175 protein-coding genes, 5 tRNA genes, 1 other RNA gene and 5 pseudogenes (1 of these 186 only partly in view) are annotated in these 192,037 nt (G+C 70.9%); 68 read left to right on the top strand and 118 right to left on the bottom strand.

All coding sequences use genetic code 11. From position 1 onward, the window contains the following. From ACFHWU_RS07040 to ACFHWU_RS07055, 4 genes are all read right to left on the bottom strand, one after another. Nucleotides 1-452 carry the 5' portion of a hypothetical protein gene (locus ACFHWU_RS07040; RefSeq protein ID WP_416551994.1) on the bottom strand. Its footprint begins 259 nt before the window's first position, so 452 of the gene's 711 nt are visible here — the first part of the coding sequence; its start codon is at nt 450-452; its stop codon lies off the left edge, out of view. Between the two features lie 257 nt (nt 453-709). Beyond that, nucleotides 710-1,945, bottom strand: a complete 1,236-nt coding sequence (locus tag ACFHWU_RS07045; protein ID WP_416590126.1) for an ABC transporter permease — start codon at nt 1,943-1,945, stop codon at nt 710-712. Between the two features lie 5 nt (nt 1,946-1,950). Then, nucleotides 1,951-2,610 carry an ABC transporter ATP-binding protein gene (locus ACFHWU_RS07050; RefSeq protein ID WP_416552092.1) on the bottom strand — a complete coding sequence of 220 codons (660 nt, stop codon included), beginning with the start codon at nt 2,608-2,610 and terminating at the stop codon, nt 1,951-1,953. Nucleotides 2,611-2,642: 32 nt separating this feature from the next. Further along, the gene (locus tag ACFHWU_RS07055) at nt 2,643-3,917 is read right to left on the bottom strand and encodes a hypothetical protein (protein WP_416590127.1); all 1,275 of its coding nucleotides are present in this window, start codon (nt 3,915-3,917) and stop codon (nt 2,643-2,645) included. 78 nt (nt 3,918-3,995) lie between these two features. On the opposite strand from ACFHWU_RS07055, the gene ACFHWU_RS07060 reads away from it, so the two are divergent. Continuing rightward, nucleotides 3,996-4,691 carry a response regulator transcription factor gene (locus ACFHWU_RS07060; RefSeq protein ID WP_416551997.1) on the top strand — a complete coding sequence of 232 codons (696 nt, stop codon included), beginning with the start codon at nt 3,996-3,998 and terminating at the stop codon, nt 4,689-4,691. After that, the gene (locus ACFHWU_RS07065) at nt 4,684-6,510 is read left to right on the top strand and encodes a sensor histidine kinase (protein WP_416590128.1); all 1,827 of its coding nucleotides are present in this window, start codon (nt 4,684-4,686) and stop codon (nt 6,508-6,510) included. Before ACFHWU_RS07060 ends, ACFHWU_RS07065 begins: the two co-directional genes overlap by 8 nt. Here the strand turns inward: ACFHWU_RS07065 and ACFHWU_RS07070 are convergent. Further along, nucleotides 6,497-7,072: a hypothetical protein gene (locus tag ACFHWU_RS07070; protein ID WP_416590129.1), complete on the bottom strand. Its 576-nt coding sequence runs from the start codon at nt 7,070-7,072 to the stop codon at nt 6,497-6,499. The two genes, ACFHWU_RS07065 and ACFHWU_RS07070, sit on opposite strands and share 14 nt — an antisense overlap. Nucleotides 7,073-7,116: 44 nt before the next feature. Further along, on the bottom strand, nt 7,117-8,073 hold the full coding sequence (locus ACFHWU_RS07075) for an aldo/keto reductase (protein WP_416590130.1): 957 nt from the start codon (nt 8,071-8,073) through the stop codon (nt 7,117-7,119). Between the two features lie 54 nt (nt 8,074-8,127). Here ACFHWU_RS07075 and ACFHWU_RS07080 point away from each other — a divergent pair, with 54 nt between their 5' ends. The 6 genes from ACFHWU_RS07080 to ACFHWU_RS07105 all read left to right on the top strand — a co-directional run bounded on the left by ACFHWU_RS07080 (nt 8,128) and on the right by ACFHWU_RS07105 (nt 12,025). Next, entirely contained in the window at nt 8,128-8,508 is a 381-nt protein-coding gene (locus tag ACFHWU_RS07080) for a MerR family transcriptional regulator (RefSeq protein WP_416552001.1), read from the top strand. Nucleotides 8,509-8,580: 72 nt separating this feature from the next. Further along, complete coding sequence (locus ACFHWU_RS07085) at nt 8,581-9,114, top strand: DUF6244 family protein (RefSeq protein WP_416552002.1); 534 nt, start codon at nt 8,581-8,583, stop codon at nt 9,112-9,114. Nucleotides 9,115-9,273: 159 nt separating this feature from the next. Next, entirely contained in the window at nt 9,274-10,494 is a 1,221-nt protein-coding gene (locus ACFHWU_RS07090; RefSeq protein ID WP_416552003.1) for a hypothetical protein, read from the top strand. Continuing rightward, entirely contained in the window at nt 10,491-11,186 is a 696-nt protein-coding gene (locus tag ACFHWU_RS07095; RefSeq protein ID WP_416590131.1) for a hypothetical protein, read from the top strand. The genes ACFHWU_RS07090 and ACFHWU_RS07095 overlap by 4 nt, the downstream gene beginning before the upstream one ends. Before the next feature lie 63 nt (nt 11,187-11,249). Further along, entirely contained in the window at nt 11,250-11,522 is a 273-nt protein-coding gene (locus ACFHWU_RS07100; protein WP_416590132.1) for a type II toxin-antitoxin system Phd/YefM family antitoxin, read from the top strand. A 107-nt stretch (nt 11,523-11,629) separates the two neighbouring features. Continuing rightward, on the top strand, nt 11,630-12,025 hold the full coding sequence (locus ACFHWU_RS07105; protein WP_416590133.1) for a DUF805 domain-containing protein: 396 nt from the start codon (nt 11,630-11,632) through the stop codon (nt 12,023-12,025). A 100-nt stretch (nt 12,026-12,125) separates the two neighbouring features. Here the strand turns inward: ACFHWU_RS07105 and ACFHWU_RS07110 are convergent, their stop codons facing one another. The 3 genes from ACFHWU_RS07110 to ACFHWU_RS07120 form a co-directional block, all read right to left on the bottom strand. Beyond that, entirely contained in the window at nt 12,126-12,386 is a 261-nt protein-coding gene (locus ACFHWU_RS07110) for a DUF397 domain-containing protein (RefSeq protein WP_416590135.1), read from the bottom strand. Next, complete coding sequence (locus ACFHWU_RS07115) at nt 12,383-13,255, bottom strand: helix-turn-helix domain-containing protein (protein WP_416590136.1); 873 nt, start codon at nt 13,253-13,255, stop codon at nt 12,383-12,385. The genes ACFHWU_RS07110 and ACFHWU_RS07115 overlap by 4 nt, the downstream gene beginning before the upstream one ends. A 256-nt stretch (nt 13,256-13,511) precedes the next feature. After that, nucleotides 13,512-13,670: a hypothetical protein gene (locus ACFHWU_RS07120; RefSeq protein ID WP_416590137.1), complete on the bottom strand. Its 159-nt coding sequence runs from the start codon at nt 13,668-13,670 to the stop codon at nt 13,512-13,514. Between the two features lie 217 nt (nt 13,671-13,887). On the opposite strand from ACFHWU_RS07120, the gene ACFHWU_RS07125 reads away from it, so the two are divergent. After that, complete coding sequence (locus ACFHWU_RS07125; RefSeq protein ID WP_416590138.1) at nt 13,888-14,358, top strand: hypothetical protein; 471 nt, start codon at nt 13,888-13,890, stop codon at nt 14,356-14,358. Nucleotides 14,359-14,408: 50 nt separating this feature from the next. Here the strand turns inward: ACFHWU_RS07125 and ACFHWU_RS07130 are convergent, their stop codons facing one another. From ACFHWU_RS07130 to ACFHWU_RS07170, 9 genes are all read right to left on the bottom strand, one after another. Further along, on the bottom strand, nt 14,409-14,882 hold the full coding sequence (locus ACFHWU_RS07130) for a S24/S26 family peptidase (RefSeq protein ID WP_123603794.1): 474 nt from the start codon (nt 14,880-14,882) through the stop codon (nt 14,409-14,411). Between the two features lie 14 nt (nt 14,883-14,896). After that, nucleotides 14,897-15,640, bottom strand: coding sequence for an ABC transporter ATP-binding protein (locus tag ACFHWU_RS07135; protein ID WP_416590190.1), 744 nt, complete (start codon nt 15,638-15,640; stop codon nt 14,897-14,899). Between the two features lie 29 nt (nt 15,641-15,669). Beyond that, a complete protein-coding gene (locus ACFHWU_RS07140) occupies nt 15,670-17,586 on the bottom strand; it encodes an ABC transporter ATP-binding protein (protein WP_416590140.1) in 1,917 nt (638 codons plus the stop codon). 2 nt (nt 17,587-17,588) lie between these two features. Further along, nucleotides 17,589-18,116 carry a TlpA family protein disulfide reductase gene (locus ACFHWU_RS07145; protein WP_416590141.1) on the bottom strand — a complete coding sequence of 176 codons (528 nt, stop codon included), beginning with the start codon at nt 18,114-18,116 and terminating at the stop codon, nt 17,589-17,591. Nucleotides 18,117-18,140: 24 nt separating this feature from the next. Continuing rightward, entirely contained in the window at nt 18,141-18,704 is a 564-nt protein-coding gene (locus tag ACFHWU_RS07150) for a MauE/DoxX family redox-associated membrane protein (protein WP_416590142.1), read from the bottom strand. 3 nt (nt 18,705-18,707) lie between these two features. After that, nucleotides 18,708-21,446 (bottom strand): FtsX-like permease family protein, encoded by a 2,739-nt coding sequence (locus ACFHWU_RS07155; RefSeq protein WP_416590143.1) that lies wholly within the window; start codon nt 21,444-21,446, stop codon nt 18,708-18,710. A gap of 118 nt (nt 21,447-21,564) precedes the next feature. Continuing rightward, nucleotides 21,565-21,750, bottom strand: a complete 186-nt coding sequence (locus tag ACFHWU_RS07160; protein ID WP_416590144.1) for a hypothetical protein — start codon at nt 21,748-21,750, stop codon at nt 21,565-21,567. A 322-nt stretch (nt 21,751-22,072) separates the two neighbouring features. Further along, the gene (gene fahA / locus ACFHWU_RS07165; RefSeq protein ID WP_416590145.1) at nt 22,073-23,299 is read right to left on the bottom strand and encodes a fumarylacetoacetase; all 1,227 of its coding nucleotides are present in this window, start codon (nt 23,297-23,299) and stop codon (nt 22,073-22,075) included. Further along, nucleotides 23,296-24,153, bottom strand: a complete 858-nt coding sequence (locus tag ACFHWU_RS07170; RefSeq protein ID WP_416552010.1) for a hypothetical protein — start codon at nt 24,151-24,153, stop codon at nt 23,296-23,298. Before ACFHWU_RS07170 ends, fahA begins: the two co-directional genes overlap by 4 nt. 94 nt (nt 24,154-24,247) lie before the next feature. On the opposite strand from ACFHWU_RS07170, the gene ACFHWU_RS07175 reads away from it, so the two are divergent. Next, nucleotides 24,248-25,417, top strand: coding sequence for a homogentisate 1,2-dioxygenase (locus tag ACFHWU_RS07175; protein ID WP_416590191.1), 1,170 nt, complete (start codon nt 24,248-24,250; stop codon nt 25,415-25,417). Between the two features lie 6 nt (nt 25,418-25,423). On the opposite strand, the gene ACFHWU_RS07180 is transcribed toward ACFHWU_RS07175, so the two are convergent. From ACFHWU_RS07180 to ACFHWU_RS07195, 4 genes are read right to left on the bottom strand one after another with little or no spacing between them, the layout of a single operon-like run. Further along, complete coding sequence (locus tag ACFHWU_RS07180; RefSeq protein WP_416590146.1) at nt 25,424-26,665, bottom strand: tetratricopeptide repeat protein; 1,242 nt, start codon at nt 26,663-26,665, stop codon at nt 25,424-25,426. 9 nt (nt 26,666-26,674) lie between these two features. Next, a complete protein-coding gene (gene ispF / locus ACFHWU_RS07185) occupies nt 26,675-27,160 on the bottom strand; it encodes a 2-C-methyl-D-erythritol 2,4-cyclodiphosphate synthase (RefSeq protein WP_123603802.1) in 486 nt (161 codons plus the stop codon). Nucleotides 27,161-27,185: 25 nt separating this feature from the next. Then, nucleotides 27,186-27,911 carry a 2-C-methyl-D-erythritol 4-phosphate cytidylyltransferase gene (gene ispD / locus ACFHWU_RS07190; protein WP_416590147.1) on the bottom strand — a complete coding sequence of 242 codons (726 nt, stop codon included), beginning with the start codon at nt 27,909-27,911 and terminating at the stop codon, nt 27,186-27,188. 52 nt (nt 27,912-27,963) lie between these two features. Then, a complete protein-coding gene (locus ACFHWU_RS07195; RefSeq protein ID WP_123603804.1) occupies nt 27,964-28,449 on the bottom strand; it encodes a CarD family transcriptional regulator in 486 nt (161 codons plus the stop codon). Nucleotides 28,450-28,777: 328 nt separating this feature from the next. On the opposite strand from ACFHWU_RS07195, the gene ACFHWU_RS07200 reads away from it, so the two are divergent. Beyond that, complete coding sequence (locus ACFHWU_RS07200; RefSeq protein ID WP_416590148.1) at nt 28,778-29,563, top strand: hypothetical protein; 786 nt, start codon at nt 28,778-28,780, stop codon at nt 29,561-29,563. Nucleotides 29,564-29,589: 26 nt separating this feature from the next. Here the strand turns inward: ACFHWU_RS07200 and ACFHWU_RS07205 are convergent, their stop codons facing one another. From ACFHWU_RS07205 to ACFHWU_RS07215, 3 genes are read right to left on the bottom strand one after another with little or no spacing between them, the layout of a single operon-like run. After that, on the bottom strand, nt 29,590-30,687 hold the full coding sequence (locus ACFHWU_RS07205) for a type III polyketide synthase (protein ID WP_416567937.1): 1,098 nt from the start codon (nt 30,685-30,687) through the stop codon (nt 29,590-29,592). Then, a complete protein-coding gene (locus ACFHWU_RS07210; RefSeq protein ID WP_416590149.1) occupies nt 30,684-31,853 on the bottom strand; it encodes an acyl-CoA dehydrogenase family protein in 1,170 nt (389 codons plus the stop codon). Before ACFHWU_RS07210 ends, ACFHWU_RS07205 begins: the two co-directional genes overlap by 4 nt. Nucleotides 31,854-31,895: 42 nt before the next feature. Continuing rightward, nucleotides 31,896-32,633 (bottom strand): methyltransferase domain-containing protein, encoded by a 738-nt coding sequence (locus ACFHWU_RS07215; RefSeq protein WP_416552016.1) that lies wholly within the window; start codon nt 32,631-32,633, stop codon nt 31,896-31,898. 47 nt (nt 32,634-32,680) lie between these two features. On the opposite strand from ACFHWU_RS07215, the gene ACFHWU_RS07220 reads away from it, so the two are divergent. From ACFHWU_RS07220 to disA, 4 genes are all read left to right on the top strand, one after another. Next, nucleotides 32,681-33,520 carry a UbiA family prenyltransferase gene (locus ACFHWU_RS07220; RefSeq protein WP_416552017.1) on the top strand — a complete coding sequence of 280 codons (840 nt, stop codon included), beginning with the start codon at nt 32,681-32,683 and terminating at the stop codon, nt 33,518-33,520. A 139-nt stretch (nt 33,521-33,659) separates the two neighbouring features. Continuing rightward, the gene (locus tag ACFHWU_RS07225; protein ID WP_416552018.1) at nt 33,660-34,316 is read left to right on the top strand and encodes a hypothetical protein; all 657 of its coding nucleotides are present in this window, start codon (nt 33,660-33,662) and stop codon (nt 34,314-34,316) included. An 11-nt stretch (nt 34,317-34,327) separates the two neighbouring features. Then, entirely contained in the window at nt 34,328-35,785 is a 1,458-nt protein-coding gene (gene radA, locus ACFHWU_RS07230; protein WP_416552095.1) for a DNA repair protein RadA, read from the top strand. Nucleotides 35,786-35,844: 59 nt separating this feature from the next. Next, on the top strand, nt 35,845-37,071 hold the full coding sequence (disA, locus tag ACFHWU_RS07235) for a DNA integrity scanning diadenylate cyclase DisA (RefSeq protein WP_416552019.1): 1,227 nt from the start codon (nt 35,845-35,847) through the stop codon (nt 37,069-37,071). A gap of 73 nt (nt 37,072-37,144) precedes the next feature. Here the strand turns inward: disA and ACFHWU_RS07240 are convergent, their stop codons facing one another. The 3 genes from ACFHWU_RS07240 to ACFHWU_RS07250 form a co-directional block, all read right to left on the bottom strand. Next, nucleotides 37,145-37,912, bottom strand: coding sequence for a hypothetical protein (locus ACFHWU_RS07240; RefSeq protein WP_416552020.1), 768 nt, complete (start codon nt 37,910-37,912; stop codon nt 37,145-37,147). 66 nt (nt 37,913-37,978) lie between these two features. Beyond that, nucleotides 37,979-38,539, bottom strand: a complete 561-nt coding sequence (locus ACFHWU_RS07245; protein WP_416552021.1) for a peptide deformylase — start codon at nt 38,537-38,539, stop codon at nt 37,979-37,981. Further along, nucleotides 38,536-39,048, bottom strand: a complete 513-nt coding sequence (locus ACFHWU_RS07250) for a glycine cleavage system protein R (RefSeq protein ID WP_416552022.1) — start codon at nt 39,046-39,048, stop codon at nt 38,536-38,538. The genes ACFHWU_RS07245 and ACFHWU_RS07250 overlap by 4 nt, the downstream gene beginning before the upstream one ends. A 149-nt stretch (nt 39,049-39,197) precedes the next feature. Here ACFHWU_RS07250 and ACFHWU_RS07255 point away from each other — a divergent pair, with 149 nt between their 5' ends. Next, entirely contained in the window at nt 39,198-40,094 is an 897-nt protein-coding gene (locus ACFHWU_RS07255) for an A/G-specific adenine glycosylase (protein WP_416552023.1), read from the top strand. Between the two features lie 130 nt (nt 40,095-40,224). On the opposite strand, the gene ACFHWU_RS07260 is transcribed toward ACFHWU_RS07255, so the two are convergent. The 10 genes from ACFHWU_RS07260 to ACFHWU_RS07305 form a co-directional block, all read right to left on the bottom strand. Then, a complete protein-coding gene (locus ACFHWU_RS07260; protein WP_416590150.1) occupies nt 40,225-42,756 on the bottom strand; it encodes an ATP-dependent Clp protease ATP-binding subunit in 2,532 nt (843 codons plus the stop codon). Between the two features lie 489 nt (nt 42,757-43,245). Further along, entirely contained in the window at nt 43,246-43,596 is a 351-nt protein-coding gene (locus ACFHWU_RS07265; RefSeq protein WP_123603817.1) for a histone-like nucleoid-structuring protein Lsr2, read from the bottom strand. A 108-nt stretch (nt 43,597-43,704) separates the two neighbouring features. Further along, the gene (lysS, locus tag ACFHWU_RS07270) at nt 43,705-45,222 is read right to left on the bottom strand and encodes a lysine--tRNA ligase (protein ID WP_416552025.1); all 1,518 of its coding nucleotides are present in this window, start codon (nt 45,220-45,222) and stop codon (nt 43,705-43,707) included. 107 nt (nt 45,223-45,329) lie between these two features. Continuing rightward, entirely contained in the window at nt 45,330-46,088 is a 759-nt protein-coding gene (locus ACFHWU_RS07275; protein WP_278172014.1) for a type III pantothenate kinase, read from the bottom strand. A 16-nt stretch (nt 46,089-46,104) separates the two neighbouring features. Then, nucleotides 46,105-47,034 carry a carboxylating nicotinate-nucleotide diphosphorylase gene (gene nadC, locus ACFHWU_RS07280; protein WP_416552026.1) on the bottom strand — a complete coding sequence of 310 codons (930 nt, stop codon included), beginning with the start codon at nt 47,032-47,034 and terminating at the stop codon, nt 46,105-46,107. Further along, the gene (locus ACFHWU_RS07285; protein ID WP_416552027.1) at nt 47,019-48,713 is read right to left on the bottom strand and encodes an L-aspartate oxidase; all 1,695 of its coding nucleotides are present in this window, start codon (nt 48,711-48,713) and stop codon (nt 47,019-47,021) included. The genes nadC and ACFHWU_RS07285 overlap by 16 nt, the downstream gene beginning before the upstream one ends. A gap of 106 nt (nt 48,714-48,819) precedes the next feature. Beyond that, complete coding sequence (locus tag ACFHWU_RS07290; protein ID WP_416552028.1) at nt 48,820-49,725, bottom strand: septum formation family protein; 906 nt, start codon at nt 49,723-49,725, stop codon at nt 48,820-48,822. 179 nt (nt 49,726-49,904) lie between these two features. Further along, nucleotides 49,905-50,351, bottom strand: coding sequence for an aspartate 1-decarboxylase (gene panD, locus ACFHWU_RS07295; protein WP_416552029.1), 447 nt, complete (start codon nt 50,349-50,351; stop codon nt 49,905-49,907). Beyond that, the gene (gene panC, locus ACFHWU_RS07300) at nt 50,351-51,256 is read right to left on the bottom strand and encodes a pantoate--beta-alanine ligase (RefSeq protein WP_416552030.1); all 906 of its coding nucleotides are present in this window, start codon (nt 51,254-51,256) and stop codon (nt 50,351-50,353) included. Before panC ends, panD begins: the two co-directional genes overlap by 1 nt. 5 nt (nt 51,257-51,261) lie before the next feature. After that, nucleotides 51,262-52,218: a Rossmann-like and DUF2520 domain-containing protein gene (locus ACFHWU_RS07305; protein WP_416552031.1), complete on the bottom strand. Its 957-nt coding sequence runs from the start codon at nt 52,216-52,218 to the stop codon at nt 51,262-51,264. Between the two features lie 116 nt (nt 52,219-52,334). Between ACFHWU_RS07305 and ACFHWU_RS07310 the strand changes: the two genes are divergently transcribed. Further along, nucleotides 52,335-53,366 carry an SAM-dependent methyltransferase gene (locus ACFHWU_RS07310; protein WP_416552096.1) on the top strand — a complete coding sequence of 344 codons (1,032 nt, stop codon included), beginning with the start codon at nt 52,335-52,337 and terminating at the stop codon, nt 53,364-53,366. A gap of 123 nt (nt 53,367-53,489) precedes the next feature. Beyond that, nucleotides 53,490-54,680 carry an NADH-quinone oxidoreductase subunit D gene (locus tag ACFHWU_RS07315; protein ID WP_416552032.1) on the top strand — a complete coding sequence of 397 codons (1,191 nt, stop codon included), beginning with the start codon at nt 53,490-53,492 and terminating at the stop codon, nt 54,678-54,680. A 7-nt stretch (nt 54,681-54,687) separates the two neighbouring features. Here the strand turns inward: ACFHWU_RS07315 and ACFHWU_RS07320 are convergent, their stop codons facing one another. The 4 genes from ACFHWU_RS07320 to ACFHWU_RS07335 all read right to left on the bottom strand — a co-directional run bounded on the left by ACFHWU_RS07320 (nt 54,688) and on the right by ACFHWU_RS07335 (nt 59,114). After that, nucleotides 54,688-56,328 carry a hypothetical protein gene (locus ACFHWU_RS07320; protein ID WP_416567933.1) on the bottom strand — a complete coding sequence of 547 codons (1,641 nt, stop codon included), beginning with the start codon at nt 56,326-56,328 and terminating at the stop codon, nt 54,688-54,690. Between the two features lie 113 nt (nt 56,329-56,441). Further along, a complete protein-coding gene (locus ACFHWU_RS07325; RefSeq protein ID WP_416552034.1) occupies nt 56,442-57,446 on the bottom strand; it encodes a glycine betaine ABC transporter substrate-binding protein in 1,005 nt (334 codons plus the stop codon). A gap of 238 nt (nt 57,447-57,684) precedes the next feature. Continuing rightward, nucleotides 57,685-58,425 (bottom strand): ABC transporter permease, encoded by a 741-nt coding sequence (locus ACFHWU_RS07330; RefSeq protein WP_416590151.1) that lies wholly within the window; start codon nt 58,423-58,425, stop codon nt 57,685-57,687. Next, on the bottom strand, nt 58,422-59,114 hold the full coding sequence (locus tag ACFHWU_RS07335; RefSeq protein WP_416552036.1) for an ABC transporter permease: 693 nt from the start codon (nt 59,112-59,114) through the stop codon (nt 58,422-58,424). Before ACFHWU_RS07335 ends, ACFHWU_RS07330 begins: the two co-directional genes overlap by 4 nt. Nucleotides 59,115-59,116: 2 nt before the next feature. On the opposite strand from ACFHWU_RS07335, the gene ACFHWU_RS07340 reads away from it, so the two are divergent. Then, the gene (locus ACFHWU_RS07340; RefSeq protein WP_416552037.1) at nt 59,117-60,106 is read left to right on the top strand and encodes an ABC transporter ATP-binding protein; all 990 of its coding nucleotides are present in this window, start codon (nt 59,117-59,119) and stop codon (nt 60,104-60,106) included. Between the two features lie 21 nt (nt 60,107-60,127). On the opposite strand, the gene ACFHWU_RS07345 is transcribed toward ACFHWU_RS07340, so the two are convergent. From ACFHWU_RS07345 to folP, 6 genes are all read right to left on the bottom strand, one after another. Then, nucleotides 60,128-60,448, bottom strand: coding sequence for a hypothetical protein (locus ACFHWU_RS07345; protein WP_416552038.1), 321 nt, complete (start codon nt 60,446-60,448; stop codon nt 60,128-60,130). A gap of 100 nt (nt 60,449-60,548) precedes the next feature. After that, nucleotides 60,549-62,123, bottom strand: a complete 1,575-nt coding sequence (locus ACFHWU_RS07350; RefSeq protein WP_416590152.1) for an ABC transporter permease — start codon at nt 62,121-62,123, stop codon at nt 60,549-60,551. Between the two features lie 210 nt (nt 62,124-62,333). Next, nucleotides 62,334-62,801, bottom strand: a complete 468-nt coding sequence (locus ACFHWU_RS07355; protein WP_416590153.1) for a DUF3180 domain-containing protein — start codon at nt 62,799-62,801, stop codon at nt 62,334-62,336. Nucleotides 62,802-62,892: 91 nt separating this feature from the next. Then, entirely contained in the window at nt 62,893-63,420 is a 528-nt protein-coding gene (gene folK / locus ACFHWU_RS07360) for a 2-amino-4-hydroxy-6-hydroxymethyldihydropteridine diphosphokinase (RefSeq protein ID WP_416590154.1), read from the bottom strand. After that, entirely contained in the window at nt 63,417-63,839 is a 423-nt protein-coding gene (gene folB, locus ACFHWU_RS07365) for a dihydroneopterin aldolase (protein ID WP_416590155.1), read from the bottom strand. Before folB ends, folK begins: the two co-directional genes overlap by 4 nt. Beyond that, on the bottom strand, nt 63,836-64,708 hold the full coding sequence (gene folP, locus ACFHWU_RS07370; RefSeq protein ID WP_416552044.1) for a dihydropteroate synthase: 873 nt from the start codon (nt 64,706-64,708) through the stop codon (nt 63,836-63,838). Before folP ends, folB begins: the two co-directional genes overlap by 4 nt. Before the next feature lie 370 nt (nt 64,709-65,078). On the opposite strand from folP, the gene ACFHWU_RS07375 reads away from it, so the two are divergent. From ACFHWU_RS07375 to ACFHWU_RS07405, 7 genes are all read left to right on the top strand, one after another. After that, a complete protein-coding gene (locus ACFHWU_RS07375; RefSeq protein WP_233606437.1) occupies nt 65,079-65,366 on the top strand; it encodes a hypothetical protein in 288 nt (95 codons plus the stop codon). A 15-nt stretch (nt 65,367-65,381) separates the two neighbouring features. Beyond that, nucleotides 65,382-65,744, top strand: coding sequence for a hypothetical protein (locus tag ACFHWU_RS07380; RefSeq protein ID WP_416552045.1), 363 nt, complete (start codon nt 65,382-65,384; stop codon nt 65,742-65,744). A 64-nt stretch (nt 65,745-65,808) separates the two neighbouring features. Continuing rightward, nucleotides 65,809-69,390 (top strand): ATP-binding protein, encoded by a 3,582-nt coding sequence (locus tag ACFHWU_RS07385; protein WP_416590156.1) that lies wholly within the window; start codon nt 65,809-65,811, stop codon nt 69,388-69,390. 1 nt (nt 69,391) lies between these two features. Beyond that, the gene (locus tag ACFHWU_RS07390) at nt 69,392-71,320 is read left to right on the top strand and encodes an MFS transporter (protein ID WP_416590157.1); all 1,929 of its coding nucleotides are present in this window, start codon (nt 69,392-69,394) and stop codon (nt 71,318-71,320) included. A gap of 6 nt (nt 71,321-71,326) precedes the next feature. Continuing rightward, the gene (locus ACFHWU_RS07395; RefSeq protein ID WP_416590158.1) at nt 71,327-71,875 is read left to right on the top strand and encodes a hypothetical protein; all 549 of its coding nucleotides are present in this window, start codon (nt 71,327-71,329) and stop codon (nt 71,873-71,875) included. Beyond that, on the top strand, nt 71,872-72,999 hold the full coding sequence (locus ACFHWU_RS07400) for a M23 family metallopeptidase (RefSeq protein WP_416552049.1): 1,128 nt from the start codon (nt 71,872-71,874) through the stop codon (nt 72,997-72,999). Before ACFHWU_RS07395 ends, ACFHWU_RS07400 begins: the two co-directional genes overlap by 4 nt. A 33-nt stretch (nt 73,000-73,032) precedes the next feature. Next, nucleotides 73,033-73,620: a hypothetical protein gene (locus ACFHWU_RS07405; protein WP_416567960.1), complete on the top strand. Its 588-nt coding sequence runs from the start codon at nt 73,033-73,035 to the stop codon at nt 73,618-73,620. Between the two features lie 10 nt (nt 73,621-73,630). On the opposite strand, the gene ACFHWU_RS07410 is transcribed toward ACFHWU_RS07405, so the two are convergent. Next, nucleotides 73,631-74,182, bottom strand: coding sequence for a hypothetical protein (locus tag ACFHWU_RS07410; RefSeq protein ID WP_416567926.1), 552 nt, complete (start codon nt 74,180-74,182; stop codon nt 73,631-73,633). A gap of 216 nt (nt 74,183-74,398) precedes the next feature. Between ACFHWU_RS07410 and ACFHWU_RS07415 the strand changes: the two genes are divergently transcribed. Both ACFHWU_RS07415 and ACFHWU_RS07420 read left to right on the top strand, forming a co-directional pair. Further along, a complete protein-coding gene (locus tag ACFHWU_RS07415) occupies nt 74,399-77,179 on the top strand; it encodes an FtsK/SpoIIIE domain-containing protein (protein ID WP_416552051.1) in 2,781 nt (926 codons plus the stop codon). Further along, complete coding sequence (locus ACFHWU_RS07420; protein WP_416552052.1) at nt 77,176-77,868, top strand: hypothetical protein; 693 nt, start codon at nt 77,176-77,178, stop codon at nt 77,866-77,868. Before ACFHWU_RS07415 ends, ACFHWU_RS07420 begins: the two co-directional genes overlap by 4 nt. 67 nt (nt 77,869-77,935) lie before the next feature. Here the strand turns inward: ACFHWU_RS07420 and folE are convergent, their stop codons facing one another. From folE to ACFHWU_RS07440, 4 genes are all read right to left on the bottom strand, one after another. Next, nucleotides 77,936-78,562 carry a GTP cyclohydrolase I FolE gene (gene folE, locus ACFHWU_RS07425; RefSeq protein ID WP_416552098.1) on the bottom strand — a complete coding sequence of 209 codons (627 nt, stop codon included), beginning with the start codon at nt 78,560-78,562 and terminating at the stop codon, nt 77,936-77,938. Between the two features lie 53 nt (nt 78,563-78,615). Beyond that, nucleotides 78,616-80,655: an ATP-dependent zinc metalloprotease FtsH gene (gene ftsH / locus ACFHWU_RS07430; RefSeq protein ID WP_416552053.1), complete on the bottom strand. Its 2,040-nt coding sequence runs from the start codon at nt 80,653-80,655 to the stop codon at nt 78,616-78,618. A 274-nt stretch (nt 80,656-80,929) separates the two neighbouring features. Continuing rightward, complete coding sequence (gene hpt / locus ACFHWU_RS07435; protein WP_416552054.1) at nt 80,930-81,505, bottom strand: hypoxanthine phosphoribosyltransferase; 576 nt, start codon at nt 81,503-81,505, stop codon at nt 80,930-80,932. Between the two features lie 93 nt (nt 81,506-81,598). Beyond that, nucleotides 81,599-81,727: a hypothetical protein gene (locus ACFHWU_RS07440; RefSeq protein WP_416552055.1), complete on the bottom strand. Its 129-nt coding sequence runs from the start codon at nt 81,725-81,727 to the stop codon at nt 81,599-81,601. 199 nt (nt 81,728-81,926) lie between these two features. Here ACFHWU_RS07440 and ACFHWU_RS07445 point away from each other — a divergent pair, with 199 nt between their 5' ends. Next, the gene (locus ACFHWU_RS07445; protein WP_416552056.1) at nt 81,927-82,889 is read left to right on the top strand and encodes a GlxA family transcriptional regulator; all 963 of its coding nucleotides are present in this window, start codon (nt 81,927-81,929) and stop codon (nt 82,887-82,889) included. A gap of 3 nt (nt 82,890-82,892) precedes the next feature. Here the strand turns inward: ACFHWU_RS07445 and tilS are convergent. From tilS to dacB, 3 genes and pseudogenes are all read right to left on the bottom strand, one after another. Next, nucleotides 82,893-83,864 (bottom strand): annotated as a pseudogene (gene tilS, locus ACFHWU_RS07450) (tRNA lysidine(34) synthetase TilS); the annotation flags it as partial. A gap of 7 nt (nt 83,865-83,871) precedes the next feature. After that, nucleotides 83,872-84,945: a zinc-dependent metalloprotease gene (locus ACFHWU_RS07455; protein WP_416590159.1), complete on the bottom strand. Its 1,074-nt coding sequence runs from the start codon at nt 84,943-84,945 to the stop codon at nt 83,872-83,874. A gap of 51 nt (nt 84,946-84,996) precedes the next feature. Then, the gene (gene dacB / locus ACFHWU_RS07460) at nt 84,997-86,610 is read right to left on the bottom strand and encodes a D-alanyl-D-alanine carboxypeptidase/D-alanyl-D-alanine-endopeptidase (protein WP_416590160.1); all 1,614 of its coding nucleotides are present in this window, start codon (nt 86,608-86,610) and stop codon (nt 84,997-84,999) included. A 583-nt stretch (nt 86,611-87,193) separates the two neighbouring features. Between dacB and ACFHWU_RS07465 the strand changes: the two genes are divergently transcribed. Further along, the gene (locus tag ACFHWU_RS07465; protein WP_123603846.1) at nt 87,194-87,700 is read left to right on the top strand and encodes an inorganic diphosphatase; all 507 of its coding nucleotides are present in this window, start codon (nt 87,194-87,196) and stop codon (nt 87,698-87,700) included. A 21-nt stretch (nt 87,701-87,721) separates the two neighbouring features. Here ACFHWU_RS07465 and eccD read toward each other — a convergent pair whose 3' ends face one another. Then, entirely contained in the window at nt 87,722-89,071 is a 1,350-nt protein-coding gene (eccD, locus tag ACFHWU_RS07470; protein WP_416590161.1) for a type VII secretion integral membrane protein EccD, read from the bottom strand. A 103-nt stretch (nt 89,072-89,174) separates the two neighbouring features. Between eccD and eccCb the strand changes: the two genes are divergently transcribed. Both eccCb and mycP read left to right on the top strand, forming a co-directional pair. Then, complete coding sequence (gene eccCb, locus ACFHWU_RS07475) at nt 89,175-93,236, top strand: type VII secretion protein EccCb (protein ID WP_416590162.1); 4,062 nt, start codon at nt 89,175-89,177, stop codon at nt 93,234-93,236. 39 nt (nt 93,237-93,275) lie between these two features. Beyond that, nucleotides 93,276-94,679 carry a type VII secretion-associated serine protease mycosin gene (gene mycP, locus ACFHWU_RS07480; protein ID WP_416590193.1) on the top strand — a complete coding sequence of 468 codons (1,404 nt, stop codon included), beginning with the start codon at nt 93,276-93,278 and terminating at the stop codon, nt 94,677-94,679. Here mycP and ACFHWU_RS07485 read toward each other — a convergent pair. The 6 genes from ACFHWU_RS07485 to ACFHWU_RS07510 all read right to left on the bottom strand — a co-directional run bounded on the left by ACFHWU_RS07485 (nt 94,600) and on the right by ACFHWU_RS07510 (nt 100,107). After that, the gene (locus ACFHWU_RS07485; RefSeq protein ID WP_416552060.1) at nt 94,600-95,778 is read right to left on the bottom strand and encodes a MarP family serine protease; all 1,179 of its coding nucleotides are present in this window, start codon (nt 95,776-95,778) and stop codon (nt 94,600-94,602) included. The genes mycP and ACFHWU_RS07485 overlap by 80 nt on opposite strands. A 62-nt stretch (nt 95,779-95,840) precedes the next feature. Beyond that, nucleotides 95,841-96,584 carry an NUDIX hydrolase gene (locus ACFHWU_RS07490; RefSeq protein WP_416552101.1) on the bottom strand — a complete coding sequence of 248 codons (744 nt, stop codon included), beginning with the start codon at nt 96,582-96,584 and terminating at the stop codon, nt 95,841-95,843. A gap of 8 nt (nt 96,585-96,592) precedes the next feature. Next, a complete protein-coding gene (locus ACFHWU_RS07495) occupies nt 96,593-97,315 on the bottom strand; it encodes a TlpA family protein disulfide reductase (RefSeq protein WP_416552061.1) in 723 nt (240 codons plus the stop codon). Next, nucleotides 97,312-98,103, bottom strand: a complete 792-nt coding sequence (gene nth, locus ACFHWU_RS07500; RefSeq protein WP_416590194.1) for an endonuclease III — start codon at nt 98,101-98,103, stop codon at nt 97,312-97,314. The genes ACFHWU_RS07495 and nth overlap by 4 nt, the downstream gene beginning before the upstream one ends. A gap of 86 nt (nt 98,104-98,189) precedes the next feature. Beyond that, nucleotides 98,190-99,299 (bottom strand): CapA family protein, encoded by a 1,110-nt coding sequence (locus ACFHWU_RS07505; protein WP_416552103.1) that lies wholly within the window; start codon nt 99,297-99,299, stop codon nt 98,190-98,192. A 76-nt stretch (nt 99,300-99,375) separates the two neighbouring features. Next, complete coding sequence (locus tag ACFHWU_RS07510; RefSeq protein ID WP_416552062.1) at nt 99,376-100,107, bottom strand: adenosylcobinamide amidohydrolase; 732 nt, start codon at nt 100,105-100,107, stop codon at nt 99,376-99,378. A 218-nt stretch (nt 100,108-100,325) separates the two neighbouring features. Here ACFHWU_RS07510 and ACFHWU_RS07515 point away from each other — a divergent pair, with 218 nt between their 5' ends. Further along, nucleotides 100,326-101,003 (top strand): Crp/Fnr family transcriptional regulator, encoded by a 678-nt coding sequence (locus ACFHWU_RS07515; RefSeq protein ID WP_123603854.1) that lies wholly within the window; start codon nt 100,326-100,328, stop codon nt 101,001-101,003. Between the two features lie 62 nt (nt 101,004-101,065). On the opposite strand, the gene ACFHWU_RS07520 is transcribed toward ACFHWU_RS07515, so the two are convergent. The 9 genes and pseudogenes from ACFHWU_RS07520 to ACFHWU_RS07560 all read right to left on the bottom strand — a co-directional run bounded on the left by ACFHWU_RS07520 (nt 101,066) and on the right by ACFHWU_RS07560 (nt 111,624). After that, nucleotides 101,066-102,112 carry a hypothetical protein gene (locus ACFHWU_RS07520; protein WP_416552063.1) on the bottom strand — a complete coding sequence of 349 codons (1,047 nt, stop codon included), beginning with the start codon at nt 102,110-102,112 and terminating at the stop codon, nt 101,066-101,068. Next, complete coding sequence (locus ACFHWU_RS07525; protein WP_416590163.1) at nt 102,109-103,059, bottom strand: transporter substrate-binding domain-containing protein; 951 nt, start codon at nt 103,057-103,059, stop codon at nt 102,109-102,111. Before ACFHWU_RS07525 ends, ACFHWU_RS07520 begins: the two co-directional genes overlap by 4 nt. A 148-nt stretch (nt 103,060-103,207) precedes the next feature. Then, complete coding sequence (locus ACFHWU_RS07530) at nt 103,208-104,068, bottom strand: hypothetical protein (RefSeq protein WP_416590164.1); 861 nt, start codon at nt 104,066-104,068, stop codon at nt 103,208-103,210. 39 nt (nt 104,069-104,107) lie between these two features. Continuing rightward, nucleotides 104,108-105,790, bottom strand: coding sequence for a serine/threonine-protein kinase (locus ACFHWU_RS07535; protein ID WP_416552067.1), 1,683 nt, complete (start codon nt 105,788-105,790; stop codon nt 104,108-104,110). Nucleotides 105,791-105,842: 52 nt separating this feature from the next. Beyond that, on the bottom strand, nt 105,843-106,295 hold the full coding sequence (locus ACFHWU_RS07540) for a hypothetical protein (RefSeq protein ID WP_416590165.1): 453 nt from the start codon (nt 106,293-106,295) through the stop codon (nt 105,843-105,845). 142 nt (nt 106,296-106,437) lie between these two features. Further along, nucleotides 106,438-110,028, bottom strand: a pseudogene (locus ACFHWU_RS07545) (adenylate/guanylate cyclase domain-containing protein); the annotation flags it as partial. Then, nucleotides 110,025-110,921, bottom strand: a complete 897-nt coding sequence (locus tag ACFHWU_RS07550) for an MBL fold metallo-hydrolase (RefSeq protein WP_416590166.1) — start codon at nt 110,919-110,921, stop codon at nt 110,025-110,027. The pseudogene ACFHWU_RS07545 and the gene ACFHWU_RS07550, both read right to left, overlap by 4 nt. 89 nt (nt 110,922-111,010) lie before the next feature. Beyond that, a complete protein-coding gene (locus ACFHWU_RS07555; protein ID WP_416552070.1) occupies nt 111,011-111,472 on the bottom strand; it encodes a RidA family protein in 462 nt (153 codons plus the stop codon). Further along, nucleotides 111,469-111,624: a DUF4177 domain-containing protein gene (locus ACFHWU_RS07560; protein ID WP_123603862.1), complete on the bottom strand. Its 156-nt coding sequence runs from the start codon at nt 111,622-111,624 to the stop codon at nt 111,469-111,471. The genes ACFHWU_RS07555 and ACFHWU_RS07560 overlap by 4 nt, the downstream gene beginning before the upstream one ends. A gap of 148 nt (nt 111,625-111,772) precedes the next feature. Here ACFHWU_RS07560 and ACFHWU_RS07565 point away from each other — a divergent pair, with 148 nt between their 5' ends. The 3 genes from ACFHWU_RS07565 to ACFHWU_RS07575 are packed head-to-tail and all read left to right on the top strand — an operon-like array spanning nt 111,773 to nt 114,666. Beyond that, complete coding sequence (locus ACFHWU_RS07565) at nt 111,773-112,444, top strand: hypothetical protein (protein ID WP_416552071.1); 672 nt, start codon at nt 111,773-111,775, stop codon at nt 112,442-112,444. A 28-nt stretch (nt 112,445-112,472) separates the two neighbouring features. Beyond that, nucleotides 112,473-113,483, top strand: coding sequence for an ArsA family ATPase (locus ACFHWU_RS07570; RefSeq protein WP_416552072.1), 1,011 nt, complete (start codon nt 112,473-112,475; stop codon nt 113,481-113,483). 37 nt (nt 113,484-113,520) lie between these two features. After that, on the top strand, nt 113,521-114,666 hold the full coding sequence (locus ACFHWU_RS07575) for an ArsA family ATPase (protein WP_416590167.1): 1,146 nt from the start codon (nt 113,521-113,523) through the stop codon (nt 114,664-114,666). Between the two features lie 54 nt (nt 114,667-114,720). Here ACFHWU_RS07575 and ACFHWU_RS07580 read toward each other — a convergent pair whose 3' ends face one another. Continuing rightward, nucleotides 114,721-115,017 carry a WhiB family transcriptional regulator gene (locus tag ACFHWU_RS07580; protein ID WP_123603865.1) on the bottom strand — a complete coding sequence of 99 codons (297 nt, stop codon included), beginning with the start codon at nt 115,015-115,017 and terminating at the stop codon, nt 114,721-114,723. 393 nt (nt 115,018-115,410) lie between these two features. On the opposite strand from ACFHWU_RS07580, the gene ACFHWU_RS07585 reads away from it, so the two are divergent. Further along, on the top strand, nt 115,411-117,855 hold the full coding sequence (locus ACFHWU_RS07585) for a penicillin-binding protein (RefSeq protein WP_416590196.1): 2,445 nt from the start codon (nt 115,411-115,413) through the stop codon (nt 117,853-117,855). A 151-nt stretch (nt 117,856-118,006) separates the two neighbouring features. Here the strand turns inward: ACFHWU_RS07585 and ACFHWU_RS07590 are convergent, their stop codons facing one another. Next, nucleotides 118,007-118,462 (bottom strand): GatB/YqeY domain-containing protein, encoded by a 456-nt coding sequence (locus tag ACFHWU_RS07590; RefSeq protein WP_416590168.1) that lies wholly within the window; start codon nt 118,460-118,462, stop codon nt 118,007-118,009. Between the two features lie 25 nt (nt 118,463-118,487). Here ACFHWU_RS07590 and ACFHWU_RS07595 point away from each other — a divergent pair, with 25 nt between their 5' ends. Together ACFHWU_RS07595 and ACFHWU_RS07600 are read left to right on the top strand one after the other, a co-directional pair. Beyond that, on the top strand, nt 118,488-119,381 hold the full coding sequence (locus ACFHWU_RS07595) for a metallophosphoesterase (RefSeq protein ID WP_416567921.1): 894 nt from the start codon (nt 118,488-118,490) through the stop codon (nt 119,379-119,381). 109 nt (nt 119,382-119,490) lie between these two features. After that, nucleotides 119,491-119,567 (top strand) — tRNA-Pro (locus ACFHWU_RS07600). An 87-nt stretch (nt 119,568-119,654) separates the two neighbouring features. On the opposite strand, the gene ACFHWU_RS07605 is transcribed toward ACFHWU_RS07600, so the two are convergent. Genes ACFHWU_RS07605 through ACFHWU_RS07625 form a run of 5 tightly spaced genes read right to left on the bottom strand, consistent with a single transcriptional unit; the run spans nt 119,655 to nt 120,817 of the window. Further along, nucleotides 119,655-119,846, bottom strand: coding sequence for a hypothetical protein (locus ACFHWU_RS07605; RefSeq protein ID WP_416590169.1), 192 nt, complete (start codon nt 119,844-119,846; stop codon nt 119,655-119,657). Further along, nucleotides 119,847-120,062, bottom strand: coding sequence for a flavin reductase (locus ACFHWU_RS07610; RefSeq protein WP_416567920.1), 216 nt, complete (start codon nt 120,060-120,062; stop codon nt 119,847-119,849). Further along, nucleotides 120,059-120,262, bottom strand: coding sequence for a hypothetical protein (locus ACFHWU_RS07615; RefSeq protein WP_416567919.1), 204 nt, complete (start codon nt 120,260-120,262; stop codon nt 120,059-120,061). Before ACFHWU_RS07615 ends, ACFHWU_RS07610 begins: the two co-directional genes overlap by 4 nt. After that, the gene (locus ACFHWU_RS07620) at nt 120,255-120,497 is read right to left on the bottom strand and encodes a hypothetical protein (protein WP_416590170.1); all 243 of its coding nucleotides are present in this window, start codon (nt 120,495-120,497) and stop codon (nt 120,255-120,257) included. The genes ACFHWU_RS07615 and ACFHWU_RS07620 overlap by 8 nt, the downstream gene beginning before the upstream one ends. Further along, nucleotides 120,494-120,817: a DivIVA domain-containing protein gene (locus ACFHWU_RS07625; protein ID WP_416590171.1), complete on the bottom strand. Its 324-nt coding sequence runs from the start codon at nt 120,815-120,817 to the stop codon at nt 120,494-120,496. The genes ACFHWU_RS07620 and ACFHWU_RS07625 overlap by 4 nt, the downstream gene beginning before the upstream one ends. A 266-nt stretch (nt 120,818-121,083) precedes the next feature. On the opposite strand from ACFHWU_RS07625, the gene ACFHWU_RS07630 reads away from it, so the two are divergent. Next, nucleotides 121,084-122,490: a Tat pathway signal protein gene (locus ACFHWU_RS07630; RefSeq protein ID WP_416590172.1), complete on the top strand. Its 1,407-nt coding sequence runs from the start codon at nt 121,084-121,086 to the stop codon at nt 122,488-122,490. 425 nt (nt 122,491-122,915) lie between these two features. Here the strand turns inward: ACFHWU_RS07630 and ACFHWU_RS07635 are convergent, their stop codons facing one another. Further along, a complete protein-coding gene (locus ACFHWU_RS07635) occupies nt 122,916-123,995 on the bottom strand; it encodes an aspartate-semialdehyde dehydrogenase (protein ID WP_416590173.1) in 1,080 nt (359 codons plus the stop codon). A 6-nt stretch (nt 123,996-124,001) separates the two neighbouring features. After that, a complete protein-coding gene (locus ACFHWU_RS07640) occupies nt 124,002-125,267 on the bottom strand; it encodes an aspartate kinase (protein WP_416556612.1) in 1,266 nt (421 codons plus the stop codon). A gap of 276 nt (nt 125,268-125,543) precedes the next feature. Here ACFHWU_RS07640 and ACFHWU_RS07645 point away from each other — a divergent pair, with 276 nt between their 5' ends. The 4 genes and pseudogenes from ACFHWU_RS07645 to ACFHWU_RS07660 all read left to right on the top strand — a co-directional run. Beyond that, nucleotides 125,544-126,386 carry a hypothetical protein gene (locus tag ACFHWU_RS07645; RefSeq protein WP_416590174.1) on the top strand — a complete coding sequence of 281 codons (843 nt, stop codon included), beginning with the start codon at nt 125,544-125,546 and terminating at the stop codon, nt 126,384-126,386. A gap of 511 nt (nt 126,387-126,897) precedes the next feature. Then, a complete protein-coding gene (leuA, locus tag ACFHWU_RS07650) occupies nt 126,898-128,595 on the top strand; it encodes a 2-isopropylmalate synthase (RefSeq protein WP_416590197.1) in 1,698 nt (565 codons plus the stop codon). 96 nt (nt 128,596-128,691) lie between these two features. Then, the gene (locus ACFHWU_RS07655) at nt 128,692-129,402 is read left to right on the top strand and encodes an HNH endonuclease family protein (RefSeq protein ID WP_416556610.1); all 711 of its coding nucleotides are present in this window, start codon (nt 128,692-128,694) and stop codon (nt 129,400-129,402) included. A gap of 94 nt (nt 129,403-129,496) precedes the next feature. After that, a pseudogene (locus ACFHWU_RS07660) lies at nt 129,497-129,739 on the top strand (hypothetical protein); the annotation flags it as partial. Between the two features lie 40 nt (nt 129,740-129,779). Here the strand turns inward: ACFHWU_RS07660 and ACFHWU_RS07665 are convergent. The 9 genes from ACFHWU_RS07665 to ffs all read right to left on the bottom strand — a co-directional run bounded on the left by ACFHWU_RS07665 (nt 129,780) and on the right by ffs (nt 139,597). Continuing rightward, nucleotides 129,780-130,871 carry an ABC transporter ATP-binding protein gene (locus tag ACFHWU_RS07665; protein WP_281552757.1) on the bottom strand — a complete coding sequence of 364 codons (1,092 nt, stop codon included), beginning with the start codon at nt 130,869-130,871 and terminating at the stop codon, nt 129,780-129,782. Then, on the bottom strand, nt 130,868-131,866 hold the full coding sequence (locus ACFHWU_RS07670) for an ABC transporter ATP-binding protein (protein WP_416556609.1): 999 nt from the start codon (nt 131,864-131,866) through the stop codon (nt 130,868-130,870). Before ACFHWU_RS07670 ends, ACFHWU_RS07665 begins: the two co-directional genes overlap by 4 nt. 3 nt (nt 131,867-131,869) lie before the next feature. Beyond that, a complete protein-coding gene (locus ACFHWU_RS07675) occupies nt 131,870-132,841 on the bottom strand; it encodes an ABC transporter permease (protein ID WP_416556608.1) in 972 nt (323 codons plus the stop codon). A gap of 79 nt (nt 132,842-132,920) precedes the next feature. Beyond that, nucleotides 132,921-133,925, bottom strand: a complete 1,005-nt coding sequence (locus ACFHWU_RS07680) for an ABC transporter permease (RefSeq protein ID WP_282232636.1) — start codon at nt 133,923-133,925, stop codon at nt 132,921-132,923. A 140-nt stretch (nt 133,926-134,065) separates the two neighbouring features. Next, nucleotides 134,066-135,727, bottom strand: a complete 1,662-nt coding sequence (locus ACFHWU_RS07685) for an ABC transporter substrate-binding protein (RefSeq protein WP_416556607.1) — start codon at nt 135,725-135,727, stop codon at nt 134,066-134,068. Between the two features lie 238 nt (nt 135,728-135,965). Continuing rightward, the gene (gene recR / locus ACFHWU_RS07690) at nt 135,966-136,559 is read right to left on the bottom strand and encodes a recombination mediator RecR (RefSeq protein WP_416590175.1); all 594 of its coding nucleotides are present in this window, start codon (nt 136,557-136,559) and stop codon (nt 135,966-135,968) included. 10 nt (nt 136,560-136,569) lie between these two features. After that, on the bottom strand, nt 136,570-136,878 hold the full coding sequence (locus ACFHWU_RS07695) for a YbaB/EbfC family nucleoid-associated protein (protein ID WP_416556621.1): 309 nt from the start codon (nt 136,876-136,878) through the stop codon (nt 136,570-136,572). A 137-nt stretch (nt 136,879-137,015) separates the two neighbouring features. Next, nucleotides 137,016-139,397 carry a DNA polymerase III subunit gamma and tau gene (locus ACFHWU_RS07700; protein WP_416590198.1) on the bottom strand — a complete coding sequence of 794 codons (2,382 nt, stop codon included), beginning with the start codon at nt 139,395-139,397 and terminating at the stop codon, nt 137,016-137,018. Between the two features lie 109 nt (nt 139,398-139,506). Continuing rightward, nucleotides 139,507-139,597: signal recognition particle sRNA small type (ffs, locus tag ACFHWU_RS07705), an RNA gene on the bottom strand. A gap of 87 nt (nt 139,598-139,684) precedes the next feature. Here ffs and ACFHWU_RS07710 point away from each other — a divergent pair. Next, nucleotides 139,685-139,769: transfer RNA gene (locus ACFHWU_RS07710), tRNA-Ser, on the top strand. A gap of 193 nt (nt 139,770-139,962) precedes the next feature. On the opposite strand, the gene ACFHWU_RS07715 is transcribed toward ACFHWU_RS07710, so the two are convergent. Next, nucleotides 139,963-140,505, bottom strand: coding sequence for a hypothetical protein (locus ACFHWU_RS07715; protein WP_416569251.1), 543 nt, complete (start codon nt 140,503-140,505; stop codon nt 139,963-139,965). Nucleotides 140,506-140,834: 329 nt separating this feature from the next. On the opposite strand from ACFHWU_RS07715, the gene ACFHWU_RS07720 reads away from it, so the two are divergent. Together ACFHWU_RS07720 and ACFHWU_RS07725 are read left to right on the top strand one after the other, a co-directional pair. After that, the gene (locus tag ACFHWU_RS07720; RefSeq protein WP_416590176.1) at nt 140,835-141,053 is read left to right on the top strand and encodes a hypothetical protein; all 219 of its coding nucleotides are present in this window, start codon (nt 140,835-140,837) and stop codon (nt 141,051-141,053) included. A gap of 115 nt (nt 141,054-141,168) precedes the next feature. Then, complete coding sequence (locus ACFHWU_RS07725; RefSeq protein WP_416590177.1) at nt 141,169-141,450, top strand: hypothetical protein; 282 nt, start codon at nt 141,169-141,171, stop codon at nt 141,448-141,450. Nucleotides 141,451-141,528: 78 nt separating this feature from the next. Here the strand turns inward: ACFHWU_RS07725 and ACFHWU_RS07730 are convergent. Continuing rightward, nucleotides 141,529-141,618, bottom strand: a tRNA-Ser gene (locus ACFHWU_RS07730). A 90-nt stretch (nt 141,619-141,708) separates the two neighbouring features. On the opposite strand from ACFHWU_RS07730, the gene deoD reads away from it, so the two are divergent. Beyond that, nucleotides 141,709-142,416: a purine-nucleoside phosphorylase gene (gene deoD, locus ACFHWU_RS07735; RefSeq protein ID WP_416590178.1), complete on the top strand. Its 708-nt coding sequence runs from the start codon at nt 141,709-141,711 to the stop codon at nt 142,414-142,416. Nucleotides 142,417-142,457: 41 nt separating this feature from the next. On the opposite strand, the gene ACFHWU_RS07740 is transcribed toward deoD, so the two are convergent. The 4 genes from ACFHWU_RS07740 to ACFHWU_RS07755 form a co-directional block, all read right to left on the bottom strand. Continuing rightward, complete coding sequence (locus ACFHWU_RS07740) at nt 142,458-142,931, bottom strand: nucleoside deaminase (protein WP_416590199.1); 474 nt, start codon at nt 142,929-142,931, stop codon at nt 142,458-142,460. 85 nt (nt 142,932-143,016) lie between these two features. Then, the gene (locus tag ACFHWU_RS07745) at nt 143,017-143,646 is read right to left on the bottom strand and encodes a tRNA adenosine deaminase-associated protein (RefSeq protein WP_416569253.1); all 630 of its coding nucleotides are present in this window, start codon (nt 143,644-143,646) and stop codon (nt 143,017-143,019) included. Between the two features lie 193 nt (nt 143,647-143,839). Then, the gene (locus ACFHWU_RS07750; protein ID WP_416556600.1) at nt 143,840-144,040 is read right to left on the bottom strand and encodes a hypothetical protein; all 201 of its coding nucleotides are present in this window, start codon (nt 144,038-144,040) and stop codon (nt 143,840-143,842) included. Nucleotides 144,041-144,063: 23 nt separating this feature from the next. Further along, the gene (locus tag ACFHWU_RS07755; RefSeq protein ID WP_416556618.1) at nt 144,064-144,396 is read right to left on the bottom strand and encodes a hypothetical protein; all 333 of its coding nucleotides are present in this window, start codon (nt 144,394-144,396) and stop codon (nt 144,064-144,066) included. Nucleotides 144,397-144,631: 235 nt separating this feature from the next. Here ACFHWU_RS07755 and ACFHWU_RS07760 point away from each other — a divergent pair, with 235 nt between their 5' ends. Beyond that, on the top strand, nt 144,632-145,648 hold the full coding sequence (locus tag ACFHWU_RS07760; protein ID WP_416590179.1) for a prephenate dehydrogenase: 1,017 nt from the start codon (nt 144,632-144,634) through the stop codon (nt 145,646-145,648). Between the two features lie 47 nt (nt 145,649-145,695). Here the strand turns inward: ACFHWU_RS07760 and mtnA are convergent, their stop codons facing one another. Then, a complete protein-coding gene (gene mtnA / locus ACFHWU_RS07765; protein WP_416590180.1) occupies nt 145,696-146,685 on the bottom strand; it encodes an S-methyl-5-thioribose-1-phosphate isomerase in 990 nt (329 codons plus the stop codon). Between the two features lie 63 nt (nt 146,686-146,748). Between mtnA and ACFHWU_RS07770 the strand changes: the two genes are divergently transcribed. Further along, a complete protein-coding gene (locus tag ACFHWU_RS07770) occupies nt 146,749-147,822 on the top strand; it encodes a PHP domain-containing protein (RefSeq protein ID WP_416590181.1) in 1,074 nt (357 codons plus the stop codon). Nucleotides 147,823-147,954: 132 nt separating this feature from the next. Here ACFHWU_RS07770 and ACFHWU_RS07775 read toward each other — a convergent pair. Continuing rightward, a pseudogene (locus ACFHWU_RS07775) lies at nt 147,955-148,872 on the bottom strand (DMT family transporter); the annotation flags it as partial. Between ACFHWU_RS07775 and ACFHWU_RS07780 the strand changes: the two are divergent. Next, complete coding sequence (locus ACFHWU_RS07780) at nt 148,853-150,520, top strand: DUF885 domain-containing protein (RefSeq protein ID WP_416556596.1); 1,668 nt, start codon at nt 148,853-148,855, stop codon at nt 150,518-150,520. The pseudogene ACFHWU_RS07775 and the gene ACFHWU_RS07780 overlap by 20 nt on opposite strands. A gap of 40 nt (nt 150,521-150,560) precedes the next feature. Here the strand turns inward: ACFHWU_RS07780 and ACFHWU_RS07785 are convergent, their stop codons facing one another. From ACFHWU_RS07785 to ACFHWU_RS07795, 3 genes are all read right to left on the bottom strand, one after another. Then, on the bottom strand, nt 150,561-150,968 hold the full coding sequence (locus ACFHWU_RS07785; protein WP_416556595.1) for a four-helix bundle copper-binding protein: 408 nt from the start codon (nt 150,966-150,968) through the stop codon (nt 150,561-150,563). 93 nt (nt 150,969-151,061) lie between these two features. Then, on the bottom strand, nt 151,062-151,808 hold the full coding sequence (locus ACFHWU_RS07790) for an ATP-binding protein (protein WP_416556594.1): 747 nt from the start codon (nt 151,806-151,808) through the stop codon (nt 151,062-151,064). Continuing rightward, on the bottom strand, nt 151,805-152,170 hold the full coding sequence (locus ACFHWU_RS07795) for an STAS domain-containing protein (RefSeq protein ID WP_416556593.1): 366 nt from the start codon (nt 152,168-152,170) through the stop codon (nt 151,805-151,807). Before ACFHWU_RS07795 ends, ACFHWU_RS07790 begins: the two co-directional genes overlap by 4 nt. A gap of 261 nt (nt 152,171-152,431) precedes the next feature. On the opposite strand from ACFHWU_RS07795, the gene ACFHWU_RS07800 reads away from it, so the two are divergent. Next, nucleotides 152,432-152,872, top strand: a complete 441-nt coding sequence (locus ACFHWU_RS07800; RefSeq protein ID WP_416590182.1) for a DoxX family protein — start codon at nt 152,432-152,434, stop codon at nt 152,870-152,872. Between the two features lie 127 nt (nt 152,873-152,999). On the opposite strand, the gene ACFHWU_RS07805 is transcribed toward ACFHWU_RS07800, so the two are convergent. After that, complete coding sequence (locus ACFHWU_RS07805; protein WP_416590183.1) at nt 153,000-157,391, bottom strand: ExeM/NucH family extracellular endonuclease; 4,392 nt, start codon at nt 157,389-157,391, stop codon at nt 153,000-153,002. A 336-nt stretch (nt 157,392-157,727) separates the two neighbouring features. On the opposite strand from ACFHWU_RS07805, the gene ACFHWU_RS07810 reads away from it, so the two are divergent. Further along, nucleotides 157,728-159,683, top strand: a complete 1,956-nt coding sequence (locus ACFHWU_RS07810; protein ID WP_416590184.1) for a PhoX family protein — start codon at nt 157,728-157,730, stop codon at nt 159,681-159,683. A 182-nt stretch (nt 159,684-159,865) separates the two neighbouring features. Here the strand turns inward: ACFHWU_RS07810 and ACFHWU_RS07815 are convergent, their stop codons facing one another. Together ACFHWU_RS07815 and ACFHWU_RS07820 are read right to left on the bottom strand one after the other, a co-directional pair. Next, nucleotides 159,866-160,693: a helix-turn-helix domain-containing protein gene (locus tag ACFHWU_RS07815; RefSeq protein WP_416556617.1), complete on the bottom strand. Its 828-nt coding sequence runs from the start codon at nt 160,691-160,693 to the stop codon at nt 159,866-159,868. Between the two features lie 249 nt (nt 160,694-160,942). Continuing rightward, a complete protein-coding gene (locus ACFHWU_RS07820) occupies nt 160,943-161,182 on the bottom strand; it encodes a DUF397 domain-containing protein (protein WP_416556589.1) in 240 nt (79 codons plus the stop codon). A 332-nt stretch (nt 161,183-161,514) separates the two neighbouring features. On the opposite strand from ACFHWU_RS07820, the gene ACFHWU_RS07825 reads away from it, so the two are divergent. The 3 genes from ACFHWU_RS07825 to ACFHWU_RS07835 all read left to right on the top strand — a co-directional run bounded on the left by ACFHWU_RS07825 (nt 161,515) and on the right by ACFHWU_RS07835 (nt 164,328). Continuing rightward, the gene (locus ACFHWU_RS07825; RefSeq protein ID WP_416556588.1) at nt 161,515-161,775 is read left to right on the top strand and encodes a hypothetical protein; all 261 of its coding nucleotides are present in this window, start codon (nt 161,515-161,517) and stop codon (nt 161,773-161,775) included. A 235-nt stretch (nt 161,776-162,010) separates the two neighbouring features. Next, complete coding sequence (locus ACFHWU_RS07830) at nt 162,011-163,156, top strand: hypothetical protein (RefSeq protein ID WP_416569257.1); 1,146 nt, start codon at nt 162,011-162,013, stop codon at nt 163,154-163,156. Then, nucleotides 163,156-164,328 carry a 4-hydroxybenzoate 3-monooxygenase gene (locus ACFHWU_RS07835; RefSeq protein WP_416556586.1) on the top strand — a complete coding sequence of 391 codons (1,173 nt, stop codon included), beginning with the start codon at nt 163,156-163,158 and terminating at the stop codon, nt 164,326-164,328. Before ACFHWU_RS07830 ends, ACFHWU_RS07835 begins: the two co-directional genes overlap by 1 nt. Here ACFHWU_RS07835 and ACFHWU_RS07840 read toward each other — a convergent pair. Continuing rightward, the gene (locus tag ACFHWU_RS07840; RefSeq protein WP_416590185.1) at nt 164,310-165,266 is read right to left on the bottom strand and encodes a 50S ribosomal protein L11 methyltransferase; all 957 of its coding nucleotides are present in this window, start codon (nt 165,264-165,266) and stop codon (nt 164,310-164,312) included. The genes ACFHWU_RS07835 and ACFHWU_RS07840 overlap by 19 nt on opposite strands. A gap of 82 nt (nt 165,267-165,348) precedes the next feature. On the opposite strand from ACFHWU_RS07840, the gene ACFHWU_RS07845 reads away from it, so the two are divergent. From ACFHWU_RS07845 to ACFHWU_RS07855, 3 genes are read left to right on the top strand one after another with little or no spacing between them, the layout of a single operon-like run. Then, nucleotides 165,349-166,572: a nucleotide disphospho-sugar-binding domain-containing protein gene (locus ACFHWU_RS07845; RefSeq protein WP_416590186.1), complete on the top strand. Its 1,224-nt coding sequence runs from the start codon at nt 165,349-165,351 to the stop codon at nt 166,570-166,572. Further along, nucleotides 166,565-167,047, top strand: a complete 483-nt coding sequence (locus tag ACFHWU_RS07850; protein ID WP_416556583.1) for an NUDIX domain-containing protein — start codon at nt 166,565-166,567, stop codon at nt 167,045-167,047. The genes ACFHWU_RS07845 and ACFHWU_RS07850 overlap by 8 nt, the downstream gene beginning before the upstream one ends. Next, nucleotides 166,995-167,861, top strand: a complete 867-nt coding sequence (locus ACFHWU_RS07855) for a DNA adenine methylase (protein ID WP_416556582.1) — start codon at nt 166,995-166,997, stop codon at nt 167,859-167,861. The genes ACFHWU_RS07850 and ACFHWU_RS07855 overlap by 53 nt, the downstream gene beginning before the upstream one ends. Here the strand turns inward: ACFHWU_RS07855 and ACFHWU_RS07860 are convergent. Next, nucleotides 167,850-168,746 carry an SDR family oxidoreductase gene (locus tag ACFHWU_RS07860; protein WP_416556581.1) on the bottom strand — a complete coding sequence of 299 codons (897 nt, stop codon included), beginning with the start codon at nt 168,744-168,746 and terminating at the stop codon, nt 167,850-167,852. The genes ACFHWU_RS07855 and ACFHWU_RS07860 overlap by 12 nt on opposite strands. A gap of 135 nt (nt 168,747-168,881) precedes the next feature. On the opposite strand from ACFHWU_RS07860, the gene ACFHWU_RS07865 reads away from it, so the two are divergent. Beyond that, nucleotides 168,882-169,307: a winged helix-turn-helix transcriptional regulator gene (locus ACFHWU_RS07865; protein ID WP_416556580.1), complete on the top strand. Its 426-nt coding sequence runs from the start codon at nt 168,882-168,884 to the stop codon at nt 169,305-169,307. Nucleotides 169,308-169,369: 62 nt separating this feature from the next. On the opposite strand, the gene ACFHWU_RS07870 is transcribed toward ACFHWU_RS07865, so the two are convergent. Beyond that, nucleotides 169,370-170,134: a DUF5995 family protein gene (locus ACFHWU_RS07870; protein ID WP_416556579.1), complete on the bottom strand. Its 765-nt coding sequence runs from the start codon at nt 170,132-170,134 to the stop codon at nt 169,370-169,372. A 238-nt stretch (nt 170,135-170,372) separates the two neighbouring features. Beyond that, on the bottom strand, nt 170,373-173,468 hold the full coding sequence (locus ACFHWU_RS07875; protein WP_416590187.1) for a helix-turn-helix transcriptional regulator: 3,096 nt from the start codon (nt 173,466-173,468) through the stop codon (nt 170,373-170,375). A gap of 355 nt (nt 173,469-173,823) precedes the next feature. Between ACFHWU_RS07875 and ACFHWU_RS07880 the strand changes: the two are divergent. Beyond that, nucleotides 173,824-174,261, top strand: a pseudogene (locus ACFHWU_RS07880) (adenylate/guanylate cyclase domain-containing protein); the annotation flags it as partial. A gap of 198 nt (nt 174,262-174,459) precedes the next feature. On the opposite strand, the gene ACFHWU_RS07885 reads toward ACFHWU_RS07880, so the two are convergent. Then, nucleotides 174,460-175,131, bottom strand: a complete 672-nt coding sequence (locus ACFHWU_RS07885; protein ID WP_416556577.1) for a S1 family peptidase — start codon at nt 175,129-175,131, stop codon at nt 174,460-174,462. A 599-nt stretch (nt 175,132-175,730) separates the two neighbouring features. Here ACFHWU_RS07885 and ACFHWU_RS07890 point away from each other — a divergent pair. The 3 genes from ACFHWU_RS07890 (at nt 175,731) to ACFHWU_RS07900 (ending at nt 177,316) form a co-directional block, all read left to right on the top strand. Next, a complete protein-coding gene (locus tag ACFHWU_RS07890; protein WP_416590188.1) occupies nt 175,731-177,029 on the top strand; it encodes a multidrug effflux MFS transporter in 1,299 nt (432 codons plus the stop codon). 85 nt (nt 177,030-177,114) lie between these two features. Then, a tRNA-Ser gene (locus ACFHWU_RS07895) sits at nt 177,115-177,205 on the top strand. Nucleotides 177,206-177,240: 35 nt separating this feature from the next. After that, nucleotides 177,241-177,316 (top strand) — tRNA-Arg (locus tag ACFHWU_RS07900). A 585-nt stretch (nt 177,317-177,901) separates the two neighbouring features. On the opposite strand, the gene ACFHWU_RS07905 is transcribed toward ACFHWU_RS07900, so the two are convergent. The 5 genes from ACFHWU_RS07905 to ACFHWU_RS07925 form a co-directional block, all read right to left on the bottom strand. Further along, on the bottom strand, nt 177,902-178,069 hold the full coding sequence (locus ACFHWU_RS07905; protein ID WP_416556576.1) for a hypothetical protein: 168 nt from the start codon (nt 178,067-178,069) through the stop codon (nt 177,902-177,904). A 155-nt stretch (nt 178,070-178,224) separates the two neighbouring features. Beyond that, nucleotides 178,225-178,803: a hypothetical protein gene (locus ACFHWU_RS07910; protein WP_416556575.1), complete on the bottom strand. Its 579-nt coding sequence runs from the start codon at nt 178,801-178,803 to the stop codon at nt 178,225-178,227. Between the two features lie 266 nt (nt 178,804-179,069). Then, complete coding sequence (locus ACFHWU_RS07915; RefSeq protein WP_416556574.1) at nt 179,070-180,857, bottom strand: ABC transporter ATP-binding protein; 1,788 nt, start codon at nt 180,855-180,857, stop codon at nt 179,070-179,072. Beyond that, complete coding sequence (locus ACFHWU_RS07920; RefSeq protein ID WP_416556573.1) at nt 180,854-182,755, bottom strand: ABC transporter ATP-binding protein; 1,902 nt, start codon at nt 182,753-182,755, stop codon at nt 180,854-180,856. The genes ACFHWU_RS07915 and ACFHWU_RS07920 overlap by 4 nt, the downstream gene beginning before the upstream one ends. A gap of 58 nt (nt 182,756-182,813) precedes the next feature. Beyond that, complete coding sequence (locus ACFHWU_RS07925; protein ID WP_416556616.1) at nt 182,814-183,752, bottom strand: glycosyltransferase family 2 protein; 939 nt, start codon at nt 183,750-183,752, stop codon at nt 182,814-182,816. 1,024 nt (nt 183,753-184,776) lie between these two features. On the opposite strand from ACFHWU_RS07925, the gene ACFHWU_RS07930 reads away from it, so the two are divergent. Then, the gene (locus ACFHWU_RS07930) at nt 184,777-186,090 is read left to right on the top strand and encodes a glycosyltransferase family 2 protein (protein WP_416556572.1); all 1,314 of its coding nucleotides are present in this window, start codon (nt 184,777-184,779) and stop codon (nt 186,088-186,090) included. Nucleotides 186,091-186,156: 66 nt separating this feature from the next. Here ACFHWU_RS07930 and ACFHWU_RS07935 read toward each other — a convergent pair whose 3' ends face one another. Both ACFHWU_RS07935 and ACFHWU_RS07940 read right to left on the bottom strand, forming a co-directional pair. Further along, complete coding sequence (locus ACFHWU_RS07935) at nt 186,157-186,627, bottom strand: IS66 family transposase (RefSeq protein ID WP_416556571.1); 471 nt, start codon at nt 186,625-186,627, stop codon at nt 186,157-186,159. Then, the gene (locus tag ACFHWU_RS07940) at nt 186,575-187,606 is read right to left on the bottom strand and encodes an IS66 family transposase (protein WP_416556570.1); all 1,032 of its coding nucleotides are present in this window, start codon (nt 187,604-187,606) and stop codon (nt 186,575-186,577) included. The genes ACFHWU_RS07935 and ACFHWU_RS07940 overlap by 53 nt, the downstream gene beginning before the upstream one ends. Before the next feature lie 169 nt (nt 187,607-187,775). Here ACFHWU_RS07940 and ACFHWU_RS07945 point away from each other — a divergent pair, with 169 nt between their 5' ends. The 3 genes from ACFHWU_RS07945 to ACFHWU_RS07955 all read left to right on the top strand — a co-directional run bounded on the left by ACFHWU_RS07945 (nt 187,776) and on the right by ACFHWU_RS07955 (nt 191,207). Continuing rightward, nucleotides 187,776-188,195, top strand: coding sequence for a transposase (locus ACFHWU_RS07945; RefSeq protein ID WP_416556569.1), 420 nt, complete (start codon nt 187,776-187,778; stop codon nt 188,193-188,195). 656 nt (nt 188,196-188,851) lie between these two features. After that, nucleotides 188,852-190,243: a group II intron reverse transcriptase/maturase gene (gene ltrA / locus ACFHWU_RS07950; protein WP_416556568.1), complete on the top strand. Its 1,392-nt coding sequence runs from the start codon at nt 188,852-188,854 to the stop codon at nt 190,241-190,243. A 76-nt stretch (nt 190,244-190,319) separates the two neighbouring features. Beyond that, entirely contained in the window at nt 190,320-191,207 is an 888-nt protein-coding gene (locus tag ACFHWU_RS07955; protein WP_416556567.1) for an IS256 family transposase, read from the top strand. 101 nt (nt 191,208-191,308) lie between these two features. On the opposite strand, the gene ACFHWU_RS07960 is transcribed toward ACFHWU_RS07955, so the two are convergent. Together ACFHWU_RS07960 and ACFHWU_RS07965 are read right to left on the bottom strand one after the other, a co-directional pair. Then, entirely contained in the window at nt 191,309-191,788 is a 480-nt protein-coding gene (locus ACFHWU_RS07960) for a transposase (RefSeq protein WP_416556615.1), read from the bottom strand. A gap of 55 nt (nt 191,789-191,843) precedes the next feature. Further along, the coding region (locus ACFHWU_RS07965) for a hypothetical protein (protein ID WP_416590189.1) at nt 191,844-192,037 on the bottom strand (194 nt) is incomplete at its 5' end.

Below are 192,037 nucleotides of genomic sequence, written 5' to 3' on the forward strand. Positions count from 1 at the left end.
AGCCCGGCGAAGGCCGCTCCGGCGAGGAAGGTTCCCGGGTGCCGTCGGGCGTACTGCCGCACCTCGTCGACCAGCTCACCCGGCTGCCGGTTCTCCAGCCAGCCGGCGGCCTGCTGGGCGGCGTCGGAGGCGCGGCGCGCCAAATCGCCCGCCAGGCCGTCCGGCTGGCCCTTGTCCGCCATCTCCTGCAGTTCGTTGCCGATCGTCCGCAGCCCGTCGGCGGCTCGGCGCTGCTGGGTGCTGGCCTGCTCCCGAAGCTGCGAGGTCGCCTCGCCGACGAGGTTGCGAGCCTGCCGGCCGGTTTCGTTCACCACCTTCTTGCCCTGCTCGGTCGCCTGGCTGGCCAACTGGCGGCCCTCCTGCGCCGCTTCGTGGCCCGCCTGACCTGCTTGTTCCCGCATCTGGTGCGGGCCGCCCCCGCCGGGTGGCGACGTCGTGTGTTGCGCCTGCATACGGACACCCCCTTCGACTCCATCCGGGTCGGATGGATTTACAGCACTTACCCGTGGTTGAAGGGTGAACACCTCGCGGAGGAGGACTACCAGCGCCGGACCAGTAGCGTCGCGTCGACCGAGCCACCGGCGGCCATGTCGTACGCCGTACCTGCGCTGGTTCCGGGGCCAGTTGGGTGAAGATCTGCTGGACGTCGCACAGACTGACCGTGGGCTCGGCGACCGCCCGCTCGGCAAGGGTCAGACGCTACGGGCGGTCAGGCGGTGGCCAGGGCCCGGGTCGGTGGCAGCCGGGCGGCCTGCAACGCCGGATAGCCGCCGGCGACGACGCCGACCAGCAGCGCCCCACCCAGCCCGGCGAGGGTCGCCCCGGGCGGCACCACCACCGGCCAGCCGTTGGCGATCGCGTAGCCGGCGGTGGCGGCCAGGCCGAGCACCGTACCGGCGAGGCCGCCGAGCAGCGACAACGCCACCGACTCAGTGAGGAACTGCGCCCGGATCTGGCCCCGGCTCGCACCCAGCGCCCGACGCAGCCCGATCTCCGACCGGCGTTCCAGCACCGAGATCACCATCGTGTTCGCCACCCCGATCCCGCCAACCAGCAGCGCGACCCCGGCCAGCGCCAGGAACAACGACGCGAAACTGCTCTCGGTGGCGCGCTTGGCCGCCAACGCGTCCGACGGCCTGGTCACCTGCACCTTGCTCGGCCGCTGCGGGTCGATCGTCGCCGGCAGCACCGCCCGCACCGCCTCGATCGCCGGCTCGTGCGCCCGCAGGTAAATCACCGTCGGATGCCCGCCGAAGCCCAGCCTCTCCTCGGCAGCCGGCCAGCCGACCAGCGCCGACCGGTCGATTTCCGGGGCCAACGGCAGCGGCTCCAGAATGCCGATCACGGTGAACCACTCGTCGCCGACGCGGACCTGTGTCGGGGAGTCCGCCGGGCCCAGGTCGACGATGCCCAGCCGGGTCGCGGCGACCGCGCCGAGCACCACCGTCGGCAGCCGTTCGGTGGCGGCGTCAAGGTAGCGGCCGGTCCGCAGCCGCGCGTCGAGCGTCACCGGCAAACTCTTCTCGCTGGCCAGCACCGTCAACCCGGAGCCGTCGCGTGGGTCGATCCAGTCGGAACGGCGGATCACCGTGTTGGTGTTGGCGACCGCGCTGGTCGCGGTCACCGGACCGATCCGGGCCACCATCGCCGGGGCCTCCACCGGCAGCCGGGTGACCCCGTCCTCGTCAGGCTGGGCCGTCGCCTGTAGCAGGTTCACCCCGAGGGCGGACAGCTCGGCCAGCAACGCCCGCTCACTGGCCGCCGGGATGCCGGTGACCACGATCATCGTGGCGATACCGATCGAGATACCCAGCGCCGACAGCGCCGCCCGCAATCGGCGGGTCCGGATCCCGACCAGCCCGAGTCGGAGCAGGTCCAGCGGGGTGATCCGCACCGGGCGCGGCAGCTGCACCGGCGCAGCTCCGACCAGTTGGGGGGATTCCATCCGGCTCACGGCACGGCCACCGGCTGCTGACGGACGTCGCCGACCAGCCGGCCGTCGCGAATTTCCACCCGGCGCGGCAACCGCGCCGCGACGTCCCGGTCATGGGTGATTACCGCGATGGTGGTGCCGTCGGCGTTGAGCGTGATGAGCAGATCGAGCACGGCACGACCGGTGGCGGTGTCCAACGCACCGGTCGGCTCGTCGGCCAGCACCAACGCCGGCCCGTTGACGAGTGCACGGGCGATCGCGACCCGCTGCCGTTCCCCGCCGGACAGCTGCCGGGGCAGGTGACCCACCCGGTGCGCGAGACCGACCCGGGCCAGCGCCTCGGCGGCCAACGGCCGACGGCGACGGCGCGGTACGCCCGCGTACAGCAGCCCGGTGGCGACGTTCTCCGCCGCGGTCAACCCGTCGGTGAGGTGGAACTGCTGGAAGACGAAGCCGAGCCAGCGCCCACGCAGCGCCGACAGCTGCCGGTCGGACAAGGTGGTCACGTCGTGCCCGCCGAGCCGGACCGTACCGCTGGTCGGACGGTCCAGGGTGCCCATGATGTTGAGCAGAGTGGACTTGCCGGAGCCGGACGGGCCGACGATGGCGACCAGCTCACCGGCGTGGATGTCGAGGTCAACGTCGGTCAACGCGGCGACACCGCCGGGGTAGCGCATCCCGGCCCGGACGACCGACAGCACCGGAACGCTCACGACGTGGTCACCACCGTCAGTCCCTCGTCGAGACCGGCGCCGGTGACCTCGACCATGCCCTTGGTGAACAGCCCGGTCTCGACGGCGATCAGTGCGCCGTCGGTCAGCTGCACCGCGTACCCGCCCTCGGCGAGCGCGAGCAGCGCGCCGACCGGCACCGCGAGAACCTGCTCCCGCAGCTCAGTGCGGAACTGCACCCGGACCGGCGCGGACTCCAGCCCGCCGAGCACCGCCGGATCGTCGGGCACGACGGTGACGTCCACCGTCGGACCCTGCCCCGGCGGACCTTCTGACTCCTCGGCGACGGTGCCGACCGCGGTCACCGTGCCGGGGGCGGCCGCGCCGTCGGGCAGGGTGATCGTCACCGACGCGTCGGGCGCCATCCCGGTCGCCTCGCCAGCTTCCACCCGTACCGTGATCACCTTGTCGGTAGGGGTGACCGACATGATGTCCGTCGCGGCGCTGTCGCCGGGCAGCGCGGCGACCGAGCCGACCCGGACCTCGCCCCGCAGTACGGCGACGTCCCCGGCCTGAACGACCCCGGTGGCCGGCGCGTCACGGTCCCGCTGCCAGCTCTCGATGGCCGAGATCAGCTCCGGGGTGAGAACGGCGTCTCCGGACCGGACGATGGCCGTGCCGCCGCTCGGGGTCGGCGCCACATCCCCCTCGTCCGGCGACGCCGCCGCATCGCTCTCGCCGGTCGGCTCCGCCGCACCGTCCTGGTCCGACGGCGGCGCCGCCGGCACCGCGACGGCGCTGCCGACCGGCGGCTGCCAGCCGATCTGGTAGCCCAACGCTTTCAGGTTGTCAGCGACCACCCGCACGTCGCGACCGACCAGATTCGGCTGATCGAGGGAACGGAACAACGGCGTACCGCCGTAGAACAGCAGCACCGGCTGATCGTCCACCCGGTACAGCTGCTCACCGCGTTCGATCACGGATCCCTGCTCAGGCAGCCAGGTCAGCACCCCGTCGCTGGAGCCCCGCACCGGTCGGGCGGCACCGTAGCCGAGGGTGCCGACCAGCTCCCGGGCGTCGGAGATGTCCATCCGAACCACCTCGGTCGTCGCCACCCAGACCGGCTCCGCCGTCGCGGCGTCCGCCTCGGCCGTCGCGCCCCGACCCGGCCAGCCCCAGCGGGCCATCGTCCCGGTCACCACCAATCCGGCCACCACGACCACGACCGGCAGGCCGTACACCAGCGGCCGACGCCACCGGCGACCGGCGACCCTTCGCAGGAAGAACACCATGCCGGCCAGCGTCGCCGGCAATTGTGAGGAACCTGTCAGGCCGGTCTGGTGCGATTTCCCACCGCCGCGCCGACGCTGACACGCAGTATGGTTCGCCCCGTGGTTGCCCATGTGCTGATCGCCGAGGACGACCGGCGGCAGGCCGAGGTGCTGCGCCGCTACGTCGAGTCCGACGGACACCGGACCACAGTGGTCCACGACGGGCGCGACGCGCTCGACCAGGCCCGCCGGCACCGGCCGCAACTGCTGGTGCTCGACGTGATGATGCCCGGCCTGGACGGGCTGAACGTGTGCCGGATCCTGCGGCGCGAATCGGACCTGCTGGTGCTGATGCTCACCGCCCGTGCAGACGAGGACGACCTGCTGCGCGGGCTCGACCTGGGTGCGGACGACTACCTGACGAAGCCGTACTCGCCGCGGGAGCTGATGGCCCGGGTCCGGACGCTGCTGCGCCGGGTCGACCGGGTGCCGCGCACCATCGACGGGGTACGACGGGTCGGTGCACTCGCCGTCGACCCGGTCCGCCGGGAGGTCACCGTCGACGGACGACCGGTCAATTGCACGCCGGGCGAGTTCGCGATCCTGGCCGCCCTGGTCGAACAGCCGGAACGGGCCTTCACCCGGGCCCAGCTGCTGGAGCACACCCGGGGCGTGGACCGGGACTCGACCGAGCGGGCCATCGACACCCACATGGTCAACCTACGCCGCAAGATCGAACCGGACGTACGCCGACCGGCGTACCTGGTGACGGTGTACGGCGTCGGCTACAAGCTGCGCGACCCCGCCGGTGGGTGAGCCGACCCCGGCCGCGCGGGTGCCGCTGCGGCACAGCCTGATGCTGCGGCTACTCGGCACGTCGGTGCTATTGACGGTCTGCGCGGTCGTCGCCACCGCCTGGCTGACGGTGGCGACGACCACCCGGGCGATCGAGAAGGAGCAGGGCCAGTCCCTCGCCGACGACGTCAGCGTCTACGACGAGATGATCACGTACGCGATCGACCACCGCGACTGGTCGGCGGTCACGCCGGTCGTCGACGACCTCGCGTCGCGTACCGGCCGGCGGATCGTGCTGCTCGACCCGGTGACCCGCGACCCGGTCGCCGAGTCGGCACCCGGGCCGGCACTGCGCGACGCCCGCCCGTCGGCCATCGTCGACCCGCTCGACCTCGACCCGGCGCTCGCCGCCAGCCGTCAGGGGTCCAGCATCGACAGCCGGGTCGTCGGGCCGTACCAGCTGGGCGACGACCAACGCGCCGGCATCCGCAAGACAGCCGAGGACCATCGGGGCTGTCTGGTCAACAGGGCGGGACTCACTGCCGAGATCGTCGAGCTGCCGGGCGGCCGGTCGACGGTTGCGATCCTCGACGCCGACGCCGACCGTGGCCGGTCGCTGGTCTGCCCGGAGCCGGCGCTGCTGCGCGAACCGTTCCCCAGCGAGGTCGCCCCGCTGGCCGAGCTTCTCGATCGGACCGAGACCTGCCTCGGCCCGGCCGCGGCGAGCATCGATCTGGCGATCACTCCGAGCCTGGAGGTCGAGGTGCTGCGTACCCTGCCGGGTGCGCCGACCGAAGCCGCCGCCCGCGCCTGCGTCGGGACGAGTCTGCACGACCAGCTCCGGGCGTACGTGGCACCGCCGGTGCTGTTGTTCGTCACCGATGCGACGGCCACCGACCCCGGGTTACCGACGGCCGACCTGTCCACCGGGAACCTGCTGCGAATCGCCGGTATCGCCGGGCTGGTCCTGCTGCTCACCGTGGCGGTCACCGTCGGAGTCGGAATGCGGCTGGTCCGGCCGTTGCGGGCACTGGCCGCAGCGGCCCGTGCGCCGGTGGACAGGCAACGCCCGGTCCCGGTCACCACCCGGGACGAGATCGGCAGTCTCGCCACCGCCTTCAACGACCTGGCACGCCGGCGGGACCAGCTGGAGCGGCAACGCCGGGCGATGGTCAGCGACGTCGCCCACGAGCTGCGGTCGCCGCTGACCAACATCCGGGCCTGGCTGGAGGCCGCCCAGGACGGGCTGGCACCGGCCGACACCCACACCCTCGAACTGCTCACCGAGGAGGCGACCCTGTTGCAGCATGTCATCGACGACCTGCGGGACCTGGCCGCGGCTGACGACGGCACCTTCGCGGTGCATCCGGAGCCGACCTTCGTCGGCGACGTACTCAGCCAGGTCGTCGAGGCCAACCGCGGGGCCGCTGCCACCGTCGGGGTCACCCTGACCGGGACGGTGCACGGCGATCCGCAGGTCGTCCTCGACGCGGTACGGCTGCGGCAACTCGTCGGCAACCTGGTGGGCAACGCCGTGCGGCACACCCCGGCCGGGGGTTCGGTCACCGTCGAGTGCGCGGTACGCGACGACTGGCTGACCATCGAGGTGGTCGACACCGGGATCGGGATCGCCGCCACCGACCTGCCGAAGTTGTTCGACCGGTTCTGGCGGGCCGACGCCTCGCGCAGCCGGCGTACCGGCGGCAGCGGGCTGGGTCTGCCGATCGCCCGGCAGCTGGCCCGCGCACACGGCGGTGACATCACCGTGGCCAGCGAGCCGGGCCGGGGCACGCACGTCACCGTACGCCTCCCGGCCCGGTCGCCGGTCAGCTCCCGCTGAACGCCTCCGCTTCGCAGTCCTCGACCTCGGTGCCGGACGGCAGTCCGTCGGCGAGTGACAGGAAGTCGCCGTCGACGAACGCGTCGACCCCGCGGTCCTGCAGACATTCCGCCCAGGCCAGCAGCTTGTCCGGATACTCGGGGTCCAGGCGCAGGGAACGCTGCCACAGCCGTTCGGGTTCCAGCGGTGCGCAGTCCTCGGCGACCTGCCGCACCTGCGGGGTGTCCGCTCTCGTCTTCCGCTCCGTGTCCGATACCCCGTTGTCCTCGAAGCACTGCAGCCAGAGGTTCGTGAGCCGCTCCTGTTCCTCGGCGGACGTGTCGGGGCGGATCAACGGACGCTCGGCCTGCGGCGACGGTGACGCGTCCGGCCCAGCGCTGCCCGCGATTGAGGCGACGCCACTGTCGCCGGTGTCACCGGCCGCCCCTTGGGCACCGGTGGCACCCGCGCTCCCGTCACCGCCGCCGCACGCGGCCGACAGCCCGATCGCCGTCACGGCGAGCGCGGCCAGCAACGGTTCGGCCAGCCGGCTCATCGGACGCATCTGTCGATATCTGCTCATGCGAGCCAGAATCCCGGCCAACCGTCAGGAACCTGTCAGCATCGTCAGCCGGCGACGGCCAGGCGGGCGAGGTGCTCGTCGGTGAGGGCGAGGGTGACGCCGTCGAGCGCCGCCTCCAACTGGTACGGCTTGCTGCCGCCGAGGATCGGGCGGATGCCCTGCGCCACCAGCCAGGCCAGCACCACCTGGCCGCGGGTCGCGCCGGTGTCCCGGGCGACGTCGTCGAGCGCCGCGAGCCGCCGCGTACTGCCGGGATGGTCGTACACCGGCGGGATCGGCTTGGCCGGGTCGTCGTAGGCACCGGTCAGCAGCGGCGTGTACGCCCACACCTCCATCCGGTACGCCTGCGCGATGTCCCGCTGCTCGTCGCTGAGCAGGCCGAACGGATGGACCACCCCCTCGGGCAGCGTGCCGGGGCGGGCCCGTAGGTAGGTGGCGTTGAGTTGCAGGGCGTCGATCGGCCGGGTGCCGGTGGCGGCGGCGTGGGAGCGGGCCCGCTCGATGCGCCAGGCTGGGTGGTTGGACGCGCCGACCCGGCGTACGGCACCGGACGCGACCAGCCCGGCGACCGTGTCGACGGTCTCCTCGATCGGGGTGGCCCGGTCCTCCTGGTGCAGCCAGAGCAGGTCGACGCTGTCCACGCCAAGCCGGTCCAGGCTGCCGGCGTCGGCGACGGCGCGGCGGCTCAGCCCGGCCCGCACCCGCGGCCACGATCCGGCCCACAGCGGCTCGGCCCCGACCTTCGTCGCGATGCGCACCCGCTGCCGTACGCCGGGGCGGGCGGCGAGCCACCGCCCGATGACCCGTTCGCTGTCGCCGCCCCGGCCGTCCTTGCTTGCCCAGAACGCGTAACAGTCGGCGGTGTCGATCCACTCGCCGCCCCGCTCGACGAACCGGTCGAGCAGGGCGAAGGAGGTCTCCTCGTCGATCCGGGTGCCGAACATCATCGCGCCCAGGACCAGCGGCGAGGCCGGTGCCGGCGTGCTGTTTTCGTACGTCATGGGTCCACCCTGCGACCTGGAGCGCGCTCCAGGTCAAGCGGTACCGTCGGCGGTATGACGGCCTACTCACCCGCCGAGGCGGCGGCCCGGTCCGGCTTCTCGATTGACACCCTGCGCTACTACGAACGGGAGGGCATCCTGTCGCCGGTCGCCCGCAACTCCAGCGGGCGCCGCGTCTACAGCGACGACGACCTGGGCATGCTCGACTTCCTGCGCTGCCTGCGGGACACCGGGATGCCGATTGAACGGCTACGCCGCTACGGCGAGCTGTGCCGTGACCCGCGGACCATCCCGGAGCGGATCGCGCTGCTGCGCGAGCACGCGGACGCGGTCGAGCAGCAGATCGAACAGCTGCACCGCTGGCGGGCCCGCCTCGGCGAGAAGCTCGCCTGGTACCAGGGCCAGGCGGCGGACACGACCGCAGCCGAGGGCTAGTCTGCCGGCTTTTCCGCCTGCCACCCCGCACCATGGGAAACAGCAGCTCAGACGGGGGTGAGGAGAGCGATCGTGGCAGCACCGGTGGACAGCGTCGGCAAGGATCTGCAGTCGATGCGGGCGGGCGTCGAGCGGGCCCGGTCGGCCGCCGCGGCGGCGCAGGAGGAGGCCGAGCGGGTCGCTGGCCAGGCGGCGGCCGGCGGCTTCAGCGGCATCGTGGCTGGCATGATCCAGGTACGCAACACGCTGAAGGAGCTGCAGGCCGGGCTGGCCGGGGCCGCCGGCACGCTCGACGAGGCGGCGGCCACCGTGGTGCCGGTGCCGAGGGAAGCCTCACCGGCGGAGGTGCTGACCACGCTGGGTCTGGCCGGCGACAAGCTGCGCACCGTCCACGGCGGGATCGGCGCGGCCGCCGCGAAGGCCGACGAGGCGGCGGCGCTGGTGGCGCGGGTGCTGGCCGGCGGCGACCCGGCCCAGCTGCTCGGTGCGCTCGGCACCGTCAAGGAGACGCTGGCGGCGGTACGGCAACGGGCCGGCACGGTCGACGAGTCGCTGTCCGCTGCCGCCGCCACCGCCCGCCGGGTCGGCGCGAACCCGGGCAGCTGACCGTCCGCCGCCGTTGAGGTTCGGCCGCCGCCATCCGGCCGTTCCGCTGCAGACAGCTCGCAGGAAATGGTGTGATTTGTGTGGGTCGGCAGCCTTCGTTCCATCGCCGGCGCAGTAGGCAGCCGGCGATGTGTCGGACGGCCCCGAGAAGGAGAGGCGATGCGTTTCAACCCGCTCGAAGAAACCGGTATCCCGCTGGAGAAACAGCTGCGGAGCTGGTCGGAACTCAACGTCGAGCCGTACGAGCCGCACGGGGTCGATCCGTACACCCGGTGCCGGGTGATCGTGATGAACGGGATCGAGGTGGAGGCGATCATGTTCAGCCACCAGATGAACCGGCACGTCGACGACCTCGAGTTACGGCAGAAGCTCGCCTACCTGCGCTACATCGAACAACAGCAGCAGAAGGCGGTCAACTGGCTGATCCCCGGCCAGGAGTCGGTGCTGGAGGTCGTGCTCGGGTACGAGCAGGTGGCGACCGACATCACCGCCTGGGTCGCCCGCAACGAGCCCGACCCGTACCTGCGGCAGAACTACAAGTTCGGCCTGCTGGAGGACTTCGACCACCTCTACCGCTACTCCAACCTCTACGAGCTGACTCAGGGCAAGAAGGCGGAGGCGATCGTCGACTACCTGACCGAGGTCATGCCGGGGCGGCCGACGTCGCACCACCACCGCCACCCCGAGGACAACATCCGCAAGCACTACGACAAGCACACCGTCGACCCGCTGTCGCGGATGCACGCCATCACCATCACCGCCGCCGAGCAGCAGACGATGAACTACTACATGAACGTGGGGCCGGAGTTCGTCGAGCCGATCGCCCGCGGCCTCTACCTGGAGATCGCGATGGTGGAGGAGGAGCACGTCACGCAGTACGAATCGATGCTCGACCCGGCGGAAAGCTGGCTGGAGCAGCTCGTCCACCACGAGTACAACGAGTGCTACATGTACTGGTCGTTCGCCCAGGACGAGGACGACCGCCGGATCAAACAGGTCTGGGAGCTGAACCTGGCGATGGAGATCGAGCAGCTCAAGGTGGCGGCCGACCTGCTGCGCCGCTACGACGGCCGGGAGCCGGAGCAGATCCTCCCCGCCGAGATGCCCCAGCCGACGAAGTTCCAGCCGAACAAGGACTTCATCCGCGAGGTGATCGCCGAACAGGTGGACATCACCACGTTCGGCACCGGTTTCGTCGCCGAGTGGCCGGAGCGCTACATCAAGCACATGGCGACGGTCAACGCCGGTGGCGCACCCAGTGAGCAGGTCATCGACGAGAACGCGCAGCGCAACGGCCGCGAGTACCGCAATATCACCGACGGCCCGTACCCGGCCGAGCAGTACGCCCGCGAGAAGGTTCGAGAGGAAGTCGTGCGATGACGCGCAGTGCCTTACGTACCGAGACCGGTGCGATGATCAAGCCGGGCCCGATGGCGACGGTCACGCCGGAGCGGGCGGTGGACGACGAGCAGTTGGCCGCCTTCGCCGCCGGCAGCGGCCTGAACGGCCCGTTCCTGGCCGATCAGCTCTCCGCGTGGATGACCCACGACCTGATGGGGGTCTGCCTGTTCGGCATGCTGGCCCGGCGCACCCCCAACCCGATCCTGGCGGGGCTGTACAACCGGCTCAGGACCTCGGCGACCGAGCGGATGCAGACCTGGGAGGCGCTGATCGGCGAGTTGGGCGGCATGCCCAAGTACGTCAGCCCGACCGCCCGGATGACCGGCGGCATGGACGAGAAGATCATCGCGTCGTTCCTGCTGAACGGCTCCGGTGACGAGCTGACCTTCGAGACGGCCGGGCTCAACGCCGCGTTCGCCACCCTGTCACTCGACGTACTCAACGCGCAGTCGCTGACAAACTGCGCCGAGAAGGCCGGCGACGGCCAGGCCAAGCAGGCCATGCAGGCGGCGGCCACCCGGCTCAGCGGGTCGGCGCAGGAGGGCCTGTCCGAGGTCGAGAAGGCGTTGAGCGCCAGCATGCTCCTGCAGCTCAGCAGCGGTACGGCACAGAAGGTGATGCAGGGCATGGACAAAGCCGCCGGCAAGATCAAAAATGCGCTGCGCTCGTAGTACGGACCCGTGGCGGGTTGTAGCTGATAGTCAAAACTCTGACCGGCCACCAGAATGGCTGCCGTGGAGACCATCTCGATCACTGAGGCCAAGGCTCGTATCGCTGAACTCGCCGATCGGGTCGCCCGGCAGCACGACCGCTACACGATCACCCACAACGGCCACGCGGACGTCATGTTGATCGCGGTAGCCGAGTACGAGTCGATGCGGGAAACACTCGACCTGCTCTCCGACGCCGAAGCCCTCGCGGATCTCCGCCAGTCCAGGCAGGACTTCGCCTCGGGCGACACGTTCTCGATGGACGAGGTGCTCGGCGAGTTGAAGCGCCGTTCGTAGAGGCGCAGGTCTCACGGGCATCGTACGCTCAGGCAGGCAAGATCCACTTGTGACAGCCTCCTACCGTGAGTGTCACGGATCGCTCCGCTTGAGACGCTGGAGGCGTCATGTCGTTTACCGCTGCAGTTCGCTCGGTTCTCACCCAGTATGTCGGGTTCAGTGGACGTGCCCGCCGCTCCGAGTACTGGTGGTTCGCCCTCTTCTCTCTCCTCGTCAGCATCGTGACCTCGATCCTCGACACCGCGCTGGGCACCAACTTCGAGGACTCCACGAACGGCGTCATCGGCCTGCTCGTCAGCCTGGCGCTGTTGCTGCCGTCGTTGGCGGTCGCCGTACGCCGGCTGCACGACACCGACCGGTCCGGCTGGTGGATCCTGATCGGGCTGATCCCGATCATCGGCTGGATCGTCCTGCTGGTGTTCTACGTGCAGAACGGCACGCCCGGCTCGAACCGGTTCGGCCCCGACCCCAAGGACGTCGCCGGATTCGGCTCAGCCGTCTGACGCCTGCGACAGCGTCAACGATGTGAGGCTGAGATACCTATCGACGAGCTGGTTAGGTATCTCAGCCTCACGTCGTGACGTCAGCGCAGGTGCCGCACGGTCAGGCGGTGAAGGTGCCGCCCCTGGCGGCGGCGATGAAGGCGGACCAGCTCGCCGGGGAGATCACCAGCACCGGCCCGGCCGGGTCCTTGGAGTCCCGCACGCCGACCACCCCGCCCAACTCGTCGGCCACCTCGACACAGTCGCCCTGATCGTTGGAGCGGCTGCTCTTACGCCAGGTAGCGTCGGCCACCTCGACGCAGTTGCCCTGATCGTTGGAGCGGCTGCTCTTGCGCCAGGTAGCGGTAGACAGGTCGATCATGACTCGTACTCCTTTGCGGTCCGGGCGAGGAGGTCACGTGTCGCGGCCTGACCGAGCGCGGCGACCGTCAGGTCATCGAAGGCCATCGTATAGCGCGCGGCTTCATCGGGACGGTCCAGATAGAGAGCGCCGGTGAGGCCCTCGACGTAGACGGTGGTTGGCTCCAGCTCAGCGGGAAAGTCCATCAGCCGGAAGTCGCCGGTAAGCAGCCCACCGTGGACACCTTCGCTGAACGGGATCAGCCGGATCGAGACGTTCGGCAGCTCACTCGCCTCGGCCAGGCGACGCAGCTGGGCTGCCATTACCGCCCCGGAGCCGACCGGCCAACGGATCACCGCCTCAGTGAGCACGATGTCGAACCGGGGCAGCATCGGCTCCATCCGGGTGAGCAACTGCGCCCGCTGCAACCGGACCGCTACCCGCTGCTCGATGACCTCCGGCGACAGGCGCAGCGGGCTGCGGGCAAAGACCGCGGTCGCGTACTCCCGGGTCTGCAGCACGCCAGGAACGAGGCCGGTGTGGTACTCGCGGAGGTGGGAGGCGGCCTCCTCCAGGCCGATGAACAGCTCGAACCAGGACGGGATGCTGGCGTAGTCGTGCCACCAGCCCTTCTCCTTGGTCTTCGGGGCCAGCGCGGCCAGCGCCTCGACGGTCTTCAGGTCCGCGCCGTACAGCTCACAGAGCAGCACCACGTCCTCGGCGCGGATCGGCACCTCGCCGCGCTCCATCCGCAGCAGCTTGGTCGCCGACCAGTCCAGCTCCCGGGCCGCCGTGGTCTGCGGGACCCCGGCCAGCCGCTCACGCAGCCGACGCAGCTCCCGACCGAGCTGGCGTCGCGGTACCGACGAGTTCAACAGGGCCGAGGACATTGGTGCCACCTCCTGGAATTTGATCATCTGCGGATTGATCATGCACGTCTGGCAGGTCAACTCTCGGTCGACCGAGGTCTATTCGACTGACTGGCCATATCTCTACCACATGGCTCCGACACTGTTGCGTTGGCGCAGATTGACCGACAGACTCTTCTTCGTTCGGGAACGGGATCGAAGCGTCGCAAATCGGCGCTGACCTTTCGTCGACGAATACGGCATGACCGATCGGTGGGCCGGCAAACCATCCGAACGGTCAGCGCCGTTCTCCCCAATCAGGCGTGGCGGCCGGCACGGCACCCCCGAGCCGTCCGGCCGCCACGCCGCCGGAGAAACCCCAGCTCACCACGCTTATGCGAGAGGGTGAAGCGATGTCGTCGATCGGCTTCGGGATCGCCATGATCAGCTCCGCCATGATCGGATTTCTCGCCGGTCTGCTGAGCTTCAAGGTGAAGAGTCGCTGGTGTCCGGACTGCGGAGCGATGACCTACCCGCAGCCGCCACCCCCGCCGACGTAAACCCCAACGCCGCAGCACCGCCGACCTGCGTGCAATTTCCACGGCGGCCGGCGACCGCAGCACAGCAATCCCCGGACGGCTTTCTCAGACGGTAATACTGACGCGAGGAGAATCATGGCGTACCGCAATGACAAGCCCGACCGGTTCACCCGCCGGCCGCAGCCGTCGGAACAGATCAACCGACGGCCCACAGCGGGCCACCCGCCGCTGCCGAGCCGGGTGCCCGGCGAAACCGACATCGACACCGACCCGCGCTTCAACCTGGTCGGGGCGCGCGGCGTCGCCCCGGCACCCCGCGACGGCAGTCACGACCGGGTCGACAGCGGGCCCGACCAGGTCAACGACGGGCACGGTCACGCCGACGACGGCGGGCCGCCGCCGGACGGCGACCTGGCGCTCGTCGCCAAGATCGCTAAACGGATGGCCGAGCGGCACATGCCGGACCGGACCGGCGGCTGCCGACACTGCGGAGGCACGTACTGCGAACTGTTCCTGGAAGCGCTCGCGGTGCTGGACCGACGCGACCAGGCCGCCGCCCGACGGATCCGGGCCGTGCTGCAGTACGCCGGCCTCACCCCGCCCTGACCCGCGCCGCAGAGCTGGCGCCTGCCGCTGGACCGACACCGGCCTATCGGTCAGGGACGGTGGGCATCGTGGCGCGGCGAGCCGCGTCGGGTGTACCGATAGACCACTTTGCCGAGGATCTGGTCGGTGGGGCACGGGCCGAACTGCCGGGAGTCGGCGCTGCGCGCGTAGTCGCCGAGGAGATAGACGTGGCGTTCGGGCACGACAACCGGCACCGCTGCGGTCGTGACGGTTTCACCTGGCAGGGCGGCCACTCGCTTGATGAACCAGCGTCGGGAACCAACAGTGCCGGTGAGCCGCGCGCGGTCCTTCCAGCCCCGGTCCGGATCAGGACGGCTGACCACCACGATGCTGCCTTTGCCAATCCGCTGCGCCCCCCGGCGGACCACCACCCGGTCACCGGGCACCAACGCCGGGGACATGCTCGGGCCGTCGACCGTGATCACCAGGTAGGTCCGGCGGAGCCAGACCGCCAACCCGCCGATCGACAGGGCTATCGCGCTCGGCAGCAGCCACCACGTCATCGAGGGTCTGCCGCTCAGCCGGTAGCCGGGCGAGTGGTGTCTTTGATGACGCGTCCGTCTCGGATCTGGATAACACGGTCGCAACGCGCGGCGAGGCCCGGGTCGTGGGTTGCGATGATCAGTGAGGCCCCGACCCGCTCGCGGAGACCGAACAGGAGCTCCATGATGTCTTCCCCGGTCTGGCTGTCGAGGTTTCCAGTGGGTTCGTCGGCCAGCACGAGCATCGGGTCGTTGATCAAGGCTCGCGCGATGGCGACACGCTGTTGCTGCCCGCCGGAAAGCTTCGACGGCAGCGAACCCTCTCGGCCGGCAAGTCCGACGGCGTCGAGAATCTGCTTCGCCTTGGCCCGTCTGTCAAACGAGGTCTTGTAGGGCAGCAGAGGCGCGATCACATTGTCCGCTGCGGTCAGTGTGGGCAAGAGGTGGAATCTCTGGAACACGAATCCGACCCGCCGCCGATATTCGGCCAGTCGACGCCCCTTGATCCCGGTGACCGGCTCGCCCGCTACCTCGATGACACCCGAATCAGGTGTGTCGAGTGCCCCGATCAGGTGCAGCAACGTGGATTTACCAGACCCGGATGGCCCGGTAAGGGCGACGATCTCGCGCTCGCGCATCTCGAAATCTATATTCCGGCACGCGTAAATCGGCTCACTGGCGTCCGTATGGTAGGTCTTGGACAGGTCGACCACCCGTACGATCGGCTGGTCACCCTCGCTATCCGACCCGCCTGAGGTGGGCTGAGACTCATCACCCAGCACGTTATCGCCCTGGGCATTTTTGCTTATCACGCGGTTATCCGTTCCGACTCGTCAACTATCTCGGCACTGGTCCCTTCTGGCCGGGCGGACGACTCGCCTTCGCCGGCCGCATAGCCGGCTGCCTGCAGGTTGAACAGACGGGCGTATTCACCACCCTTGCCCAGCAGGGACGCGTGTGAACCTTCCTCGATGACCACCCCACCCTGCAGCACCACGATGTGGTCGGCTTGCCGCACTGCAGCGAGGCGATGGGAGATCAGAATGCTGGTCGAGCCCAGCCGATGGCGTGTGAGCTTTTCGTTTATCTCCTGCTCGGCGGCAGGATCGAGCCCAGACGTCGGCTCGTCCAGAATCAAGACATCCCGTCGGGTCCTCATGAACGCGCGGGCCAGAGCGAGTCGCTGCCACTGCCCGCCGGACAACACGACTCCGGAGCTGGGATCGTCCCGGTCTGCGGGCACGAAAATGCGAGACAGCATGGTGTCATATCCACCAGCCAGCTTCTCGATGAAATCGTCGGCACCTGCCCTGCCTGCCGCAGCAGCGATCTGCGATTGGTCTGCGTGATTCGCGACATCGCCGATGCCGATGTTCTCGGACACCGAAAGATCATACATCATGTAGTCTTGGAAGACAGCGCTGATCCTCGCCCTGAGGGCACGGGCCGAAACATGGCGGATGTCGGTCCCGTCCCATTTTATCCGGCCCCGGGTCGGCTCGTACAGGCGACACAGAAGCTTGACCAGGGTGCTCTTGCCAGCACCGTTCAACCCCACCAGACCGAGGGTCGCACCATGGGAGAGCGTGAAGCTTACACCCTGCAGGATCCAGGGGCCGTCGTTGGTGTACCGGAACCAGACGTCCTGGAACTCTATCCGGCTTGACAGGGGCGACAGCGATGCCGTCGACTCACTTTCCGAATTGCGCCGAGACATGTCGATAATTGCGACATAATGAGAGAATCCAAGTAGCGCCTGGTGGCCTGCGGCGATTGAGGCGACGAGTCCACCGAGCGCTATCTGCACGCCGGTCACCGAGGCGATGAACGCGGTGATGTCGCCGATGTCGAACGCTCCGCGTGTCGCCTCGGCGACCATCCAGACCAGGCCACAGCCCGCGATCGTGGCGCTCAGCCCGGCCAGCGGCCCGTGGCTCAGCACGACCCTTCGGTCGAATTTGTCCTCCGTGGAGTTTATCTGGCGGGTCTCGCTGCGCATTCTGCCGAGGAGAAACCCTCCGAGGTTGAACAGGCGGAGTTCCTTGGCGGCAGCCAGGTCGAGCATGAGCGCCTGGTAGAAGAGCTGACGCCGGTTACGCGGGCTCAGTTTCCAGGCCATCTGGGCCTGCTGCCGGCTGATCGAGAGTTGTACGACCAGGACGGGCACCGCCGCCACGACCGTCACGGCCGTGACAATCGGACTGATCGCCATCAGAACGACGATGAAGCCGGACACCGAGATGGCGTTCTGCATCGCCCCGAACAGAGCTCCGGAAACCCGGTCCGGGGCACTCATCGCGTTCTCGTGCGCGAGACGTAGCCTGTCTCTGAACTTCGGGTCTTCGAGTACCGCGATGTCGTCGAATCCGTTGACTGTCGAGAACAGCCGGTCCTGCACGATGATCGCGGCCTGCCGCCGTAGGCGCGCTTTGACATAGTTCGAAAGGTGTGGCAGGAGGGCCGCGAAGGCGCCGAGCACCGCGATGGCGGCAACCGCCAGGAGCGGCTCGAGACCCGCAGCATCAGGGAACTGAAGAGAATTTACCAGTTCCTTCGTCAGCCACGCGACGCAAGCCGGGATGAGGCCGAGCGCGACTGTGATCGCCGCCGAGCACACGAAGGCTATCGGACCGGCCCGGAACGTGAGCGCGAGCGCCTTTGCCGAACAGGCGACAAGTCCACGCCAGCCGACCAGCACCTCCGGATCAGAACGCAAGGTCGCCACGGTCAGTGTTCGCGAGGCAGTGATGCAGCGCCAGCCCCGCTGGCGGTGACCCGGCCGGCGGAGTCACTGGCGATGAAGGTCGGGAAGGCGAAAACAGCGAAGCTCCTCGCGAAGTCACCTTCCTTGGAATCGAGCACGGTCGTGGCGATCCCGTCCAGCTGCTCGATGAAATGAGTGGCGTTCTCGCGCTCGCCAGCTATGACGGCGATGGCCTGAGACTGCCGCAATGACTGACTCCGCACGTACTCGATGAAGTGCGGGATCGACGGGCCACACGCTGAGCAGCCGGTGGAGATGAACGCGAACACCGCCTGCTCCTGACCGACTTTCGCAACCGACACCTCGGCCCCGTCAAGGGCGGTAGTCGTGAGATCCGGCAGCGACGAACCAACCGCGAGCCCGGACACGGGAGCCGAATTGACAGGCGCTGACGGGTCCTGTCGGAGCCGACGGATCACCGCTGCGGTCAACGACAGATTGATGAGGGATATCGCCCCGATCAGAACGACGGACGCAACTACGTAGGTCATCGCTTTCCCAACCACTTTTTGGGGTCACAGTGGAGGTGCGCCGACACCCGACCCCGGCGAGGTGTCAAAGAGATCGACTATCTCATCGTAGTAGGTAACCAGTAGCGCAATGACGAATGCGCCCAGGACGCTCATGGCGACACCGCCCACGTGCAGATCGGACAAGTTCCCGTCTGCCTGGAAGACGTGGATGACCAGGCCGGCCCCGGCGATGGTGATCAGGATCAGATTTCGATAGATGTGCCGCTTCCCGAGGTCGCTCGTTGGCCGCCCGAAGCACGCGCACGGGACGCTGATCTTCTGTTTGACCGCAGTCGCGACGCCAAGAGTGAGCACGACGAGCAGGCCGATCGCCGCCACCTGCCCGGCGGCGGCAACCCACGGCACGAGCATCGCCACCGCGATCGTCAGCTCGGCCGCGATCAGTAGCGCCGTGACCACGGTGACGACCGCTCGTCGCGACTGCGGCAACCGCAGCAGGAGCGCGATCGCGGCCTCGGCTTCGGCTCGGGCACGCAGCTTCCCGACCGCCGATACGGCGAACACTCCCACCATGGCCAGATGGAAGGCCAGCCCCAGATAGGTCACCTGCTACTCCTCGACCAGGAGGCGGGTGACCGGGCGACGCCGGAGGGACTGGATCGGTGGGATGGCGGCGAGGGCTGCAGCGACGACGCCGGCGCCGGCCACGGCGAGCGCCATCGGCAGCAACCTGGTCACGCTGGCATCAGCGCCACCGGCCAGCAGTACTGCGAGACCGAGGCCCAGGGCCGCGCCCGGAACCGCCCCGAGTAGACCCAGCAGCACACCCTCGGTGAGAACCAGCCGGGCTATCGATGTGTGCGTCCAACCGGTCGCCTGCAGCGCGGCGAACTCGGAGGCTCTCTCTCGGACGTTCAGAAACACCACGTCGGCAATCGCGACCGTGGCAAGGACCAGCATCGCGACCACGGCGGCCAGATCCGGCCCACGCACCTGAACGGCGATCGCGTCACCGAGCAGGCTGCCGACCAGGACACCCTGGAACGCCCAGGTGATGGCGACCAGCAGCGTCAGCGCCGTCACCGCGACAGCCAACGCCGCGCCGCCCAGCGCGGTACGCCCCGGTGTCCGGCGGATATTGACCATCGCGAGACCGGTGAGTCCGAGGAACAGCCGGGCGCGGCGGCCGGTGGCGACCGCCGGCCGGACAGCCTCCATGGGATCGGCCCGCGACGCCTGCACCGCCGGGATCAGGCCGGCGGCGAGCGATACCAGGATCGCGGCCGGAATGGCGAGCACCGCTCGCGCCCAGGGCACCTCGACACCGACCGGCCCGCCGATCAGCCACGCCCCCGCCGACGCCAGCACGCCTGCGGCAAGCCCGATGACCAGCAGCTCGCCCAACACCACGGCGAACAACGACCGCCGCGGCCAGCCCAGGCAGGCGAGCACGCCAAGCTCGCTGCGTCGGGCGCGCACCGCGGCGGCGGACGAGTTGCCGATGAACAGCGCACAGACCACAAGGACCAGGACGAACAGGATCAGCGACTTGCGCTCCACCGCTTCGCTGATCACCACCCCGACGCCCTTCTTCGACCACCATTCGGTGAGTGACAGGTCGGGTCGGCCGAACTCGCCGGCCGGTAGCGCCACGGTCCGCTTGGTCGGCGACGAGCCGACGGTGATGTCGACGTGCAGGCCGGTCTCCTGCGCGATCCGCTCCGCTACGACCCGCACCCGTTCCCGGGACACCTCGTCGATGCCGGTCACGCCGGCGACCCGCACCCGGACCGCCGCCACCGGCCCCGGCCCGGAAGACCGGTCGAAGCTGCCGTAGAAGGACTCGGCCGAATCCAGGGTGGTCAGCAGCAGCGGCGGCTGCTGCAGATAGCCGGCCGGGTTACTGGACGGCAGCAGCGGCGCTCCGCCCAGCAGCCGCTGCGAGGTCTCATCCGCGCCTTCCAGACCGGGCGACTGGTAGGCGCCCAGTGGCACCTCGGACAGGGCCGAAAAGGTGTCGATCAGCTCCGGATCGAACCGCCCGGTCAACGTGAGCTTGGGGTCGATCACCTGTCGGCCTAGGGCGCGTGCGTGCCGTTGCAGCTCACGAAAACTCCGGTCGTCGGCCGCGACCGGCTCGGTACCGCTCCGACCGCCGAATGGCCCCTGCCACACCTCGCTGGCGACCTCCTGGTCCCGAGGGATCAGCGTGCCGTCGGGCCCGGTGTCCCACTCGACCGGTCCAGCCGTCCAGTAGGTTCCCACCGTGTTGCCGAACGTATGTCCGAGGTCGCGAAGCAGGAACGCGTCAGCAGCACCACCGTCGACCTCAAATGATTTGACCGGGACCCCGGAGGCGCTGGCGGCGAAACTGTCCGCAGCGGTGATGCTCTCCCTCGTCCCGACGAACTGTTCCGCGACGTCGCGCGGCAGTTGCTCGACTTCCACGACCGCCTGCTGATCGACGTAGCTGTCGCTGGCCGCGATCACCGGGATCGTCCGGGTCCAATCGTCGTCCTCGCCGGCCACCGCGGCCCGGCTGTCGGGCAGATAACTCCCGGAGACCATCGCGTCGTCCAGACCGATCAGCTCCGCCTCGGCCGCTGGGTCGATGGCAGCCAGGACGTATGGAATGCGCCAGTCGAGCAGGAACGCCTGGTCGGCGTACCCACGGCTGTCCTCGTTCAAGGAGTAACACTGCACGCTTTCGCTCACCGTCGATTCATACGACGATTCGGCCTGGATGTCGAGCGCCTTGCCGCAGATGTTGACCCGCGCGCCGGACGGAAGGATCTCGTCCAGAAAGCTGCCGAACGGGTTCTCGTCGGAGACCGAGACGATGTCCCGGTGCGCGACCGGATTCGGAGTGAAGTAGACGTAGGCTTCGTCCGGCCCGATCGTGCTCAAGCCACGGTCCATGCGCCAGTTGACGGTGAGCCGGAAGGCCGATCGTTCTCCGTCCGGCACGACATCGGACAGGTCCACTGGGACACGAAGCTCCGGGACGGCCATACCGATGAGGGCGATCGGTGCCGCCACCTCCACGCCGGACAGGCTGCGGATCGTGTCGACCTGTTCCAGGCTGATGCCGCCGGGTGCCTCGGTGAGGAAGTTGGGGCGAACCACCCCGGTCGCCGTCTCCTGGCCGGAAATCGACTCCGCCGGACGGACGAGGATGTCGTACGCGGTGCGGGCGTTCGCCTCCACCGTGCCAATGACGTCGAGTCGTGACGTCTCGGCCGTGCCGGTGAGCACCGTGAAACTGGTGACCGCGACGAACAGCCCAAGGAGCAGGGCAACCGACCGGGTCCACCGGCGGATAACCTGCGACCACACAACCCGCAACATCGCTACCAACCTGTTGTTCGTACAGCCCGAGGACCGTCTTCTCAGGTGGGGCGCCCGGCCGGATATCCAGACCGGCAGGGCACCCCACCTTCTTCAAGTGCATCCAGTCAGATGTGGGTCAGCACTCCGGATCTAGGTAGCAGTCGTACGAGGTGCAGGCATCGTTCATCACCCTGCATCGGTAGCCCGGCGCAATGCAGAACTGGCAGTAGATGTAACCACACGGGCATGGTGCGGCCTGCGCTTCCGCGCGCGGCACCAGCCGCTCCAGCAGGGCTTCGCCGATCTTGTTGAAGATTCGCAATCCCTCGACCCTTCACTCATGGATGGCTTCGTCAGGTCGATGCCATCTGTGGTCCAAGCTCGCGGCAGCTGCGCACCACAGTTTGTCTGGCCGTCAGCCTCGTACGCAACCCTGAATCCGCAACCGGCGGCATCGTGCCCTGGCTCTGCCCGATACCAGACCTACCGGCCGGCAAGACGTGAGCTGCGAAAACATCTCCTGTCCCGGTGGTATCGCAGCTGATGCGGTCAGCGAGACGATATTTGGCTGCCCCATGGTTGCACCGAGAATCAGTCAGACCATGATGGAAGATCTATGAATGTGGTCCACAGTAAACTAAAAGTCAGGCAGCGGGCGCGACGGTGCCGGTGACTTCGCCGAAGCCGATCGTCGTGCCGGCCGGGCCGGGGGCGGTGGCGGTGATGACGACGGTGTCGCCGTCTTCGAGGAAGGTGCGCTCGGACCCGTCGTCCAGTTTGATCGGCTCGGTGCCGCCCCAGGTCAACTCCAGGAACGAGCCGACCTGGTCACGCCGTTCACCGGAGACGGTGCCGGAGGCGTAGAGGTCGCCGGTGCGCAGCGACGCGCCGTTGACGGTCAGGTGCGCCAACTGCTGCGCCGGGGTCCAGTACATGCCGGCGAACGGCGGCTCGCTGACCCGGGTGCCGTTCCACTCGACGACGATCGACAGGTCCAGGCCGCGCCGTGACGACTCGCGCAGATAGTCCAGCACCGGCGGGTCCTGCGACGGGGCCGGCACCCAGGCGTGGTCGAGGGCTTCCAGCGGCACCACCCACGGGCCGACCGAGGTGGCGAACGACTTGCCCAGGAACGGGCCGAGCGGCTGGTACTCCCAGGCCTGGATGTCGCGGGCCGACCAGTCGTTGACCAGGGTCACCCCGAACACGTGGTCGGCGAACCGGTCGGTCGGCACCGGGTCGCCGAGCGCGGTCGGCACCCCGACGACGAAGCCGACCTCGGCTTCGATGTCGAGCCGGCGGGACGGGCCGAAGACCGGGCCGTCGGAGCTGCGCCGCTGGCCGCTGGGGCGCACGATCGGCGTACCAGAGACGACGACGGTGCCGGCCCGGCCGTGGTAGCCGATCGGCAGGTGCCGCCAGTTGGGGGTGAGCAGCGGCTGCCCGGGGCGGAAGATCTGCCCGACGTTGCTGGCGTGCTGCTCGGAGGAGTAGAAGTCGACGTAGTCGCCGACCGCGAACGGCAGCACCAGGTCCACCTCGGACAGCGGGATCAGCAGCGGCTCGACGGTGGACCGGTGTTCGGTCTCGGTGAGCAGCTCGACGATCCGCCGCCGCACCGTCGTCCACTGTGCCCGGCCGAGAGCCAGGAAGGCGTTGAGGGTCGGCTCGCACAGGGCGCCGCCGGCGAGGATCAGGTCGGCATCTTCCGCGCCGCGCAGGTCGAGCACGAAATCGGCGATCCGTACGCCGAGCCGCCGCTCCCCGCCACCGGGCGCGCCGGCCTCACCCCTGCGGCGGAAGGCACCGTACGGCAAGGTCTGCACCCCGTACGGTGAGCCGTCGGCACCGGGCACCCAGCAGGTCGTCACGCGAATCCTCCGTTGATCAGCCCCAGCCGGACCAGGTCGGTCAGCGGGTCGGTGATGCTGCACGACCCGAAACCTACCCAGAGCGGCCGGTCGGCACCGCCGCGCGTGCGGGCCGGCTCGATCAGCCGGGCGGCGTCGGCGGTGGCGAGCAGCTCGGCGACCTCGGCGACCTCGGCGCCCTCGGCGGCGGTGATCGTGGCGGCGAGCACGTTGAGGAAGCCGTGGTGGGTGAAGCCGGTCTCCGGGTCGGTGTCGCGGATGGCGTGGTGCAGGCCGGCGGTCAGTTTGAACGGCAGCGCCCGGTCGCGGCAGGCACAGATGACGGCGGCCAGCTCGACCGGGGTGGGGAACAGCTCGGCGGCCAGCCCGCCGGTGCGGAACTTGGCGGCGACGTCGACGCCGCCGGCCCGCGCCTCGGCGAGGCTGTCCAGGGCGGCGAGCAGCCCCCAGGTGAGCGGCACCTCCGCGTACCCGCTGATCTTGGGCCAGCCGGCCAGGGCGGTGAGCAGCGCGCGCAGGCCGGGCTGCGGGTCCTCGCCGCGTTTGGCGACGGCGACCTCGACCTGCCGGGGCCGGATCCGGTCGGTCGGCAGCGCTTCGACGGCGGCCGGCAGCGCGGCCACGCCGGTGTCGCCGATCAGGCCGATCTCCAGTTCGTCACCCGGCCCGACCAGTCGCCGCGCCGCGTCGATCTCGGACGCGGGCAGCAGGAACGGGCCGACCAGGTCGGTGTACCAGGCGGTGCGGTGGCCGCGGTGCGCGGTGATCGCGTCGGGCAGGTCGGCGTTGCCCGGCGGGAAGACCGCGGCGTCGTCGACGAGGCCGGTGAAGATCCTGGGTACCTGCATTGACACGCCTTCGAACCTAGTGGATTCTACGATTAACGGACAACAGCGTCCGATTATCGGACGCTTTCGCCCGGTCAACGGGGAGATACGGAGGGTAATGATGCCCTACTACCGCAGCGTTGGCGAGATCCCCCGCAAGCGCCACACCCAGTTCCGCCAACCCGACGGCAGCCTGTACGCCGAGGAGCTGATGGGCCAGGAGGGCTTCTCCGCCGACTCGTCCCTGCTCTACCACCGGCACCTGCCGACCGCCATCGTCGCCGCCGAGTCGTACGACCCGCCACCGACGCGCCGGCTGCCGAACCGCCCGCTCACCCCACGCCATCTGCGCACCCACAAGCTGGACACCGGGCACACCGACGCCGTACTCGGCCGGCAACCGCTGCTCGCCAACGACGACGTGCGCATCTCGTACGTCGTCGCCGACCGGCCGTCCCCGCTGTACCGAAACGCCACCGGCGACGAGTGCCTGTACGTCGAGTCCGGTGCCGCCCGCGTCGAGTCCAGCTTCGGGGTGCTCGGCGTCACCTCCGGCGACTACGTGATCATCCCGACGTCGGTGGTGCACCGGATCGTGCCCGTCGACGACGTACCGCTGCGGCTGCTCACCGTCGAAGCGACCGGCCACATCGGACCACCCAAGCGCTACCTGTCGGTGCGCGGCCAGTTCCTGGAGCACTCACCGTACTGCGAACGGGACATCCGCGGGCCGGGCAAACCACTGCTGGTCGACGGCACCGACGTCGAGGTCTACGTCCGGCACCGGCAGGGCTGGACCCGCCACGTGTACGCCCACCACCCGTTCGACGTGGTCGGCTGGGACGGGCACCTCTACCCGTGGGCGTTCAGCATCTACGACTTCGAGCCGATCACCGGCCGGCTGCACCAGCCGCCGCCGGTGCACCAGACCTTCGCCGGCCCCAACTTCGTGATCTGCTCGTTCGTGCCGCGCAAGGTCGACTACCACCCGCAGGCGGTCCCGGTGCCGTACAACCACCACAACGTCGACTCCGACGAGATCCTGTTCTACACCGGTGGCAACTACGAGGCACGGCGCGGCTCCGGCATCGAGCAGGGCTCGATCTCGCTGCACCCGGCCGGGTTCACCCACGGCCCGCAGCCCGGCGCGGTCGAACGGGCGCTCGGCGCCGAGCACTTCGACGAACTCGCCGTGATGGTCGACACCTTCCGTCCGCTGGACCTCTGCGACCCGGCACTGTCCGTCGAGGACACCGGGTACGCCTGGACCTGGGCCGGCAACGCCCGCTGACCGGCCCTACCGCCGACCGCTGGCCTGGCGCAGCACCATGAACTGGGCGACGGCGGCCGCAACGATCGCCGACACCAGCAGCCACGGGGTGGCGATCGCCGCGTAGCAGAAGATCAGCACCGGGGCGGCGGCCGCCGCGTACACCGCCGTCGCCAGCCGGCGGTCCACCAACTGCGACACCACCTCGAGGATCCGGCCACCCGGCACCCGCCGGGCCAGCACCCAGACCAGCACGAACCCGCCGAGTGCGGCGACCACCGCCCAGCCGCGCGACGCCGGGCTGCCGGCCAGGCAGGCCACCGTCACTGCCGCGATCATGCTGTAGCCGGCACCGATCAGCACCAGCCGGCGCAACTCCTCCTCGGCGGTCGGCGGCCCGTCCAGCCGGGGATCCATCGGCGCCGACCCGGGCGGTGCCGGTGCCCACCGGGATGGCCGGGACGGCGAGGGCTGCGGCGGCGGGGGCGGTGCCATCGCGGTGGCCCGTTCGGCGAGCACCGCCAGCTCGGCGGCGTACCGCCGCTGTTCCAGGTGGATCACCCCGACGTCGTGCTGCGCCTCACCGATCAGCGGGTCCAGCCGCAGCGCCTCCCCGTAGGCCCGGTGTGCCAGGTCGAACAGCTCCAGCCGGGCCCCGACCAGCCCCAGCACCAGATGCGCCTGGGCGTCCTGCGGGGCCAGCTCCACCCCCCGCCAGGCCGCGTTGAGCGCCGGCTGGCCGTTGCGCGAGCCGGCCAGGATCGCCGCACCGCTGCGCTGGGCGTACGCGTCGTCCGGATACGTCGCCAGCAGGTCGGTGGCGAGCCGGGCGGCGTCGGCGTACCGCCGCAGGTCGATCAGCGCCAGCCCGCGTACCACCAGCAGGGCGACCCGGTCCGACGGGCCGGGCCGAGCGCCGGCACCTGCACCGGCGGCGTCGGTGTCGGCCGGTGTGGTCGTCGCCCCGTCGGCTGGTGAGGTCGGTGCCGCCTCGGACGGTGTGGCCGTCGCGGCGGCCTCGGCCGACCACGGGTTCGGCACGTCGTCCGCCCACGCGTCGATCGCGGCGAGGGCCTGCTCCGGGCGGTCGGCGGCGAGATGCACCCGGGCCAGCATGATCCGTGCGGCCACGCTGTCCGGGTCGAGGGCCACCGCGAACCCGATCTCACCGGCGGCTTCGTCGTAGCGGCCCAGGTCGGCCAGCAGCCCGGCGCGCTGCAGGTAGCCGTCAACGTCGGTGGGCGGCTCGGGGGAAGACTCGCTCGACACCTGTCGAGCCTATCCGGGCGGTCCGGACGGATAGACGAGCGCGACCGCCAGGCCGGCGAGGCCTTCGCCCCGGCCGGTCAGGCCGAGCCCGTCGGTGGTGGTGCCGGAGACGGTCACCGGTGCGCCGGCGGCGGCGCTGAGCAGCTGCTGCGCCTCGGCCCGCCGGGGACCGATCTTCGGCCGTACGCCGATCACCTGGATCGAGACGTTGCCGATCACGAAGCCGGCGGCGACCACTCGGCGGGCCGCCTCGGCCAGCAGATCGACGCCGGCGGCCCCGGCCCACTGCGGTTCGGCGACGCCGAAGTTGGCGCCGAGGTCACCGAGGCCGGCGGCGGAGAACAGCGCGTCGCAGGCGGCGTGCGCGGCGACGTCGCCGTCGGAGTGCCCGGCCAGCCCGGTCTCGCCCGGCCAGTGCAGGCCGGCGACCCAGCAGGGCCGGTCGGCGGCGAAGGCGTGCACGTCGGTGCCGACACCCACCCGGGGAACGATCATCGCGCTGGCTCGGTCTGCAGGGCGATCATGAAGGCAGGGTACGGGTCGCCGGCTCGGTGGCGAGCAGGTGCTCGGCGATCACCAGATCGAACGGGCGGGTGATCTTGAGTGCCCGCTCCGAACCGGGCACGCAGAGCACCGGTACGCCGATCTTCTCCACCAGACCGGCGTCGTCGGTGTGCGGATCGACGGCGTCGGCGTGTGCGGCGGCCAGCACGTCACGCCGGAACCCCTGCGGGGTCTGCACGGCCCGCAGCGTCGACCGGTCGACGGTGGCCAGGACGGTCTCGTCGGCGTCCACCGACTTGATGGTGTCGACGACCGGGAGCACCGGGATGACGGCGCCGGCGCCGGCCCGGACCGCGGCGGCGACCGAGTCGACCAGGTCGGGTGGAGTCAGGGCGCGGGCCGCGTCGTGCACCAGGACGATCTGTGGGCCGGCGGGAACGGCGGCGAGCGCGGCGGCCACCGAGGCCTGCCGGTGTGCACCGCCCGGCACCACGACCAGCGGCAGCCCGGCCGTGGCGGGGGCGAGCAGGTCGCGGACGGCGTCGACGTCGGCGGGTGGGGCGGCGACCACGATCACCGCGACCGAGGAGGCGGCGGCGAGTCGACGCACCGCGTGCACCAGCAGCGGTACGCCGCCGAGTGGCCGGAGTGCTTTGGGTGCGCCGGGTCCGAGCCGTACCCCGGCACCCGCCGCAGGAACGAGGACCGCGACGTCACCGCGTTGCTGGAAGTGCGCGGTCACGTCGCGGTCCTCGGTGCAGGTGGCAACAGACTATCTATGGGTGGAGAGTTGCCTACGCGTCGGTGAGCACCTTGTCGAGCAAGGTCTCTGCCTCGTCCTTGGTGCTCTTCTCCGCAAGCGCGACCTCACCGACCAGGATGTCCCTGGCCTTGGCGAGCATGCGCTTCTCGCCTGCGGACAGCCCCCGCTCCCGCTCCCGACGCCACAGGTCACGAACGACCTCGGCGACCTTGAGTGGGTTTCCGGATGCCAGCTTCTCGAGGTTGGCCTTGTATCGCCGCGACCAGTTGGTCGGCTCCTCGGTGTGCGGGGCGCGGAGAACATCGAAGACCTTGCCGAGGCCTTCTTCGCCAACCACTTCACGCACGCCGACGATCTCGGCGTTCTCGGCGGGAACTCGCACCGTCAGGTCACCCTGCGCAACCCTGAGGACGAGGTACTGCTTCTCCTCGCCCTTGATGACACGAGTCTCGATTGCCTCGATGAGTGCGGCCCCGTGGTGGGGGTAAACAACGGTCTCGCCGACACTGAAAACCATAGGTTCGAAGCCCCTTTCGCTGTGTCTAGGGTAACACGCTCAGGCACCGATGTCCCGTCACAGTCTGAGCCGTAAGCGCAGGTCAGAGGGGCTGTGAGAGGTCTTTCTCGAGCTTGACACGCAACCGCCAGTAGGTTTTGAGCACGCTAAGTAACAACCAGATCAGCAGTCAGCTAACTGGTTGGACGTGCCAGATGGGACGCGTTTCGGCACTTCCAGCATATCGTCCGGCCGCTTCCCACGCCCCGGCACTGGCGAAACCAGGTTTGTTGCGAGACCCTGATACCTAGACCCCGATCGACCCGGTGGGCGAGCGGCTGGGGGTGCTGTGGGCAGGACAGGCAACAACGGTGATGGGTGGTCGGACGGCGCCGGGGCGCCCGACGACCTGCCCGAGATCCCGCCCGAGTGGGGCCCGATCGTCATCCCGGACGATCCCGGGGCGCTCGCCGAAGAAGCGGCGCAGGTCCGCCGGGAGCTGCACCGCACCCGCCGGCGGGACCACTGGCACCGGCGGTTCGGCATCCACCCCGGCGACACCGGCCGGGCCGGCGGCCGCGGGCACCGGCCACACGAGATCGCCGCCCTCCGGCTGCCGTTGATCATCATGCTGGTGGCCGTTCTCGCCGCAATGATCAGCATGTTCTCCGTCGCCTGGTCCGACCGGCCCCAGCCCACCGCCAGCCCGACACCATCGGCTCCCGCTCCCCTGCCCGACCGCCCGCTGCCCGCGCTCGACCTGATCGACGACTCCGGCGCATCGGTCCCGGTCCGCTCGCTACTGCCGGCGGCGATCCTGCTCGTTGAGGGCTGTGAGTGCGCCGACCAGATCACCGCCGCGGCCGCCGCCGTCCCGGCCGGGGTCTCGGTAATCGCCGTCACCAGCGGCGCCACCTCCCCCGGCACCCTGCCGCCGGCGCTCGCCGACAGCCTCGGCACCCATCTGCTGGCCGACCCGGCCGCCGGGATCCGAAACTTCGTCGACATCCCGGCAACCGTCGGCACCGCCACCGTGCTGCTGGTCACCGAGACCGGCGAGGTCATCCGGCTGGTGCCGCAGGCCGACTCGGTCGAGACGTACCGCGCCGATCTGGCCCTGCTGGTCGGCCCCTGACCCAGCCCGCTGCCGCGCGCGGCGGGTCAGCGGTTGAGCAGCGCGGCGTAGAGCGTCAGGCCCGGACCGAACGCCAGCATCACCACGTGACGCGGCGGCGGTCCCGCCCGCCGCAACCGGTCCAGGATCAGCAGTACGGTCGGCGACGAGCAGTTGCCGTACGCCGCCAACGTCTCCCGGGACGCCGACATCGCCGCGTCGGACAACCCCAGCTCCCGCTGCACCACGTTGAGGATCCGCGGCCCACCCGGGTGCACCGCCCAACCGTCCACCTGCGACACGGCCAGTCCGTGCCGGGCCAGCAGATCACCGACCAGCGCCCGTACGTGCACCGACAATACCTGCGGCACCCGGGGCGACAGACCCATCCGGAAACCGAGGTCGGTCACCTCCCAGGTCATGTGGTCGGCGGTGGAGGCGTCGGTGGCCGACACGACCTCCCGTACGGCGTAACCGCCGGGCGGCGGCGGGCCGCCCGGCCCGTCGGTCGGCGTCAGCACCACCGCCGCCGCCGCGTCGGAGAACAACGCGTGCGCCACGATCTGCTGAGTGTCCACCCGGCGGGCCGGCGGCTGGATGTGCAGGCTGGTCAGCTCGGCGCAGAGCAGCAACGCCGGCCGGCCCCGGGCGGTGACGAAATCGGCGGCCGCGCCCAACCCGGGCAGCGCCGCGTAGCAGCCCATGTGCCCGACGAACAACCGCTGGGTGTCGGCGGCCATGCCGACGTCCCGGGCCAGAATGATGTCCAGGCCGGGCGTGGCGTACCCGGTGCACGAGCAGACCACGAACAGACCGATCTCCCCGGCGGTCAGCCCGGCCTGGGTCAGCGCCCGGTCCACCGCCTCCTTGCCCAGCGGCAACGCCTCGATCTGGTAGCGGCGCATCCGCCGCTCGGTCGGCCAGTCCGCGACGTCCTCCAGCAACGGGCTCACCGCCGCCTGCCGGGTACGTACCCCGGAGTTGGCGAAGATCCGCTCCGCGAGCGCCCGGGTGCCGCCGTCGTACCGAGCCGCGAAGAAGTCCCGCCACAGCTCGTCCTGGCTGGCCGACGGCGGCAACGCCAGCCCGAGCCCGACCACCGCGGCCGACGACCGGCCCGCCACCGGGTCCGGCGACCGGCTCACCACCGGGGTGCCGATCCGTCGCGGTCCGGGTCTCCGCCGATCGTCGCCACACCGAGCCAGTCGGCGCAGACGTCCGACGTCGGCGGATGCAGCGCACCGCAGCGGGCGTCCCGGTAGAGCCGTTCCAGCGGATGCCCCCGGCGGGTCGCCGAGGTCCCGGCCGCCTCCAGCATCGACGACGCCACTGCGGCCGCCGTGCCGCCGGCGACCAGTTTGGCCCGCCACACCCACTGGTTGGTCGCCGGGTCGCCCGGTTCGGCGTCCACTCGACGGGCCGCCTCCCGTACCGTCAGCAGGGCTGCGGCGGCGGCCGCGTCCGCCCGGCCGATCCGGGCCCGGACCGCCGGCAGGTGGGTCAACCCCCGCTCGGTGAGATGCTCCACCGCCGCGTCCACCGCCGCCCGGGCCACCCCGGCGTAGACCGCCGCGTAGCTGGCCACCATCCAGTGCGGCATCAGCTGGGCCACCACCAGGGCCAGCCCTTCCACCCCGCCGAGCAGGGCCTGCGGGCCGACGGTCACGTCCAGGTGCAGGTCGTGCGAGCAGGTGGCCCGCATCCCGAGCGAATCCCAGCTCTGCTCCACCCGCAGGCCGGGCGTATCCGCCGGGACCAGGAACTGCGACACCACCGACTGGTCGTCGGCGTGCCGGGCAGCGACCAGGTACCCGCAGGCGTGACCGGCCCCGGAGCAGAACGCCTTGGCCCCCTTGATCTGGTATCCACCGTCCACCCGGTGGTAGACGGTGGACAACTGGGAGAGCCGGGAGCCGGCGCCCCGCTCGCTCATCGCCACCGCGTACCAGGCGCCGGCGGCCGCGTCGGCGAGCAACTGGTCCCGGGCCGCCAACGCCTCGTCCGGCAGCCCCATCGCCTCGGCGAGGTTGTCGTCGACCGCACCCAGCGCGCCGGTCACCGAGGCGTGCATGTTGAACACCAGCGCGGTGGCGCCGTTGCCCCGGGCCAGCTCGTACGCCACCTCGGCGTAGTCGGCGAAGCCGGCGCCCCGCCCGCCCAGCCGCTGCGGGACCATCAACCCGAACAGCTGCTCCTGCCGCAGGTCGGCGAAGTCCGCCACCGGGAAGGTGCCGGCCCGGTCGTGTTCACCCGCCCGCGCCGCCAACCGTGGCACCACCCGCCGCGCCGCCGCCAGTGCATCCGCAACCATTGCCGCCCCTTCCGCCGTCGACCTGCTCACCTGCTCGTCCGCTCAGCCCGCCTTGACCCCCCTGCCTTGGTAGAGCACCGAGGTGGACCAGGTCGGCACCATCCGCCGCCGGGGTTTCCAGAGTGCCCGGTCGGGAGCCGATCGGTGCAACGGCGCGCGCATCAGCCAATCGATCAGGCTGGAAACGCTCGGTCTCAGGCCGCGCACCGCCAGCCGTACGCCGTGCCGGGCGCACTCGGCGACCAGCCGCTGCGGACGGACGAACAGCGCGGGGTCGTGGATACCGCGGGGCGCGACCGGCAGGCGTTCGCCCAACTCGACCGCGATCAGCCGGCTGGCCAATGTGGCGTTCAGGGTGTCCAGCACCAGCAGCCCGCCGGGCCGCAGCACCCGGCACGCCTCGGCGACCGCCGCCGACAGATCCGGTACGTGCTCCAGCAGCTCCCCGGCGGAGACCACGTCGGCCACCCGGTCGGCCAGCGGCAGCCGGGTCGCGTCACCGCGTACCGGGTCGACACCGTGCCGGGCCGCCAGCCGCAGCGCCGAACCGACCAGGTCGACCCCGACGTGCCGGTAGCCCTTGCCGCGCAGATGGGGGGCGAGCAGACCGGCCCCGCAACCGACGTCGACCAGCACCGCCCCGGGCCGGGCCGCCGGTGGGATCAGCCGGGCCCGCGCCTCGGCGATCCAGTGCAGCATCTCGAACGCGCCCGCCGGCCGCCACCACTCGTCGGCCAGCACGTCGTACTGGCGGGGATCGTTCGGCGGCAGATCCGGCATTGACTGAGCGTGGCATGACCAGCCGGTAACGGCCACACTTGGCGGATATGTCGCGCCGCGTGTCCGCATTGATCAAGGCCAGCCACCCCGAACCGGCGGTCGCGGTCACCACCGTGACCGCCCTGCTGGCCTGGGGCGTCGGTCACCGTCCGGCCGGGATCGTGCTGGTCGCCGCCACCGTCGCGGCCACCCAGCTCGCCGTCGGCTGGACCAACGACTGGCTGGACGCCGGTCGCGACCGGCAGGCCGGACGGGCCGACAAGCCAATCGCGACCGGCGTGGTCAGCCGGCGCACGGTGGGCGTCGCCGGTCTGGCCGCCGCGCTGGCCACCCCGTTGCTGGCCGCGCCGACCGGGCCGGCGGCGACGTTGTGCATCACCGCCGCGCTGCTCAGCGCGCTGGCCTACAACTGGCCGTTGAAGTCCACCGCCGTGTCGGTGCTGCCGTACGCGTTCTCCTTCGGGGCGCTGCCTGCCTTCATCGTGCTGGCCCTGCCGGGCGCGCCCGCGCCACCGGCCTGGCTGGTCACCGCCGCCGGGCTGCTCGGCGGCGGCGCGCACTTCGCCAACGTACTGCCGGATCTGGCCGACGACGCCCGCACCGGCGTGCGGGGCCTGCCGCACCGGCTCGGGGCCACCGGTTCGGGGGTCGCGGCGGCCGGGTTGCTCTTCGCCGCCACCGTGACGCTGGTCGTCGGCCCGCCCGGGCCGCCGTCGTGGGCCGGCCTCGCTGCGGTCGCCGGCACCGCGGTCATTCTGCCGACCGGCTGGTACGCGGCCCGGCGGGCCGCCCGGCGGGCCGGCCGGTCGGACGGCGTCTTCCGGGCGGTGCTGGTGGTCGCCGTGATCGACGTGGTGCTGCTGGTGGCCAGCGGCCCGGTCGGGTGAGCGCCGCCGGGCCGGCCCGGTCAGGTGAGCGCCGCCGGTCACGGATTATCGGGTCCGTGGCGGGGCGCGGATCACCGCCAACTACCCTGGAGCCGGCCTGCGCGGGGCTCGTCGCCGCGCCGTGACAAGGAGGACCGACGTGACGCCCTCGACCAGGGGACACCGCCGAGTCGCGGTGCTGTTCGCCGGCGCTGCCGTGGCCAGCGGCCTGCTGCTCAGCGGCTGCGGTGCCGGCCAGCTCGCGGAGACCGCGACCAAGGCGACGGCGATCAACGGAGTCAACCTCGAGTCGCCGGACGGCGCGGTGTCGGTACGCGACCTCTCGGTGCCCTACCCCGGAGTGGAGGGCTACCCGGCCGGCGGCAGCGCGCCGGTCGAGGTCGGGCTGTTCAACAACACCAACGACCCGGTCACGGTACGGATCAGCGCCGCCCCGGTCACCGACGATGACTGGGCGACGGTGGTCGGGGCCGAGACGGTGGTGATCGGCGGCTCCGAACAGACCAGCGGGCCGACCCCGTCGCCGGAGCCCGGCACCGTCGAAGTGCCGCAGCCGGACCCGGGCCGGGACGCGATCGTCCAACTGCCGGCCAACGGGTGGGCGCTGTTCAGCACCGACGACACCCAACCGCTGCGGGTGACCGGGCTGGCCGGCCCACTCGCCGCCGGGTACTCGGTGAATCTGGCCTTCGAGTTCAGCACCGGCGGCGCGCCGCTGGTGGTCGCCGCGCCGGTGGACATGCCGCTCACCCCGGCCCCCCGCGCGCCCGCCGAGCACGACGAGGAAGAGCACTGAGCTCGCGGTCGATCCCCCGGGGCGCCGGCGGCACCGGAGCGGGGCGCGGTGGCGCCGCGCCGCGCAGCCGGGCCGCGTCGCGTGAGCCCCGGCCCGCGTACGAATGCGACGCGTGCGGGCACCAGCCGCCCAAATGGGTGGGCCGGTGCCCGGAATGCGGTGAATGGGGATCGGTGATCGAATCGGTGGTGAGCGGCCCGGTGGTCTCCGGCCGGGTGGTCAGCACCCGGATGCCGACCGAACCGGCCCGGCCGATCGCCACCATCAGCGCCGCACCCGCCAAGGCCCGGCCGACCGGCGTCGGCGAGCTCGACCGGGTGCTCGGCGGCGGCCTGGTGCCCGGCGCGGTAGTACTGCTGGCCGGTGAGCCCGGGGTCGGCAAGTCGACCCTGCTGCTCGACGTCGCCCAACAGTGGGCCGCCGGTGCCGGAAGTCCGTCACTGGTGGTCAGCGGCGAGGAGTCGACCAGCCAGGTACGGCTGCGCGCCGAGCGGATCGGCGCACTGCACGAACGGCTCTACCTGGCGGCGGAGAGCGACCTCGGGGTGGTCCTCGGTCACCTCGACGCGGTCCGGCCGGGTCTGCTGGTGCTCGACTCGGTGCAGACCATCTCGATGCCCGGCTCGGACGGTATCCCCGGCGGCGTCACCCAGGTCCGGGCGGTCACCGCCGCGCTGGTCGCGGCGGCCAAGGAACGCAACATCGCCACCGTGCTGGTCGGCCACGTCACCAAGGACGGCCAGGTCGCCGGCCCCCGGGTGCTGGAGCACCTGGTCGACGTGGTGCTGCACTTCGAAGGCGACAAGCACTCGTCGCTGCGGATGGTACGCGGCATGAAGAACCGGTTCGGTGCGGCCGACGAGGTCGGCTGCTTCGAGATGCACGAAGGCGGCATCAGCAGCCTGCCCGACCCGTCCGGGCTGTTCCTCACCCGCTACACCGAACCGGTCCCCGGCACCTGCGCCACGGTGGCGATGGAGGGCCGGCGGGCCCTGGTCACCGAGGTCCAGGCGCTGATCGGGGCGACCGTCGCCGGCTCGCCCCGGCGTACCGTGTCCGGGCTCGACGGTGCCCGACTGGCGATGGTGCTGGCGGTGCTGCAACGGCGTACCGAACGGCTCACCCTGCACGACCGGGAGGTGTTCGCAGCGACGGTCGGCGGCATCCGGGTGGTGGAGCCGGCCGCCGACCTCGCGGTGGCGCTGGCGGTCGCCTCCGGCGGGCTCAACCTGGCCGTCTCCCCGCAGCTGGTGGCGATCGGCGAGGTCGGGCTCACCGGTGAGGTGCGCCGGGTCGGCGCGGTCGCCCGGCGGCTGGCCGAGGCTGCCCGGCTCGGCTTCCGGTACGCGCTGGTACCGCCCGGTACGGCCGGTTCCGGCAGCGACCCGCTGCCGCCGAACATGCAGGTCAGCGAGGTCAACGACGTACGGGCGGCATTGCAGGCCGCAGCGCGCGCCTCAGCCGGCTGATCCGGTACGACAGTAACCGCGGGAGCACCCACCGCACGGCGGTCCGTAGACTGTTGCCCGTGGCGATCGACCGCGATGCGAACAAGACTGCCAACGCCGGCCCCGGTGCCGGCGCGGCCGGCCGGGTCGGTGCCGTCGGTACGCCGGCGCGCACCGGTGCCGTCGGCACCCCGGCACGCACCATCAGCGCCGGCACCTCGGCGCTGACCAGCCCGGCGGCCACCGGAGATCCGCTGCGGGCCAACCTGGCGCTGATGGCGCCCGGTACCGCCCTGCGTGACGGGCTGGAACGGATCCTGCGCGGCCGGACCGGCGCGCTGATCGTGCTCGGCCACGACAAGCAGGTCGATTCGCTGTGCACCGGGGGCTTCCCGCTCGACGTCGAGTTCTCCTCCACCCGCGTCCGCGAGCTGTGCAAGATGGACGGCGCGGTGGTGCTGTCCAGCGACGGCACCCGGATCGTCCGGGCCGCCGTGCATCTGATGCCGGACCCGTCCATTCCAACCGACGAGTCGGGCACCCGGCACCGCACCGCAGAACGGGTCGCCCGACAGACCGGCTACCCGGTGATCTCGGTCAGCCAGTCGATGCGGATCATCAGCCTCTACGTCAACGGTCAGCGGCATGTGCTGGACGACTCGGCCGCCATCCTGTCCCGGGCCAACCAGGCGTTGGCCACCCTGGAGCGGTACAAGCTGCGGCTGGACGAGGTGTCCGGCACACTCTCCGCCCTGGAGATCGAGGATCTGGTCACCGTCCGCGACGCGGTCGCGGTGGTGCAGCGGCTGGAGATGGTCCGACGGATCGCCGACGAAATCGCCGGGTACGTCGTCGAGCTGGGCACCGACGGCCGGCTGTTGGCGCTGCAGCTCGACGAGCTGATGGCCGGCGTGGACGCCGACCGGACCCTGGTGATCCGCGACTACCTGCCCACCGTACGCAAGGCGCGAACCCTGGACGAGGCCCTGGTCGAGCTGGATCTGCTGACCGCCACCGAGCTGATCGACCTGGTCGCCGTGGCCAAGGCGATCGGGTACGCCGCCTCCACCGAGGCGCTCGACGCGGCGGTCAGCCCGCGCGGTTTCCGGCTGCTGGCGAAGGTGCCCCGGCTGCCGGTGTCGGTGGTGGACCGGCTGGTCAACCACTTCGGCAGTCTGCAACGGCTGCTCGGGGCGACAGTGGAGGACCTGCAGGCCGTCGACGGCGTCGGCGACGCCCGGGCACGCAGCGTACGGGAAGGTCTGTCCCGGCTGGCCGAAGCGTCGATCCTGGAGCGCTACGTCTGACGCGCCACGTCTGAAGCGCCACGTCCAGGCCGTGCCGGAATCGGCGTAACTGCGCGAGGGACGTACCCGGGCGTCAGCCGGTGATGGTGATCACAAACGGCTCGCTGACCTTCGAGCCGAGTCGGGCGAATAGCTGATACTCGCCGGCAGCCGGATGCTCACCGGCCGCGACGTTGTTGGCGCACTCGCTCGCCGCCCTACCGTTCCAGGCCACCTGGTAGTCGCGGGCGGCGCCGGGCCCGAAGGCGCGCACGTCGGTGCCCCGGGCAGCTCCGCAGGTGTCCGACGACCAGATCAGCTCCGCGCCCCGCTTGAGGTACAGCTCCTGCGGGTCGGCGCCCACATCCCGGTCGCAGGTACGGCTGGACACGTTCTGCACCCGCAACCGCAAGGCCAGGGTGACGCCCTTCTGGGCGGTGGCCTGCGAGGCTGCCGCAGTCAGCAGGATCTCGTCGTCGGTGCAGGTGCCGGCGGCCGGACCGGCCGGGCCGCCAGGGAGGTTCTGGTCGCCGACGCCGGGCTGCCCGCCGCCGGTCGTGCCGTCGTCGCCCGAACCACCGCCGGTGCTGCCACCACCTGCGTCGCCAGCGTCGCCGTTGCCGACGGTGTCGGGGTCGTCGCCGTCGTTGGTGTCACCATCCGCCGGCTGCGGGGACGAGGTGGTCGGGGTGAGCAGCTCACCGGACGGGGTCGGGGTGGGATCGGCCTGCGACCGGCCAGTCTGGTCGGAGCCGATGCACGAGTAGGCCACGATGAACAGCAGGAGCAGCAGCGCTCCGAGCACGACGGCACGTCGCCGCCAGTAGATGGCGGGTGGCAGCGGGCCAACCGTCAGTCGCATGATGGCACACCGTATCGGCAAGACCGGACCGATCGGCCGCGACGCGCCGAGGCCCGGGGCACCCGGTCAGAGATATGTCTTACGGGGGAAGACGGCGTGCGCCCCGGCCACCCGGTCCAGGAACAGCAGACCGGCACAGTGGTCGATCTCGTGCTGGGCGGCCCGCGCCTCGAACCCGTCGGTGACCAGGCGTACCGGCTCACCGGTGCCGGGCAGTTGCGCCTCCACCACGACCCGGGTGGCCCGTTTGACATCACCGGTGAGATCCGGCACCGACATGCAGCCCTCCCGGCCCGGCCGCCATCTGGTGGCCTCGAGTAGCCGGGCATTGCACAGGACGAATGTGCCGTGCCCGGTGACCGTCTTCGGGTGCCCGGTCACGTCGACGGCGAAAACCTGCGCGCTGATCCCGATCTGCGGTGCGGCCAGGCCGACACAGCCGGGCGAGACCCGCATCGTGGCGACCAGGTCGGCGGCGACCTGGACCGTCCAGGCAGCGCACGGGTCCACCGCCTCACCGGCCCGGCTGAGCACCTGGTCGGGCGCGGCGACCACCGGAACCACCCGCCCCGGTACGCCGAGCACCGTCTCGGTCCAGTCGGCCAGGGTACGGCTGACCGTGCTCACAGCACGTCCGAATCGACCGGCCGGAGGGTCACCTCGACGTCGAGCGCCCGAGCCGTCTCGGACAGTCGCCGGCCGACCTCGGCCGCCGTACCGGTGGGCAGCTCGACCTCGGCGACCAGCACGTAGAGCGGGCCGGTGAGCCGGGTGGTCAGGTCGGTGACGTTGCCGCCTGCCTCGGCGACCACCCGGGTCACCGCCGCGACGATGCCCAGCCGATCGGCGCCGTGCACGCTGAGCAGATGCGGTTCGCCACCCGCCGGCTGCTGACCGTCCGCCGGAACCGGCCGTACGGTGGCCAGCAGTTGGCCGTCGGCGGTGAGCGGCCGCAGTGCCTGTTGCACCGCGGCCTCGGCCGGACCGGCGCAGACCAGGGTCATCGCGAAGTGGCCGCGCAGCCGGGTCATCGTCGAGTCGGTCAGGTTGGCGCTCACGCCGGCCAGCACCTCCGCGACGTCCGCGACGATGCCGGGCCGGTCGCGCCCGATCACGGTGATCGCGAGTTCGTTCATGCCAGCAGTCTGCCCGACCGGGTGCCGGCCCGACCGGGCGGCCCGGTACCCGGGCCCCGTCCGGGGACGGGAACAGGAACGGCCTGGGACGGGGACAGGAACGGCCTGGGGCGGGGACGGCAACGTGGCATGGCAGGATCGGCGGCGCCATGCGTGACGTGAGTTTCGCCGACACGGCGATCGAGTGGTTCGACGACAACGCCCGTGACCTGCCCTGGCGGGAGCCGGGGGTTGGTGCCTGGGCGATCCTGGTGAGCGAGGTGATGCTGCAGCAGACTCCGGTGGTCCGGGTGCTGCCGGCGTGGCGCACCTGGCTGGACCGATGGCCGGACCCGCCAGCGCTGGCCGCCGACTCGCCGGCTGAGGCGATCCGGATGTGGAACCGGCTCGGCTACCCGCGTCGCGCGTTGCGGCTGCATGAGTGCGCCACGGTGCTGACCGAGCGGTACGACGGCAAGGTGCCGACCGGTCTGGACGAGTTGCTGGCGCTGCCAGGAGTCGGCACCTACACCGCCCGAGCGGTCGCCGCGTTCGCCTACGGTCAGCGGCACCCGGTGGTGGACACCAATGTCCGGCGGTTCGTGGCGCGGGCGGTCGACGGGGCGGCCGACGCCGGGCCGGCGACCCGACCGGCCGATCTCGTTGCCACCGCCGCGTTGCTGCCGGCCGAGCCGGCTCGGGCGGCCCGGGCCAGCGCCGCGTTCATGGAGCTGGGTGCGGTGGTCTGCGTGGCTCGGACACCGCGCTGCGAGGTGTGCCCGATGGCCGGCCGCTGCGCGTGGCGGGCGGCCGGCCGGCCGGTACCGAGCGGGCCGACCCGCCGACCACAGCGGTACGCCGGCACCGATCGGCAGGTCCGTGGCCTGCTGCTGGCGGTGCTGCGAGAGGCGATTGGGCCGGTGCCGCAGCAGCGGCTGGACGTGGTGTGGGGCGACGATCTGCAGCGCCGTCGGGCCCTGGCCAGCCTGATCGAGGACGGTCTGGTGGAGCCGGTGGCCCGCGACGGCGCGCCGCCGACCGGGTACACGCTGGCCGGTCAGGGCTGACGGCCTCCGGGCTGACGGCGGCCCGACCGGGCTGGACGACTTTCCGGGGCTGACGACTGGCGCAGCCAACGCAGTGCGGCACCGGCGGCGCGCGCCGCCGGTGCCGCACTGCTCAATCGGCTACCGGTCTCTACTCGTCCGCGCCGGCCGCCGCGGCACCGCCGAGGTCGGCGGGAACCGCGTCCGGTACGGCGACCGGCCGGTCGGCGCCCTGGAAGACGAGCTTGGACTTGTCGATGTCGTCCGGGTCACCCTCGCAGTCGATGACCACGATCTGACCCGGCTTGAGCTCGTTGAACAGAATCCGCTCCGACAGGTTGTCCTCGATGTCGCGCTGGATGGTCCGGCGCAGCGGCCGGGCCCCCAGCACCGGGTCGAAGCCCTTGTTCGCCAGGTACTTCTTGGCGTTGTCGGTGAGCTCCATGCTCATGTCCTTGTTCCGCAGCTGAGTCTCGATCCGGGAGATCATGATGTCCACGATCGACAGGATCTCGGTCGGGTTCAGCTGGTGGAACACGATGGTGTCGTCGATCCGGTTGAGGAACTCCGGCCGGAAGTGCTGCTTCAGCTCGTCGTTGACCTTCTGCTTCATCCGGTCGTAGTTGGACTCGTTGTCCTCCGACGCCTGGAAGCCCAGCGACACCGCCTTGGCCACGTCCCGGGTGCCCAGGTTCGTGGTCAGGATGATCACGGTGTTCTTGAAGTCGACGATCCGACCTTGGCCGTCGGTGAGCCGCCCGTCCTCCAGGATCTGCAGCAACGTGTTGAACACGTCCGGGTGGGCCTTCTCGATCTCGTCGAACAGCACCACCGAAAACGGCCGACGCCGGACCTTCTCGGTCAGCTGGCCGCCCTCGTCGTAGCCGACGTACCCGGGCGGGGCACCGACCAGCCGGGACACCGTGTACCGGTCGTGGAACTCGGACATGTCCAGCTGGATCAGCGCGTCCTCGCTGCCGAACAGGAACTCGGCGAGCGCCTTGGACAGCTCGGTCTTACCGACACCGGACGGGCCGGCGAAGATGAACGAACCGGACGGCCGCTTCGGGTCCTTCAGGCCGGCCCGGGTCCGCCGGATCGCCTTCGACACCGCCCGGACCGCGTCGGACTGGCCGACGACCCGCTTGTGCAGCTCGTCCTCCATGCGCAGCAGCCGGGAGGTCTCCTCCTCGGTCAACTTGTAGACCGGGATACCGGTCCAGTTGCCGAGCACCTCGGCAATCTGCTCGTCGTCGACCTCGCTGACCACGTCGAGGTCGCCGGCCTTCCACTCCTTCTCCCGCTGCGCCTTCTGGCCGAGCAGCTGCTTCTCCTTGTCCCGCAGCTGCGCGGCCCGCTCGAAGTCCTGCGCGTCGATCGCGGACTCCTTGTCGCGACGCACCTGGGCGATCCGCTCGTCGAAGTCACGCAGGTCCGGCGGCGCGGTCATCCGGCGAATCCGCATCCGGGCACCGGCCTCGTCGATCAGGTCGATCGCCTTGTCCGGCAGGAACCGGTCGGAGATGTACCGGTCGGCCAGCGTCGCGGCGGCGACCAGGGCGGCGTCGGTGATGCTCACCCGGTGGTGCGCCTCGTACCGGTCCCGCAGGCCCTTGAGGATCTCGATGGTGTGGGCCAGCGACGGCTCACCCACCTGAATCGGCTGGAACCGGCGCTCCAGCGCGGCGTCCTTCTCCAGGTGCTTGCGGTACTCGTCGAGGGTGGTCGCCCCGATGGTCTGCAGCTCACCGCGGGCCAGCATCGGCTTGAGGATACTCGCCGCGTCGATCGCGCCCTCGGCCGCGCCAGCGCCGACCAGGGTGTGAATCTCGTCGATGAACAGGATGATGTCGCCCCGGGTGCGGATCTCCTTGAGCACCTTCTTCAGACGCTCCTCGAAGTCACCGCGGTAGCGGGAGCCGGCGACCAGCGCACCGAGGTCGAGGGTGTAGAGCTGCTTGTCCTTCAGCGTCTCGGGCACCTCGCCCTTGATGATCTTCTGAGACAGGCCCTCCACCACGGCCGTCTTGCCGACACCGGGCTCACCGATCAGCACCGGGTTGTTCTTGGTACGGCGGGAGAGCACCTGCATCACCCGCTCGATCTCCTTCTCCCGGCCGATCACCGGGTCGAGCTTGCCCTCCCGGGCCGCCTGGGTCAGGTTACGACCGAACTGGTCCAGCACCAGGCTGGTCGACGGGGCGGCCTCGCCCGCCGCCGCGCCCGCCGCCGCCGGCTCCTTGCCCTGGTAGCCCGACAGCAGCTGGATGACCTGCTGGCGGACCCGGTTGAGGTCGGCGCCGAGCTTGACCAGCACCTGGGCGGCGACGCCCTCGCCCTCGCGGATCAGGCCGAGCAGGATGTGCTCCGTGCCGATGTAGTTGTGGCCGAGCTGCAGCGCCTCCCGCAGCGACAGCTCCAACACCTTCTTGGCCCGCGGCGTGAACGGGATGTGCCCGCTCGGCGCCTGCTGACCCTGGCCGATGATCTCCTCGACCTGTTGACGCACACCTTCCAGCGAGATGCCCAGGCTCTCCAGGGCCTTCGCCGCCACGCCCTCACCCTCGTGGATGAGGCCGAGCAGGATGTGCTCCGTGCCGATGTAGTTGTGGTTGAGCATCCGGGCTTCTTCCTGAGCCAGGACGACAACCCGTCGCGCTCGGTCGGTGAACCGCTCGAACATGCCCTCGTGCTCCTCACGTGCCGTGCGCCAGTGGTCTTGGCGGGCCAGCGCACGAGCCTCCAGGCGGAAGCTCGTGCCATCACTCTATCGCCGTGGGCCGACTCCGCTCCTGCCGTGTCGGGCCGGAGCAGGGGCGATCCGCAACGTTTACCCCAACTGTGCCGGGTCGCTGGCTGTTCCCCGAGGCTTCGGCGCTACGCGGTGAGCGAAATCCGCTCGGTCCGGTGAGCGGGCGCGGCGTCGGCTCACCGGGACGCGCCGTCCGTACCGCCACCGCCCGACCGGTTGTCCACAGGCTTGTGGACAACCGGCGCACAGACTGTGGACAACCTGCCACGCTCTGGCTAGGGCAGTATCGCCGCAGGATTGTGCCGCAACCGCCAAACTCGCTCAAAAAGGTACACGAGGTACGGATGGGACATCCGTACCTCGTGTCACTGGCTCCGACCGGCCGACGAGGGCTGGTCGGCAGCGGCACACCTGGGACGATCAGCGCCCGGCTTTGGCGTGGTACTCGTCCACGATCTCCTGCGGGATGCGCCCGCGGTCGGAGATCTCCTTGCCTTCCTTCTTCGCCCAGGCCCGGATCGCCCGGTTCTGCTCACGGTCGGCGGCGGCACCGCCCCGACCCCGCGCGGCCCGACCACCTACGACCACGCCACCGCGGCCGATCTTGGTACCAGCAGCCACGTACGGAGCGAAAACCTGCCGCAATTTGTCCGCGTTCTTCTCCGAGAGGTCGATCTCGTACTGGACGCCGTCGAGGGCGAACTTGACGGTCTCGTCGGCGTCTCCGCCGTCCAGATCGTCGACCAGCTTGTGAATGATCTGCTTGGCCACAGGCCGTTGTCCTTCCGAGCACGTTCTCCCGCAATCAAGAGCACAATAGCCCGAAAGATGCGCCAGCCGTCAATAGGACGCGCAAACTCCCCGAAAAAATCTGGCCGACTACTCTGGACGGACCAGAGGGAAGAGGATGGTTTCGCGAATACCCAGGCCGGTCAGGGCCATGAGCAACCGGTCGATTCCCATTCCCATGCCCCCGACCGGCGGCATTCCGTACTCCATGGCCCGGAGGAAGTCCTCGTCGAGGCGCATCGCCTCCGGGTCACCGCCGGCGGCCAGCCGCGCCTGAGCCACCAGCCGCTCCCGCTGCACCACCGGGTCGACCAACTCGCTGTACGCGGTCGCCAGCTCGACCCCGCGCACGTAGAGGTCCCACTTCTCGGCCAGCTCCGGCTCGGCGCGGTGCGCCCGGGTCAGCGGGCTGGTCTCCACCGGGTAGTCCCGCACGAAGGTCGGCTGGAGCAGAGTCGGCACGACCAATTCCTCGAAGAGTTCCTCCGCCAGCTTGCCCAGACCCCACTTCGGGTCCACAGCTACATCGAACTTCTCGGCGTAACGCAGCAACTGCGCTCGGTCGGTCCGTACAGTGACTTCCTCACCGAGAGCTTCCGACAACACTCCGTACAGAGTCACCGTACGCCACTGGCCGCCAAGGTCAAACTCCGACCCGTCGGCATGGGTGACCACATGTGACCCACTGATCGCACTCGCGCACTCCTGGACCAGATCCTGGGTCAGCCGCGCCATGGTGTCGTAGTCCCCGTACGCCTCGTAGGTCTCCAACATGGCGAACTCGGGCGAGTGCGAGGAGTCAACCCCCTCATTGCGGAAGTTGCGGTTGATTTCGAACACCCGGTCGATGCCGCCGACCACACAGCGCTTGAGGAATAGCTCAGGAGCGATTCGCAGATACAGATCAACATCAAGAGCGTTGCTGTGCGTAACGAACGGCCGGGCCGCCGCGCCGCCATGGAGCACCTGCAGCATCGGCGTCTCCACCTCGGTGAAGCCCCGCTGGTGGAACGAGTCGCGCAGGGTACGCAGCACTGTCGCCCGGGTCCGCACGGTCCGGCGCGCCTCCGGGCGGACGATCAGGTCGACGTACCGCTGCCGGACCCGGGCCTCCTCGCTCAACGGCCGGTGCGCCACCGGCAGCGGACGCAGCGCCTTGGCGGTGATCTGCCACGAATCGGCGAGCACCGAGAGCTCACCCCGGCGGCTGGTGATCACCTCGCCGGCCACCCCCACGTGGTCGCCGATGTCGACCAGCCGCTTCCAGTCCTCCAGCCGCTCGGCACCGACCCGGTCCCGGGACAGCATTACCTGCAACTCGGTCCCGTCACCCTCACGCAGAGTGGCAAAACAGAGCTTGCCGGTGTTCCGGACGAAGATCACCCGGCCGGTGACCGCCGCCTGCTCGCCGGTGGCGGTGTCGGTCGGCAGGTCGCCGAAGCGCTCCCGCAGCTGCGCCAGCGAGGTGGTCCGGGGGAACCCGACCGGATAGGGCTCCGTGCCCTGGGCCAGCAGCCGGTCCCGCTTCTCCCGGCGCACCCGCATCTGCTCGGGCAGATCCGCTGCGGAATCGTCGGGTACGGTCACGTGCTCGGTCACGGTGGGCATCCTCAACACAGGGGGTACGGACAACGGTGCGACCTCGTGGTCACGGTCCGGCCACGAGCGTACTCAACCAAGGTTCTGTGACGCAGCTGACAAGGCCGCGACGGGGATCAGGTGTTCCGCTCGTACACCATCCGCAGGCCGATAAGGGTGATCATCGGTTCGTGGTGGGTGATGGTGCGACACTCACCGATCACCACCGGGGCCAGTCCACCCGTCGCGATAACCGCGCTGAGCTGCCCCAACTCTGCCGCCATCCGCTCCACGATGCGGTCCACCTGGCCGGCGAAACCGAAGTACATGCCGGACTGCAGGCACTCTACGGTGTTCTTACCAATCACCGACCGGGGCCGGGTCGGCTCGACCTTGCGCAGCTGGGCGGCGCGGGCCGACAACGCGTCGAAGGATATCTCGATGCCGGGAGCGAACGCCCCGCCGAGGAACTCACCCCGGGCGCTGATCACGTCGAAGTTGGTGGTAGTGCCGAAGTCGACGACAATCGACGGGCCACCATACAAGGTGTGCGCGGCGAGCGTATTGACCACCCGGTCCGAGCCGACCTCCTTGGGGTTGTCGATCGCCAACTGCACCCCGGTCCGCACCCCCGGCTCCACGATCACGCTGGGAATGTCGCCGTAGTAGCGGCCGAGCATCGTCCGCAACGAACGCAACGCCGCCGGTACGGTCGAGCAGGCAGCCACCCCGGTGAGCTCCACCGAGTCCCCGGCGAGCAGCCCGCGGAACATCAGGCCAAGCTCATCGGCGGTCGACCGGGCGTCGGTCTTGATCCGCCACGAGTGCACCAGCTTGTCCCCGTTGAACGTGGCCAGCACCGTATTGGTGTTACCGATGTCGATGCACAGCAGCATGTCGTCCCCTCGACGGTCAACCGGCGCGTCGGCCGGCACCGGCCGACGCGCCAGCACCGGCCGGTCGCAGATCCAACGCGATGTCCATGATCGGCGAAGAGTGGGTCAACGCCCCGACCGACAGGTAGTCCACCCCGGTTCGCGCGTACCGGACCGCATTGGCCAGGGTCAACCCGCCGGTGGCCTCCACCTCGACCCGGTCACCCACCTCGGCGACGACCGCGCTCAGCAGCTCCGGCGACATGTTGTCGCAGAGCAGGAACGACGCCCCGGCCTCGACCGCCTCGACCGCCTCGGCCAATGTGGTCACCTCGACCTCCACCGGTACGCCGGGAAAGGCCTCGCGCACCCGGCGGTACGCGGCGCCCACCCCGCCAGCGGCCAGCTTGTGGTTGTCCTTGACCATCGCCACGTCGTACAGACCCATCCGCTTGTTGCCACCACCGCCGACCCGGACCGCGTACTTCTCCAGCAGCCGCAGCCCGGGGGTGGTCTTGCGGGTGTCCAGCACGGTCGCCTTCGACCCGGCGAGGGCGTCCGCCCAGGCCCGGGTGTGGGTGGCCACCCCGGAGAGCCGGCTGATCAGGTTGAGCGCGGTCCGCTCGCCGGTGAGCAGGGTACGGACCGGGCCGGTCAACGTGGCCAGCACCGTACCGGCCGGTACCCGGTCACCGTCGCAGCGGTGCAGCCGCACCTCGACCGGCGTGCCTGCCGACGGCACCGCGTCGAACACGGCGGCGACCAGCGGCAGACCGGCCACCACCCCGGCGGAGCGGGCCACCAGTTCGGCCGTGCCGAACTGCCCCGGGTCGATGATGGCCGCCGACGTCACGTCCAGCCGGTCCGGGCCGAGATCCTCGGCCAACGCGGTGGCCACCACCCGGTGGACAACGTCCGGGTCCAGACCGCAGGCCCGCGACGCGGCGACGGTCACCTCGCTACGCATGACGGCTCCCAGGTGAGAGTGGGCTGCCCGACCGGGCCGAGCGCGCTGATGAGATGCCCCAGCCAACTCTCGGCCGCCGACGGGAAATCGTCACGCCAGTGACAACCCCGGGTCTCCTGCCGGGCGTACGCCGCCGCCACCAACGCGGTGGCGACGGTGACCAGGTTAGTCGCCTCCCATCCGGCGGTGCCCGGCGTGCCCCGGCCACCGGCGAGCCGGCGCAGCTCGGCGGCGGTGCCGTCGAGCGTCGCGGCGGAACGTAGCACCCCGGCGCCCCGGCTCATCGCCCGTTGCAGCGGCTGCCGGGCCTGCTCCGGCAGCAACCAGCCGTCGGCCTGGTCAGCCACCCGGCCGGCGCCGGCCGGCTCCAGCTGCGGCGGCGGGTCGCGGGTGATGTCCCGGGCGATCCGCCGGGCGAAGACCAGGCCCTCCAGCAGCGAGTTGCTGGCCAGCCGGTTGGCGCCGTGCACCCCGGTGCAGGCCACCTCGCCGCAGGCGTACAGGCCGGGAATGGTGGTGCGGCCGTGCAGATCGGTGCGGACGCCGCCGGACGCGTAGTGGGCGGCCGGTGCCACCGGGATCAGCTCCTCGGCGGGGTCGATCCCGATGGCCCGGCAGGAGGCCACGATCGTCGGGAAGCGCCGGGCCAGGAACTCGCCGCCCAGATGTCGGGCATCGAGCTGCACGTGGTCGACGTCGACCGCCGACATCACCCGGTGGATGCCCTTGGCGACCACGTCGCGCGGTGCCAGCTCGGCGAGCTCGTGCCGGCCGAGCATGAACCGCTTGCCGTCTGGGTCGAGCAGCAGCGCGCCCTCGCCGCGCAGCGCCTCGGACACCAGCGGCTGCTGGCCGCTGCCGCCGGCGGCGCCCGGCACCACCAGGGCCGTCGGATGGAACTGGACGAACTCCAGGTCGGCCACTGCCGCGCCGGCCCGCAGCGCCAGCGCCACCCCGTCGCCGGTGGAGACCGCCGGATTGGTGGTGGTGGCGAAGATCTGCCCCATCCCGCCGGTGGCCAGCACCACGGCGCGGGCCACGATCGCGCCCACCCCGTCCGGGGAGCCCTCGCCGAGCACGTGCAGCGTGACCCCGCAGGCCCGGGCCGGCTCCCCGTCGGCGGCCGGCGCGGCGCGCAGCAGGTCGACCACCAGGGCGTGCTCGACCAGCCGGATCCACGGGTCCCGACGGACCGCAGCGTGCAACGCCCGCTGCACCTCGGCGCCGGTGGCGTCACCGCCGGCATGCACGATCCGGTTGGCCCGGTGACCGCCCTCCCGGGTGAGCAGCAGCACACCGTCGGCGTCCCGGTCGAACTCGGCGCCGACCCGGATCAGCTCCCGGATCCTGGCCGGTCCCTCCTCGACCAGCACCCGGACCGCGTCCGGGTCGCAGAGCCCCACGCCGGCCGTCTCGGTGTCCTGTGCGTGCGCGGCCGGGGTGTCCAGCGGGTCCAGCACAGCGGCGATCCCGCCCTGCGCCCACCGGGTCGACCCGTCGTCGATGTTGACCTTCGTCACGACGGTGACGTGCAGCCCGGCTTCCCGCAGATAGAGCGCGGCAGTCAGACCGGCGATACCGGAGCCGACGACCACCACGTCAGTGGTCTCCACCCAGCCGGGGTCCGGCGCGGCGAGCCGGCCGGGCAGCTCGGGCAGGTCCGGGATACGCAGTCGCATGGGCAGAGTCAACCGCGTCGGCCCCGGTGGCGGGCAGCCGGGGCGGACGGATGTGTGCCGGTGCACCCGGGTGGGCGCCAGGCGGCGGCCGACATGAGGTCGGTCACTACTCGTACTGGATGGGCAGGCCCTCGGTGCCGGTGTCCTTGAGTGACCGCTCGACGTTGCGTTCGTCGAGCCACAGGTAGCAGCGGACGCCCCGGTTGCCGGCCGCCCACTCGGCGGCACCGCCCGGCAGCGAGATCACCCCGGTCCGGAACTGCAGGTTGCCGTCGAGCGGTACGTCCGCGTACCGGCCGATCACCTTGCGGCACTCGGTGTGGAACTGGGCCCAGTCCCGGTCCTGGGTCGGATACTCGATGTCCGGTGCCTGCCAGACCCCGGCGAACTCTGCGTTGTGCGGCTCGTCGCACTCCGCGGCCGGCATGGTGTCGATCGCGCCGTTGTCGTCGTTGCGGACCGCGTAGCAGGTCAGGTGCAGCGGCGACGGCTCGGCCAGCGCGTCCCGCAGGCTCGCGGTGCGCGACGCCGTACCGCCGTTGTCCTCGACGTCGGTCACCTCGGTGACGTCGCAGCGGAACCAGCGGGCGCCGCCTTCCCAGGCTGCCGGGGACGGCACCGCCACCCCCACCCAGAGCCGGCCGAGCCGCCAGTCGGCACCGACGAACTCGCTGGTCGCGGAGTCGCACTCGGCGTACGCGACGCGGATTTCGGGCGAACCCTGCGCCGGCGGCGCGGTCGCCTCCGCCGCCTCGGCGCCGAACGTGCCGACGTGGACCGTCTCCACCCGGTGCGGGGCCGCGCAGTCGACCGGGCTGTACGACGACAGGTAGGCGGTCTCGGCGAAGTCCCCCGGGTGGCAGACCTCGGCCGGCGGCACGAACGGGCTCGGTTCGGGAATCGGCTGCCAGCTGTTGGTCAGCTCACCGTCCACCCCGGCGGGCAGGCCACACCCGGTCAGGCCGAGCGCAAGCGCTCCACCGACCGCGACAGCGGCGGTCCATCGGCGCATCGAGTCCCTCCCACGGGCTGGCTGGCAGGCGGTCCGGACCGCCGAGCATACGACGCCTTCGGGTGACCGTACGGTCACCGCCCGACTTCCGGTCGACGGCTGCCCACCCGACCGGGGCGTCGGTCCGCCCCGCCGTGGCGGCACTACCACGCTAAGGCCTACCGGCAACCATCACCACGCTAAGGCCTGCCGGCGACCACCGGCCAGTCGACGGCGGTGTCGCCGCGGACCGGGTCGCCGACCACCCCGGCGGGTGCCCCGGCCGGGTCGGCGTCGAGCTGGATCACCCGGTTGGCGGCGTCGACGTGCACCACCCGGGGCTGGTATACGCGGGCCTCGGCGTCGGTGAACTGCCCGTACGCGATCAGGATCACCAGATCGCCGGGATGCACCAGGTGGGCTGCCGCCCCGTTGATGCCGATCACCCCGCTACCCCGGGCCCCCTCGATGACGTACGTCTCCAGCCGGGCACCGTTTGTCACGTCGACGATCGCCACCTGCTCTCCGGGCAGCAGGTCGGCGGCGTCCAGCAGATCGGCGTCGACGGTGACCGAACCGACGTAGTGCAGATCGGCCTGGGTCACCGTGGCCCGGTGGATCTTGGACTTGAGCATGGTGCGCAGCATCAGGATCCTTCCGATCGGGAGCCGGTCAGCTCCACCGGGGCGTTGTCGATCAACCGGGTGTCACCGACCCGGGCGGCGATCAGCAGCCGGGCCGGACCGGGCACCGCCGGCCCCAGCTCGGGGTCGGTCAGCGCCAGGTAGTCGAGCTCGGCGACACCGCCGGTGTGCCGGTCGAAGGCGGCCCGGCCGGCGGCCAGCACCTCGTCGGCCAAAGCGCCCGCGGCGGCCGCCGCCGCGCCGGCCCGCAGTGCGCCGGCCAGCCCCAGCGCCACCTGCCGCTGCCGGGGCGACAGGTAACGGTTGCGGCTGGACCGGGCCAGCCCGTCCGGCTCACGGACGGTCGGCACGCCGACGATGGTCACCGGCAGATCCAGGTCGCGCACCATCCGCCGGACCAGGGTGAGCTGCTGGTAGTCCTTCTCACCGAAGAAGGCCAGGTCGGGTCGGGTGATCTGGAGCAGCTTCAGCACCACGGTGAGCACGCCGTGGAAGAAGCCCGGGCGGCTCGCCCCCTCCAGAATCTCCCCCACCGGCCCGGGGTTGACCCGAACCTGCGGCGCACCGTCCGGGTAGACCTCGGCCCGGCCCGGCGCGAAGACCGCCCGGACCCCGGCCCGCCGGCACACCTCCAGGTCGTCGTCGATGGTGCGGGGGTACCGGTCGAAGTCCTCGGTCGGCCCGAACTGCAGCGGGTTGACGAAGATCGTGGCGATCACCTGGTCGGCGCGGGCCGCCGCCGCACGCAGCAGGGCGGCGTGCCCGTCGTGCAGGGCGCCCATCGTCATCACCACCGCCACCGAGCCGGACCAGCCGGCGCGCAGCGCGGCGAGTTCGGCGCGGGTCCAGACGACCTGCAGCCCGGCCGGCGCGGTCGGGGTGGTCGGCGCGGCCGAGGCCTGGCTCATCGCACTCATCGGACCCGCTCCCGACGTCGGCCCGACGTGGCGGCCGGCTCCCGACCGGCCAGCACGTCGAGCAGCGGCACCGCGGCGGCGGCCGGCAGCCGGCCGGCGGCGATCGCCCGGTCGGCGGTACGCCGGGCCAACGCCAGATAGCTGGGCAGGCTCTCCGCAGCGGTCTCGGCCAGCCGGTCCAGGTGCCGGGCCACGGTGCCGGCGTCGCCGCGCGACACCGGCCCGGTCAGCGCGGCGTCGCCGTGCGCCAGGGCGTTGTCCAGGGCGGCGCGCAGCAGCGGCGCGAGCACCCGGGCAGGGTCGGTGACCCCGGCGTCGCGCAGCCGGTCGCCGGCCTCGTTGACCAGGGTGACCAGATGGTTCGCGCCGTGTGCCAGGGCGGCGTGGTAGAGCACCCGGTCCGTCTCGGCGACCCACTCGACGGTGCCGCCCAGCGCCGCCACCAGGCGGGTGGCCAACGGCCGCAGCGGCCGGACGGCGGTCACCCCGTAGCTGATCCCCGGCAGCCGGTCCAGGTCACCGCGCTCGCCGGTGAAGGTCATCGCCGGGTGCATCGCCAGCGGGGCGGCGCCGGTCGCCGCGGCCGGGGCCAGCACGGCGAGACCGTGCGACCCCGAGGTGTGTGCCACGACCTGGCCGGACCGCAGCGCGCCGGCCGTCACCAGGTCGGTCACCACGGTCGGCAGCACGTCGTCGGGCACCGCGAGGATCAGCAGCTCGGCGGCGTCGGCGACGTCGGCCGCCGGCCGGGGCTCGACGCCGGGCAGCAGCCGACGGATCCGGTCCCGGCTGGCCGTGCTGGCGCCGGAGACCGCGGTGATTCGATGGCCGGCGGCGGTCAGGGCGGCGGCGAGCACCGCGCCGACCCGACCGGCGCCCACGACCCCGACAGCAGGGCCGGTCACCCGGGCGGCGGGAACCTCCACCGTCGTCGGGCGCGCCGATGCGCTCATGATGTGATCCAGTCCTCGAAACGGGGGTACCGGTCGACGCCAGTATGCGCCGGGGCAACGGGCCGGAAACAACGGTGTGTGAAAACCTTCACCCGCTGGTCTAGGGTGGCCCGGTGCTGACCTGGCGGGACGCCATCTCCACCGCGCTGTACGGGCCGGAGGGCTTCTATGTGACCGGCAGCACCCCGGTGCCCGCAGCGCACTTCTCGACCAGCGCGCAGACCGGTACGCCGTTCGCCCGGGCGGTGCTGCGGCTGCTGGGTCAGGTCGACCGCCTGCTCGGCCACCCGGACCCGGTCGACCTGGTCGACGTCGGAGCCGGCGGCGGTGAGCTGCTCGGCGCCGTGCACCGGCTACTCACCGACCTGCCGGGCGCCTTCGCAGACACGCCCGGAACGCTCGCCGACCGGATCCGGTTGACCGGCGTCGACCCGGCACCCCGGCCGGCCGGCCTGCCCGAACCGGTCCAATGGCGGGCCGCACCGCCGACGCGAACCACCGGGCTGCTCGTCGCCACCGAGTGGCTGGACAACGTACCGCTCGATCTGGCCGTTCGCGACGGTGACCGGCTCCGCTGTCTGCTGGTCGACCCGGCAACCGGCCGGCAGCACCCCGGCGGGGAACTCGGAGCCGCCGACTCCGCCTGGCTGGCCCGCTGGTGGCCGCCGCTGCCGGACGGGGCGCAGGCTGAGATCGGTCGACCCCGCGACGAGGCCTGGGCCGCGGCGGTACGGACCCTGCGCCGGGGCGTCGCCGTGGCGGTCGACTACGGCCACCGGTACGCCGACCGCCCGGTCACCGGCACCCTGGCCGGTTTCCGGGCCGGCCGTACGGTGGCCCCGGTCCCCGACGGCTCCTGCGACCTCACCGCCCACGTGGCGATCGACGCGGTCGCCGCCGCCGGATCGGCGGCCGCTGGCGGGGCCGGCCACCTGCTGTGCCAGCAACGGGACGCGCTGCACCGACTCGGGGTGCACGGCCGCCGACCGCCGCTGGCCCTGGCCGGCACCGACCCGCGTGGCTACGTGGCCGCGCTGGCCGCCGCCGGCACCGCCGCTGAACTCACCGACCCGGATGGGCTGGGCGGGCACTGGTGGCTGGTCCAACCCGTCGGGCTGGCCGTCGATGTCGAATCCCTGCTGGCCTGACAACCGAGTCCCGTCTGAGGTGGCAGGCCCGGCGGGAGGGCAGGCCCGGCAGGAGGGCAGGCCCGGCAGGAGGGCAGGCCCGGCGCCGCCGCTGACCGCGCGGCGGGGAGCCGGCGTGCGACGATGGCCGGCATGGACACCGACACCGGTTCGCTGCCCCCGGCCGGGTCGGCCGACGGACTCCGCCAGCTGACCGTCGGCACCGGCGCCGGGCTGGACACCGCCGACATGGTGCTCAACATCGGCCCGCAGCACCCGTCCACGCACGGCGTACTCCGGCTCAAGCTGGTCCTCGACGGCGAGCGGGTGGTCTCCTGCGAGCCGGTGATCGGCTACATGCACCGTGGCGCCGAGAAACTGTTCGAGGTCCGCGACTACCGGCAGATCATCATGCTGGCCAACCGGCACGACTGGCTGTCCGCGTTCGCCAACGAGCTGGGTGTGGCGCTCGCCGTTGAACGGATGATGGGCATCGAGGTGCCGGAGCGGGCCACCTGGCTGCGGACCGCGCTGGCCGAACTGAACCGGGTGCTCAACCACTTGATGTTCCTCGGCTCGTATCCACTGGAGATCGGCGCGCTCACCCCGGTGTTCTACTCGTTCCGGGAGCGGGAGACGCTGCAGGCCGTGCTGGAGGAGGTCTCCGGCGGACGGATGCACTACATGTTCAACCGGGTGGGCGGCCTCAAGGAGGAGGTGCCGGCCGGCTGGACCCGCCGGGCCCGGGAGGCGATCGGCCAGGTCGAGGCCCGGATGCCCGACCTGGACCGGCTGATTCGGCGCAACGAGATCTTCCTCGCCCGTACGGTCGGGGTCGGGGTGCTCGACGCGGCGACGGCCGCGGCGTTCGGCGCCTCCGGACCGGTCGCCCGGGCCAGCGGGCTGGACCTGGACCTGCGTCGCGACGAGCCGTACCTCGCCTACGGCGAGCTGGACGTGCCGGTGGTCACCCGCCGGGCCGGCGACTGCCACGCCCGGTTCGAGGTGCTGCTCGACCAGGTGTACGCCTCACTCGACCTGGCCCGCCGCTGTCTGGACCGGGTCGACCAGCTGAGCGGGCCGGTCAACGTACGGTTGCCGAAGGTGGTCAAGGCACCCGAGGGCCACACCTACGCGTGGACCGAGAACCCGCTCGGGGTCAACGGCTACTACCTCGTCTCCCGGGGGGAGAAGACCCCGTGGCGGCTCAAGCTGCGGACTGCCTCCTACGCCAACGTGCAGGCGTTGGCGACGCTGATCCCCGGCAGCCTGGTGCCGGATCTGGTGGCAATCCTCGGTTCGATGTTCTTCGTGGTCGGCGACATCGACAAGTGACGCCGGCCTACCGCCAGCGGCGGTCGTCGGGGAAGTCGACGTCGTCACGGTAGCGGCCGCGACCGTCGTCGTCACGGTACCGCCGGCCACCGTCGTCCGGGTCCCGGTAGCGCCGGCCCGGGGCACCGTCGTCGTAGTCGCGGTACCGGCGGCCCGGCTCGTCGTCGTAGTCGCGGTACCGGCGGCCGGCGGTGCCCTCCTCCGCGTACCGGCGGGGCGGTTCGTCGTCGCGGTAGCGCCGGCCGGACGCGTCGTCGCGGTAGCGCCGGCCCGGATCCGCCGGTTCGTCGTCCCGGTACCGGCGGGGCGGTTCCTCGTCGCGGAACCGCCGACCGACGTCGTCCTCGTCGTCCCGGTACCGGCGACTGCGCCGGACCGGCTCGTCGTCGAGTGGATCGCGGGCCGGCGACGACCAGGCTGGAGGCGACTCGGCGCCGCTGCCGGCCGGCAACGCCGGCAGCGCCGCACGCCGGCCGGTCCCGCTGATCCCCGGGCCGTCCGGCGGCGGGTCGGCCATCCGCTGGTCCCACCGGGCGTCCCGCCACGGCGGCTCGTCCGCAACCCGGTCACCGCCCGGCCCCGGCAGGTCACCCCGGTCCTGCGGGTACCGGCCGTTACGGGCACCGACTCCGGACCGGGCCGGCGGGTAGTCGTCGTCGCGGGCCGGCTGCCACCGCTCGGCCGGCGACCCGGTGCTGAAGCCGTCGGCCCGCCCGACGTCCCACCGGTCGACGGGTCGGTCGCCGTACCGTTGCTCGCCGCTGTCGTCCCGGCCGCCGCTCCACGACCAGCGCTCCTCCGGCTGGTCGCGCAGCCGACGTTCGGCCCACGACTCCTCGTCCGGCTCGGCGGAACGCCGCCCACGGGTCGCCGGTGCGGACCACTCACCGTCAATGGACTCGCCGCCCCGGCCGCCGTACCGGGTCCCGCCGTACACCGTGCCGGCGGGTTCGTCGTCGGCCCGTGGGTCGACAACGTGCCGGGTGCTCACCTGGACGGTCTCCGGCTGCCGAACGACGCCGTTCGGCCCCTGCTGGCGGGGCAGTACGGTGCCGCTGACCGCCGGGACCGAGGCGCGACCGGCCTGGCCGCCGGATGAGTACTGGCTGCCGGAGCCGTACTGGCCGCCGTAGCCAGCAGCCCCGGTCGGGCCGGAGGCCGGCACTGCCGCCGGTACGGCGGACGCCGGAGCAGCCTGATCGAACCGGTCGTAGCCGGCGCGGTCACCGCCCGGCTTTTCCCGGGCCGGTTCACTGCGGGCGATCTCGGCACGGACCACGTCCAGCTGGCCACTAAGCGCCTCGACGTCGTCCTGAACCACCTGCATCTTTTCGCCGAAGGCGCGGTGCGTCGCCCGGACGGCGGTGGAAATGTCGTTGCGCACGTCCTCGCGGAGCACATCCATTTCCTCGACGAGCGCATCCTCCATGTCGGCGCGCATAGTTTCCACACCGCCACGCAAGGTGATTGACAATCCGATCAACACCACCGACGCGATAGCGATCACCATCGCCAGTCGCAACGAGCCGTCGCCGTCGCCGAGTAACAGCAAAAGCGCAGCCAGCGGCGCCAGGCCCAGGCCACCCCAGGTAAGCCACTTGAGCGGAACCGTGCGGCGCGGCTCCTCTTCGGCCTCGGGAGCGGACATGGCTGTGGAGCCTACCGACAACTACAGATCAACGGAACGGGTACCGCCTGCTGTCCGAGAAGGTAGGCTCCACAGCCCGGGTGGCCGGCGAAAGCCCGCGCCGGCCAGGAGAATCAGCCGGTCGCCAACGCCCCGTCCGACGAGAACACCAGACCCACACTGATCTCGCCGGTGGTCAACGCGGTCTTGGTCTGCGGCCCACCGGCGTCGAGGGAGCTGAACTCGCCGGCCCGGAAGTCGTACACCTCGACCAGCCCTTCCTGGCACTTGGGACGCTGCGGGCACTCCGGCGGACCGCCCAGGACGGTCGCCGTACCGGAGCATTTCTCCGCCAGGTCGGAAAGCGTACGAACGCCGTACTCGTCGGCGAAGGCACTGGTCACCGCGAACGCGTTCTGGTCCTGTGCCGCGGACGGCTCGCCGAAGACGATGCCGACCTGCTCGCCGACCTCGCGGAGCCCGGTCATCGTCTCGTCCAGGTCCGGCGACGAGATCGCTGGGGCGTTCTCCCCCGCGACCTTGTTGTTGATGAAGTCCGCCATGGTGGCCGCGTACTCCGGCACCACCTGAATCTCCCCGGTCTCCAGCGCCGGCTCGTACAGCTCACGGTTGCCGATCTGCTGCACGGTGACGTCGTAACCCGCCGCCGTCAGCACGATCCGGTACAACTCGCCCAGGGTCTCGCTCTCACTGAAGTTGGCCGCGCCGACGATCAACTCACCGCCCGGTCCGGTCTCGATACCGTCGGTCAGGGCCTCGGCGGCGGCGAACTCCTCGGCCGCGGCCTGCGGCGTCTGCCGGTCGACGTCGACCGCCCGGTTGAGCCCGATCAGCTTCTCGGTGTCCAACGCGGCCGACACCCTGTTCAGGGCGGCGACGACCTGCGGCGATGCCGCGTCGGCGTTGACCGCCGGCACGATGTTGTCGGTGTTCTGCAGCTTTTTGTCGTCAGTCAGCACCACTAGCTGGTCTCCGGCTACCGGTGCGCAGCCAGCACCGGACGCGCCGGCATCCGGCGCCTCGGTGCCGGAAGACCCCGCCTCGCCACATGCGGCGAGGAACCCCGCCGCGGTGAGCGCGCCGACCGCGCTCAGGGCGATACGTGTCCGTGCATGCATGATTGCCCGCCTCCTGTGTCCCGGCGCGACCCCATCGGGCCGGCCGCGTGTCCGACGGGCGCGGCACATGCCCGCGCGAGCGTGCTGCGGGCAGCACGGCAGCCGCGACGGGGCCCCGGCCCGTGCCGGCATGCCGTCACCCGTTCCCTCTACCGAACATCCTCAACGTAGGGTCCGACAACAGATGAAGATCGGTTGTCACCGGATCGTCATCCGGCCCAGACGGAAAGCGACGCGCTCAACCCGAACCGACCGCGCTGGTCTGCTCGTTCGCCCGCCGGCCGGGCCGGCGCAGCGGCCGCGGAGTGAACGCCCGTTCGAGCACCGCCAGCAGCCCTTCGGTGATCAGCGCCAGGGTCGCCACCAACAGACCGCCGGCGAGGATCTGGCCGCCGCCGATCGAGATGCCCAACCCGAAGCCCGCGCTGATGATCTGCCCGAGACCTCCGCCGTTGACGAACGCCGCCAGCGCCGCCGTCGCCACCACCTGCACCGCCGCGGTCCGGAACCCGGCCGCCAGGTACGGCACCGCGAGCGGCAACTCGACCCGGCGCAGCACCTGCCAGCCGGACAGCCCCATCCCCCGAGCTGCCTCCCGCACCTGCGGATCGACCTGCCGGATCCCGGTGAACGCGTTGGCCAGCAGCGGCGGTACGGCGAACACCGCCAACGCCAGGATCACCGGCGGCTTACCGAAACCCAGGAAGGTCAACGGCAGAATGGACAGCAGGGCGATGGTCGGCACCGCCAGGGTCAGGTTCGACACCAGCACCACCAGGCCGCCGCCCCGGCCGATGTGCCCGAGCCACAGTCCGACCGGCCAGGCCACCAGGCAGCCGACCGCGACCGCGGCGGCCGAGATGGTCAGGTGCTCACCGAGGCGGTCCAGCACCCCACCCGGGTTGGTCCAGTTGAGCGGGTCGTTGAGCCAGGTCACCGCCTGCTCGATCGGGTTCGCCGCCACGGTCCGCCGGCTCACGGGGCGACCCGCCGGGCCCAGGGCGTCAGCAGCCGACCGGCACCCGCCAGGAGCAGGTCGAGCAGCAGGGCCAGCGCCACGCTCAGCAGCGTACCGGTGAGGATCTGGGCCTTGTAGAAGTTGTTCCGGAAGCCACTGAAGATCAGATCACCGAGGCCGCCGTAGCCGATCAGCGAGCCGATGGTGACCAGCGCGACCGTGGAGACCGTGGCCAGCCGCAAGCCGGTCATGATGCCGGGCAGTGCCAACGGCAGTTCGATGCGCAGCAGCCGACCGAACCGGCCGTACCCCATCCCGTCGGCCGCCTCGATGGTCGCCGCCGGCACCTGACTCAGCCCGGCCAGCGAGTTGCGCACGACCAGCAGCAACGCGTACAGCACCAGGGCGATCAGCACCGACGCGGGATTTGTCGCACCCACGTAGGGTGCGACGAAGGCGAGCAGCGCCAGCGACGGGATGGTGTAGAGCACGCCGGTGAGGGCGAGGATCGGCCCGGTCAGCGACCGGAACCAGTACGCGACCACCGCCAGCGGCACCGCCAGCAGCGCGGCGATCAGCACCGCCTGTACCGTCAGGGCGACATGTTCGGTCAACGCGGCGACGATCGTCGACCAGTTGTCCTGGATGTACTGACCGGAGAACCACGGGTTACCCGGGTCAGCCCGGCCGGCGAGCAGGTGGAAGGACACAGGTGGACGGTACCGTGCGGGACACCGACGCCGACGGCGCGGCAGCGATCACCTTGACCGACATCGGCAAGCGGTTCCCGGACGGGACACGCGCCGTACAGAGCCTCTCCCTGGAGATCCCCGCCGGCCAGTTGGTGGTGCTGATCGGCCCGTCCGGCTGCGGCAAGTCCACCGTGCTCCGGATGATCAACAGGCTGATCGAGCCGACCACCGGGCGGATCATGCTCGGCGACGAGGACGTCACCCAGGTCGACCCGGTACTGCTGCGCCGCCGGATCGGGTACGTGATCCAGCACGTGGGGCTCTTCCCGCACCAGACCATCCGGGCCAACGTCGGCACGGTCCCCCGGCTGCTCGGCTGGCAGCGGGACCGGATCCGGCGCCGCGCCGACGAACTACTCGACCTGGTCGGGCTGGAACCGGGCCGGTACGGCAAGCGCTACCCGCACGAACTGTCCGGCGGACAACGCCAGCGGGTCGGCGTCGCCCGGGCGCTTGCCGCCGACCCGGTCGTTCTGCTGATGGACGAGCCGTTCTCCGCGGTCGACCCGATCGCCCGCGGCCGGCTGCAGGAGGAGTTCCTCCGGCTGCAGGCCGAGGTACGCAAGACAATCGTGCTGGTCACCCACGACCTGGACGAGGCGGTACGGCTGGGCGACCGGATCGCCGTACTGTCCGAAGGCGGCCGGCTGGAGCAGTACGCGGCACCGGCCGAACTACTCGGCGGGCCGGCGACCCCGTTCGTGACCGAGTTCGTCGGCGCCGACCGGGCGATCCGCCGGCTCGCGGTCACCCCGGTGAGCCGCGAACTGCTCGACGACGAACCGGCGGACCCGGTTCCGGCCGGGCTGCCCACCCTCGCTTTGGGTACCTCGCTCTACGACGCGCTGGCCCGGTTGCTGGTCACCGGCGCGGAGCACGCCCGGGTGGTCGACGACGCCGACCAGCCGATCGGCGTGGTGAGCCGACGCCGGATCCTCGACGCCAGCTGACCCGATGCCGGCTGACCTGCGTCAGCTCCGCTGCCCGGGCCTTAGCAGGTAGTCGATGAACGCTGCCCGTAGCAACGGCTCCGACTCGCCGTACTCGTGGCCGGTGAACTCCCGCCACAGCGCCACAGCGTCCTCGACGGTCGGGCCGATCGAGTTCGGCGCGCCGTCCAGCTCACTGGCGTCGTCGGCCCGGGACAGCCGCTGAGTTATCGACCAGAAGAAGCCCAGGTCCTTACGCTGCCGGGCCAGCTCGAACGCCTGCTCCCGCAACTGCTCGGTGGAGAGCTGATCGAGCTCCTCGAAGGTCGGCGTGGCGTGGTTCGCGGCCGGCGATTCGGTCATGCCCGCGAGCCTAACCCGCCGGCCCGTCGCTGGCTCGGTAGCTAGCGGGCTTGTCGGCGGGTCAGGCAGGCCGGCGGCAGGCCAGGCGAGCCGGCGTGGGTCAGCGACTCTCGGTGCCCCAGTGGTCGTCGGCGCCCCAGTTGTCGCTGGTGTCCCAGCGGTCCCGGGCCGGCGCCGGCTGGGCGGGCAGGGAGGCCGACCAGGACTGCTGGCCGCCGGTTGGCGGGTCGGATGGCCACCCGGCCTCGGTCCGGGCCGGCTCCGACCAGTCCGCCGGCTGACCGTCGTAGTAGACCGGCTCGGGTTCACCAGTCGACTCGCCTGCGGTCTGCTCGGCTTCCTGGGCCTCGTCGGCGTCGTCGACCGACGTCGACCGTGGCCGGCCGAACGTCTCCACCAGACGGGTCACCGCCAGCCCGACCACCACCGCGACGGCACCGGTGGCGTACAGCGCGATGTCGAGGTCGCGCAGCTCTGCGTACCTGATGAAGAGGGTCAGGCCGATCACCGCCAACACGGTCCCGAAGACACCGCCCCGGCGGCCGAATACGCTGGTCCCGCCGAGCAGCGCCGCACCGATCGCCACCGCTGTCCACTCCAGCCCCACCGACGGGCTGACCGGGCCGTTGCCGACGGCGGCCAGCAGCACCCCGCCGACCACCGCGAAGACCATCGACAGGATCAGCGCACCGCTGGTGACCAGCGCGGCGACGCCGCCCCGCCGATCGGCCGGATCGGCAACCGGGCGGAACCGCCCGACCCCCCGCCGGATCGACTTGATCGTGCCGAGGGATCCACCGAGCAACGCCAGCACGACGAAGCCGCCGAAGAGCACGAACGCCTGGCCGGTCGGGTCGAAGGCACCCTGCAGGTCGACCGGGCCGGACCGCTGCTGGATGAAGACGACCGCCACGCAGGCGGCGACCAGACTGCCCGCCCAACCGGACACCTGCAGGCCGGTGACCAGCAGCGCCGTCCCCGCGCCGAGCACCACCGCCCAGATGGTGCCGGTGACCAGCACCGGCACCACGCCGTTGTCGCCGTTCTCGGCGAAGTGCAGCGCGGCGGCCACCGCCACCGGTCCGATGGCCAGGTTCGGCGCCCCGGCGCGCAGCGTGATCCCGGCGGCGAGCGCGAACAGGCCGAGCCCGGTCGCGTAGACCAGCAGCGGATCGCGGGTGCCGGCGCTGGTGAGGCCCGGGTCGACCTGGTAGAGGAGATAGCCGATCCCACCGACCGCCAGCAGCAGGATCAGTTCCCAGACGAGGTGCACGCCGAGTCGGTCCCGGCCGCGTTCGCCGTGGTAGGGGTCGTCGAAGACGTCGTCGAGCGCGGTGGACGTCAGGCGACGGCGGCTGTGCCGGGTGGTAGAGGAGCCATGCGTGGGCCGGTCCGCGGCAGCGGGCGAGTTCCCGGTCGCGGCAAAGTCCGCAGTGGTGGAGCGTCCGGTGGTGGAGAAGTCCGCAACGGTGGAGAAGGAGCTCGTCGAGTGGCCGGCCGGGCCGCGCCGACCGGGCTCGGCCGCCGGATACCGCGCGTCGCCGTAGCGGGTGTCGCCGTAGCGGGTGTCGCCGTAGCGGGTGTCGCCGTAGCGGGTGTCGCCGGGCTGACGGTGGCCGGTCGGATCCGAGGTGCTCGCGTTCCGCCGGCGATAAGGCGAATCGTCGTACGCCATACCGCGTCTCCTCTGGTCGCTCAATCGACCAGCGTGTGGCGTCCGCGCGGTGGCCCGGGCAGCCGTACCGGTCGCAGGCACCGTACCCGCGACCGGGTCCGGCCGTCACCCCCCGTATCCGGCCGAGATGCCCGGGACCGGGTCGATGCCGGGTTGGCACCGGCCCGGCGGACCGGCCTGACAGACTGGTCAGTCAGGAAGCGGAAGGGGTCAGTCGGCCGGCTGGTCCGGGGCGTCGGAGTCCTCCGGGCGGTTCGGGACCCGGCAGGCCCGCTCCAGCCAGAGCGCCGCCGCCACCAGCGCGACTGCGGCGACCAGACCGCTGCCGGCGGTCGGCAGGTCGTTGCTCGCCGCCCGGGTCGGCTGGATGAACAGCCACAGCACCAGACCGGCGTAGAAGCCGGCGAAGATCGCCCCGGCGAGGGAGGACGCCTTGGCCAACACCACGAAGCGGGCGGCGAGCAGCGGGTTGACCGGATCGTGCCCAGGCCGGCGGTCGACCCGGGCCCGGGTGTTCAGCGCCGCGTACCCTTCGAACACGGCCAATGCCGCCAAAGTCACGGAGGGTAGCCAGGGTAGGACCGGCATCCGTACGTACCAGCTGCTGATCACCAGCCAGCCGACCGCCGCGGCGGCCAGCGCCGCCACCACCAGGGTGGACGACCTGGTAGGCCCCATCCGCGGCTCGTCAGGCTCCCGTCCACGCGGACTGACTCCCGGTCCGGTCACGGCAGCATCAACCCCGGCAAGGTGATCGACAGACGCACGTTCACTGGGTCGACTCTAGCGGCAGATCCGGTCGGGGGCGCAGTTCGAGCAGGTCCCCGGCGACCGGATCGTGGTTGAGCAGGTCGGTCAGCCAGCCGTGGCCGGGCAGGTGGCCGTACGGCTGGATGTCGATCCACGGTCGCAGCACGAACGCCCGCAGCCGTGCCCGGGGGTGAGGCAGCACCAGCTCAGGATCGTCGCTGAACACGGGGGTGTCGTCGTCGGTCCACACGGCGACGACGTCCACGTCCAGACTGCGGGGCCCGTACGGCCGGTCCGGGTCACGCACCCGCCCGGCGGCCCGTTCGAGGCCGCGGCACCGGTCGAGCCAATCGGCCGGCGCGGCACCCGGGTCGGCCACCAGCGCGACCGCGTTGAGGTAGTCGGGCTGCGCCGGGTCGCCCCATGGCGGGGTTTCGTAAACCCCGGAGACGACCAGCAGTACGTCGTCCAGCGACCGTACCGCCGCGCGCAACCGCCCGTACCGGTCACCGAGATTGCTGCCCAGCGCAAGCACCGCCCGGGTCACGGTCGGCTCCGGGTCAGCACGACCGCGACGTCGGTGAACGAGTGCGGAATCGGCGCCTGCGGCTTGTGCACGGTCACCGTGACCGAACAGACCCGGTGGTCCGCCAGGCACTGGGCGGCCAGCCGGTCGGCCAGCGTCTCGATCAGGTTCACCGGCTCGCCGCTGACGATCGCGACCAGCCGGTCGGCCAGCTCGCCGTAGTGCACGGTGTTGGTGACGTCATCCGAGGCGGCCGCCGGCGCGAGGTCGACGGTGAGCTCGACGTCGACGACGAAGTCCTGCCCGGTGGCCCGTTCCTGCGGGTAGACGCCGTGCCGACCACGGGCACGCAGCCCGGTCAGCACGATCCGGTCGGTCGTTGACGGCCGCACGGCACCCAGATTGGGCGACGGCCCTGCGGCGGGCTGGTGGTCGGTCATTGACGGCTCCCCGGCGGCTCGTCGGCGTCCGGGACGATCCTGGGGCGTCCGCTGGCCTGCCACACCGCCAGCGCGTCGACGGTGTCCCGGACGTCGTGTACCCGGACTCCCCAGGCGCCGGCGGCGACCGCCAACAGACTGGTGGCGATGGTCGCCGCAGCCCGTTGGTCGACCGGCCGTGGCTGGCCTGCCGGGTCGGCGAGCAGTTGGCCCAGGTAGGACTTGCGGCTGGCCGCGAAGAGCAACGGGCAACCGAGGTCGAGCAGCTCGGGCAGACGGACGGTGAGCTGCCAGTTGTGCTCCGCCCGCTTGGCGAAGCCAAGACCGGGGTCGACGACGAGCCGGTCGGCGGCCACCCCGGCGGTCAGCGCGGCGTCGATCCGGGCGGCGAGCTCGGCGCGGACCTCGCCGACCACGTCGCGGTAGTGCGCCAGGTCCTGCATCCGGTCGGAGTGCCCGCGCCAGTGCATCAGAATCCACGGGCAGCCGGCCTCGGCGACCACCTCGGCCATCCGTGGATCCGCCAGACCGCCGGAGACGTCGTTCACCACCACCGCCCCGGCGGCCAGCGCGGCGGCGGCGACCGTCGCCCGGGTGGTGTCGATGCTCATCGGTACGCCGGCGGCGGCGAGCGCCCGGACGACCGGAAGCACCCGGGCCGCCTCGGTCGCGGCGTCGATCCGCACCGCGCCCGGCCGGGTCGACTCACCGCCGACGTCGATCAGGTCGGCGCCGTCGCGGTGCAGCCGGACGCCGTGGGCGACGGCGGCGTCGAGGTCGGCGTACCGCCCGCCGTCGGAAAAGGAGTCAGGCGTGACGTTGAGAACGCCCATCACGACCGGCCGGGCCGGCCGCAGCAGATCGGTCACGGGTAGGACGGTACCGGCGCGGCTCGGTGTCGGCCGGCAGAGGGCATGCTGGGTACTCTCGAACCAGACAACGGCGGCACGGCGGCGCTGTCGGTCGAGTTGCACGCAGCTTGTACCAGACAGGGGTGGCCCGTACGCTTTGCAGTTGCTGGTGGTCAGCGAGGGCAACGCCGAGGAGAAGGGCTGAAGTTGGACAAAAAGCCCACAAATCTTCACCGTACGCGGTGATCGCCGGACGCAGGGTCGAAACTCGCGGCACGACCCGACACGTCCGTGAGGCTGGACAACTGCAGTGCCCCGGCTTCGCCGGCCGCACACCGGGGAGGTTCCCATGATCGAAACAACGCTCGTCGACACGGTCAACGCCGCCATGGCCTCCGTTGTCGACACGCTGCCGCTACTGGCCGCGCCGGCCGGTGAGCCGGACCCGGCACCGACCGGCTTCAACACCGAGGGCGTTGTCTCCTTCCTTGCCAGCAAGGTCGCGCCGATCCTGCTGGCGGTGCTGGGCGTGATCTTCATCGGCCGGGCCAGCAAAGGTGAGATCTCCAAGGTCCTGACCAGCTCCGCGATCGCGATCGTGGGTTTGGCGTTCATCGCCGGAGCGGCGACGCTCTTCTTCGTCGGCGACTACCTCATCAACCTGATGTTCGAATAGAGCGCGGGGCACAGGATGCGGCTGCGTACCGACGACGACATCTACCGCGCCCGGCTGGTCTACCTCGGCCCGCCCGGCTACACGTTGCCGATCCACCTGCCATATGCCCAGTACGGGGTCTTCATCCTCCTCGTACCGCTCTACATGTTCATCCACTGGGCGTTCACCTTCACCGTGGAGCTCTTCCCCGCCTGGGAGATCGCACTGGCGATCGTCACCACCTCCTTCATCTTCCGGTACGTCGACCCGGATCGGCCCGCCCGGATGGTGGTCCGGACCGCCCTCACCGACTGGCGCCGCACCAGGGAACCCGCCGCCGAACAGCGAGACCCGCGGCTGGTCGCCAGCCACATCCGGATTCGGGAGGAGTTGGCATGACCCGCACCAACCACCGAACCACAGCCGCCGCCCACCCGGCTGGCGGGCGGCGTGAGGCGATGGCATGAGCCGATCAACCCCGCCGGGCTCCTCCCACCCGGCCGGCCAGCCGGCCGGCACCCGCGGTAACGGTAAGCGATCGAGCGACTACGACGCCGCGCTGGGCGAGTCGACCGACACCGGACTGGTCACCAGCCCCAGCCACGGCGCGGTCGCCTACTTCCAAGCACCCGCAGCGTCCCGCAGCAGCCGGCCGACGCGGACCCCACCGCCGGCGCCACCAGTGCCCACCCCCAGAGCCGGTATGAGCGACAACACCGACATCGACTCGCCATTCCTGGACCTTTTTCCGGGTGCCGGCCCGGCCGGTGGCCACCAGCCGGGCCGCACGCCACGGACGGCAATCCGGCGCTCGGCCCAACACGACGCGATCGCACCACCAACGCAGCACGACGCCATCGAACCGCCCGCCCGACACGACGCGATCGCACCGCCGGCCCAGCAGACCGCCATCGGACCGCCCACCCGCCACGATCCGCAAGGAACTCCCGGCGACGCGTCAGCCAGGAACACCCCACCCGCCGGTCCGATCGGCTCGGCGCTGTCCGGTTCCCCCGACCCACCGGTTCAGCGCCGGACTGCCATGCCCACCCCGCGTACCACCGGCGGCCCGGCCCCCGCAGCCGAACCGGCCGCACCGCGCGACGGCCAGCCGGTCACGTCGGCGTCCACAGTGCCGCCGGCACCGGTCCTGCCGCCACCGCCCACCGCCCCCCGCCGGCCCGGTCCGACCAAGCAACCCGTTCGGAACCGGCCCGACTCGGCACACCCGGCCGAGGCAGCGCAGCGAGATGGCACACCAGCGCAACGCCGGCCACCGGCGATGCCGCAGCACGCCGCACCAGCACCCCAGCAGCACGCCGCAACCGCACCCCAACAGCGCACCGCACCCGCACCGGTGCACCAGCCGCCGCCGGCCAATGCACCGGTCCGCGGTAAGGGCAAGGGCAAGCGGGCCCGCCGGCGGGCCGACGAGGCCGACCGACCGGACAAGTTGATCAAGCCGGTGCCGATCCGCCCCCCGAAGGTCAAGTTCACCGACCGGGATCCGGCCGCCGAACTCGCCATCACCGAGATCGCCGGCCATCTCACCTTCACCCCGAACACCGTCACCGCCTGGTACTGGCTGCCCGAGGTACGCTGGGCGTTCCGGCCCGACGCCGAGCGGGAAGTGCTGCTGTCCGCCATCTCCGAGCAGTACGCCGGCCTGGCCGGATTCCGGGTGCACCTACGCCGCACGACCCGGCCGTTCCCGGCCGACGAGTGGGCCCGCACCATCGACTCGCTGACCAGCAACCCCCTGCCCAACGTCTCCGACGCGGTCTCCTGGTCCGACCATCTGGTCGCCGCCCAGCGGCACCTGATGGCGGTCAACCACGCCGAGGGGCAGACCTACCTGGGCATCACCTTCGCCCGCCGGTCGCTCGGCGACTCACTGTCCGAACGGGTGCTGCGGCTGTTCGGGCGCGGCGTCGCCGAGAGCGAACGCCGCCGGCTCGGCCGGATGGTCGAGCAGTTCGACGAGGTGCTGGGTGCCTTCGGCATGCGGGGTCGACGGGTCACCGCCGGCGAACTCGAATGGCTACTCTACCGGTCGGTCGCGCTCTGCATGAACCCGCCAACCATGCTCTCGCCGGTGCGGGACGGCAACTGGGACCGCGGCGACCTGCTCGCCCTCACCGAGCAGGTCGAGCGCTACCGTACCCCGTACGGCTCGACGCTCAAGCTGGTCAACCGGATGACCGGCGAGGAGCGGCACGTCGCGGTGCTGGCAGTCGGCCGAATGGAGCCGCTGGAGATCCCGGAGCGGCACGAGCCATGGATGCACTTCCACGAACGGCTGCCGTGGCCGATGGAAATCTCCTCCCGGATCGACCTGCTCGGACCAGCCGACTCGTTTCGCAACCTGGAGCACCGGCTCCGGATGATTCGCTCGCAGCAACTGGACTACGCCGAGCACGGCATCGACGCGCCGCCGGAGTTGGAACGGCTCGCCAAGCGGGCCCTGCACATCGGTGACGAGATGACCACCGGCCTGCCGGTCGAGTCCGCCCGAGCGCACGGCTGGCACCGGATCGCCGTCGGTGGCCGGACCCGCGAAGAGTGTCTGGAACGGGCCCGCCGGCTAATCCAGCTGTACTCCCGGGAGATGCGCATCTCGCTGCAGCATCCGAAGAACCAGGACTGGCTGGCCCGGGAGTTCATCCCTGGGGAGCCGGTGGCGAACACCGGATACATCCGGCGGATGCCGGTCAACCTGCTGGCCGCCGCGCTGCCGCAGGCCGCGTCGACGGTCGGCGACCGGCGCGGCGACCTGATCGGGCGTACCGCCGGCACCTGCCGCCGTCCGGTCTTCCTCGACCTGCACTTCCCGATGGAGGTCCGGGAACGTTCCGGGCTCGCCGTCTTCGTCGCCGAGCCGGGCGGCGGCAAGTCGACGCTGCTCGGCGCCCTCGGCTACCTGGCCGCCCGGCGCGGCGTGCAGGTCACCCTGCTCGACCCGTCCGGGCCGCTGGCCCGGCTCTGCGCCATGCCGGAGCTGCGGCCGTACTCGCGGGTGCTAAACCTGACCGGTTCCGAACAGGGCACCCTGGCGCCGTACTCACTCATCCCGACACCGGTGCGCGGCGAGTTCGCCACCGGAGCCGCCGGCGACCGCGAGTACGAGATTTCCGTATCGAACGCCCGGGCCGAACGCCGGATGCTGGTCCAGGACATCTGCATGATGCTGGTGCCGCCGCAGGTTGCCCGGGAGTCGTCGACGGCCACGCTGCTGCGGCACGCGGTCCGCCAGGTGCCCGCCGAGGAAACCTCCACCTTGGACGATGTGGTCGCCTGCCTCAGCGGGCTCGACGACGACGGCCGTGAGCTGGCCAACCTGCTGCTGGACACCGCCGAGATGCCGCTGGCCCTGCTGTTCTTCGGTGCACCGGAGCCGGGCCTGCTCGGTGCCGACGCCGCGCTGACCGTGATCACCATGGCCGGGCTACGGCTGCCCGACCTGAAGATCGAACGCGAGTACTGGTCGGCCGAGGAGGCGTTGGCGCTGCCGATGCTGCACACCGCCCACCGGCTGGCGGTACGCCGCTGCTACGGCGGCTCGATGGGGTCGCGCAAACTGGTTGGCCTCGACGAGGCGCACTTCATGGAGGGCTGGCGGTCCGGCCGGTCCTTCCTGGTCCGGCTGGCCCGTGACTCCCGCAAATGGAACCTGGCCGCGCTGGTCTCGTCGCAGAATCCACGGGACATCCTCGGGCTGGACGTGCAGAACCTGGTCTCCACCGTCTTCGTCGGCCGGATCGCCGAGGACGAGGAGATCGCCGCCGAGGCGCTGCGCCTGCTGCGCGTCCCGGTGGACGACGGTTACGAGGCGACGCTCGCCTCGTTGTCTAGCGTAGACAGTTCTTCCGCGAGCCGGCTGGGCTTCCGGGAGTTCATCATGCGCGACGTGGACGGTCGGGTGCAGAAGGTCCGGGTGGACGTCTCGTACGTGGACGGACTGCTCGATCATCTGGACACCACACCCGGTACGCCGCAGGCGGCACCCGCCGGTCTGCCGACCGCGCTCAGTGACCTGGAGGTATGACGTGGCGAGGACCGCGACCCGGTGCACCGCGCTCCTGCTCGCCGTCCTGACAGCCGCCGTGGCGAGCATCTCCTGGCCGGTGCTCGGCGCTACCCCGCCGGCCCAGGCCGCCCCGGTCGCGCCGGTCGCCCAGCTGCCCGCCCAGGCACCGGTCGACCTGTGTCCGGTCGAGGCCTGGCAGGCCGACTTCCGGGCCTGTCTGGACCGGCTGCAGGACGTCAGCTCGGCTCGTGCGCAGTGCCTCGACCCGCCGGCACCGAGCGCCCCCGACTCCGGCTTCGGCGGCTGGTTCGCCACCCAACCGGAGCAGACCGAAGGTGCCAGCGGGCTGTACATGAACTACGGGTACGCCGGCTACCGGTTCCCGACGTACGACCTCAACGGCGGGTGCGCCTCCTCGGTGGTGAGCGCCGACGTCGGCGTGTTCAACGGGGTCGCCAACCTGGAGATGATGGTCGCCACCGCAATCGTCGGGGCGTCCAACGCGATCCGGGAACGGGCCTGGGACCCTGGGACCATGTACGCCTGGGCCGACCCGCTGGTGGCGCAGGCGACCACCGCGATCTACGACGAGGTCTTCACGGTCTTCGGGCTGATCACCCTCTGTGTGGTCGGTCTCTACCTGATCTGGCGGTCACGTCAGTCGGACATGAGCAACATGATCACGACGGCCGGCTGGGCAGTCCTGATCATGGTGGTGGTGACCGCGATCGCCGCTTGGCCGGTCCGCTCGGCGAACCTGGCGGACGACGCGCTGACCAGCACACTGGGTGTGGTCCACGAGGCTGTCGGACCGCGGGCCGTCGAGATCCCAGCCGAGGAGTGCCCGGAAGCTGACGCCAAACGCTGCTCCGATCAGCGTCCGCCAGCGGTCCGGGCCAGCGACACCATCACCTCGGCCATGTTGTACCGCAACTGGTTGCGCGGAGTACTTGGCTCGGCGGACAGCCCGACAGCGGAGAAGTACGGCTTCGCGCTCTACGACGCCCAGGCATTCACCTGGTCGGAGATCGAATTGATGCGTGCCGATCCACAGCGCCGGGATGCCATCCTTTCGCAGAAGAACCGGCAGTGGATGACGGTCGCCGAGCAGATCCGCACCGAGGATCCGGAAGCGTACGAGCATCTGCAGGGCATCCGGGAGATGGACCGGGTCGGCACCGGCCTGATCGCCATCTTCGCGGCAGCCATGTTCGCCATGTTCGACCTCGCCGCGTCGCTGCTGGTTCTGCTCGGGTTCCTGCTGTTCCGCTGGGCGGTCGTCGCCGCGCCGATCCTCGGGACCATCGGTCTGCTCCGGCCGGCCGGAGCGGGGATGCGTCGACTCGGCAACGCGGTCGTCGCCGCCGTCTTCAACATCGCGATCTTCGGCACCGGGGCGGCCGTCTACCTGTTCGCCGTCGACCTGATCATGAGCACGCCCACCTTGCCGGGCTGGCTGCAGGTGGTACTGATCTGGCTCTGCGGCATGGTCGGCTGGCTCCTGCTGCGTCCGTACCGACGGATCACCGACCTCGGCGGCCGGGACGGCGGCGGCAGTTCGTGGCACCTGCGGTACTTCCGGGAGACCCGGGAGACCCGCGAGCCCGAGCAGGTCGTGGTCAAGTCCAAGGACGGACGGGACCAGACCGTCGTCAAGCAGACCGTGGTGCGGCCGGAGGCCCGGTTGGAGGACCCGAGCAGCGACAAACCCGCCGGTGGTGCCGGCGGCACCGGACCGGCCAGGGATCGGCCGGACGGCCGGGAGGACGGCTCCGAACCCACCACCCAGCCCGGGTCGCCACGACCATCGAGTCGCCCCCGTCGTGCGTCGACGTGGACCGCGCCCGACGTCCCAGCCGAAGAGCACCAGTACGCCGTCTACCGGCCCGACAGCACCCGCAAGTCCGACGAGGCGCCTAAGCCGCGCATCCGCACCGAGGCCCGGTGACCTGGAATGCGTACCGTCGTCGCCTTCCTGACCCGGTTCCTCTTCCGGTCCCGGGTCGGGCTGGCGGTCGTGCTGCTCGTCGTCGTGGTCAGCGTGGTCGGCGTCGGTCAGGTCGTCGGCCGTGATGACGGGACCAGCGGACCGCTACTGGGTGCACCGGGTCCGCAACCCGCGTTGACCATCGACCCGACCGCCGGTGACGACGGAATCCGGTCGGTGGCACCCGCACCCGATCCGGTGACCAGTCCCGGTGCCGCCGATCCGCCGACCGTCGCCGTCGCGTTCGCGACCGCCTGGCTCGACCGCGGCCTCGACGCCGAGCAGTGGCACGCCGGGCTGCGTCCGTACGCCACCGAGGAACTGGCCGGGAAGCTGGTCGGCGTCGATCCGGTGGCGGTGCCGGCCGAGCGGCTGACCGGTGAACCGGCGGTCATCCCGTACGGGACGAATCTGGTCGAGGTGGTGATCGAGGTGGATTCCGGTACGTTGCGGCTACGGTTGACCGGCCCCGACGGACAGTGGCTGGTCGACGGCGTCGACTGGGTGCAAGCATGAGCGACAACCCCGGCATGCGGACCCGTGCCGCCCGGCACGTCGCCTTGACCGTGGCGCTGACCGCGACGCTGGTGCTGCTCTGCTGCACCGGCGGGATCGGTGCCGTGCTGTTCAGCGACGACGAGCCGGACTCGGCGTTGTTCGCCACCTTCGGCTGCGGGCGGGACGGCCCGGTCGATCCCGACCAGGCACCCCGGGTCGGGCCGTACGGGCCGGACCAGGTCGCCAACGCGGCCGTGATCATCAACGTCGGTGCAGAGTTGTCGGTGTCACCGCGCGGCTGGGTGATCGCGGTGGCCACCGCCATGCAGGAGTCGGCACTGCGAAACCTGGGGCATCTCGGCGACCGCAACGACCACGACTCGGTCGGACTGTTCCAGCAGCGGCCCAGCCAGGGCTGGGGCACCCCGGAACAGCTACAGGATCCGGCGTACTCCTCGCAGAAGTTCTACCAGAAGCTGCTCACCATCGATGGCTGGGAGACGATGGCGCTGACCGACGCCGCGCAGCGGGTGCAGGTCAGCGCCTTCCCGGACGCGTACGCCAAGCACGAACCGTTGGCGACCCGGATCGTCAACATCCTCACCGGCGGCGCGGCCCGCGCGGTCGCCGGCCCGGACGGGCTGCTGCGCTGCGCCGCCGACGGCGAGGTCGCCGCCTCGGGATGGACCCGGCCGGTGCCGGGCAACGTCGGGTCCGGCTTCCGAACCAGCTCCCGGCCCGGGCACAACGGCGTGGACATCGCCCAGCCGAAGGGCACCCTGATCCGGGCCGCCTCGGCCGGCCGCGTCATCGTCTCCCGGTGCGACCCGGACCAGTACGGCCGCCTCGACTGCGACGTGGACGGCTCGCCCAGCAAAGGTGGCTGCGGCTGGTTCGTCGACATCCTGCACGCCGACCAGGTGATCACGAGATACTGTCACATGGTGAAGCGGCCGGAAGTTGACGAAGGCGACCTGGTCGACGCCGGACAGGTGATCGGCGAGGTCGGCTCCAGCGGCAACTCGTCCGGCCCGCACCTGCACTACGAGATCCACCTCAACGGAGACCGCAGCAGCCGCGGAGCCGTCGACCCGGTGCCGTTCATGCGGGAGCGGGGCGCGCCGCTCGGCGAGAGTGGCTGACCGACCGGAGGAGCTGAGTTGACCCGGGAACCGATGCCGGATCCGTTCGCGGACCAGCCGGACTGGGCACCTCGACCGCCGCGACCGACGGCGCTGGTACCGGCCGCCGTCGCAGCCACGTTACGCGGCCGGCGGGTCTGGGTCGGCCTGCCGGGCACCGGATGGCGCGGCGACCTGCGCGGCGACGAGAAGGTCGTCCAGCGCAGCCGCACCTACGTGCCGGTGCTGCCGGAACAGGAGTGGTACCGGGCCGAATCGGAGGGGGTGGAGGTGTTCGCTCCCCTGGTGCCGGCCGACCGGGTCTGGGTCGAGCAGCCGGACGACACACTGACCGCCCCGGGGCGGGGCGACGTGCTGTCCCGGCTCGTGTCGCTGGATGCCCCGGCACCCCGCTTTCCGGTGCCGGTGGTCGACGCGGGGCCGCTGGTCGGCCGACGGCTGGTGCACATGGACGACGGTCAGGAACGCCGTGACCTACGCGCGGTGACCGAGTTGCACTCCGGTGCCGACGGGGACATCTGTGTCCGGGCGGCCACCGAGTTGGCCTGGTACCGGTGGGTGTGGACGGGCCAGCCGCCGGAGACGATCGAACTGCCGGTCCATCTGGTCTGGGTGGAGTGACATCGACCGGTCAGTCCAGCCGATCCACCTGGCAGACCCGCCAGTCGCCCTCGTCCACTGCAGTAATCCGCCAGCGGTCCGTCAGCCTGTTGATCAAGCCGCTGGAGGCCATCCGACGTTCGATCACCACCGTCAGAACCGCGTCGCTGTCCGTGGCGTTCTCGGTAGTGAGCTGCCCGATGGTTTTCGCGGACAGCGTCCCTTGGCGCTGCTCCCACTCGACGATGCTGTCGCGGTAGGCGGCAAGAGGTGCGATCGACGGATCCTCGCAGAGGTGCAGTGCGGCGACGGTGTCGTCGCGCTGTACCAGGTAGGCCTCGAGGAAGCCCAGCGTCGCTGATTCGGGGGTGCCCCGGTCGGGGGTGGTGACGCTCGTGTAGAGGACGAACGCGACGCTGACGCCACCGAGGCAGAGCAGCGCGGTGATCCCGGCGGCCAGCACCAGCGCCAGCCGTAGCCGGCGGCCGGGTGGCACCACGGGCGGTGCTCCGACGCCAGGAGCGGTCCGTTGCCGGGGCACCCGTTCGCGGCGTACGGGGGCCGCCGGCCGGGTCTGCTCCACCCCTCGACAGTATCCGCCGCGAACGTGAGACTGAATAGCCGGTCCGAGTCCTAATTGGTCGCATATCCGGCGAAGCACCCTGGCGAGTACTGATCGGGCGAGAAACGTCGGTCACCCCGCATCCGGTTGCGGACCGGCTGGGATACCGTCTCAGGTCTGAACTCAACCGGCGCCCACGGACGGGCTGCCGTACAGCGCGGTAGGCAGGTGGTCGACATGGGCAGGGACCTGGGCCGCGCCGCCGCGTTGCACCGCTCGGCGGCAGCCGTCGTCGCCGCGCTGAGCCAGGTGGAAGCGGCCGCCGGCCGACGTTCCACCGGCTCCGATCAGCATGAGGTCGCCGAGCAGCTCCGCAGCCTCGCGGCGCGGCTGGCCCCCGGCTGGTGGGGCGCTCCGCTCGACGCCCAGACCCCAGCAATGCCGATGGGCGGTCTCGACCACGTCGGCCACCTGCGGATCGGCATCGCCCAGCCACTGGACGACGCCCGGTTCCCGGTGGTCGTCCCGTTCCTCGGCAACGGTCATCTGACGCTCGACGGCGATATCCGCGACCGGCGGGTCGCCGGACTGCTGCGCGCGGTACTGCTCCGCCTGCTGGCCGCCGTACCGCCGCAACGGCTTTCGGTGCGTACGGTGGACGGCGTCGGCACTGCGGGCGAGGATGTACTCGGCCCCTTCCGGCCGCTGATCGGGGCCGGCGTCTTGCGTTCGGCCGCCACCGACGTCACCGGGCTGCGGGCCGCGCTGGCCGAAGCGGAGCAGTGGATCCGGCCGGCCCGACCGGCGGTCGCCCGACACCACCGGCAGGGCCGGTTCATGCTGCTGATGATCGCCTCGCTGCCCGAACTCACCGACGGTGCCGTACTCGACTGGATCGCCCGGCTTGCCCAGGTGGGCCCCGAGCATGGCCTGCATCTGGTCGTCGCCGGCTGGCCGCCACCTCCGCTGGACACCGAACAGGCCCGGGCCGACCTGCCGCGGAGCACCATGGTGCGGCTACGGAATCCGTACGTCCTAGTCGGTGACCCGCCCGGAGACACCTTCCGCGACCTGCCGGCCGGAGCAGGTGGTGACCACCTCGGCGGGCTCGACGCGCCGGTGTATCTGGACCGGCAACCGCCTCAGCAACTGATCGATCAGGTGTGCGCGGAACTCGTCACCCGGGCCGAGGCTGGTTCCCGTCCACCGCTAACCGATTTGCTGCCCGATCCGGTGGGCGGCCCGGTCGCCGAATCCGCCGCCGACGGGCTGATGGCCGCAGCGGGGTTCGACGGGCACCGCCCGGTCCTGCTCCGGTTCAACGACATCACCCCGCACTGGTTGGTGGCCGGCCAGGCCGGCTCCGAGGTGGACGGGTTCCTGACCACCATTCTGTACGGGTTGGCGGTTCGGCACGATCCCGCCGAGGTGACCGTACATCTGGTCGATATGTCGCCCGGCGAGTCGTTCGCCAGCGTACTGCCCGGCGCCACCGACCCGTCCGGGCTGCCGCACATCGCGTCGGCCGGGGTGGACGCCGACCCGGAGTACGGGCTGTCGGTGCTGCGTCAGTTGGCGGCGGAGGTCGACCGGCGATCCTTCCTGGCCGCCCGCAATGGGACGACCCGGTTCGCCGAGCTCGCCGCCGCCACGGGCACGACCCGCGTGCTCTGCGTCCTCAAGGACCCGGCTCCGATGCTGGACCTGAGCGAACCGGTCGCCGACGAGTCACTCGACCTGCTCGGACGGATCGCCAGGGGCGGACGCGGCAGCGGAGTCCACCTGCTGATCGCCGACTCCGGGACCGGCCCGGCTCCCAGGTCGGAGCAGAGCATCGGACCCGACGGGTCTGACGGGTCGGGCGGCTGGGCGGGGTCGGGCGGCTGGGCCGGCCCCGATCCGGCCGACAGGTCGACCGGCGGTGGCTGGTGGCGGCGGGAGTCGCTGCTGAGCCAGTTCCCGGTCCGGGTGGTGCTGGCCGGCGGTGACTGGCTCCTGGAGCCGAACAACGACGCCGCGGTCGGGCTGCCGGCAGGTCGGGCGGTGGTGAACACCGCAGGCGGGCTGGGCGGCCCGCGCGGGGCGACCCGCGGCCACGAACGCACCGTCGACTTTCCGGACCCGTACACCGACCGGCCGGGGTTGGCCGGGCTCCGCCGCAAGTTGTGGTCCCGCCGCGCGGCTGACGCCCGGCCGCCGCAGGTCTTCGCCGGCTACCGCCAGCCGGAACTCGAATCGGACGAGACATACCAGCGGGTGCTGGCCGACCCGCCGGACACCCCGGCCGGGCTCTTCGGCCGGGCCGTCGAGCTGCCGGGGCGGACAGCGGAGTTCCGGTTCGAACGCGCCCCCGGTCGCCACCTCGCCATCTTCGGCTCCCGGGACAGCACGGCGGATCTGCTGGCCACGGTGGTGCGCAGCGTCGCGGCGCACCACCGGCCCGGCACCGCCCGCATCCTGTTGCTGTCGATGGGCGAGCACGACCGGGAGCAGTTAGCCGGGCTCGCCCGAGCGGTCAACGGCCGTCAGCCAACCGAGGTCGTGGATCTGGAGGTACTTCGGACGCTGGGCGATGCGGCTGGCCCCGCGTACGTGGTCATCGCCACGGCCGACATTCTCGAACTCGGCGGGCCGGCCGCCGCCCGCCTGCGCAACCTGTTGGATTCCGGGCCGGCCCGCGGCATCCACCTGGTCTCCGGCTGGGAGCAGCCGGAGCCGTTCCTGGCATTCCTAGGTCCAAGTTCGGATCTGATCGCCGGGATCGTCCTGCTCGATCGACCAGTGACCGACCAGGTCGAGCGGGTCGCATCGGCTGGGTTGGCCGGTCCGACCAGGCCAGCTGGGTCGGGCGGGCTCGCCGGCCGGCTGCCGGCCTGGCGTCCCCGCCCGCAGCGTGGACTGTTGTACGACGCGCAGACCGACCGGCGCACCGTCTTCGTACCGTTCCAACCGGCCCGGTCCGTGGCCGGCACCGGGGAGGAACCCGCCGTGGCCGACACTGGGGAGGGCGCGGCGTGACGGGGAAAGGCACCGGAGGCGAGTGGGCGGAGTACGTGGCGGCCGCCCGGCGGCTGGCCCGGCTGCGCCACGGCCAAGGGCTACCGACGGACGGTCCAGCCGGCGACCGGCGCCAGGTGGACCTGACGGTGCTGCGCGACCGCCTCGCTGTCCAGCGGCGTCAGCTGGTCGGGTTCGGCGTACCGCCTGACGTGCTCGATCCGGTGCCGCCGGAGGTAGCCGCAGTCCACGCTGCGGTCAGTGCATCAGCCGAGGCTTCGGCCGGTGCCGCAGTGGGGATGCCTGCCTCCCTGACCGGCGAATCATCGGCTCGGCAGGCGGCGATCGCGCGGGCGCACGCGCAGATCGACGCCGCAAACGGCGACCTGGCCGTCGCAGCGGGTCCGTCCGGCGGTCCCCAGCCGTGGCTACGCAACCTGCTGGTGTACGGGCCGTTCGCGGCGATCGTACTGATGATCCAGTTGGCCATGTTCGTGGTTGCCGGAGACCGGGCGCCGGTGGGCTACGCCCTCGGCTGCGGACTGGTCCTGCCGCTGGTCGCGTTCGGCCTTGGTTGGCTGGCGATCGGTTTCGTGTTCGCCGGGCCGGGCCAACGGCCGGACCGCACACCGTTGGTGGGGGCGCTGGTCTGCGCGGTCCCGCTGGTGCTGGCGTTGGTGCTGGCGGCACTGATCTCGCTGCTCGGGTGAACCGGGCAACTGGTGTCAGCCGTGCGTGAACCTGAGCCGCCGGGCGAGAGACCGGAAACAGCCGGCGTCAGCTGTGGATGATCAGGCTCATCGCTTCGGCGCGGGACTTCGCGTCGCGTTGGAACACACCGCGGACGGCCGAGGTGATGGTGCGGGCGCCGGCCTTCTGGATCCCGCGCATCGCCATGCACATGTGTTCGCACTCCAGGACGGTCACCACACCACGCGGCTCCAGCCGGCTCATCAGCATGTCGGCGATCTGTGCGGTGAGCCGCTCCTGGACCTGTAGTCGTCGGGCGTAGACCTCGACCAGGCGGGCCAGCTTCGACAGGCCGGTTATCCGGCCGGTGGTGCCGGGGATGTAGCCGATGTGTGCCACGCCCCGGAACGGCAGCATGTGGTGCTCACACAGCGACATCACCTCGATGTCGCGAACCAGCACCAGCTCGTCGTGGTCAGCCTCGAAGGTGGTGGTGAGCACCTGGGCCGCGTCGGCCCGCAGACCCGCGAGCAGCTCGGCGTAGGCCCGGGCGACCCGGGCCGGCGTCTGGCGCAGCCCGTCACGGTCCGGGTCCTCGCCGACGGCGATGAGGATCTCCCGTACGGCGTGCTCGATCCGGGTCAGGTCGACGGAGCGCTCGACCGGCGTGCCGTTGAGCTTGCCGTTGATCAGCCGGGCGGCGAGATAGTCCAGCGCGTCGTCGTCCGGTTCGGTCGACGACGGGCTGGACGGTAGGTTCGGGCTGCTCAGGAGGTGCCGTCCGAGTTCGCGGACATGCCGCCGTCCGAGTTCGCGGACATGCCGCCGCCGAAGACGGCCTGTGCCCCGTCGGCGACCGCCTGCCGGCCGAGGTCCTCCTTCTCGGCCGGGGTCAGCACCGGCGGCTCGGTGGACGGTTGCCGCTTGCCGAAGCCGTTGAAGGGTGCCATCGGTGGCCGCTTGACCACTCGCTCGCAGATCCGGGCCATGTCGGACTGGGAGATGGTTTCCTTCTCCATCAGCTCCAGCACCATGGTGTCGAGCACGTCGCGGTACTCGACCAGAATCTCCCAGGCCTCGTCGTGGGCCAGCTCGATGAGGGCGCGGACCTCGCTGTCGATCTCGGCGGCGATCGAGTCCGAGTAGTCCCGCTCGTGGCCCATGGTCCGGCCGAGGAAGGGCTCGTCGCCGTTGGTGCCGTACTTGACGGCGCCGAGTTTGGCGCTCATGCCGTACTGGGTGACCATGGCCCGGGCCAGCGCGCTGGCCTTCTCGATGTCGTTGCCGGCACCGGTGGTGGGCTCGTGGAAGACCAGCTCCTCGGCGGCCCGGCCACCGAGGGCGTACGCCAGAGTGTCGATCATCTCGGCGCGGGTCTGGGTGTACTTGTCCTCGGTCGGCAACACCAGGGTGTGGCCCAGCGACCGCCCCCGGGACAGGATGGTCACCTTGTGCACCGGGGCGGCGTGTGGCAGGGCCCAGGCCACCAGGGCGTGACCGCCCTCGTGGTAGGCGGTGATCTTCTTCTCCTTGTCGCCCATCACCCGGGTCCGCCGCTGCGGGCCGGCGACCACCCGGTCGATCGACTCCTCCAGGGCCTCGTTGGTGATCGCCCGGGCGTCCTGCCGGGCGGTCAGCAGCGCCGCCTCGTTGATCACGTTGGCCAGGTCGGCACCGCTGAATCCGGGGGTGCGCCGGGCCACCGCGTCCAGGTCGACGTCCGGGGCGAACGGCTTGCCTCGGGCGTGCACCCGCAGGATCGCCTTGCGGCCCTCCATGTCCGGGGCGTCGACCGGGATCTGCCGGTCGAACCGGCCGGGGCGCAGCAGCGCCGGGTCGAGGATGTCGGGCCGGTTGGTGGCGGCGATCAGGATCACGCCGCCCTTGGTGTCGAAGCCGTCCATCTCGACCAGCAACTGGTTGAGGGTCTGCTCTCGCTCGTCGTGGCCGCCGCCCATGCCGGCACCACGGTGCCGGCCGACCGCGTCGATCTCGTCGACGAAGACGATCGCCGGGGCGTTCGCCTTGGCCTGCTCGAACAGGTCACGGACCCGGCTGGCACCGACACCGACGAACATCTCGACGAAGTCGGATCCGGAGATCGAGTAGAACGGCACACCGGCCTCGCCGGCCACCGCCCGGGCAAGCAGGGTCTTGCCGGTGCCGGGCGGGCCGAACAGCAGTACGCCCTTGGGGATCTTGGCGCCGAGGGCCTGGTACTTCGCCGGGTTCTGGAGGAAGTCCTTGATCTCCTGCAGCTCCTCGACGGCCTCCTCGGAGCCGGCCACGTCGGCGAAGGTGGTCTTCGGGGTGTCCTTGGTGATCACCTTCGCCTTGGACTTGCCGAAGTTGAGCACCCGGGACCCGCCGCCCTGCATCTGCGACATGAACAGCAGCAGCAGGATCACCAGGATGGCGATCGGCAGCAGGTTGACCAGCAGGGTGATGAAGATGCTGTCCGAGGAGACCTCGGCCTCGGCCGGGCCGGTGACCCGGCCGGCCTCCTTGGCGGCCAGCACGTCGGTCCAGATCTCGTCGCCGACCTCGTACGGGAACTGGGCCTCGATCCGGTCGGTCTCGGTGTCGCCGAACTCTTCCGGCTCGGCGAGGTCTAGCCGGAGTGTCTGCTCCCGGTCCTGGAATATCGCCTTGTCGATGCCGCCCCGCTCCAGCCGCTCCAGCGCCACCGAGGTGTCCACCTTGTGGTAGCTGGGGCCGTTGGTGAAGAACGAGCTGAGCGCTATCGCACCGATGATCACCAGGATGATCCAGACCACCGGCCGGCGGAAGAAACGCGTACGTTCCATACGTATGTCGAGCGCCGCAGCGCCCGGACCCTCCTGATCGACGTTCTGACCGTCTGGTTAGCCACTCCGGGGCGCCAACCGAGCGCCACGGTCATTCGAAGGTACACCGTGGTGACGAGGTGCGCGTCCGCGAGCCCGGTCGACCCGCGCTCCGTCCGCTGGTCCCACGTCGGCGCGTTCAGCTGACCCGCGCCACCGCATACCGTAGCGCTGTTTCCTGGGAGTGGCCTGGACGTCCCGGGGAGTTTCCCGACGGCTGACACACCAGCGGCGGTCAGCGACGGGCGTACACCTCGGGCTTGAGTACTCCGACGTAGGGCAGCTCGCGGTACCGCTCGGCGAAGTCCAGGCCGTAGCCGACCACGAATTCGGTGGGGATGTCGAAGCCGACGTACCGCACCGGGACCTGCACCTTGACCGCCTCCGGCTTGCGGAACAGCGCGACCACCTCCACGCTCGCCGCCGACCTGGACGCCAGGTACTTCAGCAGCCAGGACAGGGTGAGGCCGGAGTCGATGATGTCCTCGACCACCACCACATGCCGACCGACGATGTCCCGCTCCAGGTCCTTGAGGATGCGGACCACGCCGGAGGAGGTGGTGCCCTGCCCGTAGGAGGAGACGGCCATGAACTCCAACTCGACGGGAGGGCCCTGCCGGCCGAGCTCGCGGGCGAAGTCGGCCATGAACATGACCGCGCCCTTGAGGACGCAGACCAGCAGCAGCCCACCCGTCACGTCGGCGTAGTCGGTGGCGATCTGCTTGGCGAGTTCCGCGGTCTTGTCGCGGATCTGTTCCTCGGAAATGATCACGTGGTCGATGTCGGCGTCGTACCAGGAGCCGTCAGCCATGCGCTAAGCCTGCCGCATCCGCCCGGCCGGCCGACACCGGGGCCGGCGGATGACCACGTGGCACCGATGGGTGACCGTGGGTCCAGCCGATGGTCACCGGGGCAGGCGGTCCCCGTCTCGGCTCGGCCGCCAGTCGGCCGAGTCACGGCTGTCCCGGGTGAGCCCGAACGCCGAGGCGGCGGCGAGCAGCAGGATGATCGATACGACGATGAGTAGTTCCATGGCGGCAGCCACCTTCACGCTGGTCCTGACGGGAGGTTCACCCTGGCCCCGATGGGTGTGTTCACCCTGGTCCTGGACGGGTGTGCCGCCGGTGCGCACCGGACGTCGATATCAGTCTGCGCGCCGACCTACGGAGCGAACAGCGGCAGAGATGCCACTGTTCATCGAAATCCTGCCACCGGTGAACTAGACTCGTCGCATGCTCCGTACCGTCGCGGTGATCGCGCTCGACGGCGTCGCCCCGTTCGAGCTCGGGGTGGTCTGCGAGGTCTTCGGGCTGGACCGCACCGCGGACGGCTTCCCTGGGTACCGCTTCGACGTCTGCACGGTCGACGGCGGCCCGGTCCGCACCAGCTCCGGCTTCTCGCTGCTACCCACCGCCGATCTGCGGCCGGTCGCCGACGCCGACCTGGTCGCCGTGCCCGCGGCCAGCTTCCACGACGCCGTCGCCGCACCGGTGGTCGACGCGTTGCGCGCCGCCGACCGCCGCGGCGCCACCCTGCTCAGCGTCTGCTCCGGCGCGTTCGTGCTCGGCGCCGCCGGCCTGCTCGACGGCCGCGAATGCACCACCCACTGGCGGTACGCCGACGAGCTGGCCCGCCGCCACCCGACCGCCCGGGTCCGGTGCAACTCGCTGTACGTGGCCGACGGCAACGTGCTGACCAGCGCCGGCACGGCCGCCGGGATCGACGCATGCCTGCACCTGGTCCGCCAGGAGCACGGCTCCGCCCTGGCGACCAGACTGGCCCGCCGGATGGTGGTGCCGCCGCACCGCGACGGCGGGCAGGCCCAGTTCATCGAGACGCCGATCGCGGACAGCCCGACAGCGGCCACGCTGGAACCAGTACTGGTCTGGATGCAGGAGCACCTGGACGCCACGATCAGCGTGGATGAACTGGCTGCCCGGGCACACATGGCGCCGCGTACCTTCGCCCGCCGTTTCCGCGCCGAGACCGGCACCACGCCGCACGACTGGCTCACCGGCCAGCGGGTGCTGCTGGCCCGCCAGCTACTGGAGGAGACCAGCCTGGGGGTGGAGACGGTGGCCCGACGGTGCGGCTTCGGTGACGCTGCGACCCTCCGGCACCACTTCGGCCGGCGGGTCGGTGCCACGCCCCAGGCGTACCGTGGCACGTTTCGCGACCGGGCCGCCGTCGGCTGAGCCGGCCAACAGTTCACCGCCGGCCCGGCGCACCTCGATACCACCCGGCAGGTGCACCGCCCGCTGCCCACGCCACCGCATGACCAGCGAGTCGAGGGCGGTGACATGCCGGTACGCCAGAGCCCCGGCCGGCGCGCCAAGCCGCAGCGCCCAGCGGTGCAGCACCCGGGTCCGCACCGCGTCCGGCAGCTCGGCCAGGACCGGTACCGTCAGCCCACCACCGGGTGTGACGGCTTGGGCCGACGCGGCGTCGGCCAGCCCGTCGAGCGCCGCGTTGTCGGCGGCTACCAGCGTGGCGGTGCGCGCCAGGTTCGTCACCACCGCAGCGCCGAGCGCGTCGACCAGGGCCGGCAGCACGTCGGCCCGGACCCGGGCCCGGGTGTACGCCGGGTCGGAGTTGTGCGGGTCGGTCCACGGGGTGAGGCCGAGCGCCACGCACGCCGCCCGGGTCTGCTCCCGACCCACGTCCAGCAGCGGACGCAGCACCGGCACGCCGTCGACCTGGCGCGCCGTCGGCATCCCGGACAGGCCGGCCGGACCGGCGCCCCGGGCCAGCGCCAGCAGCACCGTCTCCGCCTGGTCGTCGCGGGTGTGGCCGAGCAGCACCGCGGCCGCCCGGTGCCGGCGGGCAGCCCGGGTCAGCGCGGCGTAGCGGGCGGCCCGCGCCGCCGCCTCCGGGCCACCTTCGGCACCGACCTCGACGGCGACGGTCTCGACCGGGTCGAACCCGGCCCGGGCCGCCCAGCCGGCCACGTCCCGGGCCCGCTCGGCGGAGCCCGCCTGCAATCCGTGGTCAACGGTCACCAGTCCGGCGCAGACCCCGCAGCGGGGGGCGACGAACGCGACCGTGGCCGCCAGGGCCAACGAGTCCGGGCCGCCGGAGCAGGCCACCAGCACCAGCCGGCCGGCGTGCTCGCGCAGCACCTGCCGGACCGCGACACGCAGCTCGGCGACTGCTGGAGCGAGCCTGGGCACCTGCGACTCAGGCGACGGTCGGCGGTGAACCGGAGATCGGGCCGTGCACCCGGGCCACCCAGGCGTCCGGATCGCCCAACTCCTCCAGCCGGGGCAGGGTCAACGGGGAGTCGAAGACCTTGTTGAAGCCGGCCATGCCGACCCGGTCCACCACACCGTGCACGAACTTGCGGCCCTCGGCGTACTGGCGCATCTTGACGTCCACGCCGAGCAGCCGGCGGATCGCCTTCTCCAACGGGTTACCGGCCTCGCGGCGGCGGTTGAAGCTGGCCCGGATCTGCTCCACGGTTGGAATGATCTCCGGCCCGACCCCGTCCATGACGAACTCGGCATGCCCTTCCAGCAGGGTCATCAGCGCGGTCAGCCGGTCGAGTACGGCACGCTGCGCGGGGGTCTGCACGATGTCCAGCACGCTGGCCCGGCTCTGCGGGTCGCGGATCGACTCGGCGAGGGTGCCGACCCCGCGCCGGACCCGGTCGACGAAGTTGTCGCCCCCGGCCTGTGAGGCGTCGACGAACGCCTGAACCTGGCCCAGGAAGTGGCCGCGCATCCACGGCACGGCGGTGAACTGGGTGCGATGGGTGACCTCGTGCAGGCAGACCCAGAGTCGGAAGTCGCGCGGATCGGCGTGCAGCTTCCGCTCCACTTCGACGATGTTCGGGGCGACCAGCAGCAACTGGCCGGGATCGCCGGAGAACACCTCGTACTGACCGAGCACCCGGCCGGAGAGGTAGCCGAGCACCGTGCCGGCCTGCACCCCGGTGACCCGGGAACCGATCGCGTCGGTGAGCGCGCCCGGCTGTCGGTCCCCGGCCGCCCGGGAGACCAGCGGTGTGATCACGTCACGCAGCCCGGCGATGTTGGCGACGGCCCAGTCCCGCCGGTCGACCACCCGCACCGGCGGGTGCGCGACCTGGGCCTGCAGACCGGTGTACGCCACGACGTGTCCGGCCGCTTCGTCGGTGAGCCGGCGAAGGTCGTTTACCGCCTCGGTCGCTTCGTCGAGCGAAGCCTTCGGCCCAGACTTACTCAGCGCGCCGGCGGTTGCGGCGGCCAGATCCCAGTCCACGAACTGCGCCATGCACCCACCGTACCCGGGTGACGCCCGCCGACCCCGGTGATCATGCCCCGGTCAACGGCAACCGCACCTGACCAGGCTCGCGGCGATCCGGTCCAAGCCGGCCTGGGCGGCGTCGATGAGCAACGGCACCTCGTCGGCCAGCACCGCGAACGCCAGCAACCGGCCGTCAGCGGTGGTCACCGTGCCGGCCAACGCGTTGATGCCGGACAACGACCCGGTCTTGGCCCGCACCACGCCGGCGCCGATCCGTTGCGGGGCGTCCGCCGTCTGGTACCGACCCTGCAGGGTGCCGGACCAGGCGGCGACCGGCAGACCGGAGAACAGCCCGGTCAGCGCGGGATGGTCGCCGCTGCCGGCGAGCACGGTCAGCTCGGTCAGCAGCCCCGGGGTCACCCGGTTGCTACGGGACAGGCCGCTGCCGTCGTACAGGTCGCTCTGTTCGGCCGGCAACCCGAGTTCGGCCAGTACGGCGTCCATCGCGGCCGCCGCCCCGGCGAACGACGCGGGTTCGCCCCGGGCGATGGCGACCTGCCGGGCGAGCGCCTCGGCCAGGATGTTGTCACTGTCGGCGAGCATCATCTCGACCAGCCGGGCCATCGGCGGCGATTCGACCCGGGCCAGCTCGGCACCCGGACCGGCCTCCGTCGGCTGGTCGGGGTTCGCCCCCGACGACCGGCCGGGGGTCGCCGGCTGACCGGTAGCCGGCTGTCCGGTCGCCGACGAGGTCGGTGCGCCGACGACCGCGTCGGCGTCGCCCACGGGCTGCGCCGCCGAGCCGGAGAGTTGGCGGGTGTAGCCGGCCGGTGCGGTGTCTACCGCGTCCATCGGCAGCCCGAGAGCCCGGGCAAAGGCCCGGCCGGCCGCCAGGTCCGGTGCGGCCGAGCGCGGCGCCCAGCCTTTGGCGGCGGCGGGATCGGTCCGGGCACCGTCCACCATCAGCGCGGTGATCGCAGCCGCGTACCCGCCGGTCGGGATGTCGTCGTCCCACCCGGGCCCGAATGCCGGCCCGGAGAAGAGCGAACTGTCGATCAGCACCTTGGTCGGCGCCGTGTCGCCGAGGGCGGTACGGGTGGCGGCGGCCAGCACATCGAGCCGGGCGGCCCCCGGATAGAACCCGGTGTCGTCGATCGACACGGTTGGATCGCCGCCGCCGATCAGCACCACCTCGCCGGGCGCGGCTCCCGCGACCACCCGGGTCGGGATCTGGTGTGTCGGCCCGACCGCGGCGAGCACCGTCGCCGCGGTGACCAGCTTGGTGGTCGACGCAGGCACGGTCAGCACCGCCGGTTCGCGACCGTACAGGACCGCGCCGGTTGTCATGTCCCGGACCGAGACGTGCACCCGGTCACCGAGGCCGGAGCGGCTGATCGCCTTGTCCAGCGTCTCGGTCAAACCGGCCGCGGTGGGCATCGGGGCGTCGGCGGCCAACCCGGCCAGCACCGGGCCGGGCGTCGGCTCGGTGGACGCGCTCGGGCCAGGGCTCACCTCGGCGGTGCCGAGCCAGCCGGCCACCGGCCCTGGTTGGAGCACCGCGATCGAGGTCCCGCCGGCCAGCAGGACGGCACCGGCGACGGCGGCGATCAGCGACCGGGCCCGGCGGTGCCGGTCAGGTGACGACTGGCCAACCGACGGCGCCGGCCCGGCCGGCACAGACTCAGCCGGCACAGACTCAGCCGGCACAGACTCAGCCGGCGCAGGCTCACCCGGCGGTACCGGTCTGGCGGTGTCACGAGCGGGCACTGACTCGCGTCCCCGGTGGCCGCCGGTCGAGACGTCGGCCGGAGCCGCGTCGGTGCCGCCGGTCGCGGTCGGCACGGTGGCCCGGCCGGTCACGGGCGCCGACCCGGTGACCGGCGGGGTCGCCGTAACAGATGCCGTACCGGTGGGCGGCGGCGGGGCGGCCGGCGGCGAGGCGGCCCGGCCCGATGCCGTTGGATCCGGATTGCGCACACCGGCCGGGGCGGCGGCAGAATCCTCCGACGGGACCACTCGGTCACTTTTCGCTGGCGGTCCACTACTCTGCGACGCGGGGTCGGGTGCTCCGCCAGCCCGATCGGGTTCACTGACGGCTCCAGCGGACTGTGAGTCTTCCCTCCCCACCGGCCCCACCTCCCAACTGACGAACGGACTAGGCGACACTACTTGTGTTCACAAGGCGAGCGGGAGCCGAAACGGTCGGGCGGGGCAACGCCCGGACGGCGTACCGCTCTATTTCCGTAGCCAGCGCGGGCGACGAGGGAGCGTGAGTATGGATTTCGACGTTACGGTTGAGATCCCCAAGGGTCACCGGAACAAGTATGAGGTCGATCATGCGACCGGCCGGATCCGGCTGGACCGCACCCTGTTCACTTCGACGCAGTATCCAGCCGACTACGGTTTCATCGAGGGCACCCTCGGGCAGGACGACGACCCGCTGGACGCCCTGGTGCTCGTACCGGAACCCACCTTCCCAGGATGCCTCATCCGGTGCCGGGCCATCGGCATGTTCCGGATGAAGGACGAGAAGGGCGCCGACGACAAGGTGCTCTGCGTGCCGTACGAGGACCCCCGTCAGGAGCACCTGCGCGACATCCACCACCTCGGCGAGTTCGACCGGCTGGAAATCCAGCACTTCTTCGTCGTCTACAAGGACCTGGAGCCGGGCAAGTCGGTCGAAGGCGCGACCTGGGTCGGCCGGGTCGAGGCGGAGGCGGAGATTCAGGCGTCGTTCCGCCGCCGGGAGGCCGCCTTGGAGCGCGGCGAGTCGGCCCACTGACCTGATCAGGCGTCGGGCTGCTCAGCCGGGCAGCCCGACCGCCCACCGGTAGAGCCCGAAGACGGCACCGGCCAGCGGAACGACGCAGATCAGCACGGTGATCTCCAGCAGGTCGGCCGCCCGGCTCAGGTACGGCGACGGTGACCGGCCGGCGTACCGGGCACCGGCTGCGGCGGTGGACACCGCGACCACGCCCCCAGCTACGACCAACGTCGGCGTCGACACCGGTAGGTACGCGGGCAGCACGCCGAACACGCACAGCGTCGTGGCCGCTGTCCCCGCCACGAGCAGCGGCAGCCGCTGCCGGGTACTGACGAACGTCCGCGAGCGCAGCGACATCGCCAGCCCGACGACGCCGACCAGCGCCACCCCGACCACCCCGCCGACCTGCACCAGCACCACACTGGCCGCGACGCCGGCGGCGGCGTACCCGATCAGCATCCCGGTGAGCAGCCGCTCGGCCCGGACCACGGTACGCGACACCAGGTCACCCGTCCCGACGACCGTCGGCACCTGGCCGAGCCGGACGGCGAGTCGGGGCAGCAACCCGACCCCGCAACCGACTACCACCAGCAGCCCGGCCGCCGCGCCGGACGCCCCGGTGACCGTCGACGCGGCGAGGGCCGCCATCGAGCCGAGCCCGGCCACGGTCGCCACGGCGACGAAGATCGGCCCGCCGGCGGCCACTGCGGCCCCAGCGGTCATCGCCGCGCCCAGCAGCACCAGCAACCCGGTCGCCATGGCCGCGGCGGTCGGCCAGTCGTCGGGACGGAGCCCGACCGGACCGCCGTCGCCGCCGGCGAGCAGACCCACGGCGAACGCGTACGGCAACGAGCCGGCCCCGAGCACGACGCCGGCCGCCGCGTCCCGCCGGACCCGCCCGGCCAGTACCCCGACGACCAGCACCGCAGCCCCGACGAGGGCCGCCGCCCATGCCCGCTCGGCCGTTGCGGTGCCGGCCCCGACCAGCACCAGCCATCCCACGCCGAGCCACAGGCCGGCCGCGCCGAGCGCGTACCCTCTGGTCGTCGCGGCCGACCAGACCCGGCCCTGCTGTCGGGCGGCGGCCGCGATCGCCTCGGCGACGTCGTCGTACTCCGGCTCCGGCCAGTAGATCCGCCCGGGCACCAGATGCAGCACGTCACCGTCGCGGACCCCCTGCTGGTGCAGCGCCTGCCCGGCGGACACCGGTACCCCGTCCGCCCGACGCAGCACCCAGCCGCCGTGCCGTTCACCGTCGTCGGCCAGCCCGTCCCCGTTGTGTCGCAGCAGTTCCGGCAGCAGTTCGGCGACCGGCACGTGTCCGGGCAGGGCGAGATCCAGTCGGCGGCGCGGTCCGCAGACGGTGATCCTGGCCAGGCTCACGTTCATCGTCCCTCCTCAACGCCGCACCGGCCGGGCCGGTGCCGGCCCGGCGACCGCCATCCACCGCCGATCCATTGCGGAACACTCTACGTAGGTGTTAGCTGACGCGATGACGGGCATCGTCCTCAAGAGATTCGAGCGTCGTCCGGCACCCGAGATCCCGGCTGGGGAGGTCCGCATCCCGCCGCCGCCGCAGGTCGCCGATCCGGACTCCGGCCGCTGGCAACGCCTGCTGGCCCTGCTGCCGATGGCTGGCGGATCGGTGGCGATGGCGGTGCTGCCGGGCCGCGACGGCGGGGTCTACCCGTACCTGATGGCTGCGGTGTTCGGGGTGTCGACGCTGGCCATGTTGGCGACCAGTTGGAACTCCACACCTGGCACCGGCGCGCGGTCCGCGACCGACCTGGCCCGGCGTCGCTACCTACGGCAGTTGGCCGGCCTGCGCAGCCAGGTCCGGGGGACCGTGGACCGGCAACGAACGGCGCTGAACTACCGGTACCCGGAGCCCGGTCGGTTGTGGTCGACGGCGGCGAGCAGCCGGGTCTGGGAGCGCCGACCGCAGGACCGGGATTTCGTGACCGTACGGGTCGGGGTCGGATCGCGCCCACTCGCCACCCCGCTCGTGCCGCCGGCCGACGACCGGCCGGTGGACGAGATCGAGCCGCTCACCGCCGCGGCGCTACACCGGTTCATCGACTCGTACTCGCTGGTACCTGGGTTGCCGATCGTGGTCGGACTGCGCGACGTCGCCCGAATCTTCGTCGTCGGACGGCCGGACGGCACCGACAGGTCCGGCGCCGAGCAGCTGCCGGCAGTCGACCCGGCGCTCGACGCCAGCGGGTCCGGCGACGATGCCCCGGACGGGGCGCCGGCCGCGCTGGTACGCGCGGTGCTGGCCCAGCTGGCCGTCCTGCACGCCCCGGACGACCTGCGCATCGCGGTCTACGCACCGGCCGACTGTCGCGACCGGTGGGAGTGGGTCAAGTGGCTACCGCACGCTGGTCATCCGCGGCGCGCCGACGCCACCGGCCCGCTGCGGTTGGTCACCGGCAGCGCCGTGGAGCTGGCCCGGCTGCTGGACTCGATGTCCCCCGCACACGTCGTGGTGGTGTGCGACGGCGCCGATCCAACCGGCGGGACCGGTGCGGACGACGGGACCGATCTGATCGACGGGGGCGGGAACGGCGTCACCGTGGTCCTGGTGGGCGTACCGGCACCACGGATACTCGACCGGGTCACCGTGGAGCTGTCGGTCGCACCGTCCGGTCGGCTGGTCGTCCGTGAGCCGACCGGGCCCACTCATACCGGGACGGCCGACAGGCTGGGTGTCGTCGAAGCGGAGGCCCTCGCCCGGCAGCTTGCCCCGTTACGGCTCGCGACGAACAGCGGGCCGGCCCGGTCCGCCGCAGTCGCCCAGGCGGACCTGGTCCAACTGCTCGGCTTCGGCAGCGGTGGGGCCGGCGCCCGCTGGTGGACGACGGCCGGACCGGACCGCAGCCCGTCAGTCGACCGCCACCTGCGGGTCCCGTTCGGGGTCACCGCCGAGGGGCACCCGGTCGAGCTCGATCTCAAGGAATCGGCGCTGCATGGCATGGGGCCACACGGGCTGGTGGTCGGCGCCACCGGCTCCGGCAAGTCGGAGCTGCTCCGTACGCTGGTCCTCGGGTTGGCGCTCACCCACCCGCCGGAGTCGTTGAACCTCGTCCTGATCGACTTCAAGGGTGGTGCCACGTTCGCCGCGCTGGATCGATTGCCGCACACCGCTGCGGTGATCACCAACTTGGCGCAGGAGCTACCGCTGGTGGACCGGATGGCCGACGCGCTGCACGGTGAGGTGGTCCGCCGCCAGCAGCTGCTACGCCGGGCGGGCAACCTGGCCAGCCGACACGACTACCTGCGGGCGCAGCCGGCCGACGAGACCCTGCCGCCGCTGCCGTCACTGGTGATCGTCTGCGACGAGTTCACCGAACTGCTCACCGCCAAGCCCGACTTCATCGACATCTTCCTGCAGATCGGCCGGGTCGGACGGTCCCTGGGGGTGCATCTGGTGCTCGCCGCACAACGAGTGGACGAGGGCCGGTTACGGGGACTGGACACCCATCTGGCGTACCAGATCGGGCTGCGGACCTTCTCGGCGCTGGAATCGCGGGCGGTCCTCGGCGTACCGGACGCGTACCACCTGCCCCGCGAGCCGGGCCACGGTTTCCTGCGGTACGGCGCCGGGGCACCGGTCCGGTTCCGGGCCGCCTACGTCTCCGGGCCGTACCGCCGACCGGCCCCGCGCCGGGCCGGTGGTCCCGGCTCGACGCCCAGGCTGTACGGCTTCCGGACACACCCGGTGCCAACGGCCGCCACCCGGCCGGAACCGGCAGGAGCGCCGTCGGGCGTCGACGCCAGCCTGCTCGAGGTGAGCATCGACCGGCTGGCCCGGTACGGTCCACCGGCGCATCGGATCTGGCTGCCGCCGCTGGGCGAGCCACCCCGGCTGGCCGACCTGCTCGGTCCGGTGCGGCTGGTGCCCGGTCGGGGTCCGGCCGTGGCCGATCCGGACCGGTCGGGGCGGCTGCGGGTGGCCGTCGCCGCCATCGACAAGCCGTACGAGCAGCGCCGGGATCCCTTGTGGTTGGATCTGGACGGGGCTGCCGGGCACGTCGCGGTGGTCGGCGCGCCGCAGAGCGGAAAGTCCCAGCTGATCCGGACATTGATCTGCGCCCTCGCGCTGAGCCGTTCCCCGGCCGAAGTGCAGGTGTACTGCCTTGACTTCGGCGGCGGGGCGTTGGCCGGGCTGCGGGACCTGCCACACGTCGGCGAAGTGACGGTCCGCGCCGAGCCGGCGACGGTACGGCGTACCGTCGCCGAGGTCACCGACCTGCTCGCGAGCCGGGAGCGGCGGTTCGCCCGGGACGGGGTGGAGTCGATGGCCGCGTACCGCGCCCGCCGCGCGACCGGGTCCGGCAGTACGCCGGACGACCCGTACGGTGACGTCTTTCTGGTCGTCGACGGCTGGACCACCCTGCGCGGCGAGTACGACGACCTGGAACCGTCGATCACCGACCTGGCCACCCGCGGCCTGTCGTACGGGGTGCATCTGGTCGCCTCGGCACCCCGCTGGGCTGACTTCCGGCCGGCGCTGCGGGATCTGTTCGGCTCCCGACTGGAGCTGCGACTCGGCGACCCGATCGATTCGCTGGTGTCGCACCGGTCGGCGGCCAACGTGCCACCGGGGTCGCCGGGTCGCGGGATCACCAGCGACGGCCTGCACTTCCTCGCCGCCGTAGCCTCGGTGTCCACCCTGGCCGATGCATTCGCGGACGGCTGGGCGGGGCCGGCGGCACCGCCGATCCGGCTGCTACCGAACCTGCTGCCGTACGCCGCATTGGACCGCACCGGCACGGCCGGGCTCCGGCTGCCGATCGGGCTGGCCGAGTCGGATCTGCGGCCGGTGTCGATCGACTTCGCCGCGGATCCGCACCTGCTGCTGTTCGGCGACGCGGAGTCCGGCAAGTCGAGTTTCCTGCGCGCCCTCGCCACCACCGTCGCCGGTCGGTTCGCCCCCGAACAGGCCCGGTTGATCATTGTCGACTACCGCCGCGGCCTGCTCGGCGCGGTGGACACCGACCACCTGATCGGTTACGGCGGCAACGCGTTGCATACCACCGACCTGATCGACTCGGCTGCGGATCATCTGCGTCGGCGGCTGCCCGGGCCGGACGTCACCGCCGCGCAGTTGGCCGGCCGATCCTGGTGGACCGGGCCCGAGTTGTTCGTCCTGGTCGACGACTACGACCTGGTCGCGGCCGGATCGGTGAACCCGATCCAACCGCTGTTGGAGTATCTGGTGCATGCCAGGGACGTCGGCCTGCACCTGGTGCTCGCCCGCCGCGTCGGGGGTGCCGGGCGGGCCCTGTACGAGCCCGTCGTCCAGCAGTTGCGCGAGTCGTCCGCCGCCGGCCTGGTGCTCTCCGGCGACCCCGACGAGGGACAACTTGTCGGCGGGGTCCGCGCGGCGCCGCTACCGCCCGGCCGAGGTCGGCTGGTCACCCGCCGGGACGGCATCCGACTGGTGCAACTGGCGTACCTGCCGGCGGCCGATCCGACCGGGCCCACCGGTGGCGCGAACCGGCTATCGGCTTCCCCCAAGACTGCTTCTGACAGTGCAGAATCGCGGTAACCTCCGTGCAGCAAGTGTCTGCTGGGGTGAGAAGGCCAGATTGTGACGTCGTTGCCGCACCATCCACGCAGCGCCGCCCGTTGGCTCGTCGGGGCGGTGCTGGTCCTGGTGACCGCCGTCAGCGGCCCGGCCGCGCCGCCCGGGCCAGAGCCGGGACGCACCGGCACGGGCTCCGCAGCGGCGGCGAGCGCCGCGCTTCCCACCCGGTACGACCCGATCCGGGACGAACAGTGGCAGTTGCGGGAGTTGTCGGCGACCACCGCCTGGCAGTACGCCACCGGCGCCGGGATCACCGTCGCGGTGATCGACTCCGGGGTGGACGCCAGCCACATCGACCTCGCCGGCCAGGTACTACCCGGGATCGACTTCGTCGACGACGGTGACGGCTGGTCCGACCCGGTCGGGCACGGCACCACCGTCGCCGCGCTGATCGCCGGCCGTGACGACGACGAGGACGGGGTGCTCGGACTCGCCCCGGACGCCCGGATTCTGCCGGTTCGGGTGCTCGACGAGGAGAACCGCTACGACGACGCGCTGGTCGTCGCCAAGGCGGTCCGCTGGGCGGTCGACAACGGGGCCCGGGTGATCAACCTGTCGCTGGGCGGCAGCGGCGACAGCCCGGCGCTGGCCGCCGCGCTGGACTACGCGTTCGCCAGCGACGTCGTCGTGGTCGCCTGCACCGGCAACGTATCGGCCAACGGCACGTCGCGGGTCTGGTACCCGGCCCGGGAGCCAGGCGTCGTCGCCGTCGCCGGGATGGACCGGGGCGGCGAACAACTGTGGTCCGGTTCGATCAGCGGACCGGAGACGGTCCTCGCCGCACCCGCCACCGGGCTGGTCGGCGCCCGACCTGACGGCTACTGGCAGGTGCAGGGCACCAGTTTCGCCGCGCCGCTGGTGGCCGCGACCGCAGCACTGATCCGCTCCCGGTTCCCGGAGATGTCGGCGGGCACGGTGGTCACCCGGCTCATCGAGACCGCCCGTGATCTGGGCGCGCCGGGCCGGGACGACCGCTACGGCTTCGGCCTGGTCGATCCGGTAGCCGCGCTGACCGACGGGGTCGACGCGGTGCCGCGCAATCCGCTCGACGACAACCGGACCCCGGGTGTGGTCGGCTTCGGCCCGGCTCCCGGTCTGGAGTCCGCAGCGCCGACGTTGGCCGGCGGCTCGACCCGGATGGGCGGTCAGGACACCGGCGACCAAGGTGCCGGGTGGGCGATCGGGCCGATCAGCGGACAGCGCAGTGCAGGCGGCGGCCAAGGGCTGCTCAGCAGTGGTCTGCTGCTGCTGCTGGTCACGGCCGTAATCGGCACCTGGCTGGCCCGGCGGATGCGGATGGCGACGGCTGCTGCCCGCAGCGACGTCAGGCACACTCCCCGGTGGCGGTCCGGCGGGTACTCCGTACTCCCAGAACCGCCGCCGCCGACGCCTCCTCGGCGGTGACCGCGAATCCGGTGTTCGGGTCGTCCGCCGCCGCCGCGAAGATCACCCCGAGGACGAGTCCGTTGGCCGCGACCAGCGGCCCTCCGGAGTTGCCGGACCGGACCAGCGCGCGGATCGTGTAGACCTCGCGGAGGACCTCACCGTCGTCATAGATGTTCGGGCCGGTGATCGGTCCGACGTCGCGGACCCGGGCGGACTGTGCGTCGTACGGCCCGTCCAGCGGGAAGCCGAGCACGATCGCGTCGGCACCGGACGGGGCCGGACGGTCGGCGAACGGCATCACCGGAGCCGGCAGGTTCGGCACGTAGATGACCGCCAGGTCGCGCTCCGGGTCGTAGACCGTCACTCGGCCGTTGTGCCGCTCGCCCAGAACCTCCACCGCCACGGTCTGCGTACCGGCGACCACGTGCGCGTTGGTCATCACCCGGTCCTCGGCGTAGACGAACCCGGAGCCTTCGATCCGGCGGGAGCAGCGGGGCGCGGAGCCGAGCACCTTGACCACCGACCGCTGGGCGTTCGCCACCACCTCGGAACCGGCCAGCGCCGGGTCCGGGGCCGGTACCTCGCGGACCCGGGTCGGGGTGAGCCCGCCGAAGACGTTCGGGAAGCCCCGGGTGTCGACCGTGTCCCGCAGCGCGTTGGACAACGCCTGCGCCTGCGGTGGCATCACCCGGTCGATGCCGTTGAGCAGGGCGCTGTTGCGTACCGCCCCGGCCAGGCCGGGCATCGCGGAGGAGCCCAGCGGCACCGCGACCAGCCAGGCCACGAGCAGCACCGCCACCAGCGAGATCGCCGCCCCGCCCAGGTCGTCGGCCCGGCGCCCCACCGGGCTGGTGATGGCGTGCCGCAGCCGGGAGCCGGCCCAGCCGGCCAGTGCCTGGCCGAGGACGGCGAGGCCGAACACCGCGACCAGTGACACCACGACCCGGGCCACAGTGTCGACGAACTGTTCAGCCAGCAGCGGCCCAAGCTGCAGACCGACCAGTGCGCCGCCGATGAACCCGGCGAAGGACAGCACCCCGATCAGGAATCCCTGGCGGTAACCGCTGATCGCGAATACCAACATGAGCAGCAGCAGCACGACATCGACGGCGGACACCCGTCAAGACTACGGGCACCGGGCGAGCGGCCCGGCCGGCAGACGGACGTGGCGGCCGGCGGTCAGCCCGGCAGGCCGGCGGAGCCGTCCACAGTTGCCGCATCGCCGCCGGCCCGATCACCGAGCGTGTCGGGCAGACCGGCGGCCGACGGATCGCCGCCGGACGACGGCTCGGGCGGCAGGTCGATGATCCGACCCGTCGGCCAGGCACCGGCCCAGCCGGCCATGTCCAGCAGTGCGGACAGCACCCCGGCGGTGAATCCCCAGACCAGCATGCCGCGCACCTGGAAGGCTGGTGACACCCAGCCGCTCGGGTGGCGTACCTGGAGTCGGTTGTCCGGATCCACCAGCTCATCGACCGGCAACCGAGTGACATGTGCCACTTCTTCCGGTTGTCGGGGGTGCACCGGATGTGGCCGATGCCACCAGCCGAGCACCGGGGTGACCACGAAGCCGCTCACCGGGATCCACAGCCGGGGCAGTTGGGCGAGCACGGTGACGCTGCCCGGGTCCAGCCCGACCTCCTCCTCGGCCTCCCGTAACGCGGTCGCCCGCGCGTCCCGGTCGTCCGGGTCGGCCGCGCCACCCGGGAACGCGGGCTGCCCGGCGTGGTTGCGCATGGTCGCGGCCCGCTGCAGCAGCAGCACGTCGGGCTCACCCGGCCGATGCTCGCCGAGCAGGACCAGCACCGCGCTCGGCCGACCACCCCGGGCCGGGGTCGCCAACCGGGTGAAATCGGCGGTACGGGCGGAGCGTACCCGGGTGAGCAACGGCTGCCACCAGGCCGGCAACGGTTCGGAGGACAGGGGGTCGGTCACGGGACCACCGTCAGGCCCAACTCGCGCTCGACCAGGTCGGCGAGCGTGGCGTCGTCGACGGTGCCCTCGTAGGTCCGCCGGATCTCTCCGTCTGCGTCGACGAACAGGGTCAGCGGCAGGCCGACCCGCTCGACCGCCAGCAGCAGCTTCCGGTCCCGGTCGACCAGGCTCGGGAACCGCAGCCCCAGATCCTCCGCGACGGCGACGGCGGGGTCCCGGTCGTCGTAGGTGTTGACGCCGATCAGGTGCAGCTGCCCGGCGGTACGGTCGGCGAGGCGTTGCAGCGCCGGCAGCTCCTCCCGGCAGGGCTGGCACCAGGAGCCCCAGAAGTTGATCACGGCGGGTCCGCGTACCGCCGCGACGTCTATGACCGTCCCGTCGGCGAAGCAGGCCAGGCTGACATCGGGCAGCGGGGTGCCGCCGCCCGGCGTACCGACGTCGGTCGACGGTTGCGGCGCGGCGACGGCCGCCGCAGCGGGCGGCGCGGTCAGGCCGGCGCAGTCGGCGAACGGGACCGGACCGGACGCTTTGGCAGCGTCGCCCGCCGCGGCACCCGGGTCGGTGGTGCAACCGGACGCCACCAGCAGCAACGGCACCAGGGCGGCGGCGAACCAGGACCCCGGCCCGAGCCAGCGGCCAAGCCCCAGCCGACGGCCAAGCCCCAGCCGACGGCGAGGTCCGGGTTGACGGCCGGGCCCCGACGGACGGCCGGCGCTCATGGCACCTCTGCGGCGACGGTCGCCTCCGGCACCAGGTCGGCGGGGATTCCGGCCTGCTCGGCCAGCTCCTTCGCGCGGGGGCCCTTGAGCAGCTTCACCGCCTCGGCGGAAGCGGTCGGACCGGTGCCGTACGCCGGGCAGAGCGGGGCGAGCGTACACGCGCCGCAGGCCGGTCTACGGGCGTGGCAGACCCGTCGGCCGTGGAAGATCACCCGGTGGGACAGCATCGTCCAGTACCGGCGCTCGATCAACGCGCCGACCGCGTGTTCGATCTTCACCGGATCGGACTCATCGGTCCACGCCCAGCGGCGGACCAGCCGTTGAAAGTGCGTGTCGACGGTGATGCCAGGGACCTCGAACGCGTTACCGAGGATGACGTTCGCGGTCTTGCGGCCGATCCCGGGCAGCTCGACCAGCTGCGGCAGACGGCGCGGTACCGCGCCCGCGTACCGCTCGGTCAAGGCCTGACCGAGCCGGATCAGCGAGCCGGCCTTGTTGCGGAAGAAGCCGGTCGGCCGGATCAGCTCCTCCAGCTCGGCTCGGTCGGCGGCGGCGTAGTCGGCGGCCGTCGGGTAGCGGGCGAACAGCTTCGGGGTGACCTCGTTGACCCGCTTGTCGGTGCACTGCGCGGACAGAATGGTGGCGACCGCCAACTGCAGCGGACCGTCGTGGTCGAGCTCGCAGTGCGCGTCCGGATGGATCTGCGCCAGCAGTCGCGCCATCCGCCGGGCACGACGTTTGCGCCCCAGGTCGGTCTCGGTGCGCACGGCCCGGGCCGCCACGGGCACGGTGGCTGCGGTTCCGGTGCCCGCGGCCGGGGCGGTCGCGGCACGGGGGGCTGGCGGTGTCACACCGGCCAGCCTACGTCGGCGGGTCAGTCAGACGGTGGTGAGATGGTGCCGTCGTCGTCGAACTGGGCGCCGGTCTGCGCAAAATCCGATCCGCTCAGCTCCCGGACCAGGTCGAGCCCGCGGCGTTGCTCGTCGACGACGGGCAGCCCGTCGCCGTTCATGTAGGTGGCGACGAACTCACCGTCGACCCAGTCGCCGTCCGGGTCGAGGGTCACCTTCAGCACCCCACCCCAACCCAGCCGGCCGTTGTTGTTCAACGTGCCGCCGCCACCGGCGAAGTTGCCGAGGCTGTACGCGATCAGCCGGCCCTGGTAGAACTCCATGCCGCGCAGCACGTGCGGGCCGTGGCCGACGATCAGGTCAGCCCCGGCGTCGATCATCGCCCGCCCGAAGGCCATCGGATCGCCGCGGTTCTCTCCGGCGAACAGCTCGGTGCCCGGGGTGACCCGAGTCATCTCCGCTCCCTCGGCACCCATGTGGACCTGCACGACGACCAGGTCAGCCTGCTCGTCGGCGCGCCGGACCACCTCCGCCGCAGCGTCCAGGTTGATCAGACTGTTGTTCGGCGGGGAGTACGAGGAAAAGCCGGCCACCGCGACGCTGATCCCCTCGACGTCCAGCACGGTGATCTGGTCGAGCGCGCCGGTGTGCCGCATACCGTGCTCCTCCAGCGTCTGCTGGGTGTTGCGGTATCCGGCCTCGCCGTAGTCGTACCCGTGGTTGTTGGCCTGGTTGAGCAGCATGAACCCGGCGTCACGCAGGTGGGCCGCGTACTCGGGTGGGGCCCGGAACTGGTGGCACTGGGCGGCGCCCGGGGCGCACTTGCCGGTGCCGGTGTCGACCGTCAACGGCTCCTCCAGGTTACCCATCACCAGGTCGGCGGCGAGGGCCTCGGTCACCGAGTCGAAAAAGCCGGCACCGTCGTCGGGCGGCAGCCGGTTGGGCGCGTTGCCGAGCACGATGTCGCCGGTAGCCGACATCGAGACCTCCTGCGGCTCCGGCGACGTAGCGGCGGTCGGCGACGCGGCCGACTGCCACTGTGGTTCGGATCCGGACCGGTTGATCCCGCCGAGCGCTACGACTCCGACCAGCACGGCACCGAGCAGAACGGCGGTCAGCACGACGATCGACAGGACGGGTCGGCCTGCGGCGGGCTCCTGCCGCCGGCGCCCCCGGGCGGCACGCTGGGCGTCACTCACTGGCGTGAGCCTACCGGCCGGGGGTCCCCGGCGACGACAACCGTCCGGCCGGTTCGTCGCTGTGTCCGATCTGCCGTCTTTGCGAATCCGCCACGCCACCATGCCGGGAAGTGCCGCCGCGTACCGCCGCGTGCGCCACCCGGGCGAGCCGCGCGCCCCACGTCGACCGGGGACCGCCGTACCGCTGCTCCGGCCCGTCGGGCGGGCAGAGCACCACCACCGCGTCGGTCGCCGTGCCGGTGGCCCGCAATCCGAGCTCGACCAGCGCCTGGGTCTTCGCCTCGGTGATGGTGGCGACCGCGTTCACCAGGGCGGCCTCACCGAGCCGTACCGGAAGCGCCGCCACGATGTTGATCGTCCCGGCCAGCGGCGGTGCGGGGCCGGCGGCGCTCGGTGCGGCGGCCAGCACCGGGGTGCCGAGCCCGACGGTCGCCCACACCTGCACGCCGGCCTCGTCGCGGGTCACCATCCGACGCACGTCCACCCCGGTGAGCAGGCCGACACCGGGTCCGCGCAGGTCCGCCTGCTCGGCCAGATCGACGAGATGGGTGTCGGGGTCGTCACGGTGGTACGACATCGGCACGGTCGCGTTGATCACCCACCAGCGCAGCCCGATCCCGCCGCCGAGCGGGGCGGAACTGATGGCCAGTAGCGGCTCGGTGAGCGCCCAGCAGGCGTACGGCAGGGTCCGACCGTCCTCGGTCCGGGTGGTGAACCATGGTCGGGCGACGTCGGGAGACACCGGTCGACGATACGGCGTCCGCCGGCCGCACGGCGGTGACCGGTCGGCGCGCTTGGTGTCGCATATTAACGACGGATCCACCCTGTTGGGTTACGCTCCTGGATCAAGATTCGGAGGGTGCGCATCCGGCCAGGGGCGGAGTGCACCTAGACTGACTGCGCGCGGCTGGTCACGGCTGGGGTGCCGGGGAACGGACGCCGCGCAGGCGGAGGTGCGCGATGGACGAGGTGCTGGCTCGTAGCGGGATCTTCCAGGGCGTGGACCCGGAGGCCGCCGAGGCACTCGCCAAGGAGATGGAGACGATCGAGGCCCGCAAGGGCGAGGTCGTCTTCAACGAGGGTGAGCCGGGTGACAGCCTGTACATCGTGCTCACCGGCAAGATCAAGGTCGGCCGACGGGCGGCCGACGGGCGGCAGAACCTGATCGCCGTGATGGGCCCGTCGGACATGGTCGGCGAGTTGTCACTGTTCGACCCCGGGCCGCGTACCGCCACCGCGACCGCCGTCACCGACACCCGCCTCGCCCGGCTGCGCAAGCAGGCGCTGCGGCCCTGGCTGAACAATCGGCCGGAGATCGCCGAGCAGCTGCTGCGGGTGCTTGCCCGACGGCTGCGCCGGACCAACGACGCCCTCGCCGACCTCATCTTCACCGACGTACCGGGACGGGTCGCCAAGAACCTGCTGCAGATGGCCGGCCGGTTCGGCACCCGCGACGGTGGGGTGCTGCGGGTGACCCACGATCTCACCCAGGAGGAGATCGCCCAGCTGGTCGGGGCGTCCCGGGAAACGGTCAACAAGGCGCTGGCCGACTTCGCCTCCCGGGGTTGGCTGCGGCTCGACGGCAAGAGCATCATCATCCTCGACCCCGAGCGGCTCGCCCGGCGCGCCCGGGTGTGACCCGGCGGCGGATCTGCCCGGAGACCGGCGGCAGATCCGACCCTGATCGGGCAACGGCTGGCTCACCGCACCGAGGCGGTCGCCCGGCAGACCGCATCCACCGGGGTGACCGGTCGGACCTCCCGTCCCAACGCCTGAAGCAGCGAGTCCTCAATGTGGAACCCGTGCACCCAGAGGCGGTAGCGCGCTAGATCCGCCTCGCTCGGGCAGAGCACCTGCGCCTCCACGTCGTCGGTCGGCACGTACCGGACACCGCCCTGTTCCTGCAGAATGGCCACGCTCGCGTCGTCGACCGCGATCACGCTGCCCCGGATGTGCTCGGTCTCCCCGCCTGGCACCTCGATGGTGGTCACTGTGCTGGGCAGCACCGGCGCGGTGGCCACCGAGTACGACGTCCAGGCCAGCGCGATCATGACGGTGAGTTGACCGGACGCGACCAGCAGGTGCACCGTGCCGGGCAACACCGGGCCGGTCACCACGAGGGCCAGCAGCGGCGGCACGGCCAGGATCAGCACCACGAACCACTCCCCGGTGGTCGCGGCCTCGACCAGGGTCGGCGCGAGCAGACCGTAGTAGCCGAGTAGCAGCAGGGCGAACAGGGTCAGTCGGGTCGTCCGGCGGTCGTCCGGCGGGTCCTCGGCCGTGCGGCGCTCGTCCACCGTACGGGTCAGCAGTTGGGCGGTGGCCGCGATCGCCGGCAGCAGCAGCGGCAGATAGAGGATTTTCCAGGTCACCACCGCGACCAGCAGGGTAACGATCAGGAACCAGACGGGCACCACTCGCATCCAGCGGACCAGCAACGGCGGTTTCGGGCGGGCCCACCGCCGCTGGTCGTTGTCGACGCTGACGGTCAGCACCGCGCTGATCGCGAAGAGGGCCACCATCGCACCCGAAACCACCCGGCTCGCGGTGCTGACAAAGGCGGCGACCAGGTTCACCGGGTTGACGTTGGCGGCCAGCAGCAGGGTGGTCTGCAGCTCGCCGCCGGCCTCCACGACCAGCCGGAGCACCGAGATGATCGCCGGGGCGCCGACCACCACGCTCCAGAACTGCTGCGCCGCCCGGTTCCGCCGATCCGCCTCGTCGACCGGGCGTTCCGCGGCGGTCACCGCCGGTTCTTGTCGTCGTGGTCCACCAGATCGGGTGCGCCGTCCGGCCGGGGCTGACTGGCCTCGCCGAGCCACTGGCCCAAGTGGTTGTTGTACGCCGTCTCCCAGGCGTTCGCCTCGTCCCGCTGGTCCCGCTGGTAGCTCTTGTCCAGAAAGTAGCTGACCAGGTCACGAAGGTTCTCGTCCTCGACCGGCACCCCGATGCCCAGTTCTTCCTCGACGCCGAACGGCATGTCGACGATGGCGAGTTCGTCGGGGTTCTCCGAACGGAGTCCGGCGAGGATGGTCTCATCGGAGACCATCGCCTGGAAATCGCCGGCCAGGATGCCGTCCCGGCAGGCGGCCGGGTTGTCGGCCTGCTGGTGCGGGATCCCGCGTTCCCTGAGCATCGCCTCGGTGGTGGAGCCGCCAGCGACGCAGACGGTGTACTCCGCACTGTTCAGATCGGTGATCGTGGTGATCTCGTTGATGTACTCGGTGGCGACGAGCACCTCAGGTGTGGTGATCAGGTACGGGCCGGCGAACCCGACCCGCTTCTCACGTTCCTCGGTGATGGAGAAGCTGGCCACCACGATGTCGACCTCGCCGCTGCGCAACTTTTCGATTCGGTCCTCGGTGTCCAGTGGCACCCACCTGATGCTCTGGTCGCCGAAGCCGAGGGAGTCGGCGATGTAGCGGGCAATCTCGATGTCGAAGCCGTGGTACGCGTTGTTTCGCCGGTAGGACATAAGCGGGATGTCGACATTGACGCCGATATGCAACTCGGTCCGCTCGCTGATGGTCGAGGCCTCCCGGAGATCCCGCACAGTTGGCCGGTCCGGCGGCTGGTTGTCCTCGCACGCGACGAGAGCGACCAGGACCAGGGTCGAAGCAACGGCTATTGTGGTCATCATCTGCCGGGTGCGGTGGTTGATGTATGTGCGGAACCTGGTGGATTTGTCAGCCATGGCAACCTCGCGACTGCGACAGTCAGGATCGGTTACGTCTCGGACAGCCGTCCACATTGCCGGCTTTGTCTAGAGTAGTGGCTGCCGGCAAGATCTGACCCCGTCGAGTTGCGCCACGCGAGATCAGGCGATCTTCGTGCCGGTCGGTTCAGGCGATCTTCGTGCTCGGCGGGGTGGTCGACCGGGTCCGGGCCGACGGCCGGTTGCGGGTCAGCAGCGCGAGCAGGCAGCCGACCAACGTCCAGCCGCAGAGCACGAACCACTGCGGCAGGGTCGGCGCTTCCGGGAAGTACGAGATGCAGCGGATCAACGAGACGGACGCCCCGGGCGGAAAGAACTGGCCGATGGCGCCCCACGGCCGGGGCAGGAATTCGACCGGCAGCGTGGCGGCGGAGATCGGACTGCCGACCAGCATGATCAACACGGTGCCGACGCCGACGCCGTGCAGCCCGAACAGGTTGCGCAGGCCGATCACCGTTGCCGCGATGGCTGCCACGGTCAACCCGCTCGCGGCCGCGTTGAGCGGAAAGGATCCGCTCAGGATCCGGAACGCGTACTGGCCGACCACCGCGACCGCCGTACCGGCGATCATGGCGAAGACCGCCAGGGTGAGCAGCCGGCGGGCGGTGCCCTGGATGCCGATCGCGATGAAGATGCCACCTTTCAGACCGCCGAGCAGCAGCGGAAAGAAGAACGCGCTGAGCCCGGCACCCCGTTCGTCGTGCGGGGAGAGCGGTACGACGTCGGTGACCGGTAGCCGGGCGGCCGTGGTCTGCCCGGCCGGGTTCAGCACTACGGCGCCGTACACCTCGCGGTGTCGGATGGCCTGCACCGCCGCGTCGCGGTCGGCGTACCGACGGACGGTGAACTCGTGCGGCCGAACCTGCTCCAGCGCCGCGACGATCGTCGTCGACTCCGGCTGAGCCGGGACGGCCGCCCCGTTTCCGGCTGCTCCATCGGTCACCTCGGCCGCTCGGCGGTTGCGCAACTGCCAGGTCAGGCTAACCACCCGGGTAGTCGGACAGCCGAGACTTGCGCCAAATGCCAGTTACCGGGCGGCCAGGGTCGGACCGAACAGTTGACCGGGCCCCTTGCCCGCCAGGCACCGGTACTGGTGGTCACCGGCGGCGAGGTCCGCCGGTTCCGGCAGCAGCACCGTGTACTGCCAGTCGTTGGCGTCCATCCGCAGGGTGAACAGCCGGAAGCTCTCCGCCCCGCAGGCCTCGACGACGGCCGGGTCGGACCGGATCGCGGCATGGTCGGCAGCCCGCAACCGGGTCGGCAGCTCACCGACCGCGAACGTCTCCCAGGTGTGCCGGCCGGTGCAGGCGGTCGCGGTCAGGGTACGCGGAGAGTTCGACACCCGGCCGTTGAAGCATTCGAGATCGTCCGGACAGCGCAGCTCCGGTCGCAGCGTCAGGTGGCAGTTCGGCAGCGCCGCGCCCGCCGGACCGCCGCCGGTGGGGTCGCTGGCAGGGCTCTCACTGGCCACCGCACCGGTCGTCCGCTGGTCGGCTCCGGTGATCGGGGGAAACGTGCTGGGACCGGAGCCCTTGGCCACGATCCAGGTACCCAGGCTGGTCATCGCGAGCAGTACCAGCAGGCCGAGCCCGCCGGCAAGGGTCCGCAGCCAGGAACGGACGGCGTTGTCGGGCGAGGTACCCGGTCGGCCGACCGGCGGGTCGGGCGGATCGGCAGCCGACGGCGGCGGGCCGGGGCGTTGCCCGGGCACCTGACCCGGCTCCGGCGGGGGCGGCACCGGGACGCTCCAGGACGCGTTGCGCTCCGGCCGGGACGGCACCGGGGTCGTCGGGTCGGCCCAGCTACTCGACCCGGTCGGTGGCCCGCCGGAGACCGGGGCGATCGAGAACGGCGGCCGGTGCGGGGCGGCCGGGCTCCAGTGCTGACCGAGCGGCACCGCCGCCAGCATGTCCCGCAGCACGACCGCCGGAGGTCGGGCGGCGGGATCGTTCGCCATTCCCTGGCGCAGTACGTCGGTGAGCGCCGGGTTGACCCCGGGCAGGTCCGGCAGCGGCCGGTCGAACATCTCCAGGAGAGCCACCAGGCTCGGGTTGCGCTCGTCGTCCCAGCGGGGCGGCTTGCCGCGCATGATGGCGTACAGGGTGGCGCAGAGCGCGTAGACGTCGGCGGCGGCCGACGGCGGACGGTGCTGGAACGACTCGGGTGGCGCGTACGCCGGGGTCAGCACCTCCAGGGTGACCGAGGCATCGCGGTGCTCGACCAGCACGGCCAGGCCGAAGTCGGCCAGGGCCGGCTCATTGAACCGGGAGTAGAGGATGTTGGCCGGTTTGACGTCGCGGTGCAGGACGCCGAGATGGTGGGCGTCGGCGAGCGCGTCAGCGATCTTGACCCCGACGTCACGGGCCTCGAAGGCGTCCAGCGGGGAGGTGCGCATCCGGTCGGCGTACGAGCCGTCGCACATCTCCATGATCAGGTACGGATGGAGATCCCCGGTGACGCCGACGTCGAAGAGGTCCACCACGTGCGGATGCGACGACATCCGCCCGGCGGCACGCGCCTCCCGCATGAACCGGCGCTGGTCCCGCTCGTTGTCCAGAGCCCGGTTCTCCACCTTGACGGCGACCTCCCGGCCGACCGACTCCTGGACCGCACGGTAGACGGTAGCGTAGCCGCCTCTGGCAAAGACCGACAAATCTGACAGTCCAGGCACTGTGGGGAACGGCAGCGCGCTCGGCAGTCTGTCGTTCACACGGTAAACGGTACCCAAGACTCCGGACAGCCGGGGCGACCCCGGGCCCGGGTCAGCCGTCGCCAGCCGACCGGCCGGTGCCGGGCGACAGTACGCCCACCCGGCGGCGACGTTCGGTCAGCAACGCCACTCCGGTCACCACCGCGCCCAGCCCTTCCCAGGCCGCCACCCCGACGAACCGCACCGGAGCCACCTCGGCTACCACGACCACGGTGAACACCACCGTGGTGACCAGCCGAAAGATCACCGAGAACAGAAAGAACGGCCGCCAGTCGGTGACCGCCGCCAGCAGGTAGTAGACGCCCATGTTGAACGAGGCCATCGACGACGCTGCCATGAACGTACGGGTGTAGTCGCCGGCCGCCCGCTCCCCGGTGGGCAGTGTGTCGAAGCCGAGCAGTACGAGCAGGACATCGGGCTGAGCCAGGCCGACCGCGCCCAGCAGCAGGGCCATCGCCCCGAACACGGCGACGGTCCACCCGGATACCGAACGGGGCAGCTTCATCGGGTTTCCTCCGGCCACAGTACGCCCACGGTGGAGCACAGTGGGGTCAGGCTAGCGAGCGCGCCGCCCGGCCGGCATCCCCGGGTCCGCCATGATCCACCCCGCCGACCAGGCCACTGTCATCCACAGTAGACCTTATCGCGTCGGCTGCGGCCCGTTCGCTGACCTGCTCGGTGCCGTACGCGAGACTGACCGCCCGGTCAGCTGCCTGCCGTGCCGCGACCTGCTCGCCGTTGGCGGCGAGCGCGGAGGCCAGCACACCGAACCCGACGACCTGGCTGCGGACGTCCTCCGCTGGCGAGTCCAACGCCCGCCGGGCCCAGTGCAGCGCCGGCTCCGGCTGCCCGTCGGCGAGCAGCGCCGCCGCGTACCGGGCCAACGTCTGACGCCGGGAGAACAACACCGCCGGGCTGTCCATCGCGGTCGCGACCGGTGCCAGCAGCCCGACCGCGGTCGGTGGGTCACCCGCCGCCAGCCGCGCCGAGGCGAGCAGCACCCGTGGCGCCACCTGGACGGCGGCCAACGGGTCATGCGGCTCGACCGACGTCAGCACCGACTGCGCCAACCGCTCGGCACCGGCCACGTCACCGCACTCCAGGGCGACGAAGCCGCGCAGCGTTCCGGCCATCCCGATCAGCAACGGGTGATCTATCCGTTCGCCCTGGGCCAGCGCGTCGGAGAGCAGATCGGCGGCGTGTTCCCACTGGCCGAGCCCGCGCGCGACCACCCCCCGCGCCAGCAACGCGAAGCCCCGACCCCAGTCGTCGGCCGCGCTGTCGAAATCCCGGTACGCGCGCCGCGCCGACTGGTCCGCCTCGGCCAACTCACCCAACTCGGCCGCGGCGAACGCCTCGACCGCCCGCAGCGTGCCGACCGCCCACGCCTCCCCCACCCGCTCGCCGAACGGCAGGAAAACCCGGGCCAACCGGCGGGCGTCGGCCAACCGGCCGGAGAGCAGCCGGGCGAACGCGGTGGTGCCCCGCAGCCAGGCCCGCCCCACCGGGTCGTCCAGCTCGACGAACAGCCGCGCCGCCCGGTTCAGCACCGCGTCGGCGCCGGCGAAGTCGCCGCGCATCGTGGTCACCCACGCCAGGCTCTGCAACGACCAGGCCTGCCCACGCCGGTCGCCAGCTGCCAGGTTCACCTGGTACGCCGCAGCGAACCGGCTGCTCGCCCGGCTGAGCCGGCCGGCCAGGAAGTCGGCCATCCCGAGTCGGCGCATCGCCTCCGCCCGCTCGGCGGGCAGCCCTACGTCGGTGGCCACCCGCAACGCCTCACGCCACACCGCCACCGCACGGGCGGCGTCGCCCACCGCCCGGTGGGCCCGACCGGACACCAGCAGGGCACCGGCCCGGGCTGCGGCATCCTCACCGGCGTTGGCGAGCACCTTCTCGGCGGTGGCCAACGCCTCGGCCGGCCGCCCGGTCTGCAGCAGCGCGCGGGCGTAGACCAGCCGGTCGGCCTTCGGCACCATGTCCCCGCCGAGCGCGGACGCCCGCTCGGCGTACTCCACGGCCAACTCCGGTTCACCGACCGCGATCGCCCGGCGGGCCGCCCGGCCCAGCGCCGCGACTCCCAGCGGCCCGACGGCGCGGGCCGCCGAGTCCGGGCGCAGCCCGACCGCCTCGGCCAGGCCGACGGCCCGTTCGACGTGATCGGCGACGAACACGTCCCGCAGCGCCGGACTCATCCCGCCCGGCCCACCGCTCGCCGGGCCGGTGCCGACCGCCGCTGGCGCGTCGGCCCCGGCCGCCCACCGGGCCAGACACGCGTGCCGTTCCGCCAGGTCGGCCTTGCCGATCCCGGCATAGGCGGCCTCCCGCATCAGCGGGGTCGGGAAGGCGAAACCGACCCGGGTGCGGTGCAGCATGCGTCGCTGCAGCAACTCCTCGACTGCCCGGTCGAGCTCGACCGCCACCACCGCCGCCGGCCGGCCGTCCCGCCGGTCCCGCAACGACTCCAAGGTGCCGTCCGGCACCACGTCGCCGACCACCGCAGCGTCACGCAGCACCGACCGGGCGTCGGCCGGCAACGCGTCGATCCGGGCGGCCAGCACTGCGGCCAGGTCCCGGGAGAGCAGCCGGCTGCTCAGCGACCCGGGTGCCAGCCGCCAGTCCGCGCTGTCGCCGCCAGCGGCGTCGGCGTCGGCCGACGGACCGGTCCGGGTCAGCGCGCCCCGCTCGATCAGCAGGGTGACCAGCTCGGCCAGGTAGAACGGGTTGCCCTGGGCGGTGGCCAGCAGCCGGTCCACGTCGGGTTGCGGCAGCCGCCCACCGCCCAGGTACGAGGTGAGTAGCCGGGCCGCGTCGGACCCGCGCAGCGGCGGCAATGGGTGCACCTCGGCGTCGGCCACCCCGGTCAGCACCCCGGCGGTACGCACCAGCTCGGGTCGGCCTAGCAGCAGCACCAGTACCGGACCGGTGAGCCGGGACAACGTCTCGCCGAGCACCTCGACGGTGTCCGGCAGAGCGTCGTGCAGGTCGTCGACCACGATCAGCAGCGGCGCCTCCCGGGCCAGGGCGCTGAGCAGGTCGGCCACCGCGCTCGGGATCGCCTCGGCGTCGAGCACCGGAGCGTCCGTGGTCAGGTCGGCCGGGCCCGACGACGGGTGCGCGGCGGCCGGTGGATCCGCGTACCCGAGCAGAGTCAGCAGCAGGTCGACGGAGAGCGGCGGCGGCTCCGGACGGACCCGGGCCAATCGTTGCCCGAGACGGCGCAGCCGCTCCTCGACCACCGGGCGGGTGACCGCGGTGGAGCTGTCCCGGGGCAGGCCGGCCGCGATCCGCACCAGGTCGGCCAGTGGGGCCAGCCGACGCCGCTCACCGAAGGCGGCGCAGCGGACCGAGAGCGCCCGCGCGCCGGTGGGTGCCGCGTACCGTCCGGTGCCGACGTCGTAACCGGCGGCGTACCGCTCGACCTCGACGGCGAACCGGGACTTGCCGATGCCGGCCTCCGCGGTGAGCACCAGCACCCGAGGGTCGCCGTGGTCGATCACCTCGGTGAGCCGGCCGGCCAGCCGGCCGATCTCGGCCTCCCGCCCGACGAACGGGGCCTGGTCGCCGATGCCCGACCGGGTGCCCGGTGCGTCGTGCAGACCGAGCAGCTCGTACGCCTCGACCGGGGCGCGTTTGCCCTTCAGCCGCAGCAGGCGCAGCTCCCGCCAGGCGGCGACGTGCCGGGTGCCGGTCACGGTGCCGGCGCCGGCGTACACCGCGCCGACCGCCGCCGCGTCGGCGAGCCGCGCGGCGGTGTTGACCGTGTCGCCGATCACCGTGTACTCGATGGCCGCCTGAATGCCGGCGACCACGTCACCGGTGTTCAGGCCGACCCGCAGGCCGAGCGGGGCGCCGCCGCCCCGCTCGTCGTCGAGCACCCGCCGCACCGCCCGCTGCATGCTGAGCGCGGCCCGTACCGCACGCTCGGCGTCGTCCTCGTGGGCGACCGGGGCGCCGAAGACCGCCATGATCCCGTCACCGGTCAGCTTGTCGACGTGCCCGCCGAACGTCTTGACCGCCCCGGCCAGGGCGGCGAGCACCCGGTCGGTGACGGCACCGACCCGTTCCGGGTCGAGATCCTCCGACCAGGAGGTAAAGTCGGATAAATCGCCGAAGAGCACGGTGACCACCCGGCGTTCGGCAGCCGGTAGGAAGGCAGCGGCCGGCAGCGCACCGCCACAGTTGTGGCAGAACCGCGCGCCGGGTACCGCGACGGTTCCGCACACCGGGCAGGTCACTGGCGGTCCAACCCGGTCCACCCCGGTGTCGATTCCCGGTCACCGGCCACGCTGTAGGTCAAGGCGTCCAGGTAGGCGAGCTGTGCCCGGACCGACCACTCGGCGGCCGGCCACAGTGCCCGGTCGACGGTGGCGTACACCTCGGCGACAACGGCCGCCGGTTCGGTCACGCCCCGGGCCACCACCTGGCGGACCTGGTCCAGCCGGGCCTGCCGGTGGGCCAGGTAGAACCGGGCGGCGGCGGCGCAGTCGGTCAGCGCCGGGCCGTGCCCCGGCAGCGCCGTGACCTGGTCGTACGCCGCGAGTCGCCGCAGGCTGGCCAGGTAGTCGCCGAGGTCGCCGTCGGGCCAGGCGACCACGGTGGTGCCCCGGCCGAGGATGGTGTCACCGGTCAGCATGGCCTCCCGCCCGTCCGGCCCGGCGACCAGGAAGCAGGCCGAGTCGGCGGTGTGGCCGGGGGTGGCCAGCACGGTGACGGTCAGCCCGGCGACGTCCAGCACGGTCCCGTCGCCGAGCCGGGTCGCCTCCGCCGCCCGCCGGTCGAGGGCTTCCCCGTCGCGGTCGGCGGCTTCGCCCCGTTCGTCGGCCGCCGGACCGCGTACCGGGGCCCGGAACCGCTCGGCGGCCGCCGGCACCGCCTCGACGTGGTCCGGGTGCCCGTGAGTCACCAGGATCATCGAGTACGGGCCGTGCGCCGCCAGCCGGTCGAGGTGGCCGGCGTCGGCCGGACCCGGGTCGACGAGAACGCCGTACCGCTCACCCGGCCGACGCAGCACCCAGGTGTTGGTGCCGTCCAGCGTCATCGGCCCGGGGTTGGGTGCCCGCACCAGGGTCGCCCAGCCCGGCAGATCACTGGCCAGGGCCGCGGCAGGGGTGGTGACGTGCGCGGTCATGGCTGCGATGGTACGGCCGCGCGGTGACTTCGCCGAGACTTCTTCAACCCGCTCGGGTGCCGGCCGGCGCTCGGCCGGCGCGGACCGGGTCAGGAGACCTCGACGACGACCTCCACCTCGACCGGCGCGCCGAGCGGAAGCTCGGCCACCCCGACGGCGCTGCGGGCGTGCCGGCCGGCATCGCCGAAGACCTCGCCGAACAGCTCGGATGCACCGTTGATCACGGCGGGCTGGCCGGTGAACCCGGCGGCCGAGGCGACGAACCCGGTGACCTTGACGATCCGGGTCACGGCGTCGAGACCGACCAGGGCGTCGATCGCGGCGAGCGCGTTCAGCGCACACCGAGCGGCAAGTTCCCTGCCCTGTTCGGGGGTGACCTCGGCGCCGACCTTGCCGACGGCGAGCAGCGCTCCGTCGGCCATCGGCAGCTGGCCGGAGACGTAGACCTGCTGACCGGAGCGGACCGCCGGAACGTAGGCGGCCACCGGCGGAACCACGGTCGGCAGGCTCAGCCCCAGTTCGGTGAGGCGGGCGTGCGGGCCGCCGGTCACGACTTCGGCCGCTTCAGGTACGCCACCAGCTGGTCCGGGTTGGGGCCGGGAATCACGGTGACCAGTTCCCAGCCGTCCTCGCCCCAGTTGTCGAGGATCTGCTTGGTGGCATGCACCAGCAGCGGCACGGTTACGTACTCCCACTTCTGCATCGCGTTACGGCTCCTAGCTCTGATTCGGCAACCGCCACAGCCTACGGCCAACGGCCGGGACGGTGATCCGGGTGCATCGGCCAGATACCCTGATCGTCTGGTGGCGGCTACGGTCCGCCCACGACGAGACCTGAACCTGGGGATGAGGATGACGCAACCGCCCAGTGGCGAGGCACAGCCACCGGACGCACAGCCACCAGCGCCGGACGCACAGCCACCGGCGCCGGACGCACAGCCGACCGAGGCGCAGCCGACAGTGCCGGGGCAGTCGATCCCGCCGCCGCCCTGGCAGCGTCCCACCGCTGCGCCGTTCGCGGCGGCACCGGGTGGCCCGCCGAGTCCGCCGCCGCCGGGTCAGACCGCCGCGGCCGCCGCCGGCCGCCGACGCGGCCTGCTGATCACCTCGGTGGTGCTCGGTGTCGTACTGCTGCTCTGCGGTGGTGGCGGCATCGCGGCATTCCTGGTGATCAACAACTTGGAGACGGGTAGCGGCGCGGCCGAACCGGTCGCCGCCGTGGACGATTTCCTCCACGCCGTGTACACCGACCGGGACGTCACGGCCGCAGCCGACCTGGTCTGCCGGGAGGCCCGGGACGAGTCCGCGCTGATTGAGAAGGTGGAGGAGATCGAGGGCTACTCGTCGACGTACCGCAACCCGCAGTTCGAGTGGAACGTGCCGACCGTCGATGAGCAGGACGAAGATCGGGCAGTCGTCTCGGTCACCGTGCGCATGGTCACCGAGGACGAGCGCAGCGCGGAGCAGGATCTCAGCTTCGTGGTGGTGCAGAAGTCCGGCTGGTTCGTCTGCGACGTCAACTGAGCCGCGCCGCGCACTAGTCTGGTTGGACGTGGGGGTCACCGAGCAGTCACCTGTCGCCGCCGTACCCGGCTGGCCGTCCCGGTTGCATGTGGTGACCGGCAAGGGCGGGACCGGCAAGACCAGTGTCGCCGCCGCGTTGGCGCTCGCCCTGGCCGGCTCGGGCAAGCGCACCCTGCTCGCCGAGGTGGAGGGCCGCCAGGGCATCGCACAGCTGTTCGGCATCGGGCCGCTGCCGTACCAGGAGCGCCGGATCACCGCCTCGGCCGCCGGAGGCGAGGTCCGCGCCCTGGCGGTGGACCCGGAGGAGGCGCTGCTGGAGTACCTCGACATGTTCTACAAGCTGGGCGCGGCCGGGCGGGCGCTGCGGCGCCTGGGCGCCATCGACTTCGCCACCACCATCGCTCCCGGGCTACGCGACGTCCTGCTCACCGGCAAGGTGAAGGAGGCCACCACCAGGATGGTGGACCGGCGGCGGGTCTACGACGCGGTGGTGCTCGACGCACCGCCCACCGGGCGAATCGGCCGGTTCCTGAACGTGACCGCCGAGGCTGCCCGGCTGGCAAAGGTCGGCCCGATCAAGACCCAGAGCGAGGGCGTCGCGGTACTGCTGCGCTCACCGATCACCGCGGTGCACGTGGTGACCCTGCTGGAGGAGATGCCGGTGCAGGAGACCCTCGACGCGGTCGCCGACCTGACCGCGCTGGGCATCCCGGTGGGCAACGTGATCGTCAACTCGGCCCGGCCGCCGTTGCTCGCCAACGGGCCGGTCGGCCAGACGCAGCTTCGGCGCGGGCTGGCCGCAGCCGGGCTGCCGACCGACCGGGAGACGGTGACCGGCCTGCGGGCCGAGGCACAGGAGCACCTCACCCGCCGCACGCTGGAGGACTCGCTGCTGACCGACCTGGTCGAGTTGGGCCGGCCGATCGTCCGGCTGCCGCTGCTGCCGGACGGGGTCACCCGCGAGGGCCTGGACACGCTGGCCGCAGCGTTGCTGACCGGCACCGGGTCAGCCGCTGGAAGCGACCTCACAGCGACTTGATCGGCGAATCCTGGGCCGACCCCGATACGCTCGACAGGTGCCTCCTGATCACGCAGCGCCACCGCTGGACGTCGACCGGATCCTGGCGGATCCGGGCGTACGGATCGTGGTCTGCTGCGGTGCTGGTGGGGTGGGCAAGACGACAACCGCGGCGGCCCTGGCGCTGCGCGCCGCCGAGCGGCACGGCCGGCGCACCGTGGTGCTCACCATCGACCCGGCCCGCCGGCTGGCGCAGTCACTGGGCCTGACCGAGCTGGACAACACTCCCCGGCAGGTCAAGGGCATCGAGGCGGAGGTCAGCGGCGGCGAGTTGCACGCCATGATGCTGGACATGAAGCGCACCTTCGACGAGGTGGTGCTCGCGCACACCGACACGGACAAGGCCGCCGAGATCTTCGCGAACCCGTTCTACCAGGCCATGAGCTCGACCTTCGCTGGCACGCAGGAGTACATGGCGATGGAGAAGCTGGGCCAGCTGCACGCCGGTGGCGAGTGGGATCTGATCGTGGTCGACACGCCGCCGTCGCGGTCCGCGCTGGATTTCCTGGACGCGCCGGCCCGGTTGGCGCGCTTTCTGGACGGCCGGATGCTCCGACTGCTGCTGGCGCCGGCCCGCGCCGGTGGTCGAAGTATGTTCAGCCTGGTGACCGCGTCGTTCGGGGTGTTCTCCCGGGCGGTACAGAAGATCCTCGGCGCCCAGTTGCTCAGTGACCTGTCCGGTTTCGTGGCGGCGCTGGACTCGATGTTCGGCGGCTTCCGGCAGCGGGCCGAGCAGACGTACCGGGTCCTGCAGGCCGACGAGACGGCGTTTCTGCTGGTCGCGGCACCGGAGCCGGATGCGGTACGGGAGGCGGCGTACTTCGCCGGTCGGCTCGGCGCGGAGCGGATGCCGCTCGCCGGGCTGGTACTCAATCGGGTGCACGAACCGGCCGTCCCCGGGTTGTCCGCCGAGCGGAGCCTGACCGCCGCGCGGGAGCTGGACCGCGACGGCGGGCATCCGGCGACGGCGGAGGTGCTGCGGGTGCACGCCGCGGTGGCACAGCAGTCGGCGCGGGAGCACCGGGTGGCGGCGATGTTCACCGACGCGTTCCCGCAGGTGCCGGTGGCGACCGTCCGCGCGCAGCCCGCCGACGTGCACGACGTCGACGGGCTACGGACGATCGGCCACACGGTCGCCGGCTGAGCCTGATCCTGCGCGGCTCCCTCTGGTCGCGCGCACAGCTCCCGGTTCAGCGGATCACTTGGTGGCGACGAGCACCTTTTCGCGGTCCCGCATGGCTGCTTCGAACATCTTGCGCCAGCTCGCCACCTGCGGGTGCCGGCGCAGCAGGGCCCGCCGTTCCCGTTCGGTCATGCCGCCCCAGACCCCGAATTCGATCCGGTTGTCGAGTGCGTCGGCCAGGCACTCGTACCGGACCGGGCAGCCCCGGCAGATGCGCTTGGCCACGTTCTGCTCAGCGCCCTGCACGAACAACGCGTCCGGGTCTCCGCTCTGGCACGCCGCCAGGCTGGGCCAATCAGCGATCATGCCCATCGTTCCACGTCCCCCCTAGCAATTTCCGCTTGCAACCGGTGGAGTCAGTCGGCAAGCCGGGCGGCAGACGCTGCTTTCCCCCGCAGCACGCCGCCGTGCGATCCTCGCCGGACCATCATGATCTGTAGTCGGATGATTGCGCAACGTTATCGACGAAATCCACCTATCCGGACACAACGCACTTGTCGGGCGCTCTGCCGGGCAGAGATACCCGAGGCGGAAACGGGGAAACCCGCCTCCCACACCTCCCGGGGGAGAAGTAGGCGACGGAGACCACAACCGGCGGACGGGTCTCTGCGTTTAGCACAACGAGGCCGGAGCCGGCAGGAAATGCACAGGTGCGCCACACGGCGACCTCTTAAGTCCCTCACGTACCCTGACTGGGTGACCTTGATGCGGAAGCGAGACCACAACCCACTGACCAACGCCGCATCGCTGCTGATCTGCGGGCTGCTGGCCGGCGTGGTGGTCGCCGCTGCCGCGTTCCCCGCGGTGGCGATGTCGGGCCTGGCAGCCAAGGCAGGCGCGGAGACCTTCGACAAGCTGCCCAGCGAGCTGACCGTCAAGCGGGCGCCGCAGATCAGCTACCTGTACGCCGCCGACGGCAAGACCACGCTCGCCGCGATGTACGACGAGAACCGCCGCGACGTCCCGCTCAAGGACGTCGCGCCGATCATGCGGGCGGCGATCATCGCGGCCGAGGACCACAACTTCTACGAGCACAACGGGGTCGACGTCAAGGGCGTCGCGCGGGCCTTCGTCGCCAACCAGGGTGCCGGCGAGACCACTCAGGGCGCCTCGACGCTGACCATGCAGTACGTCCGGCTGGCCATCGCCTACTCGGCGACCCACCCTGAGGACGTGATCGCCGCCACCGAGGACACCAACGCCCGGAAGCTGCGCGAGATGAAGTACGCGATGCAGCTCACCAAGGAGATGACCAAGGACGAGGTGCTGGAGCGCTACCTCAACATCGCCCCGTTCGGCAACGGCGCGTACGGCGTCTTCGCGGCCAGCCAGGTCTACTTCAGCAAGCAGCCGGCGGACCTCACCATCGACGAGGCCGCCATGCTCGCCGGCCTGGTGAAGGCCCCGACGGCGTTCGACCCGACCACGCCGGGTGGCTACCCACAGGCCGTCGACCGACGCAACTACGTCATCGACAACATGGTGAAGACCGGGGCGATCACCCAGGAGGAAGCCGACGAGGCCAAGGCCGTCGAGCTGGTCGTCAACGGCAAGCGCGCGCCGAACGGCTGCGTCGCCGCCAACAAGAACCACTGGGGCTTCTTCTGCGACTTCTTCTACCGCTGGTGGATGGAGCAGGAGACGTTCGGCGCCACCAGCTACGACCGGGAACGGCGGCTCAAGAGCGGTGGCTACCACATCGTCACCAGCCTCGACCTGCAGACGCAGGACGCGGCGAAGAACGCCGTCGAGGACGCGCTGAAGACCGGCAGCAAGCACGCGCTGATGGTGGCGGCGGTCGAGCCGGGCACCGGGTACGTCCGCGGCATGGCGGTCAACCGCAACTACAAGCTCGACGACCCGGACAACCCGAAGAACAAGCTCTCCAGTGACCCGAAGAAGGCCGACAAGGGCATCCGGGGCACCTACCCCAACACCACGAACCCGCTGCTCACCGGCGGCGGTGACATCACCGGCTACCAGTTCGGCTCGACGTTCAAGATCTTCCCGCTGGTCGCGGCCCTGGAGAAGGGCTACCCGCTGGAGTACACGATCAACGCGAAGAGCCCGTACGAGTCGAAGTACATCGTCGAACAGGGCAGCCCGGCCGCCTGCCCGGGCACCAACAAGTACTGCCCGAAGAATGCCAGCTCCAGCATGAACGGCGTACACAACATGTGGAGCGCCTTCGGCGCCTCGGTCAACACGTACTTCGTGCCGTTGCAGGAGCGGGTCGGCGCGGCCTCCGCCGTCGATGTGGCGCAGCGCCTCGGCATCACCTTCCGGGCTGCCAACGACGCCCGGTTCGCCGCCGACCCGGAGGGCGCCAACCAGTGGGGCGCCTTCACCCTCGGCGTGTCCAGCACCACGCCGCTGGAGATGGCGAACGCCTACGCCACGCTCGCCGCCGACGGCAAGTACTGCAAGCCGATCCCGGTCAAGGAGATCCGCGACCAGGACGGCAACAGCCTGGACATCGCCCAGCCGCAGTGCAAGCAGGTGGTCTCCACCGAGGTGGCCCGGGCCGCGATCGACGCGGCGCGCTGCCCGGTCGGCGACAACTCGTCGACGTCGCAGTGCCGGGGCCGCACCGCCAACGGCGTGCGCAGCATCGTCGGGCACCCGGTCGCCGGCAAGACCGGCACCACCGACGCGGAGAAGACCGCCACCATGGTGGTGACCACCAAACAGCTCGCCGTCGCCGGGGTGCTGGCCGACCCGGACTGGGCCGACACCAACGCCACCATGTCGCACAACATCGTCAACCCGGCGGTCTACGAGACGCTGCGGGACGCGATGAAGGGCAAGGAGAAGCAGCAGTTCAAGGCACCGAGCGGCAAACTGGTCCGCGGCGAGCAGCGCTCCATCCCGGGCGTGCAGTGCCAGTCGATCGACAACGCGCGGTCCCGACTGTCCGGTGCCGGATTCGAGGTCGAGGTGGACCGTTCCGGTGCGGTCGACTCCACCTGCCCGGCCGGCACCGCCGCCGGCACCAGCCCCAGCGGCCGCACCATCAAGGGCGGCGTGGTGATCATCCGGGTCAGCAACGGCCAGGGGGCCCAGCCGAGCCCGGGCGACGGTGACGGTGACGGTGGTCCGGGCAACGGTCCCGGCAACGGGCCGGGACGTCCCGGTAGCTCGGACGACTGACCGACGGTAACGAACGGCGGGGCGGGCACCGATGATCGGTGCCCGCCCCTTTCGCTACTTCATGATCAGATTCGTCTCTTCGACGCGACACGCCGGGCGGGTATCAGATGAGGCGCATCGGATCATGCATGCGTACAGCGCCAGCCGACGCTCACAGTCCGAGCTGACGGCGTACCTCGGCTGCCACCCGGCCCCCCTCGGCCTGGCCGGCCACCGCAGCCTGGGCCGCCTTCATGGCCGGGCCCATCTGGGCCTTGCCGGCGAACCCACCCTCGGCCAACGCGGTGGCGACGATGCCGGCCAACGCCTCGTCGTCGAGCTGACGCGGCAGGTAGCGGTCCAGCACCTCGCCCTCGGCCCGCTCCTTGGCGGCCTGGTCGGCCCGGCCGGCCTCGGCGAACGCCGCAGCCGCCTCCCGGCGCTTCTTCGCCTCCTTGGTCAGCACGGCCAACGCCTCCTCGTCGGAGAGCTCCCGCTTGGCCTTGCCGGCGACCTCGGCGTTGCCGATCGCGGCCAGCGCCATCCGCAGGGTGGAGGTGGTCAGCTCGTCACGGGCCTTCAACGCGGCTCGCATGTCAGCAGTCAGGCGGTCCTTCACGGTGCTCATGAGTGGCCAAACTACCCTGGTCGGCATGCGAAAGCGCACCGTATTCCGGCTCGCCGCCGGCACCGCAGCACTCGGCGCCGCCACCCTGGCGTACGCCTCGCTCATCGAGCGCAACATGTTCACCCTGCGCCGGTTCGACGTGCCGGTGCTCGCGCCGGACGCGGAACCGCTGCGCATCCTGCACCTGTCCGACATGCACATGATGCCCGACCAGCGGCGCAAACAGGCCTGGGTGGCGGCGCTGGCCGGGCTGGACCCGGACCTGGTCGTGGTCACCGGCGACAACCTGGCCGACCCGGACGCCGTGCCGGGCGCGCTGCGCGCCCTGCAGCCGCTGCTGGACCTGCCCGGCGCGTTCGTCTTCGGGTCCAACGACTACACCGGCCCGGTGTGGAAGAACCCGCTGGGCTACCTGCTGCCCGAGCGGGACTACCGACCCGGCCCGGACCTGCCGTTCGAGGAGCTGCGCGAGGTGCTGGTCGGTGCCGGCTGGCACGACCTGAACAACCGGCGGGCGTCGTTCAAGGCCGGCGGCCGGCTGATCGACGCGGCCGGCGTCGACGACCCGCACATCGAGCGCGACGACTACGCCGCCGTCGCCGGCCGGCCGTCGCCGGAGGCCGACCTGAGTCTCGGCCTGACCCACTCCCCCGAGCCCCGGGTGCTGGACGAGATGGCCGCCGACGGGCTCGACCTGCTGCTCGCCGGACACACCCACGGCGGGCAGGTCTGCATGCCGTTCGTCGGCGCCCTGGTCACCAACTGCGATCTGCCCCGGTCGATGGCCAAGGGCCTGCACCGGTGGCCGGGCACCGACTCGTGGCTGCACGTCTCGGCCGGGCTGGGCACCCACCCGACCGCGCCGGTCCGGTTCGCCTGCCCACCAGAGGCCACCCTGCTGACCCTGATCGCACGCTGACGCAGGTCAGCCGGCGTCCGGTGACGCGCCACCCGGGGGCGTCGGCGGCGCACCGGGGATACCGGATTTGCCCTGCCGGGCCGGTGGGCTAGTATTGCCCAGCGGACCTCGGGGTGTGGCGCAGTTTGGTAGCGCGCTTCGTTCGGGACGAAGAGGTCGTCGGTTCAAATCCGGCCACCCCGACCAGGTCAAGGGCCGTGTCGACGATGACGACACGGCCCTTCGCATGTCCAACTGCGTGTCTGAGCGCCCTGGCTGGTGCAGTCGAGTTTCTCACCTGGCGGCGGATCGCCGGATGAGGCGGTAGCGGGGCGGGGGTGGGTCCGGGCGGCTGCGGTGCTCACTCTGGTGTTCGCGTACCCGGTCGTCCCAGGCCGCTTGGTCGTGGTCCGGGTCGGGCGGGATCCAGCGGTGTGAGCCGTCGTCGTAGTGCATCGGTTCGTCGCCGGGGCGCAAAATCGACATCTACAGCCAGCCGAGAAATCGCCAGTAGAGGTCGCCGCCTTGCCCGGTCGGCAGGTCGGTCATCGCCTCGATCAGGTTGGTGGCGAGGTAGACCGACAGGGAGACGCGGGCGTCGGCGTACTCGATCGTGAGTTGTCGCCGGCTGTCCAGGCACGGCCAGGCATGCCCGCAGCCGGCGCAGACCCAGCTCGGGCGGACCGGGACGTGCATGCTCATCCGGCGTTCTCCGGCTGGTCGGCGGCGGCGACGTGCACACCGAGGTCGTGGAGCCGGTTGAGCGCGACCTCGGTGCGCCAGCAGCGGCCGGCGGCGGCGAGCGGGTCACCGCAGGCGCAGCCGTCGGCGCGCGGTGCGTGCCGGTCGACCAGCTCCGTCAGGTGGTCGATCTCAACCTGGCGGGGGACGGGGTCAGCCATCGGCCGACGCGGTGCGGTCGCTGACCGGATCGCCGCCGGCCGGGTCGGGGCCGGGGTCACCCCATACCCGGGTACGCAGCAACGGCCGGTCGGTGGCCGACAGCGTGGTTTCGGCGAAGTCGACGACGTCGAGGTGGCCGAGCGAGTCCCGCAGCGCGGCGGCGAACCGGGCGGCGGCTTCGATGCCGGTGAGCCGGGTCGGCAGGTGGATCGTCCAGCGCGGTTCGTCGCTCACCAGTGACCTCCGTTGCCGCCGGTCTGGCGCTGGTGCTCCGAGCGGTAGACACCGGCGGGCGGGTCGTTGAACCGGCAGCCGACGTGGCGTTGCCGCCACTGCCGCAGCCCTTCGCGTAGCCAGTCGGCCTCGGCCCGGTCGACGGCGGCCTGCCGGGTGAGCCGGTCCAGCTCGTCGGCGAGCTGCCGCAGGTACGCGTACACCGCCGCCGGGTCCAGCCCACGCCACCGGGTGTCGAACTGCATCGCCCTGACCTGCCACGGCTCGACGAGTACGCCCCGCCGAGGCACCACCCGCCCCCGCCTGCTCCGCTGCTCCATGACTTCTCCTCGTGAACTCGACACCAAACGCTCAGCCAACAGCCAGGGGAGGCCACGCTGATCAACAACTCGCATCTATGGATGAGCCGATTAGTAGTTCGAATCGCGAAGCGCAATCGTTCGCCATCCAATGATCATCGCCGCGCTCTACTCCGGTGCGGCAGGACCTGTTTGTAGTAAACGGATTGTCGGCGTCCTCCGGTAGCCTGTGAGGACACTGGACGCGTTGAACGCGTTGAACGCCGGTCCGACCAGGGAGGCTGCGGATGACACGGCAGCAGAGGAAACGCAACGAGCAACTGCGGGAAATGATCAAGGCGTGCCGGTGGTCATACGATGCCTGTGCCGCAGCAGTTCGAGTCATCGCCCGCGAGCACAACGACGACCTGCGATCCTGCGATCGGTCACACGTCGGCCACTGGGTCGCAGGGGTACGGCCAAGTGGTCGAACCCCTCGCTACCTCGCCGAAGCGGTCAGCCGTCGACTCGGTCATCTCGTCTCACCGACCGACCTTGGCTTCGACGTGGACGGTAGCCTGGAAGCCGACCTAGGCGGACTCGACTGGTGGGTGGACGACTGCGCCACCAACCTCGTGACGATCGGGAGGGCCGACTTGGAGCGACGAGCTTTCGCGCTCAAAGCCTTGTACTCGCTGGCTGCGCTCGCGGTTCCTTTCGAGTCCTGGCAGGAGGTCGCAGACCGAGGGCGACGCGCACAAGGCGGTGGGGTCGCGGTAGGCCGCAGCGAGATTGACGCCGTGCGAGACATGCTGGCGGTGTTCAGCCGAGCTGACGAGCGGTTCGGCGGCGGCCACGCCCGTCTTGCGGTCATTCAATACCTTTCGTCAGATGTCGCTGACTATCTGCGCGGCAGGTTCTCGTCCGACTCGGAACGCAGGGCAATGTTCAGCCTGGCTGCGGAGATGACCTACCTTGCCGGATGGAAAGCATTTGATTCGTCCCTGCACGGCCTAGCTCAGCGGTACTACGTCCAATCACTGCGGCTCGCGAATGAAGCCGACGACCGCGCACTTGCAGCGTTCACTCTGCGTGCTATGGCTCATCAGGCTGTTGACCTCGGTCACGGGCAACAGGCGCTCAACCTCGCGGAATCCGCTCTCGGCTGGTCGAAGGGAAGCTCCACCCCGGCCGCCACTGCTCTGTTCGCGATCCTAGTGGCGCGGGGTCACGCGGCAACAGGTGACCGTACACGCACCTCCACGGCGATCTCTGCTGCCGAGAAGCGCCTTGCGGAATCTGCACCGGACGAGGAGCCGCCGTGGATTCGGACCAGCGGTTTCACGGAAACCTCGCTTGCTAGTCAAGCTGGACAGGCCCTGCGGGATCTGGGAGATATGTCGGGCGCCGAGACGCAGCTCCGCCGGTCGATTGCGACTCGAAACTCAGATGTCTACCGCCGTATTCACACGCTGACGTTAGCCAACCTGGGCGACGTGCAGTGCGCGCAGGGCCGTCTCGGCGAGGCAGCCGCGAACTGGAACATGGCCATGGACGCGATGACTGGCGTCAAGTCGGGCCGGGCGCGTGCCGCCGTGAAGAACATGCGAGCGCGTCTGGGTGGCGTTGGCCAGCGCCTACCCTCATTCGCTAAACAACTTGATCAGCGCGGTGCCGCTCTTCTTCGTGATGGAAGTATACCTTCGGAGACCTGACCAAATGCACGATCTTCTGGATCTAGCAGCACCGCCCCGACCCGCCACCGTCAGAATGCGCCGTCAAGGTGTGGCGGGCAGAGCCGCAGCCTGCTCCGCAGGAGTGCGGGTAGACGGCACAGGGGAGGCAGGACGAAACAGACGTGATCCGGACTGGTGAGCGATTCGGAGTGGCAGAAGGCTACTGTTGGGAGGCTCGCAGCCGCCCGAATTCATCGAGGTAGCAGAGGTGCAAGATTCTCCCTCAAACGCTAAGGCCGCCCGAAGGCGGCCTTAGGATGTGGTGTTCGGGTTTCCCCTAGGCACCGTTAGAAGAGTTCTGTATCAAGAAGAGCACACTTCGGCTGGCTGCTGCAACCTAAACACTGCGTTCAGTCACAGCTGAGGCCAAGCGCGGCAGCGTCTGCCGCACGTCAGCGCGTCGGTCACCGACTGACGGACAGATCCCGGGCGATCAGTTCGGCGATCTGGATGGTGTTCAGCGCGGAACCCTTGCGCAGGTTGTCGCCGGTGACGAAGAAGTCGATGGCCCGGGGGTCGTCCATCGACCGACGGATCCGGCCGACCCAGGACGGTTCGGTGCCGACCGCGTCGATCGGCATCGGGAACTCGGCGTTCGCCGGGTCGTCGACCACGATCACCCCGGGCGCGTTGCGCAGCACCTCGCGGGCACCGTCCGCGGTCACCTCACTGCCGAAGACCGCGTGTACGGCGACCGAGTGCCCGGTCACCACCGGCACCCGCACGCAGGTGGAGGAGACCTTCAGATCCGGCAGGCCGAGGATCTTGCGAGACTCGTCGCGGAGTTTCAGCTCCTCGGTGGACCAGCCGGCGTCGGCCAGCTCGCCGGTGAACGGCACCACGTTGAGCGCCAGCGGCGCCGGGAACGGGCCGAGGTCGTCGCCGACCGCCTGACGTACGTCGCCCGGCCGGGAGCCGAGCGTGCGGTCGCTGGCCGCCCTGGTCAGCTGGCTGTGCAGCAGGTCCACGCCGAACCGGCCGGCTCCGGAGACCGACTGGTAGCTGGCCAGCACCAGCTCACGCAGGCCGTACTCGCGGTGCAGCGGGGCGATCGCGACGATCATGGCCAGGACGGTGCAGTTGGCGTTGGAGACGATCCGGCGCGGCCGGCGGCGTACCTGCTCGGCGTTGATCTCCGGCACGACCAGCGGTACGCCGGGGTCCATCCGGAACGCACCCGAGTTGTCCACCACGGTCGCGCCGCGTTCGGTGGCGACCGGTGTCCACTGCCGGGACACGTCGTCCGGCACGTCCACCATGACGACGTCGACCCCGTCGAAGGCTTCCGGGCTGACCTGGTGCACCGGGAGGTCCTCGCCCCGGCAACGCACCAGCCGCCCGGCGGAGCGGGATGAGGCCAGCAACCGGATCTCGCCCCAGACGTTGGCCCGGGAGGTGAGCAGTTCGCACATGACGGCACCGACGGCTCCGGTCGCACCGAGCACCGCGAGGGTGGGCAGCTGGCGTGCCCTGGCGTCAGGCACCGGGGCTCACCGGCCGGTGCCTGCGTAGACCACCGCCTCCTCCGTACCGCCGAGGTCAAAGGCGGCGTGCACCGCGCGTACCGCCGCATCCAGGTCGGTGTCCCGGCAGACGACCGACACCCGGATCTCCGAAGTGGAGATCATCTCGATGTTGACGCCGGCATCCGCGAGGGCGGCGAAGAAGTTGGCGGCCACGCCCGGGTGGGAACGCATCCCGGCACCGATCAGCGACACCTTGCCGACGTGGTCGTCGTAGAGCAGGCCCTTGAAGGCGATCCGCTCCTGCTCCTTGCCCAGCGCCGCCATCGCGGTCGGGCCGTCGGCCTTCGGCAGGGTGAAGGAGACGTCGGTGCGGCCGGTGCCCTCGGTCGACACGTTCTGCACGATCATGTCGATGTTGGTCTCCGCGTTGGCCACCGTCTCGAAGATGCGGGCGGCGGCACCCGGCTCGTCGGGAACGCCGACGATGGTGATCTTCGCCTCGCTCCGGTCGTGGGCGACTCCGGTGATGAGTGCTTGCTCCACGGAAAGATCCTCCATCGATCCGGTCACCATGGTGCCGGTGTTGGTCGAGTACGACGAGCGGACGTGGATCGGCAGGCCGGCCCGGCGGGCGTACTCGACGCTGCGCAGGTGCAGCACCTTCGCCCCGCAGGCGGCCAGCTCCAGCATCTCCTCGTAGGTGATCTGCTTGATGTGCCGGGCGTTCGGCACGATCCGGGGGTCGGCGGTGAACACCCCGTCGACGTCGGTGTAGATCTCGCAGACGTCGGCCTGCAGCGCGGCGGCGAGCGCCACCGCCGTGGTGTCCGAACCACCGCGGCCCAGCGTGGTGATGTCCTTGGTGTCCTGGGACACGCCCTGGAAACCAGCCACGATCGCCACTGCGCCCTCATCCAGGGCGCCCTGCAGCCGCCCTGGGGTGACGTCGATGATCCGGGCCCGGCCGTGCACCGAGGTGGTCAGCACACCGGCCTGCGAGCCGGTGTAGGACCGCGCCTCGTAGCCCAGGTTGTGGATCGCCATGGCGAGCAACGCCATCGAGATCCGCTCGCCGGAGGTGAGCAGCATGTCCAGCTCCCGACCGGGCGGCAGCGGGCTGATCTGCCCGGCGAGGTCGAGCAGCTCGTCGGTGGTGTCGCCCATCGCGGAGACGACCGCCACGACGTCGTCGCCGGACTTGCGGGCCGCGACGATCCGCTCGGCGACCCGCTTGATGCGTTCGGCGTCGGCGACCGAGGACCCGCCGTACTTCTGCACCACCAGTGCCACGGCGGTCCACTCCCCTCCAGCTGCTGCCAACCTGCCGGCATCAGGGTACCGGCGTCCGGAGCCCGCGCAGACAGCCGTTCCCACGATCCGGCCGGGTGCGGTCACCGCCCGTGTCCGTCGGGGACGGCCGGTCGTTCGGCCCGGCCCGGTTCGCGACACGCCGACGGCCCGCCGTCGGACCGTAAGGCCGCAGGTCGTCGGCGGGCCGGCGACGGAAATCGGCGTGTCCGTGGGCCGCCCGGCCGCAAAACCCGAGCGGGTACGCAGAATGGGCGGATGCGTTCCCGGGGTCCCGTAGCGTCACGAAACGCGCCTGCCGCGCTGGCCTGCGTGGCGTTCGTCACGTTGTCCCTGCTGGGCTGCGATTCCACCGATCCGGTGACGTCGCCGCAGGGCACGCCGACCGGCGAGCAGTCGCCGTCGGCGCCAGGGAGCACCCCGCCGGCCGAACCACGGGCGCAGTTGGCGGCGGCGGCCGCCGCCGCCAGCGACCTGCGGATGACAGCGTTCTACACGTTGCAGACCCCAGGTCGGCCGGACCGGACGGTGGCGGTGACCCTGGCCGAGGACGGCGGGTGGCGGGTGGACATTCCGGGCGGCGCCCCAGGCGGCGCGGGCGGTACGAGCAGCACGAGCGGCACGGGCGACGTCGCGATGGCACAGAACGACGATGGCCTGTTCCGATGTGCGCTGCCGTCGGCCGGAAACCCGGTGACGTCGTACTGTGTCCGGCTGGGCGACCCGGACGCGGCGGTCGAACCGGCGCTCGACCCTCGGCTGCACCACCTGTTCGCCGACTGGCGGGCGGTGCTGGCCGACCGGCGTGCCCCGCTGGCGGTGTCGGTGACCGAACCGCTCGACGGCGCCGACGGCACCTGCTTCTCCGTGGAGTCGACCACCACCTCGTTGCAGCCGCCACTGGACGTGGGAATCTACTGCTACCGCCCGGACGGCACCCTCACCGGCGCACGGCTGGAGCTCGGGACGCTGCTGTTGGCGGGCCAGCCGGGCGCGGCCCCGCCGTCGATCACGCTGCCGGGCCCGGTGACCACCGGGGTGCCGCCGAACGGTGCCGGCACCCCGCCGACGAGCAGCGGATCCACGACCGGCACCGGCTGAGATTTCCGGCCGGGCTTTGCCAACCCGCGATCACCACGTAGGGTGAGAGCCGTCATGTGGCAGGCGCTCCTCCTTCGCTGCCGCGACGAGGCCCCCGAGGCCGGCACCTCGTCGCGGAGTTGACCCGCGCCGCCTTGACCCCATCCGCGCCCACGCTGTCCAGCCGCTCCGGCACCGTTCGCCGCACCTGGGCGAGCGCGCCGCCCAGCTGACCGAACCGGGCCGCCGCCCTTCGCCGTACCAACGCGGCCACCGCGACCGAAACGGCCACCATGACCGACGCGGCCACCGCGACCGGATCGCCGCCGGGCCCTGCCGGCCGACCGGACCGAGGTGCCGCCGCCGGCCGGCGGACGCGACAGCGCGGGACCGTCCCAGACCAGGAGATCGCACCATGGCACAGCCAACCGCCGGCCCAGCACGGCAGTCCGTCGACGTCCAGCCCACCACCGATCGGGTCGCCACCGACCAGCCCGCCACCGATCCGATCGCCCGGCAGCAGCCGAGCCGGATGGCGTACCAGCGTTATCAGCCCTACCACCAGCAGTTCGCCGTCGACGTACCCGACCGGCAGTGGCCAACCCGCCGCATCAAGCAGCCGCCCCGGTGGTGCGCCGTCGACCTGCGTGACGGCAACCAGGCGCTGATCGACCCGATGTCGCCGGACCGCAAACGCCGGATGTTCCAGCTGCTGGTGCAGATGGGCTACAAGGAGATCGAGGTCGGCTTCCCGGCGGCCAGCCAGACCGATTTCGAGTTCGTCCGGCAGCTGATCGAGCAGGACCTGATCCCCGAGGACGTCACGATCCAGGTGCTGACCCAGTGCCGGGAGCATCTGATCGACCGGACCTTCGAGTCGCTGCGCGGCGCGAAGCGGGCCATCGTGCACTTCTACAACTCGACGTCGGTGCTGCAGCGCCGGGTGGTCTTCGGCCTGGACAAGGCCGGGATCACCGACATCGCCACCACCGGGGCGCGGCTGTGCCAGAAGTACGCCGAGATCCACACCCCGGACACCGACATCTTCTACGAGTACTCCCCCGAGTCGTACACCGGCACCGAGCTGGACTACGCGCTGGAGGTGTGCAGCGCGGTCATCGACGTGATCGCGCCGACCCCGGACCGGCCGCTGATAATCAACCTGCCGGCCACCGTCGAGATGGCCACCCCCAACGTGTACGCCGACTCGATCGAGTGGATGCACCGGCGGCTGCCACAGCGGGAGAGTGTGGTGCTGTCGCTGCACCCGCACAACGACCGGGGCACCGCCGTGGCCGCCGCCGAGCTGGGTCTGCTGGCCGGCGCGGACCGGATCGAGGGTTGCCTGTTCGGCAACGGTGAACGCACCGGCAACGTCGACCTGGTAACTCTGGGGCTGAACCTGTTCAGCCAGGGTGTCGACCCACAGATCGACTTCAGCCAGATCGACGAGATCAAGCGGACCGTCGAGTACTGCAACCAGCTGCCGGTGCACGAGCGGCACCCGTACGCCGGGGACCTGGTTTACACCGCGTTCTCCGGCTCCCACCAGGATGCCATCAACAAGGGCTTTGACGCGCTGGCCGCCGACGCCGACGCAGCCGGCGTCCAGGTCGACGACCACTCCTGGGGGGTGCCGTACCTGCCGATCGACCCGCGTGACGTGGGGCGCACCTACGAGGCGGTGATCCGGGTCAACTCGCAGTCCGGCAAGGGCGGGGTGGCGTACGTGATGCGCCAGGAACACAACCTGGACCTGCCCCGGCGGCTGCAGATCGAGTTCTCCGGCGTGGTGCAGGCCGTCACCGACGACTCCGGCGGCGAAATCGAGCCGCAGCGGATGTGGGACATCTTCGCCGACGAGTACCTCGGCGGTCAGCGGACCGGGCCGGCGGTGACCCTGGAGTCGTACGCGACAAGCACGGTCGACGGCAAGGTGGAAGCGACCTCGGTGGTCGTGGTCGACGGCGTCCGGCACACCCTGGACTCGGCGGGCAACGGCCCGATCGACGCATACGTCAACGCGCTGCAGGCGGTGAACGTCAGCGTGCGGGTGCTGGACTACCACGAGCACGCGCTTTCCGCTGGCGGCGACGCGCAGGCGGCGGCGTACGTGGAGTGCGAGGTCGGCGACCGTACGGTCTGGGGTGTCGGGCTGGACTCGAACATCGTGATCGCCTCGGTGCGGGCAGTGACCAGCGCGGTGAACCGCAGCCGACGCGCCGGCTGAGCCGGCGGCACCGAGCCAAGATCCACTTAGGTTCCGGCGAAACGCCGGAACGGCGGGTGCCTGGCGCTGACCGCCCGGCACCCGCAAGCTAAGCAGGTGCGAACCCCTTTTCGACAGCGTCCCTGGACCATCCGATTCGATCCGCGCCGGGCGGCGGTCGCGGTAGCCGCCGCCCTGGCGCTCGTCGCGACCGCCGGCTGCGGGTCCGTCGACATCACCCTCGGCTCCCCCACCGCCACGCCGCCCGGCGGGTCGGCAGACGGCTCCGGCGACGGCTCCGCTGATCAGGCGTCCGCGCTGCTCGACCAGTTGACCGTGGCGTCCGCCGGTGACATGCGGGGCTACAGCCGGGACCACTTCCCGCACTGGAGCTCCGCCGGCAGCAACTGCGACGTGCGGGACACCGTCCTGGAACGCGACGGCACGGCGATCGAGCTGGACGGCTGCAACGTGGTCGGCGGACAGTGGCTCAGCGCGTTTGACGGCGAGTCCTTCACCGACCCCGGCGACCTCGACATCGACCACATCGTCCCGCTGGCCAACGCCTGGCGCTCCGGTGCCGACGAGTGGGACGACGACCAGCGCCGCGAGTTCGCCAACGACCTGGACCGCCCGCAGTTGATCGCGGTCTCCGCGTCGACCAACCGGGCAAAGGGTGACCAGGACCCGTCGCAGTGGAAGCCACCGAACCGGGACTACTGGTGCCAGTACGCCCAGGACTGGATCACGGTCAAGCACTACTGGGAGCTGTCGGTCACCGAGCCGGAGAAGGCGGCGCTGGCTGACATGCTGACCACCTGTCCGTGACCGCGACCGGTCGTTGACACCGACCGGTCGGTGACGGCGGTACGGGTGGCCGATGAGAGGACAGGAGCTGACCATGGGCGAGCCGGTGGAGTCGAGCCGTACCCGGGACATCGTCACCGGGCCGGGCGGGGTGATGACCGACGAGGTCGGTGTGATCACCGGCGAGTTGACGCTGCGCACCGAGTTCGCCGCCGGCCAGGTCACCCTCCGCGTGCAGTACAAGGACGCCGCGGAGTGGTACGTGGTGACCGGCGGCCGGGCCGACCTGGCCGACCCGGCCGGCCTGGACGCCGTACACGCCATCGCGGTCGGCCTGCTGCACCGCCCGGACGGCTGAAACTGCGGACAACCCGTACGGCAGCGGCTCGCGCGAACGGCTACGGCAGCGGTTCGTGCGGGGCGGAGACGGTGGCCGGCGCGGTGCCGGCACCGGCGGGGGCGACCGCTTCCGGACTCGTCCGGTGTGGGCGCAGCGACCCGGCGGCGATCTGCTCGGCCCAGTGGCAGGCCACCCGGGACGGGCCGATCTCGCGCAGCACGGGCCGCTCGTCGGCGCAGCGGGTCGGCTGCGCCCACGGGCACCGGGTGTGGAATCGGCAGCCGGCCGGCGGGTTCGCCGGCGACGGCAGGTCCCCGGCCAGCAGGATCCGCTCCCGGCGGTCCTCCACCTCCGGGTCCGGCACCGGCACGGCCGACAGCAACGCCCGGGTGTACGGGTGCAGCGGCTCGCGGTAGAGCTGGTCCCCGGGTGCCTCCTCGACCAGCGCGCCGAGGTACATCACCCCGATGGTGTCCGAGATGTGGCGGACCACCGCCAGATCGTGGGCGATCACCAGGTAGGTGAGGCCGCGTTCGATCTGCAGCTCGTCGAGCAGGTTGATCACCTGGGCCTGGATCGACACGTCCAGGGCGGAGACCGGTTCGTCGGCGACAATCAGCTCCGGACCGAGGACCAGCGCGCGGGCGATGCCGATCCGTTGCCGTTGGCCACCGGAGAACTCGTGCGGGTAGCGGGACAGCGCCCAGCGGGGCAGGCCGACCGCGTCGAGCGCTTCGCCGACAATTCGTCGGCGCTCGGTGCGGTCGGCGCCGATGTCGTGCGCCTGCAGCCCTTCGACGAGGATCGACTCGACGTTCTGCCGGGGGTCCAGGCTGGACATCGGGTCCTGGAAGATCATCTGGAAGCGGCGGCGCATGGTGCGGAGTTTGGCCGCCGGCAGCCGGTTCAACGTCACTCCGTCGAAGACCACCTCGCCGCCGGTCGGCGGGGTCAGCTGCAGGATGGCCCGGCCGAGCGTCGACTTGCCGCAGCCTGACTCGCCCACCAGGCCGTACGTCTCGCCCCGGGCGATCCGCAGGTCCACCCCGTCGACCGCTCGGACGTGCCCGACGACCCGGTCCAGCAGGACGCCCCGGGTGATCGGAAAGTGCACCTTGAGGTCGCGGACCTCGACCAGTGGCTCATTCACCGGGCGGCCTCCACCGTGTCGTCGGTCTCGGGCGGGTTGACGCAGCGGAACGCGTGCCCGTCCGGCTCCCGGCGCAGCTGCGGCGCGGCGCCGAGGCAGGCGTCCACCTGGCGGGCGCAGCGCGGCGCGAAGGCACAGCCGTCCAGCCAGGGCAGCAGGTCCCGGACCGAGCCGGGGATGGGTCGCAGTCGCTGGCCGTGGCCCGCGTCGAGCCGGGGAATCGAGCCGAGCAGGCCCACCGTGTACGGGTGGCGCGGCGCCACGAACAGGGGTCGGCGGCGGGCTGTCTCGACCACCCGACCGCCGTACAGCACGTTGATCGTGTCGCACATGCCGGCAACCACCCCCAGATCGTGGGTGATCATCACCAGTGCGGTGCCGGACTCGCGGACCAGGTCCTTGAGCAGTTCCAGGATCTGCGCCTGGATCGTCACGTCCAGCGCGGTCGTCGGCTCGTCGGCGATCAGCAGCCGGGGTTGGCAGGCGACCGCCATCGCGATCAGCGCCCGCTGCCGCATCCCACCGGAGAGCTGGTGCGGGTACTCCTTCAACCGGCGGGTGGGGTCCGGAATGCCGACCCGGTCCAGCAGATGCTCGGCCTCGAGCCGGGCGGCCTCGCCGCGCATTCCCCGGTGCCGGACCAGCACCTCGGTGACCTGCACACCGATCGGTACCACCGGGTTCAGCGAGGAGAGCGGATCCTGGAAGATCATCGCCACGTCGCGGCCGCGTACGTCCCGCATCGCCCGGGGATCGAGCTGCAGCAGGTCGGTGCCGTCGAACGCGGCCTTGCCCTGGACCTGCACGCCCTTGCCGGCCGGCAGCAACCCCATGATGGCCAATGAGGTGACGCTCTTGCCGCAGCCGGACTCGCCGACCAGCCCGGTCACCTCACCGGCGTCGACCGAGAAGGACACCCCGTCGACCGCGTGCACGGTCCGCTGCCCCCGCCGGGCGAAGGTGACCGCCAGTTCATCCACGTCGAGCAGCGCCATGGCTCACTTCCGCAGTTTCGGGTCGAGGGCTTCGCGCATCGCCTCGCCCAACAGGGTGAAGCCCAACGCGGTGATGATGATGCCCAGCGCGGGCAGGATCGCCAGCCGGGGCGCGGCGTCCAGGTAGCGCTGCGCGTCGGCCAGCATCACCCCCCACTCCGGGATCGACGCGTCCGGGTTGCCCAGCCCCAGGAACGACAGCGCGGCCACCTCGATGATCGCGGTGGCCAGGGTGAGCGTGGACTGCACGATCACCGGGGCGAGTGAGTTCGGCAGGATGTGGGTCAGCGCCACCTTGCTTCGCCGGACCCCCAGGGAGGTGGCGGCGAGGACGTAGTCGCTGTTCGACTGGGCGAGCATCGAGCCGCGCAGCAGCCGGGCGAAGATCGGCACCGAGACCATGCCGACCGCGATCATGACGGTGGTCAGGCTGGCCCCGAGCAGCGCCGCGATGCTGATCGCCAGCAGCAGGCTGGGCAGCGCCAGCAGCATGTCGACGATCCGCATCAGTACGGTGTCCACCCAGCGGCCCCACCGCCCGCCGAGGCCGGCGGCGGCGCCGGCGAGGCCACCGATCAGCGTGCCGACGGTCAGCCCGATCATGGTGGCGACGACGCCGACCAGCAGGGTCTGCCGGGCGCCGACGATCATCCGGCTGAACTCGTCGCGGCCGAGGTGGTCCACGCCGAACCAGTTGGCCGCGCGCGGCCCCGGGTAGAAGGCCTGCGCCTCGCGGATCTCGTCCTTCCACAGCTGCGCCGCCGGATCGTACGGCACCAGGAACGGGCCGACCAGGGCGACCAGCAGGAAGACGCCGAGGATGACGGTGCCGACGATCGCCGCCGGGTTGCGGCGCAGCCGGCGGAACGCCTCCTGCCAGAGGCTGACACCGCGCTCGTCGTCGTGCGCCGCGGAGAGCTCGGCGAGCCGGTCCAGCTTCGCCTTCTTCCGCCCCGGGCTCAGTAGGTCACTCATCGGGCCGCCTCCGTCCGCGCGGCTGCGGGCCACGCTCGCCGCAGTCCTGTCCACCCCGTACTACCGGTCAACCGCCCGCTCACCGGACCCGCACTCTCGGGTCGATGAAGGTGTAGGAGATGTCGACCAACAGGTTCACCAGTACGTAGACCAACGCGATGATCAAAATGAAGCCCTGCAGTACGGGGTAGTCCCGCTGGCTGATGGCGTCGGCGACGAACGCTCCGATGCCGCCGAAGGCGAACACGGTCTCGGTGAGCACCGCACCGGACAGCAGCCCACCGGTGAGCAGGCCGATGCTGGTGGCCACCGGCAGCATCGCGTTGCGCAGCACGTGCCGGCGGCGGATCACCCGGCCGGTCAGGCCCTTGGCCTGGGCGGTACGGACGAAGTCCTCGCCGAGCACCTCCAGCACGCTGGCCCGGGTGATCCGGACGATGATCGCCAGCGGAATGCTGGCCAGGGCCAACCCTGGCAGCACCAGGTGCCACAGCGCGTTGAGCGAGGCATCCCACTCCCGGGTCAGCAGTCCGTCCAGCACGAAGAAGTTGGTTACCCGGGTGGCGTCGATGCGGGGGTCCTGCCGGCCGCTGGACGGGAACCAGCCGAGGTTCACCGCGAAGATCGCCTTCAGCACGTACGCCAGAAAGAAGACCGGGACGCAGATGCCGATCAGCGATCCGGCGACCGATCCGTGGTCGAGCAGGGTCCCGCGGCGGCGGGCGGCCAGGTAGCCGAGCGGGATGCCGACGCCGATCGCGATCAGCATGGCGGCGGCGGTCAGCTCGACGGTGCCCGGGAAGCGTTGCAGGAACTCGGTGGTGACCTCACGTTTCGTGGAGATCGAGGTGCCGAGGTCGAGCTGCAGCAGCCGCTTCATGAACCGGCCGTACTGGATCAGGATCGGCTCGTCGAGCCCGAGGTTGCGACGGATCGCCGCGCGCATCTCCGGGGTGCCGCGTTCACCGAGGATCGCGGACTCCGGGCCGCCGGGCAGTCGGTGCAGCCAGATGAACAGCAGCAAGGAGAGGCCGAACAGCGTGGGTACGAGTTGGAGCAGTCGTCGGACGATGAAGCGGAACACGGTGCCTCGGCAGGGGGTGTGGAGGGTCGCGTGGGCGGGCGCCGCCGCCACCCGGACTGGTGGCCCGGGTGGCGGCCGACGCCCGCCCTCGTTCCGTTCGCTAGTTCACTCGTGGATTTTCGCTAGTGCACTCGTGGATTTCAGGACTTGAACTCGGCGGTGGCGAACCGCTCGTCGGTGAGCGGGCTGGCCTGCACCCCGATCACGTCCTCGGCGAAGACGATCGCCGGCGGGGAGTGCGAGACCGGCACACCCGGCAGGAACTCCATGATCTCGGCGTTGATGCCCCTGTAAAGCTCGTAGCGGGCCTCGATGTCCGCGGTGCCGTCGGCCTCGGCGAACTTGGCGAACAGGTCCGGGTTGTCGTAGCCCCACTCGTCCTTGGGCCGGTCGAAGAACGTGCCGATGAAGTTGTACGCGTCGCCGTAGTCACCGGTCCAGCCGAGCAGGTGCAGGTCGTGCGCGTTGCCGGAGGTGGTGGCGTTGAGGTAGTCCGGCGACCACTTCAGCGGGATCGGTTCGACGGTGATACCGGCTTCCCGCAGGTCGGCGGCGAGCAGCTCGAAGATGTCCTTCGGGTTCGGCATGTACGGCCGGGTGACCTCGGTCGGGTAGTGGAACCGCAGCGTGAGGTCCGAGTGGCCGGCGTCGGCCAGCAGCTCCTTGGCCTTGGCCACGTCGTAGTCGTAGGTGGTGACGCCGGAGTTCCAGCCCTCGACGGTCGGCGGGACGAACTGGGTGGCGACCTCGGCACCCGGCGGCATCTTCGAGTCGACCAGCGCCTGACGGTTCAGCGCGTGGGCGATCGCCTGCCGGACCCGGATGTCGGCCAGCGCCGGGTTGCCCTGCTGGTTCATCGCCAGGTAGAGAACGTTGAACGCCGGACGGGTGAGCACGTTGAAGCCGTCGTCCTTGAGCGGCTGCACGTCGGCCGGGCCGACCAGGTCGTAGCCCTGGATGCCGCCGTTGCGCAGCTCCTGCTTACGGGCATTCTCGTCGGAGATGGTCCGGAAGATCAGCGTCTTGACCTTCGCCTTCTCACCGGTGTAGTCGTCGTTGCGGACCAGGGTGAGGGTCTTGTTGGCGATGTCCCAGCTGTCGAACTTGAACGGCCCGGTGCCGGTGGGGTGCTCCAACGCGTACGCCGGGTAGGAGATGTCGTCGGCGCTGCCGGTCACGTCGCTGGCGTTGTGCTCCTGCAGCGCCGTCGGCGAGTGGATGGAGAACGACGGCAGCATCAGGGCCGCCGGGATCTTGCTGGACACCCGGGTGAAGGCCAGGTCCACGGTGGTGTCGTCGACCACGGTGCACGACTCGAACAGGCTTTCCGGCAGGTCTTCGCTCTCGTTGTTGGCGAAGCCGCCCATCACGTCCTGCCAGTAGGCGGTGACGTCGGGGCTCTGCATCAGGCCGGTCGCGTTGTACCAGCGGTCGAAGTTGACGCAGACCGCCTCGGCGTTGAAGTCGGTGCCGTCGTGGAACTTGACGCCGGACTTCAGCTTGAACGTCCACACCGTGCCGGACTCGTCCGGGGTCCAGCTCTCGGCCAGACCGGGTGTGATCGCCGTACCGCCCTCCTCGGGACGGACCAGGGTCTCGAACATCTGCCGGGCCACCCGCAGCGACTCGCCGTCGCTGGCGAAGCTGGGGTCGAGGACCTTCGGGTCACCGGCTACGCCGAAGACCAGGGTGGCATCGCTGGAATCGCCGGAGTCGTCACGCTCGCTCTCGGCGCAGCCGGCTAGGGCAAGCGCCGCGACCGCGACGGCCGCGATGGCGGCCTTCGGCCTGGGTGCACGCATGGGTGCTTCACCTCGTCCTTTGGGTACGGACAACGTAGTGACGGGGGTCACCGATGGCGAGACCATAGCCGGCGTTCGGCGCGACCGGAAACCAGCCGGAACGCGGTTGGTACCGGATCGTGTCTTAACTGTCCCGTCAACGACGATCGGACCTTACAGCGCCGATGATAGGTCAGATATGTCCAGAATTGAGCTATACCAAGTTGTTACATGTTTCGCGTGTTTCGCCGGCCCGGTGTCAGACCGAGCGCCGGCCTTCGAACGCCCTGCCCAGGGTAATCTCGTCGGCGTACTCCAGGTCGCCGCCGACCGGCAGGCCACTGGCCAACCGGGACACCGCGATCCCCATCGGCTTCACCAGCAGCGCAAGGTAGGTCGCGGTCGCCTCGCCCTCGGTGTTCGGGTCGGTGGCCAGGATCAGCTCTTTGACCGTCCCCGAGCCCAATCGCAGCATCAGCTCCCGGATCCGCAGGTTGTCCGGGCCGATTCCCTCCAACGGATTGATCGCCCCACCGAGCACGTGGTAGCGTCCCCGGAACTCACCGGTGCGCTCGATCGCCACGACGTCCTTCGGCTCCTCGACCACACACAGCACGTCGTCGTTGCGCCGCTGGTCGCGGCAGATTCGACAGTGCTCGGTCTCCGCCACGTTGAAACACACCGTGCAGAACTTGACCAGGTCCTTCACCCGGCGTAGCGCGGTTACCAGCCGGGTGACGTCCGCCGGGTCGGCGGAGAGAATGTGGAACGCGATCCGCTGGGCGCTCTTCGGCCCCACGCCGGGCAGCCGGCCCAGCTCGTCGATCAGGTCCTGGATAGCGCCTTCGTACATCTGCGGCGGCTCAGAACCCGGGTAGCCCGAGACCGCCGAGGCCGCCCGTGACCGGGCCCATCTTCTCCTCGGTCAGCTTGCGGACCTCGTCGTTGCCGTTACGGACCGCGGCCAGCACCAGATCCTCCAGCGTCTCCACGTCCGCCGGGTCCACCGCCTTGGGGTCGATCTTGATGGACCGGATCTCACCGACGCCGGAAAGGGTCACCGTGACAAGGCCCCCGCCGGCCGCGCCGGTGACCTCCGCCTCGGCCAGCTCGGCCTGGGCGGTCGCCATCTGCTGCTGCATTTTCTGCGCCTGCTTCAGCATCTGCTGCATGTTGGGCTGTCCACCGGGGCGCACGGCACCGCTCCTTCGATCAGTGTGGCCGGACCGTGGCCAGCCTAGTCCGTCCCGCCGGATCAGCAGCGCCCGGCACGGAAGCCGCACACCTGGTCACCGCGAATCGGTCTCGGTCACCGCGAATCGATCTCGCCGATCTTCTCCGCGCCGAGCGCCTGACGCAGCAACTGCATCGCCTGCTCCTCGCTGCTCTGCCGGGCGGTCTGCTCGTCCACCACCTCGTCCAGCGGCTCGTCACCCGGGTCGAAGCCCTCGTAGACGGGGCCGCGCGGCGGCCCGGACGCGGCGCCGGACCGCACCGGCCCGTCGTAGTCCGGGTCGTACGGCGGCTCCTCGGCGGACGACCCGTCGGCCCAGACACCGCCCCCCGCCGACGGTGCCGGTCGGCCAGCCGTCGCGGTCGCCGGCCGACCGACCGACCGCGACGCCGGGCCGTTCTGCTGCCCCGGGCCGCTCTGCTGCGCCGGTGCCGGCCGGTGCCCCGGCCCAGGGCCGGTGGACGCGCCCCCACCACCCGGTCGGGCACCGTTAGCGGCCTGCCTGGTGCCGCCCGGCGGTGGGCCACCACCGGACGGGCCGTCGTTCACCGGCGGGGCGTTGCCGCCGCCCGGTCGGGCCGGTTCCGGCCAGTCGGAGTCGTCACCGCCGCCGGCCGGCTGGCGACCACCGGGGCGGCTCGCACCCGGCCGGCCGGCAGCCCCGCTACCCGAAGCCGCCGCGCGGGCGGCGCTGGCCGCAGCCGACCGGGTGGCGGCCGGCGGGCCGGCGGTGGCCGGACCGTTGGCAGGTGGGCCGGCGGCGGGTGGCACCGGGCCCGACCGGGCCGAGCTGGCCCGGGCCGGACCGGACGCCGCACCGGCGGTCTCGCAGCGGATCTGCCACCGAACCCCGAGCGTCTCGTAGATGGCTTCGAGCAGCAGGTCCGGCGAGGCGGACAGCATGGTGGCGTGCACGCTGTGCCGGAAGGTGAGCACCAGCACGTCACCGTCGACCTCGCGTACCGTCGCCTCGCGGACCACCGCGGCGGCCCGCTTGCTCCGGTTGCCGACCATGGCGAGGATCTGGTCCCAGGACCGCCGGACGGTTGCCGCGTCGAGCGCGCCCGGCGCGGCCGGGGCCGGCTGCGGCTCGGCGACGGCCGGGTCGGGCATCACCGCTTCCGGCGGTACGGCCGGCGCGGCGGCCGGTGGTCGCTCAACCGCCGGCGGCGCGGCCGGCATTTCAGCGGGAGGCGGCGCGGCGGCTGGTGGTCCGGCCGGTGCCACGGCGGGGCCGGCGGTCGGCGCGGCGGCGGGAGCGGAGGCCACCGGCGCAGCAGCAGCCATTGGTACGCCGGCTGCCAGCCGACGCTCCATCCGCTCCATCCGCTGCAGCAGCGCCCCGGTCGACTCCTCGGCCCCGGGCAGCAGCATCCGAGCGCAGACCAGCTCCAGCAGCAGCCGGGGCGCGGTGGTGCCGCGCATCTCCACCAGGCCGTTGTGCACGGTGTCGGCGCACCGTGACAGGGTCGCCGGGCCGAGCCGCTCGGCCTGGGCGGTCATCCGGTCGATCTGGTCGGGCGGCCCGTCGATCAGCCCTTTGCTGACCGCGTCCGGCACCTGCTGCAGCACGATCAGGTCCCGCAACCGCTCCAACAGGTCGGAGGCGAACCGGCGGGGGTCGTGCCCGGCCTCGGCGACCCGGTCGACGGTTGCGTAGGCGGCGGCACCGTCGCCAGCGGCGAGGGCGTCACACATCTCGTCCAGCAGTGCGCTGTCGGTGACGCCGAGCAGGGCCACCGCCCGCGGGTAGCTGACCCCCTCCGGGCCGGCACCGGCGATCAGCTGGTCGAGCACCGACAGGCTGTCCCGGGCGCTACCGCCGCCGGCCCGCACCACCAGCGGGAAGACCGCCGGGTCGACCTTGACACCCTCGGCGGAGCAGAGCTGCTCCAGGTACGGCCGCAGCACCCCCGGCGGGATCAGCCGGAACGGGTAGTGGTGGGTCCGCGACTTGATCGTGCCGAGGACCTTCTCCGGCTCGGTGGTGGCGAAGATGAACTTGACGTAGTCCGGCGGCTCCTCGACCAGCTTGAGCAGCGCGTTGAAGCCGGCCGACGAGACCATGTGCGCCTCGTCGATGACGTAGATCTTGAACCGGCTGCTGGCCGGCGCGAAGAAGGCGCGTTCGCGCAGCTCACGGGCGTCGTCGACGCCGCCGTGGCTGGCCGCGTCGATCTCGATGACGTCGATCGAGCCGCTGCCGTCGGCGGCCAGGGCGCGGCACGAGTCGCACTTGCCGCACGGCTCCGGCGTCGGCCCCTGCTCGCAGTTGAGCGAGCGGGCCAGGATCCGGGCGCTGGAGGTCTTGCCGCACCCGCGCGGCCCGGAGAAGAGGTACGCGTGGTTGAGCCGCCCGGTCCGCAACGCCTGCGACAACGGCTCGGTGACGTGCTCCTGGCCGATGACCTCGGCGAACGTCCTCGGCCGGTACTTGCGGTAGAGCGCCAGTGCCACCCTCACCGCCTCCTTCCGACCAGGCAGGGTTCCACGCCGGGAGCCATTCTGCGCGGGCGGGCCGGCGACCGCCACCCCGGGGGCAGGTCCCCCGGCCGGCCCGGAGACGAAAGGCCCCCCGTGCACCCGCCAGAGCTCGCTTATCCTTGCTGCCTTCCGGCCCTGGGGAGGTTCACGAGATGCACGCCGCACGAGGGGTTGGCCCCACTGTACCCCGGGCGGTGGGCGGCCGTCGGCGACCCCGGCCCGTGCTGACCGCCACGTCCGCAGCCTGTATCGTGTCGGGCGGAGGATTCGCCTAGAGGCCTAGGGCGCACGCTTGGAAAGCGTGTTGGGTTCACACCCTCACGAGTTCGAATCTCGTATCCTCCGCTCACTGAGCAGCCACAACGCCGCTGGCCGGTCCCGAGACGGGACCGGCCAGCGGCGTTCGCACGCCTCGGCGTCTGGGACGCTCCCTGCTGCTACACGACGAGGTCAGCCACCGACGTTCAGAATCATTCCGCGAATGGCCTGTGTCGCAGGAGACCCCGTTGCCTGGTCGAGCGGCTACGCCTGCCGAGGTTCAATGGCAAGGGTCGCTACCTGGTCTGCGGCGGAATCGGTGCACCACTGGCAGTCGCGCCACAACCCACACATGTACGGCGGCCCAGGCCGTCGCCGCTAGCCCGCCGGTGCGACCGATCACCGGGTAGGGGTACGTCCGAGCACTCTCGACCAGCGCGAGAACCCGCCGTTGCGTCGGCACGGCATCCGCCACGATGAGCTCCTGGAGCCCGTCGGTGGGCAGGAACGCCTGGACCGCCAGCCAGCAGAGGTAGCCAGCTATCAGCACACTGACCACCGCCCAGCCCAGCAACCGAGGATTGGCCACCACCTCGCCGGGCCCGGTCAGCAGCAGCAGGCCGACCAGTGCGGCGGTCACGCCCATACTCGCCAGTAGCAAGGCGCACCACGCGGTCCGATGGTGCACCGCCGCCAGATCGAACAACTCTGCGTTGGTCGCCGCCCTCGATGCGCCATCGCCCAGGGACCGGTACCCAGCCGCCCTGGTGAGAGCCGCAGCCGGCACCAGCAGCGCACCGCCGACGGCTAACCAGATCGACACCCTCATGCGCGACTCGCCCCACTCCACACCGGTCGACTTTAAGCCCACCATTCTCAGCCGGCTTCACGAGATCGGGCCACCGGCGACTGCAGGCACCTGATCGGATGCGTCTCAGCTGACCGTCTCCGGCGTGTCGCGTCGATGGAGCGTAGCGGTTCATGAGCCTACTCAGCAGATTTCGTCGCTGCTACCGGCATGGGACCGGCCAGCAGCGTTCGCACAGCTCTTCGCCTGGAGTATCAGCATCGGACCCAGCCGCCGGGTCAGGTCACGTCAGTCAGACCTGCAGCACAGAAGACAGGGAAGACCATCGATGCACTGAGGTCTCGATGATCGACGATCGATCCGGCGGACCGGTGCCAGATGAAGGGCTACCAGCCGAAACCCGACGACGGATGATCGAACTACTCGCCGCCGAGTTCGGCGCGGCGCGGCAGGCCGCTGCGGCCGGCGGTGCGGACCCTGACGAGTTGGCCGAGAACGTCGACGACCGCCGTCGTACCGTGGAATCGATTCCGGAGCCGGATGACCGCGACGATTGTCGTTAGCCCAGACGACACAGCGCAACGGCACACCATCGCGTCCAGCCGACCGGACCGGAATCCTCCGTGACCACCGAGTCGGCATCGGCCACCGAATACGATGTGGCACGCGGCGGCGCGGGTGGCTCTTTCATCGGCCGCGCCGCGGAGCACGCCCCGGCTGACCGGACTGCTGACCGAGGCGGCGGGCGGTGCCGCCGCGACGGTCTTCCTCGGCGGTGAGGCCGGCGTCGGGAAGAGCCGGCTGCTCGAGGAGTTCGCCGCCGGCACGGGTGCCGAGGAGATGGACCGGTCACCCGGTGGTGAACCGGCCGCTGACGAGCGGGTCGACGCCCTGCTGGCCGACTCTGCGGCGATCGACCGGATCGCCAGCGCCGTCGTCGAGCTGATCGCCGACCGATGAGGACCGGTGCGCCGAAACGCCCGGCCGATCCTCGCGGACCTGCCGGGCGTTCAACTAGCAGGATGGTTGCCTGCTCAGTGGCGGTGGCGGCGGGATTTGAACCCGCGGAGGGCGTGAACCCTCACACGCTTTCGAGGCGTGCTCCTTAGGCCACTCGGACACACCACCGCCGAGTAGGCTACCTGAAGCGCCTGCCGACCGTCACGGCGGTGCCGCCCGAGCGCGGGCAGCGCCGGCCACACTGGCAGGATCATGGCCATGAGCACGCACATCGGAGCCAAGCCCGGCGACATCGCCGAGCGGGTCCTCATGCCCGGGGACCCGCTGCGGGCCAAGTGGATCGCCGAGAACTTCCTCGAGGACGCCACCTGCTACTCGAACGTGCGCGGCATGTTCGGCTTCACCGGCCGATACGCCGGGACGCGAGTGTCGGTGCAGGGGTCGGGAATGGGCATGCCGTCGGCGTCGATCTACGCCCACGAGCTGATCAACGAGTACGGGGTCCGGACGCTGATCCGGGTCGGCTCCTGTGGCGCGCTGGCCGAGGATCTGCAACTGCGGGACGTGATCGCGGCCAATGGATCGTCGACCGACTCGAACATGAACCGGGTGCGGTTCGCCGGGCTGGTCGACTACGCCCCGGTGGCGGACTTCGGTCTGCTGCGTACGGCGGTCGACGCGGCCCACCGGCACGGTGTCGACCTGCGGGTCGGCCCGGTCCTGGCCGCCGACTCGTTCTACACGGACCGGCCGGACCTGTACGACACGCTGGCCGACTACGGGGTGCTGGCGGTCGAGATGGAGTCTGCGGCGCTGTACACCATCGCCGCCCGGTTCCGGGCCCGCGCATTGACCATCCTCACCGTGAGCGACCACATCCGTACCGGCGAGAAGATGAGCGCGGACGACCGGGAGCAGACCTTCAGCGAGATGGTACGCATCGCACTGGACACCGCGATCGCCTGACGCCACCGGGTTCGGCCGACGATACCGGCGGGCCGCCCGGCTCAGCGAAAGAACGCCCGCAGCGCAGCGGCGCACTCGTCGGCCAGCACCCCGGCGTACACGGTCGGCCGGTGGTTGAGGCGGCGGTCGCGCACGACGTCCCACAGCGATCCGACGGCACCGGTCTTCGGCTCCCACGCGCCGAAGACCACGGTCGAGATCCGGGCCAGCACCACCGCGCCGGCGCACATGGTGCACGGTTCCAGGGTGACCACCAGGGTGCACCCGTCGAGCCGCCACCGGCCGAGCCGGGCGGCGGCCCGGCGCAGCGCGAGGATCTCGGCGTGCGCCGTCGGGTCGCCGGTCAGTTCGCGTTCGTTGTGGGCGACCGCGAGTTCGCAACCGGCCGCGTCGTAGACGACCGCACCGACCGGCACGTCAGCCGCACCGACGGGTGCCCCTGCCGTGCCGGGCGGCACACCGACCGGGCCGGCGCCGGCGGTCGACCCGCCGGCCACCGACAACGCCCGCCGCATCCAGCTCTCGTGCAGCGGGTCGCGGTGCCGCCGGGCCGTCGGCACGCCGTCGCCCCGCCCGGTCACGCCGTCGCCCCGCCCGGCCTCATGCCTCGCGCAACTCCTCGATCTCGTCGCCGCAGCCGACCGTCTGGCAGATCTCGGCGGTCACGTCGGCCGGCAGCATGCCGTCACGGGCGCACAGTGCCAGCAGCCGTCGGGCCGACAGGCCGAGATCGGCGAGCAGGTCGGCGTCCCCGACCGGCTCCGCGTCCGGGTCGGCGGCCGGCTCATCGTCATCCTCCTCGTCGGCCAACGCGTCGACGTCGTCGGAGTCGTCCAACGGGTCGCCGACCAGGTACCCACCGGCACGGGAGCCGGCCGGTGCGGCAGCGGCGGCGGACATCGAGCCGCCGCCGGCACCGACCACGACCGGTTCGAGGTCCACCTCGACGGCCGGAGTACGGATGTCGCCGATCAGCAGCGCGCCCAGCCGCGACTCCTCGGCGAACGCGGCGTCCGAACTGAAGATTCGCAGATCCTCGCCCTCGTCGAGGCGCAGGATCACCAGGTAACTGTCGTCCGATTCGACGAACAGCAGTGACACCTCGGCGTCGGCATCGACCTCACGAAGCCGGTCGATCACCTCGTCGATGTCGGCGACCCCACCGAGGTCGAGCTCGGCGCCGGACCAACCGGCCGGGCCGCGTACGGCAGCGGCAGCAAAATAGGGCACGGTCCCCCCAATGGTCCCTGCGGTCACCGGGCGGCGCGGCATCCCCGCCGCCGTCGGTGACCGCCGATTCTGTCGTCAGAATGACGGTATCGGCTCAGGTCGGTCGTTGACCCCGCAACGCCCCGAACAGTCACTGACCGGCAGGGACGGGCGCGCGACAGCGCGTCGACGTTCGGTCAGATGAGGCGTTCGGTCAGTTGACCAGTCGGCGGGCCGCAATCAACTCGCGCAACTGCTGCCCTCGGACCTTACGGGGCCGGATCCGTTCGCGGCCGAGCTTGGCGCCGGCAAGCTCGGCGAGGATTTGCAGTCGGCGCCGATTCCGCTCGGAATCGAGCCGGTGCCCGGTGTTGGCCATGCCGCCGAGCGTGCCGACCGCCGCCGTGTTCGTCAAGCCCGGAATCCGCCCACCGCCGGTCACCACAGTGGCCAGTCGCTGGTCGCCGCCCAGTGTGTGGCGAGCGCCACAGTCGTGATGCTCCAGCCGGCCGACATGGCGAGTGCGATGCCGGTCGCCACGCCCCGGTCGCCGACCCGGGCGAGCAGGATCGCGACGGCCCAGGCGAGTGCGCCGCAGAGCAGCGTCGACAGGGCGTACCCGCGCAGGTCCTGGCCGATCAGGCCGGTCAGCAGCAACCACAGCGCGGTGGCCAGCGCCCCGAGCGCGACGGCTCCCGGGCGTACCGGGTGCGGCTCCCGGTAGGTCGGCCGGGACGGGGCCGGTGGCCATGCGGGCGCGGCCGGAAACATCCCCGGCGGGTACGGGTGCTGCCCACGTGGTGAACCCCAGCCGGCCACCGGCGGGTGCCAGCCGGCCGGCACACCGGGCCAACCCGGCGGGCTGGTCGGTGCGGGTGACGGCCAGTCGATCGGCCGGTCCGGCATCTCGTCCCTCCCTCCTGCGGCCGGGGCGGCGGCTCGCGTCGGTCCACCAACGTGCCAAGTCAGCGTACCGACGACGGCTGCCCGACCGCGCCCTGGCTCGATGTGGCAGAGTCACCGCGTGCGAGTGGCGGTGATCGGGCTGGGGCTGATCGGTGGCTCGACGCTGCGCGCGTTCGCCGCCGCCGGACACCGGGTTTTCGGGTACGACGCCGATCCCGCGACCCGGGCCACCGCGCGTACCGCCGCCGCGCGGGCGGCACCCGGCGCGCGCTGGCAGGTCGCCCCGACGGTGCGGGACGCGGTGGCCGACGCCGATCTGGTGCTGCTGGCGGTGCCGCTGCCGGCGGTGGGTCCGGTACTCGACGAGATCGCCGCGGTCGGCTACTCCGGGCTGGTCACCGACGTCACCTCGGTCAAGGAGCCGGTGCGGCGGCTGGTCGACCGGCGGCTGCACCGCCAGCACGACCGGACCGCCGGGTTCGTCGGCGGCCATCCGATGGCCGGTCGGGAGACCTCCGGGTTCACCTCCGCCGATCCGAAACTGTTCACCGGCTGCGCCTGGGTGCTCTGCCTGGAGCCGCCGGTGACCTCGGTCGACGACTGGCTGACGGTGGCGACAGCAGTGACCGGGCTGGGCGCCCGGGTGGTACCGGCCACCGCCGAGGAGCACGACCGGGCCGTCGCGGCGATCAGCCACGTACCACATCTGCTTGCGACCGCCCTGGCCACCACCGCGGTTACGGACCCGCTCGCCTGGTCGTTGGCCGCCGGGTCCTTTCGGGACGGCACCCGGGTCGCAGCCAGCCGGCCGGAGCTGGTGGCGGCGATGTGCGGCGGCAACGCCGGGGCGGTCCGGGCCGCCCTGGACGAGGTGCTCGCCACCCTGACTGCGGCCCGGGCGGCGCTGGACGCGCAAGACCCGGTGCAGGCTCTGGTGCCCTGGCTGACCCCGGGCAGTTCGGCCCGGGGCGGCTGGCCACCACAGCCGGGCCGGCCGCTGGAGCTGCCGGCCCGGCCGGACGCGCTGCTGCGGCTGGGGCGGGCCGGCGGTTGGATCACCGCCGTGGCCGAGGACCGACGTACCGTGACGGCGGTCCGGCCGGCGCCGGTCGACTGACCCGGCCCGGCTGGCCGGCGGTGGACCGGCTTTCTACCGGCGGCGGCTCAGATTTGTTCGCCCCGGTCGAGCCGGATCACCCGGCGGTCGGTGACAACGGCGGTCACCAGGTCGGCGGGCGTCACGTCGAAGGCGGGGTTGACCGCGCCGGCCCCGGCCGGCGTGGTCCGGGCAGCGGCGAAGCTGACCACCTCGGCGGATCCCCGGTCCTCGATCTCGACCTGTGCGCCGGTGGCGGTCGCCGGATCCACCGTCGATTCGGGAGCGACCACCACGAACGGCAGTCCGGCCCGCCGGGCGCCGAGCGCATGGGCGTACGTGCCGATCTTGTTGATCGTGTCGCCGTTCGCGCAGATCCGGTCGGCGCCCACGACGACCGCGTCGACCCGGCCACGGGCCATCAGGAACGGCCCGGCCCCGTCAACGGCGACCCGGAAGTCGACCCCCGCCCGGTCGAGTTCCCAGGCGGTCAGCCGGGCACCCTGCAGCAGCGGACGGGTCTCGCTGGCGATCACCGATTCCAGCCCGCCGCGCCGGTGCAGTTCGACGACGACCCCGAGCGCGGTTCCTCCGGTAACCGTGGCCAGCGCGCCGGTGTTGCAGTGGGTCAGCAGCCGGCACCGGGGCGGGCAGAGCTGCCCGAGCAGGTCGGCCCCGAGCCGGGCCATCGCCACCGACGCCGCCTCCTCCTCGTCGCGTAGGGCCACTGCTTCGGCGAGTACGGCCGACGGGCTCTCCGCGAGCCGGGCCGACGCCCGGTCGACGCCCCGAGCGAGGTTGACCGCGGTCGGCCGGGCGGTGCGCAGCCGGTCGACGGCGGCGGCCAGCCGGTCCGGTTCGTCGTGGTGCAGCCGCCTGGCCAGCGCCACTCCGAGTGCACCGGCAACGCCGAGCGCCGGCGCGCCGCGTACCGCCAGGGACTGAATCGCGTCGACCACCTCCTCGACGGTGGACAGCCGCAGTACGGTGGTCCGGTCCGGCAACGCGGTCTGGTCGATGATCTCGATGGCGTCGTCGACCCAGTCGATGGTCCGCATGCGACGACCCTAGTCGGCTCCGGCCGGGCGACAGTACCGCCGAAGGGGCCTATGGTGACCGGTGTGAGCAATGCCCGGGACCCGATCGCCGACCTTCGTCGGATCGCTTTCCTGCTGGAGCGGGCCAACGAGGCGACCTACCGGGTACGCGCGTTCCGGTCCGCCGCCACGGCACTGGCCGGACTGCCCGCTGCCGAGTTGTCGCAGCGGGCTGATACCGGCACGTTGACCGAGTTCGCCGGGGTAGGCGAGGTGACCGCCCGGTGTGTGGCCGAGTCGCTGGCCGGCGAGGAGCCGGTCTATCTGCGCCGGCTGCTGGCCACCGAGGGCACCGACCTGGACGAGGCGGCGGCGGCACTGCGCGCCGCGCTGCGCGGCGACTGCCACACCCACTCGGACTGGTCCGACGGCGGTTCGCCGATCGAGGAGATGGCGTTGGCCGCGGTCGAGCTGGGCCACGAGTACCTGGTGCTGACCGATCATTCGCCCCGGCTCACGGTCGCCCGCGGGTTGACCGCCGCCCGGCTGCGGCGCCAACTCGACCACGTCGCGGCGCTCAACGCCGCCCTGCCGGAGGGGTTCCGGATCCTGACCGGCATCGAGGTGGACATCCTGCCGGACGGCTCCCTCGACCAGTCCGACGAACTCCTCGACCGGCTCGACGTGGTGGTCGGCTCGGTGCACGCCAATCTGCGTGACGACCGGGCGCGGATGACCCGACGGATGCTGACCGCGGTCGCCAACCCCCGGCTGGACATCCTCGGTCACTGCACCGGTCGGATGGTGACGTCCCGGCCGCCGGGGGTGACCGGCCCCGGCGGCCGCGGCCACCGACGGCGGTCCCGGCCGCCAAGCGACTTCGATGCCGAAGCGGTCTTTGCCGCCTGCGCCGAACACGGCAAGGCCGTCGAGATCAACTCCCGGCCGGAGCGGCAGGACCCGCCGAAGCGGCTGATCCGGCTAGCGGTCGAGACCGGCTGCCTGTTCGCCATCGACACCGACGCCCACGCGCCGGGTCAGCTCGACTGGCAGCGGTTCGGGTGCGCCCGGGCCGCGCTCTGCGGTGTCGATGCCGACCGGGTGGTCAACACCTGGTCGGCCGGGGAGCTGGTCAACTGGGCCGCTGCCCATCACTGAACCGCTGTCCGGCAGCGGGCCGCCGGGCAGCGGGCCGGAACGGGCCGTTCGGGGCGGCCCGGTGCCCTGTGCGATGGCCACTCCGGCCAACACGATCAGCGCCCCGACCGGCTGGTGCCAGACCAGCCGCTCGCCGAGGACCGACACCCCGGCCGCGACCGCGACGACCGGCACGACATAGGTGACCGTAGCCGCCGTACTGGCGCCGACCAGCCGGATGTTGCGCATGTGGATCACGAAGGCCAGTCCGGTGCCGACCGCCCCAAGAATCAGCACGCTCACGATCACCGCCGGGGAGAGCCGGGTCGGCGTCGGCGGGGCCCCGGCAACGATCGGTGCGACGACGGCCAACTGGCCGGTGGCCAGGATCAGCTGGGTCGCGGCGAGCGCGACGCCGCTGTCGGACCGGCCGGCGACAAACCGCTTCTGGTACGGGATCGTCGCGCCGTAGCAGGCGGCCGCGCCGAGACACATCAGCTGCCCGGCGAACTGTCCCCCGCCGACGCCCTGCCAGACCCCGAGCACCACCAGCACGCCGACGAAGCCCAACCCGGTGCCGGCCAGCCGGCGGGCCGTCATTGCCTCGGTGCGGAACACCAGCGCCGCCAGCGGCAGGGCGATCAGTGGGGTGGTGGCGTTCCAGATGCCGGCGAGCAGCGACGGGATCCGCTGCTCCCCGTACCCGATGAGGGTGAACGGCAGGGCGACCCCGACCGCCGCGACGACGCACTGGTGCAGCCACAGCCACGGATCCCGGGGCAGCCGATCGCCGATCAGTGGCAACACGATCAGCAGGGTGAGCGCACCGGCGGCGACCCGGGCCAGGGTCACGTGGATCGGATGCAGCTCGGCGATGCCGATCTTGATCAGCAGGAAACTGGTGCCCCAGATTCCTGCGAGCAGCAGAAAGCCGGGCAGCCAGCTGGCGAGCCGGGGACCGGGTGGTGGGCCGGCCGAACCGGGTTCCTGCATTCCCGTTCCCCCTTTCGGCTGCGCCGGCCCCACCGACCTGCCGCGTAGGGTCATCAGCATGGGACGTGTGGATGACATCAGCAACAGCTTTGTCGAGCAGTGGGCGCGGCTGAATCCGACCGGAGCCACCTACATCGGCGTCGACGGGTACGACGACCAGCTCGACGACCTGTCACCGGACGGGTACGCCGAACGCGCCGCCCTGACTCGCGACACGTTGCGGCAGCTCGGTGTCGCCGATCCGGAGTCGGAGGCCGAGCGGGTGGCCCGGGACGCGATGGCGGAGCGGCTCGGGCTGGAGCTGGCCCGCTACGAGGCGGGCGAGGAGACCAGCGAGCTGAGCGTCATCACCAGCGGTCTGCACCAGCTGCGCCAGGTCTTCGACCTGATGCCGACCGAGGGCACCGATGCGGTGGCCAACATCGCCGCCCGGCTGGACAATTATCCACAGGCTCTGGACCAGGTACGGGTCACCCTGCTGGACGCGGCCCGTGCCGGGCACGTGGCACCCCGGGCGCAGATGCTCAAGGTCGCCGACCAGTGTGACGTCTGGACCGACCCGGAAGCGGACGACTTCTTCCACGCCCTGGTCGGCCGGCTGTCCGCTCCGGCCGCCCTCACCGCGGACCTGCGCCGCGCGGCCTCGGCGGCCACTGCGGCGACGATCGCGTTCGGCCGGTTCCTGCGTACCGAGCTGGCCCCGTTGGGGCGGGACACCGAGGCCGCCGGCCGGGACCGATACGAGCTCGCCTCCCAGTACTTTCTGGGCGCGCGGATCGACCTGGACGAGACGTACGCCTGGGGCTTCTTCGAGTTGGATCGCATCGAGCAGGAGATGCGCCGGGTCGCTGCCGAGATCGCCGGGCACGGCGCCAGCATCGACGACGCGGTACGCGCCCTGGACGCGGACCCGGCGCGGACCATCGCCGGTGGTGAGGCGTTCCGCGACTGGATGCAGGCGCTGGCTGACAAGGCCATCGGGGACCTGCACGGCTCCCACTTCGACATTCCGCAGCAGATCCGGCGGATCGAGTGCTGCCTCGCGCCGACCAGCGACGGCGGCATCTACTACACCGGGCCGAGTGAGGACTTCTCCCGACCGGGCCGGATGTGGTGGGCGGTGCCGCACGGGCTCACCGAGTTCTCGACCTGGCGGGAGGTGACCACGGTCTACCACGAAGGGGTGCCCGGACATCATCTGCAGATCGGTCAGACGCAGGTCCGTGCCGATCTGCTCAACCGCTGGCAGCGGCTGCTCTGCTGGTGTTCCGGGCACAGCGAGGGCTGGGCGCTGTACGCGGAACGGCTGATGGACGAGCTGGGCTACCTGGCCGACCCCGGTGACCGGCTCGGCATGCTGGACGGGCAGGCGCTGCGGGCGGCCCGGGTGATCGTGGACATCGGCCTGCACCTGCAGTTGACCATCCCGCCGAACTCGTTCAACTTCCATCCCGGCGAGCGGTGGACTCCGGAGCTGGCGTGGCAGTTTCTGCGGGCGCACTGCCAACTGCCGGACGAGATCCTGCGGTTCGAGCTGGACCGGTATCTCGGCTGGCCGGGGCAGGCGGCGGCGTACAAGGTCGGGGAGCGAATCTGGCTGCAGGCCCGAGCCGACGCCCGAACCCGCAAAGGTGCCGCCTTCGACCTCAAGGAGTTTCATCAGGCAGCGCTGGACCTGGGCGTACTCGGTCTCGACCCGCTGCGGACCGCGCTGGCCCGGATCTGACCACCGGCCCCGCGAGCCACGCCGAGGGCGGGGGGCCGGCTCAGCCGAGCGCGGCCATCAGGTCCCGGCAGGCCTGCTCGCACCGACGGCAGGCCTCGGCGCAGACCTGGCAGTGCTCGTGCTCGCTGGCGTGTAGCTGGCACTCCTCGCCGCACGAACGGCATGCCTGGATGCATGCCTGCAGCATCACCCTGGTGGTGTTCGCGTCATAGCCGGTGTGCCGGGAGAGCACCCGGCCGGTGGTGGCGCAGATGTCGGCGCAGTCGAGATTGGTGCGGATGCACTTGACCAGTTCGGCGACCGTGTCCTCGCTCAGGCACGCATCAGCGCAGGCGGTGCAGGCCTGAGCGCAGTCGAAGCAGGCGTCGATGCAGTCGGCGAGTGCCTGCTGGTCGACGTGTCCCAGATCGAGCGGATAGGTTTCCAGCATCTCGGTTGCTTGCGTCATGGTGACCTCCACAGGTGTGACCGTTGAGGTCGGGTACCCGCTGCCCGGCCCGACTAACACCGGACCGGCCGACACCGGTCGGGCAACGGCCGGTCAGTCAGGCAGCCGCAGTGCCGCCCAGACCGTCTTGCCGTCGGCGAATCCGGCGTACCCCCAGTCGCTGGCGAGCGCCTCGATGATGGCCAGCCCTCGACCACGGCCGGGTGCCGGACCGGGCCGGGGCCCGGTGGCCGGTCGGGGCAGCTCGGCAGCGCGGTCGCGGACGCTGATCCGGATCGCTCCGGCCTGCCGGGTGGTAGTGACGTCCAACTCGGTGCCGGCATGTTCGACCGCATTGCTGACCAGCTCGGAACCGATCACCATCGCATCGTCGAGCAGAGCGGTCAGGTGCCACGAGCGGCAGGCACCGCCGATCAGTCGGCGGGCCTGTCCCGGTGAGTGCGGGTGCGGAGGCAGGTATTCGTGCCACCGGTACGCGGACCTTGGTGCTGATTCGACCAGTTTGGTGGCATCGATCACGCTGTCCTGCACACTCACCAGGTCGCCCATGCTGTGCCGGGCGAGCCGGCCGGTGGGTGAGTCGGGCCGGGCACACAGGTGCACCACCGGACGGTGGCTGGCGTCGCCGCCCTGCACGATGGCGAAGACCCGCAGCCCGATCGGGCTGGCCACGGTCACCTCGTCCAGCTCGACGAGCAGCGCCAACGGCTCCTCCAGCAGGCAGCGGCGCAGCACCGGGGCGAGCCGGACCAGTTCGGTGTCGGTCAACGCGCCGGTCAGCCGGATCCGGGTGACACCGCTGGCGAGGTCACGCGCCACCAGCCAGGTGAGGGTGTTCACCCGTGGTCCCCGTTGTCCGGTCTACCACCGTAGACGGTTCCGGTGTGGTCCTGCGGCACGATGCCAAGCAGTGGCGCGACTCCGGTCACCCGCAGCACCCGGGCGACGATCGGCTGCGGGTTGCGGACTATCAGGATCTGACCCTGACCGGCGGCCGCGTGATGCGCGTCGACCAGTTCCTTGACCGCACTTGAATCGATCAGTGTGACGGCGTCCAGGTCGACGATGATCCAGGTCGCCTGCCTCCGGTCGACCACCTGCACGGCAGCACTGAGCTCTCCGGTTGCGGTCATATCCAGCTCGCCGGAGGCTTCGATGACGCAGTGCCCGGCTTCGGGTGACGACACCCGGATCTCGTGCATGCTGGTCTCCGTCTGGCGGGTCGCGACTCCGACCTGCGGTGGCGCCCGTAGGCCCGCGCGGCGGAGTTGGGCTGCTCGAAGCGCCCAGCCTACGCGACGCCACCCGCCCGCTGCGGACAGACCGGGAGACCACCGATTCGGGTTAGCGGACCACCTAGTCGATCATCACACTGGGTGAGAGATCGTTGACTGAGATTAATTTCTGTCGATATGATCCGGGCGCCGTGGGACCAGTGTTCCCAGATTCACGAGGAGTCCCCCATGCCCGTATTCACCCGCCTGCCGGAGATCGTCCCCACGCTGTTCCGCGTGGTGGTCGGTCTGCTGTTCGCGCTACGCGGTACCGCCTCGATCTTCGGGATCTTCGGCGGCTTCCGGGGCACCGGTGAGGCACTGGAGATCGGCGTCTGGCCCGGGTGGTGGGCCGCGCTGATCCAGCTCGTCGGCGGTCTGTTGGTCCTCACCGGACTCGGCACCCGGGTGGCCGCCGTCATCTGTTCCGGATCGATGGCGTACGCCTACTTCGTGGTCCATCAGCCGGACGCACTTCTCCCGCAGAACAACGGCGGCGAACTCGCCGCGCTGTTCTGCTGGGCGTTTCTGCTGGTGGCCGCGCTGGGGCCAGGCCGGTACTCGCTCGACGCCATGTTGAGTCGGCGCCGTACGGCCGCCACGCCGGCACCGGAGCTCGCGACGGTCTGACCCCGCGGCAGCAGCCGGACCCGGCAAGGCCGGTACCGCCCGGCGGACCAGTCAAGGTCCGCCGGGCCGTACCGTTTCTCAGGGCCACTTCTCAGCACTGCTTCTCAGTGCTGTCGAACCGGGCGGCTCACAGCCGGGCGCACTGCCCGGACACCGGGCCCTGCACCGTGTTCACTCGGTCCTCGTCAACCGGCATCGGGCTGTTGCCCTGACAGTGCAGCGGGCCGCGGATCGTGTTCCCCGCGACCACCACCGGCAGCTCGTCGTGCTTGTTGTTGACCAGCCGGACCGGACCGGAGATGTCAGCGCCGTCCAGCCGCAGACCGCCGTCACCACCAGTCACCTCCAGCGGACCCCGGATGGTCACCCCGGTCAACGCCACCGCCCCGGTCACGCGCAGCAGGGCCAGCGGCCCGGAGACGCTCGTGCCGGTGAAGCTGACCGCCGCCGGACGGTTCGCGGTGAGCGGACCGTTGATCGCACCGTCAGTGGCGAGCAGCGTCGCACCCGGGCGGACCGTGACCGGGCCGTTGACCGTCGCCGACTCCAGGCAGTAGGTCATCCCCGCCTTGACGATCAGCCCGCTGTCGTGCTTGCCGGTGACCGTCACGTCGCAGGTCGGTCCGGGCTGGCCGATCGCCGACCGCGTCTTGGTGTCCGCGGTGACCGGCGAGTTCTCGGCGAAGTACGCGACCAGCATGGTCAGGTCGTTGTCCCCGGTGGTCGAGGTATCCGTGCCGTCGGCCAGGGTGGTGAAGTTGTCGCCACCCGCCGCCAGGAACGAGTTGACCGTGACCCGGTAGGTCCCGGTCGGCGACACCGGCTGACCGTTGAGGGTCATCGAGGTGATCCGCTCGCCCTGCGGCAACGTCGGGTCGTACGTATAGAAGAAGCCCTCCGACACGCCGAGCCACAGCAGCGGACGCGACGCCCCGGCCGGCTGCCACTGCTCCTCCAGCACCCGCTTGACCTGGGCGCCGGTGTAGGTCCGGGTGACCATGTCGTTGGCGAACGGCTGGGTCGAGAACGCCTCCGCGAAGGTGACCACGCCGTCCTCGCCGGACAACAGGTCGGCCCGCAGCCCGCCCGGGTTCATGAAGGCGATCTGCGCACCACCCCGACCCGGCTCCCGGGTCCCGGCGAGCTGCACGTCGGCGATGAAGTTGCCGAGCACCGACTCCTTGCCCCGGTCCTCGTTGCCGTTGGTGTACGCCCGGGTGATGTCGGCGGTGATCGAGCCCAGCGGCCGCTGGCCGAGCACCTCGGCGTTGGCCTTCGCCGCCGCCACGATGTCGGCGACCTCCTGGTTGACCGGCGCGCCGACCACGTCGACTATCTCGACGGTGTCCGTCTCGACCGTCCCCGCCTCGACGTCCACCTGCAGCACGATCCGGCCGAGCTTCTTTCCGTAGTCCTCGGCCTGCAGCACCGGCCGGGTCTCGTCCGTGCCGGGCACCGGCACCTCGAAGGCGTACGGCTGGTGGGTGTGCCCGCTGAAGATGACGTCGACCTCCGGAACCGTCCGGGTGAACGGACCGAACACCGGGTCGCTCATCAGCGCCTCGGGCGAGTCGATGTTCTCCGTGGCCGCGCCCTCGTGGGTGAGCAGCACCACCACGTCCGCCTCGCCGTTGCTCTCGTCGCCGTCCTTGAGCGCGGTGGCGACCAGGTCGGCCTCGGGTGCCGGCGGGCGGAAGGTGAGCCCGGCGATACCGTCCGGGCTGACCATCACTGCGGTCTGCTCGGTGACCACACCGATGTAGCCGACCCGGATCCCGCCGATTTCCTGCACGTGGTAAGCCGGCAGCGCCCGCTCGTCGTCGCGGTACACGTTGGCGCCGAGCTGCGGGAAGTCCGAACGCGGGATCACCCGGTCGGTCAGGTCCGCCATGCCCTTGTCGAACTCGTGGTTGCCGACCGCCGTCACGTCGAGACCGGCGGCGCTGAACGCGTCGAGGGTCGGGTTGTCGTCGTCGATCGCCGAAACGAACGTCGACGCGCCGATGTTGTCACCGGCCGAGACGAACACCGTGTTCGGGTTGGTCGCCCGGTACTGGTCGACCAGCCCGGCCACCTGGGCCACGCCGCCGACCGGCTGCCCGTCGACCGTACCGACGGATTCGAGCCGGCCGTGGAAGTCGTTGATCCCCAGCAGCTGCAGCTCGACCGGACCGCCGGCGCCGGTGTCCAGCCCGATGATGATCGGGTTGTGGTCGCTGGCCCGGAACGGACCCGGGTCGAAGAAGTTCGGGGAACCGTTGTACTGGAAGGCGTACGACTCGACCGCGTTGATCTGCCAGACGTCGGCCCCGGTGACCCGGGCGGCCAACGACGGCGAGGCCAGCGCGTGGTCCAGCGAACCCGACTCACCGGCGAACACGTAGGTGCTGCGTCCGGTGTCGTTCAGGTTGACGTAGTCGGCGTCGTAGAGGGCCCGCATCGGGTCCTCCTGGGTGTACGAGTTGAAGTCGCCCAGCAACAGTACGTCGTCGCTGCCGCTGTCGGTCACCAGCCCGTCGACGAAGTCGGCCAGCGCGGCGGCCTGCCGGGTCCGGTCACCGTTGTACGCGCCCTGCCCGTCACCGGTGTCGACGTTGTCGCCGGTCGGCGGCGTCGACGTGCTCTTGGACTTGAAGTGGTTCGCCACCACGGTGAAGGTCAGCTCGTCGGCGGTGAACGTCTGCGCGATCGGCTCCCGCGCGTTGAACCAGACGCTCTCGTCGTCGACCGACCGGGACGGCCCGACCGGGGTCACCGCAGCCGGCTTGAAGATGATCGCGTTGCTGATGAAGTCCTGCTGGGCGGCGCCCGGCAGGTCCGCCGGGGAGCGGACGTAGTCCCAGGTCCCGGCACCGTCGGCGGCGTTCAGCGCGCCGACCAGCCGGACGAGTGCCTTCTCCGGCTCGCCCGGCGCGAACCGCACCGAGTTCTCGATCTCCTGCAGGCCGACCACGTGCGCGTCCAGCGCGGTGATCGCCGCAACGATCTTCGCCTCCTGTTTGGCCAGCGCGGCCTCGTCGGCCGCACCACGCGCATCGCCACCGAAGTGGACGAAATAGTTCAGCACGTTGAAGCTGGCCACCCGGATGTCGCCACCGACCGGAGCCGGGGCGGCGGTACGCGGGTTCGTCACCTTGAACGTGGTCCGCTCGGTGGCCGGGGTGTCCGCGTCGACCGGCAGGGTCGGCTGCAGCCGCCACTCGTCGAAGCCGTACGACAGCACGCTCGGCCCGAACGCCTCGACCGAGTCACCGACCCGCAGCGGCTGGTCCGGCGAAACGTACGGCGGGGCGATGCCGGCGTCGGCCAGGTTGGTGGTGCGGCCGTCGTCAACCAGGATCCGGTTGAGCCGGTTGTCGGCGGCGATCCGCTCGGCCTGGGCGCTGCCCGGCTGCGCCACGTCGGTGGGGATGACCGCCGGGGTGTCACCGGCGGTCAGCACGACCTCGCCGTACCGGTTGGTGTTGTAGACCTCGGCGACGGCGAAGTCACCGACCGGGGCCACCAGCATCGACTCGACGGACTCCCGGTCGCCGGCGGCCAGTGGCAGGGTCAGCGCGACCGGGGTGGGCAACGGATTGTCCCGGTCACAGATCTGCACGTCGGTCCGCGCGCCGATGCTCACCTGGGTCAGTCCGAAGTACTCACCGGCGTGGCCGGTGACCCGCACCCGGTCACCGATCGCGACCCCCGGGTGGTTGGCCGGGTTGCTGGTCAGGTAGACGAAGATCCCGTCGCTGGCGGTGCCGGCGGCAGCCGTACGGGACCCGCCGGTGCCGGCGGTCTGCAGGTAGACGCCGTTGTAACCGCCGACGCGGTGGTCGGCGACGACGATGCCCTCGACGGTCACCTCGGTGCCGGCCAGCGGCGTGCTGTCACCGGTGCCCTGCACCTCGGCGATGCTGTTCGTCACCGTGACGTCGCAGCCCAGCTCGGGGTCCGGGTCCGGGTCCGGGTCCGGGTCGCCGGTCCCGTTACGGACGCCGAAGGTGTTCGCCACCGGCTGCCGCCAGTCGCCGTCGACCTTCTGCAACGAGTGCCCGGCCGGGGTGTCGGAGGCTTCCGCGACACCGATGTCGACACTGGCCGTGCCGTCGGCGGGGCCGCCGGCCGCGGTCAGGGTGCCTTCGTAGCTGAGAAACTCGACCACGGAGCCGGCCGGGTCGACCAGGGCCACCCCGTCCGGGGACCCGTTCTGGACGCCGTTGGCGGGGTACTCGGCGACGACCACGCCGGCCGCGGTGACGGTGCCCGCGAGGGTACGGGTGTCGTAGACGGTGCCGTTGCTTCCATTGTAGAGGACGATCTGCCAGCCGGTCAGGTCGAACTCGGCCGGGGCTTCGATCTCGATCGCCTCGCCGGTGTCGGTGCCGGCGTTGTCGTAGTGGATCTCGCTGATGAACGGGTCACCGGCGGCCGGTGCGGCCATGGCAGCGGCACTGCCGGGCACGCTCAGCGCGCCGGCCCCTACGACCGCGGTGATGATCTTCCAGGTGGCTATGCGTCTGTGCTGGCGCATGTAGGCGTTCCTCCGGTCAGAGGGTGAGTTCAGTAAATCTAGGAGACGCGGGTTTCGAAGCACAGACGGGTCGGTGGTGACCTGCTAAACATTCGGGTCCCGTTACCCCTTCGTGACAAGGGACGGTCCGGCGACACCCAGATCAGGACATCGATCGTTCATCTCGACGTCGCCGGCAGGTCGCACACGCGTTCGCGGACGGTCCCGGTCCGCTGCATACCGTCCCGGTGCCAGCGACGCCGTCCCGCCCGGACCGCCGCTGGCAGAACCGGTCCGCGCGCCGCGCACGATGCGGCACCGGACCGGGCGGCCCGCTTCCGACCGAGCGAGGATCACATGTCAATCGACCATGACAGCCAAACCCACACCGACCCGGACGACATCAGCTCGAACCCGTCCGGCAACCGTCCGTTCCGTGCGGTGCTCGCCGCCCGCGCCGGCCGCCGCGACATCGTCCGCAGCGGTACGGTGATCGCCGCCGCGGCCTTCCTCGGCGCAGCCGGCGGTGCCCTCGGCACCGACGCGCCGGCCAGCGCCGGCGGCCGCGGGCACGGCAAGGGCAAGCCCGGCCGGCGTGGTCTGCTCGGCTTCGACCCGGTGCTGCCGAACACCGACGACGCCATCACCGTCCCGCCGGGCTACACCGCCGACGTGCTCATCCCGTGGGGCACCCCGCTGCGCAGCCGGGGACCGGCCTGGCGCAAGGACGCCACCAACACCGCCGCCGAACAGGCCGAGCAGGTGGGCAGCCACCACGACGGCATGCACTTCTTCCCGCTGGGTCGCGGCCCGCTGGGCAGCCGCCGAGGCCTGCTGGTGCTCAACCACGAGTACGTCGACCGGACCCTGCTCTACCCCGACGGCGACGCGGAGATGACCCGGGAGAAGGTCGACAAGGCACTCGCCGGCCACGGGGTCAGCGTCGTGGAGGTGGAACTGTCGCGGGGCAGGTGGCGCAACGTCGACTCGCGGTTCAACCGTCGGGTCACCGGCACCACCCCGGTCGTCTTCTCCGGCCCGGTGTCCGGCCGGCACCCGGCGCTGCGCTCGAACAACCCACCGATGGGTACGTTGAACAACTGCTCGCACGGAGTCACCCCGTGGGGCACCTACGTGGCCTGTGAGGAAAACTGGAACGGGTACTTCGGCACCGAGGACCCGCAGTGGTCACCGACGCCGGAGCAGGCCCGGTACGGCGTGAACGCCGCCGGATTCGGCTACCGCTGGCACTTGGCCGACCCGCGCTTCGACGTGGCGCGCAACCCCAACGAGCTGAACCGCTTCGGGTGGCTGGTGGAGATCGACCCGATGGATCCACGCTCCACCCCGGTGAAGCGGACCGCCCTCGGCCGGTTCAAGCACGAAGGCGCCACCTTCTGGGAGTCGCGCGGTCGGGTCGTCGTCTACAGCGGCGACGACCAGGACGGTGACTACCTCTACAAGTTCGTCGGTGACGGCCGGTGGCGGATGCAGCGGGCGCTGGGCCGCAGCCCGCTGGACCACGGCACGCTCTACGTCGCCCGGTTCGACGACGACGGCAAGGGCGTCTGGCTGCCACTGAAGCACGGCAAGGGACCACTGACCAGGGCGAACGGCTGGCACGACCAGGCCGATGTGCTGCTGCGTACCCGGGAGGCGGCCGACGCGGTCGGCGCCACCCCGCTGGACCGTCCGGAGTGGGTGGCGGTCAACCCGAAGAACAACGACGTCTACCTGACCCTGACCAACGGCACCGGCTCGCCCGGTGCGGTCAACCCGCGTACCCCGAACCCGTACGGGCACATCGTCCGCTGGCGCGAGCGCGGCCGCGACAACACCGCGACCAGCTTCGAGTGGGACGTGTTCATACTGGCCGGTGACCCGGCGTACGACCCGCAGGTGCAGCTCGACGAGACGAACATCTTCGGCTCGCCGGACGGGATCTGGTTCGACGGTGACGGACGGCTGTGGATTCAGACCGACGTGTCGAATTCGACGCAGAACCGGGCGGACCGGGGCCACGACAACATTGGCAACAACGCGATGCTGGCCGCCGACCCGCGTACCGGTGAGATCCGGCGGTTTCTGGTCGGCCCGCGCGGCGCGGAGATCACCGGTGTGGTCACCACCCCCGACCAGCGGACCATGTTCATCAACGTGCAGCATCCGGGCGAGTCCACGACGTACTGGGGCAGCCCGACGCCGGAGGACCCGCGGGCGGTGAGCAACTGGCCCGACTTCGACCCGGCCGGCCGGCCCCGGTCGGCGACCGTGGTCATCCGCAAGGCCGATGGCGGCGTCATCGGCACCTGACCGCTCCGGTCCACCTCTGCTCAACATCCGAGCCCGACGTGCGGGCTCCGGGAGCCGCGGCCGATCTCGCCGACCGGCGACCCGGCCGCCAGCCGGTTGCCGGCGGGTCCGGTCCCGGTTGCGGGCGTGACACCTGCGGTCACGCCCGCTACACCGGGTCCGTCGGCGCAGGTTGTCTCGGCTCAGTCCAGGTCGCGCAGGATCTGGTGGAGCAGGTCCTGGGTACGGGCGGGCGGGTCGGCCTCGACGCAGAGCCGCTCCATCGCGGCGGCGTAGTGGTCGACGTCCTCCCGCTTGTCCAGGTAGATCGCGCTGGTCAGCTGCTCGATGTAGATGATGTCGGGCAGGTCCTGGTCGGCGAAGCGCAGGATGGTGAAGGCTCCGCCGGCGGCGGCGTGCCCGCCGGCATCGAACGGCACGACCTGCAGCCGTACGTTCGGTAGCTTGGTCGCCTCGACCAGAGCGTTGATCTGGTCGCGCAGCACGGCGGGGCCGCCGATCGGCCGTCGCAGCACCGCCTCGTCGATCACTGCCCACAGGTTCGGTGGCTGTGGCCGATGAAGCAGTTCCTGGCGCTCCATCCGCAGCTCGACCCGGCGTTCCACTTCGTCGGCCGGGGCCCGACCGTGTCCGAGTAGGACCACCGCTCGGGCGTAGTCGCGGGTCTGCAGCAGGCCGGGTACGAACTGGACCTCGTAGCTGCGGATCATCTTCGCGGCCGCCTCCAGCCCCAGGTAGGACTGGAACCAACTGGGCAGGATGTCGCCGTACCGGTGCCACCAGCCGGGCGTGTTCGCCTGCCGGGCGAGCCCGAGCAGCGCTGTGCGTTCCCGTGAGTCGGTCACCCCGTAGAGGGTGAGCAGGTCGGTGACGTCGCGTTCCTTGAAGCCGACCCGGCCGAGTTCCATCCGGCTGATCTTCGATTCGGAGGCGCGGATGTGCCAGCCGGCCGCCTCCCGGCTCACTCCCTGGCTCTCCCGGAGCCGCCGCAGCTGCGCGCCGAGCAGCATCCGCAGCACGGTCGGCCCGGTCGCCGATCCGCCATCTGGCTGGGCCGTCATCGTCACCCACCGACCTCCGGACACCGTCGCGTCGTATGGCAGCTACTCTTGGCGAGTAAGCATGCCATGACCCGAGGGTGATCCCTAAGGCCCCGTCGATACCGGTCCGATCAGTGGCCACCGCCGTGCGGTGCGGACGGTCGTCACCAGCAGAGTCCGGACGGGCCCCCACGGCGCAGGCCCCCGGCCGGATCGATGCTAGCGAATCAGGTCGTCGAAGTCACCGTCTCGGGCGCCGAGGATGAACGCCTCGATCTCCGCACGGGTGTAGATCAGCGCTGGACCGTCCGGGTAGCGGGAGTTACGCAGAGCGATCCCGCCACCACCGGGCAGCCGGGCAAGCTCGACGCAGTTCCCGCTGGGGTTGCTGCGGCCACTCTTGCGCCAGGCGAGGGTCGGCAGGTCGGTACTTGGAACGTCACTATCCGGCTTATGCATACATACAATCCAAATCGGACATTGTCGCAACAGACGTAGGACTCCAGGGTCGGCCGCGCCTCGTCACGGAAGGGTCAAATGCACGTGCATCCGCTCTTGCGCCTGCAAGGTATTGCGAGCATGATAGCGCACGTGAACTTGTATCCGGCGGTTTACCCATTGTGATGAGTAATCGGACATTCGACGACATCACCCCCGATAAGGCTAGGGGTGGCGTAGACAACGACGCACGCAGAGTCACCGCTTTGCGGGCCGGTCAGCTGCCTCCGGCGTCATCCGACGGCAGCAGCCACGAGACACACCGCGCGCAGCGAGACAGGAGGGCGATGAGCATGCCGGCTCCCATCCTCAACCCCAACCAACGCGATCCCCGGGACGTCTACCCGACCGACCGGTACCAGCCGTCCGACCCGGTCTGGGTTTACCGCGGCGGCACCTGGTGCGCCGGGATCGTCGAGACCGCCTCAGCCAGCGCGGCGACCGTCACCTACCGCCCCACCGGCTCGCGCGGCACCGGGGTGGACACCATCACCGCGCCGTACGTGCTGCCGCGGGCCGAGACCGACCCGATGCTGGACCGAGTACACCGTTGACGGTCGCCCTCCAACCGGAGGGCACCGTCGGTCGCCCGACTCAATATCGCGCCGCTGACGTGCACAAAGTCACTACTCAGTAGGCGAAAAACTACACAGGGATTGACAGCCATCACAGCAGCCGCGAGAATTTGCGAGCATTGTGGATCACCGGCGGCGCGGTAAATTGGCCACTCCGCCGGCACGGTATTGCGACACCGTACCCATGCCCGGAAGCCACCAGAAGGGCTGCCCTGTGTCTGATGGTGCACTGTGCCTACCCTATCCGGAGCTGCTGCCGGCCAACCGGCACCGACTCCGTGCTGCGATCGCCGACGGCCCCCACACCTCGGCCCCGGAGCCGCTCGACGGCGCGACGTCGGGCGTCCGGGCCGACCCGGTCACCGTCGACTACCAGCAAGTCGACTATCAGGAACATGACCGCTACTTCCAGATTCGCCGTACGCACCAAGCACCGGAATCAGCGTTTCTCCACGCCTTGGCAATAACGCATCTGGCAGTTCGGAACAACGTCGACGCGAATGGGCTTTCGCAGCTCAGCAACGGCTATGTCGCCCAGCTGTGGCTCGGGCTGGAAAGCCTGTACCGGTACGCTGGCCACGACGTCGACAACCAGCCGATCGGCGTTCTCGACCAGTCCGTCCAACGCCCGCCGCACCCACAGTCGAACGGGACGGACCCGGGTGACTCCGACGCCGCCGCCGACCGGTGGCTGATCGGTCACCAGTTCTTCTTCACCCTGATGCAGGGGGCGATCACCGGGCTGAACTGCTTCCTCGGTGCCAGCGCCGACGGCGACGAGGCCGAGGCGCGAGCCGCGCTGCGGGTCGCCACGGCGTTCATGTGCAGCTCGGCGGCCGCTTTCCGGTTCACCTCGGACTTCTCGCCGGTCGACTACGAGCGACTGATCCGTCCGGCGATGGCACCCCCAGCGGTGCAGGCCGGCTTCAGCGGACTGCAGACCCGCGACCACGCCCACCTCATGGCGCTGTTCGCCGAGGTCCGCGCGATGCGATCCAAGATCGGCCCGGCCCGGTTGGGTAGCGCCTTCGACGAATTCGTCGAAGCGACCGTCGAGGCGTACGAGGCGCACCAACTGATCTGCGCCCGGTTCGGCGGCGACGTGCTGCCCAGCCTCCGGATGGCCGCCCGGTCGGCAGGGCGCAGCACGTCGCCAGGGGTGCAGGTGGTACGGCAGATGATGCGGGCCCGGCTGTTCGCGCTCCACGGCAGCCACCGGGACCGAACCGACAGGGGCGGGACACCCGGTGGGCCCGAAGGCGGCGGGACGCCGGACACCGGCCTGGGTGGCTACGGAGACGAAACGCCGGGCGCGGACGCCGGTGGGCAGGTCGACCAGCCGGCCGGCGGTGACCGGTGATGAACGAGCGTACCCAAGTCGGCGTCATCGGTGCCGGGCCGGCCGGGATGCTGCTGGCGGTGCTGCTACGCCGGGCCGGGGTGGACTGTGTGGTGCTGGAGCGTCGGGACCGCGAGTACGTCGCCAACCGCGCCCGGGGCGCCACCGTAGAGCACCGGGTGGTCGACCTGCTCCGCCGGCACGGCCTGGCTGGCAACCTGTTGCGGACCGGCGCGGTCGAGGACGCGGTGGAGTTCCGGCTCGGCGGGCGGCGCTACCCGATCCGCTATGAACCGCTGGCCAACGGCCGCAGCCACTACATTTACCCGCAGCAGTTCCTGGTCCGCGATCTGGTCGACGCCTACCTCGCCGACGGCGGTGACCTGCGGTTCGAGACTGCGGCGGGGGCGATCGACGACCTGGCCGGGCAGCCCCGCATCCGGCTCGCCGACGGCCGTGAGCTGCGCTGCGACGTGGTGGCCGGCTGCGACGGCGAGTACGGCGTCGCCCGGCGGGCGGTCCCCGCCGGGGCGCTGCGCTGCGCCGACTACCAGTACGACTACGCCTGGTTGTCGGTGCTCGCCGAAGCCCCGCCGTCCAGTGACTGCGTGATCAACGCTTTGCATGAGTCGGGGGCCTGCGTACACGTCCGCCGGACGCCGACGGTGAGCCGGTTCTACCTGCAGTGCGGTCGGGACGAGACCCGGGCGGACTGGCCGGACGAGCGGATCTGGAAGGAAATCCGGATCCGACTGGCGCTGGACGAGCCGTGGACGCTGCACACCGGGCCGGTCACCGACACCGGCACCGTCCGGATGCGCGGCCTGGTCTGTGACCCGATGCGGTACGGGTCGCTGTTCCTCGCCGGCGACGCCGCGCACATCGTGCCGCCAGTCGGCGGCAAGGGCTTCAACCTGGCCCTGGCCGACGCGGAAGAGCTGGCGCTGGGGCTGATCGAGCGGTTCACCGCCGGGGACCACCGCCGGTCGGACGCCTACTCGCAGCACCGGCTGGCCCGCATCTGGCGGGCCCAGGAGTTCGTGCACTGGATGATGGACCTGGTGAACACCCCCGGATACGGCACGGCCGACGCGGCCTTCCTGCACCAGGTACAGGCGGCGCGGCTGACCCGGCTGGTCGACTCACCGGCCTACCTGGCCGCGTTCTTGGAGGACTACGTCGGGTGGTGGTGACTGAGGACGTTCGTCGCCCGCCACGTCGCACCGGTGCCGAAGACCAGTTCCTGCCCGGGGTCGACGTGGCGCGGGCCGCCCAGCGGGCTGTACGACTCACTGGTCCACAGCGGCGCCCCGGCGTACCGCAGCTGCTGGGTCCAGATCACCCCGGTCAGCCGCCCGGCGGCGGTCGTGGTGAGCCGCACCTGGTCGGGAAACCCGTCGAACGGCGACGCCTGGTAGTCCACCGTCACCCAGTCCTCGGCGGCGGTGAGCAGCCGCACGTCGTTTCGCGGGAAGCGCAGCGCGCCGGACCGGGTCGGCGACCGCCAGGCCGGGGCGACCCCTTTGGCCGGCCGGGCGGAACGCGTCGCGACCCCGTCGCGGACCGCGTCCACCAGCGGTTGGAAGTCCCAGCCGTACGCCCCCTGCAGCGTCTCGGCAACCTGTGCCAGGTCGGCCAGCTCGGTCGGCAGGTCCCAGTCCAGCCGGTCGCAGCCGGTGGCCAGGTAGCGCACCTCGCCCGGCAGCACCCGGCAGTCGGCCGTGCCGAACCGGCGACGCAGCTCGACGACCAGCCGGGAGCGCTCCTCGTCCAGCAACGGGTTGTTGGTGTGGATCATGCCGAGCAGTACGTCGAACCGACCGCCGAGATCCTCCGGGTCGAGATCGGCGAGGTCGGATTCGACGAAGGTGATCCGGTCGGCGGCCCCGTTGTGCCGAGCGATCCGCTCGGCCATGCCGACATGGTGCCGATCCACCGCGACCACCTCGGCGGCGCCCGCGTCGGCGGCGACCAGCGCCAGCAGCCCGCTGCCAGTGCCAGCGTCGAGCACCCGGTCACCGGTCCGCACCGCGCTGCGGACCGCGCGCTGCACGTTGTGCCCGCGGTCGATGCTCAGTAGCAGTCGCAGGTGCAGCTCCGGCGTGAACGGGATGTCCGTCGGCCCAGCCATCGATGAACTCCCTCTCGCGAAACCGGATCAATCACGATAAATTATCCATTGTCGACTCGAGTGTCAACCGGAAGGTTCCCCGGTGCGTGTCCTGTTCACCAGCCCGCCCGGAGTCGGGCATCTCTTTCCCACCGTGCCGCTGGCCTGGGCGTTGCGGGCGGCCGGCCACGACGTACTGGTCGGCACCGCGGCAGAAGGACTGGCCGGCGCGGCCCGGGCCGGTCTGCCGGCGGTGGACGTCGCTCCCGGCGCCCCGATCGCCGCCGTGTTCGGCACCGGCACGACGGCCGAACTGGCCGCCCGGATGCGCGAGCGGGGCCAGCGGATCGCCGCCGCCGGCAGCCGTACCGACCCGTTGCTGCTGGAGACCTTCGGGCGGGTCTCCGACCTGATGGCGGACGGCACGCTGACGCTGGCCCGCTGGTGGCGGCCGGACCTGGTGGTGCACTCCCGGCTGCATCCGGCCGGACTGATGGCCGCCCGCGCGCTGCGGGTGCCCGCCGTCGAGCACGGATTCAACCTGTTCCGCGAAGAGGCGCTGGCCGCCCGGTTCCTGCCGTACCTGGCGGCGGCGCACGCGCGCAACGGCGTACCGCTGGAACTGCCCGACCGGGTGGTCCTGCACCTGGCACCGCCCGAGCTGATGATCGGCGACGGCGACGGATGGTCGATGCGGTACGTGCCCTACAACGCCGGCGGTGCGCTGCCGGACTGGCTGCGCCTGCCCGCCACGCGCCCCCGGGTGCTGATCACCCTCGGCACCGTGGTGCCGGCGCTGGCCGGGTTGACCGGTCTGCGCCACACCATCGACGCCGCCGGGCAGACCGCCGCGGACTTCGTGCTGGCCCTCGGCACAGACGCCGACGTGACCGCGCTCGGGCCGCTGCCCGGCAACGTCCGGCCCGCCGGCTGGCTGCCGCTGCACCAGGTGCTCGCTGGCTGCTCCGCCGTGGTGCACCACGGCGGCTCCGGGACGATGATGGGCGCGATCTGTTCCGGGGTACGGCAACTGGTCCTGCCGCACGGCGCCGACCAGTTCAGCAACGCCGACCTGGTCCGACGGCACCGGCTCGGCCTGGGCTGCGCACCCGAGGAGGTGACCCCGCAGTTGCTCGCCGAACTGCTGGCCGAGGGCGGTCCGGCCAGCGGGGTGGCGGACGCGGCCGAGTTGATGTCGAGACTGCCGGCACCGGCCGAGATCGCCACCCGACTCGCACATCCGGGTGGAATCGACCGCCACGCCGACCAGCTTTCGGCGCTCGCCCCCGCTACCGGCGGCTTGGCCGCACACTGGACCGATGGGTGACGTCGCCGCAGTGCTACTGGTCGATTCGGCGGGTTCCGTCCTGCTGCAGCTACGGGACGGCAACGCGCCGAGCCATCCGCACGCCTGGTGCGTGCCGGGCGGGCACTGCGAGCCCGGGGAGACACCGGAGCAGGCGGCGCTGCGCGAACTCGCCGAGGAGACCGGGTTACGGCCCGAGCACGGGTTGCGGTTGTTCTGCCGCCGGCAGCTGAACCCACAGCGTACGGCGCACTACTACTTCGGCTCCACCCGTGCCCGGCAGTGCGACGTCCGGCTCGGCGAGGGTGCCGCGATGGAGTTCCTACGGCCGGACCAGATCAGCGACGGCCGGCCGTTCGCTCCCGGCTCGGCGAGCCTGCTCGCCGAGTTCCTCGCCTCGCCGCACTACGCCTGGCGGGTCACCGCCCCGTATGATCCGCTCCATGATCCGGGCCGGCGCCAGGTCCGCGCGCTCCACCACCAGGGCGGACGGTAGATCGTTCCTCAAGTGGGCGGGCGGGAAGACTCGGTACGCCGCCGCCCTCGTCGCCGCCGCGCCACCGTTCACCGGCAGCTACCGGGAGCCGTTCCTCGGCAGCGGAGCGGTCTTCTTCGAGCTGGCGCCGCGGCGGGCGGTGCTCAGTGACGCCAACCCGGAGTTGATCATCTGTTTCCGGGAGGTCGCCCGCGACCCCGAAGCGGTGATGCGGCTGCTGGACGAGCAACCGAACACGCCGGAGCACTTCGCGGCGGTCCGCCGTCGCTCGCCGACGGACTGTTCCGATCTGGAACGCGCGGTCCGGGTGATCTATCTGAACAAGACGGCGTTCCGTGGGCTGTGGCGGGTCAACCGACGGGGCGAGTTCAACGCGCCGTACGGCGCCTACAACCGGCCGTACTACAACCGGCGGGTGCTGCTGGACGCCGCGCAGGCGCTGGCCGGTGCCGAGCTGCGGGTGGCCGACTTCGCCGAGCAACTCGACGAGGCCACCGCCGGCGACTGGGTCTACCTGGACCCGCCGTACGTACCGCTCGGCGGGTGGGCGGACTTCCGGCGGTACACCTCGGCGCAGTTCGGGCCGGCCGATCACGTGCGACTGCGGGACGCGATGGTACGGGCCAGCCGGCGCGGCGTCCGACTGACCCTGACCAACAGCGACACGCCGTTCGTACGGGAGCTGTTCGGCGCGGATTTCCTGATCGCCCGGATGGCGACCCGCCGGGACATCAACCTGCAGTCGGCGAAGCGGGGCAGCTGGGATCTGCTGGTCACCAACTACCAACTGCCGAACGGCGAATCAGCCCGGTAGGCTGGCCAGGGCGGCCCGGAGAGCGCCGCCGAGCGACGTGGTGGGCCGGCCGATCAGTCGGGCGAGGTCGCCGCTGTCGGTGGTCAGATCGCCCCGGGAGATGCCGACGTCGGAGGCGGCCAGCATGCTGGCGAACGCCTCCGGCACGCCGGCGTCGGTCAGCGCCCTGGCGTACACGTCGGCCGGAAGATCCTGGTAGCCGACCTCCCGTCCGCTGTGCCGGCTGATCTCGGCGGCCAGCTCGGCCAGGGTGAAGGGTTCATCACCACCGAGCTCGTAGACGGTGCCGGCCGTTCCGGCGGTGTCAGCGCTGCCGGCTGTTGCTGGCGCGGTCAACACTGCGACGGCGGCGGCGGCGAAGTCGGCCCGGGTCGCGGCGGCGACCCGACCCGAGCCGGCAGCGCCCAGCACGCTGCCGGTGGCGAGCGCCTGCGGCAGCACCGAACCGGTGTAGTTCTCCAGGTACCAACCGTTGCGCAGCAGCACGAACGGCAGGCCGCTGTTTCGGATCATCTGTTCGGTGGCGAGGTGTTCGGCGGCCAACGGGACGCTGCTGGTGTCCGCGTTGAGGATGCTGGTGTACGCGATCAGGTCGACTCCGGCCGCCTTCGCCGCCGCCACGGCGTTGCGGTGCTGGTCGATTCGCCGGCCGACCTCGCTGCCGCTGATCAGCAGCAGTTTGCGGGTCCCGACCAGGGCCGGCCCGAGGGTCAGCGGCTGGTCGTAGTCACCGTGCCGGACCTGTACGCCGCGCGCGGCGAGGTCGCCGGCCTTTTGCGGGTTCCGTGCGACGGCGACGATCTGCGCCGGTGGCAGTCCGCTGTCCAGCAACTCGTCGACGACCAACCGGCCCAGCTGGCCGGCGGCACCGGTGACAGTGATCATGTCAGCTCCTAGGTCCCTGCGGGGCGGCCCCACGATCGCCCTCACCCACCAGCCTGCACTAACTTTTCGGAAGCGCAAGCAGTTCAGGAAGTGCTGTGGCCCATTCGACGCATCGCTGGGAGATACCCTGGGAACATGGCCAGCCGGTCCGCGCCCGCACCGCACAGCGAATCCAGCCCGCCGACCGACGACCCGACGGCCGCCCTGGTGACCGACGTCTTCGCCCGCAGCTGCCCGTCACGAGCCACCCTAGACCACATAACCGGCAAATGGGGCACGCTAGCGATGGCCGCCCTGTTCGCCGGCAACTACCGGTTCAACGCGCTGCGCCGCCGGGTCGACGGCATCAGCGAGAAGATGCTGGCTCAGACCCTGCAAGCGCTGGAGCGCGACGGGATGGTCGTCCGGGACGTCCAGGCCACCATCCCGCCCCGCGTCGAGTACAGCCTCACCCCGCTCGGCCGCGCCGTCGCCGGCAAGCTGGTCGACCTGATCGAGCTGGTCGAACGCGAGATGCCGACGGTGCTCGCGGCCCGGGACAGCTTCGACCGGACCGCCTGACCACGGGTGCCCGCCCACAGCGGACACCACCGGCAGCGGACCGGCAGGCACCCGGCCGGGCGTCACTGCAGCAGGCTGCCCACCGGCGAGAGCAACGCCCAGCCCAGGAAGGCGGTGTGCCGGTCCATCCGCAACCGCTCGCTCTCCAGCATCGTCGGGTTGTCCCGCATCGGCCACATCCGGGCCGCGTCCCGCCAGGCGATGTCCCGGGTGAACTCCACCAACCGGTTCTGGTACCAGTCGTCGACCTGCCCGTTGAGCCGGTCGAGGCAAATCTGCCAGCTACTCAGGTAGCTGCGCCGCAGCTGCGGGATCCGGTCGAAGAAGATCTCATTGATGTAGAGGTAGTCGCGGTGCTGCTCGTCGTTGTCCGGGCTCGACCCGAGCTTGGCCCAGGTGCTCAGCAGGGCGAACGGTAGGTCGTAGTTGATGTGCGCGTTCACCCCGGCGGCGGCCGACGGCAACGACCGTACGCTCTCGTCGCGCAGCCGGCTGAACAGCACCTCCCAGGCCGCCGGGGTGTCGCCCCGGTTGCCCCAGCAGCGCAGCGCCGCGAAGTACCGCTCCGCGAACTCGATGTCCAGCAAGGTGAGGAAGGCAGGGTCGGCGAACTCACCGGCCTGCAGTCGCTCGTCGATGGTGCTGGTGATCACCCAGTAGAGATGGTTGAAGTCGGCCACCGGATTGTCGCTGTCACTCGGCGTGGCTGACTCGAGCAGCTTCTGCAGCGCCGCCAGATCCTCGACCACGCCGGCGACGTCGATCGGCCGGTGGTCGAGGACCTCCATGACCTGGTCGTGCACGTGACCCCAGCGGAGTTCTGACATCGGACACCTCCAGTCTGCAGTGCTCCCTCGCCCCGGGCGGCGGGCGGTCGTCACCGAAATGGTCGGTCCCTACAGTGGCAGCCGCTGCCAACCCGCAGGTATCGGCGCAACGACGGGTGTCTCACTGGCCGATCCGCTGCCCCGGTGTGCGGTTTTCCGGCCGAGACGTCAACCGGCCGGGGTGGACCGACCGGTCGGCGGCCGCCACGCACCGGACTGGCAGGTTCACAGTCGGGTGTCAGGCACGCGGCTGGTTACGCATGAACACCCGAGTCGCCTCCACTCGCGTCCTCACCTGCAGCTTGTTGAGGATGTTCGACACGTGCACACCGACCGTACGTTCGCTGATGAACAGCACCTCGGCCGTCGCCCGGTTGGTCCGTCCCTCCGCGACCAGCTCCAGCACCTGACGCTCCCGGTCGGTGAGCGCCGCGAGCTCGTCCGGACCGCCCGGGGCGAGCACCTGACCGGCCCGCTCGACCATCGAGGTCCGCTTCACGCGGTCGTTGACCAACGCCCGAGCCACCCGTTCGCCGACCGTCGGCGGGCTGGTCAGACCGGCCCGCAGGGTGACCCGTTCCTGGCTGTCCATCTCGGGCATCGGCTCCGGCTCACCCGCGCCCAACGCCACCCGGGCACGGGCGGCCAGGGCCTTGATCTCCTCGGTGAACGGACGGGCACCGAGCCGTCGGGCGGTCCGGTACGCCGCCTGCAGCGCCCGGGTCGCGTCCGCGTTACGGGTACGGATCGCGTACAGCGCCTCGGCCTGGCGCAACCGGGCGTACGCCGCCGGGTACGGATGGCACCGCCGCTCCCAGACCTCGGCGGCCCGCGACCAGAACACCGGGTCCGACCGGCCGTCGATCCGGCTGATCTCCGCGGCGCAGAGCTCCCGGTAGCCGATCACCGCGTCGCGTACCGGTGCCGCAGTCTCCGTGTTGCTGCTGCGCTCCATCCGGCCGACAACCTTGACCAGACGCTGCACCGCCTGCGGGTCGGTCGGTGCCCCGCTGGACCGGGCCTCCGCCTCGGCCCGCAGCCCGTGCCAGACCAGCGGCGCCTGCAACCAGACGTCACCCGAGTGCCGCTCGGCCAGGTCGATGCCCTGCTGTACCGCCTCCCGCGCCTCAGCATGCCGGCCACGCCACATGGCCAGCCCGGCGCGCAACGTCAGCAACGGCAGCATGTGCCGCATCCCACCGCCAGCGGCCAGCAGGGTATCGATCGCCTCCAGGTCGGACTCCGCACCATCAAGATGGCCGAAACCCACATGAATCCGACAACGGGCCAGCAGCAGCTCGACCGCGTCCGCCCCGGACGGCCGATGCCGCAGCGCGGCCGTGATCACCTCCTCGGCCTCGCTCCACCGGCCGAGCCGGAACAGCCCGTTGGCGGCGGCGGAGAGCAACCGGGTGCCGTAGGTGCGGGCCAGCCCGACCCGCTCGGCCCGTTCCGCGCCGTGGCGGGCGACCGCGACTCCCTCCTCCAACTCGTTGAGGTGTCCACTGAGCAGCTCGGCGAGCTGCAGGTCGGCGACGGCGACGTCCGCCGGGCCGCCGGTCAGTTCGGCGGTACGCCGCGCCTGCCGGACCGCTTCCTTGCCCGCCGCCGGGTCGTTGAGGTATGCCTGGCTATAGCCGAGGGTCACCCCGGCCAGCACCATCGCCGAGGCGCAGTCGGGCGCCCCGGCAGCCAGGTCAAGTGCCTCCTGGGCCCGCCGGCCGGCGTCGGCGTACCGGCAGAGTTGCAGCAGCAGATCGGCGGAGTGTGCGGCGGCGGCGACCCGCTCGCCAGCGTCGGCGTCGGCCGCAGCCAGCGTCCGGTCGTACTCGCGCTCCGCCTCGGCCAGCTGACCGACCGCCGTCAGGTACCGCGCCCGCAGGGTGTACAGCCAGGACGGCGGCGGACCGAACAGGTTGGTGGCCAACTGCTCCAGCAACGCCAGCGCGCGCTCGTGCTCGCCGCTGCGGTGTGCCGCCTCCGCCGCGCGTCGGCCCAGCATGGTCGCGTCGAACTCGACCAGCCAGGCAGGCGGGACCTGGTTGGCCAGGTCGACCGCGCTGGCCCAGTGCTCGAACGCCTCGGCGAAACCGTACAGGCGCTCCGCTTCCTCGGCGGCGGCGACCACGGCCGGCAACGCCCGGGTGGTCTCGCCCGCCTCCCGCCAGTGGTACGCCAACCGGGCATGCCGCAGGTCACCGGTGGGGCCGGCGACGAGCGCCTCGGCGTACCGCCGGTGCCACCGGACCCGCTCCCCCGGCAGCAGCCGCGGCTCCAGGACCTCCCGGATCAGCGGGTAGCGGAACCGGTATCCGTCCGGCTCGGACAACAGCACCCGCTGGCCGACCGCCTCGCGTACCGCCTGCAGCAGCCGGTCCTCGCCGAGCTGGGCGACCCGGGCCAGCAGGTCGTGGGCGACCGGCTCGACGCCGGCGGCCACCGCATGTGACACGAGCTGGGCGTCGGCCGGCAGGGCGTCGACGTGGGCCAGGGCGATCTCGCGCAGGGTCTCCGACAGGCCGTCCCGGCCGTCCCGGGCGTCCCGGGCCAGCTCCTCGGCGAGGAACGGCACCCCACCGCTGCGCCGCCACACCGACTCGGCCAGGTCCGGCTCCGGGTCGCCGCCGAGCAGCTCCGCGACGAGTTGGGCGGTCTCCGTCCGGTCCAGCGGCTCCAGTTCCAACACGTCGACCGCGCCGGAACGCGACCGGGACCGGCGTAACTCCAGCAGCATGCGGCGGATCGGGTCGTCGCCCCGCAGCGTCTCGGTCCGTGCGGCGCCGAGCAGCAGCAGCCGGACGTCCCCCAGCCCGGCGAGGAGGTACAGCAGCAAATGCCGGGTGGTCAGGTCGGCCCACTGCAGATCGTCCATGACCAGCACCAGGGTCCGTCCGGCGGCGACCGCGCCGAGCCCACGGGTTAGCCGTTCCAGCAGGTCACCGGCTCCGTCGGGGTGCCGAGCCTCGCCGTCCAGCACCGAGATCAACTTGCGGGCCGCAGCGCCGGACAGAACGCCGGCCCGGCCGGCCGCCGGCTGATAACGCCGCAGAGCCTGCCGAAGTGGGTGCAGCGGTGATGAGTCCCCAATGTCCAGACATGCCCCGGACAGCACCAGCGCACCGGCAGCACGGAGCCGGTCGCTGGCCGCGCTCAGCAGCCGCGACTTACCGATGCCGCTCTCGCCCATGACGAAGACCGCGGCCGTGCTCCCCCGCTCGACCCTACGTAGCGACTCGTGCAACACCTGCAGCTGAGCCTGCCGCCCGACGAAGGGAACCTCGTCGGAGCTGGGGGCCAGCGACCTGCCATCGCGTGACTGTGTCAATCCGATCACCGACATAAAGGGTGGGAGTATCTGACATACGTCGTTCTACAGATCCTAGGGCTGCGCTGGGCTGCGACCGTTTCAGCCATCCGTCCCGTACGCCGGTCCACACGGACCGGATCAGGTCCACCCGGGAGCGGACTAAAGCACCATCACCGCGCAGGAGGCGATCATGAGGACGCTCCGCCGCAACTACCGCCGCCCCACCGGCCCGACCCACGCAGCCGGCCCGATCTGCCGTACCCCCGTAAGGTCGACCCACCGTTACTGTCCCAACTGCGGAGCGCGACGGAAACCGCCGTCTGGCTGGTCCGTTCCAGCCGCCCGGACCCGCCGTCGCACGGTCAGCGTGCTTTTCGTCGACATGGTCGGCTTCACCGCCCTGTCCGATCGGCTCACCCCAGAGGAGGTTCGCGACGTGCAGCTGCGCTACTTCCACGCGGTGCGGACGGTGATTCGACGGTGGGACGGAGTGGTGGAGAAGTACATCGGAGACGCGGTGATGGCGGTCTTCGGCATCGCCGGCAACGACGATGACCATGGCGATGGCGGCGCGTACCCGGCGGTGCGGGCCGCTCTCGAACTCGCCGCCGCGGTCCGCCGTACCGACTTTCCCGACAGCGCGCGGGTACGGATCCGGGTCGGAGTGGCCACCGGATCGGCGGCCATCGACACTGCGGGTGCAGTCGACGGCGGAGTCGGATTCCTCACCGGCGACTTGATCAACGTAGCCGCTCGGCTGCAGGCGCATGCCGCCCCAGGCCATGTCGCCGTGACCGCGGAAACCTACCGCGCCGCCGGCACGAGGCTCAGGTTCCACCAGCAACCACCGATGTCGATCGCCGGCCGGAGCGAGCCGGTACAGGTATGGCAGCCGGCGCCGGTTCGGTGGCCGCTGCGAGCAGCGGCCACCGAACCGGCGGATCAGGTGGTACGCGGGACGCCTACCGACCGCCCGCGTACCGAACGGCCGTTGTTGGCCGCCGCGGTCGTCACAGCCTCAGACCCCGGTCACCGAGCGGATCCAGCTCCGGCTGGACGCCACCGAGGCGTAGTTCTGGTACGTCGACCCGTTGCCGGTCGAGCAGACACCCACCTGCTGCCCGTTGTAGAACTGCGGACCGCCGGAGTCGCCCCGCCAGGCCACGCCGTTCACCCCGGTGCTGCGGATCGCCGGGCCGCCGTACGCGTCGGACGCGCCGTTCGTCGTGGTACGCACCGAGGCGACCTTCAGCTGCGCCGAGGCGTCACAGTTGCTGCAGGTCCGGCCCCAGCCGTAGATGGTGTTCGTCGAGCCGACCGGTGGGTTGCTGGACGCCAACGTGACGTAGCTGGTGGAAATTGCCGAGCTCAGGTAGAGCAGGCCAAGGTCGTACCGGCCGTAGCTGGCGCTGACCGTGCTGGTCGCGCCGCCCGAGGAGCGGTAGACGCTGCCCACTCGCACCGACATCGACCCGCCGAGACAGTGCCGCGCGGTCAGCACCCACCGTGAGGCGATGATCGAGCCGGAACAGGCGAACGAGCCGTTCTGGAAGACGGCGGCCGCCCACGGTGCCGAGGAGACCGTGCCGCCGCCAATGATCTGTTGCGGTGCCGCAGCCGCGGCGGACGGGGCCACGAACGCGCCGACCAGCGCGGTCGCGGCAATGGCCAGGGTGAGTCGGATACGCAAGGCTGGCTCCTTAACCGAAGGGGTTGCCCCGGGGGATTCCGGGCCGGTCGGGCCGGTGTTCCACGACGGGGTTCCGTCGATGGACACCTGCTGTCCGGCGACGCCGGGCAGGCGCCGCACCGGCGACGCGAGTCGCGCATCGGTGATGCCAGAGATTAGGCTTCGACGGTTCCCACGACAAGACTCCGGACCGATTATTTCTGATAGCGCCCTACGGAGCGACCTGCCGCACGAAGATATGACGTACACAATATGCATTGTCGTCTGTCATAGTCAGTACGATGATCGGGTGGACGCCCGCCACCCAGCGTTGGCCTGGGTGGCCGGTGGACCTGGGTGGGCCGGTGGGCCTGTTCCCGCCGCGGGCACCGCCGACGGCGGCCCTCCACACGTGCAGTAGCCGACATCCGGGCCACCGAGTGCCTTGTTCGCGCCGCTGTGACACGCCACACCGTTCGCCGTAACGGGAATGGCAAGCGCGACGGCCAGCTTGTGAGATTGGCTGCGCGCCTGCACAGCGGCAGCACTGGCCCACCAGACGGGTCGCGACGACCCGCGCCTACCGTGCGCAGACGACGCGCCTCCGCGGAAGAGGAATCATGACAGCGCTCGCCCAACGGCCCGGCGGGTCCGCGCCAGTCCCCGTCGTGGAGCCGACTCCCGGTGAGTCGCTCAGCCCATGGCAGCGGATCCGGCTGATCCTGGTGCTCGGCACACTCATCGCGGTCGGCCCGTTGACCATCGACATGTACCTGCCGGCACTTCCGGCAATCAGTGATGATCTGCAGACCACCGCGGCCGGCGTCCAGTTGACGCTGACCGGCACACTCGCCGGGCTGGCCATCGGCCAGTTGATCATCGGGCCGCTGTCGGACGTGTGGGGTCGACGCCGGCCGCTGCTGGTCGGCACCGGTCTGCACGTGCTCGCCTCGGTGCTGTGCGCCGTTGCGCCGAACATTGCGGTGCTCGGCACGCTGCGGATCGTCCAGGGCTTCGGAGCCGCCGCGGCGGCGGTGATCGCGATGGCGGTCGTCCGGGACATGTTCAGCGGGATCGCCTTCGCCCGCGTACTGTCCCGACTGCTGTTGGTCATGGGCGTCGCGCCGGTCCTCGCGCCGACCCTCGGCAGCGCGCTGCTCAGCTGGACGCACTGGCGGGGCGTGTTCGCCGCGCTCGCTGTGTTGGGTCTCGCCCTGATCGCGGTGACCGCCCTTGGGCTGCCCGAGACGCTGCCGCCGCACCGCCGCCGTCCGGCCCGGGTGCTGGACACCCTCCGGGTGTACGGAGGCCTGTTCCGGGACCGGATCTTCGTCGGCCTGGTGCTCGTCGCCGGCTTCTCGATGGCCTCGCTGTTCGCGTACGTCGCGGGCTCGTCGTTCGTCCTGCAGGACCAGTACGGGCTCGACGAGCAACAGTTCGGTATCGCGTTCGGGGCCGGGGCGGTCGGCATGATCACTGCCACCCAGCTCAACGTACGGCTGCTCCGCCGCTACTCACCGCAGCAGATCCTGCGGACCTCACTGATCGCCGGGCTGGTCTGCGGGCTGATCCTGCTCGGCTTCGCGGCAACGAACGTCGGCGGGCTACCAGGCGTCCTGATCCCGCTGTGGGCCGTTCTCGCCGCAGCCGGGTTCGCGCTACCGAACGCTCCCGCGCTGGCCCTGGCCGGCCACGCGGAAGCTGCCGGAACCGCATCCGCGATGCTCGGGGCGGTGCAGTTCGGTGTCGGCGCACTCGCCGCGCCGGTCGTCGGGCTACTCGGCACCGGCAGCATCGCGATGGCGACGGTGATCACCGGAGGCGTGCTGGCCGCGCTGATCGTGCTCCTGGTCGTCGTACGTCCAGGCCGTCTGCCCGTTCCCGACCGGACGGCGCCGACATCGGTCGCGCCGCACTGACGTTGGCTGCGGCCGGGGAGGTGCTTTGCCCCGGGCGCGGCGTGCCCTGTATCCTCGACCGGCGGTGGTCTGGAGCGGCCGCCGGGGAGACTTCGCCTAGTCTGGTCTATGGCGCCGCACTGCTAATGCGGTTGGGGTCTTAAAGCCCCTCCCGGGTTCGAATCCCGGAGTCTCCGCGCTTCGGCGAGGCGTGTATGCTTGCCAGGCACCTGCGCCCGTAGCTCAACGGATAGAGCATCTGACTACGGATCAGAAGGTTAGGGGTTCGAGTCCCTTCGGGCGCGCCACTTGAGCAGGAAATATAGCCAGTCGGCTATATTTCCCGCTTTCGCATGGGTCGCGTGTGGGTCACGGTTGTGACCCACGTTTACGCAGCTCAAGGGGCGTTTTTCCCGCCCGGGCGACCTCTCGACGGCCGAGCACCCACGGAGCACCCACGGTCTCGTTAACGGGGACACCAAGAAGGCACTGTGCGTGTTTCCGCAGGTAGCGGCCCTACCCTGTGGCGCACCCGTAACGCCGCCGCGGCCCGGCGCATCTGATTACCCGTCCGATGCTCCGGCGTAGGGCTTCCTGCAGAGATGTTCGTCGGGCCGGGTCGTCTTCCTGGCGTCGCCGGGTCAGCATCGCGGTGGTTGTACCTGCCGAAAATGTCATCCGGTCAGGTCAGGCGGCATGTTCGTACTCGTGGAGGATGCCGCCGAGGCGGTCGCGTCGGTGGATGTTCAGGTGGACGAGACGGTCCGGGTCGCTGATCGCTTCTGGTAGCGGTGCGAGTGGTCGGGCGTTGGTGATGCCCTGATGGGGTCGATGCTCGTTGTAGAAGGCCTCGTATTCGCGGAGCGCGTGTAGCAGGTGCCGCTGGTTGAGGATCAGGGTCTGGTCGAGGAGTTCACGCCGGCACGGCAGGTCCGGACCCAGCGGACCATCACCGCGTTCATCCGGGGTACCCGGACTCCGCTGAGGACCATGTCGATACCGGCGTCGGCGAGGACGGTGTCGAACAGGACCGGGTACTTGCCGTCTCTGTCCCGGATCATGTATTTCACCTGGCAGCCGGCGTCTTCGAGGTCCATCACCAGGTTGCGTGCGGTCTGGGTGACCCAGCCTGCGGTGGGGTGCGCGGTGGCACCGAGGATCCGGATCCGGCGGGTGGCGTGCTCGATGACGGCCAGGACGTAGAGACGGGTGCCGGTCAGTGTGGTCGTCTCGAAGAAGTCCGCGGCGATGACGGCGTGGTGTGGGCCTGGGAGCGCAGGAACGCCGCCCAGGTGCTGCTGGTGCGCTCGGGCGCCGGATCGACGCCCGCCTCTTTCAGGATCTCCCAGACGGTGGACGCGGCGACCTTGACGCCCAGCACGAGCAGTTCGCCGTGGATACGGCGGTATCCCCAGGCAGGGTTCTCCGAGGCGAGGCGCAGGACCAGCCGGCGGATCGACCGGACGGTTCGTGGCCGCCCGGCCTGGTGGGGCCGGGAACGGCGGGCGTGCCGGTGGGCGATCAGATCGCGGTGCCAGCGCAGCACGGTATCCGGACGGACGAGTAGCCGCAGGTGGTTCAGCACGGTTCGCGGTAGCGGGTGCAGCAGGGCCGCGAGCCAGGCCCGATCCGCGGGGGTGAATCGGACCCGGTCGCCGTGCAGTTGCCGTTCGAGCACCATGATCTGGTGCCGCAAGGCCAGGATCTCGGCGTCCTTGTCGCGGTCGCTCATCGGCAGCAGCCGCAGGAGGGCCAGAGTGTTGGTCACGCCGAGGTAGGTCAGTCGGAACAGCACACCCCATCGTCGCGCAGCGCTCGACGTCGACCACTGTCGCGATTCAGCCGCCCGAATCCGCGCCGGAACCGACCGCTCCAGGCTTGCTGATCAACAAGCTGCGACCAGGAGGGATGAGGTTTTCGGCATCCACAAGGCTGAAGAAAACTAACGCGAGCAATACCGACACCGCGCCCCAGGCCTACTCAGCGGGCGCAATCGAACCGTTCCTGCAGGCGTGGAAGACACACCATCTGTCGGTGTCCGACCTCAGGTGGTCACTTCAGTCACCGGTAGGCCTGGGCCTGTAGGTCGTACAGCTCGGCGTAGGGGCCGCCGGCCGCGATCAGCTCGTCGTGGCTACCGGCTTCGGCCACCCGGCCACCGGCCACCACGACGATCAGATCTGCCATCCGGACCGTGGAGAACCTGTGCGAGACCAGCAGGGTGATCGCCCCGGTAGCGGCGGCTACCTGGCTCGCCTGGGCCGCGTACCACTCAAAGAGGGCATGTTCGGCCTCGGCGTCCAGGGCCGACGTGGGCTCATCGAGCAGCAGCAGCAACGGTCGCTCCCGCATCAGTGCCCGACCTAGGGCCAGCTTCTGCCATTGCCCGCCGGAGAGGTCCACCCCGTCGGCGTAGGACTTGCCGATTTGGGTGGACAGACCCTCTGGAAGCTGGTCGACCACCTCGACGGCACGGGCCCGCTCCAGCGCCGCCAGCACCGCCGCAGTTGAGTCCTCCCGGGACAGGTCGCCGACCCCTACCACCTGGCGGGCCACCAGCTCGTACCGGACGAAGTCCTGGAAACCGGCGGCGATTCGTGCCCGCCAGGCCGGCAGCGGGATCCTGAGCAGATCGGTCCCGTCGACCAGCACCTCACCCCGGGTCGGCCGGTAGAAGCCGCAAAGCAGCTTGACGAGGCTAGTCTTGCCGGCTCCGTTCTCCCCAACGACCGCCACCGTGGCACCGGCCGGCAGTTGCAGCTCCACCTCACGCAAGACCGGTACCTCAGTGCCGGGGTAGGCGAACGACAATCCGCGCAGGGTGATGCCCTCACGCAGCCGGTCCGGGGGGTCGGTCTGGGCCGTGTCGATCCCACTGTCCGGTTCGATCGCCGCGCGTAGCTCCCGAAGCCGCCGGTCTACCCCGGTGAGCCGTTGCAGGTCCGGCAGCAACCCCACCGCCTGCGCCACCTGGGCGTTCACCTGGGCAGCGAGCACTACCACCAGTACCACGTCGCCGACGGTGCGGCGGCCGACGATCGCCTCGCGGACGATCAGCAGCACCGCAGCGACATACCCGGCGGTGAAGACCAACTGGCCCAAGGCCTGCAGCCCGGTCGCCCGGCGGTAGGCCCGCCAGAGCCGGCCGGTGCTGTGTTCCCACAGGTCGGCGTGGCGGCGCCGTATCTGCTCCTGGAGCTGGAAGACCCGCAGTTCCTTGGCGGGCCCGGCGCTTGTGGCGAGTCGGAACAAGTTCAGCGCGAGTCGGGTCGGCTCGGCGGTGGCGCTGCGGGCCCCGTCCACGATCTGCTCGGCTCGTTGGCCCACCAGCAGCGGCGGCAGAGCGACCAACGGCAGGAGCAGTAACGCCGGGTGCAGCAGTGCCAGCAGCACCGCAGTGACGAGCATTCCTACCGCCAGTCCAGCTCCGGTGAGCAGCGCCTCGAGCGCCATCCGGGTCTGAGGGACCTCCCGTTCCAGGACCGTGAGTCGGTCGGCGTGCGCCGCGTCCTCGTGCACGGCCAAGTCTGCCGAGCCGTTGGCGAGGTTGAACAGTTCCTCGTCGTAGCGCAGTTGGTTGAGTTCGGAGACCTCGAAGTAGGCGATGTGGGCGAAGACCGACAGGGTGAGCCCGGCGATCACCAGCAGCGCGACGATCACCCCGGCGGTCACGGCCGGCCCGACCCGACCGGCCAGCGCCGAGTCGAACAGCCAGCGCAGGAAAAGCGCGGCGACCGGCATGGTCGCCCCGTTGGCCAGCATCAGACTTAGCGACAGCGCGGTTCGGAGACGGCTCTGCCGCCACGACATACTCAGCAGTCCGCCGGCGGCCAACAGGAGTCCTCTCATGCTGCGGCCTCCGCCTCGTCGGTCACGTCGTGGAGTAAGGGCGGGTCGGCATCGCCGAAGCGTTCCGCCTGGAGCCGGAACAGGTGGGCGTAGCGGCCGTCGAGCCGGAGCAGGTCCGCGTGGGATCCTTCCTCGGCCACTTGGCCCTCCTCCAGCACCACGATGTGGTCGGCGTGGCGCACGGTGGAGAACCTGTGCGAGATGAGGATGGTGGTGGCGCCCCGGGTGAGCCGGATGAATTCGTCAAAGAACCGGGCCTCGGCGCGCGCGTCGAGGCTGGCGGTCGGCTCGTCGAGTACCAGCAGTGCACCGTCCTGGCGGAGCCGAAACAAGGCCCGGGCCAGTGCCACCCGCTGCCACTGTCCGCCGGAGAGTTCCGCCCCACCGGTGACGTGTCTGGCTAGTGGAGTGTCTAGCCCGGACGGGAGTGAGTCGAGCACGTCCAGGATCCCGGTGTCCGCGGCGGCGGCCCGAATCTGTTCCCGGTCGTCGAGGTGTTCCACCGCGCCGTAACCGATGTTCTCGGCGGCGCTGACCTCGTAGCGGTTGAAGTCCTGGAAGACGACGGCGATCCGGCTCCGCCAAGAGGCTAGGTCGTAGTGGCAGATGTCGACGTCGTCCACGTTGACCGTGCCTGCCTCCGGTTCGTGGAGCCGGGTCAGCAGCTTGACCAGTGTGGTCTTCCCGGCACCGTTGACGCCGACGACGGCGGTGCAGGCCCCGGCCGGTATCCGTAGCTGGAGTCCGTCGAAGACGGGCCGGTCCTGACCTGGATAGCGGAAGCGCACCGTATCGAAGCAGATCGCGTCGCGGGGTACGGGCGCCGCCGTTGCGGCTGCCCGCGGCCCCGGGTGGGGTGCGGTGGTGTTCATTCCGCGTTCGAAGGTCCGAACCGCCTCGTACGCGTTCATGCCGAACTGGGTCTGCACGTCGGCCTCCGGGTAGAAGTCACCCAGCCGCAACGCACCCAGCACGGCCTGGACCACCAGCGCAAGGTTGGTCAGCGCCGCCGATCCCGCCCCGGCTGCCCCTACCGTGGCGAACACCGCTGCTGTGATGACGAGCCCGAAGGCGGTATACCAGAAGTACGGCCAGAGGTAGATCCGGCGTCGCTCCCGCCACACCGGCCGCAGCCAGGATAGGTAGGTGCGCCGGTACCGGTCGGTCAGCCAGGACACCAGTCCGAAGATGCGAATCTCCTTGGCGGCCGTGGCCCGCATCGCCAGGCCGCGCAGGTACCAGCTCTCCCGGCGGAGCCGGGAGAGCTGGGGGAACAGTCGGGAGTACCGGCGCAAGCCACCCCGGTTGCCGTGCCGGAAGGTTAGGACTGCGGCGAGTAGACCCGCTGCGGCGAGCCAGGAGAAGGCCACCCCGACCACCACAACGTAGCCGGCCAGTTGCACCACCCGGGCGATCAGGTTCAGCAGCCCTGCGCAGGCCTTTCCTGGGCTCTGGAATCCGTCTTGTAGTTCCTTGCTGGCCTCGGTCAGCGCGTCGAGCAGCCGCTGGTCCTCCAAGGGGCCGATCCCGGGGCTGCGCAGGGAGGCAACGATCAGCCGGTCGAATATCTTCCCGTCCACCCGGCGCGCAACCAACTCCCCGAGCGCGGTCTGCACCGGCGTCAGCACCTGCTGGGCCGCGAACGCCGCCGAGGACAGGACAAACGCAGTCACGACCGCCGACCACTCGGGGTATCCGGTGTTGGAGGCCATTGCTTCCGGTACCCGGCCCAGCATGACGCTGGTCCCCACGACGAACGCCACCGGCAGCAGTCCCAGCAGGAGGTTGCACAGCCCGGTGGTGAGCACCACGGCAGTGCCGGCCTCCGGCACTAGCCGGGCGATGCGCCACCGCACCGCGATCACCTCGCGGACGGTGACCGGTTCGGAGTTGGACATCTGTCCTCCTCGGGGGCCGGCGTCTCGGGGCACGGCACCCCAGCTATGTAGGCAACCCTTATCGCAACAGAGTGCCGCGTCGCTGCGCCGCCTGGACCGCATCGCGGCGGTGGTCAGCGCAGCTCGGTAGGCCCCGCTGCAGGATGATCCGGTTGATGTCGTCGAACGCGATGGGCGGTTCGGCAGCGAGGAGCCTGGTGATCGGGGTGTCGTACTTGGCTGCGATGTATCGCAGGTTGCGTCTCGCGATCTCCTGCTTGCCAGGGAAGTCCTTGTGGTGGGGGTGGTGCAACGCGCTGGCCTCCCGGTTGAGCACGAATACGGCGCCGTCGCGGTGAAGCCGGTAGCCGAGGTCTATGTCCTCCGATCCCCAGGTCCGGAAGACCTCGTCAAAACCTCCGACGTCACGCACTTGACCAGTGCGGGCTGACACGTTGCACGTCCAGTAGTACAGCCAGGGTGCCGGCAGGTCGCGGAGCTGGCTCGGCTCGTTGGCGTAGAACTCCTCGCGGGCGTCCAGCCACCGGCATTCGCGTCGCAGCCGGGCGATGGTGCCGTCAACGTCGTCGAAGTCGAGTGCCCGCAGCATAGCGTCAGCGTCCTCGTTGTCGAGGTTGAAGCAGTAGACGGAGCCGACCACCGCTGCCAGCTCGTCGGCATCGTGGCTGAGCAGGTGAGCGCGCAGGCATCCCGAGTCCAGCAGGACGCCGGAGTCGACGAAGACCGTTATCTCGCCACTGGCATGAGCGAGACCCACGTTGCGCGCGGCAGCCGCCCGGAAACCCCTATCAGGTTGGTAGAAGTAGTGCAGGCGCAACCGGTCGTGGAACTGCGCGACCATGGTGGCAGTGTCGTCGGCTGAGCCGTCGTCGACGACGAGGACCTCGAAGGAATCGGTGCCGATATCCTGCTTGGTCAGCGAATCGAGTGTACGTCCCAGCAGCTCCATTCGATTGTAGGTAGGGATGACGACGCTGCATGCCGGAGGTGAGCCCATCGTCTCCTCGTCATTGGTCCGGTGGTCGGAAGGAGCCACCTTGTTACGGTAGCTGTTCACCCGGGTGGGTGGACTTTCGAGTGGTGGGGTGCGTGTGGCAGGCCCAACTCTCGCCGGCCCTCGAGTGTGTCATGTTTGTCTATCGGTTGTGATGCTCGTGGAAGGAGTTGCTGGTCCTGCTCACGCAACGGTGTGGCGTGGGGTCGAACAACCGGGCGGGATCGGGTGGTCATGATCGAGAGTCCAGCGCGGCAGGCCGGTCCCGGTACTCGCACACCGGAGCCGTTCCGGGCCTGGCGGGGTCGGGGCGTCGGGTCACTGGGATACCTACGGTGGCTTCCCGACGGCTCCTACCACGCGCTGGCCGCCCACGCCTGCGCCAGCCGTGGACGTCCCCCGCCAGCATGGCACGACCGGTACGGGTGCTCGAGTACACCGTCCCGGACCGCAACCCCGACGGCGAACTGATCGTCGTGGTCACCACGATCCTCGACCCCCTACGAGATACCTGCCCTGGACCTCGCCGCCGCCTACCAGCAACGCTGGGAGGAGGAAACCGCCCTCGACGAGATCAAGGCCCACCTACGCGGCTGCGGCGAGGTCCTGCGGCCGAAGACCCCAGAACTGGTCGAACAACAGATGTCTGGACTGCTGCTGGCCCACTACGCCATCCGGGCGCTGCTCGTTGACCCCACCGACCACACCTAGCATCATCCACACCCCGACTGGCCAGCGCAAACACCCTCAACAGAACGGCATTGGGTCTGGTAGCCGAGGTTCGGCCGTTGAGGAGCACCGCGGGTACAGCGGCGTCCCGACAATTGCAACGTCCGGATTGGAAGGCTCCACGGATGATCGGCCTGCCCAGATCATCCGTGAGTTGCGGCATCATGATCCACGGGTCCAGCAACCCACTGTAACAGTCTCCGATAGGTTGCTGCTGTCCTGCATAGACGCGCTCTACTGGAGGACCAGCACCGTCGACCCTCGACCGACTACGCGACATTGCTGTATGATGACCGTCATGAGTTCTGCGGAGAGTCACGCGACATCGAATTCCGAAGTAAGGAAGCTGTCGGTTGTACTGCCGTTCCACAGCGCCCTGCAGTGCCTGGAGTATACGGTGCGATCTCTTCAAAGGCAGACTCTGGACCCCGCAGTCTGGGAAATTGTTATCGTGGACGACGGCTCCGGACTGCCCGTCGACCGTGTACTCGAAAGCGTCAGCGGCGACGTTTCCACAAGACTGGTGGCGGCGAAGGAGAATGTGGGCCGTGCGGCCGCCCGAAATCTGGGTGCGTTGAGCGCGACGGGCGATATCCTGCTGTTCCACGACGCCGACATGTTCATCCCGTCGGACGCGGTCCAGCGTCACTACGAGTTCCACCAGCGCTTGACGGGATCCGTCCTCCTCGGGGCCAGGTACGAGTCGAGCTGGCTGACCCTGAATAGCCTGTTGGCGGGAGATTACACGCGGCCGGAAAGCCAGATCGAGTTCGATCAGCGTGAGCGTATTCCGCACGAGAACCTCAGCAAGTCGAGGGCTCCCTGGCTCTGGGTCTACTCCAACAACGTATCTCTTCCAAAGAGCATGTTTGTCGAAGTCGGAATGTTCGACGAGAGTTTCCAGGGCTGGGGTCCCGAGGACCTGGAACTGGGCTACCGCCTATACGTGCACAGTGGGCGCCACTCGGAAGTGTTTACGTACGACTCCGAAACCTTTTCGTTCCACATTCCACACTATGCCGAATGGACGAAAAACCACAGTTCCATGCAACGCAATACCGAGTATTTCCTCCGTAAGCACGGCCGGTTTGACGTGGAGATCTTCAGCTACTCCTCGGAGGCGACAGCCTCGCTCAAGGTTCCAATCTACGAGAAGATGATTGACCACTTCCTGGCGCAGGGGCTGGGAAATGTCACGAAGGGCGTCCTCGACCTCGTCACCCAGGACGTGCCGTCGTTGGTCGTCGGGACCTGGCCCGACGACTCACTGGCTCCTTCGGGTAAGACCATCCGCTACGACCACTCCCGGCCGATTTCCCCGGACAATCAACATCTGCTGGGTATGGTGACCCTGCTGGACGATGGCGCCGTGGACACCGTCGTGAACGTCGACTTTTGGCGCTTCCTGTTGCCGTACGACCTGAACAGGATGTTGGAGGAGTCACTGCGGGTTGCTCAGCAACTGATTCTCGTCCAGAACAGCAGAGCTGGAGGTTCCGAGGGTCTGATGTCGTCCTGTTCGACCATCGAGTATGTGGCGGACATGCTCGCCCACCGTCGCTCAGTGACGATCTCGAAGATCGACGGCGCCGACGTTCTGCGCATCAGTTGACCTCGGTCCTTCACTACAGAGGTTGAAAGATTGACGTCTGCTCGGGGGTGTGTACAACGTGACTGATCAGGTGGTGGTCACAGCGGTGGGTAGCCAGGGACGGCCGGCGGCGAGTTCGACGAGGGCGTCCATGATGTTGCGGCCGTGTGCGGTGGCGGTGGCGAGGTAGGAACGGATCAGCGCGAACTGCTGGGCTCCGTCGAGGGTGCGTAAGCTCCCGGATACTTTCTGCCGGATCTTGACCATGCGGATCTGCTGTTCGGCGGTGTTGTTGTCGAACGGGGACCGCAAATCGACCGCGAAGCGCAGGTAGTCGTCGATACGGTCGCGCATTCGGCGGGCGAGTGCGGCAAGTTTCCGGGCGGTCGGGGACGGTAGCGCCTGGTGGTCCTTCACCGCGACCAGGGCGGCCTGACGGAACAGTCCGGTCTGCTCGGCCAGCAGAGACGGGTCGATCCCGGTCCGGTTCGCAGCGCGGGCGGCGTCAACGGCGGTCTTGAGCGTCAGCAGCGCCCCGGTCGCCTGTCCGGGCCACACCGCCTCGGGTGCCAGTTCGGCGGCGGCGGTCAGTTCGCGGAGCAGGTGCGCCGCAGCACAACTGGTGTCCGGCCACACTGTAGGTGTCGTACGGGGCCCACGCGTCGTGCACGGCGATCCCGGCCATCGAGCCCATGACCTGGCCGGCGTCGATCCCGACCCGGCCGCGCCTGGCATGCACCCAGACAAGGGTGTACCTGCCGGTGGTGGCCACGTGCACCCAGTGCAGCTTGCCGGCGACCCGCAGCCCGGACTCGTCGGCGTGCACGACGGACGCGCTGGTCAACGCGTCGCGGACCTGGTCGACGAACTCCGAATCGGCCAGGGCGTCCCCGGCGCGGGCGTGAGCGGCGGCGACCGCGCCGACCGACATCGGCACCCCGAACAGATCGCTCATGGCCTGCGCGGTACGCGCCTGTGCCCCGAACAGCGCCTGCTGCAGGTACACCGCGGCCGCGTTCACTCCCGGTCCGTACTGCACCGGGGCGTCCACCCCGTCCGGAGCACGGCCGGCGGTGACCTGCCCGCACCCGCACCGCCGCGACACGATCCGATGCTCGGTCACCCGCACACCGATGTCCGGCAGGTCGAACACCTGCCGGGCGGCCACCCCGGTCACCGGCGCCGCCGCCAGCCCGTCACCGCATCCGCCACACGTGACCGGTTCGTGCTCGATCCGCTCGTGCGGATCAACGACCTGCCGCAACGTGCGACCTTCATGACCGGGTTGCCCACCCGGGCGCCGACCCGACCGTTCACGCAGCGACTTCGGTGCGGGCTTGGCCAGGCCGTCCGACGACGGAGGCCGCGACGAGTTCGACGAGTCCTGCCCCAGCCGGGCCCGCAGGTCCGCGTTCTCCGCCCGCAGCACCGCGTTTTCCCGCCGCAACTCGGCGTTGTCCCGCTCAAGCTCAACAGCCCGCGCCTCCAAACGGGCAAGCCGCTCCAGCAGCTCCACGATGGATGGCGTTCCGGACACCCCACCATGATCCAGATCAGACCGCGCAGGTCAAGCCGACCCACCGACAAGCACCTGATCAGTCACTGTACAACTAACGGCCTTGGCGCGGGACTGCGTAGATTTCCGTGTTTGACCTGGGTGTGGTCCGTTGGACAGGACGTCGATCCTGTCCAGGAAGGACCACGTCATGGCAGACAAGAAGAACCCGGTTCAGCTTCCGGAGCCGACATCAGCAGAGCGGGAGTTCGCCCAGCAGCTGGTCGAGCGGGCCAAGGCCGACGGAGTGTCGTTGGTCGGACCGGGTGGGCTCCTCGCCGGGATCACCCGCACCGTCCTGGAATCGGCGCTCGACGCCGAGCTGGACGCCCACCTCGACGACGCCGGTGTCGACGAGGAGACCGGCCGGCGGGCCAACATCCGTAACGGCCACGGGGCCAAAACGGTGCAGACCGAGGTCGGGCCGGTACGCATCCAGGTCCCCCGGGACCGGGCCGGCTCGTTCACCCCGCGGATCGTGCCCAAACACGCCCGCCGCCTCGACGGCTTCAACGAGGCCATCCTCTCCCTGTACGCCAAAGGGCTGACGACCGGGGAGAGTGCGCCGTGAGGCGCTGTTGGATTGCGTGGAGGTGAGAGACCTTCGCTTTCGGGTCGTCGCAGCGGCCTGATGAAGCTGAGGGCAGCCTGAGCCGGGAGGTGCCGGGGAGGGTGGCAAGCGGCCCTGACAACGCCGGGGCGTGCCAGCACTGCCAGATGGTGCGGGTCCGGCAAGCGAATCGGAAAGGCATACGAGAGGAACCGGCGTTTACGTCTCCTAAGTGGTCACCGGCTCGAACCTGGCGGATCTGGGCCGGTTGCGGTGCGCACCCGCTGCCTGTGACGGGCGGGGAACTCCTGAGCGGGGATTTTCACCTCTGCAGGGAGGCCATGGTGAAGGTCTGCGGCGTAGCCGTGGCGAAGCCGCGGGGACAAAGTCGGGTGCCTTCCTTCGATGAGCGATCCAGCAGTGAACACGGGAACCGCCCGGCGACGGTTCCCGGTCTTTGGCAGCCAGCCGAGGGTCGGGATAGGCACACCGTCTGCTGAACGTGCCGGGCGGGGCGGAGCCGTCGTAGTACTCCGAGGTCGGGAGAGCCGATCACATGGGGAAGGGCGGCAGCGGTTTGGAGAAGGGAGGACGCTGTAATGCCGAAAGATGCGCCGCCGAACGGCGACGCTCCGATGGGACGCGTCCGAGAGGATGCGTTCGGACGGGTATCGGGGATGCAGGCCAAACTTCACCGTTGGGCTGCGGCCGGTGCTGGTCGCAGGTTCGACGACCTGTTCAACCTCGTGCACGACCCGGCGACGCTGATCGTGGCGTTCGAGCGGGTCGCGGGCAACGTCGGGGCTCGTACTGCCGGTTCGGACGGCCTGACGGTCGCCCGGATCGAGCGGGAGATCGGCGTCCCGGTGTTCCTGGACGGCATCCGGTCGGCGGTCAAGGACGACTCGTTTCGTCCGCAGCCGGTGCGGGAACGCAAGATTCCCAAGCCGGGTGGGTCGGGCAAGGTCCGTAAGTTGGGCATCCCGACCGTCGCTGACCGCGTCGTGCAGGCTGCCCTGAAACTCGTCCTGGAACCGATCTTCGAGGCCGACTTCGAGCCGGTCTCGTTCGGGTTCCGGCCCAACCGGCGAGCACACGACGCGATCGCCGACATCCATCTCTTCGGCAGCCGAGGCTACCGCTGGGTACTGGACGCCGACATCGAAGCGTGCTTCGACTCGATCGACCATACGGCCCTGATGGACCGGGTGCGACGTCGGGTCAAGGACAAGCGTGTGCTCGCGCTGGTCAAAGCGTTCCTCAAGGCCGGAGTGCTCACCGAGCTCGGTGAGCAACGCGACACGCCGGCCGGGACGCCGCAAGGGGGCATCCTGTCGCCGTTGTTGGCCAACATCGCGCTCAGCGTGCTCGATGAGCACCTGCACCGCGAATGGAAGCCAGGTGGGCGGATGTCGACGGACAACCGGCGCCACTATCGGCGAGATCATGGTGAGGCGACGTGGCGGCTGGTCCGCTATGCGGACGATTTCGTCGTCATGGTGTTCGGCACCAGAGATCACGTCGAGGCGCTGCGTGAGGATGTCGCGGCCGTGCTCGCTCCGATGGGACTGCGGTTGTCGTCGTCCAAGACACGGATCGTGAACATGGCCGACGGGTTCGACTTCTTGGGTTTCCGCATCCGGTGGAGACGCAAGATGGGCACCCGCGACCAGTGGCACGTCTACACGTTCATCGGTGACCGGCCGGTTCGGTCGCTGAAGGACAAGATCCGTGCCCTGACGCGCAGGTTGTCACAGCAGGACCTGGGAGAGACGCTGATCAGGATCAACCAGATCACGCGTGGCTGGGCCAACTACTTCCGGCATGCCGTCGCCAAGCACACCTTCGACCGGCTCGCGTACTTCATCTGGTGGCGGGTCGTTCGCTGGGTCAAGGCCAGACGGCGTTGGAGATGGAAGGACGTCCACCGCTGGCTACGCACCCCGACCGGGTGGCGCACCATCACGGCGGACGGGATCGAACTGCACAACATCGCGTCGACCACCATCACCAGGTATCGACGTCGCAGCAGGATCCCCGCCCCCTGGTCAACAACGAACCAAGCCTGACGGCACAAACCGTGGAGAGCCCGTTGCGTTGAGAGGCGCACGGCGGGTTCGGCGAGCGGTCCGCAGAAACGGGCTGGTGGCAACACCGGAACCGCGCTGCGGACCGACTCGACTCTCCGCCCACCTGGCCGACGTGTACGACGCTGACGTGTCCCGGGAGCTGATCAGCCGGGTCACCGACAGCGTCCTGGCCGACATGGAGGCCTGGCGACAACGGCCCCTCGACCGCGTCTATCCGGTGCTGTTCATCGACGCCATCGTCATGAAGATCCGCCAGGGGCAGGTCGCGAACCGGCCCGTCTACGTCGTGGTCGGGGTCAGCCTCGACGGGGAACGCGACGTGCTGGGCATGTGGGCCGGCACCGGCGGCGAGGGCGCCAAGCAGTGGGCCGCCTACCTCACCGAGCTGCGTAACCGGGGCGTGGAGGACGTGTTCATGGTCTGCTCCGACGGGCTCAAGGGCATGACCGACGCGATCGAGCAGGTGTGGCCGCTCGCGGTGCATCAGCAGTGTGTCGTCCACCTCGTCAGGGCCAGCCTGCGGTACACGAACCGTAAGGACTGGCAGAAGATCACCCCCGCGTTGCGGGAGATCTACACCGCGCCCACGGTGGCCGCCGCCGAGACCCGGTTCGAAGCGTTCGCCGCCGAGTTCGGCGACCGCTACCCGGCCGTGATCAAGCTGTGGCGCACCTCGTGGCCGCAGTTCGTGCCGTTCCTGGACTACGACCACGAGGTCCGCAAGGTCCTCTACACCACCAACATCATCGAGTCGCTGAACGCCCGGTTCCGTCAGGCCGCCCGCCGACGTGGGCATTTCCCGACCGAGCAGGCCGCGATGAAGGTTCTGTACCTCGTCGTCCAGCAGCGACGCAAGAGTGGGAGCATCACCGGCCGGGTCTACGGTTGGGGCAAGGCCCTCAACGCCCTGATCCTCGCCTACGGCGACCGGATCACCATCTAACAACCTCGATCACACCCAACGGTCAAACACGGAAATCGCCACACTCCCAACCGGATGTGAGCCAGGGCCCAACTAACGGCGGATCTGCTGATCAAGCAGGGTCATTGCGTAGTTGGGTAGCCGCTGGTCGCGGTTGTGATGAGGTCGTGGGGGCGGCGGTTGGCGCGGCGGGTGGCTGTGGCGATGTTGGTCTCTCCGTTGCCGCGGTGGTATCCGATGGCGGTGTTGCGGAGGACCGCAGTGACGGCGGGTCCGTTGCCGGTCCGGGCCCGGTGGGTGTCCTCGTAGAAGGTCACATCGCGGACCCAGTGCAGCCGATTTTCGATGTGCCATTCCAAGCGGGCCCATTCCTGCAGTTCAGCAGGTTGGGCGTCGGCGGCGGGCAGTGACACCACCAGGTAGACCGTCTCTCGTGTGTGCTTGCCGGCCACCGTGCGGGTGCGGGTGATCCGGACGGCTTGTTGGGCGTGGGGGAAGCCGAGCCCGCCGGGGTCGCCACGGTGACGGCCTTGACGGTGCGGGTCTCCGTGCGGCCGTGTCCGGTGTCGCGGGTCCGCGCTCCGATCGGGACCTGCGCCCAGGGAACAGCTTTGAGGTGGGCGAACACGGTCGGCTGGTTGGCTTTTACGGTAACCATCAGATGCCCGCCGGCGGCGGACAGGTACTCGGCGTGTCCGGCCTGGCGTGCAGGGCGTCCGCGACGACCAGGACGTCGGTCAGCGATCCCAGCCGGGCGGCGACCAGCCGCAGCAGGGGCGTGAACGCCGGAATCTGACCGGAAAAACAACCGTGAGTGGGCAGGCGGCAGCGTCGGGGCGCAGCCCCGACGA

The sequence above is a fragment of the Micromonospora sp. LOL_015 genome, assembly GCF_048060275.1.
Classification (GTDB): domain Bacteria; phylum Actinomycetota; class Actinomycetes; order Mycobacteriales; family Micromonosporaceae; genus Micromonospora_E.

What these genes read in the sequence shown, in the direction of transcription:
- ACFHWU_RS07045 (WP_416590126.1), bottom strand. Translation starts at nt 1,945, where the DNA reads ATGGAATCCCCCCAACTGGTCGGAGCTGCGCCGGTGCAGCTGCCGCGC.
- ACFHWU_RS07050 (WP_416552092.1), bottom strand. Translation starts at nt 2,610, where the DNA reads ATGCGCTACCCCGGCGGTGTCGCCGCGTTGACCGACGTTGACCTCGAC.
- ACFHWU_RS07070 (WP_416590129.1), bottom strand. Translation starts at nt 7,072, where the DNA reads ATGAGCAGATATCGACAGATGCGTCCGATGAGCCGGCTGGCCGAACCG.
- ACFHWU_RS07075 (WP_416590130.1), bottom strand. Translation starts at nt 8,073, where the DNA reads ATGACGTACGAAAACAGCACGCCGGCACCGGCCTCGCCGCTGGTCCTG.
- ACFHWU_RS07080 (WP_416552001.1), top strand. Translation starts at nt 8,128, where the DNA reads ATGACGGCCTACTCACCCGCCGAGGCGGCGGCCCGGTCCGGCTTCTCG.
- ACFHWU_RS07090 (WP_416552003.1), top strand. Translation starts at nt 9,274, where the DNA reads ATGCGTTTCAACCCGCTCGAAGAAACCGGTATCCCGCTGGAGAAACAG.
- ACFHWU_RS07095 (WP_416590131.1), top strand. Translation starts at nt 10,491, where the DNA reads ATGACGCGCAGTGCCTTACGTACCGAGACCGGTGCGATGATCAAGCCG.
- ACFHWU_RS07105 (WP_416590133.1), top strand. Translation starts at nt 11,630, where the DNA reads ATGTCGTTTACCGCTGCAGTTCGCTCGGTTCTCACCCAGTATGTCGGG.
- ACFHWU_RS07110 (WP_416590135.1), bottom strand. Translation starts at nt 12,386, where the DNA reads ATGATCGACCTGTCTACCGCTACCTGGCGCAAGAGCAGCCGCTCCAAC.
- ACFHWU_RS07115 (WP_416590136.1), bottom strand. Translation starts at nt 13,255, where the DNA reads ATGTCCTCGGCCCTGTTGAACTCGTCGGTACCGCGACGCCAGCTCGGT.
- ACFHWU_RS07120 (WP_416590137.1), bottom strand. Translation starts at nt 13,670, where the DNA reads ATGGCGGAGCTGATCATGGCGATCCCGAAGCCGATCGACGACATCGCT.
- ACFHWU_RS07125 (WP_416590138.1), top strand. Translation starts at nt 13,888, where the DNA reads ATGGCGTACCGCAATGACAAGCCCGACCGGTTCACCCGCCGGCCGCAG.
- ACFHWU_RS07130 (WP_123603794.1), bottom strand. Translation starts at nt 14,882, where the DNA reads ATGACGTGGTGGCTGCTGCCGAGCGCGATAGCCCTGTCGATCGGCGGG.
- ACFHWU_RS07145 (WP_416590141.1), bottom strand. Translation starts at nt 18,116, where the DNA reads ATGACCTACGTAGTTGCGTCCGTCGTTCTGATCGGGGCGATATCCCTC.
- ACFHWU_RS07155 (WP_416590143.1), bottom strand. Translation starts at nt 21,446, where the DNA reads ATGTTGCGGGTTGTGTGGTCGCAGGTTATCCGCCGGTGGACCCGGTCG.
- ACFHWU_RS07175 (WP_416590191.1), top strand. Translation starts at nt 24,248, where the DNA reads ATGCCCTACTACCGCAGCGTTGGCGAGATCCCCCGCAAGCGCCACACC.
- ispF (WP_123603802.1), bottom strand. Translation starts at nt 27,160, where the DNA reads ATGATCGTTCCCCGGGTGGGTGTCGGCACCGACGTGCACGCCTTCGCC.
- ACFHWU_RS07195 (WP_123603804.1), bottom strand. Translation starts at nt 28,449, where the DNA reads ATGGTTTTCAGTGTCGGCGAGACCGTTGTTTACCCCCACCACGGGGCC.
- ACFHWU_RS07210 (WP_416590149.1), bottom strand. Translation starts at nt 31,853, where the DNA reads ATGGTTGCGGATGCACTGGCGGCGGCGCGGCGGGTGGTGCCACGGTTG.
- ACFHWU_RS07215 (WP_416552016.1), bottom strand. Translation starts at nt 32,633, where the DNA reads ATGCCGGATCTGCCGCCGAACGATCCCCGCCAGTACGACGTGCTGGCC.
- ACFHWU_RS07220 (WP_416552017.1), top strand. Translation starts at nt 32,681, where the DNA reads ATGTCGCGCCGCGTGTCCGCATTGATCAAGGCCAGCCACCCCGAACCG.
- ACFHWU_RS07240 (WP_416552020.1), bottom strand. Translation starts at nt 37,912, where the DNA reads ATGCGACTGACGGTTGGCCCGCTGCCACCCGCCATCTACTGGCGGCGA.
- ACFHWU_RS07250 (WP_416552022.1), bottom strand. Translation starts at nt 39,048, where the DNA reads ATGAACGAACTCGCGATCACCGTGATCGGGCGCGACCGGCCCGGCATC.
- ACFHWU_RS07255 (WP_416552023.1), top strand. Translation starts at nt 39,198, where the DNA reads ATGCGTGACGTGAGTTTCGCCGACACGGCGATCGAGTGGTTCGACGAC.
- ACFHWU_RS07260 (WP_416590150.1), bottom strand. Translation starts at nt 42,756, where the DNA reads ATGTTCGAGCGGTTCACCGACCGAGCGCGACGGGTTGTCGTCCTGGCT.
- lysS (WP_416552025.1), bottom strand. Translation starts at nt 45,222, where the DNA reads ATGCCCACCGTGACCGAGCACGTGACCGTACCCGACGATTCCGCAGCG.
- ACFHWU_RS07275 (WP_278172014.1), bottom strand. Translation starts at nt 46,088, where the DNA reads ATGCTGCTGTGCATCGACATCGGTAACACCAATACGGTGCTGGCCACG.
- nadC (WP_416552026.1), bottom strand. Translation starts at nt 47,034, where the DNA reads ATGCGTAGCGAGGTGACCGTCGCCGCGTCGCGGGCCTGCGGTCTGGAC.
- ACFHWU_RS07285 (WP_416552027.1), bottom strand. Translation starts at nt 48,713, where the DNA reads ATGCGACTGCGTATCCCGGACCTGCCCGAGCTGCCCGGCCGGCTCGCC.
- ACFHWU_RS07290 (WP_416552028.1), bottom strand. Translation starts at nt 49,725, where the DNA reads ATGCGCCGATGGACCGCCGCTGTCGCGGTCGGTGGAGCGCTTGCGCTC.
- panD (WP_416552029.1), bottom strand. Translation starts at nt 50,351, where the DNA reads ATGCTGCGCACCATGCTCAAGTCCAAGATCCACCGGGCCACGGTGACC.
- panC (WP_416552030.1), bottom strand. Translation starts at nt 51,256, where the DNA reads ATGAGCCAGGCCTCGGCCGCGCCGACCACCCCGACCGCGCCGGCCGGG.
- ACFHWU_RS07305 (WP_416552031.1), bottom strand. Translation starts at nt 52,218, where the DNA reads ATGAGCGCATCGGCGCGCCCGACGACGGTGGAGGTTCCCGCCGCCCGG.
- ACFHWU_RS07315 (WP_416552032.1), top strand. Translation starts at nt 53,490, where the DNA reads ATGGCCGGCATGGACACCGACACCGGTTCGCTGCCCCCGGCCGGGTCG.
- ACFHWU_RS07320 (WP_416567933.1), bottom strand. Translation starts at nt 56,328, where the DNA reads ATGTCCGCTCCCGAGGCCGAAGAGGAGCCGCGCCGCACGGTTCCGCTC.
- ACFHWU_RS07325 (WP_416552034.1), bottom strand. Translation starts at nt 57,446, where the DNA reads ATGCATGCACGGACACGTATCGCCCTGAGCGCGGTCGGCGCGCTCACC.
- ACFHWU_RS07345 (WP_416552038.1), bottom strand. Translation starts at nt 60,448, where the DNA reads ATGACCGAATCGCCGGCCGCGAACCACGCCACGCCGACCTTCGAGGAG.
- ACFHWU_RS07350 (WP_416590152.1), bottom strand. Translation starts at nt 62,123, where the DNA reads ATGGCGTACGACGATTCGCCTTATCGCCGGCGGAACGCGAGCACCTCG.
- ACFHWU_RS07355 (WP_416590153.1), bottom strand. Translation starts at nt 62,801, where the DNA reads ATGGGGCCTACCAGGTCGTCCACCCTGGTGGTGGCGGCGCTGGCCGCC.
- folB (WP_416590155.1), bottom strand. Translation starts at nt 63,839, where the DNA reads ATGACCGACCACCAGCCCGCCGCAGGGCCGTCGCCCAATCTGGGTGCC.
- ACFHWU_RS07375 (WP_233606437.1), top strand. Translation starts at nt 65,079, where the DNA reads ATGGCCTCCGTTGTCGACACGCTGCCGCTACTGGCCGCGCCGGCCGGT.
- ACFHWU_RS07380 (WP_416552045.1), top strand. Translation starts at nt 65,382, where the DNA reads ATGCGGCTGCGTACCGACGACGACATCTACCGCGCCCGGCTGGTCTAC.
- ACFHWU_RS07385 (WP_416590156.1), top strand. Translation starts at nt 65,809, where the DNA reads ATGAGCCGATCAACCCCGCCGGGCTCCTCCCACCCGGCCGGCCAGCCG.
- ACFHWU_RS07395 (WP_416590158.1), top strand. Translation starts at nt 71,327, where the DNA reads ATGCGTACCGTCGTCGCCTTCCTGACCCGGTTCCTCTTCCGGTCCCGG.
- ACFHWU_RS07400 (WP_416552049.1), top strand. Translation starts at nt 71,872, where the DNA reads ATGAGCGACAACCCCGGCATGCGGACCCGTGCCGCCCGGCACGTCGCC.
- ACFHWU_RS07405 (WP_416567960.1), top strand. Translation starts at nt 73,033, where the DNA reads ATGCCGGATCCGTTCGCGGACCAGCCGGACTGGGCACCTCGACCGCCG.
- ACFHWU_RS07415 (WP_416552051.1), top strand. Translation starts at nt 74,399, where the DNA reads ATGGGCAGGGACCTGGGCCGCGCCGCCGCGTTGCACCGCTCGGCGGCA.
- ftsH (WP_416552053.1), bottom strand. Translation starts at nt 80,655, where the DNA reads ATGGAACGTACGCGTTTCTTCCGCCGGCCGGTGGTCTGGATCATCCTG.
- hpt (WP_416552054.1), bottom strand. Translation starts at nt 81,505, where the DNA reads ATGGCTGACGGCTCCTGGTACGACGCCGACATCGACCACGTGATCATT.
- ACFHWU_RS07440 (WP_416552055.1), bottom strand. Translation starts at nt 81,727, where the DNA reads ATGGAACTACTCATCGTCGTATCGATCATCCTGCTGCTCGCCGCCGCC.
- ACFHWU_RS07445 (WP_416552056.1), top strand. Translation starts at nt 81,927, where the DNA reads ATGCTCCGTACCGTCGCGGTGATCGCGCTCGACGGCGTCGCCCCGTTC.
- ACFHWU_RS07455 (WP_416590159.1), bottom strand. Translation starts at nt 84,945, where the DNA reads ATGGCGCAGTTCGTGGACTGGGATCTGGCCGCCGCAACCGCCGGCGCG.
- ACFHWU_RS07465 (WP_123603846.1), top strand. Translation starts at nt 87,194, where the DNA reads ATGGATTTCGACGTTACGGTTGAGATCCCCAAGGGTCACCGGAACAAG.
- eccD (WP_416590161.1), bottom strand. Translation starts at nt 89,071, where the DNA reads ATGAACGTGAGCCTGGCCAGGATCACCGTCTGCGGACCGCGCCGCCGA.
- eccCb (WP_416590162.1), top strand. Translation starts at nt 89,175, where the DNA reads ATGACGGGCATCGTCCTCAAGAGATTCGAGCGTCGTCCGGCACCCGAG.
- ACFHWU_RS07495 (WP_416552061.1), bottom strand. Translation starts at nt 97,315, where the DNA reads ATGAGCGCCGGCCGTCCGTCGGGGCCCGGCCGTCAACCCGGACCTCGC.
- ACFHWU_RS07515 (WP_123603854.1), top strand. Translation starts at nt 100,326, where the DNA reads ATGGACGAGGTGCTGGCTCGTAGCGGGATCTTCCAGGGCGTGGACCCG.
- ACFHWU_RS07525 (WP_416590163.1), bottom strand. Translation starts at nt 103,059, where the DNA reads ATGGCTGACAAATCCACCAGGTTCCGCACATACATCAACCACCGCACC.
- ACFHWU_RS07540 (WP_416590165.1), bottom strand. Translation starts at nt 106,295, where the DNA reads ATGAAGCTGCCCCGTTCGGTATCCGGGTGGACCGTCGCCGTGTTCGGG.
- ACFHWU_RS07550 (WP_416590166.1), bottom strand. Translation starts at nt 110,921, where the DNA reads ATGACCGCGCACGTCACCACCCCTGCCGCGGCCCTGGCCAGTGATCTG.
- ACFHWU_RS07560 (WP_123603862.1), bottom strand. Translation starts at nt 111,624, where the DNA reads ATGCAGAAGTGGGAGTACGTAACCGTGCCGCTGCTGGTGCATGCCACC.
- ACFHWU_RS07565 (WP_416552071.1), top strand. Translation starts at nt 111,773, where the DNA reads ATGACGCAACCGCCCAGTGGCGAGGCACAGCCACCGGACGCACAGCCA.
- ACFHWU_RS07580 (WP_123603865.1), bottom strand. Translation starts at nt 115,017, where the DNA reads ATGGGCATGATCGCTGATTGGCCCAGCCTGGCGGCGTGCCAGAGCGGA.
- ACFHWU_RS07585 (WP_416590196.1), top strand. Translation starts at nt 115,411, where the DNA reads ATGCGGAAGCGAGACCACAACCCACTGACCAACGCCGCATCGCTGCTG.
- ACFHWU_RS07590 (WP_416590168.1), bottom strand. Translation starts at nt 118,462, where the DNA reads ATGAGCACCGTGAAGGACCGCCTGACTGCTGACATGCGAGCCGCGTTG.
- ACFHWU_RS07595 (WP_416567921.1), top strand. Translation starts at nt 118,488, where the DNA reads ATGCGAAAGCGCACCGTATTCCGGCTCGCCGCCGGCACCGCAGCACTC.
- ACFHWU_RS07605 (WP_416590169.1), bottom strand. Translation starts at nt 119,846, where the DNA reads ATGTCGATTTTGCGCCCCGGCGACGAACCGATGCACTACGACGACGGC.
- ACFHWU_RS07610 (WP_416567920.1), bottom strand. Translation starts at nt 120,062, where the DNA reads ATGAGCATGCACGTCCCGGTCCGCCCGAGCTGGGTCTGCGCCGGCTGC.
- ACFHWU_RS07615 (WP_416567919.1), bottom strand. Translation starts at nt 120,262, where the DNA reads ATGGCTGACCCCGTCCCCCGCCAGGTTGAGATCGACCACCTGACGGAG.
- ACFHWU_RS07625 (WP_416590171.1), bottom strand. Translation starts at nt 120,817, where the DNA reads ATGGAGCAGCGGAGCAGGCGGGGGCGGGTGGTGCCTCGGCGGGGCGTA.
- ACFHWU_RS07630 (WP_416590172.1), top strand. Translation starts at nt 121,084, where the DNA reads ATGACACGGCAGCAGAGGAAACGCAACGAGCAACTGCGGGAAATGATC.
- ACFHWU_RS07645 (WP_416590174.1), top strand. Translation starts at nt 125,544, where the DNA reads ATGCGTTCCCGGGGTCCCGTAGCGTCACGAAACGCGCCTGCCGCGCTG.
- leuA (WP_416590197.1), top strand. Translation starts at nt 126,898, where the DNA reads ATGGCGTACCAGCGTTATCAGCCCTACCACCAGCAGTTCGCCGTCGAC.
- ACFHWU_RS07670 (WP_416556609.1), bottom strand. Translation starts at nt 131,866, where the DNA reads ATGGCGCTGCTCGACGTGGATGAACTGGCGGTCACCTTCGCCCGGCGG.
- ACFHWU_RS07675 (WP_416556608.1), bottom strand. Translation starts at nt 132,841, where the DNA reads ATGAGTGACCTACTGAGCCCGGGGCGGAAGAAGGCGAAGCTGGACCGG.
- ACFHWU_RS07685 (WP_416556607.1), bottom strand. Translation starts at nt 135,727, where the DNA reads ATGCGTGCACCCAGGCCGAAGGCCGCCATCGCGGCCGTCGCGGTCGCG.
- recR (WP_416590175.1), bottom strand. Translation starts at nt 136,559, where the DNA reads ATGTACGAAGGCGCTATCCAGGACCTGATCGACGAGCTGGGCCGGCTG.
- ACFHWU_RS07695 (WP_416556621.1), bottom strand. Translation starts at nt 136,878, where the DNA reads ATGCAGCAGATGCTGAAGCAGGCGCAGAAAATGCAGCAGCAGATGGCG.
- ACFHWU_RS07720 (WP_416590176.1), top strand. Translation starts at nt 140,835, where the DNA reads ATGATCGACGATCGATCCGGCGGACCGGTGCCAGATGAAGGGCTACCA.
- deoD (WP_416590178.1), top strand. Translation starts at nt 141,709, where the DNA reads ATGAGCACGCACATCGGAGCCAAGCCCGGCGACATCGCCGAGCGGGTC.
- ACFHWU_RS07740 (WP_416590199.1), bottom strand. Translation starts at nt 142,931, where the DNA reads ATGCGGCGGGCGTTGTCGGTGGCCGGCGGGTCGACCGCCGGCGCCGGC.
- ACFHWU_RS07755 (WP_416556618.1), bottom strand. Translation starts at nt 144,396, where the DNA reads ATGTTTCCGGCCGCGCCCGCATGGCCACCGGCCCCGTCCCGGCCGACC.
- ACFHWU_RS07760 (WP_416590179.1), top strand. Translation starts at nt 144,632, where the DNA reads ATGTGGCAGAGTCACCGCGTGCGAGTGGCGGTGATCGGGCTGGGGCTG.
- mtnA (WP_416590180.1), bottom strand. Translation starts at nt 146,685, where the DNA reads ATGCGGACCATCGACTGGGTCGACGACGCCATCGAGATCATCGACCAG.
- ACFHWU_RS07780 (WP_416556596.1), top strand. Translation starts at nt 148,853, where the DNA reads ATGGGACGTGTGGATGACATCAGCAACAGCTTTGTCGAGCAGTGGGCG.
- ACFHWU_RS07785 (WP_416556595.1), bottom strand. Translation starts at nt 150,968, where the DNA reads ATGACGCAAGCAACCGAGATGCTGGAAACCTATCCGCTCGATCTGGGA.
- ACFHWU_RS07795 (WP_416556593.1), bottom strand. Translation starts at nt 152,170, where the DNA reads ATGCACGAGATCCGGGTGTCGTCACCCGAAGCCGGGCACTGCGTCATC.
- ACFHWU_RS07800 (WP_416590182.1), top strand. Translation starts at nt 152,432, where the DNA reads ATGCCCGTATTCACCCGCCTGCCGGAGATCGTCCCCACGCTGTTCCGC.
- ACFHWU_RS07805 (WP_416590183.1), bottom strand. Translation starts at nt 157,391, where the DNA reads ATGCGCCAGCACAGACGCATAGCCACCTGGAAGATCATCACCGCGGTC.
- ACFHWU_RS07810 (WP_416590184.1), top strand. Translation starts at nt 157,728, where the DNA reads ATGTCAATCGACCATGACAGCCAAACCCACACCGACCCGGACGACATC.
- ACFHWU_RS07815 (WP_416556617.1), bottom strand. Translation starts at nt 160,693, where the DNA reads ATGCTGCTCGGCGCGCAGCTGCGGCGGCTCCGGGAGAGCCAGGGAGTG.
- ACFHWU_RS07820 (WP_416556589.1), bottom strand. Translation starts at nt 161,182, where the DNA reads ATGCATAAGCCGGATAGTGACGTTCCAAGTACCGACCTGCCGACCCTC.
- ACFHWU_RS07825 (WP_416556588.1), top strand. Translation starts at nt 161,515, where the DNA reads ATGCCGGCTCCCATCCTCAACCCCAACCAACGCGATCCCCGGGACGTC.
- ACFHWU_RS07835 (WP_416556586.1), top strand. Translation starts at nt 163,156, where the DNA reads ATGAACGAGCGTACCCAAGTCGGCGTCATCGGTGCCGGGCCGGCCGGG.
- ACFHWU_RS07840 (WP_416590185.1), bottom strand. Translation starts at nt 165,266, where the DNA reads ATGGCTGGGCCGACGGACATCCCGTTCACGCCGGAGCTGCACCTGCGA.
- ACFHWU_RS07850 (WP_416556583.1), top strand. Translation starts at nt 166,565, where the DNA reads ATGGGTGACGTCGCCGCAGTGCTACTGGTCGATTCGGCGGGTTCCGTC.
- ACFHWU_RS07855 (WP_416556582.1), top strand. Translation starts at nt 166,995, where the DNA reads ATGATCCGGGCCGGCGCCAGGTCCGCGCGCTCCACCACCAGGGCGGAC.
- ACFHWU_RS07860 (WP_416556581.1), bottom strand. Translation starts at nt 168,746, where the DNA reads ATGATCACTGTCACCGGTGCCGCCGGCCAGCTGGGCCGGTTGGTCGTC.
- ACFHWU_RS07865 (WP_416556580.1), top strand. Translation starts at nt 168,882, where the DNA reads ATGGCCAGCCGGTCCGCGCCCGCACCGCACAGCGAATCCAGCCCGCCG.
- ACFHWU_RS07870 (WP_416556579.1), bottom strand. Translation starts at nt 170,134, where the DNA reads ATGTCAGAACTCCGCTGGGGTCACGTGCACGACCAGGTCATGGAGGTC.
- ACFHWU_RS07890 (WP_416590188.1), top strand. Translation starts at nt 175,731, where the DNA reads ATGACAGCGCTCGCCCAACGGCCCGGCGGGTCCGCGCCAGTCCCCGTC.
- ACFHWU_RS07905 (WP_416556576.1), bottom strand. Translation starts at nt 178,069, where the DNA reads ATGATCCGGGACAGAGACGGCAAGTACCCGGTCCTGTTCGACACCGTC.
- ACFHWU_RS07915 (WP_416556574.1), bottom strand. Translation starts at nt 180,857, where the DNA reads ATGAGAGGACTCCTGTTGGCCGCCGGCGGACTGCTGAGTATGTCGTGG.
- ACFHWU_RS07920 (WP_416556573.1), bottom strand. Translation starts at nt 182,755, where the DNA reads ATGTCCAACTCCGAACCGGTCACCGTCCGCGAGGTGATCGCGGTGCGG.
- ACFHWU_RS07925 (WP_416556616.1), bottom strand. Translation starts at nt 183,752, where the DNA reads ATGGGCTCACCTCCGGCATGCAGCGTCGTCATCCCTACCTACAATCGA.
- ACFHWU_RS07930 (WP_416556572.1), top strand. Translation starts at nt 184,777, where the DNA reads ATGAGTTCTGCGGAGAGTCACGCGACATCGAATTCCGAAGTAAGGAAG.
- ACFHWU_RS07945 (WP_416556569.1), top strand. Translation starts at nt 187,776, where the DNA reads ATGGCAGACAAGAAGAACCCGGTTCAGCTTCCGGAGCCGACATCAGCA.
- ltrA (WP_416556568.1), top strand. Translation starts at nt 188,852, where the DNA reads ATGCAGGCCAAACTTCACCGTTGGGCTGCGGCCGGTGCTGGTCGCAGG.